Annotated in this window: 218 protein-coding genes and 2 riboswitches (1 of these 220 running past the window's edge); of the genes, 44 read left to right on the forward strand and 174 right to left on the reverse strand. The window is 30.2% G+C overall.

From position 1 onward, the window contains the following. The 5 genes from KDK92_RS17260 to KDK92_RS17280 all read right to left on the reverse strand — a co-directional run. Positions 1-851 carry the 5' portion of an alpha/beta hydrolase gene (locus tag KDK92_RS17260; RefSeq protein WP_250860607.1) on the reverse strand. Its footprint begins 82 nt before the window's first position, so 851 of the gene's 933 nt are visible here — the first part of the coding sequence; it begins with the start codon at positions 849-851; its stop codon lies off the left edge, out of view. 24 nt (positions 852-875) lie between these two features. Further along, positions 876-1538, reverse strand: coding sequence for a cyclase family protein (locus KDK92_RS17265; protein WP_250860608.1), 663 nt, complete (start codon positions 1536-1538; stop codon positions 876-878). A gap of 67 nt (positions 1539-1605) precedes the next feature. Next, positions 1606-2136, reverse strand: coding sequence for a GNAT family N-acetyltransferase (locus KDK92_RS17270; protein ID WP_250860609.1), 531 nt, complete (start codon positions 2134-2136; stop codon positions 1606-1608). Positions 2137-2171: 35 nt separating this feature from the next. Beyond that, positions 2172-3218, reverse strand: coding sequence for an aldo/keto reductase (locus tag KDK92_RS17275; RefSeq protein WP_250860610.1), 1047 nt, complete (start codon positions 3216-3218; stop codon positions 2172-2174). A 196-nt stretch (positions 3219-3414) separates the two neighbouring features. Continuing rightward, the gene (locus tag KDK92_RS17280) at positions 3415-4095 is read right to left on the reverse strand and encodes a class I SAM-dependent methyltransferase (protein ID WP_250860611.1); all 681 of its coding nucleotides are present in this window, start codon (positions 4093-4095) and stop codon (positions 3415-3417) included. A 398-nt stretch (positions 4096-4493) separates the two neighbouring features. On the opposite strand from KDK92_RS17280, the gene KDK92_RS17285 reads away from it, so the two are divergent. After that, the gene (locus KDK92_RS17285) at positions 4494-6182 is read left to right on the forward strand and encodes a DEAD/DEAH box helicase (RefSeq protein ID WP_338115278.1); all 1689 of its coding nucleotides are present in this window, start codon (positions 4494-4496) and stop codon (positions 6180-6182) included. A gap of 213 nt (positions 6183-6395) precedes the next feature. Here KDK92_RS17285 and KDK92_RS17290 read toward each other — a convergent pair whose 3' ends face one another. Further along, positions 6396-6809 carry a hypothetical protein gene (locus KDK92_RS17290; protein ID WP_250860612.1) on the reverse strand — a complete coding sequence of 138 codons (414 nt, stop codon included), beginning with the start codon at positions 6807-6809 and terminating at the stop codon, positions 6396-6398. 421 nt (positions 6810-7230) lie between these two features. Here KDK92_RS17290 and KDK92_RS17295 point away from each other — a divergent pair, with 421 nt between their 5' ends. From KDK92_RS17295 to KDK92_RS17310, 4 genes are all read left to right on the forward strand, one after another. Next, on the forward strand, positions 7231-7677 hold the full coding sequence (locus tag KDK92_RS17295) for a DUF4342 domain-containing protein (RefSeq protein ID WP_250860613.1): 447 nt from the start codon (positions 7231-7233) through the stop codon (positions 7675-7677). A 107-nt stretch (positions 7678-7784) separates the two neighbouring features. Next, a complete protein-coding gene (locus KDK92_RS17300; protein ID WP_250860614.1) occupies positions 7785-8474 on the forward strand; it encodes a response regulator transcription factor in 690 nt (229 codons plus the stop codon). Further along, positions 8461-10071, forward strand: a complete 1611-nt coding sequence (locus tag KDK92_RS17305) for a sensor histidine kinase (protein WP_250860615.1) — start codon at positions 8461-8463, stop codon at positions 10069-10071. The genes KDK92_RS17300 and KDK92_RS17305 overlap by 14 nt, the downstream gene beginning before the upstream one ends. 34 nt (positions 10072-10105) lie before the next feature. Then, a complete protein-coding gene (locus KDK92_RS17310) occupies positions 10106-10261 on the forward strand; it encodes a hypothetical protein (RefSeq protein WP_250860616.1) in 156 nt (51 codons plus the stop codon). A 94-nt stretch (positions 10262-10355) separates the two neighbouring features. Here KDK92_RS17310 and rpiA read toward each other — a convergent pair whose 3' ends face one another. Both rpiA and KDK92_RS17320 read right to left on the reverse strand, forming a co-directional pair. Beyond that, positions 10356-11033: a ribose-5-phosphate isomerase RpiA gene (gene rpiA, locus KDK92_RS17315; RefSeq protein WP_250860617.1), complete on the reverse strand. Its 678-nt coding sequence runs from the start codon at positions 11031-11033 to the stop codon at positions 10356-10358. 35 nt (positions 11034-11068) lie between these two features. Then, positions 11069-11644, reverse strand: coding sequence for a GNAT family N-acetyltransferase (locus KDK92_RS17320; RefSeq protein ID WP_250860618.1), 576 nt, complete (start codon positions 11642-11644; stop codon positions 11069-11071). 184 nt (positions 11645-11828) lie between these two features. Between KDK92_RS17320 and KDK92_RS17325 the strand changes: the two genes are divergently transcribed. From KDK92_RS17325 to KDK92_RS17340, 4 genes are all read left to right on the forward strand, one after another. Continuing rightward, positions 11829-12119, forward strand: coding sequence for a YciI family protein (locus tag KDK92_RS17325; protein ID WP_250860619.1), 291 nt, complete (start codon positions 11829-11831; stop codon positions 12117-12119). A 396-nt stretch (positions 12120-12515) separates the two neighbouring features. Continuing rightward, positions 12516-13901, forward strand: coding sequence for a beta/alpha barrel domain-containing protein (locus tag KDK92_RS17330; RefSeq protein ID WP_250860620.1), 1386 nt, complete (start codon positions 12516-12518; stop codon positions 13899-13901). Between the two features lie 26 nt (positions 13902-13927). Continuing rightward, complete coding sequence (locus tag KDK92_RS17335; protein ID WP_250860621.1) at positions 13928-15850, forward strand: aconitate hydratase; 1923 nt, start codon at positions 13928-13930, stop codon at positions 15848-15850. Between the two features lie 16 nt (positions 15851-15866). Further along, entirely contained in the window at positions 15867-16868 is a 1002-nt protein-coding gene (locus KDK92_RS17340) for an isocitrate/isopropylmalate dehydrogenase family protein (RefSeq protein ID WP_250860622.1), read from the forward strand. Between the two features lie 323 nt (positions 16869-17191). Here the strand turns inward: KDK92_RS17340 and KDK92_RS17345 are convergent, their stop codons facing one another. After that, entirely contained in the window at positions 17192-18130 is a 939-nt protein-coding gene (locus KDK92_RS17345; protein WP_250860624.1) for a hypothetical protein, read from the reverse strand. Between the two features lie 250 nt (positions 18131-18380). On the opposite strand from KDK92_RS17345, the gene KDK92_RS17350 reads away from it, so the two are divergent. Beyond that, positions 18381-18872: a GNAT family N-acetyltransferase gene (locus KDK92_RS17350; RefSeq protein WP_250860625.1), complete on the forward strand. Its 492-nt coding sequence runs from the start codon at positions 18381-18383 to the stop codon at positions 18870-18872. A gap of 73 nt (positions 18873-18945) precedes the next feature. Here KDK92_RS17350 and KDK92_RS17355 read toward each other — a convergent pair whose 3' ends face one another. The 6 genes from KDK92_RS17355 to KDK92_RS17380 all read right to left on the reverse strand — a co-directional run bounded on the left by KDK92_RS17355 (position 18946) and on the right by KDK92_RS17380 (position 23326). Beyond that, the gene (locus tag KDK92_RS17355; protein WP_250860626.1) at positions 18946-19380 is read right to left on the reverse strand and encodes a DUF134 domain-containing protein; all 435 of its coding nucleotides are present in this window, start codon (positions 19378-19380) and stop codon (positions 18946-18948) included. Between the two features lie 126 nt (positions 19381-19506). Beyond that, a complete protein-coding gene (locus tag KDK92_RS17360; RefSeq protein ID WP_250860627.1) occupies positions 19507-19863 on the reverse strand; it encodes a NifB/NifX family molybdenum-iron cluster-binding protein in 357 nt (118 codons plus the stop codon). A 227-nt stretch (positions 19864-20090) separates the two neighbouring features. Beyond that, positions 20091-20456 (reverse strand): NifB/NifX family molybdenum-iron cluster-binding protein, encoded by a 366-nt coding sequence (locus KDK92_RS17365; protein ID WP_250860628.1) that lies wholly within the window; start codon positions 20454-20456, stop codon positions 20091-20093. A gap of 193 nt (positions 20457-20649) precedes the next feature. After that, positions 20650-21555 (reverse strand): hypothetical protein, encoded by a 906-nt coding sequence (locus KDK92_RS17370; RefSeq protein ID WP_250860629.1) that lies wholly within the window; start codon positions 21553-21555, stop codon positions 20650-20652. A 104-nt stretch (positions 21556-21659) separates the two neighbouring features. Next, positions 21660-22568, reverse strand: coding sequence for a hypothetical protein (locus KDK92_RS17375; RefSeq protein WP_250860630.1), 909 nt, complete (start codon positions 22566-22568; stop codon positions 21660-21662). An 80-nt stretch (positions 22569-22648) separates the two neighbouring features. Beyond that, entirely contained in the window at positions 22649-23326 is a 678-nt protein-coding gene (locus tag KDK92_RS17380) for an HAD family hydrolase (RefSeq protein ID WP_250860631.1), read from the reverse strand. A gap of 258 nt (positions 23327-23584) precedes the next feature. On the opposite strand from KDK92_RS17380, the gene KDK92_RS17385 reads away from it, so the two are divergent. After that, positions 23585-25114 carry a M3 family metallopeptidase gene (locus KDK92_RS17385; RefSeq protein ID WP_250860632.1) on the forward strand — a complete coding sequence of 510 codons (1530 nt, stop codon included), beginning with the start codon at positions 23585-23587 and terminating at the stop codon, positions 25112-25114. Positions 25115-25184: 70 nt separating this feature from the next. On the opposite strand, the gene KDK92_RS17390 is transcribed toward KDK92_RS17385, so the two are convergent. The 28 genes from KDK92_RS17390 to KDK92_RS17525 all read right to left on the reverse strand — a co-directional run bounded on the left by KDK92_RS17390 (position 25185) and on the right by KDK92_RS17525 (position 45929). After that, positions 25185-25964, reverse strand: a complete 780-nt coding sequence (locus KDK92_RS17390; protein WP_250860633.1) for an endonuclease/exonuclease/phosphatase family protein — start codon at positions 25962-25964, stop codon at positions 25185-25187. A 197-nt stretch (positions 25965-26161) separates the two neighbouring features. Next, positions 26162-26935 (reverse strand): inorganic diphosphatase, encoded by a 774-nt coding sequence (locus tag KDK92_RS17395; RefSeq protein WP_250860634.1) that lies wholly within the window; start codon positions 26933-26935, stop codon positions 26162-26164. A 168-nt stretch (positions 26936-27103) separates the two neighbouring features. Beyond that, on the reverse strand, positions 27104-27727 hold the full coding sequence (locus tag KDK92_RS17400) for a class I SAM-dependent methyltransferase (RefSeq protein ID WP_250860636.1): 624 nt from the start codon (positions 27725-27727) through the stop codon (positions 27104-27106). A 121-nt stretch (positions 27728-27848) separates the two neighbouring features. Next, positions 27849-28538, reverse strand: a complete 690-nt coding sequence (locus tag KDK92_RS17405; protein ID WP_250860637.1) for an HAD family hydrolase — start codon at positions 28536-28538, stop codon at positions 27849-27851. 163 nt (positions 28539-28701) lie between these two features. Then, the gene (locus KDK92_RS17410) at positions 28702-29307 is read right to left on the reverse strand and encodes a class I SAM-dependent methyltransferase (protein WP_250860638.1); all 606 of its coding nucleotides are present in this window, start codon (positions 29305-29307) and stop codon (positions 28702-28704) included. 103 nt (positions 29308-29410) lie between these two features. Next, positions 29411-30109, reverse strand: coding sequence for a GNAT family N-acetyltransferase (locus KDK92_RS17415; protein WP_250860639.1), 699 nt, complete (start codon positions 30107-30109; stop codon positions 29411-29413). Between the two features lie 85 nt (positions 30110-30194). Next, the gene (locus KDK92_RS17420) at positions 30195-30551 is read right to left on the reverse strand and encodes a GNAT family N-acetyltransferase (protein ID WP_250860640.1); all 357 of its coding nucleotides are present in this window, start codon (positions 30549-30551) and stop codon (positions 30195-30197) included. 269 nt (positions 30552-30820) lie between these two features. Further along, positions 30821-31210, reverse strand: a complete 390-nt coding sequence (locus KDK92_RS17425; RefSeq protein WP_250860641.1) for a cytidine deaminase family protein — start codon at positions 31208-31210, stop codon at positions 30821-30823. A 171-nt stretch (positions 31211-31381) separates the two neighbouring features. Continuing rightward, entirely contained in the window at positions 31382-32530 is a 1149-nt protein-coding gene (locus tag KDK92_RS24840; protein ID WP_338115281.1) for an HD domain-containing protein, read from the reverse strand. Then, positions 32523-33293 carry a DUF1835 domain-containing protein gene (locus KDK92_RS17435; RefSeq protein ID WP_250860643.1) on the reverse strand — a complete coding sequence of 257 codons (771 nt, stop codon included), beginning with the start codon at positions 33291-33293 and terminating at the stop codon, positions 32523-32525. The genes KDK92_RS24840 and KDK92_RS17435 overlap by 8 nt, the downstream gene beginning before the upstream one ends. Positions 33294-33619: 326 nt before the next feature. Continuing rightward, positions 33620-34090, reverse strand: a complete 471-nt coding sequence (locus KDK92_RS17440) for an NUDIX hydrolase (protein ID WP_250860645.1) — start codon at positions 34088-34090, stop codon at positions 33620-33622. A 38-nt stretch (positions 34091-34128) separates the two neighbouring features. Beyond that, positions 34129-34917 carry a PHP domain-containing protein gene (locus KDK92_RS17445; protein WP_250860646.1) on the reverse strand — a complete coding sequence of 263 codons (789 nt, stop codon included), beginning with the start codon at positions 34915-34917 and terminating at the stop codon, positions 34129-34131. Positions 34918-35080: 163 nt separating this feature from the next. After that, a complete protein-coding gene (locus tag KDK92_RS17450) occupies positions 35081-35428 on the reverse strand; it encodes an endo-beta-N-acetylglucosaminidase (RefSeq protein WP_250860648.1) in 348 nt (115 codons plus the stop codon). Positions 35429-35473: 45 nt separating this feature from the next. Next, complete coding sequence (locus KDK92_RS17455; protein ID WP_250860649.1) at positions 35474-35977, reverse strand: hypothetical protein; 504 nt, start codon at positions 35975-35977, stop codon at positions 35474-35476. Between the two features lie 18 nt (positions 35978-35995). Next, positions 35996-36919 (reverse strand): aminoglycoside phosphotransferase family protein, encoded by a 924-nt coding sequence (locus tag KDK92_RS17460; RefSeq protein WP_250860650.1) that lies wholly within the window; start codon positions 36917-36919, stop codon positions 35996-35998. A gap of 31 nt (positions 36920-36950) precedes the next feature. Next, positions 36951-37868: an aminoglycoside phosphotransferase family protein gene (locus KDK92_RS17465; RefSeq protein WP_250860651.1), complete on the reverse strand. Its 918-nt coding sequence runs from the start codon at positions 37866-37868 to the stop codon at positions 36951-36953. A gap of 198 nt (positions 37869-38066) precedes the next feature. Beyond that, positions 38067-38918 (reverse strand): class I SAM-dependent methyltransferase, encoded by an 852-nt coding sequence (locus KDK92_RS17470; RefSeq protein ID WP_250860652.1) that lies wholly within the window; start codon positions 38916-38918, stop codon positions 38067-38069. Positions 38919-38950: 32 nt separating this feature from the next. Continuing rightward, positions 38951-39640, reverse strand: coding sequence for a DinB family protein (locus tag KDK92_RS17475; RefSeq protein ID WP_250860653.1), 690 nt, complete (start codon positions 39638-39640; stop codon positions 38951-38953). 36 nt (positions 39641-39676) lie between these two features. Then, a complete protein-coding gene (locus KDK92_RS17480; RefSeq protein ID WP_250860654.1) occupies positions 39677-39910 on the reverse strand; it encodes a hypothetical protein in 234 nt (77 codons plus the stop codon). Positions 39911-39974: 64 nt separating this feature from the next. After that, positions 39975-40496 (reverse strand): GNAT family N-acetyltransferase, encoded by a 522-nt coding sequence (locus KDK92_RS17485; protein WP_250860656.1) that lies wholly within the window; start codon positions 40494-40496, stop codon positions 39975-39977. Between the two features lie 28 nt (positions 40497-40524). Continuing rightward, positions 40525-40833: a nucleoside triphosphate pyrophosphohydrolase family protein gene (locus KDK92_RS17490; protein ID WP_250860658.1), complete on the reverse strand. Its 309-nt coding sequence runs from the start codon at positions 40831-40833 to the stop codon at positions 40525-40527. Between the two features lie 21 nt (positions 40834-40854). Beyond that, on the reverse strand, positions 40855-41262 hold the full coding sequence (locus KDK92_RS17495; RefSeq protein WP_250860659.1) for a DUF3795 domain-containing protein: 408 nt from the start codon (positions 41260-41262) through the stop codon (positions 40855-40857). Between the two features lie 29 nt (positions 41263-41291). Continuing rightward, positions 41292-41444: a hypothetical protein gene (locus tag KDK92_RS17500; RefSeq protein WP_250860660.1), complete on the reverse strand. Its 153-nt coding sequence runs from the start codon at positions 41442-41444 to the stop codon at positions 41292-41294. Between the two features lie 140 nt (positions 41445-41584). Continuing rightward, positions 41585-42709 carry a hypothetical protein gene (locus tag KDK92_RS17505; RefSeq protein WP_250860661.1) on the reverse strand — a complete coding sequence of 375 codons (1125 nt, stop codon included), beginning with the start codon at positions 42707-42709 and terminating at the stop codon, positions 41585-41587. A 64-nt stretch (positions 42710-42773) separates the two neighbouring features. Continuing rightward, positions 42774-43277 carry an RNA polymerase sigma factor gene (locus KDK92_RS17510; protein WP_250860662.1) on the reverse strand — a complete coding sequence of 168 codons (504 nt, stop codon included), beginning with the start codon at positions 43275-43277 and terminating at the stop codon, positions 42774-42776. 168 nt (positions 43278-43445) lie between these two features. Further along, entirely contained in the window at positions 43446-43895 is a 450-nt protein-coding gene (locus KDK92_RS17515) for a GNAT family N-acetyltransferase (RefSeq protein WP_250860663.1), read from the reverse strand. Between the two features lie 79 nt (positions 43896-43974). Beyond that, positions 43975-45258 (reverse strand): serine--tRNA ligase, encoded by a 1284-nt coding sequence (serS, locus tag KDK92_RS17520; RefSeq protein WP_250860664.1) that lies wholly within the window; start codon positions 45256-45258, stop codon positions 43975-43977. A gap of 194 nt (positions 45259-45452) precedes the next feature. Beyond that, on the reverse strand, positions 45453-45929 hold the full coding sequence (locus KDK92_RS17525) for a GNAT family N-acetyltransferase (protein ID WP_250860665.1): 477 nt from the start codon (positions 45927-45929) through the stop codon (positions 45453-45455). Positions 45930-46391: 462 nt separating this feature from the next. Between KDK92_RS17525 and KDK92_RS17530 the strand changes: the two genes are divergently transcribed. The 7 genes from KDK92_RS17530 to KDK92_RS17560 all read left to right on the forward strand — a co-directional run bounded on the left by KDK92_RS17530 (position 46392) and on the right by KDK92_RS17560 (position 50528). Then, entirely contained in the window at positions 46392-46628 is a 237-nt protein-coding gene (locus tag KDK92_RS17530; protein ID WP_250860666.1) for an alpha/beta-type small acid-soluble spore protein, read from the forward strand. A gap of 25 nt (positions 46629-46653) precedes the next feature. Further along, positions 46654-46845 (forward strand): small, acid-soluble spore protein, H family, encoded by a 192-nt coding sequence (locus KDK92_RS17535; protein ID WP_250860667.1) that lies wholly within the window; start codon positions 46654-46656, stop codon positions 46843-46845. A gap of 141 nt (positions 46846-46986) precedes the next feature. Further along, the gene (locus KDK92_RS17540; protein ID WP_250860668.1) at positions 46987-47163 is read left to right on the forward strand and encodes a small, acid-soluble spore protein, H family; all 177 of its coding nucleotides are present in this window, start codon (positions 46987-46989) and stop codon (positions 47161-47163) included. A gap of 150 nt (positions 47164-47313) precedes the next feature. Further along, positions 47314-48366: a DNA polymerase beta superfamily protein gene (locus tag KDK92_RS17545; protein WP_250860669.1), complete on the forward strand. Its 1053-nt coding sequence runs from the start codon at positions 47314-47316 to the stop codon at positions 48364-48366. 202 nt (positions 48367-48568) lie between these two features. After that, positions 48569-49189: a class I SAM-dependent methyltransferase gene (locus KDK92_RS17550; RefSeq protein ID WP_250860670.1), complete on the forward strand. Its 621-nt coding sequence runs from the start codon at positions 48569-48571 to the stop codon at positions 49187-49189. Between the two features lie 65 nt (positions 49190-49254). Then, positions 49255-49866: a class I SAM-dependent methyltransferase gene (locus KDK92_RS17555; RefSeq protein ID WP_250860671.1), complete on the forward strand. Its 612-nt coding sequence runs from the start codon at positions 49255-49257 to the stop codon at positions 49864-49866. Positions 49867-49919: 53 nt separating this feature from the next. Beyond that, positions 49920-50528: a hypothetical protein gene (locus tag KDK92_RS17560; RefSeq protein WP_250860672.1), complete on the forward strand. Its 609-nt coding sequence runs from the start codon at positions 49920-49922 to the stop codon at positions 50526-50528. Between the two features lie 38 nt (positions 50529-50566). On the opposite strand, the gene KDK92_RS17565 is transcribed toward KDK92_RS17560, so the two are convergent. The 13 genes from KDK92_RS17565 to KDK92_RS17625 all read right to left on the reverse strand — a co-directional run bounded on the left by KDK92_RS17565 (position 50567) and on the right by KDK92_RS17625 (position 67975). After that, positions 50567-50959, reverse strand: coding sequence for a ribosomal maturation YjgA family protein (locus KDK92_RS17565; protein ID WP_276576039.1), 393 nt, complete (start codon positions 50957-50959; stop codon positions 50567-50569). 5 nt (positions 50960-50964) lie between these two features. After that, positions 50965-51795, reverse strand: a complete 831-nt coding sequence (locus KDK92_RS17570) for a GNAT family N-acetyltransferase (RefSeq protein ID WP_250860673.1) — start codon at positions 51793-51795, stop codon at positions 50965-50967. A gap of 316 nt (positions 51796-52111) precedes the next feature. Beyond that, a complete protein-coding gene (locus KDK92_RS17575) occupies positions 52112-52936 on the reverse strand; it encodes a hypothetical protein (RefSeq protein WP_250860674.1) in 825 nt (274 codons plus the stop codon). 124 nt (positions 52937-53060) lie between these two features. Further along, positions 53061-54284, reverse strand: a complete 1224-nt coding sequence (locus KDK92_RS17580) for a hypothetical protein (RefSeq protein ID WP_250860675.1) — start codon at positions 54282-54284, stop codon at positions 53061-53063. A 305-nt stretch (positions 54285-54589) separates the two neighbouring features. Next, positions 54590-55507: a radical SAM protein gene (locus tag KDK92_RS17585; RefSeq protein ID WP_250860676.1), complete on the reverse strand. Its 918-nt coding sequence runs from the start codon at positions 55505-55507 to the stop codon at positions 54590-54592. Between the two features lie 192 nt (positions 55508-55699). Continuing rightward, positions 55700-55966 (reverse strand): hypothetical protein, encoded by a 267-nt coding sequence (locus KDK92_RS17590; protein WP_250860677.1) that lies wholly within the window; start codon positions 55964-55966, stop codon positions 55700-55702. Between the two features lie 65 nt (positions 55967-56031). After that, entirely contained in the window at positions 56032-56301 is a 270-nt protein-coding gene (locus KDK92_RS17595; RefSeq protein WP_250860678.1) for a hypothetical protein, read from the reverse strand. Positions 56302-56379: 78 nt separating this feature from the next. Further along, a complete protein-coding gene (locus KDK92_RS17600) occupies positions 56380-58191 on the reverse strand; it encodes a hypothetical protein (protein WP_250860679.1) in 1812 nt (603 codons plus the stop codon). Beyond that, positions 58167-59270 (reverse strand): VWA domain-containing protein, encoded by a 1104-nt coding sequence (locus tag KDK92_RS17605; RefSeq protein ID WP_250860680.1) that lies wholly within the window; start codon positions 59268-59270, stop codon positions 58167-58169. Before KDK92_RS17605 ends, KDK92_RS17600 begins: the two co-directional genes overlap by 25 nt. Beyond that, the gene (locus KDK92_RS17610; protein ID WP_250860681.1) at positions 59263-61737 is read right to left on the reverse strand and encodes a DUF5682 family protein; all 2475 of its coding nucleotides are present in this window, start codon (positions 61735-61737) and stop codon (positions 59263-59265) included. Before KDK92_RS17610 ends, KDK92_RS17605 begins: the two co-directional genes overlap by 8 nt. After that, positions 61698-62810, reverse strand: a complete 1113-nt coding sequence (locus KDK92_RS17615) for an ATP-binding protein (RefSeq protein WP_250860682.1) — start codon at positions 62808-62810, stop codon at positions 61698-61700. Before KDK92_RS17615 ends, KDK92_RS17610 begins: the two co-directional genes overlap by 40 nt. A gap of 306 nt (positions 62811-63116) precedes the next feature. Then, positions 63117-66722, reverse strand: a complete 3606-nt coding sequence (locus KDK92_RS17620) for a DUF4132 domain-containing protein (protein ID WP_250860683.1) — start codon at positions 66720-66722, stop codon at positions 63117-63119. A gap of 341 nt (positions 66723-67063) precedes the next feature. Further along, positions 67064-67975 carry a hypothetical protein gene (locus tag KDK92_RS17625; protein ID WP_250860685.1) on the reverse strand — a complete coding sequence of 304 codons (912 nt, stop codon included), beginning with the start codon at positions 67973-67975 and terminating at the stop codon, positions 67064-67066. 207 nt (positions 67976-68182) lie between these two features. Here KDK92_RS17625 and KDK92_RS17630 point away from each other — a divergent pair, with 207 nt between their 5' ends. Further along, positions 68183-68884: a hypothetical protein gene (locus KDK92_RS17630; protein ID WP_250860686.1), complete on the forward strand. Its 702-nt coding sequence runs from the start codon at positions 68183-68185 to the stop codon at positions 68882-68884. A gap of 167 nt (positions 68885-69051) precedes the next feature. Then, complete coding sequence (locus tag KDK92_RS17635; RefSeq protein ID WP_250860689.1) at positions 69052-69261, forward strand: hypothetical protein; 210 nt, start codon at positions 69052-69054, stop codon at positions 69259-69261. 87 nt (positions 69262-69348) lie between these two features. Here the strand turns inward: KDK92_RS17635 and KDK92_RS17640 are convergent, their stop codons facing one another. From KDK92_RS17640 to KDK92_RS17720, 17 genes are all read right to left on the reverse strand, one after another. After that, positions 69349-70083, reverse strand: coding sequence for a hypothetical protein (locus KDK92_RS17640; protein WP_250860691.1), 735 nt, complete (start codon positions 70081-70083; stop codon positions 69349-69351). 89 nt (positions 70084-70172) lie between these two features. Next, complete coding sequence (locus KDK92_RS17645; RefSeq protein WP_250860693.1) at positions 70173-71567, reverse strand: HAMP domain-containing sensor histidine kinase; 1395 nt, start codon at positions 71565-71567, stop codon at positions 70173-70175. Next, positions 71564-72262, reverse strand: a complete 699-nt coding sequence (locus tag KDK92_RS17650; protein ID WP_250860695.1) for a response regulator transcription factor — start codon at positions 72260-72262, stop codon at positions 71564-71566. Before KDK92_RS17650 ends, KDK92_RS17645 begins: the two co-directional genes overlap by 4 nt. Then, positions 72252-73754, reverse strand: coding sequence for a hypothetical protein (locus tag KDK92_RS17655; RefSeq protein WP_250860697.1), 1503 nt, complete (start codon positions 73752-73754; stop codon positions 72252-72254). Before KDK92_RS17655 ends, KDK92_RS17650 begins: the two co-directional genes overlap by 11 nt. A gap of 991 nt (positions 73755-74745) precedes the next feature. Further along, on the reverse strand, positions 74746-76521 hold the full coding sequence (locus tag KDK92_RS17660; protein WP_250860699.1) for a glycosyltransferase family 4 protein: 1776 nt from the start codon (positions 76519-76521) through the stop codon (positions 74746-74748). A gap of 32 nt (positions 76522-76553) precedes the next feature. Continuing rightward, entirely contained in the window at positions 76554-77855 is a 1302-nt protein-coding gene (locus KDK92_RS17665) for a nucleotide sugar dehydrogenase (RefSeq protein WP_250860701.1), read from the reverse strand. A gap of 13 nt (positions 77856-77868) precedes the next feature. Then, positions 77869-79182: a glycosyltransferase family 4 protein gene (locus tag KDK92_RS17670; protein ID WP_250860702.1), complete on the reverse strand. Its 1314-nt coding sequence runs from the start codon at positions 79180-79182 to the stop codon at positions 77869-77871. Then, on the reverse strand, positions 79179-79937 hold the full coding sequence (locus tag KDK92_RS17675) for an ABC transporter ATP-binding protein (protein ID WP_250860704.1): 759 nt from the start codon (positions 79935-79937) through the stop codon (positions 79179-79181). Before KDK92_RS17675 ends, KDK92_RS17670 begins: the two co-directional genes overlap by 4 nt. A 2-nt stretch (positions 79938-79939) precedes the next feature. Further along, positions 79940-80836 carry an ABC transporter permease gene (locus KDK92_RS17680; RefSeq protein ID WP_250860706.1) on the reverse strand — a complete coding sequence of 299 codons (897 nt, stop codon included), beginning with the start codon at positions 80834-80836 and terminating at the stop codon, positions 79940-79942. Positions 80837-80949: 113 nt separating this feature from the next. Next, on the reverse strand, positions 80950-81816 hold the full coding sequence (locus KDK92_RS17685; protein ID WP_250860708.1) for a YitT family protein: 867 nt from the start codon (positions 81814-81816) through the stop codon (positions 80950-80952). 166 nt (positions 81817-81982) lie between these two features. After that, positions 81983-82170: riboswitch (cobalamin riboswitch) on the reverse strand. A 222-nt stretch (positions 82171-82392) separates the two neighbouring features. Continuing rightward, on the reverse strand, positions 82393-83340 hold the full coding sequence (locus KDK92_RS17690; RefSeq protein WP_250860710.1) for a protease complex subunit PrcB family protein: 948 nt from the start codon (positions 83338-83340) through the stop codon (positions 82393-82395). Positions 83341-83562: 222 nt separating this feature from the next. Beyond that, entirely contained in the window at positions 83563-84129 is a 567-nt protein-coding gene (locus tag KDK92_RS17695; protein ID WP_250860711.1) for a GNAT family N-acetyltransferase, read from the reverse strand. Positions 84130-84170: 41 nt separating this feature from the next. Beyond that, positions 84171-84650 carry a hypothetical protein gene (locus KDK92_RS17700; protein ID WP_250860713.1) on the reverse strand — a complete coding sequence of 160 codons (480 nt, stop codon included), beginning with the start codon at positions 84648-84650 and terminating at the stop codon, positions 84171-84173. Between the two features lie 353 nt (positions 84651-85003). Beyond that, positions 85004-85909 carry a sugar phosphate isomerase/epimerase gene (locus KDK92_RS17705; RefSeq protein WP_250860715.1) on the reverse strand — a complete coding sequence of 302 codons (906 nt, stop codon included), beginning with the start codon at positions 85907-85909 and terminating at the stop codon, positions 85004-85006. A 96-nt stretch (positions 85910-86005) separates the two neighbouring features. Then, complete coding sequence (locus tag KDK92_RS17710) at positions 86006-86935, reverse strand: transposase (RefSeq protein ID WP_250860717.1); 930 nt, start codon at positions 86933-86935, stop codon at positions 86006-86008. Positions 86936-87119: 184 nt separating this feature from the next. Continuing rightward, positions 87120-87629, reverse strand: a complete 510-nt coding sequence (locus KDK92_RS17715; protein ID WP_250860719.1) for an NUDIX hydrolase — start codon at positions 87627-87629, stop codon at positions 87120-87122. 114 nt (positions 87630-87743) lie between these two features. Further along, positions 87744-88388, reverse strand: a complete 645-nt coding sequence (locus KDK92_RS17720; protein ID WP_250860721.1) for a pentapeptide repeat-containing protein — start codon at positions 88386-88388, stop codon at positions 87744-87746. Positions 88389-88581: 193 nt separating this feature from the next. Between KDK92_RS17720 and KDK92_RS17725 the strand changes: the two genes are divergently transcribed. After that, positions 88582-89490: a ribonuclease Z gene (locus KDK92_RS17725; RefSeq protein WP_250860722.1), complete on the forward strand. Its 909-nt coding sequence runs from the start codon at positions 88582-88584 to the stop codon at positions 89488-89490. Positions 89491-89593: 103 nt separating this feature from the next. Here KDK92_RS17725 and KDK92_RS17730 read toward each other — a convergent pair whose 3' ends face one another. The 4 genes from KDK92_RS17730 to KDK92_RS17745 form a co-directional block, all read right to left on the reverse strand. Then, positions 89594-89938, reverse strand: coding sequence for an arsenate reductase family protein (locus KDK92_RS17730; RefSeq protein ID WP_250860724.1), 345 nt, complete (start codon positions 89936-89938; stop codon positions 89594-89596). A gap of 202 nt (positions 89939-90140) precedes the next feature. Beyond that, positions 90141-91616, reverse strand: a complete 1476-nt coding sequence (locus tag KDK92_RS17735; RefSeq protein WP_250860725.1) for a phytoene desaturase family protein — start codon at positions 91614-91616, stop codon at positions 90141-90143. 50 nt (positions 91617-91666) lie between these two features. Beyond that, entirely contained in the window at positions 91667-92308 is a 642-nt protein-coding gene (uppS, locus tag KDK92_RS17740; protein WP_250860726.1) for a polyprenyl diphosphate synthase, read from the reverse strand. Between the two features lie 59 nt (positions 92309-92367). Beyond that, a complete protein-coding gene (locus tag KDK92_RS17745; protein WP_250860727.1) occupies positions 92368-92751 on the reverse strand; it encodes a DUF1622 domain-containing protein in 384 nt (127 codons plus the stop codon). A gap of 336 nt (positions 92752-93087) precedes the next feature. Here KDK92_RS17745 and KDK92_RS17750 point away from each other — a divergent pair, with 336 nt between their 5' ends. Both KDK92_RS17750 and KDK92_RS17755 read left to right on the forward strand, forming a co-directional pair. Further along, positions 93088-93312, forward strand: a complete 225-nt coding sequence (locus KDK92_RS17750) for a YuzB family protein (protein WP_250860728.1) — start codon at positions 93088-93090, stop codon at positions 93310-93312. 429 nt (positions 93313-93741) lie between these two features. Continuing rightward, positions 93742-93969, forward strand: coding sequence for a DUF1450 domain-containing protein (locus KDK92_RS17755; protein WP_250860729.1), 228 nt, complete (start codon positions 93742-93744; stop codon positions 93967-93969). Positions 93970-94023: 54 nt separating this feature from the next. Here KDK92_RS17755 and KDK92_RS17760 read toward each other — a convergent pair whose 3' ends face one another. The 6 genes from KDK92_RS17760 to KDK92_RS17785 all read right to left on the reverse strand — a co-directional run bounded on the left by KDK92_RS17760 (position 94024) and on the right by KDK92_RS17785 (position 99391). Then, positions 94024-94629 (reverse strand): hypothetical protein, encoded by a 606-nt coding sequence (locus tag KDK92_RS17760; RefSeq protein WP_250860730.1) that lies wholly within the window; start codon positions 94627-94629, stop codon positions 94024-94026. Between the two features lie 194 nt (positions 94630-94823). Beyond that, positions 94824-96323, reverse strand: a complete 1500-nt coding sequence (locus tag KDK92_RS17765; RefSeq protein ID WP_250860731.1) for a sensor histidine kinase — start codon at positions 96321-96323, stop codon at positions 94824-94826. After that, a complete protein-coding gene (locus tag KDK92_RS17770; protein WP_250861166.1) occupies positions 96310-97017 on the reverse strand; it encodes a response regulator transcription factor in 708 nt (235 codons plus the stop codon). Before KDK92_RS17770 ends, KDK92_RS17765 begins: the two co-directional genes overlap by 14 nt. A gap of 17 nt (positions 97018-97034) precedes the next feature. Then, positions 97035-97799, reverse strand: a complete 765-nt coding sequence (locus KDK92_RS17775; RefSeq protein WP_250860732.1) for a hypothetical protein — start codon at positions 97797-97799, stop codon at positions 97035-97037. A gap of 12 nt (positions 97800-97811) precedes the next feature. Next, positions 97812-98636: an ABC transporter permease gene (locus KDK92_RS17780; RefSeq protein ID WP_250860733.1), complete on the reverse strand. Its 825-nt coding sequence runs from the start codon at positions 98634-98636 to the stop codon at positions 97812-97814. Between the two features lie 14 nt (positions 98637-98650). Beyond that, positions 98651-99391 (reverse strand): ABC transporter ATP-binding protein, encoded by a 741-nt coding sequence (locus KDK92_RS17785; RefSeq protein WP_250860734.1) that lies wholly within the window; start codon positions 99389-99391, stop codon positions 98651-98653. A gap of 177 nt (positions 99392-99568) precedes the next feature. Here KDK92_RS17785 and KDK92_RS17790 point away from each other — a divergent pair, with 177 nt between their 5' ends. After that, complete coding sequence (locus KDK92_RS17790; RefSeq protein ID WP_250860735.1) at positions 99569-100417, forward strand: metallophosphoesterase; 849 nt, start codon at positions 99569-99571, stop codon at positions 100415-100417. Positions 100418-100603: 186 nt separating this feature from the next. Next, positions 100604-101266: an HAD family hydrolase gene (locus KDK92_RS17795; RefSeq protein WP_250860736.1), complete on the forward strand. Its 663-nt coding sequence runs from the start codon at positions 100604-100606 to the stop codon at positions 101264-101266. Positions 101267-101319: 53 nt separating this feature from the next. On the opposite strand, the gene KDK92_RS17800 is transcribed toward KDK92_RS17795, so the two are convergent. From KDK92_RS17800 to KDK92_RS17840, 9 genes are all read right to left on the reverse strand, one after another. Next, the gene (locus tag KDK92_RS17800; protein ID WP_250860737.1) at positions 101320-102279 is read right to left on the reverse strand and encodes a D-2-hydroxyacid dehydrogenase; all 960 of its coding nucleotides are present in this window, start codon (positions 102277-102279) and stop codon (positions 101320-101322) included. Between the two features lie 36 nt (positions 102280-102315). Then, positions 102316-103296 (reverse strand): type I phosphomannose isomerase catalytic subunit, encoded by a 981-nt coding sequence (locus tag KDK92_RS17805; RefSeq protein ID WP_250860738.1) that lies wholly within the window; start codon positions 103294-103296, stop codon positions 102316-102318. A 360-nt stretch (positions 103297-103656) separates the two neighbouring features. Further along, on the reverse strand, positions 103657-104109 hold the full coding sequence (locus KDK92_RS17810; protein ID WP_250860739.1) for an NUDIX domain-containing protein: 453 nt from the start codon (positions 104107-104109) through the stop codon (positions 103657-103659). Positions 104110-104284: 175 nt separating this feature from the next. Continuing rightward, positions 104285-104809: a GNAT family N-acetyltransferase gene (locus KDK92_RS17815; RefSeq protein ID WP_250860740.1), complete on the reverse strand. Its 525-nt coding sequence runs from the start codon at positions 104807-104809 to the stop codon at positions 104285-104287. Positions 104810-104891: 82 nt separating this feature from the next. Beyond that, on the reverse strand, positions 104892-106217 hold the full coding sequence (locus KDK92_RS17820) for a CehA/McbA family metallohydrolase (protein WP_250860741.1): 1326 nt from the start codon (positions 106215-106217) through the stop codon (positions 104892-104894). 120 nt (positions 106218-106337) lie between these two features. Beyond that, positions 106338-108296, reverse strand: coding sequence for a GTP-binding protein (locus KDK92_RS17825; RefSeq protein ID WP_250860742.1), 1959 nt, complete (start codon positions 108294-108296; stop codon positions 106338-106340). A 171-nt stretch (positions 108297-108467) separates the two neighbouring features. Next, positions 108468-109520 (reverse strand): endonuclease/exonuclease/phosphatase family protein, encoded by a 1053-nt coding sequence (locus KDK92_RS17830; RefSeq protein WP_250860743.1) that lies wholly within the window; start codon positions 109518-109520, stop codon positions 108468-108470. A 212-nt stretch (positions 109521-109732) separates the two neighbouring features. Then, the gene (locus tag KDK92_RS17835; RefSeq protein ID WP_250860744.1) at positions 109733-111130 is read right to left on the reverse strand and encodes a sensor histidine kinase; all 1398 of its coding nucleotides are present in this window, start codon (positions 111128-111130) and stop codon (positions 109733-109735) included. Positions 111131-111242: 112 nt separating this feature from the next. Further along, positions 111243-112640 (reverse strand): PAS domain-containing sensor histidine kinase, encoded by a 1398-nt coding sequence (locus KDK92_RS17840; protein WP_250860745.1) that lies wholly within the window; start codon positions 112638-112640, stop codon positions 111243-111245. A 379-nt stretch (positions 112641-113019) separates the two neighbouring features. Between KDK92_RS17840 and KDK92_RS17845 the strand changes: the two genes are divergently transcribed. The 4 genes from KDK92_RS17845 to KDK92_RS17860 all read left to right on the forward strand — a co-directional run bounded on the left by KDK92_RS17845 (position 113020) and on the right by KDK92_RS17860 (position 117764). After that, positions 113020-113295, forward strand: coding sequence for a CD3324 family protein (locus KDK92_RS17845; protein ID WP_250860746.1), 276 nt, complete (start codon positions 113020-113022; stop codon positions 113293-113295). A 214-nt stretch (positions 113296-113509) separates the two neighbouring features. Then, positions 113510-114082 carry a GNAT family N-acetyltransferase gene (locus tag KDK92_RS17850; RefSeq protein WP_250860747.1) on the forward strand — a complete coding sequence of 191 codons (573 nt, stop codon included), beginning with the start codon at positions 113510-113512 and terminating at the stop codon, positions 114080-114082. Positions 114083-114192: 110 nt separating this feature from the next. Beyond that, entirely contained in the window at positions 114193-115410 is a 1218-nt protein-coding gene (locus tag KDK92_RS17855; protein ID WP_250860748.1) for an alpha/beta hydrolase-fold protein, read from the forward strand. Positions 115411-115628: 218 nt separating this feature from the next. Next, positions 115629-117764: a methyl-accepting chemotaxis protein gene (locus tag KDK92_RS17860; protein WP_250860749.1), complete on the forward strand. Its 2136-nt coding sequence runs from the start codon at positions 115629-115631 to the stop codon at positions 117762-117764. Between the two features lie 116 nt (positions 117765-117880). Here KDK92_RS17860 and KDK92_RS17865 read toward each other — a convergent pair whose 3' ends face one another. From KDK92_RS17865 to KDK92_RS17910, 10 genes are all read right to left on the reverse strand, one after another. Next, positions 117881-118222: a zinc ribbon domain-containing protein YjdM gene (locus tag KDK92_RS17865; RefSeq protein WP_250860750.1), complete on the reverse strand. Its 342-nt coding sequence runs from the start codon at positions 118220-118222 to the stop codon at positions 117881-117883. 209 nt (positions 118223-118431) lie between these two features. Next, positions 118432-119196, reverse strand: coding sequence for a prolyl oligopeptidase family serine peptidase (locus tag KDK92_RS17870; RefSeq protein ID WP_250860751.1), 765 nt, complete (start codon positions 119194-119196; stop codon positions 118432-118434). Positions 119197-119274: 78 nt separating this feature from the next. Next, positions 119275-120321 carry an ArsR/SmtB family transcription factor gene (locus KDK92_RS17875; protein ID WP_250860752.1) on the reverse strand — a complete coding sequence of 349 codons (1047 nt, stop codon included), beginning with the start codon at positions 120319-120321 and terminating at the stop codon, positions 119275-119277. A 372-nt stretch (positions 120322-120693) separates the two neighbouring features. Beyond that, positions 120694-121410 (reverse strand): DUF294 nucleotidyltransferase-like/CBS domain-containing protein, encoded by a 717-nt coding sequence (locus KDK92_RS17880; RefSeq protein ID WP_250860753.1) that lies wholly within the window; start codon positions 121408-121410, stop codon positions 120694-120696. Next, a complete protein-coding gene (locus KDK92_RS17885; protein WP_250860754.1) occupies positions 121407-122327 on the reverse strand; it encodes an SPL family radical SAM protein in 921 nt (306 codons plus the stop codon). Before KDK92_RS17885 ends, KDK92_RS17880 begins: the two co-directional genes overlap by 4 nt. Before the next feature lie 44 nt (positions 122328-122371). Then, positions 122372-122863: a GNAT family N-acetyltransferase gene (locus KDK92_RS17890; protein ID WP_250860755.1), complete on the reverse strand. Its 492-nt coding sequence runs from the start codon at positions 122861-122863 to the stop codon at positions 122372-122374. Between the two features lie 126 nt (positions 122864-122989). Further along, positions 122990-123382: a phosphotransferase gene (locus tag KDK92_RS17895; protein WP_250860756.1), complete on the reverse strand. Its 393-nt coding sequence runs from the start codon at positions 123380-123382 to the stop codon at positions 122990-122992. Between the two features lie 26 nt (positions 123383-123408). Then, positions 123409-123804 (reverse strand): phosphotransferase, encoded by a 396-nt coding sequence (locus KDK92_RS17900; RefSeq protein ID WP_250860757.1) that lies wholly within the window; start codon positions 123802-123804, stop codon positions 123409-123411. Positions 123805-123887: 83 nt separating this feature from the next. Further along, positions 123888-124418 (reverse strand): GNAT family N-acetyltransferase, encoded by a 531-nt coding sequence (locus KDK92_RS17905; protein ID WP_250860758.1) that lies wholly within the window; start codon positions 124416-124418, stop codon positions 123888-123890. Positions 124419-124466: 48 nt separating this feature from the next. Next, on the reverse strand, positions 124467-125039 hold the full coding sequence (locus KDK92_RS17910) for a cache domain-containing protein (protein ID WP_250860759.1): 573 nt from the start codon (positions 125037-125039) through the stop codon (positions 124467-124469). 311 nt (positions 125040-125350) lie between these two features. Between KDK92_RS17910 and KDK92_RS17915 the strand changes: the two genes are divergently transcribed. Continuing rightward, positions 125351-125917 (forward strand): DUF3267 domain-containing protein, encoded by a 567-nt coding sequence (locus KDK92_RS17915; RefSeq protein ID WP_250860760.1) that lies wholly within the window; start codon positions 125351-125353, stop codon positions 125915-125917. Between the two features lie 85 nt (positions 125918-126002). Here KDK92_RS17915 and KDK92_RS17920 read toward each other — a convergent pair whose 3' ends face one another. The 6 genes from KDK92_RS17920 to abc-f (KDK92_RS17945) all read right to left on the reverse strand — a co-directional run bounded on the left by KDK92_RS17920 (position 126003) and on the right by abc-f (KDK92_RS17945) (position 131869). Beyond that, positions 126003-126215 carry a hypothetical protein gene (locus KDK92_RS17920; protein WP_250860761.1) on the reverse strand — a complete coding sequence of 71 codons (213 nt, stop codon included), beginning with the start codon at positions 126213-126215 and terminating at the stop codon, positions 126003-126005. A 134-nt stretch (positions 126216-126349) separates the two neighbouring features. Continuing rightward, positions 126350-126706, reverse strand: a complete 357-nt coding sequence (locus KDK92_RS17925; protein ID WP_250860762.1) for a GNAT family N-acetyltransferase — start codon at positions 126704-126706, stop codon at positions 126350-126352. A gap of 82 nt (positions 126707-126788) precedes the next feature. Next, positions 126789-127301: a GNAT family N-acetyltransferase gene (locus KDK92_RS17930; RefSeq protein WP_250860763.1), complete on the reverse strand. Its 513-nt coding sequence runs from the start codon at positions 127299-127301 to the stop codon at positions 126789-126791. Between the two features lie 65 nt (positions 127302-127366). Further along, positions 127367-128221, reverse strand: a complete 855-nt coding sequence (locus tag KDK92_RS17935; protein ID WP_250860764.1) for a P-loop NTPase family protein — start codon at positions 128219-128221, stop codon at positions 127367-127369. A 41-nt stretch (positions 128222-128262) separates the two neighbouring features. Then, positions 128263-129975, reverse strand: coding sequence for a ribosomal protection-like ABC-F family protein (abc-f, locus tag KDK92_RS17940; protein WP_250860765.1), 1713 nt, complete (start codon positions 129973-129975; stop codon positions 128263-128265). 157 nt (positions 129976-130132) lie between these two features. Further along, positions 130133-131869: a ribosomal protection-like ABC-F family protein gene (abc-f, locus tag KDK92_RS17945; RefSeq protein ID WP_250860766.1), complete on the reverse strand. Its 1737-nt coding sequence runs from the start codon at positions 131867-131869 to the stop codon at positions 130133-130135. A gap of 916 nt (positions 131870-132785) precedes the next feature. Between abc-f (KDK92_RS17945) and KDK92_RS17950 the strand changes: the two genes are divergently transcribed. Continuing rightward, positions 132786-134012 carry an NADase-type glycan-binding domain-containing protein gene (locus KDK92_RS17950; RefSeq protein WP_250860767.1) on the forward strand — a complete coding sequence of 409 codons (1227 nt, stop codon included), beginning with the start codon at positions 132786-132788 and terminating at the stop codon, positions 134010-134012. A gap of 227 nt (positions 134013-134239) precedes the next feature. Here KDK92_RS17950 and KDK92_RS17955 read toward each other — a convergent pair whose 3' ends face one another. From KDK92_RS17955 to KDK92_RS17975, 5 genes are all read right to left on the reverse strand, one after another. Beyond that, entirely contained in the window at positions 134240-135079 is an 840-nt protein-coding gene (locus tag KDK92_RS17955; protein WP_250860768.1) for a class I SAM-dependent methyltransferase, read from the reverse strand. Positions 135080-135365: 286 nt separating this feature from the next. Beyond that, on the reverse strand, positions 135366-135935 hold the full coding sequence (locus tag KDK92_RS17960) for a GNAT family N-acetyltransferase (protein WP_250860769.1): 570 nt from the start codon (positions 135933-135935) through the stop codon (positions 135366-135368). A 174-nt stretch (positions 135936-136109) separates the two neighbouring features. Continuing rightward, positions 136110-139508, reverse strand: coding sequence for a hypothetical protein (locus KDK92_RS17965; protein WP_250860770.1), 3399 nt, complete (start codon positions 139506-139508; stop codon positions 136110-136112). 202 nt (positions 139509-139710) lie between these two features. Further along, positions 139711-140574 carry an alpha/beta fold hydrolase gene (locus tag KDK92_RS17970; protein ID WP_250860771.1) on the reverse strand — a complete coding sequence of 288 codons (864 nt, stop codon included), beginning with the start codon at positions 140572-140574 and terminating at the stop codon, positions 139711-139713. A 38-nt stretch (positions 140575-140612) separates the two neighbouring features. Next, the gene (locus KDK92_RS17975; protein WP_250860772.1) at positions 140613-141731 is read right to left on the reverse strand and encodes a DUF3810 domain-containing protein; all 1119 of its coding nucleotides are present in this window, start codon (positions 141729-141731) and stop codon (positions 140613-140615) included. Between the two features lie 209 nt (positions 141732-141940). On the opposite strand from KDK92_RS17975, the gene KDK92_RS17980 reads away from it, so the two are divergent. Then, positions 141941-143239: a DEAD/DEAH box helicase gene (locus tag KDK92_RS17980; RefSeq protein WP_250860773.1), complete on the forward strand. Its 1299-nt coding sequence runs from the start codon at positions 141941-141943 to the stop codon at positions 143237-143239. 625 nt (positions 143240-143864) lie between these two features. Here the strand turns inward: KDK92_RS17980 and KDK92_RS17985 are convergent. Then, positions 143865-144638, reverse strand: a complete 774-nt coding sequence (locus KDK92_RS17985) for a hypothetical protein (RefSeq protein ID WP_250860774.1) — start codon at positions 144636-144638, stop codon at positions 143865-143867. Positions 144639-144874: 236 nt separating this feature from the next. On the opposite strand from KDK92_RS17985, the gene KDK92_RS17990 reads away from it, so the two are divergent. Continuing rightward, positions 144875-146131 (forward strand): N-acetylmuramoyl-L-alanine amidase, encoded by a 1257-nt coding sequence (locus KDK92_RS17990; RefSeq protein WP_250860775.1) that lies wholly within the window; start codon positions 144875-144877, stop codon positions 146129-146131. A gap of 158 nt (positions 146132-146289) precedes the next feature. Here KDK92_RS17990 and KDK92_RS17995 read toward each other — a convergent pair whose 3' ends face one another. The 3 genes from KDK92_RS17995 to KDK92_RS18005 form a co-directional block, all read right to left on the reverse strand. Next, positions 146290-147576, reverse strand: a complete 1287-nt coding sequence (locus KDK92_RS17995) for a methyl-accepting chemotaxis protein (RefSeq protein WP_250860776.1) — start codon at positions 147574-147576, stop codon at positions 146290-146292. A 161-nt stretch (positions 147577-147737) separates the two neighbouring features. Next, complete coding sequence (locus tag KDK92_RS18000; protein WP_250860777.1) at positions 147738-147875, reverse strand: hypothetical protein; 138 nt, start codon at positions 147873-147875, stop codon at positions 147738-147740. Positions 147876-147900: 25 nt separating this feature from the next. Continuing rightward, on the reverse strand, positions 147901-148827 hold the full coding sequence (locus KDK92_RS18005) for a permease (protein ID WP_250860778.1): 927 nt from the start codon (positions 148825-148827) through the stop codon (positions 147901-147903). A 147-nt stretch (positions 148828-148974) separates the two neighbouring features. Here KDK92_RS18005 and KDK92_RS18010 point away from each other — a divergent pair, with 147 nt between their 5' ends. Then, on the forward strand, positions 148975-149313 hold the full coding sequence (locus KDK92_RS18010) for a winged helix-turn-helix transcriptional regulator (protein ID WP_250860779.1): 339 nt from the start codon (positions 148975-148977) through the stop codon (positions 149311-149313). Between the two features lie 16 nt (positions 149314-149329). Here KDK92_RS18010 and KDK92_RS18015 read toward each other — a convergent pair whose 3' ends face one another. The 21 genes from KDK92_RS18015 to KDK92_RS18115 form a co-directional block, all read right to left on the reverse strand. Continuing rightward, complete coding sequence (locus tag KDK92_RS18015) at positions 149330-149692, reverse strand: MmcQ/YjbR family DNA-binding protein (RefSeq protein WP_250860780.1); 363 nt, start codon at positions 149690-149692, stop codon at positions 149330-149332. Between the two features lie 140 nt (positions 149693-149832). Continuing rightward, a complete protein-coding gene (locus tag KDK92_RS18020; protein ID WP_250860781.1) occupies positions 149833-150117 on the reverse strand; it encodes a hypothetical protein in 285 nt (94 codons plus the stop codon). A 238-nt stretch (positions 150118-150355) separates the two neighbouring features. Next, positions 150356-151465 carry an Ig-like domain-containing protein gene (locus tag KDK92_RS18025; protein ID WP_250860782.1) on the reverse strand — a complete coding sequence of 370 codons (1110 nt, stop codon included), beginning with the start codon at positions 151463-151465 and terminating at the stop codon, positions 150356-150358. 150 nt (positions 151466-151615) lie between these two features. After that, a complete protein-coding gene (locus KDK92_RS18030; RefSeq protein ID WP_250860783.1) occupies positions 151616-153913 on the reverse strand; it encodes a putative bifunctional diguanylate cyclase/phosphodiesterase in 2298 nt (765 codons plus the stop codon). 220 nt (positions 153914-154133) lie between these two features. Next, complete coding sequence (locus KDK92_RS18035) at positions 154134-156341, reverse strand: sensor domain-containing protein (protein ID WP_250860784.1); 2208 nt, start codon at positions 156339-156341, stop codon at positions 154134-154136. A gap of 131 nt (positions 156342-156472) precedes the next feature. Next, complete coding sequence (locus tag KDK92_RS18040) at positions 156473-158284, reverse strand: sensor histidine kinase (RefSeq protein ID WP_420852346.1); 1812 nt, start codon at positions 158282-158284, stop codon at positions 156473-156475. 170 nt (positions 158285-158454) lie between these two features. Next, a complete protein-coding gene (locus tag KDK92_RS18045; protein WP_250860786.1) occupies positions 158455-160236 on the reverse strand; it encodes a DEAD/DEAH box helicase in 1782 nt (593 codons plus the stop codon). Between the two features lie 73 nt (positions 160237-160309). Then, positions 160310-161065, reverse strand: coding sequence for a hypothetical protein (locus KDK92_RS18050; protein ID WP_250860787.1), 756 nt, complete (start codon positions 161063-161065; stop codon positions 160310-160312). 254 nt (positions 161066-161319) lie between these two features. Further along, entirely contained in the window at positions 161320-162096 is a 777-nt protein-coding gene (locus tag KDK92_RS18055) for a hypothetical protein (protein WP_250860788.1), read from the reverse strand. Between the two features lie 53 nt (positions 162097-162149). Further along, positions 162150-162512 (reverse strand): hypothetical protein, encoded by a 363-nt coding sequence (locus KDK92_RS18060; protein ID WP_250860789.1) that lies wholly within the window; start codon positions 162510-162512, stop codon positions 162150-162152. Between the two features lie 428 nt (positions 162513-162940). Next, complete coding sequence (gdhA, locus tag KDK92_RS18065) at positions 162941-164284, reverse strand: NADP-specific glutamate dehydrogenase (protein ID WP_250860790.1); 1344 nt, start codon at positions 164282-164284, stop codon at positions 162941-162943. A 60-nt stretch (positions 164285-164344) separates the two neighbouring features. Beyond that, complete coding sequence (locus KDK92_RS18070) at positions 164345-165454, reverse strand: sodium ion-translocating decarboxylase subunit beta (protein ID WP_250860791.1); 1110 nt, start codon at positions 165452-165454, stop codon at positions 164345-164347. 167 nt (positions 165455-165621) lie between these two features. Continuing rightward, positions 165622-165996 carry a biotin/lipoyl-containing protein gene (locus tag KDK92_RS18075; protein ID WP_250860792.1) on the reverse strand — a complete coding sequence of 125 codons (375 nt, stop codon included), beginning with the start codon at positions 165994-165996 and terminating at the stop codon, positions 165622-165624. Between the two features lie 103 nt (positions 165997-166099). After that, positions 166100-166435, reverse strand: a complete 336-nt coding sequence (locus KDK92_RS18080; RefSeq protein ID WP_250860793.1) for an OadG family protein — start codon at positions 166433-166435, stop codon at positions 166100-166102. Between the two features lie 144 nt (positions 166436-166579). Then, positions 166580-167947 (reverse strand): oxaloacetate decarboxylase subunit alpha, encoded by a 1368-nt coding sequence (locus KDK92_RS18085; protein ID WP_250860794.1) that lies wholly within the window; start codon positions 167945-167947, stop codon positions 166580-166582. 43 nt (positions 167948-167990) lie between these two features. Continuing rightward, positions 167991-169181 carry a pyridoxal phosphate-dependent aminotransferase gene (locus KDK92_RS18090; protein WP_250860795.1) on the reverse strand — a complete coding sequence of 397 codons (1191 nt, stop codon included), beginning with the start codon at positions 169179-169181 and terminating at the stop codon, positions 167991-167993. Between the two features lie 91 nt (positions 169182-169272). Then, positions 169273-170274, reverse strand: coding sequence for an asparaginase (locus KDK92_RS18095; RefSeq protein ID WP_250860796.1), 1002 nt, complete (start codon positions 170272-170274; stop codon positions 169273-169275). Between the two features lie 40 nt (positions 170275-170314). Beyond that, positions 170315-171736 (reverse strand): Na+/H+ antiporter NhaC, encoded by a 1422-nt coding sequence (gene nhaC / locus KDK92_RS18100; protein WP_250860797.1) that lies wholly within the window; start codon positions 171734-171736, stop codon positions 170315-170317. A 495-nt stretch (positions 171737-172231) separates the two neighbouring features. After that, the gene (locus KDK92_RS18105; protein WP_250860798.1) at positions 172232-173590 is read right to left on the reverse strand and encodes a sigma-54-dependent transcriptional regulator; all 1359 of its coding nucleotides are present in this window, start codon (positions 173588-173590) and stop codon (positions 172232-172234) included. After that, positions 173577-175607: a transporter substrate-binding domain-containing protein gene (locus tag KDK92_RS18110; RefSeq protein ID WP_250860799.1), complete on the reverse strand. Its 2031-nt coding sequence runs from the start codon at positions 175605-175607 to the stop codon at positions 173577-173579. Before KDK92_RS18110 ends, KDK92_RS18105 begins: the two co-directional genes overlap by 14 nt. A 209-nt stretch (positions 175608-175816) precedes the next feature. Continuing rightward, positions 175817-177163, reverse strand: a complete 1347-nt coding sequence (locus tag KDK92_RS18115; RefSeq protein WP_250860800.1) for a hypothetical protein — start codon at positions 177161-177163, stop codon at positions 175817-175819. A gap of 210 nt (positions 177164-177373) precedes the next feature. Between KDK92_RS18115 and KDK92_RS18120 the strand changes: the two genes are divergently transcribed. Next, the gene (locus tag KDK92_RS18120) at positions 177374-177520 is read left to right on the forward strand and encodes a hypothetical protein (protein ID WP_250860801.1); all 147 of its coding nucleotides are present in this window, start codon (positions 177374-177376) and stop codon (positions 177518-177520) included. 30 nt (positions 177521-177550) lie between these two features. Here KDK92_RS18120 and KDK92_RS18125 read toward each other — a convergent pair whose 3' ends face one another. The 11 genes from KDK92_RS18125 to KDK92_RS18175 all read right to left on the reverse strand — a co-directional run bounded on the left by KDK92_RS18125 (position 177551) and on the right by KDK92_RS18175 (position 188827). Then, positions 177551-178498 (reverse strand): 1,4-dihydroxy-2-naphthoate polyprenyltransferase, encoded by a 948-nt coding sequence (locus KDK92_RS18125; protein WP_250860802.1) that lies wholly within the window; start codon positions 178496-178498, stop codon positions 177551-177553. Positions 178499-178521: 23 nt separating this feature from the next. Then, positions 178522-179217 (reverse strand): response regulator, encoded by a 696-nt coding sequence (locus tag KDK92_RS18130; RefSeq protein ID WP_250860803.1) that lies wholly within the window; start codon positions 179215-179217, stop codon positions 178522-178524. A gap of 4 nt (positions 179218-179221) precedes the next feature. Continuing rightward, complete coding sequence (locus KDK92_RS18135; RefSeq protein ID WP_250860804.1) at positions 179222-180793, reverse strand: ATP-binding protein; 1572 nt, start codon at positions 180791-180793, stop codon at positions 179222-179224. Then, complete coding sequence (locus KDK92_RS18140) at positions 180790-181149, reverse strand: FMN-binding protein (protein ID WP_250860805.1); 360 nt, start codon at positions 181147-181149, stop codon at positions 180790-180792. The genes KDK92_RS18135 and KDK92_RS18140 overlap by 4 nt, the downstream gene beginning before the upstream one ends. Positions 181150-181164: 15 nt before the next feature. After that, positions 181165-181908, reverse strand: a complete 744-nt coding sequence (locus KDK92_RS18145) for an ABC transporter permease (protein ID WP_250860806.1) — start codon at positions 181906-181908, stop codon at positions 181165-181167. Further along, entirely contained in the window at positions 181905-182657 is a 753-nt protein-coding gene (locus KDK92_RS18150; RefSeq protein WP_250860807.1) for an ABC transporter ATP-binding protein, read from the reverse strand. The genes KDK92_RS18145 and KDK92_RS18150 overlap by 4 nt, the downstream gene beginning before the upstream one ends. An 18-nt stretch (positions 182658-182675) precedes the next feature. Then, on the reverse strand, positions 182676-183257 hold the full coding sequence (locus KDK92_RS18155) for a UbiX family flavin prenyltransferase (RefSeq protein WP_250860808.1): 582 nt from the start codon (positions 183255-183257) through the stop codon (positions 182676-182678). 121 nt (positions 183258-183378) lie between these two features. Continuing rightward, positions 183379-184233, reverse strand: coding sequence for a UbiA-like polyprenyltransferase (locus tag KDK92_RS18160; RefSeq protein WP_250860809.1), 855 nt, complete (start codon positions 184231-184233; stop codon positions 183379-183381). After that, complete coding sequence (locus tag KDK92_RS18165; protein ID WP_250860810.1) at positions 184214-185659, reverse strand: menaquinone biosynthesis decarboxylase; 1446 nt, start codon at positions 185657-185659, stop codon at positions 184214-184216. The genes KDK92_RS18160 and KDK92_RS18165 overlap by 20 nt, the downstream gene beginning before the upstream one ends. A 22-nt stretch (positions 185660-185681) precedes the next feature. Further along, positions 185682-186653 carry a polyprenyl synthetase family protein gene (locus tag KDK92_RS18170; RefSeq protein WP_250860811.1) on the reverse strand — a complete coding sequence of 324 codons (972 nt, stop codon included), beginning with the start codon at positions 186651-186653 and terminating at the stop codon, positions 185682-185684. 269 nt (positions 186654-186922) lie between these two features. Continuing rightward, complete coding sequence (locus KDK92_RS18175; protein ID WP_250860812.1) at positions 186923-188827, reverse strand: FAD-dependent oxidoreductase; 1905 nt, start codon at positions 188825-188827, stop codon at positions 186923-186925. A 532-nt stretch (positions 188828-189359) separates the two neighbouring features. On the opposite strand from KDK92_RS18175, the gene KDK92_RS18180 reads away from it, so the two are divergent. The 4 genes from KDK92_RS18180 (at position 189360) to KDK92_RS18195 (ending at position 195016) form a co-directional block, all read left to right on the forward strand. Next, positions 189360-190430, forward strand: coding sequence for an FAD:protein FMN transferase (locus KDK92_RS18180; protein WP_250860813.1), 1071 nt, complete (start codon positions 189360-189362; stop codon positions 190428-190430). Positions 190431-190446: 16 nt separating this feature from the next. Further along, positions 190447-191397, forward strand: coding sequence for an ABC transporter substrate-binding protein (locus tag KDK92_RS18185; protein ID WP_250860814.1), 951 nt, complete (start codon positions 190447-190449; stop codon positions 191395-191397). A gap of 324 nt (positions 191398-191721) precedes the next feature. Beyond that, positions 191722-193650 carry a peptidase U32 family protein gene (locus KDK92_RS18190; protein ID WP_250860815.1) on the forward strand — a complete coding sequence of 643 codons (1929 nt, stop codon included), beginning with the start codon at positions 191722-191724 and terminating at the stop codon, positions 193648-193650. 91 nt (positions 193651-193741) lie between these two features. After that, positions 193742-195016 (forward strand): aspartate aminotransferase family protein, encoded by a 1275-nt coding sequence (locus KDK92_RS18195; protein WP_250860816.1) that lies wholly within the window; start codon positions 193742-193744, stop codon positions 195014-195016. Between the two features lie 72 nt (positions 195017-195088). On the opposite strand, the gene KDK92_RS18200 is transcribed toward KDK92_RS18195, so the two are convergent. Together KDK92_RS18200 and KDK92_RS18205 are read right to left on the reverse strand one after the other, a co-directional pair. Continuing rightward, positions 195089-195595 (reverse strand): FMN-binding protein, encoded by a 507-nt coding sequence (locus KDK92_RS18200; RefSeq protein WP_250860817.1) that lies wholly within the window; start codon positions 195593-195595, stop codon positions 195089-195091. Between the two features lie 285 nt (positions 195596-195880). Then, entirely contained in the window at positions 195881-196447 is a 567-nt protein-coding gene (locus KDK92_RS18205; RefSeq protein ID WP_250860818.1) for a GNAT family N-acetyltransferase, read from the reverse strand. Between the two features lie 267 nt (positions 196448-196714). Between KDK92_RS18205 and KDK92_RS18210 the strand changes: the two genes are divergently transcribed. Then, positions 196715-197236, forward strand: coding sequence for an NUDIX domain-containing protein (locus KDK92_RS18210; protein WP_250860819.1), 522 nt, complete (start codon positions 196715-196717; stop codon positions 197234-197236). A 358-nt stretch (positions 197237-197594) separates the two neighbouring features. After that, positions 197595-198860 (forward strand): SPFH domain-containing protein, encoded by a 1266-nt coding sequence (locus KDK92_RS18215; protein ID WP_250860820.1) that lies wholly within the window; start codon positions 197595-197597, stop codon positions 198858-198860. Between the two features lie 98 nt (positions 198861-198958). On the opposite strand, the gene KDK92_RS18220 is transcribed toward KDK92_RS18215, so the two are convergent. The 6 genes from KDK92_RS18220 to rbr all read right to left on the reverse strand — a co-directional run bounded on the left by KDK92_RS18220 (position 198959) and on the right by rbr (position 206138). Further along, the gene (locus KDK92_RS18220) at positions 198959-200386 is read right to left on the reverse strand and encodes a sensor domain-containing diguanylate cyclase (protein WP_250860821.1); all 1428 of its coding nucleotides are present in this window, start codon (positions 200384-200386) and stop codon (positions 198959-198961) included. A 14-nt stretch (positions 200387-200400) separates the two neighbouring features. Then, a complete protein-coding gene (locus KDK92_RS18225; protein ID WP_250860822.1) occupies positions 200401-202317 on the reverse strand; it encodes a putative bifunctional diguanylate cyclase/phosphodiesterase in 1917 nt (638 codons plus the stop codon). Positions 202318-202494: 177 nt separating this feature from the next. After that, on the reverse strand, positions 202495-203826 hold the full coding sequence (locus KDK92_RS18230) for an MATE family efflux transporter (protein ID WP_250860823.1): 1332 nt from the start codon (positions 203824-203826) through the stop codon (positions 202495-202497). A 127-nt stretch (positions 203827-203953) separates the two neighbouring features. Then, positions 203954-204769: a MerR family transcriptional regulator gene (locus KDK92_RS18235; RefSeq protein ID WP_250860824.1), complete on the reverse strand. Its 816-nt coding sequence runs from the start codon at positions 204767-204769 to the stop codon at positions 203954-203956. Between the two features lie 251 nt (positions 204770-205020). Further along, positions 205021-205239 (reverse strand): DUF3892 domain-containing protein, encoded by a 219-nt coding sequence (locus KDK92_RS18240; protein ID WP_250860825.1) that lies wholly within the window; start codon positions 205237-205239, stop codon positions 205021-205023. Between the two features lie 359 nt (positions 205240-205598). Beyond that, positions 205599-206138 carry a rubrerythrin gene (gene rbr, locus KDK92_RS18245; RefSeq protein WP_250860826.1) on the reverse strand — a complete coding sequence of 180 codons (540 nt, stop codon included), beginning with the start codon at positions 206136-206138 and terminating at the stop codon, positions 205599-205601. Between the two features lie 285 nt (positions 206139-206423). Between rbr and KDK92_RS18250 the strand changes: the two genes are divergently transcribed. Further along, entirely contained in the window at positions 206424-207152 is a 729-nt protein-coding gene (locus KDK92_RS18250; protein WP_250860827.1) for a hypothetical protein, read from the forward strand. A 21-nt stretch (positions 207153-207173) separates the two neighbouring features. Here KDK92_RS18250 and KDK92_RS18255 read toward each other — a convergent pair whose 3' ends face one another. Further along, on the reverse strand, positions 207174-207998 hold the full coding sequence (locus KDK92_RS18255) for a GNAT family N-acetyltransferase (protein ID WP_250860828.1): 825 nt from the start codon (positions 207996-207998) through the stop codon (positions 207174-207176). A 144-nt stretch (positions 207999-208142) separates the two neighbouring features. On the opposite strand from KDK92_RS18255, the gene KDK92_RS18260 reads away from it, so the two are divergent. Next, positions 208143-209420: a helix-turn-helix transcriptional regulator gene (locus KDK92_RS18260; protein ID WP_250860829.1), complete on the forward strand. Its 1278-nt coding sequence runs from the start codon at positions 208143-208145 to the stop codon at positions 209418-209420. Positions 209421-209488: 68 nt separating this feature from the next. On the opposite strand, the gene KDK92_RS18265 is transcribed toward KDK92_RS18260, so the two are convergent. The 15 genes from KDK92_RS18265 to KDK92_RS18335 all read right to left on the reverse strand — a co-directional run bounded on the left by KDK92_RS18265 (position 209489) and on the right by KDK92_RS18335 (position 229528). Next, complete coding sequence (locus KDK92_RS18265) at positions 209489-209680, reverse strand: DUF1858 domain-containing protein (RefSeq protein ID WP_250860830.1); 192 nt, start codon at positions 209678-209680, stop codon at positions 209489-209491. Positions 209681-209833: 153 nt separating this feature from the next. Next, positions 209834-211714, reverse strand: coding sequence for a type I pullulanase (gene pulA / locus KDK92_RS18270; protein ID WP_250860831.1), 1881 nt, complete (start codon positions 211712-211714; stop codon positions 209834-209836). 17 nt (positions 211715-211731) lie between these two features. After that, on the reverse strand, positions 211732-214149 hold the full coding sequence (locus KDK92_RS18275) for a glycogen/starch/alpha-glucan phosphorylase (protein WP_250860832.1): 2418 nt from the start codon (positions 214147-214149) through the stop codon (positions 211732-211734). Between the two features lie 125 nt (positions 214150-214274). Continuing rightward, a complete protein-coding gene (glgA, locus tag KDK92_RS18280) occupies positions 214275-215717 on the reverse strand; it encodes a glycogen synthase GlgA (protein WP_250860833.1) in 1443 nt (480 codons plus the stop codon). Between the two features lie 23 nt (positions 215718-215740). Beyond that, on the reverse strand, positions 215741-216859 hold the full coding sequence (glgD, locus tag KDK92_RS18285) for a glucose-1-phosphate adenylyltransferase subunit GlgD (protein WP_250860834.1): 1119 nt from the start codon (positions 216857-216859) through the stop codon (positions 215741-215743). A gap of 22 nt (positions 216860-216881) precedes the next feature. Further along, on the reverse strand, positions 216882-218006 hold the full coding sequence (locus KDK92_RS18290) for a glucose-1-phosphate adenylyltransferase (protein WP_250860835.1): 1125 nt from the start codon (positions 218004-218006) through the stop codon (positions 216882-216884). Between the two features lie 43 nt (positions 218007-218049). Continuing rightward, positions 218050-219954: a 1,4-alpha-glucan branching protein GlgB gene (glgB, locus tag KDK92_RS18295; RefSeq protein WP_250860836.1), complete on the reverse strand. Its 1905-nt coding sequence runs from the start codon at positions 219952-219954 to the stop codon at positions 218050-218052. Between the two features lie 294 nt (positions 219955-220248). After that, a complete protein-coding gene (locus tag KDK92_RS18300) occupies positions 220249-220821 on the reverse strand; it encodes a DUF2238 domain-containing protein (protein WP_476739435.1) in 573 nt (190 codons plus the stop codon). A 133-nt stretch (positions 220822-220954) separates the two neighbouring features. After that, positions 220955-222118 (reverse strand): GGDEF domain-containing protein, encoded by a 1164-nt coding sequence (locus KDK92_RS18305; RefSeq protein ID WP_250860838.1) that lies wholly within the window; start codon positions 222116-222118, stop codon positions 220955-220957. Between the two features lie 191 nt (positions 222119-222309). Then, entirely contained in the window at positions 222310-223068 is a 759-nt protein-coding gene (gene dapB, locus KDK92_RS18310) for a 4-hydroxy-tetrahydrodipicolinate reductase (RefSeq protein ID WP_250861167.1), read from the reverse strand. Between the two features lie 16 nt (positions 223069-223084). Then, positions 223085-224077 carry an aspartate-semialdehyde dehydrogenase gene (locus KDK92_RS18315; protein WP_250860839.1) on the reverse strand — a complete coding sequence of 331 codons (993 nt, stop codon included), beginning with the start codon at positions 224075-224077 and terminating at the stop codon, positions 223085-223087. A 17-nt stretch (positions 224078-224094) separates the two neighbouring features. Further along, positions 224095-224931, reverse strand: coding sequence for a diaminopimelate epimerase (dapF, locus tag KDK92_RS18320; protein ID WP_250860840.1), 837 nt, complete (start codon positions 224929-224931; stop codon positions 224095-224097). A 39-nt stretch (positions 224932-224970) separates the two neighbouring features. Next, positions 224971-226176: an aspartate kinase gene (locus tag KDK92_RS18325; RefSeq protein WP_250860841.1), complete on the reverse strand. Its 1206-nt coding sequence runs from the start codon at positions 226174-226176 to the stop codon at positions 224971-224973. A 32-nt stretch (positions 226177-226208) separates the two neighbouring features. Further along, on the reverse strand, positions 226209-227510 hold the full coding sequence (gene lysA / locus KDK92_RS18330) for a diaminopimelate decarboxylase (RefSeq protein ID WP_250860842.1): 1302 nt from the start codon (positions 227508-227510) through the stop codon (positions 226209-226211). A gap of 378 nt (positions 227511-227888) precedes the next feature. Continuing rightward, a riboswitch (Lysine riboswitch) is annotated at positions 227889-228060 on the reverse strand. A gap of 94 nt (positions 228061-228154) precedes the next feature. Next, on the reverse strand, positions 228155-229528 hold the full coding sequence (locus tag KDK92_RS18335) for an MATE family efflux transporter (RefSeq protein WP_250860843.1): 1374 nt from the start codon (positions 229526-229528) through the stop codon (positions 228155-228157). 185 nt (positions 229529-229713) lie between these two features. Here KDK92_RS18335 and KDK92_RS18340 point away from each other — a divergent pair, with 185 nt between their 5' ends. Then, positions 229714-230187, forward strand: a complete 474-nt coding sequence (locus tag KDK92_RS18340; protein ID WP_250860844.1) for a hypothetical protein — start codon at positions 229714-229716, stop codon at positions 230185-230187. Positions 230188-230235: 48 nt separating this feature from the next. Here KDK92_RS18340 and KDK92_RS18345 read toward each other — a convergent pair whose 3' ends face one another. Continuing rightward, complete coding sequence (locus tag KDK92_RS18345; protein ID WP_250860845.1) at positions 230236-230478, reverse strand: hypothetical protein; 243 nt, start codon at positions 230476-230478, stop codon at positions 230236-230238. Positions 230479-230686 lie beyond the last annotated feature (208 nt).

Genomic DNA, 230686 nt, shown 5'->3' on the forward strand with positions numbered 1-230686 from the left:
ATAATTTCACTTTTAGTGGAAATCTCAGCTATTTCAGTTACAAGCTCATCCCATAAATCTTCAAATACTTGAGCTTCTTCTTGAGGAATACCTGAATCTAGATGTTTCTTAATGGCATCTTCCTTATCTCTAATGAATACCTTAAAAGGAATTTGGAATTGATCCTTCATATCTTCAATTTCAAATAATCTCGTATCCCAAGTATTAATCTCACTTAAAAGCACTTTATAGAGTTTAGGATTAGAGTAAAATCCCTTAATTTCCATCTGTTCCTCTTTAGTTAATTTAATTGCCCATTCTTCTAGTTTATAATTCACTTCTTGTTCTAAGTCATCTGGGCTTAAATCACCATATCTTTCCCATGTTTTTTTAAAATCATCGTCACTATTATCCTCATCAATTGTTGGTATATGAATTTCATTAAACCTAGATCTATTTATAGACGCTGGATCTACTAAAACACAACCTTTTATCTTAAACTCATTACCAAATAATTTTAAGAAATGTTGTATAATTAACCCTCCATATGAATGTCCAACAAGGATAATATTTTCCTTCACTCCAAATTCATTTAAAAGAACTTTAAGATCTTCTGCACTATTCTCAGTAGACACACTCTTATTAATAAGCTCACTATTTCCTAATCCTTCTCTATGAACAATTATTACATCATCATTTCCACTGATTTTCTCCCCAATATAATCCCATTCATAAACTGTATCCATCATACCTGGAAGTATAATTATAGTATTTTCCCCTTCATTTTTTTCTTCTCTAGCATTCCTAATTAAACACTCAATATTCTTTCCATTTACTTTTATAAACTTCACTTGTTTATCCCCTCTACTCATCCTAACCCCTCCTAAAATTTATTATTATATTGTCGCTATTGCTCTAACTGGTGCTCCATCACTATTCTCGAATTTTAGTGGAAGACACATAAAGGTAAATATTTTTTCTTCTATATTATTCAAGTTTGCAATATTTTCGATTATCACAATATCATCCTTAAGTAGTTCATGATGGTTTTCAAATTTATTAGAACCCATAGAATCTACAGAAATGGTATCAACCCCAATTCCTTTAATATTTTTAAATTTATTCTTTATCCACTTCACAGCTTCTAATGATAATGTAGGGAAATCCTCAAAGTATTTTTCACTACCCCAGTGTTTTCCCCATCCTGTGTGTAAAACTACGAATTCAATGCAATCAAATTCTTTACTGAATTTGTTGGTATTGAAATACTCTATAACTTCTTCTTTAGTTATTTTGCCACATTCTTTTTTCATTCTTATCAAAGTTGCTTTTCCAATAAACTTACTGCTATCAAACTCCTCAAGATGTTTTCCTCCCTGTACCATATGCGCTGGAGAATCCATATGAGTTCCTGTATGAGAATACATAGTGATCTTCTTCTCCTCAAATCCATCCTTTTCAATAGTATTTGCCTCATGAATAATAGGTTTCTCTGTTCCTGGATAAACTGCCATTTCCTCATGAATTGTATAAGTTAGGTCGTATACCTTTTTTTTCATTTCTATCCCCACCCTTTGTAAAATAAAAGCACGCTCTGCGTGCACTGTCCACTATGTTTTCTATATATTATATTATCTTCAATCCCATTATAACTGCTTCATAATCTTTTCCTCTTATGTTCCAAACTGTTTCAGCCTCAGCTACAAATCCCACTCTCTTGTATAACTTTATTGCTCTCTCATTAAATTTAACTACACCTAAATGTAACGTTTCATGGTTATAATTATTTTTAGCATATTCTATAATATCTCTAATAACGCTTTCTCCTAAACCTTTGCCTGTTAGTTCAGGTTTTAATTGAACACCAAAAACAAAATCTTCATCAATGATTTCATATTCACAATTACCAATTAATTTACCATCTCTATCGTAAATTGAGAATAAATCTTCCTTATTTACTGATTCAAGATAATATTCTATTTTTTCTTTCTGAATATCATTATCATAGAAAGAATATATCCCGTCAAACTTCCATGTTATAAATTCCTTAACATCTTCTTCTGTTCTTAATCTAAAATCATATTTCATCTTTAATTCCCCCCTTGTTCTGTCATTTACAGTATTCATCCCCATGAATTGTCTATCCATTCTACTCATAGCTGATTCTTTTATATTTTACCATAAAATGCATATTATTTTCTAATCTCTTCTATAATCCCCTTTATATTATCATCCAAATGTTCTTTTCTTTTTGTTCCAATCATAGCTGCATAAATACCTTCAGTATCAATCACATATTTAACTAATTCACTTCCTGTAAATTTTTCTTTCTCAAATTCAAACTGATTTAATGGTGCACTTACTGTAACCTTAACCCCTAGTCTTTGTGCTAATTCTATTGTTGTGATCTTTTCTCCATCAACCTCTTGATTCTTTAAGGTTGTAGCCTCTCTCATAACCTTGTTATATGGTAACTGAATAAATCTGAAGTGGTGATTTTGTCCACCTACTTCTTTTGCTATGTCATACACCTTGTTTAGAGAAATATATCTTGCCCCTTTGGTCCCTTCTCTAAAACACCACCATGTTGCCATGCCATAATTCCGAATATTCCCCTTCTTAACTTGCTCTTCAAGTGCAGCGAATACCTCTTTAATTCCATCATAGAATTTTTCTTCTCCTAACACTTCACGAGAAATTCCTGGTTCGTGAACATATAATATGTCAATTGTCTCTATTCCCATGTTCTTTTTACTCTGTTCAATACAGTATTCATATAAATTTGGATTCAATGAACATCTATAACCATCTATAATATTCACATCTTCCTTCTTTAATAATCCATTTTTTATGAATATCTCATCTAGATAATCTAGTGGCTTTAAGGGTATATCTATATCTCCTGGAAGCATTCCCGCCTTTGTTGATATCACCACTTCTTCTCTTTTTAAAACCTTTTCTTTATTTATTAGCTTGTCTAATACTTTCCCAATATCACGCTCTGATTTCATTCCTCTATAATTTACTGCAGTATCTATAAAGTTCACCTTTTTCCTAAGTGCATGTTCAATACACTCCTGAAACAACATAGAATGCTCCTCTGAAAAATCTCCTAGATGTGTCCCTACAGCTACAGGTAAAGTGTAGAACTCACCACTGTTTCTTAATTTATCTCTCTGTATATTCCTCTTATCAAAATAACCTTTTGTCCCCTTAACAGTTGCACATCCCTTTATCATTTACATCCCCCCCCATATTCAAATTAAATATCTTTCTACTATATTTAATGCATTTAAATACTTATGAATTATTTTACAGTTTTTCCACAACAATTATAAGGCTTATTCTTTTTCCATATATATGCTATAATATAAGTATAGAGAGTATAAAAACTGTGGCTAACTTATTTAGTCACAGTTTTCTTTATTTCTCCCTTTATTTCTTTCTAATATAATACATTCTATTGATCATATCATGTGCTTCATAATAAACTTCTTTTCTTTCTTCAATAATAAATTTTTCATCTAGAATCATGTCTAATTTTTCTTCAGTAATATTCCATAAGTATAACCCAGAGGTTTCCTTATAGAATTCTTCTTCAAGCTCTTCAAATTTCCACTCTTTTATTTTATTATCTTCAATATAAGGATTGATTTTTAATAAAAGTTTTCCACTAGGTTTTAAGATTCTTGCAACTTCATCTAATACCCTCAAAGAGTCTTTTGGAATCATATTATCTATAATATTGGATAGTATCACTCCATTAAATTCACAATCCTGAAATTTTTCTAAAGCTTCTACTCCTCCAATTTCAAAAGAAGCCTTATCCTGCAAATGATATTCTTTAACCACATTAATAGCTTGTTTTATAGCATTTTCACAAATATCTATGCCATGAATTCTATCTACCCCATATGCAAGTGCCCTTTGTATCATTGCTCCATTTCCACATCCATAATCAAGAAGTTTTCCATTTTCAGATGAAATCCATTCTATTCCTTTTTCTAAATCTATTACTCCTGTATCTTTTCTATAATCTCTCCCTTTTGATAATTCATCTTTAGGCTCAAAAGTTTTTTGCCAAAACTCAATGGTATCCTTATATCCTTCTTTCATATAAATCCCCCTGACATTTTTTTATTCATTTACAATTATAAGGGAATATAGGTGTCTATTCAAAAAAAAAATTCATAATATATAAATTAAACCAGTATTAATTAATCACTTTTAGTGTTATAATGAGTTGTTTGCTAAAATAAAATTATTATCTTCTTTAATATAAAGAAGAATAATGTTTGGAAATTGCATAATATAGTGCGCCAATTTGTGAACTATATTTACAATAGTCCCATTGAATTTTATATTTTTTTATAGATACTAATTAATCTATTAAGTATATAGGAATTGAATAACTTCAGTATAACTTGTCTATAATTATATTTATATGATGTATAAATTTCCGTTAACCAGTCAAAATGCAATTTCCATTAGCTTAAAAAATTTAAACTAAAGGAATGATTAAACGTATGAATGAATTATTATTTGAAAATCTTAACTGCTCTGAGGAAATATTAAAGGCGGTTAAAGATTTGGGCTTCGAGAAAGCTACACCGATTCAAAGTCAAACAATCCCTCTAATATTAGAAGGAAAGGATGTAGTAGGTCAGGCTCAAACTGGAACTGGAAAAACTGCTGCATTTGGAATACCAGCTCTTGATCTAGTTTCTGTTGAAAAGAACAAACCACAAGCTTTAATTTTATGTCCTACAAGAGAGCTTGCTCTTCAGGTTTCTGAAGAACTTTATAAAATAGGTAAATATAAGCGTGGTTTAAAAATTCAATCTGTTTTTGGTGGTCAGTCTATTGATAGACAAATCAGTGCTTTAAGAAAAGGTGTTCACATGATAGTTGGAACTCCTGGAAGAGTTATGGACCATATCAGAAGAAGAACTTTAAAACTTGATGATCTTAAAATGTTAATTCTTGATGAAGCTGATGAAATGCTTAACATGGGATTCAGAGAAGATATCGAAGAAATTATGTCTTTTATTGAAACTGAAGAAAGACAGACTTTATTATTCTCTGCTACAATGCCTAGACCTATCTTAAACATCATCAACAAATATCAGAAAAATCCTGAGATTATTAAGATTACTAGAACTAAATTATCTACTCCTAACATATCTCAAAAGTATGTTGAAGTTAGAGAGAGTGAAAAGTTCGAAGCATTATCTAGACTTATAGATATTCGTGTTCCAAAGTTATCAATTGTTTTCTGTAATACAAAGAGAAAAGTTGATGAGGTAACTGCTCAACTTCAGACACGTGGATATAGTGCTGATAAAATACATGGTGATATGAAACAAACACTTAGATTGAGTGTTATTAATAAATTCAAAGAAGGAACTGTTAAGATTCTAGTTGCAACTGATGTTGCTGCAAGAGGACTTGATATTGATGATGTTGATTACGTATTCAACTATGATGTTCCTGAGCATGAGGAATATTATGTTCATAGAATAGGAAGAACTGGAAGAGCAGGTAGAGAGGGTACTGCATACTCATTCGTAACTGCAAGAACTTTCTTCAGACTAAGAGATATTATGAAATACACTAAGAACACTGTAGAAAAAGATTCTGTACCTACAGTAAAAGACATAGAAGAAAAGAAGACTGCTGCTTTCGTTGATGAACTTAAATCAATTATTGACGCAGGTAAGATAGGTAAATATGTGAATATGGTTGAAAAATTCCAAGAAGAAGGTCTTGACCCTGTACAAATAGCTGCAGCTCTTCTAAAAAAAGAACTTCACATGCCTGAGTTAAAAGATATTAAAGGTGTTAAACCTGTTAAATATGGTGATACAGGAGCAAGTTCTGGAATGGTTAGAATGTTCCTTAACATAGGTAAGAAACATAGAGTTCGTCCTGGGGACATCGTTGGTTCTATAACTGACAATAGCTCTATCAGCGGATCTCTTATAGGAGATATTGATATTCTTGAAGCATTCTCATTCGTTGAAATACCAGAGCAACATGCTCACGCTGTTCTTCTTTCAATGAAAAACAACAAAATCAAAGGTATTAACGTAGTGATGGAACCTGCTAAAGGTAAAACTAGCCGTTCAAACCGTTCTAGTCGTCCATCTAATAATAGAGGACCAAGAGGACCAAGAGCTCCAAGAACTGAAAGACTTAACTAAGAATATACTATTTTATATAAAAAGCATGAGAATTTATTCTCATGCTTTTTTATTTAAACTTATGTTTACTTCACTCTTCTATAATCACTTATATGTCCTGTCCAATATTTCCTTATCTCTTTCATAACACTCGTTCTATACCTTTCCAATCTATTAATCTAAATCTTTTCATTTTTACTTCTCCATAAATTGCTTATAATAAACCTTATATAATCACCCTATATATTTGATTTTACATTCTTTAGTGAGATATTCTAACAGTGTTTGTTTTTTATGATTTAAATAATTTGTACTTATTTCTATACTTTTATTATCATCATAAAAAATATAAATACTTCCTTTTCTATAATTTTTAAAAAATATTATTTTTAAATCTATTATTGATTTTTTAACATACTTTATTTTCTTAATACTTATTTCTTTTGTTGAAAACATGTTATTTATATACAGAATTTTATTTTCAATTTTATAACCCCCTCTATCAATTAAAACACTTAGATTGGAAGCAAATAAAAATACTACTATCACTTTAAAATCTAACTTCATGAAATAATTACTCAATATAACCACTGATGAAAATATCAAACATGTTCTTATTCTATATTTTAATTTGTATTCAAATATCATCGTTACATCCCCTTATTTCCCCATATATTTTTTTATTCTGTATATCTATTTAATTTCTTTTATCTACCACATAAAAACTCACCCAATCTTCTTCATCTGATTTTATTAATTTTCTAATGAAATTTTAATCTTTCACTAATTTCCATCTAATACACGTCTCCTATAATATAATTAATCAATCAATTAAATGAAGTTTATTTAATATAAACACGAACGTAGAGTTCATGACTTTATACTCTAAATTCTACGTTCAAACTTCGAACATTATATCTATTAATCATAAATAAAAAATATTGATAAACTACTTCAACTAATAATTTATACATGTCCATAACTCATTAAAACTTTGAGATTTTGGAACAAGTATAAATGAAGTTTCAGTAAAGTTTATCAATTAATTAAAATTTTAGGAGGCTATATTATGAAAATAACATTAGAACAAATCGATTTATTAAGAAAGAGAGCTAACGTAAGTTATTCAGAAGCAAAGGAAGCACTAGAAATAAATGATGGTGATATCGTTAATGCATTAGCTTATTTAGAACAACAAAAGAAAATAAAAGGAAAGCCATTCCAAGACAGTACAACAAATTTAGTTGATACTATTAAAAAGCTTATCCAAAAAGGATTTGAGATCAGATTACTTGTAAGTAAAGAAGATAGAATGAAGTTAGATATTTCACTTAACTTATTAATACTAGCACTTATAGTTGCAACACCAATAACACTGATTGCAACAGCATTATCACTATTAACTAAGCATACTTTAAGATTTTCAAGACGAGGAAATGAAGATTTTACAATAAATAAAACAATAACAAAAATAAGTGATACCATTAACTCTTCATTAGATGGCACGCACCAATAATCATCTCATTAGATACAGAGTAATTAAAGTGTTCTCTTGATAATGATATAAGTATATATTATTATTGGTATATAAAGCCATTTATTACCACAACAAGGAGATCGAATATGAAAAAGAAACACATTCTGATTATTGAAGATGAAGTAAAAATTTCTCGTTTCCTTCAGCTAGAACTGGAATATGAAGGTTATATGATAACTCAAGCTTATGATGGTAGAGACGGTCTAGAAAAAGCCCTGAATACAAATCCCGATATGATAATCTTGGATATAATGCTTCCAGGGCTTAATGGTATAGAAGTATGCCGAAGAATTAGGCGTGAAAGTGATGTGCCAATAATAATGTTAACTGCAAAAGACACCACAATGGATATAGTAATGGGTCTTGATATGGGTGCAAATGATTACGTTACAAAACCATTCGCTATCGAAGTCCTACTGGCAAGAATAAGAGTTATCCTAAAGAACAATCATGACAATGTATTAGACACCAAAGTTCTTACTCTAAAAAAATTGTCTTTAAACAATGAACAACACACAGTGAAATTTAATAATGACGTGATAGATTTAACCAAAACAGAGTTTGATCTTTTAAAATATCTTATGATAAATAAGAATATTGCACTATCTAGAGACCAAATTCTAAACGAAGTTTGGGGATATGATTATACAGGAGATACCAATATTGTTGATGTATATATACGTTATTTAAGAGCTAAAATTGACAGTCATTATAATGTGAAATATATACACACAATCCGCGGAATTGGTTATATGATTAAAGATGAAGAAGAATAAAAATCCTCTTGAGAGAGATAATTTTGATAAAATAATGAGAGCACTTACTAAGCATATACTTTATATCTCTGATAGTATAACTAAATTTATTTCTTCTCCCCCAAAGAAATTCAAAGTTTATATTAAAGAATTTAAAGCTAAGATTACTAGATTATTTAGGTTTTCTATAACATTTAAATTAACAGTCTTCAGCTCATTTAAAATTTTAAGAGAACTTTTAGGAACAATTCTGTTGCTTATCCTATTATTCTTTGGATTTAATATATTCATAATAAGAAATGATTTTATCACAAAGTCAGAGTATATTTCAAATAATTTTAATGCTATAGATAGCATAGAATCTAAAGCTCCCATGTCAACCCATATAAAGAGTTACATGAAAAGTGAAGATATATCTGCTATCATACAAGAAGATACTAATGTTTTATTAAACACTTATGATAATAATAGCAACCTTCATGAAAACACTCCAATTAGTCAAGATACCGTTGAAATAAATCCAGAATTTATTTTAAGTAATGATATGTTTTTTATAGATGAAATTTCACTAGGAATAACTAAATTAGATACCTTTGATTTTTATCTTATATATAAAGATAATTTTAATATTGATGACCGGGTAATAAATTTAACCTTTGTTAGAAGTTTAGAAAATGAGCTATTATATATTCAATATTTTCTACTAGGTATATCAATATTATTTTTATTTTCCTTATTATCATGTTCTAAGTATATATCTAGGCTAACTAAACGTATGATAAAGCCTGTATATACCATGAATGATGCTATCAAAGAGATAAATGTAAGTAATCTTGATACCCGTTTAGATATTAGCGGTTCTCAAGATGAACTTAAAGATCTTGCTCTAACAGTAAATAATATGTTTGATAGAATTCAAGATTCATATGAAAAGCAGAAACAATTTGTATCCGATGCTTCCCATGAACTAAGGACGCCAATTGCAGTAATCCAAGGATATGCCAATCTCCTCTCAAGATGGGGAAAAAATGATAAAGATGTTCTTGAAGAATCCATCCTTGCAATAAAAGATGAATCTGAAAATATGAAGGATTTAGTAGAGAAATTATTATTCCTCGCAAGAGCTGATAAGCATACTCAGAAGATTGATAAGAAAGAATTCGATCTTTCTATTCTTATTGAAAGTATATGTAAAGAAACCAAGCTCATTGATTCGAATCATACTATTTCATCAAATACAGAGGAAAATTTAGTTCTATTCGCCGATCCAAAGCTAATAAAACAAGCACTTCGTATACTTGTAGATAATAGTATAAAATATACTCCAGAAACAGGTTATATAAATATAAGTGCGTTCTCTGAACAAAATGAGATAATTATAAGAGTTTCCGATACAGGTATGGGAATTTCCGCTAAAGATATCCCCCATATATTTGATAGATTCTACAGAGTAGATGAATCTAGAAGTAAGCAGGATGAAAAAGGAGGAACTGGACTCGGACTATCCATTGCCAAATGGATTGTTGATACTCATAAAGGAACTATCTCAGTTGAAAGTTCCCTTGGTGAAGGAAGTACCTTTACTGTTAAACTCCCTTTTACTTCGAGTATGATATAGAAATAAATGTATAATTGATAATGGAGAATGGATAATGATGGATGGTTCTACTTACGCAGAACCTATATTTTATTGGTCTTTAGGACAAGAGGTTTTTACTCATTTTATCCTTGGATATAATTTGTATTTAAGATACAGTGTTTCATTACAAATGAAACGAGTAAATCTATCATTGTCCAACGAACAATAATATTAAAATTTCTCGAAGAGAAATCTCAATCATTCTCCATTCTCCATTTCCTTTAAGCTCTCAATTTGTCTTTAAGTTTTTATATCTTTTATATTTATTCCTTGTTTTTTAATTTTACAATAGCGCCATCTTCATTACCAACAATCAAAACATCAGTCATATCCAAAAACATTCCTATATCCACTACTCCTGGAATATCTTTAAGTTTTAATGAGAATTCGTAAGGATTATCAATCACACCCATATGTAAATCTATAATATAATGTCCCCCATCTGTTTTAAAAATTTCTTCATCAATTTCTCTAAGAACTGGATTAAATCCACTCTCCATGAAAAAATTAAAAAGATGTGTATATGCATATGGTACCACTTCAACTGGCAAAGGAAATTTTCCTAATTTATTAACTTTCTTGCTATTATCAATAACCCAAATAACCTTTTTTGAGGCGAAAGCTACTAATTTTTCGTATAGTAATGCTCCTCCTCCACCTTTTATCCCATTAAAATTTTTATCTACTTCATCAGCCCCATCAATAGTTACATCAATATAGTCTACATCATTTAAAGAAAATATTTCTAACCCCAGCTGCTCCCCTAATTTAGTAGTTTTACTCGAGGTGGAAACACACCTTATTTTTAGTCCGTCTTTCCTAACTCTTTCAGCTAATTTCATAATAGTGTAATATACTGTTGATCCTGTTCCCAATCCCACCGTCATACCATTTTCAATAAACTCCGCAGCCTTTTCTCCTGCAATTTTCTTGGTATTCATTATTTCATCTCACTCTCATAATATTGATAATTTATTTATAGTTCCTTATCATAACAATGGAACGGTTCTTCTCTATGCCTGAAATAAACATCCCCAACATACTTATATCCCAATTTTCTATACATACCATTTGCTTTTGTATTACAACTGTAACAATCTAATCTAATTATCTTAGCTCTTCTTCTTAATGCTTCCATTTCAAGTTTCTCCATAAACTTTCTTGCATATCCTTTACCCTGATTATCAGGATCCATGGCTAACCTATGTATCACTAAGACACCATCAATGGAAAACGATACATCTTCTCTTGTTATGGTTTCAATCTCTTCATCCTCCAAAGTAGATTTTTCATAATTCCAATCAACCTTAGCATATTCTGATTCCTGATTCCCATCAAGTGCTGCTACTCCAATGACACTACCTTCTTCATATTTTCTTAATACATATAAGTTTGAATTCCTAATATCTACTGTAAATCTCTCTTCATTTGGATAATATTCATCCCATTGATAAATCTCCTGTTCGTGCATCTTCTGTACAACCTTTTTGATTACAATCATTATTTCTTTTAAGTCAGACATTTTTGCTTTTGTGATATTAACTTCTTTCATATCTACACCCCCACTTCTTATCTTTGCCCATAGCCCGTACTATTAATTCTAATTTATTGCTTTAATTATACCATTTATATAAAGCCTATGAAAATCCATACTCTTAAATGAACTAAAACATGACACTCAATTGTCTTATTTAAAATGCTAAAATAGTATTATAAATAATTAGGAGGACACAAATATGAAAGTTGGAGATAATTTATTTATCAGAATAGACTATCCAATAAAAGGGGCATCGACAACCTCTAAAGACTACGAAGACCATATGGAATTTATGAAAAATTTAATGAGAGAGAGAAAAGTAATTGGTGGAGGGTTTAAAGATGAGAACGGTGGTATGATTATTTTTGAATGTGAAAACTTAAATGAAGCTAAAAAAATTGCTTCTAGAGATCCTTTAATACTTAGAAATCTCTATTCCTGTACTGTTCATGAATGGGAAGTACTTATTAATAATAATCAATATGAATAAATTGCAACTATTCTTGCTGAGGACATTCCTTATACATAATAGTACAAGTTCAAGATATTTTCTAATATCTTGAACTTGTACTTTTTCAATATTACTTAAAGAAAGAGAGCTACGTTACATATTATATAGTTCAAACCCATTCCTCAATTCTTCCCAATTCCAATTTTATTCTAACTTCCATTTAACCAAAAGTCCATTTATTTAATTTCTATTCTTTGTTTATGAATGTTTATACGCACAAAACATTGTTGTGTAGCCATTTAAAATATTACCCTTGCATATTGTTTTGAATTGATATATAATTAAAAACAATTACAAAAGTCCAATTTCACAAAATATATTCTTGTGAAATTTATATATGTTATTAAATTTACGAAAATAAAACAGGAGGTAACTATGAAAAACACTAACAATTTCTTACGAAAAAACACTCTACACAATTACACTTTGAAAAATGACTCTGAGCCAAATTTACATAAGGATATCTTCCCTTATTCAGAGATTCCAAAGGTGACCTTCAATCAGGTTCAGTATCCAATGTGCCTACCTGATGATATATGGATAACGGATACAACCTTTAGAGATGGTCAACAATCCATGTCCTCTTTTACTGTTGATCAGATAGTTAGATTGTATGACTACCTACATGAACTCGATAATGGATCAGGAGTCATTAAACAGACCGAATTTTTTTTATATTCAGAAAAGGATAAAGAAGCAGTTCGTAAATGTATGTCAAGAGGATATGATTATCCTCAAATAACTTCATGGATTCGAGCTGTTAAGGAAGATCTGAATCTGGTTAAGGAAATGGGAATTAAAGAAACTGGTCTTTTAATGTCCTGCTCAGATTATCATATTTTCAACAAGTTAAAACTCACAAGAGAGAAAGCAATAGACATGTATCTTTCCATCGCAAGAGATGCTATAGAACATGGTATAACTCCTAGATGTCATCTTGAGGATATAACAAGAGCCGATTTCTATGGTTTCGTAATACCTCTAGTTAACAAACTCATGAAACTTTCTAGAGATAGTGGTATTCAGATTAAGATAAGAGCCTGCGATACGCTAGGGTTAGGTGTTTCCTTTAATGGTGCTGAACTTCCAAGGAGCATACCTGCCATAATGCATGGCCTTAGATATCACACTAATGTGCCTTCATCAGCTCTTGAGTGGCATGGCCATAATGACTTTTACGCAGTGGTAAATAACTCCACTTCAGCATGGCTCTACGGATGTTCTTCAGTAAACTGTACACTATTCGGAATCGGTGAGAGAACAGGCAACTGCCCTCTGGAGTCCATGCTCATAAACTATGTACAGCTTACAGGAAAAGGTAAGAATCTTAACCTTGGAATTATCTCAGAGATATCCTCTTATTTTGAAAGAGAAATGAATTATAATATTCACTCTAGAACCCCATTCATCGGAAGTGAATTCAATGTTACTAAGGCTGGAATTCATGCTGATGGCTTGTTAAAAGATGAAGAGATATACAATATTTTTGATACTGAAAAAATACTTAACAGACCAATTGTAGTTGCTATTAACCAGTATTCAGGATTTGCCGGTATAGCCGCTTGGATTAATACCTACTTTAAACTTAAAGGTGACTCTAAAATCTCTAAAAAAGATCCAATAATAGCACCAATAAAAGAATGGATAGATAAGCAGTATTCTAATGGACGAACTTCTGTAATAAGGAATAACGAACTGAGAAACTTCATAAACGTTCATTATCCTAACCTAATTAACAGAGGCTGTACTGAAGCTATTTAAACCAATATTTTTAGGAGGACTAATTTATGAAATTAACAGTTGCAGAGAAGATAATTCGTACGCATTTGGTTCACGGGAACCTTCATCGCGGTGATGCTATCTCTCTTAAAATAGATCAAACCTTAACACAGGATTCTACTGGAACAATGGCATATCTTCAGTTTGAGAGTATGGGTATCCCTAGAGTTCGAACAAAAAAATCGGTGGCATATATAGACCATAATATGCTTCAAGCTGGCCCTGAAAACGCTGATGATCATCTTTATATACAGAATATAGCTAAGAAACATGGAATATATTTCTCAAAACCAGGGAATGGAATCTGTCATCAAGTTCATCTTGAGAGATTCGGTGTTCCTGGGGAAACACTTCTAGGTTCAGATAGCCATACTCCAACAGCTGGCGGAATTGGTATGCTTGCCATGGGAGCTGGTGGACTTGATGTTGCAGTTGCAATGGCTGGTGGAGAATATCACATTACCATGCCTCAGATTGTGAAGGTTGAACTTCGTGGGAAACTCCCTTTAGGCTCATCTTCCAAAGATATAATTTTAGAGGTATTAAGAAGGTGTTCTGTTAAAGGTGGCGTAAACAAAATTTTCGAATATTGTGGTGACGGACTAAAATATCTCAGCGTTCCAGAGCGGGCTACAATAACAAATATGGGCGCAGAACTTGGGGCAACAACCTCAATATTTCCTTCAGATGAGATAACTTTTGAATTTTTAAAGGCACAAGGTAGGGAAACTGACTTCATTGAAATAAAAGGAGATGAAGGGGCACGATATGATGAAGAGCTCATAATATCCCTTGATGAACTTAAACCTCTTGCCGCATGTCCACACAGTCCAGATAACATAGTTCCAGTAAATGAGTTATCAAAGATAAAAGTGAGTCAGGTTGCAATTGGGAGCTGTACTAATTCATCATATATGGATCTTATGAAGGTTGCTGAACTCCTGAAAGGAAAGACCATAAAGGAAGACGTGTCACTTGTCATATCGCCTGGTTCAAGGCAGGTTCTAAACATGCTTTCTGAGAATGGTTCGTTATCCTCATTGATATCAGCTGGAGCAAGAATACTTGAATGTGCCTGTGGACCATGTATTGGTATGGGTCAAGCCCCTAATACAGATGGTGTATCCTTGCGAACCTTTAACAGAAATTTTAAAGGGAGATGTGGAACAACTTCTGCTGATGTTTATCTTGTGAGCCCAGAGGTTGCAGCTGTATCTGCATTAACTGGTTATATAACTTCCCCAGAAAAATTAATGGAAGATGTTCATGTTTCTATGCCTAATAGCTTTACAATAAATGATAATCTTATCATTCCACCTTCAGAAAATGGTGATGATATTCAAGTAGTTAGAGGTCCCAATATAAAGCCTGTACCCAAAACCCATATCCTTGGTAATACCTTAAAAGGGACTTCACTCATAAAGGTTGAAGATAATATCACAACAGATCATATAATGCCATCAAATGCGAAGCTACTCCCTTTTAGATCTAATATACCTTATCTTTCTAATTATTGCTTAACTCCTTGTGATGAGGAATTTCCACAGAGAGTATTAGAAAATGGCGGTGGCTTCATCATAGGAGGATCAAATTACGGACAAGGATCTAGTCGTGAACATGCTGCTCTTGCTCCACTTTATTTAGGAATAAAAGGCGTGATTGCAAAATCCTTCGCAAGAATACATGAACAGAACCTAATAAACAACGGTATTCTCCCGCTGTGCTTTGAGAATGAGGAAGATTATGATCATATAGATATGATGGACGAGATAGTTATTGATAATCTTTTAAATCAGATAGATTGCCCTGTAATTACAGCTAGAAATATTACGAAAAATAGAGATTTTAAACTACTTCTCCATGTGAGTCCAAGACAAAAGAGCATGCTCTTATCCGGTGGTCTATTAAATCTAATCAAGAATTCCAAATAGAATAGGAGGCAAAAATATGAAGATAACACTTATACCTGGAGATGGAATAGGCCCTGAAGTAACAAACTCTGCTAGAAGAATAATTGATGCAAGTGGTGCTGATATTCAATGGGAAATTGTAGAAGCTGGTGCTTCTGTACTTAAAACATATAACACTCCCCTTCCTGATCATGTAATAGCTAGTATAAAGAAGAATAGAATAGCTCTAAAGGGGCCAATAACAACCCCTGTTGGAAAAGGTTTCAGAAGCGTGAATGTACAATTAAGACAGAAATTAAACTTATATGCTAATGTAAGACCAGTAAAATCTTTTGAAGGAATACCATCCCTTCATTCAAATGTAGATTTTATTATCGTGAGAGAAAACACAGAAGGTTTATATGCAGGGATTGAGCATAATATTGGTGACGTAGCTGCTGAGAGCATTAGAATCATAACAAAGGAAGCTTCTGATAGAATCAGTAAATTTGCTTTTGAACTTGCCAAAAATGAGAATAGAAATAAGGTTACTGCAACACATAAAGCTAATATACTTAAACTATCTGACGGACTATTTTTGAAGTGTGCTAAGGAATGTGGCTCTCACTATGAAAATATAGAGTTTGAGGATATCATAGTTGATGCCATGAGCATGAAACTTGTACAATTCCCTCAGAACTATGATGTGATAGTGGCACCTAATCTTTATGGAGATATATTATCGGACATGAGTGCTGGACTTGTTGGAGGACTAGGTCTTATCCCTGGTGCAAATATAGGTGATGAAGCTGCAGTCTTTGAACCTGTTCATGGCTCTGCTCCAGATATTGCAGGTAATAACATATCAAACCCAACAGCTACAATATTATCTGGGATAATGCTTCTAAAATATATTGGTCAGAATAAGGCTGCACAGAAGATAGAAACAACTCTTCATAAAATTTTTAGAGAGGGCAAACACCTAACCCGTGATTTAGGTGGAACTTTATCTACAGAGGAGTTCACCAATGAGGTAATTAGAGAACTTCTCAAGCAATAGCTTTTATCCTATAATAAAAAAACTGGCTCTGCTTACACATAAAAAATTAAAAACCTTTAAAACAAGTGGACAACGTACAGTTGACAGTTGACAACGATGGATATTTCTCACTTAGGTGAGAAGTTACATTTTATTATTCTTTAAATAATATAGAAGTTTACTCATTTTATCCTAGATAAACTATTGTATTTAAAATGCAATATTTCATTATCTATATGAATCAAATATGCCATTGTCCCAAAAACAATATGCTTAAAATTTCACGGAGTGAAATATCATTCGTTGTCCATTGTCAGCTGTCCACTGTCAACTATGTTTTTTATCTAAGCATTAGCTATTAATTCTTTTTTACTATCTTGTAGTTTACTAATATTCTTTTCCTGTGATTCAATATTTTTACTAAGCCTATTAATTATATGCCTTACTCTATATTTAGCATCTTGAATTCCACTTAAAGAATCATTAATTTTTGACTGAACATTCATGTCTGCAAATATCCCATCAAAGAAGTAATCAGCAAACCTAGAGAAAGAATCAATATTAATATCAACATTAAAATTCATATTTACATCTGATAATTCTCTTTTAAATCTATCTAATTTTGCCCTAGCTTCAATCATATAATCCTTAGCTTCATCAATTTTTGAATGTTTTGCCGAGGTAACTAATAGTCCCCCTCCAAGCATATCCCAAGTCCCATAATTCTTTGCACTATTTAGTGCCTCTTCTGCCCTTATAAGTGATGAACATGCTATTTCACCCGCTTGTACTGCTTCATATGATTCATTTATATTCCCTCTTATTTGGATCATTTCATCATTTATTTTCTCCAGTTCAAAAGATATTTCACTTCTTGAAGTTACTAATTTTTTTTCCTTCTCTTTTAATAAATCTTCTAGTTCAGTATTCAACATACCGAACTTCTTAATCTTACCATAATAAATTTCTCTCTCATCCTTAAAATGCTGAACTGTATCCTTAATCTCATCATATTTAATCTTAGCCTTATAATATTCTTCCTTTTCCTTTTTCAACAATTCCTCTTTATTTCCCATAATTGTGTGAAGTATATTAGAAAAAGTAAGCTTCTCAAGTTTATCCACATCACGTTCTTCACTGGTAAGTTCTTTAAAAAGCTTATCTTGAATCTGCTCATGATGATTGATTTCATTATCTACCTTTTCCATCATACGCTGAAGTCTATCTCTCTCTGCCATTTGTTCTCTGATATGCACTATCTTTTCATTAATCTCATTAATCATATCTAAATCCCCCTAATTTATATATAATATTATTTCTTTTCCAAAGATTAATTAAACACTTCAAAGCTAAATATACATAAGTTTACTGTATATTAAAACTAATTATACCATTTGTTTTAAAAACTACAAATTTACACATTTATTTTACTTCATTCAGATTTCTGTACTAGTACAACCTTTAAATACTATCATTGATGCTCAATATGTTTCATCTTATACTTTGAGTATATGATGAAAGGTTGTGATAATTATGTGTACGTGTAACTATATAATCAGAAAAATAAAAGTGGATGATAAACCTGCAATTCTAGACATATTCAATTATTATGTTGAGAATTCAATGGCTGCATATTCTGAAAAACCAGTGAATGAAGAATACTTTTTTCATGGTATTAAAGAATCCTGGTTCTATGTTGTTGAAATAGAACAAAAAATAGCTGGTTTTGCCTTTCTTAGACCATTTAGAGCTACCCCTACCAGTTCTCACGTAGCTCAAATTGGTTATTTTATAGATTCTAAATGCACTCACAAAGGGCTTGGTAAAAAGCTTCTAGATACATTATTTAAAATTGCTGGAGCAGATGGTATTACAGAAATTTTGGCACATGTTTCTTCATTGAATACTCCAAGTCTTAATTTCCATAAGAAACAAGGTTTTAATGAATGTGGTCGTTTTAAAAATGTTATTATAAAGAATGGCATCCCTATTGATATGGTTTGGTTCCAGAAATCAGTTAAATAGCTATAATGAATAAAAACTCTGGAAAAATATGTGATAATATTTCTCAGAGTAATTTTCTTGCTATTATATTCTTTTATTTATTACAATTATTCTTACACATACGTTTACGTTTATTACATCCTACTCTACTTGATTTGCATTTAGGACAATTGTCCTTATCCCCTTCAATGTTCAACTCATATGTGTTACCACATTCCTTGCACATAAATCTACAAGCTTTTCCTGTGTAGTGTCCACCTGAAATATTTATTGCTTTACCTTCTGTTAAAGCTCTAGCCACTTTATTTCTTGCACTATCTATTATATTCTGAAAGGTTTGACGAGAAACTTCCATCTTCTTTGCACATTCCTCTTGATTTAGTTTCTCAATATCTTTCAATCTCATAGCTTCTAGTTCCTCAAGCTTTAATGCTATCTCTTCAACACTATTCGAATTTTCACTTTCAGGTACAAAATACGTTTTTGTAGGAAAAAATTCAACTCTTCTAAATTTAGTTGGTCTTGGCATAAAATAACCTCCTGTACCTATTGTATATAACTTAAAATTAATATCACCTATAATTCACAAATTATAATGAGTTATTATAATTATACTATAGGTTGTTATATTTTATAAGTATAGGAGTAGTTAAACTTATTCTCCGCAATCACCTTCATGTTCATGCTCTCTACACACACTTCCTGATGATACCAAAGTTCCATCAAGAAAACGCTTTATAACTTCTCCACACTCTCCACATGCACCAACAATAACATCAATATTGTTCTTATTAAATAATTGTTGCGCTCTTTCTCCCATTCCACCCGCTATAATAATTTCAACTCCTAAATCATTTAGAAATTGAGGTAGAAATCCTGGTTTATGTCCTGGATTTTCTACTAAAGATTCATTTATTATTTTTTTCCCTTTAATATCGTATACTTTGAATCCCTCACAATGTCCAAAATGTCCACTCACATTATTTCCTTCACTAGCTATTGTTACTCTCATATTACTTAGCCTCCTATAATATTTAATATTTTCCACATCTATTCAATCGCCTTAGGCATATGAAAATAAATAACAAGTCAAAGATGCGACGGATATTTTGCGAAATGCGAAGAGTTGGGTTCCGCTGATAGTAGTTCTATCAGTGGGTTCCGAAGATGAAGCAGTTCGCAAAATAGACTAGCATACTGACTAGTTATTTATTTGAATATGCCTTAAACACACTACTACTAAGCAGTTCCCATGTGAGCCTTACCTGGAGTATTTATTTCATCCAGTTCATTTCTTATATATGCTTTCACTATCTCTTCAATTTTAGAATTCTTGCTTCCCTTAAATACTTTGATACCTGCTGCACTTATAATTTTAAAAGCATTAGGTCCAAGATTTCCTGTTATTATTGTTTCCACATTCTCATTCACAACCTGTTGAGCTGCTGTAATCCCAGCACCTCCTGAAGCATCTAATCCATTGTTGTTAACACTATAACTCTCACCTGTCTCAGTATCATGAATTATAAAATATCCACATCTACCGAATCTCATATCCATAATCTCTTCTCTTGTATTTCCCATAGAAGATATTGCTATTTTCAAATTAATCATCTCCACAACTTTATTGGCATATGCTAATTACATCTTACACCCCATTGCAGTTATTGTCAAATGCCAATAACTTTTTTTCTAAAACAATTATACTATTTCGTAATAATTTATTTAAAAACAATGAACCCCAACAGAAATAAATTTTATATTTCTATTGAGGTTCATTATTTTTATTATAATATTTTTATATTCTTCCAAAATTCTTAAGCTTAATCAACACCTCAAGGGTTTTCACTCCTGTCCAATTCTTCTTTGCTATCTTCCACTCTTCCTCGTATTGTCCCCATACCCAAGTTGGTTCAATAACACCTTTTTCCTCTAACATATCAATAAGATAATCTAAATTTTCATCTATATATCTCTGTTCGATTCCATATATGTTCTCCTCAGGACTATCTATAAAGTCTAGTGGTTGTGGCACATATTCATTCCACTTTTTACTATCAGTACAAATACACTTGCCTACTCCTTCTTTAAGTTTTTCAACCATCTTTTCTTTAAAATTTTCTCCAACTAAATGATATAATGTGATATAACAATAAAGTTCATGAACTTCAAATTCTTCCATACTATTTAAGTGCTCTAATGATAGTTTCATTAAGTAATTCACATTAAGATTATCAACGTATTGTGAATATATATATAAATATCCTATAAGTTCTGCACTTGGATTACCATTGTATTTTTTTTCCTCATTGTCTTTGCTATAAGTCCACCAAGGGGCTCTAGGATAATCATTTACTTCCTTCTTTGTGAATCTCCATCCTTCAATTTTATGATCGAAACTTTCTTCTAGATATGTCATTGCATTTTTTATGATTTCTTTTGAGCTCTCATTTGTATCATAATCTTTAAGTATCCTTAATGCAATCGATGTTGCCATTGGCGTAGATCCAGGATACAAAAAATCTGACTCAAGAGCATTCCCTGCTCCACCATCATGATTTATATACTTTTTTACAGCCTTAATAACTTGAGAACTGTCCCCATTTTCAAATACATTCTCAAATATCACCTTCTCTAACTCTCTTGACTCATTCATTATGAAATTCCTAGCCTTACTAAATGCTTCTTTAGATAATTTTTTCATCAATTTCCCCTCCATTCATACTATAACCCCATTATAATAAAGTGAATATGACATCTGCATGTCATATTGATTTTATTATATAAAAATTATTGATAAATCCCACTCTACTTTACTGATATAACATCTTCTATCCCAACCCTCTTCCAATTACTTAAGTCTTCTCCTTTTAGAAGATCAAATGTGTATATTCCATACTCAACCATCTCTGTTGTCAATATCTTAGTTTTTTCAGATTTGCAATTATACTCCTCTAAAAACCTATTCATATGTTTGATCAATTGACCATATTTTATCATGCTTACTTTTTTATCTTCTCCACCAAACATCTTTTTCCTTGTTTGCACTATCAAAATATAATCACAGTTAGGAATAATTTGTGCTCTACAATCCTTCCAAGTTACTGTTCTATATAATATACCCTTGTCTTTTCTTTTCATTAAGAACAGATTAGGTACAACATAATCATCTCCAAGTGTATCAGCTATAACATTTTTCTCTCTATGATATTTCCATATATCATAGGATACTTCCTGTGATATAGTATTTATCTCCTGCCCATTGTCCTCACTCAATTCCATGAACTTCTTACTGTTCCTTGACCATATTTCATAAAGTTCATCAAATGAATAGTGTCTTGATTCATTATTAAATTTCTCCTTAACTCTATATTCATGTGATAACTCATAATCCATTGATGAGTCTGTTACATCAACTGAAGAATACTCATCAGGCACTATTGTCATTTTTAACTCTCTGCATGCTCTCTCCACATAAGCCACAGCTTCTATTGCATAAAAGTGTGGTTTATCACATCTCACCTCAAATACTAAACCAGTAAATCGCCCAATATTGTTCTGACTTTTCAGCTCATCATAATATTGGAATGAGAATTTAACCTTTGTGTCACTATTATAATAATTGTATATATAGTTACTCTCACCATTTTCTACTGTTCTAAAGTTTGGCAATGCATTAAAATATCTCTTTAATTTTTTCCCATCAATTCTGTCCATATATTCTGTAAAAAAGAATAATCTCATTACCATATTATCACGTCACCAACTTAAGATTTATTTTCTTATTTAAGGCAAATTCAACATATAATTTCCCCTAATTCTTTTAATGATGTAACGGTATAATCAGCCTCACCTTCAAACCTTTTAGTATAGCCATGTCTGTTTATCCAGCAGGTTTTTATTCCGTACTTCTTTGCTCCCATAATATCTGATGTAGAATCTCCAATGTGCAAGATTTCTTCCGGAAGAACATTATAGTGTTCAAGAACATACTTAAATATGTTAGTTCCTTTAGTATTTTTGTATATACCATATTCTTCAGATATGAAAGCTTTATCATAATTTATCTTAGGAAGTATAGGATGAATCATATCCTTATCAGCATCACTCACTATGCACACCTTACTTTTTAATGCTGCCATCTCAATAAATTCTATGCTATCATCATAAAATTCCGCATTACCATGTTCTTCAAGAATTATATTAACTGCAGTTTTTGAAACAATATCACTCTTCAGTTCCTTAAGGGCAATCTCATAATATATCTCAAATATATTTCTGATTGTCATAAACTCCTCATTATTATTACTATGCTTATGAAAATTTTGAAATATATATCCATTTATAGTTCCCCAGTATTCATCTTGAAGTTCTTTTGTATATCTATCTTCAAGTATCTTTCTCCAAATTACATCTCTTCTAGTATTTACATCAACTAAAGTTTGAAACATATCTAAACTAATAACCTTAAACATTCCTCTCCCCCCTAAGTCATATTTAAATAATCAGTCACATTATTTTCAATATTCTTCTATTATTGTTATCGTATAATGTTAGGTGTTACTTTACAATGTACAAACTAGGGACGGTTCATTAATCTTTTTAGAAAATTAATGAACCGTCCCCGACTTGTTCGATTTATATTATATGGCATATAGAAATTTTTGTATATAAATATAAATTATGCTATAATCCCTTATAATGTATAGTTTAAGCTATTGGGAGGAAAATATATGTCTACAATGAAAGATTTAAGAAATCTTGCAGTTCAACTTGAAGCTTTAAGTACTGAATACAGCAGACTTACTTGGGTTCAATATACTGCTGGTTATGATTTTGGGGTTATTGATGCTTATAAGAAAATTACTGACTACCTACAAGACAAGAAAAATTATAAGATTGTATTAGATATGAAAGAAAAAGAAGAAACTTTGAATTTTGAGGATAAGAGAAGAGTTGAACTTATGTTCAACCAGTTTGAACCTTATCATCTGTCGCCAGAGTGTACTGAACTGTCTGAGAAGATTGAAGCAAAAGTAAATGAGCTATCTAAGATATTAAATACATTCCGTTTTAAGCTTGATGGAAAAGAGATAACTTCAGTTGAAATTGCAAATATTCTATCTCAAGAAGAAGATAGAGAAAAGAGAAAGGCAGCATTCTTCTGTAGATCTCAAATTGATAAGCCTTTAATAGACGGAGGTTTTTTAGAACTTCTAAAACTTAGAAAAGAATATGCTAAGCTTAGAGGGGAAAAAGATTTCGTAGAATTAAAACTTAAAGAAGACGGATTAGATTCATCTGTATTCAATGGATGGAAAGAACAGCTTCAAGAAATGCTTCCTAAAATTGAAGAGAAAAGAAAAGAATATGCTGAAAAATATAATGGTGGACACAAGATTATGCCTTGGGATGAGAAATATATCAACTCAAAATTGGCACCACTATTAAACAAAGAAATTGATCTTTCAAATTACTATGATAACTTAAGAGACTTTTTCTTACTGTTCGATATCAACATAGATGAATATAACATAACTTATGATGTTTTCCCAAGAAAGAATAAATCTGAATGGGGGTATAACTTCCCAATCAAGACTGGTAAAGATTCAAGAATACTTGCAAATATCAAGAACAAATATTTTAACTATGGAGTATTATTACATGAAACAGGACACGGAGTTCATTCATTCTTAATGGATTCTGAAATGGTTATCCTTAACGCTGGAGTTAATGGTATTGTTACTGAAGGTATTGCAAACCTCTTTGGCAGTTTTGAAAACCAAGAGATTTTCTTTGAAAAATTCTTTGGAAATGAGATTGAAGAAGCTCGTGAGCAGTTTAAGAATATTAGAGAGTATTCCAAATTAACTTCTTTATTCAGCATAACAAGTATATTATTCGATCAAGAATTATACAGAAATGATGTTGAAAGTCTTGATGATATTTATTCAGTTTACTGGAAAGTTTATAAAGAACTTTATAATGAGGAACCATATGATAAAGTATTCCCATGGGGCTTCAGAATACATCACACAACTCACCCAATATACCTTCATAATTACTTTATGGGAGATGTAACATGTGAGATGTTAGCTAAAGTATTCAACGAGAAAAATGGTACAAAGAGCATCGCTGATAATCCAAAAGAATTCAAGGAATTCTTAATGAAAAAAGTTATTGAGCCATCTGGATTATATAAATACAACGAACTATTCGAAAAAATCAGTGGAGATAAATTCTCACTTAAATATATCTTATAAAAACAAACAAGGGGACGGTTCATTAATTTACTAAATAAATTAATGAACCGTCCCCTTGCTTGTCTTATATTTAATACTGCTCAAACTCCAAATCACATACAACTCCATAATGATCACTAGGGGTTAAATTATTTACCCTATGATTACCAATAACTTCAACCTCCACTAACTTAGGACTTACTTTCGGATACGGATATTCTAACATTACCCAATCAAATCTTCCCGGTACCTCAATAGCATATTCACTATCCCATCTAGGATTATTCTTGAAGTCCAATGTCACCTTTGCTTTCATATTATGTTTTACTGCATAACTTTCAGCTAAATCAATCCACCATGTTGCATGATTGTCTAATGATTGCTCTCCTGTTAGATACCTGTGTACACTTGAATTTTCATAAGAATTAAAATCTCCAATTATAAATTCATAATCTGTGGTTTCATATTTCTTTATTCTCTTAATAGCTTTTACTATCTCAATTTCTCTGTTAAGAGCACTTTTATAATCAAGATGAACATTTGTTACTCCAATATTCATACCTTTATAGTCTATAACAGTTCTTAATACCCCTGAGTTATGTATCTCTTCATTCTCTTCCCAATTAGTCTCACTATGTATAATAGGATATCTACTTAAAATCGCTAGTCCCTCTTCACAATCATGATATTTTTTCCACAAGGAATACTCATATCCACATTTTTCTCTTATGTAATTTACAACCCCTTCATCCCTCACTTCTTGAAGCCCAATAATATCTACATTATTCTGTTTTATAACCTCACATAAAAGTTCTAATCTTATATCAAAATCTTTCTCTGATACCCAAATATTATAGGTTAATATTTTCATTTTCTTATCCCCCTTAATCTGTATCCCCATACATCTTCTTAATATATACTATTTTACTTCATTAAAGTGACCTTGTAAAATTATACACTTAAATGTAATTTTATTGTAACAAGACAAATAGAGTGACAAATACGGTAACAAGCAGGGGGACGGTTCATTAATTTAATAAATAAATTAATGAACCGTCCCCCGCTTGTCTATAAATACTCCACTATCTCAACTGGTAACAAAACCTTGTTACCCTTAATAAACTCACTCTTATTAACCCACATTGCTTCACTTACACCTAAATCACAATTACTAATAAACTTCTCATTTTCATAATAATTTTGGGGAAGTTCCACCTCATATAGCATCATTATTTCATGAGCTTTTACCCCATTGATTTCAAAAGGATTCTCAATAACTCCCAAGAATTTTTCACTTATTAACTCTGCCCCTACTTCTTCCTTGTACTCTCTTCTTAATGCCTCAGTTGCCTTTTCCTGAAATTTCATACCTCCACCAAATAGACGGTAATACACAGAACCTCTTGATGCATCTTTTTCTTCAATCACTAAAATTTCTTCCCCTCTTCTAGCAAATCCCTTAGCAGACACCCTTGTATCTTTCTTTATAAATTCAGAACATAATACCTCAGAATCATAGAATCTTTCTGTAAATTCAGTTAATGCTTCTATTTGATCCTTACTATAACTTATACTATCCCTTGCCACCACAAGTTTATCTTCATCATCATCTTTTCTATGTATTATTGCGATAACTCTACCAGTATATCGCTCTAAAGGTTCAAACTCTCCAAGAACATAAGCATCAATTTCTTCTCCGTCCCCTGCTACAGTATTAGGTATATATCCGTAATTAATTGGATATATGAATCCATGCTCTGGATGCTTACTCCCCATAGGTCTATCCATTATAACTTGGACTTCTTTTCCGAAGTATTCTTTCATCTTATCCAACTCTTTCATATTTACTCTCCCCCTTAATTCATCACTATATTAGTCATATTATAACACTAATCCCTAGATATCTATTATTATTTAATTTAAAAATACCCCCTCTTTTTATAACAATATTAAGTGCATGTTTTTAATAATCTAAGATGAATTTTTTTACTTGTGTAGAGTTTTAAATCTTTATATCTTAACAAAATTTACTATAGTTCCTCTTTCCAAATCCTCAAAATCAACTCCACCTTTTTTAATGTAATGTGGGCTATGATACTTTTCAAAATGTACTCCTCTATCTTCAATCTTGCCTGATAGTTTGAATCCTAAATCGCATATTTCTTGGACAAGTCTCTTAATTGAATACTTTTTCTTATTTCCATTTACATCTCTAAAATTTGATAAATGAAATGGAAGTATAGACAATATTCCATCCTCTCTTAACACTCTATGTACTTCTGTTAAAAACTTTAATCTGTTTATGTTCTCACCATGGAGAATATCATATAGCAATATACAGTCAATTTCATTACTCTGAAAATCAAGAGTATTTCTTTCCTTTGAATGAACTGTATCAATATTTGAAATTCCCCTATCACTTATACCATCTTGAACAAATTTCAATATTCTCTTATCTATATCAACTGCATATACCTTTCCTTTTGATCCAACAGCTTGAGCTGCTGAAAATGAATAATGTCCAAATCCACAACCAAAATCTATAACACTTGTCCCTTCTTTTACACCTATACTCTTTAAAATCTCTACCCCTTCAGTCTCTTCCCAGTGTCTTACTTTCTCGTGGTTATTCATAAATTTCTACTCCCCTATTTCTAAGTTCTTAGTCCAACATGTACTAGCTGGGGACGGTTCATTAATTTTATATATAAATTGATGAACCGTCCCATTGCTTGTACCATTAGATTATAATTCCTCAAAGTTCTAATAACTCGTTTAGCCCATCAATTTTATAGTCAGCATATTTTTCAATTTCACTAATCTTTTCAGGCCATAATGACTTAATATGATTGGTAGTTAATACAGTAGTCATTCCTAACTCTTTTGCAGTTTTTAGTTCACTATTCCCTCCATCACCAACATATAAACAGTCACTAGAATGCTCTTTTATACTATTTAAAGCTACTTCGTAAATTCTTTTATCAGGTTTCATAGCTCCAACATCACAGGAAAATATTGAAGTATCAAAGTAATTTACTAGTGGTGAATCCATCCACCCTAACTTATCAATGCAGTCTGCATTACTAATTAGTCCAATTTTCTTCTGTAACCCTTTAATTTTTGAAATAGTATTGATTGTATCACTATCAATCTCCAATAAACATTTTTTAAATCTATTTATTCTAGCTTTTGTAGCTTGAATCAACTTATCCTTTGAAATTTCTGAATTTATTTCAAAAGCTATATTTTGAACAATTATATATGGATCTTTCAGTTGTCCAATACCTCTTTCATAATATTGTTTTTCAGAAACTTCTTCCCATATTCTTTTTTCAATAGTTAATATATTGTATTCATTTTCTATACTGTCATCACTATACACAGGATTAGCCAATGTAAAAAACAGGTCAAAAAATACTGCCTTATACCCATTTATTAAGTTCATTTTGTACCCCTCCTTTAATCAATATTGTCATCCATACATCCTCGTCCATATTACCTCTAAAAAAGATAATACTATACAAAATTAAAACCATTAACTAGGCTATTACGCAATAACTATTGATCACTAAGGTGTTACCACATAATTAGATTTCCCTTTCACAATTTCATTTTTTTCTCAAAATCATAGATTGAAAATGATATTTTCCACCTGTTTCAATTCTTTCAAAACTGATTACCTCAAAGTAACTTGAAACCACTTTCTTTATATTTTCATCTGTATAAAATGAGAAAAATCGATGTGGATTATATATGTCATCTTCCCATATACCTTCTGAATCCTCACCACCGTATACTCCCATAAAAAATAATCCTAAAGGATTTAGCACGTTTCTAATTTCTTCTAATACTATATTGAGATTTGCCTTCTCAACATGCAATAGGGAATTCATTGACCAAACAGCATCAAATTTTTTGCCAATTTGATAAAGATTATAAAAATCTAACTGATGTGATTGAATACCTTTTTCCTGACATAATCTTATCATTTCATCGGATAAATCAACTGCCATTGCATCTATATTGTTATCCATAAAAAACTTACTGTCTCTTCCATTTCCTGCACCAATATCTAAAAGAGTAGACTTACTTTCATCCATTAAAAATTTCAGAAACGAATCCCTTGGTTTCATCTTCCATTCCTGTAATTTGCTCATTTCTCTTTCATTAGCGAAATTATTATATGACTGCCTTAAAATTTCTTTTATTTCCATAGTTATTTGCTCCCCCTCACAACTTTAGTCAACCTTCAACCTAAGCAGGGGACTGTTCATTAATTTAATTATTAGATTAATGAACCGTCCCTTGCTTGTACCTTTACTTTGAAATAATCCATTCCTTACTCTTTAACTCAAAACCAACACTTTCAGCAAGCTTGATTGAAGCATGATTATCTTCCTCTACCAAATATATAGGCAATAAATTTCTCTCTTTACACCAATTAACGCAGCCCTTTACCACTTCTTTTCCATACCCCATCTTTCTGTAATCTTCATTACTATACACAGCAATATTACATCCATCTTCGTAAATATCAGAAATCAATGCCATTGCTGCCATTTTATTTTGGTTAGTAATTATAAATTGTCTACCTTCTTTTATAACGTCCTTTTTTCGTTCAAGGAACTTCTCTATGTTTATGTCTCCCTTGAAATGTACACTTCTTACCAGTTCTTCACTCATTGTGACTGCCTTTGTGTTAAATATCTTTTCTGTATCGTCTATAGTATACCTTCTCATCTTTCTTAATCTGTAACTAGGCTCTTCTATTCTCATATCATCAAGAATATCCTCTATAGATTCAACACTTCCATCAAATCTACTCTTACAAATATCTATGAATCTACTAGATGTTGAACATATTTTTTTATTATTATATTCCGATACAATAACAGGATAAAAATATTGCTTATTCAGTAGCTTATCCCTGTATATAGATTCAGTAACCATAACTTTATCATTGCCTCTCTCATGCTCAGCACCTAAAAAACCATAATAATATTTATTAAAATCCATTATTCTCACACTCCATAGAATACAAATCAATCCAAGCACTGAAGAATCTTCTTCTTTGTACTATGTTCCTTGCTTCTGTATTTCACTATTTTTCAATTGTATAAATTAATTGAGGAATTTTTCGTTCTTTATTAACAAGTGATTTAATTTCACAAGTTTGTACAGCTCCCATTTTCATATAAAATACTTTTGCTTCAGGACTTGTCACTATTTCAATCTCTTTGATGCCAAGATTTTTACAGTTTTGAACCATATGATTCCATAATATTCTTCCATATCCTTTGCCTATATATTTAGGTTCAATATAGAAATATTCTAAAGAAGCTTCATTCTCATTAATTAAAATACTATAAAATCCAATAATATTCTCATCTTTTTCTATAATAAAAGTTGGGTTATTATTTATAAACTCCTCAGTTACCTTATAAATAGACTTAGGCATATTCAAATAAATAACTAGTCAGTATACTAGTCTATTTTGCGAACTGCTTCATCCTTGGAACCCGCTGATAGAACTACTATCAGCGGGTTCCAACTCTTCGCATTACGCAAAATATCCGTCGCATCTTTGACTTGTTATTTATTTTCATATACCTTAAACTTTTCCATGTAGTCAGAATCATACCCCCAATATGACTCTGATCTTATAGCAATATTGGTTAAGGGTTTAGATTCATGAATTTTAGCCCTTCGTATATTCATCATTAACTTTTAATTTTCCTCCTTTTCCCAACGATATGGTATTAAATCATAAATAGTAACCACAGTATCTTTTTTTACCATTACCTCACATTTATAATTATCATCATGTATTTGAGAAATAAATTCTCTACATCTTCCACATGGTGGAATTATTGTTCCATCTTTATAAACTGAAACCAGTTTAACTATCCTGTTCTCGCCAGCAGTAATCATCGCAGCAATGGCAGCATGCTCTGCACAAAACCCCATAGAAGAAGGAGTATCTATACATACTCCCGTGTAAACTTTACCGTTTTCACTCAAAATTGCTGCTGCAACTGACCCTGCATAAGAGCTTTTTGAAAGCTTTTTAGGATTTAATGTTTTTCTTGCGATATCATATAATTCTTCAAATGTCATATTCATCTTCCTCCCCAATATATATACAATGTAAATAATAATCATCATAATACACATTTTTTATTTAGTTATATTTTACCATACTATAAACAAACAGGGGACGATTCATGAATTTATTAAAGAAATTCATGAACCGTCCCTAGCTTGTACGTCTTTCTTACTTTACAAAGACTATTCTTTGTATACGCCTGTTTTATAATCATATTTCCATCCCATATATTCATAATCATTACATATCCTTATGAATCCATCAACATTCTCATGAAGCTTACGGGTTACAACCCCAGCTTTATTCTGATTATCCACGTTTCCTTCTGCTACTGTATATGTGCCCTTATCTGAGGATAATACAATTCCAATGTGATCTCTAGGTAAAATATCATTTGCTTGCTTATACTCTTTTGGTATTATATTATTATACACAATAATATCTCCTCTTTCAGGAACAAAATCTTCACTATCTTCTATATAAAAACCTACTTCAGGTAATGAAGCCCACTGGAACCATCCTAGTACCCCTACATATCTATCACTGTTTGGATGTCTTATTGGTAGTTTAAATCCAGCTTCAAAACAACAATGATAAATAAATGCAGCACACCAAGAATACTTAAGTTCCTCATGGCAATTTACTTCTGGCCAATACTTAACTATCTTATTATAATCCTCATCATATTCCTCTCCTACTATTTCTCTTTTAGCCAATGTTTCTGCTATCTTTGCTAAGGCTTGTCTTTTATTGATTCCCTTTGCTGTAAATCCATTTTTCTTCTCAAAATTAAAATCATAAACACTAAGATTATTCAGGTTAAACTCATGAAAGAGATTTTTCAGTCGTTTAGCATCATTTTCATATATATCAAATTTCGTATTATATAAGAAATGTTGCATTACATCTGCATCCTTTAATAGTTCATCATATTCTCCATGAATATTTTTTTTATCGCTATGGTGGAATATTGCTGAAAGGATTAATTTCTGTTCTTGTTCAGTGAATATTTCAAGATCCCTTAACATTGGTCGTGCATATTCTGCGCCATTATGCGCATGGTTATCACCTATCCCTGTACGATAATAATAAAGATCATGTAGCATTCCTGTTACTGCAGCTATCTCAGGATTCAAGTTTCTCTTCAATGCAAACTGCGCACAAAATTGAGATACTCCATAAAGGTGTACATATCCAACCCTTCTTATTGCTTTATCCTTAACATTTAAAAATACCTCATTTACAATTTCCCTTATTTTCTCTAATCTATTGATAGTTTTCCCCTCCTCTTCATCTAATTCTGAAATCTCAATCTTATATAACCTACTTATAAACTTCCATTCTTCTCATGTTACCAAATTCACCTGTGAACTGTACCAGCCCTCTTTGTATCAAAGTTTTTATTCTCCAAAATATACATACATCTCCTACTATATCTTCAGATATACTAATGCATTCTCCAACAATTCTAGTACATCTTAAGGGGCTGTTAGTAATATTATTTAAGATAAATTCATCAAAATATGCTATATCCTTATTTACTAATCGTCCATTATAAAATATCCTTAAATATCCACTATCCAATTTTTGATTGTTCCATTCCTTTAATAACTCTGCTCTTCTCTCATCAGTTAGTTTCTCTCCTGCTGCCATAATTTCCTGGTATTCTTCTGGTTCTACTTCCATACTACATTTAAATTTTTCCTGTGAATTTCCCGGTTTATAATCTCCTGAAAAATTCACAATAGTAATTTTATTATTTATATGATTCAATAAAGAAATAGTATATAATAGCCCGGCATACTCCATAGCATTTTCTCCAAATAATATATATACCTGTTCTCCCTTTATATGTTTACACTTTTTTTCAAATACTTTATATTCATCATATATACCATCAATATTAAAATTCATTTCCTCATAATAAACCTTTTCAAGCCATTTTTTTCTTTCACTAATATCTCCATTAACAACTAGAGGACCTATACTAAAATCATCACAGAATGTGACAACTTCCCCTCTTAATATAAACCCTTTAGATATAGCAAACTTTGCTACCTCCTCTGTACTTGGCGAAAAACATATATATTTCATATTTAATTACTCCCCCTGTCAGCTATCCAATCAACAATTCACCTACTTGTTAAGTAGTCATCCATTTAACCTTAATCATATTCTCATAGTAAATTTAATTTAATTTTATTTATATAGATCTTATAATTTAACTACAGCCCCTAATTTACCTTTTCAATCTGCTACTCCTTTTTTTACTATATACCCGTTTATTCTTCTTATTTTTTGTATGTTATCTATATTTTACCATAACTTCATGATTTTTATGATGTTTTTTTCCAAAAAAATAGCAATATATTCACAATGAACGTATTGCTGAAAGTTAACTCTTAATTATTAAATATACCTTATTCTTGCCTATCAAGTATTCTCTCAATAGTACTAGGTAAATCATTAATTCGATTCTTGATAAACACTGGATAAAACTCTTCATCTTTGAATCGTTCAATTGAAACCCATTTGAACTCATATTCATGATTTCCTTCAATAGTATGGAATACCTCATTATCATATATAGTACTATCCCCTTCATGCTCCATTAAATAATAAAAACATATTTCATGATACCTATGCCCGTAGTTATCAAAAAAGCTTTCACATACCCACAGCAATCTATTGATAGTCACTTCTATATCTAACTCTTCTTTCATTTCCCTGATTAGTGTAGTTTCTGTATCCTCTGTCATTTCTACTCTTCCACCAGGCAAAGCATAAAAATCATCTTTAATCCCTCTATGGATAAGAACCTTTCCATCATTAATTAATATACCTGCCGTTCTGAAATTGAATATCCCTTCTTGAGTTTTAAAATTAATCATAGCTTATCCCTCTTCCCTTCATTAGTTTTTTTAATCTATTACAAATTACAAACTTCATAAGATTTTCTTATATTTCTTCCAACATCCTCTGGTTTATGTGCATCTGATGCTGTTATGAGTTTAACTCCATTTGATATCAAAGATGATAAAAGTTGAGCATTCAACCCTAATTCTTCATGATTGTAATTATTATATAACCCACAACTAAACTCTGCCAACATATTATTGTCTTTTAATGCTAATGCCAATTTTTTATAAAGATTAGATAAATCAATCTTAGGATAGAAATCAAAACACTTAATGGAATCTGGATGTGCTAAAATATTAAATAATTTTGATTCTACAAGTTTTATCATCAACTCATAATATCTTAAATATACTTCATCAACTTTTTTTCTTTCCCAAGTATCTATAGTAGCTGGATGATCGAAACCCCATCCATCAATCCAGTGAATTGAACCAGTTAAGAAATCCCAATCAAAGTCTGATACTAGCTCTCTTATTTCGTCTTCTTTATCTATGAAATAACATACCTCTAAACCAAACTTCAACTTAATAGGGAACTCTTTTTTTCTCATTTCCAATATAAATTTCTTATACTCTTCAATATCAATTTTACATTTTCTTTCTATCCATTGAGTTTGATATACCCCACAGTTTTGATCTAATTTAATACTTTGATATATCTCCTTAAATTGAATAAACCTATGAGAATGCTCAAGTAGGTACAGTTCTTTTATTCCCATATTCACAGCACTTTTAATGAATTCACTTATCCACTCTTCAGTATATGAACCACGTTCTATGTGTACATGTGCATCAAGCATTTTGTCCCCCTTCAATAATAATAATAATAATAGTACCACCTAAATAAGCTTCTTTGAGTTATCTTCACTTTCTATATTTTACCACAAATTAGCACAGCAATACATTCTCAAAGTAATGTATTGCTGCGAAATAATTTTTTATTATATACCTGCTCTTAAATATTTATATCTTTAAATCTTCTCTTCCCACTTTCTCCAAGGCACTATTAAACACAGTTGGGAACTGTTTAAGATCCCCAAGCAACTCAAATACCTTTTCTCTTCCATAAACATCATGTATTAATCCCCATACATCACATCCAAAAAAATAATTCCTTGAGTTCTGCAATTTAGGAGCCTCATCCTTGCTCTGTTCTGGTGTATGTAATCCCCACCAATATTCCACAAAATATTTGTTTAACTCATTTATATCTTTAATCTCATTATTTCTAATCTTGGTTATCTGTGATTTAAACTCTTTAAATGTATTATCAAAATCATCTTTTAAAAATCTCCATGATTCCTCATCCATACCAAAATCTTTTTTATGATTAATGAACCGTCCCCTATTTATCTATTATTGATTGTACTCTCTAGCAGAACTTCTTATACCATTAACATCAATGAAACTCCACATGATATACCCAAAGAATGCACCACCAGCAATCCAGAGTACTATACCTACAGGAATCATAATTAAAGTAAAAGTTAAATCACCTATATAATTTTCTATTTGCACTAAAAAACACAATAATCCCCAACCTACTATACCATTTAAAATAGCCATCTTCTTATATACTTTCTTATCATAATCTTCATTAATTATTGAGTAATAAAACTTCCACTCATTTACTCCAATAAAATATCCAATAATAACTCCTAGTATCACCTTAACCCCTAAGTAAATCAAAAACCTACTAAAATCCTCATTTATTTCTCCTAATACATATCCTAAGACAATACTTAGAAGAGTAACTAAGACAACTCCCCTACCTAATACTCCATTCTTTAGAATGAATTTTTCTTTTTCACCTCTCACCACATATCCTATAATCTTCAACATTTGCTTATTCTGTTTCAACTTTATCTCCCTTTCCTGTTAAATCATTAACTCTTCTAATAGTTTTATACAATCCTCTTTAAATTCCTTCAATTGCCTATCCTCTGGCTGGTTAAGCTGACAAGCTAACATTGTTATCACCCTATATAATTTGTATATATGAATATTATCAAAATACTTCTCAGGAATACTCTTAACTGACTTATATCCACTGTAGAAATACTCTATAAACTGTTCCATATCATACATCTTCATAAATACCTGAAATGCAGCTATATCATCATAACAAGGTGCTGCGGATGCCCATTCATAATCGATTATTCCTGATAGATGTCCGTTGCATACAAGCATATTATTGGGAGCATAATCACAGTGACACAATACAAATTCTCCACTATAAATATCATCAATATCAATGTTATTAAGATATGTATATTGCTCCTCTGTAACGCACTTAAATTCATATACCGTATTCAAAAATGACATGAACTCTTCTTTAGAAAATATATTATACTCAACCACATTGAGGTCTTTATGTATTAATCCTTTCTTATTGAAGCTAACCTTATGCAATTTAGCTAGTGCTTGTCCAGCTTCAAATATCATTGTTCCAATACCATCTTCACCAAGCACCTTAATCATTCCTTGATTTAAAACTTCTCCTAATGATTCTCCCTTCAACAGGGTCCTAATCATATAGTATTCACCATCATATTCACCAATATGAATTATCTTAGGGACTGGCACACCAGCACTATCCCCCATTAATTTTGTTAGTGCTGCTTCTGTCTCTAACCTCTTGAATTCTTCTTTTGTTGTGAATTTAACTAAATATTCATCCCCTTCTGTTATAAAAACCCAGTTATTATTCTGTTCTCCCCTAACCTGGAATGCTCTATTTAAGTTCTTTTGAAGAACTATCTTTGCAATCCTCTCTAAATCATTATATCTATCAATGTTCATAATTATTTTGTCCCCTAACATGTTAGATTTTTCATTTTTTGTACCACTCTGGCTCCCCATGGGTAACAAAATCATGTGTATCAAAAATATTCTTTTGTCTCTGTATAACCATTTCTAGATTATTAAGTTCATGTCCTCCAATTATACTAGCATGAAAGTTAAGTGCAACAAACAAATTGTATTTTCTCCAGAAATAATCTGGAACGAATCCAGCAAAATACCCATCTACTTGACCTTTTGAGAATTCAACACTAATCCTATTTGTATATTTAGGAAGCTTAAAAAATTCTTCTAATGGATCTCCCCAATCAAATCTATTAAAATCTATTATTCCACTTAGTTCATTTCCATTAAATATCATATTCAATGGCTGAAAATCATCATGTTGAAATCTTGTAGGACTATCTTTCAATATCTCATAATTTTTTTCAATATATTCTTCAATTACATCTTGCTTATAAAATGTATATCCTAACTCTTTAACTGTCTTCTTCTTTCTCAAACACTTGTCCCATCTTTTCTTATACCAATCAAAGGTTTGTAGTGGTTCTACCTTGTGGATCTTTCTCAACTCTTCAGAAGCTTTCCATCCTAAAGAATACTGATCTTCCTTTGAAAGCAATGGCAATACGTCTTCTCCGCTCTTACCCTCTATAAATGATAACAAACTTATGCACACATTATATTCTTCAAGTATAAAGAACTCCAATGGTTCTGAACATTTAACCCCGTTGTCATAATGTACTCTTAAATAATTAAATTCCTCCTTCTTCCGCTGAACATCTTTAAGCTGTGAAACCTTTAATAACAATGATGTACCATCAACCAATCCCAATAAATACTTAGCATCATCTGAATACCCCTTTAATATTGGCTTTATATCCTCCACTTTATACTTATTAAGATATGCTAAAGCTTGTTCAAGAATCATTCTTTGTATCTCCATCATACAAACCCTCCCCACATGTTTTTTCTTTCAAAATAATAATGCCCATATTTAGGCATTATTATCTTGTCTAATATTTACTTTTAGTTTGGTTTTTCATTGTACCATATTATTGGATTACTTTCCTTAATCTTTTTAAGTAATTAAAAATATAATTTCTTCATTCAAAAACATTTAGAAGTCATATATGATATTTCCTCTTTAGTTAGTGCTTATAGCATAAATCACCGATCTCTTAAATGTTATACCGTCTTCAGTCCTAAATTGCTCGAGCCCTTCAAATGCATCTTTTTTGAATTTTACAAGATACTCTTCTCCTCTATCTTGTATCTTTTCAAGTATTCCTCTAATTGCATTTGCCCAAGTCTCTTCCCACCATTCTTCTTTATCCTTATATGTAAACAGCTTATCCTCAATAGATACCTTTATTTCTTTAAACCCAGCCTCTTCTAAAGCCGACCTTACTCCTTCTTTAGAACATATATCTATTCTTTTCTCATCATTTTTCTTCTTATGATCTTTATTACTCTCTTTTTTCCCATGATTAAGATGCCTTTCAACCACCTCAGTAATCCACTTAGTATCCTCCTGCATTCCCCATGTTACAAAAGAAAATTTTCCATTAGATTTAAGGACTCTTCTTACTTCAGCAAGATTCTTATCTCCATAATATAAGTAAGGAAAACCAAATCCATTTAGAATATAGTCAAACTTATTATCTTCAAACTCTAATTTATTAGCATCCATTACTCTAACTTCTACATTTGATAGATTTTCTTCTTGTCCATTCTTAATACATTCTTCAACCATTCCACTTGAAATATCAATACCTGTAGCGTATCCTGCCTTTCCTATCTTCTTAGCTGTTGGTATTAATGAAGCTCCAGCCCCGCATCCAATATCTAATACAACTTGTCCAATCTCAATTCCACATTCTTCAACTAATCTCGCTCCAAAATAGTTCCAATATTTTGGTCCTACCTTTCCAAAGTTCTTTGATGCTCTATCCCATATTCCTATTAAAGGATTTTCTTTTCTTTTTTGTTCATTCATTGTTTTATTCCCCTTTACATTTGTTCTTAATACTATTTTTTCTTCTTTAGAGATTTCTTTTTTGCCTCCAAGGATTCATTAATATGTACAATATGATGACGAGTGCCAGGCATCAGTATAAGACCAGCTACATTCTTTTTACCCCAGAAATCTATCAACCAATTTGCCCCTTCAACATCTAATACAGCTCCTTCTTGTAGTACTCGTTTCAATCCCTCTTTTGATGTTTTCCTCTTCATATCTTCTGATTTGAGATTCTTAATTATCTCTTGAGTCCTTCTTCCTACTGCAATTTTATATTCTCTAAGAGCTTTCATATTAATTTCTTTGCTAAAATCTAGAATTTCTTCTGATGTCATAGCATTACCCGTATCACATATTTTTGAATTAATTCTCTCCAGCCAATTATCTGAATTAATCACCTGCTGACTATCAGCAACCAATATGCTCATAGTTATATCTTCAATTCTCGCAGAATGCCACATTCCATATGCTATGGTTCTCCCCTTCTTGTTTGTTATTGTTCTGAATATCTCCTCATCTAAATCTTCCCAAAGTAAATCATCAAAAGTTTTATCTTTACTCTGCGACATCTTATAAGCATGTACCATTCTATGTTGCTCTAAACATAGTTTAATTGCTTCATTAAATCTACCTTTTTTTAGTATTATTTCTCTTAATTTCTTTTGATTTAAATTCCATAGTTCTCTTTTATTCTCCACTCTTATCCACCCTTTATTTTATTAGAATACTATAAATTATTCTTCGATATCCTTTATATTTTTTTCAGTAGATTTGATTTTGTTCAACCCATTAATGGCATTAACAATACTATAAGTACAACACACTATAACCCCACACAAAAAAATTATTCCCATAAAGACAAGCATATTATTTAGTTGTTCATATGCAGCACCAGTAATAAACATACATAACAAAAATCCTCCCACACATGTTACTATAGCCTCTTGAATTCCTGATTTTTTTTTCATATTCCCCTTTCCCCCTTACCTCAATACCTTACTTCAAACCCAAAACTTTTTTATTGATATTTTCCTACTTATTCAATGTATTAATCATTTCCCAATATATCATCTTATCATCTCTATTAACTTCACTCATACCTACCTTATGCAAAATTCTTTTAGAACCTATATTATCAATTAAGCAATCAGCTGTTATTTTCTTTACCTTATCCTGCTCTAATCCCCATTGAATAAGTGCTTTAACTGCTTCATATCCATATCCTTTTCTTCGTTCACTTTTCATCAATCCGTAACCAATATCAATTTTTCCTTTTTCATCTGGTTCTCCTTTAAATCCCCCATCACCGATTATTAGCATGTCTTCTTTTCTTACAATAATCCATCCATCAAAACCATTTGGCTCACCTAATTCTTTTAGCTGCTCTTTTAATTTAGGGAAAAAGTCAAAGAAAGCAGGATGTGGCCAATCATCACTCCTTCTGTATCCTAGTTTTCTAAGTGATTCATTATCTTTATTTAAGGTGGAACATACAATTTCGTATGATATTGGTGTCAGAATTAATCTTTCCGTTATAATTTTTTTCTCACTCACTTTTTATTCCTCCAATTCTGTAAGTAGTTTAATCAATAAGATTTTCATCTTTCATTCTCTTTAAAGAATCATCTATTGATTTCTCAAGTTCTTCTTCAACTGAATAATATACAGCTATTTGCATCAATGCCACCATTGCTTGTTTCAACTCTCCAGCTAAAGCGTCTTTACTTGGTTCTCCATGTTTCTGCATTTTTATCCCACTATTTTCAAAGTGATTAACTTCACTTGCCACTTCCCCACATTCTTCAAGAAGCCTAGTAACCATTTGAAAGGGTTCAACCCCCTCAGGAAAACGCTTATAGTATCCCTGAACCATTTTATATAATTTGTCCATTATTATCCCCTCCATTTAATATCATCTTCTTGTTATTCTTTTTCTGATTTCTTCAAGTCGTTTTTTAGATTCATACGGCTTTACAATATTCTCATAATCTTCACCCGGGATATTACTATGATCAAAATTTATCTTTTCATCATAATCAACAATCCGCTGTAACAATTTTTCACATACATATTCCCCACAATAAGCACAGTTTTTTATATCTTTTGATATAACACAAGGTCTCACAGGACAGTTATCATCAATCAATTTAGGATTATCACATGATACACATCCCTCACACATTATATCTTTTGGTTCAATCCTAAAACCAAAATACTTGTACCACCCGTCACTCAAAATCTGCCTCTTATCTTCCTTCTCGATATTCCCCTTATAAGCCAAACATAGATCACATCTATAACCGCATTTTGTTAGTATCATTTTCTTATCCCCCATTTTCTATCATATTTCTACCTATTCTTATCAATGTATATATCCAATGCAATTATACTTCTCTTCATAAGCTGTATTAATAATATCAATGCATATATACTTACCCCAAATAAGAATATTCCCCCTAATATTATCGGTAACATAACTAACAATGACATCATTATATTCATCCCCAAATCCCCTTTCTAACTTTTTCACTTAGTTATATTTTACCATAAATTTCAATGTGATAAGTATAAATCAACTACAAGCAGGGGACGGTTCATGAATTCTTTTAATAAATTCATGAACCGTCCCCTGCTTGTGTTTTCTAATCTAACTCTAGTTCAATATGTTCTGTTTTTATCTTTGACCCATCAAGAATTCCAAATTCCCAATCTTTCTTTGTACTTACAGTTTCTTTTCTAAAAGTTAATAGATCTTTCATGCTAACAGATTTTCCTAAAAATAATTGTCCACAATCAATATACCTTTCCATAGTTTTTCTTGTTTCATCAATGTTAGTTTCACTATCGTTTCTTTCAAGTCTATAGTTTATATATTTATTAAATTTTATACCATAGTCATTAAACTCCTCATCATTTAATTTTAATATATCTTCTAGCTCCATTCCTAGTTGTCTATCAATTTCATTCTTTGTAATTCTTACTGTTTTAACTTCTTCGTCAATATTGTTATACATTGGCTCCCAAATACCTGTCCATTTTTTAATATAATATTTCGAAGGTTTTTGATTTGCATCATCATCATTTAGTTTTAAATAAGTATACTCCACATCTTTCTCATAAAACCCTTTTTTAATAAACCCACTTTGGTTGGAACTCCAACACTCAGATAATTCTTTATCTTTCTCTCTATATGTCATAAAAGATTTATCATTATATTTAAATTCTCCTACTTGCCCATAATCCAATTTTTCTCTTGAAACGATCTTCATGCTTTCGACTTCCCCATGACCTAAATCCATCTCTATTTTTTCAATTTTGGTATCCTTATCAAAATAGATTGAATCATTGAAGTAAAATTCTCTAGAATTTTCTCCCCAAAATACTTCACTATCACTTTCAAAAGCATTTCCATTTTCATCTTCCACAGCAATTTTCATACTAAATGTTTCCTCATCAAAGTACATATCTTTCATATAGACCTTATATCCATCTTTTTCGGTTACTAAATCATATATCTTAAACTTATTTTCTTTAAGCTCCATTATACTTTTGTCTGATTTGAACCATTCCATAACATTCTTTGTATATGCTCTTACATCTGGATTCATTCCTAAAAATAATACAAAAGCTAACACTAACGATGTGCCAATCTTACTCTTATTCCTGTAATAATAACTTCCTCTTTTTGCTTTCTTTAAACTCATATCTATCCTACTATCAAATTCATCTGGTATTATTATTTCATCATCACGCTCAAACTTCTCCATTTATAAACCTCCTTATTTTTTCTATTATGAATAGTATGAAAAGAACCTTCTGCATCCCCTTGCTTTATATCTCCTTCTGAAGTTCTTTTATACCCTTATAGGCTTTTGTTTTTACTGTACTCTCTGGTATTTTAAGTCGTTCTGCAATATCTTTGAACTTGTAACCAAGAAGAAATTTCATGTGAATTATATTTCTATCTAGTGGTTTCATTTTTTTGAGCTTATCTTTAATTATAATCAATTCTTCCCTATGAATATCCTCTTTAAATGTTGGCATCCTTTCTTGAAGCATTTCAGTAATCTTTTCAGCCTTTTTTCTATTTTTAAGCTGTAAATTACATTGATTAATCACAATTTTAGTGAACCAAGTCTCAAAATACTCTGGTGTCTTTAATGTATGAATATTCTTAAATGCTATAACTACCCCTTCACACACAGCATCCATTGAATCCTCTTCATTTTTCAAATATTTATATGCCACTCTATAAGCCTTATTTTTAACATTATTTATTATTATGGAGAAACTTTCTTCATCTCCCTTTTTAGCTTTCTTTACTAATTCAACCATGGTCTTTTCTTCCTCCTTTCACTACTTAGAGAAAAGTTTTAATGAAAAAGTTTTAAAATTTTATAATTTTTTCTATATTTATTATAACAAAAGGACAAACAGGGACAAGCAAGGGGACGGTTCATTAATTTATTTAATAAATTAATGAACCGTCCCCTGTTTGTCTTATTATATTGTCCAAATATACCTACACGCTTGTCTTTTCCCCTCTTTATACATATCATTGTATTCTGGGAGATCCACTATCTCTATTAGCTCAGCACCTAGCTTTTCACAAGTCCTTCTTGATGGATAATTATCTGGGTTACATGTTATTGTAACTTTGTCCATTCCATGAACCTTAGAAACCTTTCCTATCAATCTACAAGCCTTAGATGCATATGCATTCCCTCTGTAAGCCTCTTCAATTATATATCCTATATGCCCTCCATAATATAATTTTTCATTCTCACCTATTCTTACATCAATAATCCCAATAGGCTCTTCACTATCATGTAAAGTTATATTATATTTATAAGCTGGTACAAATTCCTTCTCTGGATTTCCAGGTACCTTCTCATGAATCCTTAAGGCAATCTCTCCATCTGTAATAAAATCCATATCTTTAAATTCAAACATATTTGTACCCCCTGTAACTAGTCATATTCTTCTTACTATATTAATTTTAATGAACCGTCCCCAGATTGTCCTGTTTGCCTTATGGTCTTAAGTATTCCTTATTGATCCATTTTCTTAGAACATCAGGAACCTTTACACTTCCATCTTCTTGTTGGAACTGTTCAACTATTGCTGGTATCAATCTACTTGTTGCAAGTCCAGATGCATTTAGTGTGTGTACAAAATCTTTCTGTTTTCCATCTTTTCTCTTGAATCTTATGTTACCTCTTCTTGCCTGATAATCCTTAGAGTTAGATGCAGAACTAACTTCTTTATATATATTCATACTTGGTATCCAAACCTCAATATCATATGTTATTGCCATAGTTGAACTTGCATCCTTTGCAGCAAGTTTCACAACTCTGTGATGTAATCCTAATTTTTGAACAAGTCTCTCAGCTTTACCAATCAATTCTTCAATTGCTTCTCCTGATTGTTCTGGAGTAGTAAACTGGAACATCTCAACTTTATTGAACTGGTGTCCTCTGATCATTCCTCTTTCTTCTGCTCTGTGACTTCCTGCTTCCAGTCTATAGCATGGAGAATATGCAAAATACTTCTTCGGTAATTCCTCTTCATTCAACATCTCATCTCTATGGATGTTAACAAGAGCTGTCTCAGATGTTGGAAGTATAAACTGCTTGTTCTTGTTATCCTTTTCTTCATCTTCAACATAATATACATCCTCATCAAATTTAGGGAACTGTCCCGCAGTGAACCCACATTGATAATTTAAAATATGAGGTGGTAATATAAATTCATATCCATCTCTAGTGTGCTCCTCTACAAAGAAGTTAAGCAATGCCCATTCAAGTAAAGCTCCATCTCCTTTGTATAACCAGAAGCCATTTCCTCCAAGCTTAACCCCTCTCTCATAATCGATAAGCTTAAGGTCTGTTGCAAGGTCAACATGGTTTTTATGCTCATAATTAAACTTCGGCATTTCTCCCCAAACTCTTAAAACCTCATTGTTCTCTTTTCCACCTGGAAGAACATCATCATCTGGGATATTTGGCAGTGTTGCAAGGAAATAATTAATTTTATCCTGGAGTTGTTTAAGTTCTCCATCCATCTCTTTTATATCCTCACCAATCTTCTTCATCTCTTCTTTAAGAGGGGTAACATCCTCTCCATTTCTAGCCAAAGTTGGTATTTCCTTTGATACCTTATTTCTCTTAGCTTTTAACTGTTCAACTTCCAAGATTATCTCTTTTCTTCTATCATCCCACTGAAAAAGTTCTGTGAAATCAACTTCATCCATTCTCTTTAATAGAGCTGCAGTTACAGCTTCTGTTTCTTTTCTAATTCTTTTGATATCTAACATCTTATTACCTCCCAAATATCTGGCACAGTACAACCTACACCGACTGATTTTAATATTTTTATTTTTAGACTACATATAATCACTGTAATATGTAATTTAATTATTATGAATTAGTACATATCTTAATAGTATTTGGCTATAAAAATCTGCACTATATACCTTGAAAATCTTAAATAATATACATTTTTTCTAATTTATATTAGTTTTCTCATAAAAACACTTGTTTCTTGACCGTATTCATCAGTTGTGTCTTCAACAAAGGTCCAACCATGTTTTTTATAATAATTTGCTGTATGTTCTGTTCTTAAGAAAACTGTATCATAATTCATGTTTTTGCAAATTTTTAGAACTGCATTTATTAGTTTATCAGCAACGCCCTTACATCTATAATTAGGATCAACATATAATCCTGCAAGCCAAGGAGTCAATTCAGGTCTTGTTTCTAAATCATTATCAAAAATTGATACAACGCCTACACATTTATTATCAATTAAAGCAATTAGGGAAATAGGAGTTTTATTTAAATTCCTATTTTTAAAACAATTGATTACAAAATCTACAGTTCTGTCTGGTTTGCCTTCACAAAATTCTTGATAAACCCAATTTGCAACTAGTTCAATATGTTCAAGATTTAACAATAAATTTTCGATTTTAATATCTTCTTGTAACATGTCTAATCACTCCTCTCAAAATTTCAAAAAAGTAAAGACCTGTCAGTTTTTCACCGACAGGTCTTTTATAATCACCCATCGATGCAGCACAAACTGCACTGCATCGATGACAAAATTCAATTGTCATAACACAGTGCTCATCATGATGAGGATGATAAATTTTTATTTAAATTTTTATTTTTCTTGAACATATTAATCACCAACACTTTGTTATTTGTTTAAAAAATATAATATTATAAATATTTACTATATTGTATATTAAATCTCTTAAGGTTTCAAGCAATTTTTTCTAATTGTGTATTAAACACATGTATTTATACCATTTCACTACATATTGAAATACAGTTTTTTCATACTTTATGAATAACTTTATATGCAATCATTTATTGTTTGTATTTAATTTTCATATAAACACAAACTATAAAAGAACAAGCTTTTACTTCTTGAAAGGAGAGATTGCAAGTGACAAATAGACCAGTTGTACCAAGTAAAAAAGGTGAATTAGAAAAATTCAAAATGGAAGTTGCGAAAGAACTTCATTTAGAAAATCAAGTTACTAATAACGTAAACAATCACCCGTACATGGGAAACATGACTTCTCAAACAGCAGGTAAAATGGCTCGTGCCGGAAATGTTGGTGGCGAAATGACAAGAAGAATGATTAAAGCACAAGAAGAAAAAATGATAAATAAACGTTAATAAACTAATAACAGGAGGTATCGTTATGAAAGTAGGAGAAGTACAACAAATACTAAGTGAAAAACCTCATGCTCAGATTTATTATAAAAATACTCCAGTTTTAATAAAAAGTCTAGATAAAGATACTGGTAAAGCAGTAGTTGAAAATCTTCAAACAAAAAATGATGCTGTCGTACACGTGAAAACACTTAATGAAAAATGGGGTCATAAACACTAAGATTTAAAATGAATTTAATAAGTCCAAATTCAAAAACTGGTAGAATGAGCAACAGAACATATTTATGTTCTTTAGCAATTCAAAAGCTTAGTTAAAATGAATTGGGCTTTTCAACATCTATTAAAAATGGGAGGTATATATATGCAACCTACAGAGGTGCAACAAATACTAAATGAGAGACCTAATGCACAAGTATTTTATAAAAACACTCCAGTTTTAATTACGAATCTAGATATGGAAAGTGGTTCCGTAGTAGTTGAAAATATAAATTCAAAGAAAAATATTATTGTACACTCAAATACATTAAGTGAAATATAAGGGCATAAACACTAAAAAACAAAATTTATTTATGCTTAAAGAGATTCCCCTTTATGGAATCTCTTTAATTGTTGACAAAATTTATTTTTTTCATATAACATTATACTTAAATATTCAAAATCTACATTGAATTAAATTTGGAGGAATATTATGATCTTTTCACAAAATGCAGAAGGTAAATTTATAGATATTTTACATACCACAGACTATGATTTTTTGAAAACAAATCCCGTACTCAACGCTAACATAATATATTTGACACTATCAGGCAGTCATGCTTATGGAACCAATAATGAATATAGTGATATTGATATTAGAGGAATATTTCTGAATACTAAGAAAGAACTACTTACCATGGAATGCTCGGATAAACCATTTGAGCATAGAGAATCAGATACTGTTATATATCCTTTAAAGCAAATTATAAAACTTCTATCTAATTGTAATCCGAATTGTATTGAACTTTTAGGTACAAAGGATCAGCATGTTCTCTTGTGCTCTCCTGAGGGAAAACTCATAAGAGATAATGCTCACATTTTCCTTTCTAAATATGCAATTAATACATTTGGTGGATATGCTACTGCTCAACTTAGAAGACTCCAGAATGCTCTAGCACGAGATAACTATCCAAAATCTGAAAAAGAACGTCATATTCTTGGCAGTATTCAGAATCAGATGGTAACATTCAAAGATAGATATAAAGAAATTGATAATAACATCAACTTATATATCCCGCATGTTAATGATGGAGATTTAAATAAAAAAGACAAAGAAATTCTGATTGATATAAATGTGAAAGGTTATCCTCTACGTGATTTAAAAGGAATGTATTCTGAGATGAATAATGTTATAAGAGATTATGATAAATTAAATCATAGAAATAGTAAAAAGGATGATCTTCATCTTAACAAACATGCTCTGCACTTGGTTCGCCTACTAATAATGGGTACTGAAATATTACAAGGTAAAGGTATTCATACTCACCGTGAACAAGATCATTCTCTTCTAATGGATCTTAGAAATGGTACCTATGTGTTAGAGAGGAATGGAGTTAAAGATTACAGTGAAGTATTTAATATAGTTGATAAATACGAGAAAGAATTTAACTATGCAAAGAAGGAATGTGCTCTTCCTGATAAACCTGATTATGATGCAATAAATGATCTTGTTATGGAAATTACTAGACATATTCTTATGAAATAATTATTATTAAATTATGAGTAGCTTGTCAGACTACTCTTTATATTATAATCATACAATATAAACAGAGAGAGGAAGAATAAAATTTATTCTTCCTCTCTCTGTAAGCTTATTATACCATAAAAATAGTGTTTTTTCAATTCTTGTTATTAACTGGAAATCATGCTACCATTTAAGAACACTATTTAATCTAGGGGGTATGTAAATGAATCAAATCTACTGGCAAAACCAATTATTCACGTTTCTACTATACACTGAGGGAAAAGGGTTAAAGAAAAAAATTCTAGATTGTGGCGCAGGCGGTAAAACTCCACCACTTGGTATATTCAAGAATTACGGATATGAGACTCATGGTGTAGATTGTAGTGAGAATGCACTAGAAAAAGCAGCAGAATTTGAAAAGAAACATAACCTTAATCTGAACATTCTAAAAGGTGATATGCGTAATCTACCTTTCAAAGACAGAGAATTCAGTTATGCATATTCTTACAATTCAATTTTCCATATGAGCAAAGAAGATATTAAAACCTCCATAAAAGAAATACATCGTGTGTTAACAAAAGGAGGATATGCTTTTATAAACTTTCCTTCATGTAACGACGAAAGAGCAACTGTTGGGAAAAAAGTTGGAAAAGGAGAATACCTTCAATTTGAGTTTGGAGAAGATGTTTTGCATAGCTACTTTGATATTAATGAAGCTGAAGATAATGGATTTTTCGAAGGATTCAATATTATCATGAAAGAGAATAGTATTAGAAATGGCTTTAGGCAAAATGGTGATAAGGTTACAAAAGGGTATATAGATTATATACTTGAAAAAAAATAGACTATTCCCAATTGCCTAATAATCAAAACTTCTATCAATATTGAATATAAGGAGTGATTATAAAAATGCATAATCTTATAAATGCTTTTCCCTTATATAATTTTTTAGAATATTGTAATTCAAATTCCTCTGAAAAAGTTATTCTTGATTGTGGTGCTGGTGGTTCTAATCCACCCCTTTCTTTATTTTATGAGTTTGGATATAAAACTTATGGAATTGAAATATCTCAAGAGCAATTAGATCTGTCAAATGTATTTTGTACTGAGCACAACTCAGATTTAAATATAATATATGGTGATATGAAAGAGATTCCGTTTAGTAACGAGTTTTTTGGTTTTCTGTATTCTTATAATACATCTGTTCATATGCGAAAGGATGACTTTTCACTTGCTCTATCAGAGTTTTACCGAGTGTTAAAATCTGGAGGGTTATGTTATGTGAATTTCTTAAGCGAAGAATGCGATTCATATGGGAAAGGTATTCAAGTCGGTGATGGAGAGTTCCTACAAGTTGAAGATAATGAAGAAGTTTTTTATTGCCATTATAAAGATAGCCAAATCGAAAAATTCCTTGGAAAATTTGAAATTATATACAAAGAAAAGCGAATCATTACGAGAAAAATAGATGATAAAAACTATACCTCTGCATATTTTGATTATATTTTAATGAAAAAGTAATGTCTTATGAACATCTGGAATATTCTTATTTCGTGTAATAAAGGAGGGTATGAGTGAAAAAAAAGTTTAAAATAACCATAACGTGTATAATCATAGTTTTAATACTTTCAAATATATATTTTATTCATAAATTTAATAAACAATATAAAGCAACGCATGACTACTATACACAATCAATTCAATATATAAGGTCTCATTTAAAAATAACAAACGCTTTACTAAAGGAGATTATAGAGTCTGATGCTAAAAGTAACAATGACTCTGATTATTTTCATCAAGCCTCTGAGGAAATGTATACAGTAGCAGAATATACGACTCTCTTAAATATTTATTTTAATTCTTCAGGTAATAATAGAAAAGATGATTTATCTGGTTGTGGTTGGACAGAATCAGCTCACTTTTTCCGTAACTATTCAACTACACTTAGTTTATGGGCCAATAGTATTGAACAAAATAGAAAAACATCGGTTCCTACTGATGAAGATATTGTAAATTTTAGTAAAGATATAGAAGCATTAAATAGGCTATTTAACGTAGGAGGGCATCCTAATAGTCGTGAGTATATTGGTGATACCCACATAAATGACATGTCTTATTCCAAATTTAAAAAAATTTTAGAAGAGTTCTATAAAAGTGCCTACTTGAAAAAACTGAATGGATAATATTAAATCTTATGCATAAGAACAACAGGCTTGTATATCTACCTGTTGTTCTTAGTCTTATAAATAAGGTATTCAAAACATGCTCCAATCATTATCCCTATAATATAACAAACTATATCACTCCATAAAAATCCATATCCTAGTACTAGCCCACCTAATCTTGTTCCTCGTATGGAATCTATAAATTCACCATGATAAAGCTGTGATATCTCTATTGAACCTGAAAAAGCAATAGCAAAAGCTGCAGTCATCCATATAGGTTTGTCCTTGAATATAAATCCCATTATTAAAAATACCATAATAGCCCAAAGAGTATCTCCTGAATACTTACTTATAACTTCTGGTAGCATATATCCCCATTTCCTAGAGGCTAGTCCTAACCCCATAACTATAATTATAAAAAATACATACACTAATCTATTTCTTTTCATAAATATTACCTCTTACTCTCCTTCTTATTTCCTATAAACCTACCAATTCCCCACTTTCCAATCTCTTTAAATCCTATTTTTCTATAAATCTTACCTGCGTTAATATTTACATAATAAAGACATAAACCTCTTCCTTCTTGAAGCAATTCATTACATAACCTTTCTACACATAATGATGCATATCCTTTTTTACGGTAATCTAAATGGGTCATTACGCTAGTTATCATAGCAGATTGTGAATTTTCAGCAGATGTTTGAGCAAATGCAACCATCTTTCCACTCTCTCTTATACAGTAGCCTCTTGCTGTTCCATTTAAAATACCTTCTCCTAAGATTTTGCAGAATTTGCCACTACCTTGCATAAACTCAGGAATAGATTCTCTTAGTTGAACTACCTCTTCAACCATATCAACTGTGATCTTTTCTAGCTTGTCTCCCCTACTATTTGCTTGTTCATTTAATTCCTTATTTTTCGTTTCTCTCATGGTAGCATAATAATGTCCCTCATATTCCTCCACATTAAGTCCTGATCCTATGAGTTCTTGAACAGAACTTTCTTTTCCAGTTATCATACCTAATTCAACCTCATTAAGTACACTCATAAAGCCCTCTTTATCCCAACACTCACTCTTAGTATAGATAGTATAAATATTAAAAAACTTAACCATTATTCCTTTTAGTTTTCCATTATTATCAACATCACCGTAATATGTTATATAGTCCTCTTCAAAACCTTGATTTTCAATGTTACTTATTATATACAAGTTGTATTCCTTCTCATCAATCACATAATCCAGTATCTTTTTTGCAAATTCTGCACCAAGTTGTTTAATCATATTTACCCTCCAATTAATATATAATTACTTTTTTCTTTTAACTTTTCACCTTTAATAACAAGAGTAATATTTTTATGTTTAACTGATTTTACCATCTCTTTACTTATAATATCCATTCTAAAAATAAAAATTAGATGTCCCTTGACAAATTATAACATATTTTACCCCTTATATAGAATCTACCACACTCTATTCGCATTTTATTATGCCATTTATCACTAATTATTTATTTGATTGTGCCTATTATCTACATATGAAAACAAGGAGAGTTCAAGCTTGCACTATCAACTCTCCTTGTTTTCATATGTTAATATATCTATCTATTTAATTCAAAAAAATCAGCTGAAGTAACCATATCATATACCGTCTGCAGCGGCTTTCCTTTAATATTGTAATCAACTAAGAAATTTCCACATTGAATTGTAAAACGCATAGTTTCAGACATTTTACCATCTTCCCCATGATCCATGTATGAGACTTTTCTAAGTTGTAATACTTCTTCTGTTGTCTCTTCCCACTGAAAAATTGGATAATTCATAGTATAATATAACTCTTCAGGAATTGAAGACGCATGAGGAATTGGATATTTTGTTATATCATACTTTTCTCTCTCACTTACTTTCACCATTCGATTTTCATCATCAGGACTGATAACTCTTACATGGATATCAACATAGGAATATCCAGATTCATATCCAACACTTAGCACCTCACTTGGACTATTCATGTTGTATATGTTTGCGGATCTAAATTTGTATCCCTTAAGTATTGTCTTTGGCAAAAACATTTCGTAGCCTTCCAATGAGTATGCTTCTTCCTTAGATAACTCCTTAACACTATTTTCATCTATGACCTTTCCACTACATTCTTCTAATTCTGCATCCTCACTATATAATTCTTCATTAGATATTAAGTTATTTTCTAACATTTGTTCATTATTAAAATTGTTTTTCCTGTCTTCGGAATGCTTAGTGTTATCAATAGCTTCATTTGTATTATTATTCAAGCCTCTCTCCAGATTCTCGTTTCTGGTAACATTATTCTTTAGTAGTAATATAAATATGACTGCTACAATAAGTACAAAACAAAAGGCAATCACTCCATTTCTATAACTGTGCAAATTAATGTTTTTGGGCTTCATCTAACTCCTCCTTTCATCCTCAATTTTTAAGAGTTAGTCAACTTCAAAAAAGAGAGAGTTGATATCTCTTACTATCAACTCTCCTTGCTTAGATATCATTAATTTAATTTTTAATAACTATTTTCTATCTAAATAATCCATTCAATATTTGAATTACTGCTTTAATAACTCTTAATTTTTCATCTGATGATTTAGCTGATTTTATCATTTCTTCAATTTCACCAAGTGTAGTTGATTTATCAATCTTATCAGTCTTATCAGATTCTTGAGCTTTTTTTACAGTCCCTTCAACAACCACATAGTAATCACCATATTCTGACTTTTCACCTTTGAAATCTATGATATTACCTACCTTAATATTCTCATATCCTTTTATCTTAGCATCTAATATGCTGCAGAATACATCTATAGATTTTCCTTCTTTAGTCTCAATAGTAAAGAATCTACTCTCTCCTGCAAGTTCTGGATTTTTCTCGCTATTATCTATTTTCTTTATTGTCCCAGCAATATGCACTAATTCTTTTTTCTCTTCTTTTTGATCAACTTTAACCTCTTTAATTTTTACATCTTTACTAATTCTAGCGATAGCACTAGGATATTCAAGATTTCTAAATCTTTTACCATTCTCAGTTTGGAAATGATCATAATTTACATAAAGAGTATCCCCATCAACATACATTCCATTAATAATCATGCTATGTTGACTACCACCTGACATTCCATTTGCTACCATAACATAGTTGTAATCTTTGTCTTTAGTATATAAAGATACACCTTTTTCGTTTATGTTCTCACCTATCCAATTTTTGATTCCTTCATCTTTAATATCTTCATTCTTTATAATAGTCAATTCCACAGATTGATTTTCACCTTTAACTTGTTTTACTTTCACATCTTTTTTTATTTTAACAATAGTAAATGGGTAAGCAATATTCATTGTCATTACGTCAGCATGTGGTTGATTATGGTGATATTCCACATAAAGAGTATTCCCTTTACTGTACATATCTGTTACCACCATCTCATGACCACTTCCACCTGCCATTCCATTTGCAACCATAATATAGTTATAATCTTTATCTTCAGTATATAAAGATACACCAGGTTTCTCTATGTTACTTGATATCCATTTCTTCATTCCTTCATCTTTAATTTCATTTTCATCTACAACTTTGTATTCAACATGCTTTTCACTATTCTCTTTACCATATAATTCAATTTTAACATTTTGTGTATTCATTTTTTTAACATCATCTTTCTTTCCATTCTCTTGTGCAAATGCAGTACTTGCTCCACTTACTAATAATGTTGCAGCCATCATTAATGATAAAATTCTTTTTCTATTCATTATTTTCACCTCGTATTATTTTTCTATTGTTTTTATTCATTTTTCTTTATCCCAGGATTAAACTAATATACTCTCAGCGCTTAATTATTTTCTTTTTCACTATTTAATACGATAGTATTTTGGAAAAGTTATCATCAATTAGATTTTTTTTAGTTTTTTTCAGACGAACTAAGGACAAGTAGCAAAATGGGGGACGGTTCATGAATTCTTTTAATAAATTCATGAACCGCCCCCCGGGCTATCTTGTTGTAGGTTTAACAAAAAACTTAGCATCTATTTTTGCTTATAAAATAGATGCTAAGTTTCTATTCTGAAATTATTAATCTTTTTAATCCTAACTGCTTAGCATATTCTACTACTTCCTTAAACTCCTCTACTTCTACTTTTCTTGAAATCTCAGGAAAGTCACACGCTTTGTGCATCGGTGTATATTGTCTCATAATATTGACTACAGTATTCTTAGATAATTCATTCTTTATAAATCCAATTATATTCTTTGAATCTTCCACATTATTTGGCATAACAAGATGCCTCAAAAGTAGGCCTTTCGTTGCAATACCTTCCCCATCAACCTTCAAATCACCAACTTGCCTATACATTTCTTTTGTAGTGATCTTTGCTGCATCAAAATAATTTTTACACTTAGTATATTTAAAACCCTTATGGTTATCTGCAAACTTAATATCAGGCATATACATGTCTATAACTCCATCTAAAAGTTTGATTGTATCGTAATCCTCATACCCTCCTGTATTATATACAATAGGTATGTCAAGCCCCTTTTGAGCTGCTATATATATACCCTCAACAATTTGAGGAATAAAATGAGTTGGCGATACAAGGTTAATATTGTGACAACCTTTTTCCTGTAACTCCATCATTATATCTGAAAGTCTTTCTGGACTTTCTTCATTCCCTTGAGGGTAATGGCTTAAATCATAATTTTGACAGAATACACATCTCATTGTACAATAACTAAAAAATATAGTACCAGAGCCTTCTGTCCCCACTAGTTCTTTTTCCTCGCCAAAATGAGCCCCATAACATGTAATCACCATATTTTCCCCTGCTCCACAAAATCCTGCTTCTCCATTTACTCTATTAACCTTACACTTATGATTACACAATGTACAACTCTCTAACTTTTGTCTAAGTAACTCAACTCTGTTTTTCAATTCATCACTATTATATAAATTCACATATCCCGGTATATATTTGTTCATTTTTATCATTCCTTTTTGTTTTTCTCCTTAAATTTCTTTGGACTTTTATAACTTTTATTATAAACTTTTACTTTTTAAGTATGCGTCTTTTTAACTTTTTATCAAACAATATAATTAGGGACGGTTCATGAATTCTTTTAATAAATTCATGAACCGTCCCAGATTTGTCCTTACCCGCCCTTAATCCTCTAATCAAACTAAAAAATACAATACTGCAAATAATATCACAATTGCCCCCATAAATATTAAAGTTATTCCTATCAACCTAAAAATGAATTTGTTCCATTTAACAGAAGTAGGTTTAACATAAAAAAATAGACTAGGATATTTTTCTTGGTGTTTCAATGATTTTTTATACCAATATTCAGCTATAAATTCTAAATTACACAATATATATATCCCTAAAGGCACAAATAAAGCAAAAACTACGCTCATTATTCCTGGTGCCATTATTTCCATTTCCTATACACCTCTCATATCCCCTAATAAATTAATGAACCGTCCCCAGATTGAGTCTATTTGTCCTAAACCAATTCCCCTATAAATCCATACCCACATATAATATAATACTTCTCCACTAGCTGTTCAGTAACATCCTCTGTAGAATGTATACTTTTATTCATAAGCTCTTTAAATTGTTCAAGTTCACTCTTAAGATTGTCCATTCCAATCCTATCAACTTTTTCAATTAACTTTTCAAGCTCTTTCTTATCGGATTCCCTCACTGTATTAAGCCCGTAAATTGCAAGTCCAAGAAGGAAACTATTTAATTCACTTAATATCTCCTGCACCATATTATCACTCCCTTAGACGTACTTAAAATAAATTATTTGCATTAATTGTTATTGCATAATAAGAAACAAATCCGCCCTCTAGTCTATGTGAATATTCTCAATTTCTCCGTTCTTATAATGAAAACTTATTGGGTGTATAAAATACTCTCCATCTAATTTATACACTCTTCCTAATACTCTATACCCTAACTTATTTTTCTTTACTGCTCGTTCAAGAGCTCTTATTAAAACTTCATTCTCTTTGTTAAACGGCACTAGTATACTCATTATATCTCCGAATTGATCGTACATCTCGATGGTTAATCTCTGGTTAACCTGATCAAAATCAGCTTCTCCATATTCATTAGGTTCTATCAATAGTATATTCTCAAGTTCTTCTCTCTCAATTATTGAGAACATAAAATTCTTCTCCTTGTCCTCTCTAATCTTTCTCCATTCTTTATATAGTATTCCCTTGAAATCCAAAGTAGAAATTGAACTCTTTCTGATAATATCACCATTGATTTCCTTTGAAGATGATATCCTGTTATTTCTGTTCACCCTACAATTACTAAGAATAAGCTCTCCCCTACATATATCCTTCATGGATGCTTGTATATTCCATTTACCTTGAGAAATATAAAGTGATGATAACTTTCTCTGTCTCTGATTATCATAGTATGTAGGCATAATATCATTAAATGAAAAAAGCTTGTTTTTTTCTTCATTATAGAAATAGTATGTTAACCCTTCATATCCTGAAGAAGCATGCCATGCTGAAGCTCCAATTCCATTGAGATGGAGATCACCAATAGGAATATATTTTGTCTTTTTCTCTCCTATAATATTAGTAAGTATATTATAATCTTTGCATTTCTCTATTGAAGATATAATTAAAAATATACGAGTAAGATGTTTAAGATACCCCTTTGTAGAGAAAGATGAGTGTTTTTTAAAATACCCCTCAAGCATTGATTTCAATCCTCTCAACATCTTTTCTAATCTAGGAAGCTCCACATTTCCACAATGAATTGCTTCCAGTTCTATATCTTCCAATATACTTACTGGCATTCTAGATAGTCCCGATTTACTTATTCTATTTATCAATTTCTTTGTACTTGCAAGTTTATCCTCTGAGATACACCTTTCCCCATTCTTGCCCATGTATTCTATTAAAATTTCCTTTATCTTAGAAAACTCTATAAATTCATTATCAATAAGGTATGCTATTATTCCCTCAACTTTGTGAGAACATATTTCTCTATCTTTACATGAACATAACATATTCTTAACAGTTCCCTTACTAGGTAAGATTACTTCTATCCCATCATAGAGCTTTACCTTTATAGAGCTATTCTTACTGACACTATATTCTATTCCAAAATTCATACGGAAGAAAATCTCTTCCAATTCAGACACTTTAATATCATTCAATAACTGAAGAAGATTAATTTTCTCTATCCACTTAAACTTCTCCTGCCTTGCTACTTCTCCGCTTTTGAAAGCTTGTCTACCTTCACATGCTTCCCCACTTTTAGCAACATGTCCATCTTTGCCTACTTCTTTCTCTTCACCCTTTTCTAATAACTCCTCACCTACGTCATCCCCCTCTTCACTTAAAAATTCCTTCTTAAGAAGAAGAATGGCAATTATCCTGTGCTTACAGATTGCTTTAGATGGACAATTACATCTCATTTCCTCATAAGACTCTCCAATGTCACATTCACTACCATCACTTAATATACAATGAACATAATTATCAATAAGATTATATTCCATTGTTATTCCTTTATCTATCTCCTTGTTTGCTCTCTTGTATAATCCCTTATTTGCAAAGTTTATTATGTACTCTTCACTACACAGTTCTAGAAATTGTTTTATCCCATCTAACTTATTATTTCTGCTATCCATTTAGATAATCCCTCCGGAGTTAACGCTGCCACATCAGCTCCCATATTTCTGAGATTCTGTGCAGCCTGTTTGTCATAAATTCCTGTACAAGTATCATCAAGTGAAGTTAATACCATCAACCTAGCCCCTGAATCTATTATCTTTTGAGCTTCCCTATACATAGCTGTAACAGAGCCATTTTCATACAAATCACTTATTAGAACTACTATTGTTTTCTGTGGTTCCGTTATAAGCTCATTACAATATCCCAATGCTTTGAAAATATGAGTTCCTCCACCAAGCTGTACACTCATCATAGTTCTAACTGGGTCATCAATATATTCACTTAAATCAACAACCTCTGTATCAAATATAATTAGCTTGGTCTTAAGCATTGGAAGACTCGCGAATATCCCAGCCATAACAGCACTGTGTATTACAGAATTTATCATACTTCCACTCTCGTCAACTGCAATCACAATATTCCACTTGTTATTACTCTTGATTCTGCTATTGTATATAACCTTCTCAACTATTATCTTCCCAAGATCATTATTATAATTTTTGAGATTCTTCATAATAGTTCTCTTTATATCAATATTATTTTTATTTTTTAGGTATCCCTGATTACTTTTATCTAATTTACCAACAATACTTTCTTTTATCTCATTCTCTAATTCCTTTTGTATCTCCATTGCAACCTTTTTTACTATTCTCTTTGCTGCATCAAGAACATCACTGTTCATTAAATCCTTCATCTGTAGAATAGATTTAAGTAGGTCCTTATTAGGTTCAAGCTTTTCCAGTACTTCCTTATCTGTGAGCAGCTCTTTCATATTATATTTTTCAAGAGCATGATTTTCAAGTATCTCCACAACTTCCACTGGAAACAATTCTCTTACCTTTGTTATCCATTTAGGGACATTTAGCATCCTGCTGTCGCCCCCTCTTACTCCCATCTCTTCGTTATATTCTCTTCCATATAAGAATTCCATGGTTTCATCAATCTCAATAACTCCTCTATCGTCACCTATTGGAAGTTGATTTTCAGAGAACCGTCCCAATATTAACCTCCATCTATTCAAAGCATCTCTATCCATCTAAAATACTCCATTCCCTTAACAATTCTTTAGCCTTATTATCAATTTCCTTTGCTATGATCATCTGATCTTCACCTACTGCTTTATTGAATAATATATCAACAGAACTTTTGTTATATATGTTTCCTATCATTTGTCCAATAGAATTTATTTCCCTTGGCATAAATGAACTGAATGCATATCTGAGTTCTGGCAATATTTCCATAAACTCATGGCTTTCTAGCCCTACCACATAATCATTAAGCATATCTATCATATATCTATCCATGAGAACTATATCTCTTCCTGTTGAAAAAAGGCCCTTTAAGAAAGAAGCACACTTTCTTCGCTCTTCTCCTGATCCTTTTATATAAGAATTAATCTTCTCCATAATTTCACTCTGATCTATACGATTCCAACCATATAGCACACCAATTATTGCACCTTCTATAGTAGGTTGAACATCATTCCTTTGGGCTATATCTATTAACTTGTCTATAAAAAGTTCCTCATCACATATACTCTCACTACAAATAAAGTTTAATTTCTTGATACCTTCTATATATATCATCTCATCAAATTTCGATACATCCTTTATCCCATCTATCATCAATATAGCTTTCTCATATGCCCTTTTTTGTAGTTTCTTAAATGCCTCTTCTATTTCTTTGTCCACTTCATCTTTCAATAAGAAACACATATAATTGGCACAGTCAACCAGTGATAAAAATGAGCCATCATCTTCTATACTTTTAAATATTTTCTCTACTATATCATAGACATTTGAATTAAGCCCCATTATCATGCTTCTCACAAGTGATAATGCTGCTAGTCCACTATGTCCTTTTGCATTCTCTACCTCTAATCTAAGCATCTCTTTTGCAGCTTCTTTTATGCTTCCACCATATAATGATAGCTCAATCAAACTTCTTTCCACTTCTGGAGTCCACATATATGTCCATGTTTCCCTCTTAAGGTTTATATCTTTACCACTTATCCTGTCAGCCCCTTTTGTCATTATGCAAAATCCACAGTCAAGATATTTCATCATATGAAAAAACACACTTATACTTTTATGAAGTTTCTTCTTATAAATCTCTAAGATTTTTTCACCCTTTTCCATTGTGTTGATTTTCAATTTATACTTCTTGCACATATCCTTGAAATCTTTCACAATAGGAGGGATATCTATATTAGAAGTGACTACACCTACCTTATTACCAACCATACATTTTCTTAGTATCTCTAATGGTTTATTGTTTAGCTCACTATATTCTCCTTTTATAAAAGAACTTCTTACACCTTCACATATCTCATTAACTCCACAGCTTTTCTTATCTCTTAAAGATGCTAGTCCATTTGCCATAACAAAAGCCTGTATCCCATCATCAGTTGAAGTTGCTTCTCCCTCTTTTCTCAATGTTCTACTACACTTTGCAATGAAATACTTCACAGAATTCTGGTATACTAACTTTGATTTTTCTATAGGTATATCATAATCTTCATTCACATTATTAATCTTTCTATCATGTTTCTGGATTTCATCCCATACTTTGCTATAGAAAGCTGTGTAGGGCATTCCACTTGCATATCCACTTAAGGCATCGCTGTGTTCATAAGAATATGGAATTATATACGCATTACTATCATCCGCTTTCACCTTGGCAGATTTTTTGAGATTAAAGTTCTCATCACTCTTGAGCATTTTTATAATTCCATATGTATGGAATCCACCTGTAACAACAAGAATTCTCTTGTATTTCTTTCTTGTCTCTTGAATTTTCCCAGCCATATACCGTTCTCTCGATATACACCCTTCCTCCTCAAGTATCGCCTCATCATCTCCAACTCTTATCATATAACAATAGGCTAACATATCTTCTATAAATTCTTCACTTGGTACATCTAAGCCCTTTATTTCAAAATACTTCTCCCAGAACTCATGAAAATCTTTTGTATTCCCCTGTTTACACACTTTTTTTAAGAACTCACCTCTTTGAAGATATTTATCATCAGTGTATTCCTGTTTCTTCATTTTCTCCCTTATGCCCTTACCTTCCTTTGAAGCCAAAAGAATATCTTCATAAGGAAGATCTATAAACTCAACATGGATTCCTTTTTCTTGTCCATGTTTAAGAGAAAAATATTCTGGTGAATGTTTCAGCATTGGATAGTAACACATATACTTTCCCTTTTCCTCATCCAGTAGTTTCTTAGAATCAGTATAGGTATAATATATACTCAAGGGTGGTTTACTCTCATCATGAGTTATTCCCTCAATAAGATTATTAGCATTGCTTGGACCTTCAATTAATATGGCATCTGGTTTGTACTTCTCGATAGTTTTCTTCAGATGGTATGTACAAATAGGACTATGATGCCTAACAGGGAAAAATACTATTTCCCTATTCAAGTCATATGCATCCTTTATAAGTTCCTTTAATTCATCTATTTTATCCAGCTCTTCGCATTGTAATACTCTTTCCATGCTTCGCCCTCTTTCTTGCTTCTATCCTTAATAACTGATGAGAAGTAATTCTTTAACTTTCCAACATCTTCTCTATTCTCTTTTACCACTGCACCCATAACATTCTGAACAACCCTATCCATTGTTATCTTTCCATCACCATAGTAATATGCTCCAAGAGCTGTCTGTATATATACAGATACAGCCTCTGCAGTACTCATTACCGCATCCATCTTTTCAATTCTTGCTCCATCACTTGATATTCCCTCTCTCAGTTCATGGAATGTAACTGCTAATATCTCAGCAGCACTCTTGTCCACAGTCATATCAATATTATTATCCTTAAGATATTTTTCAGATTCCTTTTCTATTATTTCCATCTCAAGAGATATATTACTTACTGGGAAAACAGTTTCGAAGTTGAATCTTCTCTTTAGGGCACTACTCATATCATTTACCCCTTTATCTCTTATGTTTGCAGTTGCAATAACATTAAATCCTGGCTTTGCATACACAACTCCCTCATTTCCAAGTTCGGGAATATTAAGTACCTTATCACTCATTATACTTATCAAACTATCCTGTATCTCAGAAGGACATCTAGTTATCTCCTCAACCCTTGCAAGGGATCCAACTTCCATACCCTTCATCAAGGGTGATGCTATTAATGATTTTCTACTTGGTCCATTAGATAATAACATGGCATAGTTCCATGAATATTTAACCATATCTTCTGTAGTACCTGCTGTTCCTTGAATAGTATTACTACTATCTCCTGATATAGCTGCACTTAAAAGTTCACTGAGCATACTCTTAGCAGTACCAGGCTCACCAACTAACATCAGTCCCCTGTTACCAGCTAAAGTAACAATACACCTTTCGATAAGTGCATCATCCCCATAGAACTTTTTCTTTATCTCTATCTTTTCACCATTAAACTCTATAGGTTCATTCCTACCAATTATGAAATCCCTAACTGCTCTTGGGGATAACCTCCAATTGGCCGGTTTTGACTCAGTATAAAAATTTTCCAACGCATCTAATTCCTTTTTATATAACTCCTCTGCAGCAGGTCTTAATATTCTATTATTCATCTTTTCACCTCAAATTTTTTTCTTTTTGTTAATTAATAGTTAACTAGTAAGTATGGTAGTTTATTTTATAAAATACCCGACCCACCGTCCACTTGTTATTTATTCTCTTACGCCTAACTTAAATATAGAGATTCCAAGTTAAAACTAAACTTATACACACTCAAAACTCATTGAAGCGCTGCGATTTTGAGATATGTATAAATAAAGTTTAACTATGGATTCTATATATATATCAAAACAAAGGGAATGAAACTTTGAAAGAATCGCTTCTTTTCTTCATCCCCCCAATAAATTTTTGTTTTTATTTTAAGATAGTTTTACTGCATTATATTGACCATGTTTCTTCCAATTAGTATCTCTATCGACGCATTTCTCAGTTACCTTGCTTAGATCATAAGCTATCTCACTAAAAATTCTTGCTGGAACATCTTTTGGGTTTATAACAGTATTTTTACTTACATTGTCATACACATAGCTTCCTCTTTTAACTTTTCCAGCCTTATAGAATACATAATCAAAGACCATAGCCTCTTCTCCATCATATGCAGTCATTCCAACCCATAGTCCACTCATACTAAGCTCTACTCCGATATCTCCAATCTCTTTACAGAACTCCTCATATCCACCACCATCTCGAATGCTTCCTTTTTCCCACTGGAATTTCGATAATTTTCCAAGAAGTGATATTCCATTCATATTGAATCCTGCAAATCTTTCTATTGTCAGTCTCTCAATTTCGTCTTCTGTTACTTTAAATATTTCTCTATCAATTTGCAGTAACGGTTGTTCAACTTCATAATCTTCAAGTTGTTCTTTCCACTGTTCAAGTACATCTTCTTCCAATTCTATAGGATGTACCAAACCTATGAATGCCTTATCACCGTACTTGTCCTTTTGTTCATCCATAAGGAATTCTTCCTCATCATATGTATTGAAAGTTCCATCTTCCATATATCTAAAGCTATCTTTAAGCTCTTCGCCATCATATGCTCCCCAGATAAGTCCTGTGGCAAACTTATGCATTATATTATTATCAACAAAAAGCTTCTTCCATTTCTCAGCTGTCCACTTTCTATTCACAGACAATGCAAGTTCTAATCTATCTCTTTGAATTTCTACAACATTCTTAAGCTGTTTTTTCAATACCTTAAACTCATCTCTTGCCTTAGTTGCCATTTCCGGATCATCTTTTTTACCTACAGCTGGTAGATTCTTAAGCTTCTTTCCATCCTCATTATAAACCTCAAGTGTAAGTTCATTTGATAAACTCACCTTAAACTTTCTAGGTCCATAATCAAATACTTGCTCCCCACTCTCATCAAATCCTAATGTTGGTATCAATCTATCTGAAAGTTCTTCTGGATGAATGTTTAGCTCTTTTGCTGCAATCTCTAAAGCCTCCACAGCAGCCTTTTTAACCTGTTTAAACTTGAATTTTCTGCTCAATCCATCAATGAATAGTAAAGCTTCATCACTTCCATTTAGTCCAAGTGCCTTTACAGCATATGTTGCCATAGTTCCTCTTGAAGCATTAGGCCACTCTTTAATATTTTTCTGAAGAAGATTAATCGTTCTTCTATCTCCATATATAGCAGAGAATATTAATACCCACTTTCTTTTTGCCTCAGCTCTATTGTTCAGCCAAAGATTAAGAAGTGCGAAGGCAGCATTTTCAAGATCTTCTCTATTTATGTATGAGGCAATCTTTTCTCCTTCTGGGTTTAATGTTATTCCATCTGTATCGCTATATGTTATAAAAAGATGTTTAAACACTAATTCACTTATCTCTTCTTCACTATTAACATATCTCATCTTAGGCATGTCCGCTCTATCAATCCACTTTATCTTTGTTGTCTTATTTTTATTTATATGCTTTTCACAATATTTATCTATAGATAACTCTCCATCATTAGAGTTTTCTCCTTGTCCACCATCTTCTGTTCCACCTATGGCTTCATATATCTTATTCTTTACTTTTGAACTCTTCTCCCCTTCTACCATTGAAGCGAATTTTTCTTTAATCTCATTATCAAGCATAGATGAAAGCACATCAACTGCCACTTCTCTTGATGATGCTTTTTTACTTTCCAGCATATCCATAGCAATTTGCTTTCCTTCACCATATTTCTTTAAAGATAATATAACCTGCTCCTTTACCCCTTTTGCACTCTCTTCCATAGCAGATTTCAGCATCTTTTCATAAACAGCCTTGATAGTTTCATCACTTTTCTCATTTATTATTTTTCCTGTAAACTCTAGTAAAGCCTCTTTTCCTAAAACTTGACAATATTTAAATGACTCACATAAAACTCTAATTTTCTCTTTAGTTGTAGAATTTATTTCACGATTTACTTTCTTACATATAACCGCTCTACTATCCTGATCACCTAAGATAGTCATAAGTAATGCATTTATATACATTTCATCAACATCACTATCCCTACATATATTAATAAATTTATTTATGTATGTTCCATGATCCTGTTGTGCAAGACCTTCAACAAAAGCATATATAAGATGATTATTATTAATTGCTAAGAAAGTCAAGTATTTTATAATTCTGTTTAATCTATCTTCTGATACAATTGTTCTCAATATACCAACTGAATAACATAAATTTCTCTTATTAGAATATAAATATCTGTTTCTGAAACCCTTTGGAAGTTTAATCTTTTCTAACTCTATCTTTCCTTCCATATAATCCTTGAAAGCATCAATATCCTTCTGTTCAAAGCTCTCCTGACTCATAAATTCATTTAATTGATTTGCAAGATAGTGTTCAATATAATCTTTATATTCTGCTCCTTTTCCATCTTTTATTAACTCATTTACCATAATTATTTTATATGAATAATTTGCTTCTGCTGCAGCTTCTTCAAATATAACCTTATCAAGCTTATAATATTTCTCTAACTCTTCACTATCCAAAGATCTGTAACTTACCATAGACATATGAGCTATCCATTTCATAAATTCTTTCTTTCTCAAATTACTACTCTTACAAACTTCATATATTTTATCATGACTGTTTTCATCATATCTATCTGCATAATTTAATTCATCATCTATATAATCATCTAGCTTTGCTAAAACAGCCATACCATCACAACTAAACAACAGCTCTAAGGTTCTATCACATATTTCTAAATCTTTTAAAAGATAACATAAAGAAATTAACCTTTTATGCTTCTTTCTTGAATATTTAAACTCTAAATTTTCAGGAATAATATCTGTTTTTCCTTGAATATAATCCATTGCATTCTCTATATCCTGCTCTGTGCCCTTGGGAGAAATACCTTCTCTTACTGATGCGAATAAATAATCTAGAATATTTTTATTATACATTCCATCTAACATATTGCCTGAGATTCCATTTTTATCTTCTATAAGCATAATCATAGTCAACATAGCTTTAACATTAATATCTTGAGATTCCAACAAGGCTTTCATAAATTCTTCATAATGATTCTTATATATATATCCAAATTCCTCATCTTCAACTTTATGGTAGTCATTATAACCATCAGCAAAGCTCTTTGCTTTATTTATAATGTATTCTTCAAAAGGCACTCCACTTCCAGAATATACTTTAAAAGCATCGTGGCAATCTCTGCATAAACGAACTACATACCATAACAGATGAAACTTCTCTTTTAATACACAATAAGCAATGAAGATATGCTTATACGCTTGTTGCTCATTCTCTTTATACATTTCAATAATTGAATCACTACTATTATAAAAAAGTGATATCTGTTCATCAGTAAGATCTATATTTATCTCTATCTTTAATATTTCTCTATCTACTTTTCCTTCAAGAAAGCCTTCAATCATCTCCATTTGTTTCTCATCAAAACCTACTTCTTCATACACACTCAATAACTTCTCAGAACCCTTTTCTTCTAATATCATTTCCGTATTCTCCTCTCTTTCTTTAACCTATGTAAATAATCACTTAAGATTTCATCCCTTATCCATATCTATAATTCCATGTAAAATATTCTATATAAAATACTCCAAAAATAACCAAAGTTAATATACAAGTAAAATTTGCTTGTTATATTATTTCATAAACCTAAAAATTATTCAATAAATACAATATATACCTTCGTAATATTTTACCATGAAAGAAACTTTTTTAAAATACTTTTAGGGAACTTATTTTCGTATTTTAAAAATATAAGAGGGGACGGTTCATGAATTTTTCTAATAAATTCATGAACCGTCCCCCTGCTTGTACTACTTATCTAAGTTTATATCATAAAGAGAAGGGTCTCTATTCTATTTCTCACTAATAAATAATCATTTGGTACTATATATTCATCTTTTTCACTTAATAACTTCCATTTTGATGTATCAATTTTCCTATTATTGATTTCTTTCATTTCATCTTCATTTATACACATAATAAATCTATGCTTAAGATCTGTAAAAAAGATTTTACGTTCTCCTGTATACGCCTTTATTCCCATAAGATTGGCTACCTCACCATTATTTATGTTGTCAGCCTCTTCTTCTATCATCTTTATATGTTCTTCATCTAATTTTCCATTTACAGTAAGCCTATGTTTATATTCAACAATCTCATTAATTACATATCCCTGTTTGTTAAATTCGTCTATCTCTTCTTCTGTTAATTCAGTCGCTACATATCCTTTACCCTTGCATATGCTTCTAATATTAGCTTCTTTGAAGAGCCTTCTATCTAACTTACTATCTATCAGTTCTAAATCCCAATCATATTCATCAAAAGATATGAAACCTTCTTGAACTATTTTTTTTGATAACTTCCTAGTTTGTTCATTCATCTTACCAGAACACATTATAATCTGATGTGTGTCTACATCTATCGGATCACTAATACTCAATCCATCAATTTTCTTCAACTCACTTTTTATCCATTCAGATTTTTCATTCAATTGATATTGAAAAATAAATTCAATCGAATTCTGTAAAGAATATTCAAATATGTAGTTCCATACAGTTTCCTTATCCTTAGGCGTATTTGATGAATCAATAAAATATAATTTCATTCCTTGAAATCCTTTTTTTTGTTTCATAACATGTTCTATCTTGAACATGTTACTCTTTCTCAAACAAAAACTCAATACCTCTTTCCACCCTTTGTATTCAACTTCACTCAAGTCCCAAAATAAATAATTCATATCTCTCCTCCAGTAAATTTATTCACTATATTATATTCTATTTTATGGTATAACGTCTAATTTTTAATCTTTATTTACATGAATAGTATAACAAGTTTATAATTGTATATAAACATATATTACATAAAATTTACTAATTAATTTTCATTATTTTTCACTATTGGTGAAACATCGTACATTTTTACATTAATTTAGGAGGGATTCTATATGTCTAAGAAAAACATTGTAATTATTATACTAGTTCTTTGTTTAATATTTTTTTCCATTCTATTAATTATAAGATACTCAAAAGATAATTCTCATGAAGTTAAAGAAGTTAAAAATTCTAATTATCTTGATGAAAAAACCAAAGCTGAAATAGCGAAAAAATATGGTTTAAATGCTCCTACAAGTGATAAATCATCAAAAACCACATATAGTATTGGCTTTTCTTTCGATAATTCTTCAAAAAAAACTGACCAAACTAAGGATGTTACTTCCCCTAAGAAAATAGAACTACTATCATACAAAGGAATTCTTGTAGATGATAATGAAGTATTTCTTGATGAGACAAACAGTACTATTAAAAACAGTCTTGAAGAAACTCCTAATGTAATAGAACATTCATATTCTACATCAATTCAGTATTCTTATAAGTACTTTGATGTTTTCTTTGATGAAGATGATAAATGTATGGAAATCCAGATTATTAACTATCCTGAAATTGGAATATATTATGATGGCCACAACCTAATGGATTTTGAATCCTATCAGGCTATAGAAACATTTTTCAAAGAATATGATGATAACTTAACTTATGATTCTACTGGATTTACTTCTGAGAAGCTGGGAATCAATGTGTATTGTGAACACTTAAATGAATCACCCCTTAATCCAGTGGATGCTTTTTTGATATTTAACAAGAAATGATTTAAAGAAGTGAGCTTTTCCAGTGGCTTTCTCCACCCACTTCATTACTTTTATTTACATTATTTGAATATTGTTTTATAATTGTATTAATATACATAATGAGGTTTACTGACTAATTCAAATTACATTTATTTAAGTATATGAATATTAAGGAGGTTGTCTTTGTTATGAATTTAGATATGCTTTTTGGTTGTACATTCTTTTTAATTTTAGGATTAATTGGCTTCAAAAAACCTAAAAATAAATTTGATATGATCTTTGGTTGGATATTCGAAAAAATCGAACTAAGTGATTCCTTAATTAAAACCATGAAATATATTGGTGGATTTGAATTAGTATTAAGCTTTCTTTTCTTTGTTGGTAGTTTTAATTTATAAATAAACAAGCTCTCCATCTTTCATAAAAAATAAAAGGCCACTGATCAACCCTAAATAGGGTCACTAAGTGGCTACTCATCTCATATTTTATCTATTCGCTTTTTCAAAAATTCTATATCCAAATTCCATTGTTGATCCTTCTGAAATCAGATAGTTACATGAGAATTCTGTTAATCCTATTCCTTCTTTATATACTCTTTGTTCTACATATTTCTCACTTCCATATCCTTCTACACCTTCAATAGAAGTCTCAGTGATAACAATAGTTTTTCCATTCTCATCAGTATTTACATCCTTAATAGTTGTTACTGCTTGATATTTCTTTGCATTTATAACAACCTCTTGCTCCCAGCTAGAATCCTTTTTAAGTTCCCCTTTAAGGATAATAGATTCTGTTATAATTGATGGACTCTTTGTATCATCAAAAACCTGCTCAATTATTGAATCTTCTTTGATTGTGTATTTTGTTTCTGATAGAAGATCTTCTTTTGATTTTCCTGATTCGCCCTCGCTCATGTCCATATATTCATTCTTAAATATAATTGTCTTCTCATCTGAAGATTTATTTACTTCGCTAACAGTTGTAGTTTTTCCAAACTCTGCAAATCCTGAATAGTTAAATACAGTTCCCTCAATATCATTAATGAATTTTCCTAACTCTTTGCTCCAAGTATCGACCTTTTCTTCTTTCTGTTCCTGATTTGTTTTATTATTTATTGCTTCTTTATTTTCATTATTTGAATTATTTCCGCATGATGCAAAAGTGAATAAAGTAATTGAAACTAACGATGCTAGTGCAACTTTCTTTAATACTGATTTCATATAAATACCTCCTACAAGTTGAATTATGTGTATATTATATATCGAATCTTTACAGTTTACATTACAGTTAGGTTACGAATAAATAAATTTTATAATCCAATAGGGAATTTCAACATTACCTCCGTTCCAATTCCAAGTGTACTATCTATAAGAAATTCACCTTTATGCAACTCCATAATTTCTTTACATAAAGCTAATCCTATTCCAGTACCACTTTTTGAAGAACTTCCCTTGAAAAATTTTTCTGTTACCTTTTTCAAATCTTCCTCTGATATGCCAACACCATTATCTGTAATTTTTATAATTGCATACCCCTCTTCAACTCCTGTTGATACAGATATTTTCCCTTCAGGCGAAGTAAATTTCATTGCATTATCTATAACATTTATAAGTACCTGTTTTATTCTATTTTCATCACCTTTTATATCAATATGATGCTCACTCAATGTAAGGTAAAGTGATATATTCTCTTCTTCAAATCGCCTTTTAAAGTAACTAGTAACATTTGCGGTTAACCCATTTAAATCTATTATATCCTTGTTCAACACTACCCGTTTTGATTGTAATTTCGAAAAATCTAGCAATTGCTCAACTAGTGTATTTAGACGAATACTCTCATTTGTAATTATATCTAATCCCATAGCTTTATCACTCTCATCGAGATCTTCCTTCAATAATTCACTCCACCCTCTTATAGCTGCTAATGGAGTTCTAAGTTCATGAGATATGGATGAAATGAAATCATTCTTTGCTCTATTACTCTTTGCAATTTCCTCTGTCATCATATTGATTGTATCACATAGAATCCCCATCTCATCTTGCGATTTCTTATTAACCTTTACAGTGAAATCCCCTTTTGATATAGTCTCAGCTGCTATTGTCAAATCACGTATTGGAGTTAATATGTCTCTTGATAAAATAGAACTAAATATAAATGCTATTATTATAACTGCCAACCCAGCTAGTATTAGTATTATAGAAATATTTAATATTGTTGATATTATTTCATCTATATTAGTCCTATATCTCATAACACCTTCAATATTCCCAAGTGTTTTTAAAGGAAATGTAATAGAAATCTCTCTATGATTCCCACTATTTCTTTCATTGATTGAATACTCACCTTTTCCGCTGATAACTTCCCATATATCTTTATCTTTTGATATTTCTAATTCATTCTCTCCATTAGAATTTGTAATCATTCTTCCATCCTTATCAAATACCTCAAGGAAGAAATCTGCATCTGGAGATTCCGTCTCCAGTATTATCTTACTTTTAAGCTTTATATCTGCTGATGAATATTTAACATTATAGAACTCAATTGCTGCGTATGATCTACTCTTCATTAAACTTCTCACACTTTGAATATAATATTGCCTAACTGCTAAAATGAATATACACTCTAAAATAAGAACTATTACAAGTATCAATACTGCATTATTGAAATATATTTTACCTCTAATACTATCCTTCTTACTAATCATGATTCATGGCTCCACATATATCCGTATCCTCTAATAGTTTTTATATACTCAGGTTTAGATGGATTCTCTTCAATCTTTTGACGTATTCTTCTTATATTAACCTCTACAACTTTTGAATCACCTACATAATCTTCTCCCCATACTATATCCAATAGTTCATTTCTGTCAAGAGTTGAGTTCTTATTCTCTATTAATGCCTTTAACATAAGGAACTCTGTAGGGGTTAAACCTATAACTTCATCATTCTTCGTCACAATCTTTTTCAAATTATCAACAGTGAATATTCCTACTTTCTCTATGCTTTTTTCCTTCTTTTCAGGATGTTTTATTCGCTCGACTCTTCTAAGTACAGACGCAATTCTCGCTTCTAACTCCATAGCCCCAAACGGTTTTACAATGTAATCGTCAGCCCCACTGTTCAGCCCTGTGACTATATCCTCCTGACTCCCTTTAGCAGTGATCATTATAATTCCCATATCGGGGAATGATACTTTCATTCTACGACAAACTTCAAATCCATCTATATCAGGCAACATAACATCCAATAGAGCCACATCAACCCCTTCATCACAAAAAGACAATGCATCTCTTGAATTATCAAAATCTATAACATCATACCCCAAGGATTTTAATTTAAGTTTCATAAAGCTTCTGATAGAAAATTCATCCTCTAGTATTAGTATTTTATTCTTCATCTAATTCTGCTCCTTTCCTGTCTATAATCCTAAAGATATCTTTAATATATTCCACTGAAACGTCTCCCTTATCATATACTGATTTAGGAATTGAAGCGCTATAATGATATAGCTGATTCTTTCCAAGCTTAATAATCTTTGAATCTTTTTGAATATACTCTTCATTCTTATGTATTATAATAGATAAGATTATTTGTGGTGTTTCATTTCCTATATCATAAAATGATATCTTATTTTCCCCTTTAAAAGATTCCTGATTCTCCTCATGCTGGTTTTCTTTATTCAGCTCTTTCTCTTCCACAATTGCAATATTGCTTCTCATCTTATTAGGTAATATAATCTTAAAATTAAATTCTTTGTTTACATATTCTCTCCTCACAATAGAATAATTCCCTTCCAAGTTATATGAGAACCAAATTCTTACGGATTTTGGTACATATTGATGGAGTCCTTCTATTTTATTTTCATAATCATACAATTCTGCCGATTGCCTCAAACATCCTATATCCAAAATATCATCTTCATTAATATCCTCAACAGATATTATATTCACTAACTCTTCACTTTCCCAAATAGGCATTTTATTGAATGTCATAACATTTTCATTGTTCTTTCCATTCTGATTTACCTTTCCATCATAGATAAGAAGCATCAAATCTTCACTGAAATATCTATTTTCGCCATAAATGTATATTCCATTTCTCTTACTATCAACTCTTCCAGCTTTAACACGAAGTGAATTAGCATACATATCAATATCTTCTCTATATGTTTCTGTTAATTTCAATCCATCAAAAGATAACACATTTAAATAGTTATAATCTTCCTCATTCTTTATAAGTATTATTTCCTTTTGCTCATCAGAGTTTATATCAAATATTTCATAATCGCCTATGATATCAGAATATAAATTTTGAAAATACCCTCCATGATATGAATACACTTTTAAAAGCTTCGCTCCAGTTTCCTCATAAGCTGATGTTACAAATATCTCAGGATATCCATCTGCTGTAATATCCATAAATTCCACTGATGATATTGATGTATTTTCCCCTTCTTGCCCAGTACCCACTGAGGCCGTAGTAAGTTTATTCCATCTATCATTCTTGTACTTGTATATCTGTAGTTCATAATATGTCTCAGATTCATCTAAACTATTTTTATATTTAGCTAGAACTACCACCTCTTTATCATCATCTCCTAATAAATTTATCTCTCTAAATGATGATTCTTCTTGATCAACAGCAAGGGTAATTATCTTTTCCTCTTCTGCTAGGAGTTCTATAATCTCTGAATAATTTGACCTTTCCTCTACCCCTGAAATCAATTCCTCTGGCATGGCAACCTTAGCACATGATGATGCCATAATCATCATGGTGAATATAATACCTATCATTACTATATTTCTTATACTCACATTTTTCTTGTGTATATTTGGCTTATTTACATTTAGCTTATCTATATTTGCCTTATTTGTATAATATTCATTCATAATACTCATCCTCACAATAGTTATTGATTAATATTATACTACAATATCGCAAATAACAACTAGGGGACGGTTCATTAATTTTCTAAATAAATTAATGAACCGTCCCTTGGTTGCCACCATTATTTTTTTACTTATCAACTTCCTATTATTACATAATAATTCATTTAAAATCACACAATAATCAAAATCCTCCCTAATCTGCAATCTACTATTTTACAATAAATTTGTATATCTCTTTTAATTCTACAAATATATGTTAAAATAAAAGTATATACCTATATTGGAGGTGCTTAATTTGAGAATTAATAAATATATATTTTTTTCCATAAGCTTGATTTCAACGTTTTTATCTTGTATTTTTTTTAAAAACCTTTATTTTCACAGGTTTGTAGATAACTATCCCCCTTCTCCTGTACATGATGGTAGCTTAGCAGTCATTGGATTGACTCCTTTATTAATCGTACTACTCCTAATGATTTTTCACTTTTCTTTACATATAGCAATATTAAAAAAAATAAAACTATTAAGATACTTCCAAGTATCATTTTCTCCACAGTCCCCATTAAATAAATCTTTTAAACACTATGTATTAGACTTAATACTTATACTTTTTTTGATTCTTTTTATAATAGGTATCATTTCAGAAGCTCTCTTATCCAATACTATAGGCGTACTATTCCACATATTTTCAATATTTTGCTTATACCTTTACTGGCTTTGGGTACGAAATCTTGTGTACATAAAACATCTTAGGAAATGAAGACAGACAGGGGACGATTCATGAATTCTCTTAATAAATTCATGAACCGTCCCCTGTTTGTCCTTTATTTCATCCAAAAAACAAAATAAATAATAAGTTACTACACATTACCTGAATTCCTGTAAACCTGTAGTAACCCCTATCACACTATACTATACAAGTATTAGTTATGTTTTAAAAATTAGTCTTATCTATGTCCTCTATTTATCATATTTCTTGATTAGAATTTCCCTATTCATTACACAACAATTCATCATATATTTTCTTAATATTATTAATAAGCATATTCCAATCTCTATTTTCCTTTATCCACATTCTAGCTTTTTGCCCTATATCCTCTCTCAATTCTTCATTAGAATACAATCTCATTATTTTCTTGTATAAATCTTCAATAGAATTATCAAATATTAATCCATTTAATCCATGAACCACTGTTTCTTTTAAAGCCTCAAGATTAGAAACTATTATAGGTTTACCACATGCCATTGCCTCTTGTATCTTTAATGGTGGGACTATTCTACAAACCTCTTTATCTTCTCTGGCAAAAACACATATATCAAATATTGAGTAATAATCATTTATTTTATGGTGTGGAATCTTTCCAGCAAAAATCACCTGATTATGGATTCCTAATTCTTGTGTAAGTTTCCTAAGATTATCACAATAATTGCCTTCTCCTACAATCATAAGTTTAATGTCTTCATACCCCTCACGTTGTAATATGTTTAATGTCCTAAGAATATTTTGTAACCCTTCTAATTTTGTTACACTACCAATATATCCAATTATGAAGTCTTCTTCTTTTACGTACTTACCCTTTAATATATGATTTTTCTTCAGTGGAACTATCTTTTCTGAATCTACCCCATTAGGTATAACAACAATTTTCCCTTCATCCACCCCCCTTTTTACTAGCCATTTTTTCAAGGCTTCGCTAATTGTAATAACTTTATTCGCCTTCTTAGCTACAAATATCTCCATTCTCTCCGATAGCATATAATCTTCTGAATTCTTATACTCAGGCATAATAACTAATCTTGTTATATGCCATAATCCTCTAATTTCGTACACAAAAGGTCTTCTCATCTTCTCTGCACACCTTAACCCAGCTAATCCAATAACGTAATTAGAGGCCGCATGAATTATATTCACGTTTTCCTCTTTAGCTATTGAAACTAACCTTCTTGCATATGTATTTGTATATTCTTTTAAAGGTGTATAGCGTTGAAATACATTTGTATTACTTCTATAATAAGTTATTCGATTTATCCTCTCTTTTTTTAGAACACAGTCTTCTAAAGTATCCTTCTTATAATCATTTGGGAACCCAGGTCTAGTACAAATGATAGGTTCTATTCCCCCATTTCTGAGACCTTCAAATATATATTTTCCTCTAATACCATATCCATTTATTAAATATGGTTCACTTGTATTAACTACATTCAAACTTTTTATTTGAGATTTGACTTTAATATTGTCATAATCAACATAAGCAATATTTGTATTTCCCGCATGATATCTTTCATCATTTAACATATCTAATTTATCTAGAATTAGATTTATCTCTCTCTTAATAAATTTAACCTTAGGCTTAAATTTATTAATCTCTACTAATATTTCAAGGTTCTGCGATAATTCTCCACTGCCCTTCAGTTTAGCACTTAACCTTTTACCAACTAAAAATTTTTTGTATCCTTTCGAAGCATTATAAAGAGCATATAATTCTTCTGTAGAACTTGTATTGTTAATTTTACTCTCAATTTTCTTATTTATCTTTCTTTTTATTACATTAAATATTTTAGTTTTATATTTTTTACTCTTCTTTAATACACATCCTCTTAATAACCTGTATACTTTATATGGAAGAAATATTATATTTTTAATTGTTCTTTTATATGATCCCAATCTAAGTCTTTTACTATTTTTTATGGAAGTTATCCTCTTAGAAAGTCTCCTATTATCCATAATAATTTCATTTGTATTTTTTTCACTTTTTAAGTTCTTCATATCCAAACTCCTCGTAAGCCTTAGAATTGAAATCAGTATATATTTCCCATATGTTTTATTATTACTCTTTTATTATTACAACTACTTCCTTTTGATTTAACTTCATTATATCCTTGCCACAACTTAATAGTGTTCTTTGTATCGAATACAATAGGTGTCCTCATTTTATTTATAATATTAATTAAATTTCCTTTTTTGAACTCATCATGATCAGCAAGAATAAGCAATAAATCTGCCCCCTCAACAGCTCTCTCTCCACTTGTTAAAGGAATATTTCTAAGCTTAACATGAGGATCATGTATCGATATTCTATAGCCCCTTTTTTTGAACATATCAATTACTTTCAATGCTGGACTCTCCCTTATATCATCTATGTTTCCTTTATAAGTAATCCCAAAAACAGCTACTTTGGGATTTTGAATACCATCAATTAATCTTCCAACCTTCTGTACAATATAATCTGGCATACTACAGTTTATTTCTCTGCTTAAAGATATTATTCTTGATAATTCAGGAGCCTTTTCAACAATAAAGTAGGGATCAACTGCGAGACAATGGCCACCCACACCTGGTCCAGGCTGATGAATGTTTACCCTTGGATGTTTATTAGCCATCTTTATTACATCTAACACATCAATTTCTAGAGCATTACAAACCTTTGTAAGCTCATTTGCTAATGCAATATTCACATCCCTGAATGTGTTCTCCATAAGTTTTGACATTTCTGCAGTCTTAGAATTTGTAAGAATTATTTCCCCCTTTACAAATGTTCTATACAATTCTGCTGCTTTTCTGGCGCATTCGTCAGTATATCCTCCAATAATTCTATCGTTATCTATCATCTCTTTAATAATTTGACCTGGCAATACTCTCTCTGGACAATGAGCAAGAAATATATCTTCCCCTATTTTAAAACCACAATCTTCAATAAAAGGAGCTATAATATCATCAATAGTTCTAGGTCCTATAGTGGATTCTACTATCACTATATTCCCTTTTCTAAGATATGGTTTTATACTTTTTAAAGCACTTATAATATAGCTCAAATCACAAGATTTGTATTTGTCATTTCTATTTGGTGTTGGGACAGCTATTATAAAAGCCTCTGCTTCTTCTGGTTTGCTTTGAGCTCTAAAATATCCTTTATTAACAACCCTTTTATACAATGTTTCTAGGTTTGGTTCCTCAATATGTATGTTTCCTTCATTTAAAATTTCTATTGCTCTCTTGTTTATATCCACACCTATAACATAATTCTTTGATGATGCAAACATAACAGAAGTCGGTAATCCTATATATCCTAGTCCGATTACACATATTTTTGTTTTCCTCATTTTCATTCACTCCTTATGCTCGTCTTAATTCATTTCCTTTATTTTCAAGTTCTCTCATCAGATTATCATATATTGAAATGAATTTATGTTTTTCACAGTTCCAGTTATATTTCAATTTAGCACTCTTACAATTACCCTTCAGCTCCTCATATAATCTTCTATTTTCTAGAAGAAGATTTACTGCATCAGCAATATTATTAGAGTCATGAGGATTTATGCATACTCCTGTTTTTTCCCCTCTAACAACTTTACTAATCTCTGGAAAATCAGAGGCCACAACTGGGACTTCCATCATCATATATTCAAATAGTTTATTAGATAATGTTGAATAGTGATTAAAACAAATATTTTGCAGTACCTGAAATCCTAAATATGCATGCTGTGTATAAAACATAAGTTCCTCAACATCTACTTTTGGAATAAATCTAACTCTATCACACACACCATAATCTAAAACCATTTCTTTTAGTTTTTCCTTAATAGCTCCATCCCCAATAAAAACAATTATTCCTTTATTAAATTTCGGAATAGCTTCTATAATTTTTTCTAGTCCTCTGCCAATCTGTATTCCTCCTTGATAAAGCAATATAGGTTCATCTTTATCTATATTTGCTATTTCCCTTAAATTATTTTTTTCTTTCTGTTTCTCCATATATAATGGATAATTATGTATTACTTCTGGCCGTATTCCATATATTTTTTCTGTGAATTCCGCTCTAGTTTCTGTAGTCATCATCATTTTATCAACTTTGTTTATTATCAATTTCTCAAGTATTGCATATTTTTTTTCCCCTTTATAGCCAGTTCTTCTAGTCTGAACTTCATGAGAATCATATACCAATACCTTATTTCTTAAAACTTTACTACAAATAAATCCCTGTAAAAGAGTATCTAAATCATTACAATGATATATGTCATAATCTTCCTTCATTCCTTCTATTATCATTCTGAAAACTATACTACATTTTTTTAAAAATCTAAAAAACCTTCTTATATTCAGTATTTTAACTACTATATACACTGGTAAAACTATTATAGAAATGGGGGCTAAAATAATTAACACCATCCTATTACTCTTAATATTTAACGCAATACCCCTTATCCATCTCCATAGCTTATAAATGAGTTCAAGAGTTTTTGAAAACTGATCAATTCTAACTACTTCAATTCCATCTATAATTTCATGCTCTTTCAACCTATTATTATAATTTTGAACATAAATCAACTTAACTTTATACCCTGCTTCTTTTAAAGCTGAACATTCACGTTTAACCCTAGCATCATTCTCATAGCAGTTTGTAAGAAATACACATACCTTTCCCATCATGCCATGTTCTCCTTATTCTTATTAACAAACGCCTTATACTCACTTATTACATTACTACTTTCTCCAATACTCATAACTTCCCCATTTTGCAACCATAAAACTTTATGGCATAGTTCATTAATTGTATTTAAGTTATGTGATACCAATACTACGGTTCTATCTTCCAGAATTAGTTCTCTAATTTTCTCTCTACTTTTTACTTTAAATTCCTCATCCCCAACCCCTAAAATCTCGTCAATTAATAAAATGTTAGGTTTTATATTGCAAGCTATAGAAAAGGCCAATCTAGATTTCATTCCTGTTGAAAAACTTTTTAGTGGATTATTTATACACTCTCCTATTCCTGAAAACTCCACTATTTCATTAATCTTATCCTCAACTTCTTTTCTTGTTAATCCTAATAATAATCCGTTCAAATATATATTATCCAATGCTGGTAGTTCATGTTGAAATCCAGCACCTAAAGACATAAGGAAAACTGAATTATCATTAACTTTCACAGTTCCAGAGTCTGGATCATAAATATTAGCCAACACTTTTAGTAGTGTGGATTTTCCAGCTCCATTTCCCCCAATAACACCTATAACCTCTCCTCGTTCTATTTTAAATGATACATCCCTAAGTGCATGAACTTCCTTCTTTCTATGCTCTCTCCTTCCTTGAACCATCTTCAATATCTCACTTTTAATATTCATGCTATTCATAAAAGAATAAGTTAAATTAAGATTTTGCACTTCAATAGCATATTTATTCATATCTAAACCACCTTAATATACTTCTTATCATATTTACTTAAACAACCTGCCCCTAAAAAAGTAATACTCAGTGAAATCATTAACCATATAAATAAAACTGAATAAGTCGGTGATCTCCCGTACAAAAACACATCTCTATATCCTGCATATATTGCACTCATAGGATTAAGTTGCCAAATCCATCTGATATTCTTCGGAACATCTGACACACTGTAAATGGCTGGTGATACATAAAACCATAATCTCAGTGAAAAAGCCATTACATTACTTATATCCTTAAAATAAACCCCTAAATGAGCAAGAAAACAACTTAGTCCTAACACAAGAGTAAAATTAACTGAGAATACAAAAAAGAACTCAATTATATGAGGTGTTAGTTGAATTCCAAACAGCACTATCAATACTAACAACACACATATACCCACTAAAAACTTTATAGTATTTGTTAAAACCTTTATAAAAACAAGGATAAATTTGGGCAAATATATCTGTTGTAACAACCTAGCTCTTGATTTAATTACCTTGGTTGAATCCAACAATGAACTCGAAGTCCATTTCCAAGATAATACTGCACAGAATACAAATATCGGAAAATTTTCTTTTCCCTTGTTGAGAATTACTGATACTACCAATATGTATACAAGCATATACATCAGCGGATCAAGTAACCACCATAAATATCCTAAATGAGTACTAGATAATTGTGCCTTCAATTCAGACTTTACCGCATATTTTATATACTCCCTATATTTTTTCATATCCTCTAAAATCTTTGTTATTATAAAACTTATTTTATAGAAATTTGACTTCTTACTCTGCGCTATCATAACCCATCCACTTTCCTTCTTATTACTGATAAAATCATTAGTAGTATATACCAATACAGATTTATTATTCATATTTAGGATTTTATTAAAAACTTCTTTAAGGACAAACAAAACAAACAAGGGACGGTTCATTAATTTATTAAAAAAATTAATGAACCGTCCCTTGTTTGTCTCTCTTTTTTCTATTATGCTACTATATTCTTGAATCCTTCTCCAAAAGTTTCATAAACATCGTATACTTTTATAAATGCATCCTTATCTATCGTCTTTATATAATTCTTTAATACTAAAAATTCTCTTTTACTCACAACTGTGCTCAATATTTGCATAGGCTTATGTGTGAATCCACCTTCCCCATGATACAATGTTGTGCCTCTCTCTAGTTCATTCATTATGAATTCTTTTATCTTATCGTTCTCATAACTTATGATTTTCACCTCTTTGAGTGCATTGAAACTCTCAATAGCCTTATCTATAAGCAATCCGTTCATAGTTACTGAAACAAGAGCATATAATCCCTTTGCTATACCAAAAGTTATACCCGCAAATAATGTTACTACCACATCTGTAATCAAAAGTGACTTTCCAATATCGAAACTAAAAAACTTATTCAATATTTTTGCTATTATATCCGTTCCACCAGTTGAAGCATTTGCATTAAATATTATTGCCATACCTATTCCCTGAATAATAATTCCTATTATCATCTCTAACATGACATCCCCAGTCATTGGTTTAAAAACAGGATATATCTTCTCTAGTACAACAATATATCCTGACAATAGAAAACTAGCATAGATAGTCTTTGCTCCAAAGCTTGGTCCTATTATTAAAAATGCTACTATAAACAAAATTATATTCATAATCCACATCAAAATACCAATAGATAGAAATGGCAAGTAATTATTTATCACCATTGCTAGTCCATTTACTCCTCCTGCTGCAATACTATTAGGCATTAAGAAAAAAAACACCCCCATTGCAACAAGCAAATCACCAATAGAAATAACGAAAAAATCCTTAATTGAAAACCCCTTTAATAAATTTTTCATACCCATACCTCCTCTTAAAAAATAAAAAAACCTTCATACTTTAAATAGTACGAGGGTTAAGTTCATGATTAATAAACCAAGACAAATTATTGACTTGATTAAATTTCATCATAAATACACTCTATCCCTCGTAGAGTTTCTAGAAAGTACTAAAAAGCACTATCTATATGTATCTTCCCAATAGGCAGTTATCCTGACTCAAGCATTTACACTAATCACCTTCCCGACATCTATCAGTGGTATTAGATTAGCTAAGCTCATACAGTGGCGTGACCGTGTGGGCATCTCACCCAACTTCCCTTTTAATAGAAGAGTATTTTATTTACTCTTCCAACCTATGAGTTATATTTTATTTTCATCTTTGATTATACATTGTTAAAATTTAAAGTCAATTGTTATTTATTACTTTATTTACTTAATTTAGATTTTATATTCTAATAACCAATATTCTTGAAACACATACTACTAGTTCATAAAAATTTTCTTTCAAAAATAAATTCTAAAACAAAATAATAAAAGACTAGAGTTACTAAAATATCTAGTCTTTTAATGAATTATAAATTTCATATTCTTTTCCTAAAACAACTCAGTAACCCACTTAATAAGTTTTTCAATCAAATTAAGTTTTTCTTGAGGGTTCTTCATATTCTTAACAGCATCTTCAATTTCTCCAAGAGTTGTTTTCTTATTTATTCTTACTTCTGGCCTCTTTGGTATTACGCCTATTTTACTTTTTACTGCATTAACCTCTTCAATCTTTTTATCTTTCGATATTTTTAATATTTGTGAAGGATAAGTTAGTGCTGAAGTAACACACATATCTGGTGCTGGTGGTACTACATTATATGTTATATCTAAATTTTCTTCTGATAAGTTCACATTCATAATATCTAAAGAATATCCTCCAGTTGAACATTCTCCTCCTGAAACCAATATAAAATATGCATCATCTTTTTCTAACAAATGTGCTCCTGATTTTTTCTTGTTATTTGAAACCCACTTTTGAATTTGCTCATCTTTTATATCATAAACATTTAAGGAAACATAATCAATATTATCTACCTCTCTAAAAGCAATCTTTTCTGCGCTTAGCGCTTTAATACCTATTGGCTTCTCACTAACTATGCACTCCTCCCCTTCTATAAAATGTCCTTTTTCAGATTCTTTTCCCCTGATATCTATGAAATTTCCTACTTTAATATTTTCAAATCCACCATGAATGTCTAAGTCTTCACTTATTAATACTTCCATTGGTGCACCATTTCTCTCAACCAAGATATACTTACCATTATCTTTATCTTCTACCTTGGTAATCTTACCTACAATATGATACTCACTTGTCATCTCATTAAAGAAATCATTATTTATCGATATTGAGTTAATGGAATCTTCCTTTTTTATCTCTTTTAACTTAATAATATTTCTATTGCTTAATTCTTTACTATTCTCTGCAAAAACTACACTTGATCCACTAAATAAAATCATGTTACACATTAATAATGATAAGATTCTATTTCTATTCATAAAAATCACCTCTCTCTTTAAATTATTTCTTTATTTTCACCACTGTGATATAGCCAGTGAACTCGCCTATATTTTACTATTTTGATATTTCACTATTATATACGCCAATAAATAAAGAAAGTTATCATTAAAGTAAGATAAACTGGGGACGGTTCATTAATTCTCTCAGAAAATTAATGAACCGTCCCCAGTTTATAATCTCACTAAAACACGCTCTTACTCTTATCCATTATTATATTCTGTTTCCGACTTTAATAATGAATACATATATAAATCTTGAAACTTGTCTCTAAAATAAGCGAACTCTCTCAAAAGTCCTTCTCTCTTAAATCCAAGTTTCTCAAGAACTGAATAAGATGCAATGTTTTTAGGATATGTCTGTGCTTCAATTCTATTAATATCCATACCACAGAACGCATATTCAATTATTCCAGCCAATGCTTCACTCATATATCCACTGTTCCAATACTTTTTATTCATCTCATATCCCATCTCGCAACGAGAGAATTTTTTTATCCAATTATGAAACCCACAGGTACCAATAATCTTTCCTTCATCCTTTAATTCTATTCCCCATCTTATAAAACTATTAGTTCTGAAACCATCTTCATAGTCCAATATCATGTTCTCAATAATCTCTAAATCATCAACAATATATATTCCATAATATTTCATAACTTCTTCATCCGAGTAGAATTCCTTAATATCAAATCTATCCTTAAGTGTTATTCTTCTTAATATCAATCTCTCTGTTTCGATTCTTGGGAATCTCATAGTAAAATCAAACATATCTATGACATATCACTTCTTTCCTTTAAATTAATTTCATCTTACTTGACCAATTCCTTGGCTTTATAAAATGTTACACACACTAGAATGGCTACTATATTTATGCCAAGCTCCGCCATTACTAGTATAACTCCACTCCTAAATAATCTCAATGTAAGCATACAAATTATTAAGACCACGTATATTCTAAAATAGTTCAACAGTTTTTCTGATATATTGTCATATCCAACTCTTAAAACTAGATTTGAAACTCCATTAAAAATGAAATATATCATTGGTATAGTTACAATTACTTCAATAGTTAAGAATAATAAACTACTTCTAAATATAAACCTTAAAAGTATAAGTATCCCTACAATCACACTTAAACTTTTAGCATTTTTAAAATCTTCATTATACCCTTCTAATTCTGTCACAGCTATATAGATAAGTATAATCCCTACGATATCTGGTAGTATATCAAATCTAAATATCCTTACATCAAATAACATCATCATAACTCCCCACCAAAGTTTATCCATCCTTATAACTCCCCCCTCTCAAATATCTAGTATAATATGATCTACACCAACTTAGTCTATTATATTAATAAATTATAACCTAATAGCAAAATCCCTTAAATATCATATGCTTTATTTATGATATATTCAATTTTATTCATTCTCTTATCCAAGCATTCATTAAATTTTTATTGTAATCTTCCATTTCTAATTTTAACCTTATTTTAAATCATCTTTGTAACATATAGTCCATCTTTTATACATCTTTTATAAGCTAATTAGGGACGGTTCATTAATTTTCTTGAGAAATTAATGAACCGTCCCTTTAACTTCTCCAATCAATAAATATAACAATTAAAATAGCTTGTCTAAATTTATTCCACACCTTGTAACTTTTCCCGAACATAATTGTAACATGCTAATAATTCATTATCATTTATCAAACTAGAATCATGTTCAAATAAAACCTTTATGTTATTTTTTGAAGAAGATATGGATTCCAGTATCCCTTTAACATCACCCCAACCCTCTTCCATTTTTTGATTTTGTAATACGGGATAATGGTACTCCTGTATCCCATTATCCACCCGTAAATTCCACACATGAACTACTTCAGTATAATCAATAAATTTTTCTACAACCCTTTTAGCGTCAAACTTAGTATCAATAATTTCTTGTAAAGCCAATCTTCCTGTATCCAAACACAATTTCACATTTGAATATTTTTTTAATATGATCTCTAAAAATTCTTCTTCATATATATATTTATTTATTGCATCCAATTCCAATACAGGTATAAATCCATATTTCTCTCCTAGCATTGAGAACATATGTATAAACTTCTCACTAAATTCTTTGAAAACCTCGAAGTTTATTTCAGATTCATAATAATATTCTTTTCTACTAGCAAATTTCCAAAGATTCAAATTAAAATCTTCTTCGATAATAACCGGTTTAGGAAAATGAATTAATATATATTTAGGATTTATTTTATTATCAATTATTAATTGAATTTCCTCTTCAATCCTGTTGTATTCTTCATCTCTAACCTTTCTATCTAATGATAAAACTAGAGGATCTCTTCCTTTATTTTTATTCTTTTTTAAAGGGAAGTGCACTGATATTTCAAAATCTTTAGTCTTTTTAAGTTGAAGTAATTTATTAATATCATTAAAATCTTCAAATGAACATACCTCAATTCCCCTAAATCCTGAAACATAATCCCCTTTAAACTTTTTTTCATCTACTTTTCCATACATTCCAATCATAAAATATTCCATTAATACCTCCAAAAACTTAAACTCATCAAAATCTATATTATGTTATCTTTTGAATTTAGATTTTTTACAATTTATGTTTATTGTTTTACAAAAAAATTATATCATACATTTTTTAGTTGAACAATTTTTAGCAAAGATCTCAAATATACTGTCAAAATTATATTCCGAAATCATATCATATGCTTTGCTACATAATACTGATACAGTTGATTGAGTTATATTACCAATAAAATCACATATCTCTCTTTGAGTAGCTCCACAATATTTTCTCATGAAAAATGCAACCATAGCTCTGATTTTCTTTCCATATGGATTATTTTTAATATATAAATATTTTTTCTCTATATTTAGAAGTTTACTAACTTGCTCAACTATTACCTCAGCCTCTAACTCTTTATACAGTATCTTTCTTTCACTTCTATATTCACATTTATCATTTTCATTGATATTATATTTAATTTCATAATTTATCCTATCATCTAATTCTAATCTTGCAGCATAAACTTTCCTAGCTTGATTGATGTTATTATTGAAAAATCTCATAACATACCCTGAATCGATTAAATCGTGTGGATCTTCTCGCACTCCTAAATAGATTCCTAAACTTGAATGTGGATATTCTTCGATTTTATTTCTCCATTTAGGCAAGTCTTTTGCATTCTTATGAACATATAGTGATGCATTAGCTAAATTCTTTTCGTCTTTTATAAGATGGCTCTTGTACCGCTCCCCCATCAATGTACCAGTTCTATCATATTTTCTATTATAATATTGAACATAACTAACATTAATACTCTTCATTATAGAAGATAAATCAGTTCCACAAGTTTCAATCATAAAATGTACATGATTATCCATAAAGCAAATTGCATATATCTTAACCCCATATTGTTTTTTATATTTCTTAAGAATTACCGTATACCTTTCTTTGTCACTTTCTTCTCTAAAAAGTAAAGAATCAGAGTTGGATTTACATATAATATGATAGATTCCATTCTCAATTTTCTTTCTAGCTGTTCTTGGCATAACATTCATTCCTTTCTATTCCATTTGAATTTTATTTAACTAATTATAATTATACCAACATTAGTTCGTTTTATTCATTATTCAATATTTTTATAACATCTTTTAAATAATTTAAGATTAAGACAAAGGAGGGACGGTTCATTAAAATCCTTAGACCTTTTAATGAACCGTCCCTTCTTTGTACTTATTCACTATACAAAAGCTTAGTCACTTTGATTAGATCACTCTTTGCACTATCGCCCTCTGTTATTCTTTCTATTACTTCCTCAGGCGTAAGCCAATAGCTCTCAATAAAATCTGATTTATTATAATCTGGAGTATTCTCAAAATAGATTTCATATACTTTCATAAATGAGGATATGTCATCTTTATATGGATTCAAATATAGTACTTCTCTATATTCAACATCTTCAAGTCTTATATTCAATTCTTCTAAAAGCTCTCTTTTAAATCCCTGAAGATAAGATTCACCACGTTCAACATGCCCTCCCACGCTCATATCCAAGGCTAATGGAAAGATTCTCTTATTATCAGTTCTTCTTGGTATCCATAATTGACCTTCTTTATTTCTTATGAATGCATTTATAACTCTATAATTCTTTATTCCTTCTTTGCTTACTTCACTTCTTGATGCTTGACCTATAATTTTATCATTCTCATCTATTAAATCTAGTATTTCTTCCTTCAAACACATAATGTCCATCCCCTTTATAATAATTGTCGTTTTTTAATAAACAACCATGGGACGGTTCATTAATTTCATAAGAAAATTAATGAACCGTCCCTCCCTTTTTCTTAACTTTACAATTTACCTAACAACCTTAAGTCCCATTAATTTAGATAACTCCACCGCTTGCTCTGCTGTCACAATTGAGTTTTTTAAGTCTTCTATCCTTACACCAATTCCCTCAATACTACAAGTAGTAAAATCCACACCTGAAAGAGCAGTTCCTGAAAATTCTACTTCTTTAAGATTTGATTTGTTAAGTATAATCTGTCCCAATTCAGAACTACCTATATCAGTATTAACCAAACTACAATCATTAAATTCAACTTTTTTAATTCTTGAAAACTTGAAGGATGAATAGTTTAAATTACATCCTATTAATTCAACATGTTGCAACGATGCTCCCGCTAAGATTGACCCAATCAATTTACATTCTATAAATTTTGCTCTATGAAATATACCATCACTAAAATCTACATTTGAAAAATCACATTTATGGAATATACAATCCCCAACGTCTATGTTTCTTAATTCACTTCCATTAAATCTTACGCCTTCAATATACGAATTTTTAATAGTTATATACTCTGCACAATTACTAATTAACATAGAATTTCTTAGAGTACAATTTTCAATAATATAATCATCTGTCACAACTTCAATATCTTTAATTAACTCCTTAGCATAATTTGATATTCTAGGTTCTAATATTTTAATCTCATTCATGATAATAAACACACTTCTTTCTTTGGTAATATTTAAAATCCTATTTTATAAAACTTACGATAATATTATTTATTAGGTATTCAACTTATTTTTCTTACACAAATTCATATACTTTTTTATATTATACCATTTTTTAGTATAATATAGATATATAGCAATGTACTCAATAAAAACATGGAAGGATGAAAATTCAATGATAGATATCACATTATTAGGTTGTGGTGGCAGTCTTCCTACGCCTAACCGTTCATTAACCTCATTATTACTAAGTCATAATGGGAAAAACATTCTCATTGATTGCGGTGAAGGGACTCAAGTATCAATGAAAATAGCTCATACAGGCTTTAAGAATATAGATATAATTTGTTTAACTCACGTTCACGCTGATCATGTAGCAGGTTTACCTGGACTTCTACTCACTATTGGTAATTCAGGCCGTGTAGATCCCTTACTCCTAGTTGCCCCTACGAAATCAAAAGATATACTAAGTGGTCTATTGAAATTGTGTATGGCTCTACCTTTTGAAGTGAGATTTTTAGAGTGTAACGAAGATAGAGTAACTCGATTTCATCATAATGGGATAGATATACAAGCATTACCTGTAGAACACTCAATCCCCACAGTTTGTTATTCTTTAAATATTAGTAGAAAGAAAAAATTCAATGTTGATAAGGCTCTAGAAAATAATATTCCTAAAATTTATTGGTCAGTTCTTCAATCTGGTAAAAAAGTTGAACATGAAGATACCACGTATACTCCAGATATGGTTTTAGGGAATGATAGAAAAGGTTTAAAAATATGTTACTGTACTGATACTAGGCCAATACCAGAATTAAATAATTTCATATTTGATTCTGATTTATTTATTTGTGAAGGTATGTATGGCGATGACTCAGAAGTATCGAAAGCAATTCAAAATAAACATATGCTATTCAGTGAAGCCGCTTATCTAGCTAAAAATAGTAATGTAAAAGAACTTTGGTTAACCCATTTTAGTCCTAGTCTATCTGAACCAATTATTTATCTAGATAAAACTCAAGAAATTTTTAAAAACACGATAATTGGGGAAGATAGACTTAGTACTTCCTTGAAATTTGAGTAAAGTCATTTAACTACAAATTTCTAATAGGGGACGGTTCATTAATTTATTTAATAAATTAATGAACCGTCCCCTATTAACCTACTTTTCCTACTCTATCTAGTAATTACTCCTCCCAAGTCTTCCAAATCTCAGGCTCATAACCAACTGTAGCTTTTTTCCCATTTCTAACAATAGGAGTTTTACATAACTTTTGATTATTGAACAATATTTCTTCTCTAGCACTATCACTTCTTACGTTGGCTAAATCTGATTTAGAATATGCTTTAGAGTTCATGTCAATAAGGTTCTTCACACCCTTAACACCAGCTAGTACACTCTTAAATTCACCTTTACTCAACTCTTTACTATTAATATCAATTAATTGATATTTTACTCTTCGCTCTTTAAAGTATCTTTCTGCCTTCTTTGTTTCAAAACATTTTTTAGTACCGAAAATTTGAATATTCATTCTCCAACTTACTCCTCTACTAGTATCTATAATTTTATATTAATATTTAATTAAATAATCTTATGCCTTAACTACTTATACAATATAATTTATATTCAATATTATACACTAAAAATAAATCTAGTGGAAACATAGCAGGACAAACAAAGGGACGGTTCATTAAAACATTAAAAGTTTTAATGAACCGTCCCCTAATTATATATTATTCCATGTCTCTTAATACACATTCTTCAACAAGTTTACTATTTAAGAGTACCAACGACACTCCAGTTCCGGGATGAGTTGATCCCCCTGTGAAATATAGATTTCTTATTTTATTATGTTTTATATGTGGCCTAAAATAATTTGTCTGAAAAAGATTATGACTTAATGAAAACGCAGACCCACCATATGCATTGAATCTTTCTCTTAAATCATTAGGGGTTAAATATTCCTCAAGAATAATATGTTCCTCTATATCATCCAACCCCTCTATCATCTTAATCTTATCAATAAGAATATTCCTTATACTTTGAATATAATCTTCATCCCACTTCTCTCTAGATTGTATTAAATTAGGTACTCTTATCATCACATTAATTGATTCACACCCTTGTGGTGCCATATTTGAATCAATTCTACTTGGTGAATATATATATATCGATGGATTTGAACATATTTCTCCATGGAAAAAGCTTTCAATACTATTTCTGAAGTTTTTTGATAAGAATTGATTATGCACCATTAACTTTTCATATTTCTTATCTACTCCTAAATATATCATAAAAACTGAGGGTGAGTGCTTTAAAGTCCTATCTTTTGATGTATTAAATTCTTCATCTATTAAATTTTCCACGGCATATGAGTATTCAGCATTACACACAACTATATCACTTTTGTAAATATTATTATTAGAAACTATCCCCTCTGCTACTCCTTCATTAATCAGAATTTTTTCAACTTTAGCTTCTGTATATATTTCTCCACCAAGTTCATTTATTACTTTTTCAAGAGCATTAATATAAGAATACATGCCTCCATGTAAAAAACTCAATCCATATAATTGAGATACTAAAGGAATCAATGTATAAACATTTGAACCTTTAAATGGCGATACACCAATATACATTGCCTGAAAACATAAGAAATTTACTATTCTTTCATCTTTAATGTACTTCCTTAAGTAATTATACGTGGATTTGAAAGGTTTTAGTTTAAATACTTTTTTAAATGTATTTATATTAAAGAAACTATTGAATTCATCAAAATTACATCTCAAAAAATCTTCATCAGAAATCTTATATTTTTCATAAGTACTATCAATAAATTTCATATACCCTATGCTATCATGTGTTGATATAGCTTCTATGGATTCAATCGTTTCATTTATATTTCCATAAAAATCCATATGATTTCCCATTTCAAAAAAAACTCTATAAAAGGGATCGATTTTATTAAAATTTATATATTCATCTGGATTTTTCCCAATATCAAAAAATATTTCTTTATATATATGCGGTGTCATCAAAATAGATGCTGTTAAATCAAATTTAAAACCATCTTTTTCAAGAATATTTACCTTTCCACCTATAGATTTTTCTTTTTCATATATTTGAACTTGAAAACCTCTATTTAACAATCTAATTGCTGTAGCCATTCCTCCTATTCCTGCACCTATTATTATTGCTTTTCTTTTCAAAACAATCTATCCCTTCATATGATTCCTCATAAAGCATCTGTACTAAAAAATTATCCACCTAAAGTAATATCCTGCTCATCGTACCATTTTAAAGCATCATAAAATTGCTGGTCCTTGAACTCCGGCCAGAAATTATCTATAACATAAAAATCTGCATAAATTGATTGAACAGGTAAAAATCCACTTAATCTTCTTCTCCCTCCCCATCTTATAATTAAATCTACTCTTGAAATGTCATTTGATTTAATATAATTTATTATATTTTTATTATTTCCTGTTGCTTCCTTAAGACTATTCAAATCCCACTTCCATCCATAGTTCACTAAGAAATTCACCTTAATCTTTCCCTCTCCAAATTCAGTTCTTTTTGTATACTTGAGAAGTTCTTTAGGAAACATAGGTGATTCTGTATTTCCCACTACAAGTAACGATGCATTCTCTTTTGAAAGTATCTCTACGGCATCTATGCACGCCTTTGTAAATGCTAATCGCTGTTCTTTTGGTCGTTTTGTATTATCCGTAGTGAAACCGTAATAAGTAATTTCCTCTATTCCTTCTTTCTCACATAGTTTGAATAACTCCAACCCTGGATCTATTCCCCCATCATATCCTCTATCTTTTGTCATACCTTGTGCAACAGCCCATCTTCTATTGCCATCTGGGATAACCCCTATATGTTTAGGCATTCTCATAAGTATCTCCTCCTCATTTTTTTTAACTATAACCGTTATTGATACATATTAAATTAGGATTATCCATTATCTTCTTTTTTTATATTTTTACAGTCATTCGTATCATCATCATTTTTCTTCTGTTCCATATCAGTTTTTATTTCCCAATGAATTACAAATGTAAGGATTACTCTTATAGCTATTACAGCACCTAATACATATAGGTCTTCAACTTTTTCAATAACTACACTTCTTATAATTTCACTAGCAAGCTTAAACTCCAGAGCAAGAACCATGTTCTTTGCAAATTGAATTTTAATCATCCTCTTATTGGGATTAAACATACTTTTGATATAACAATAGAACGTCTGTCCAGCAGCTACAATTATTACGAAAATCCCCATCCCCTCGAGTACACGTACAATATAAGTTACTACTATACGAAAAATCTCTTCTAAATTCATGAGCTCACTCCTATTATGTTTTCTAAATATTAGTATTTCTTATACATTCAAAATAAATTCATATACACACTTATAAGGACAACTAAAATAAAATAGAGGAAATAGGGGACGGTTCATTAAAATTCTAAGAATTTTAATGAACCGTCCCCTATTTTATTAATTACTTTCTCTATCATTTATATACTTTATATTTTATTCAATAAAACATCAAAATCACCAAAATTCAATCTAGTCAAATATCACTCAGCAATTATTTCCATAAATGAAAGAGAATAAAAAAATTTTTTTTAAAAAATAATAATAGAAGAAAAATTAAATAATTGGAGGTAGTGTTAAATGAAAGAAATTAAATTTTGCGAAAATAATTTTGGTTATGAAACAGAAAATGTAGTTAATAAACTTAAAGAAACATTACAAAACACAAAAGTGGAAGTATCACCTTGTCTTGGTCATTGCGGTGAATGCGCTGAAGGACCTTTTGCATTAGTTGATGATGAATTTATTTCCGCAGATACAGCAGAAACACTATATAATAAAATTATTAATCACTTAACAAGTTAAACTCTGTACTATTTATCTTTTTTAATATAAGTCTTTACGTTAATAAAACTCCGTCAATGATTTAATTGATGGAGTTTTATTCTATCTTCAAGCACACTCAAAAATAGACTAGTTATTTTACTCATCTTTGTCGATTCTTTTGTTGAATTTATTTCATAATATTTATACAATAAATTTCAATGTGTATATATTAAATATACTATGTATATCATTAACAGGATAAAATTCTGATTAAAATTAATAATAATATTATAGATTTGTACAAACTTAATTTTTTTATTTAATAAATTTTTCTATCAAAACTTTTAAAATTATTAATTGAATTTTATAAAAAACATTCTTCCACCGTCTAGATTTAGTAAGACTTGTTTGATTCTTTATTAAAGATAAAAATGATTTTTGAAAATTGAAAACTAAGGAGGATTTACCGTGATTGATATAAAATTTTGTGAACATAATTATAACAATGGAACTGAAAATGTAGTTAATAGACTTAAGAATGATATTACAGATGGAGAAATTGAGATTGTTCATTGTCTTGGTTTATGCGGCGAATGTTCAACAACACCATGTGCTCTAGTAAATGATAAATTAATTAAAGCTAGTACACCTGAAAAACTTTATGATAAAATTCTTAAAAAATCAAATGAAGTTTAGAACGGTTGATAACTTTCCTAAACTTCATATTTTAAAATGGATTATTATAAGATATTAATTAAAATATTCAAATTCAGTTTTTTCTCTACTTAAAATATTCAAGTTACTGAATTCGTTTAACATTTCACAGAATAGTCCGTTAATTTCTTTTAAAGTTTTTTTATCTTTTATTACGCCATATACCTTAAGTTGGAGTTCATTGGTATCTTTTGGAATCTTTCCACCAAAAACTCCTTGGTTTCTTTTAATGAACATTTCAAACTTTTTTTGAGCTATCATTAATTCTAATATTTTCTCATTTTTAAACATTGAACGTATCATCTTTTCATTATTACTTTTTATAAAAAATTGTTCATCGACCCTATCAATACCAGTTGTCATATTATCTTTAGTTAACATTTTTTCAACAAATTTAAATATCCCTTTTTCATGAATATCCATGTAAAAATCCATTTTCTTAACAAATGGAACTCTTACTCGAGTATATGTTGTATTTGCTCTTCCATCGCTTACAGTATATGTATCAAAGACAATATTCCAGTTTTCATTCTTAATAATTACTTTAGATGGCCTAAATCCATCTTTTTCAATAAATTGCCCTTCTACGTCTTCTGCAAACTCTTTCCAAACTATATCTTTATTATTTTTAAATATCCCCATGTTTGCCCCCCGAGTTTTCATATTCTTATTATGCAATTTTATAAATGTTATATAATTTTGAAATATAACATAATTATACCACCTAAGGTATGCAAATAAAATACACTGAAAGCTACTAGATATATTTTGTATCATAAGTCTTAAATTATTTAATCATATTTATTGTATAATTCATCATAAATTATCACTTTACTCTATAGAGTAAACGCCACTACTGCTCCACTATTTTCATTGTTGTATATTCTCAGTTCTCCGCCATGTAAATTAATAAGTTTTCTTGATATATATAATCCAAGACCTGAATGTCCCGCCCCACTTCCTCTTGACTTATCACCTCTATAGAATTTTCCAGTGGCCATCTTTAAATCTTCATTAGTAAATCCGTTCCCATTATCCTTAATAACTATTTTTAGTCTATTATGATACATATTTATACTAACGATTATTCTCCCCCCATCTGGTGTATATCTTATACTATTGGTTATAATATTATCAATCACCTGTGAAACTCTGAGTTTGTCCATACTAACTTCTTTCTTCACCTTAGGCTTGTCCACCCCAGCATCTCTTTGACTTTTAGCATCTGTTTCGCTCTGGACTTTTTTCTCTATATCCCCCTCTACCCTATATTCAACTTTAATCTCAATATTTTTCTCCTGAATTAAAGGCTCATATTCTTTAACTTTCTCTTCAATGAATCTATAGATATCCACTTTTTCTTTTTTCAGTTTAAAATCAACATTCTCTATTTTTATAAGAGTATTCATATCATTTAAAAGACCAACAGCCCAATCTGATGAGTTCTCAATACTTCTCAAATATTTTAATAATCTATCTTCATTTTTATATGCTCCATCATTCAACATCTCGGAATGTCCTTTTATTATCGTTAAAGGAGTTCTAAGATCATGTGATATTGCTGATATCATTAAGTTCTTTTCATCTTCTAGTTTCCACTGCTTATTCAATGTTTTATGTAGTTCTACCCTCATCCCCTCAAAAGAAGCTACAGCATCTCCTAGTTCATTTTTATAAGGATAATTTATATGGAAATCCAAATTATTATTTTTGATTTTCTCTGTAGCTTCAGTTAAAATTCCTAATGGTTCCTTTATATTCTTACTCAACCGCCTACCGAAGATAATTGTGAATACCACAACTATAATGAATGGAGACAATAAAATTCCCCATAGTATATCTTTAATTCCCTTATCTTTATAAGTAACCTTTAATTTATATTGCAATACAAATTCACCTATAAGATTATTATTATCATCAATAATAGGTATATATTTTGTTACCACATTACTAATAACATCTTTAGTATTTAATCTCTTTATCCATTCTTTTTCTAAAACCTCACCATTAGGAAAAATATCAATTCCTGTATTGCCATATAAATATTTCCCCTTATTATTTAAAACTATATATTTTATACCTTCTCTAGGTGCAATGTTATTCATCACTTCCTCAAATGATACATCTACAACTTTTTCTTTATTCTCACTAACAGTATTCTCAATTTTGGGTACTATTTTCTCAAAATGATTTGCTGGCAATATTTTTGTATCCTGTATTACATATGCTGAGAATACAATAATCTCTATAACAAGTGTTAATAAACTGCATAAAATTATTAAAAAGAAAGTGTATGAAAACTGCTTATTCAGAGAATGTCTTTTAAGCAATCTCACCACTTCCTTTCTTTTGAGTATTCCATCTATATCCTACTCCCCATACTGTATCAACATATTTCACATCTGGATCAACCTTAGCTAATTTAGTTCTGACTTTCTTTATATGCTCTGATACCGTTGAAGAATCACCCTCAGCATCATATCCCCATATACTCTCGTAGATTCTCTCTTTTGAAAAAACTTGTCCACAATTCATTGCAAGAAGTTCAATAATATCAAATTCTCTTTTTGTCATTTGTATATTTACTCCATGAAAGAGAACCTCTCTACTTTTAATATCTATATTCAAATTGTCAAATGATATAAATTTCCTCTCTCTATTTATATTTCGCTTATCTCTTCTGAGATGTGCTGCAACCCTGGCTTTCAATACTTTTATACTGAATGGCTTTGTAATATAGTCATCGCCTCCAATAGCTAACCCTTCCATCATATCCCTTTCCTCAGTCTTAGCCGTTATGAATATTATTGGGCAATCAATCATATCCCTTATCTCTCTACATAATTCAAACCCGCTCTTACCAGGCATCATTACATCCATTAAAATAAGATCAATATGTTCATTTAAATATCTTAATGCCTCCTTGCTATTTTCAGCATTGTATACAATATACCCCTCATCACTTAAAGCATCATATATTAGACTAAGTATCTCTATGTCATCATCAATAATCAATATCTTCTCCACTATTTGAACTCCTTTATCATTTAATATAAATAATCCCTTTTATTAAATAATATCACAGTTATTACCATACCCACAATTACCACTAATCCATTATAAATAATAAAACTTCCGTCCCCAGCTAATGTATCAAATATTGCCTTATTACTCTCAAGAAAATACAAAAACTTTTCGGATATATATAGTGTAAAAACTATGCTTGCTATTGTCCCCAAAAATACCACCACTGAATTTCTTATTAAAACACTAAGTGTGGCAACTATACTCATTAATCCCATAAGTATGAACCATTCCAAAGCGTAAAACTTTAAACTATATATAAATGAACCAATTGCAGTAAACTCTTTATCAATATTAAAAAATCTAGTTGTCTCAACATATGGTAATTTAATATATCCTAAAGCAGTAAATATAATCAATGATCCTAATAAAATAATTCCACTTACTATTGCTCCTACTATGACTTTTGATAAGATAATCTTGGTTTTGCTGTATGGTCTTGTTATAAACATTCTAAACTTCCCTGAAGCTATTTCTCCACAAAAACATTCAACAAATATTATTGGAAACAACACTATTAAAAAATAAAAATGAAAATCTCTTAATAGATGAACTGAAAAGTTTAATCGATTAACCTCCATTGTTATATTAGGATCATAAAATCCTACTCTACACACTAACATTAATCCTGCTGAAAGCACCAAATACATAATAGAAACAAAAATCAAAGCCAAAAACTTCTTTCTAAAAAATACTCTTTTCAATTCACTTAATACTAAATTTTTCATAACTCATTCCTCCTATATTAGCTGATCCTTTCTTTTATATATTAAGTAACTTAATACAATCCCTAACACTCCATACACACCTAGTACTAACAACATAAAACTATTAAGATATGAATGCATGCCTAACCCTGCAGCTAAGCCCTTATGCTGAATCTCTGTTATTGAAAGTAACCTTAATTTATTTATATTAAAATTACCACTTCTTAAAAAAACACTTATTACTGTTGGATATACCAGAGAAGTTAGTACAAACCCTAAATTTACTCCAGTTGAAATTACCATATTACTACCGATTGTAGAAATCAGAAATATTACTCCTGTGATTATGCTCAAAGTTAAAAATGAATATAGATAATACTTAATACTGTATATAAACATCTGTGGATTATCTAATAGCTTATCCATATAAAAAACAGCTACATTGTCTACTCTTTGAAATACTATCCTACCTATTATTGAACTAAAAACATAATACTCAACTAAAAGCATAAAAATACTGCTTAATACAACTAAGTATTTTGCCCAGAATACATGACTTCTTTTAATTGGTCTTACTAAAACCATCCTCATATATCCACCTTTAAATTCTTGGGTAACACAAAGCACTGTAAGAAAAATAGCTATCAAATTAAAAGAAAATATTAACTGTTCCTGTATTGCTGCCACTGGGAAGTTACTTATCGAAGTATATTGTGGACTGGTAACATCAAAGGCCAAATTATTTTCTAAATAATACTTTGAACTTAATGCTACTATGAAAGGAATTGCAACAGCACATAGAAGTGTGAGTTTTCTTCCCCATAATCGTTTAAATTCACTGCAATATAATCTCCACATATAAATCCCTCCTATTAAGCCTTCATCATTAATTTCACAAATGCATCTTCTAAACTTTCAGTATATCCTTCTTCTCTTAAAAGCTCTTCTTTATTTCCGCTCCATATAATCTTTCCTTCTTTAATTATCAATAGATTATTACACATCTTCTGCAACTCATCTAATAAATGACTTGATATAAAGAATGTAATTCCCTCCTCTTCATTTAACTTTGTAATTAAATTCCTTAGCTCAATCATCCCCATAGGATCTAATCCATTTGCTGGCTCATCTAGTAACACAACCTCAGGCTTATTCAACAATGCTTGAGCTATTCCAAGTCTCTGCTTCATTCCTAGGGAGTATTTTGAAACCTTGTCTTTTCTTCTATCATATAATCCTACCTTATTAAGAACCTCTTCAACCTTTTCAATTCTCTCACTCTTGTTCATGTTCTTATTTAAAATGGCTAAGTTAAGAAGTAATTTCTCTGCTGTCATGTATGGGAAAAACAATGGTGCTTCCACCAGAGCTCCTACTTTTTCTAAAGCCTCTTCTCTATTCTTGTTAACATCTACTCCATTAAGATAAACCTTTCCACCTGTTGGTGTAATCAACCCTGTTAAAAGTCTCATAATTGTGGTCTTTCCAGCTCCATTTGGTCCAATAAATCCACATATCTCGCCTTTCTTCACTTGAAAGGTAATATCTTTAATGATTTCAGTTCTTCCTATTTTCTTTTTTAAATTTTGAACCTTTATAATATTTGTGTTCATAATAAACCCTCCAATTTATAAATTAAAATTCTTATTTTTTATGTTCTTCCTTGTTTACAACTAGAGTATATAATGTAAATTTAAAGAAAGTTTAAAGATTTATATACGCCGCACCTTTGACTTCCTATTTATTTTCATAGGGCTGAAAGTTATAATATAATCAAGGAGTGATTGCTTTTGAAAAAACAGGTTAAATATTTAAAGAGAATTAGTATTACTTTATTCTTGATACTAGCTACATTGATATATTGTTATGCTCAAAATAATTGGATTAAAGTTGAAAATATAAAAGTTGAAATTAATGAATTACCCAAAGAATTAATTGGTTTAAAAATCGCTCATATTTCTGACGTGCATCTACCTAAAAACGCTGCCAATATAGATGCTATAGTAGCTAAAGTAAAAAAACAAAAACCTGATTTAATAGTAATGACAGGTGATATTATTGATGAAAGTGCAGATATAACAACTTGTGGTTTAGATAGATTATGTAAAGGATTATCAGAAATTACTCAAACTTATGCAGTTACAGGTAATCACGAATTTTGGAATGGTAATGTTGATAAATGGACAAACATTTTGACTGAAAATAACATAAATGTTATTGATAATGAAATACAAATATACACTAAAGATGGTGAAAGGCTGATTCTTATGGGATTACGTGATGGTGTATCATATGATCCTGGCTTATTTAAAAGTCTTGAAACACTTAATAATTCGCCAATAATCCTATTAGCACACAGACCTGAACTTTTTTCTTCTTATTACTCAGAAACAAATTATAATAATCCAGACTTAATTTTTAGTGGTCATGCTCATGGTGGACAATTCAGAATACCTCTCCTTAATAAAGGCATAGTATCTCCAAATCAAGGATTCTTTCCTGAGTACACTTCAGGATTATATATCTCTGATAGCAACGTAAAAATGATAGTAAGTAGAGGATTAGGAAACAGTATTATTCCTATAAGATTTAACAATAGACCTCATTTACCAATTATTGAATTAGTAGAAGCAAAATAAGTACAACCTGTAAATACAACAGATCCATATTTTTAAAAATATAGATATCTCAGCTTAGTTGATTCTTTAAAACAATTAATTTTCTAAGGTGTATAATTAATTTCATAGGTCTAAGGTATATGTATAAATTTGATTTAGTAGTAGCATATCTATAAGTTAATAATTATTTAAAGTAGGAGTGATAACATGGGAAAGTTAATTTTTTTTGATATAAATGGTACTATTGTAAAAAGAGATAGTCGAACTGATTTGCCTTATTACAAAGCTATTGATATATTATTACAAACTGAAAATGCTATGGATGGTGTCAACAACTCTGCTCGTTCAGATAAAGATGTATTCATAGAAGTGCTTGGAAAATATAATCAAGAGTTCTCTGAAGATAAATGGACATCATTTTTAAAAATATATGAGGGACAACTTAAGAAATTTAAAACAACAGATGTATGGCGAAAAAATGTTGATGCAGTGAGTTTTATAGAAAAGTTATCTAAAACTGAGCATAAAATCGCTCTTATAACAGGAGAATTAAGCATAGGCGCTCAATATAAATTAGAAAAGCTAGGTGTTTGGAAATATTTCAACATAGGTGGATTCGGAGAAGATGGTCTTACACGATTTGATATAGCAGATGCTGCACTTGAGAAGGCAAAAGAATTACATGGTTATGATTATGATGAAATTATAGTTATAGGAGACACTATTTTAGATATAAAAACAGCTAGACATATAGGCGCTAAAATAATTTCCATAACTACTGGTTCAAATTCTCGCGAAGAGTTAGAAAAAGAAAATCCTGATCATATGATAGATACCTTTAAAGATATTGAAGAATACTTCTTTACTTAATAATAGGGGACGGTTCATTAATCTTCAAAGAAGATTAATGAACCGTCCCCCCATTAATTCACAACATTCTTATCCTCACCATTAATAAATGCTCTAACATTTTCAATAGCAATATTCATAAGTCTCTCTCTGGTTTCTTTTGGTGCCCAAGCTATATGAGGAGTTATGATGCAATTTTTTGCACTAAAAAGTGGATTATCATTTCTTGGTGGTTCCTCAATCATAACATCAAGTCCTGCTGCCATGATTTTTCCACAATCAAGAGCTTCTCTTAGGTCATTTTCCACAATAAGTGCTCCCCTTGATGTATTAATAAGGATAACACCATCTTTCATCTTCTGGATACTTCTCTTATTTATCATTCCCTTAGTATTCTCAAAGAGAGGACAATGTAAGCTGATTATATCAGCCTGTTCATATAACTCATCCAGTTCAACAAATCTTAAATTATCTTCCTCAAGGTCTTTATTTGGAGTTTTTGTATGAGCAATTACTTTTATGCCAAAAGCTCTTGCTATCTTTGAAGTTGCCTCTCCAATTTTACCGAATCCAATAATCCCCATGGTCTTACCATGTAGTTCAATAAGTGGTCTCTCCCAGAAACAAAACTCTCCACTATCAGCCCATGCTCCTTCCTTAACCCTCTTATCATGATGCGTAACATGATTACAGACTTCTAAAAGAAGAGAAAAAACAAATTGTGCTACAGCATTTGTTCCATAGGCTGGAATATTAGTAATCTTCATTCCGAACTCTCTAGCTGCCTCTATATCAACAACATTATACCCAGTCGCCAACACTCCAATATATTTAACATGCTTAACCTTCTCAAGGACATCTCTAGTGAGTTCAGTCTTGTTAGTTATAACAATCTCTGACTCACCAATATTCTCAACTATCTTATCATCAGGAGTACTCTCGTAAATTATCACTTCTTCCCCTAACTCTCTAAACCCTTCCCAACTCAAGTCACCAGGATTCAATCCATATCCGTCTAAAATCACTATGCTCATATTTTTCCCTCCCTGTACACTCTCAACTATGCTTTTCTATTTAACAACTTGCATTAATATTTCTTTCTCAACCTTACTCACATCAGGTACATAGCTCTTTAAAAGCTTCATCGCGCCTAATAACTCATATTCTCCAAGAGTTGCTGGGATCATAACACTGTCTCCCTTATTAATATCTTCTTCTCCACCTTCAAATTTTATCTTTCCATTTCCTTCAACACAAGTAAAGGCATAGAATCTCTCATGATCACTTTCTTCCTTAACGCTAGTGCACACATCATACAGTTCCAATGAAAAATCCTTACATAAGCATAAATAACTTTTACTAAACCCTTCACACTCTAGCTTTAAACCTGTACTCTTCTTGCCAACCAAACTTAAATCAACAACATCTAAAGCTTTATCTACATGCAGTTCTCTTCCTCTATCATAATCATAAACTCTATATGTTGTATCACTATTTTGTTGAATCTCAGCGATTATTACTCCCTCTCCAATAGCATGCATTAATCCGCTTTTAACGAAGTAAACATCACCCTTTTCAACGAATATCTTATTCATATGTGGCTCAAGATTTCCAGTTTGGATTGACTCTTTGAACTGTTCTTTAGTGCATCCCTCTTTTGTTCCTAATACTAGGTTTGCCCCTTCAAATGCCTCAACCACATACCATACTTCAGTCTTACCCATCTCTCCTTCAACACTCATACCATACTCATCATCAGGATGAACTTGTACAGATAAACTTGCCTTAGCATTTATTAATTTTATCAGTAAAGGGAACCAATCAGAAGATATTTTACTTCCTATGAGTTCATCTCCCTTTTCCTTTATAATTTCATCCAATCTCATTCCTTGAAATTCACCATTTGATACCACACTTGTTCCATTCTTATGACAAGCGATATCCCAACTCTCTCCTATATTTCCTTCAGGCATATTATTTCTGAATAATTCAAAATCTCTTCCACCCCAAATTTTATCAAAATATATATTCTTAAATTTTAATGGATACATTAAATAACTCCTCCCTGAAATCTACTATATATAATCTCTTCTTCTTTCTCATTTCATTATACTATATGAACCATGTCCATTGTTCTAAAAATTCTCAAAATAAAAAACGCGCGTTGCACGCGCTTCGTTAGGGAAACCTACGTTTCCCTTCGACGCAACTATTGTTGCTGAGCACCCTTCTTAAACCGGCAGGGGAAATACTTCCCCTACAACCCCTTCATTTTTTTATTCTTTAGAAATTGAACTGGTACAATTTTACACAAACATGCACCCTGTTGATATAAGCAACATTACATGTGATAAATTCTTTAGGAAATTTTTCAATTTCCTAAAGAATAAAAAACACCAACCTTTAAAAAGTTAGTGCCTTGTATCTTTAAAAAAATCATATGCTTTTCTAACCATATTAAGATGGTCTTTATGCCAATCTGGAATCTTATTATACTCATAAAATCCCACTTCTATACTTTCAAAAGATGATTTTAAATCACCATCTATAACTTCACAATTAAATAAAATATGATATGTAGTATGGGGTTGTCCATATTCTCCAGGTAATCTTGTAAATATATCAATAATCCCTTTTACCTCCACATTAAGTCCTGTCTCTTCATAAATTTCCCTTCGTACTGAATCTTGTGGACTTTCACCTATTTCTGCCCAACCCCCAGGTATAGCCCATGTTTTATCATCTACTCGTCTTTCTAATAGAATCTTGCCATCTTCTGTTAAAACCACTCCATTAACTCCAACTTTTGGAGTGATATAACCTAATTCATTTCTGAAACGCTCTATAATTATTTTTTCATCCAAACCACTAATGTTACTATACTCACAACTTGATAATTCAAGTAACTTTTCATATCTTAAACGGTCATAGTCATTATCTACATAAACATAAACCCAGTTGTGCTATTGATCGGATTTCATCTAAAAGCTCCAAAATATTCTTCATACCTTCATTCCTCTCAATTACAAATTTAATATCTTATATCTCATCCTCAAGAATAGAGTAAATAGTACTATCACACCATTCTCCTCTTAGAATTCTTGTATCCCTTAAAGTACCTTCTTTCTTCATGCCTATTCTCTCCATGATTTTTTCTGAAGCAATATTATTAGCATTACAATTTGCTTGTATTCTGTGTACATTCAATTCCTTGAACCCAAATTCTAGTAATGCTCTTGCTGCTTCTGAAGCAATACCTTTTCCAGTATGTTCTTTATATAATCCCCATCCAATTTCCCATTCTCTTATTGGTTTATCTATACACCATATAAGCACTGTACCTAGAGGTTGACCATCTTGTGCTCTTGTTATTAAAAACCTATACTTATCTTCACTTTTATTATTTCTTAGAATTGAGTCAAATTTCCCCTTAGTCTGTTCATCTGTTGGTATACTATCTTCCTCGTATTTTATATAAAATTCATTCTGTTCAAGCCTCAAGAAAAACTCATAATCCATTTCATTAAATTCTCTCAATATTAATCTCTCTGTCCTTATATCCATGTTTATCCCCTTCCCCTTATTTAATATAAATAATATAAACACCCTTATATTTTACCATAATATAGGGGTGTTACAAAATTTTCTATATACCATTGTATTTTAAAAACACTGGTGAAGATATACCAACCTTATCATCCTTCATAAACACTTTCACCAAATACCATGTATTCTCTTCAGCTGTAGTAATATCTACAATACATTTAAATATCCCTGATTCCCCAAAGTTATGTTCATGGACCACAACTCCACCATTTGAGATTAGTTGAACTTTTTCAATATCAACCACCTTATCCTCAGTGTCAATTTCTGCTCTCAATCTTTCTCCAACTTTTACATTTATAATGCTCCCCATCCAGTATCCATCTATTTTGAATGATAATCTGAGAGTTTTTGATTCAGTTGAAAATACCCGTCTCATCTTCATGGCTGCTATTAATTCTTCCTTTGTAAGATTCTCCAAAAGAACTCCTGTGAGATTTTCTGCATCTCCCCAATTGCTATCGTGATTATCCTGACCATTTATTGGTCCAAATATCCAACCATCATCCAATGCCTTATAATAACGTTCTTCACATCTCTTATATATTCGTGGTGGACATCCATTTCCATATTCGTATAATAATATTGATTTATTAAAAGGACTATCGCATTTAAGTGTACCTGCCCTTTTATATGGATGATTTACTGCAAGTAAAATATCTTCGTGCGAATGTATCCACTGGATCATATCTTTGATCATGAATTTTTTCTTATTAACTAGATCATCACAATTCATAATGTTAATGTGCCCCCAGAATACTGTACTCAGTTCATATCCTGCTATTGCAACAAAATCATCATACTTTAAATTAATATGCTCCGCCTCAAGCTTGGTCATCTCCCATTTTGGGTACTTGCATCCATGAAATGATATTGAGTTATCATAGCTGAAGTTGTTCTTTAAAAGTCTTCCAACATGATCACTTATCATCATAAAATCTAATCCATTGCCTCTTGCATACTCAAACGCATCTGTTGGGGTTTCCTTTCCATCAGAATATGAGGTGTGTGAATGAGGATTACCATAGTATATATTGTACTTTTTATTTTTATCAGTAACATAGAACATCCATTTAATATGAAATTCACCATTTTTCCTATCTGGAATAACTAATTTCACTTTATGCTCCCCATATTCCAAATCCTTTTCAGGCAAGTAATTTATCTGTAGATTATCACTGGATTGAAACTCCACGATTTCATCATCTAAATATAAACGAAGTTCAGCTCTATAGAACTCTTCATATATATTCTCAAAACCCACAGTAATTCGTGGTCTTCTATCATGAGTACATGATAGGTCATGAGGCTGTGTTTTATATTCACATTTAATTATTTTTTTTGAATCTACTGAACGTAATATACTCATAATTTAACCTCTTATAGTACTTATTATTTCTTGTTTTATTTATTAAGGCATATTCAAATACCTAAAACACCTATAATCTATAATATTAAACTAATAAGGTTATTGATTATGATTATTAACTTATTTTTTCAAACAATGCATTTCCTCTTCTGCTCTATCCCAAGTTACAAGATAGCTCTGTCCCTTAGAACAAAAAATTGAAGTGGATGAATATATCTGATCTGCATTTTTATTATATCCAATTCTCTCTATTACTTCCTTCTCATTATGACAAGGATAGTATCCTGCAAAAACGAGACTTATAGTTCCTCTTCCCCCTGTAAAGGATACAAGTTCTGTACTATAATTCATAAATGTTGATACTGGTGCTTTCCCAGTTATTACTGTTTTATTCCCTATTGTCTTTGGTGGGATAAAATCACCATGCGCTCTCTGAATATCTGATAACACTTTTCCCATATGATCAATATCAACTTTTATCTTGAATTCATAATATGGTTCCAATAATATATTTTCTGCTCTTTCAAGTCCTTGTCTTAATGCTCTGTAGGTAGCTTCTCTAAAATCTCCTCCACTGGTATGTTTATTATGTGCTCTACCAGTCATTAAGGTTATCTTCAAATCTGTCACTGCTGATCCTGTCAATAATCCATGATGTTCTCTCTCAAAAATATGATGACGTATTAAGTTCATATGCCCTGTTGAGAGATAATCTGAATGACATCTATTTTCAAAGATAATTCCTGAATTTCTCTCTCCTGGCTCAATGTTTAGGTGGACCTCTGCATAATGTCCTAGTGGTTCAAAGTGTCCATAACCATCAACTCTTGAAGCAATACTTTCCTTATATACTATCTCAGGTGGACCGAACTCCACCTTAAAACCAAACCTTTCTTTCACCAGTTGTTCCAATACTTCAAGCTGGATTGTACCCATCACATGAATATGTATCTCATGTACACTCTCTTCCCACTTCACATTTAATGCAGGGTCCTCTGCATCCAATATTTTAAAGGATCTAAATACCTCTTTTATATTCAGTGAATCATCAAATATAACTTTTGATTTCAATGTAGGAACCATATCATAGACAGCCTTTTCTTCTAGTGTTCCAACTCCATCTCCAGTTTCCACTTCTGATATTCCCATAACTCCAAATATCTCACCAGCTTTAACTTCTTCAACAGTTCTACTCTTAGTTCCATTGTATACCCTAATCTGGGTAACCTTTTCACTTATTCTATTCTCATTATCCCCATAGCATATCTCATCTCTTACCTTGAGTTTACCACCCATTGCTTTTAAGTAAGTTATCCTTACTCCATTTTCATCATGACGAATCTTATAAACTCTTCCTGAGAATTCTCCCTCTTCCTTATAATCCGTATATGTAAGAACATCTATCTTTTCAAAAAAACTCATAACACCTTCATCCTGAAGTGCAGAACCACAAGCGCATGGATATATTTCATTGTTCTTTATAAGTTTTCTAAATGCATCAAGCCATATTTTTTTATCATAATTTCCTTCCAAATAACTCTCTAGAAGTTCCTCATCTCTCTCTGCAATAAACTCTATAAGCTCCTCTTCAAACTCTTCCCCAGTAAAATTATCAGTTATATCACATACATCATCTGTTAGGTTTTCCCTTATATCCTTCAATACTCCTTCAACATCTGCCCCAACTCTATCAATCTTATTTATAAAGAAAAAGGTTGGTACCTTATGCTTTTTAAGAAGCTGCCAAACAGTCTCAGTATGTCCTTCCACCCCTTCAACAGCACTGATGATAATTATTGCGTAATCCATAATCTGAATAGCTCTCTCCATCTCAGCTGAAAAATCCACATGTCCAGGGGTATCTAATAAATAGTAAGTTGAATCATTATATTCTATTGTTGCCTGACCCGAGAATATGGTAATTCCTCTTTCCTTCTCCATATCATGACTGTCAAGAAAGGCATTCTTATGATCAACTCTGCCTCTTTCTCTTATTGTTTTTGTATGATAAAGTAGCTGCTCAGAAAAAGTTGTCTTCCCAGCATCTACATGTGCTAATATTCCTATTGTTTTTTTCATAAAATCATTCCTCAATTTATTTGATATTTATATTATATCAAATTATCTAAATTGACAATGTAATATAATTACAGACTCAAGTCACCCTTTAGGATAACTTGAGTCTGTTCACAAAGTCACAAAATATTGTTTTTACTCTATTTTATGTCGTTCACACATTCAAAAAATAAATTAGTCTTTTTTCAATGAGAATCTAAGTGTCACAGGATTATGGTCTGAATTATCAAATCCAAGGTCACTAGTTTTAACTTCTATAACTTCAATATTATCTGATACCAAAAATCCATCTATGATAGCAATATAATTCTCACCCTTAACATAAGGTTTATCATCATCACGTGTAGTTGGAGTTTTTACATCTACAGCCCATACGTAGTTTTGGAATTCCACATCAATTTTCTTAACCCAACCTGGACGTTCTTCACCTGGGTTCATCTTATCTGCATCTGTTCCTGGAAGTTCCTGATTCCAATCCCCACCTACTACAACATAATTTCCTTTTTCATATTCATTCTTAAGATAATCCACTAAAAAATTCATCTGTTGCTCACGTATAAATCCACCTTTATCATAAGCAGACATATGAGTATTAATAATTACTAACTCCTTATTATCACTTACTTTATGACGCGTCTCAATAAAGCAACGATCTAAAAGAGCAAGCTGCCTCGGCCACTTCTCCTCACCAGGAAATTGGTACCGTATAGAAGAATCAATCTTATATTTAGACAAGGTAACTAGTCCACTATTCACGTTCCCCATTGGTTTAGTTATAGGTACTGGAACCCATGGTACATCATAATTAACTGCATATGTATCACTATAATCAGAAAAACTCTCACTGAACTTTTCCTGTTCATTTATATGATACGTTCTGGTAGAATCTAAATCCACCTCTTGTAGTAAAATAAAATCATTTTCAGTCTCTTGTAAAAGTGAAGTTATTGATGCAATATTGGAAAGAACCTTTTCCTTACTACTTGCCCTTGAACCGGTTCCTCCATCCATAAAAAAATCTACTTCTTTATCAAGACCGCAATAACCAATATTGAATATTGTAGCTTTAAATTCATTTGAGTCTATATCCTGATTAGATTTCTGATTAACTTCTAAAGTAATCTTTGAGTCTGGCTTATAATCAGTCACTGTCATGAATAGAAAATATCCCGCCACTAAAATGGCAATTGCTAATACTACTATTAACAAGTATTTAATTTTCTTCACTATACCACCCCTAAAAATAAAATTTTAAAAATAAAGTATTATTCCATGAACCACATCTTTATATCACTTTACATCATTTGTTTGGTTGTTATCATTATCCATTTGTTTTATTATATCAATATTTTAACAAAAATGTAATTAATTAAAATTTTAACAAACAAAAGCCACCTACTGGTGACTTTAATATATTATATTTTGATTTTATCAATTCTCTATATATCCGAAAACTCAATGTTAATTTTTTCTTTTATATAATCCTCTTTTTCCATTATTGTATTTAAACTTTCACTTGTAGATATATTCGCAACAGGAAACCTTATGATAAATTCACTTCCCTTTCCGTATTCACTACTTAGAGATATTGTTGCCCCTTGCATCTCTACTAAAGATTTAACTATAGATAACCCTATCCCACTGCCCTCATGAGTTCTTGTAAATGATTTATCTACCTGTCTAAATCTATCAAAAATCAAGTCAATATTCTCTTCTTTTATACCTATCCCTGTATCCTTTATTACAATCTTCACATTATCAACTTCATCAAAAATATGAACAAATATACCTCCACCTTTAGGTGTGAATTTTACAGCATTTGATAACAAATTAAGTATAATTCTATCCATACTATCTAAATTGCAACTTACTATTTTTTCCTCAACCTCAGTGTCAAATTCTATGTTTAATCCCTTATTCTCCACATAATCTACAACTGATGATGTAATATCTTCAACTACAGATACAATATTATGTTTTTCCATGTGTATATCAAAATATCCTGCATCTATTTTAGTAATATCTAATAAATTATTTACTAATCTCAATAATCTATAACCATTTTGTTTTAATGTTTTGTATCTATTAGCTTGATTCTGCACATGTGATTCAGATGAGTTTTCAAGAAGCTGTATTGTACCTAAAATTATTGTTAATGGAGTTCTTAATTCATGAGATAAATTAGAAAAAAATTCATCTTTAAGCTTATCATGTTCAATTTTTTCTATTAATTTTTTTTCTTCTTCATCAATTTTTTTCTCCAACTCCAATATACGCTTTTTCTCAGTAATATTTTTACATAAAACTAGCACTGATACACTATCTTTTATTTTTATTGGTGTACAGAACAGCTCTAGTCTAACCTCTTCCCCGTTTTCCTTGAAAAACATTTCTTCTACTAAAGGTTCAAATTCTCTTTGTTCTCTTGCTGCTTCCATTCTCTCTTTACCTATAACTTCTGTATTTAATTTCACAAAATCATCTACAGGTTTTCCAACTATCTCAGATGGATTTTTAAAACCAAAAAGTTCTACTGCTTTGCTATCTGCATATATAAAATTAAGTTTCTTATGTACGAAAACTGCATTAGGCGCAGCCTCAATAATTGCTTCGAGCATCTCAAGCTTGTCCTCTATTTCCTTAATATAACTTCTTTCTTTTACAATTGTTAATAGCGATAATATATTTGAAACTAATAATAAAATAACTATCCCTATAACAACAGTATCATTTAGATTAATTCTACATAGGTATAAAATCAATCCTACTAATATAGCCAAACAATTAATTATGTTAAATACAATAAGCTGCCTTTGGCCTATCTTATGTAATTTCATTAAAAAAAGCCCTCCTAAAGAGTTTAAATATGGTGAAACCCATATACAGTTTACCACATTTCAGACTCTTTAGTACTTATAAGTGAATTTTCTTTTACTAACTCATGAAATGCTATATATCCGAAAATTCGATATTAATTTTTTCTTTTATATAATCCTCTTTTTCCATTATTGTATTTAAACTTCCACCGGTAGATACATCTTCCACAGGAAGCTCTATGATAAATTCACTTCCCTTACCGTATTCACTACTTAAAGATATTGTTCCTCCTTGCATCTCTACTAAAGATTTAACTATAGATAACCCAATCCCACTGCCCTCATGAGTTCTTGAAAATGATTTATCTACCTGTCTAAATCTATCAAAAATCAAGTCAATATTTTCTTCTTTTATACCTATCCCAGTATCCTTTATTACAATTTTCACATTATCAACTTCATCAAAGATATAAACAAATATACTTCCACCTTTAGGTGTAAATTTCACAGCATTTGATAATAAATTAAGTATAATTCTGTCTATACTGTCTAAATGGCAACTAACTATTTTCTCCTCAACCTCAGTATCAAATTCTATGTATAAACCCTTATTTTCTATATACTCTACCACTGATGATGTGATATCTTCAACTACAGATACTATATTATATTCATCCATATTCAAATCAAAATATCCTGCATCTATTTTAGTAATATCTAATAAATTATTTACTAATCTCAATAATCTATAACCATTTTGTTTTAATATTTTGTACCTGTTAGCTTGTCTATGTACTTGTGATTCAGATGAGTTTTCTAGAAGCTGTATTGTTCCCAAAATTATTGTTAAAGGGGTTCTTAACTCATGAGATAAATTAGAAAAGAATTCATCTTTAAGCTTATCATATTCAATTTTTTCTCTTAATTTTTTTTCTTCTTCATCAATTTTTTTCTCCAACTCCAATATACGCTTTTTCTCGGTAATGTTTTTACATATAACTAGAACCATTACACTATCTTTTATTTTTATTGGTGTTGAAAACATCTCTAATTGGACTACTTCCCCATTTTTCATAATAATCATTTCTTCTACTAAAGGCTCAAACTCTCTTTGTTCTCTTGCTGCTTCCATTCTGTCTTCACCTATAATTTCTGTATTTAATTTCACAAAATCATCTACAGGTTTTCCAACTATTTCAGATGGATTTTTTAAACCCAAAAGTTCTGCGGCTTTACTATCTGAATATATATAATTAAGTTTCTTATGTACAAAAACTGCATTAGGCGCTGCCTCGATAATTGCTTCAAGCATTTCAAGCCTGTCCATTGTTTTATTAATCTTACTTTTTGATTTTACAATTGTTAATAGTGCTAATATATTTGAAAATAATAATGAGATAACTATAACAATAACAATAGTATTATTTAGATTAATCTTATAAAGGTAAAATATTAACCCTACTAATATAACCAAACAATTAATCAAGCTAGATACAATAAACTGTATTTGGCCTATCTTATGTAATTTCATTAAAAAGCCCTCCTGAAGAGTTTAGAATATGGTGGAATATATCCATTTTACCATATTAAATACTATTTAGTAATTACAAGTAAATATATATATAAATGATGTATTTGCAGTGTAATGATGGATAATATATAATTAATATTATATAGATAAAAAGTTATATTTTAAGATAACTTTTCTCAAATAGTTAATATCAATTCAATGGGGGGTGGTTAGACTTGATACAGTCAGCTACTGAACAAGGCTCTGAGCAAAGACTGCATTAGACAGATATAACTGGTTTTGTCCAGGGCCGAATTTATTAGATTAATTTAATATAAAATGTTTTATGTAGTCTTTGCTTCATTATTTACAGATTATAAAGTAGATAGGAGCAATGATTATGAAATATGAAAAAGCACAAAATATATTACCACAAGATGTGATTGAATTAATTCAACAATACACTGATGGTGGTTACTTATATATACCTACAAAAGGTGAAAATAAGAAAGCTTGGGGAGAAAATAGTGGTGCCAAAGATAGTTTAAAGGCAAGAAATAGAGAGATTTTTAATAGATACAATGAAGGAATATCTATTAAAGAACTTAACAAGCAGTACTATCTTACTGAGCATAGTATTAGAAGAATAATTAGACAAGAAAAAGCAATTGCATAAATATAAATCGGTATTTGATATTCTAAATCTAGAAGATCAAATACCGATTTTTTCTTATCTATAAGCGTAGGCAACTTTATTACAGAACCATCTATGTCCTTGAGATGTTAACAACATCAATGTTATCATTTTTTTAAATAGTATAGATATGCAAACTCGAATTTAAAATAAGATTACATATCTATATAAATCAATAATTTATAGGGAGAGTTTTATGGAAAAACATAAAAGTATAAAAATTGAAAAGTTCTTAGATGGGGATAAAATATATTTAAGACGATTAGATATAAGTGATATTGAAATTTATGCTGACTCAGGAGTAAATATGGATTTAGAATCTAGAATATTTACAGGTACTGTAGGCGTATTCACAAAATCACAATCTGAAAAGTATATTAATTCAATAATGTCAGACAGCAGTAGAATTGACTTTCTAATAATTTCAAAAGAAGACAATAGTATAGTTGGTGAAGTTGTTTTAAATGATATTAATAGAAATTCAAGAAATTCAAATATAAGGATAGCTATATTTGAAGGTGAAAATTTTGGGAAAGGTTATGGAACTGAGGCAATGATTTTAGCTTTAGATTATGGATTTGGAATGTTCAATTTACACAGAATAGATCTTACAGTTTATGATTTCAATGAAAGAGGAATTCACGTTTATGAGAAGATAGGATTTAAAAGAGAAGGTGTGTTAAGAGATTACCTTTATTTTAACCATAATTATTACGATGCTATAGTAATGAGTATTTTAGAAGATGAGTTTAGAGAATCACACTTATAATTTAAGTATTTACCTTTTATAAGATGAATTTTTAAAGAAATCCTTGCAAAAAAAATTGGTGTTGTAAAGAAACTATTGAAGAAAATATTAAATTATTGAGGAGGATTTTTATGGAAAAGTCACTAATAAAAAGTTTAAAAATTATAGAATTAGAGGATAAATTAAAATTAGGAAATACAGATGCTTTAGAGAATTTTTGGACAAATATCCAAGAGAAAGGATCTCCAATAATAGAAGACATACCTAAAGATTCAGAACACAATCTAGTAACCTTTATTTACAAAGAGGATGAAAAAGTAGAAAATGTTTTATTAATACCTGAAATGGAAGATTGCAAATTCTTAAATTATAGAATGGAAAGATTGTTAGATACAAATTTATGGTATATAAGCTGCAAGATTAGAAATGATATACGTTTACAATACAGTTTTTCCATAAATGATCCACTTGATGATAATTGGGATAAAAGATTTGAGCAAATAATACATGATAAGCTTAATAAGACCTTTTTATTAATTGAAGATGATGAGGAAGATGAAAACGAGATATTATCATATGTTGTAATGCCAAATGCAGAAGAACACGTTTGGGTGAAGGAAATTGCTAATATTCCTAAAGGTGATATAAATAAATACAATTATAAAAGTGAAAAATTAGAGGAAGAACTGGAGTTAAGTATTTACACTCCACATGGTTATGCTGAATCAAACAAACCATATAAGTTTTTAGTTTTAACAGATGGTTGGGTATATATTAATGTTCTTTCTGCAAAATCAGTGTTAGATAACTTAATAGCAGATAAAAAAATCCCACCTATTGTTGTGCTATTTGTTGATTGCACTGATTCAAGAGATGAAGACTTAAGCTGTAATGACGCTTTTACAGATATTATTGTTGGTGGACTTTTGCCTTGGTTTAGAGGAAATTATAATATATCATCTGAAGCTAAAGATGGAGTAATTGGTGGACTTAGTTTAGGTGGCCTTACCGCTTCGTATGTAGGATTAAAACATTCAGAAACTTTCGGTAATGTACTTTCTCAATCAGGATCGTATTGGTATAAACCCCATGAATGCGAAGAACCTAAAAGTGCTTGTTGGATTAGTGGTGAATTTAAAAAGACAGAAAAGTTACCACTTAAATTTTACTTAAGCGTAGGGGTACTTGAAGAAAAAGAGGATATGATCGGTGTGAATAAAATATTAAGAGATGTGTTGCGATTAAAGGGGTATGAAGTTGAATATGAAGAATTTAAAGGTGGACATGATTACTTATGCTGGGGAGAAAATTTAGCTAATGGTTTAATTTCATTGATTGGAATTAAATAGCGCCTTAATTGCATAAATACAAATCGGTATTTGATATTCTAAATCTAGAAGATCAAATACCGATTTTTTCTTATCTATTGTATTGTAATTAGATAATCTAGATTATTATCCCTTTACAAAAAAAAATGACTAAAAAGAAGGTAAATTACATAAATTTGTAGAAATAATTATATTGGTAAATTAAACCTATGATAAAGTACTGGAAGGAAGATTCTATTATGAAAAAAACTATGTTTAGCCAGAAAAATATTGGTGTGAAAATTGCCATATCAATATTATTACCTACATTAATATTGTCATTAATAATTGTAGGTTTTAGTTTGAAAATTACTTATGATTCCTCAGAAAACCGCACATCACTTACATTGAATGGATTGATTAATTCATTATCAAGTGAATATAACAGACAATTTAGTAATGCAGAAACAACAGTAACAAATCTTGAATCTATAGTAGAATCAACGATAGATTCTACTAAATTACAAACTGATCCATACTATTTCAACAAGTATAAAGATGATTTATCCAAATCTTTTAAAACCATATTAGCAAAATCACCACAGAACATAACAGAAGTTTTTATATTCTTTAATCCAGATATGATGGATACTGCTAATAGTTCCGGTTTATTAGAAACACCTGCAACCAATGAAGTATGGTATATAAAAAACAAAGACAATGAAATTTATACCATACCACCCATAGAATTAGCCAATTTCAAAGACAAAAGTCGCCCAGATATGACTTGGTATTTTAAGGCAATAGATGAAAAACGAATAGTCTGGGGAGATCCATTTTATTTTGAAGAATCTGCTAATACTTTAATCACAGTAACAAAACCTGTATTTAAGAATGGTGTATTAATTGGTGTCGTAGGCATAGATTTTGAATTTGATCAGATTGAGAAAGAGTTATTGGATACAAAAATCTTTGAAACAGGTTATCCATTTTTATTAAATAGTAATTTAGATTATCTAGTACATCCAACTTTTGAAAATAAAGAAAATCTAGAAGAAGTACAAGATGGAACTTTTAAACCTTTAGCAGATAGCATAAAATCACAAAACTTAGATATAGTAAAAATTACAGATAAAAACTCTGTTAAACAAGATTTAAACTACATGCACTTAGTAAATGGATGGATATTAGCTGAAAGTGTACCTAATAATGAAGTAATAGGTGATGTATGGTCACTCAGTAGATTTTTAATTATTTTAACAACAATAGGTATAATTATAATTTGTATTTTAGCATATCTGTTATCAAAATCAATATCCAATCCTATTCGCGAAGTAACTGATATACTAAACAAAACTGCTGAGCTCGATATCACATATAATAAAAACTATAACAAACTTTTAGAATATAAAGATGAGACTGGAATCATGGGAAGAGCTGTTCTTAATTTAAGAAAAACATTAAGAACGGTAGTAGAAGCTGCAAGAGAAAATTCACAAGAGATCTCTACATATTCAGAAGAGTTTTCTATAACAACCAAAGAAATGGCAGAATCTATAAATACAATATCAGAAACAATAGACGAACTCTCTATAGGCGCTCAAGAACAGGCAAACGGTTCTCAAAATAGTACAGAAAAGTTAATTGCACTTGCAAATAATATAAATGAAGCCAAAAGTGTCTCAGATTTGGTAAAAGATTATTCTAATAAAACTGATGAAATAAATCAAGAAGTCATCAAATCTATGGATAAGTTAATTACTAAATTTAATATAACAAATGCATTGGGAGATAAATTATTAACTAATGTAAATATATTAACAGAAAGATCTAATTCCATAGGAGAAATAACAAATACTATAAATGATATTGCAAATTCCACTAATATGCTTGCTTTAAATGCATCTATAGAAGCAGCAAGAGCAGGTGAATCTGGGAAAGGCTTCGCAGTAGTAGCAAATGAAATAAAAAATCTCTCTGAGCAAACAACTAATTCCACGAAAGAAATAGAAATGATCATAAGTGAAATGCAAAATGAGATAGAAAATACTAAAGCAAATACATATGATTCAGGTAAAGCATTAAAAGAATCTACTGAAGCTATGAATGACTCTCAGAAAGCTTTTGAATTTATTGAAAAAGCAGTTAAAGACATACTACTTGAGATTGATAATCTTACTGTTAATATTAAAAATATAGATGAAAATAAAAATGTTGTATTAAACTCAATGGAAGAAATATCTGCTATATCACAAGAGTCAGCTTCTTCATCAATAGAAATTGCTTCATCTATAGAAGAAGAATTAGCTTCCACAGAAATAGTATATAAAAAATCTCAAGAACTTAAAACTATTGCAAATAAACTTGGAGAAATAGTTGAGAAATTTAAAATCTAATTTTATTTTTTAATAGTTAAAAACTCCTAAGAATTAAAATTCTTAGGAGTTTTTATCATTTCATGAATTTCTTTTGTTGATAATAGAAACTGTTTCGGTTGCATTAAAACCTACATTTATAACTTTTTAACAAATTCAGTTTTTAATTTCATAGCTCCAAAACCATCAATTTTACAATCTATATCGTGATCACCATCAACTAAACGTATATTTTTCACTTTTGTACCTTTTTTTAAGGCTGATGAACATCCTTTTACTTTAAGGTCTTTGATTACTGTTACAGAATCACCATCGTTTAAAACATTTCCATTTGCATCTTTAAAAATCTTTTTATCTTCACTATTTTCGTTTTCTGATCCTAAAGTCCACTCATGAGCACATTCTGGGCAAACCAAAAGACTTCCATCTTCGTAAGTATATTCTGAATTACATTTTGGGCAATTTGGTAAATCAACCATAATTTCATTTCCTCCATTCGTTATTGTTAATTCTAATATATGAAAATATTTTTCAATTTCCTAAATAACAAAAAAAATGTGTAAGGAGTTCCTTACAGGCTTATATACTATCATAGTCTTGTTATATTGACAACCCTTCCGCCGAGCTTTCATTGTGGTTCCTGTTCCAAGTATATGTTCCATATTTTTTTAATATTTAGCAATGAATATTATAGTTGTTCTTTAAACCATGTTATTGCACTTTCCAGCATTCCAGTAGTTACTTTGTGATTCACCTTAAAATACTCTAAAAATTTTAATTTCTCTGGATATTTATTATATAGTTGCTTCATTTTATTAAAAAATAACATTTGAGTTTCAATAGGTACTGAAGTATCCTCGGTACCATGTAATATTAAAATAGCTCTCTCCTTTATTTTATCTGCGTTAGTCATAGGATCGTAGTATTCTATGAATTCTTTATTATTTAGGCTAGTTGGTAAATGATTTCTTTTAATGGCTTCTTGCCATGCAAAAGTTCCATTAATTCCAACAAGACATTTCACATGAGGATTTTCAACAAAAACTCCTCCAGCAGTATTAGCTCCCATTGAACTACCCATAACTCCAATCCTTGCGGGATCAGCTTCATGCTCCTTAACAATCTCCTCTATAAATTTTTGAGATTCCTTAACACTTTGAAGTATTATTTCCCATGAATATTTTTGTAAACTTTGTGGTTCGTCATGCTCTATAGCATTTCTTTCTCCGTGATATAACGCATCAGGTACAATTACTTGATATCCAAAACTAGCAATTACCATCGCCTGAAACCTTTTAAACTCTTTGCTGGAATGCCATCCATGATAATAGATTACTGTTGGTAATAAACCTTTATGATTCTTAGGTTTAAACTTTAAACTTGGGACTCCATTAATTTCTTCTCTTGTAGTTGTAATAAAACTATTTTCATACTGAAAAATTGACCATACCATAAATATTCCCCCTAAAAAATTTAATTTATATTTATTTAATTCAAATTTTTTAAACATAGTACTACATATGTTTAAGTATTATAAACATAATTCATCCCCTAAAAACTTAATAGTTTCTAATATTTTTCCCTTGTTTAGCTTATAGAAAACTTTATTATCTTGTTTAGTTATTTCAACCAAATTTAAAGAAAGCAGATTGTTCATGTGATACGAAACACTAGCATTTGAAATATTAAATTTGTTAGCTATCTCTTGTCCATATCTCTTATTGTCTAATATATATTTCATAATACCAAACCTCGTTTTATCAGAGAGGTTTTTAAAAACTTTTAGATGTTTTTCTGTGTAATCATTTTGATTAATTATTTCTTGTTGATAAAGTCCTACTACTAGGTAGCAATGTTCCATCTTGTTAGTCAATGTAAAGTAAATTGAATAACTATCGAAGTAAGAGTTAGTTATATATATTTTTTTATAGTCATTTAAACTAATAAAATTATTTGTATACGCTTTAATAAACTCAATCCCATTAGAATTAATATTTTTCATTATATTATTATTAACTTCATTAATTATCTTACTTTTCTTATGAAATATCTTGTTAAATATAGATATATAATCTTTAATTAAACTTATAAATTCATATTTATATTTTTCAATATTATCTATAAAGCAGTATAAATCCCATTTTAAATCCTTACTAATATCAAGTCCTTTGGTAAAGTCTAAAACCCCTTCTTTATTCTTTGCAATCTTTTCTATATGCTCATTATCATTTTTCAATTTATTATCTATTAATGTTTTTACTAACATTAATCTTAATGAATAATCACTCATATTTTCAATATAACTAACATATTCATCAACTGATTTGCTTTCCCATATTTTCTCAATATCAATAAAAGACTTGAAAATCTTTGATTCATTATTAAAAAAGAAATCCATTTGTTCTTTTTTTGTACTGTGTATTTCTTTTATATAGCAATATTCTTCTTTAAGCTCTTGTTTTAGGGTTATACCCAACTTTTCTAATTCACTCTCATGTATGTTTACGTTCCAACTATAGTAAAGACTTGTAAATAAACTATAAATTTCCCCTGCTCTTGGGTTAAAAATTATTTCCATCTTTTTCACCCTCCATATGGTAATCAAAAATCCACCAAACTATTTTTTATATCCTCATATTATTTAGCAAATCTTCTTTAAATATTTTATCATTTTTATTTAGATGAACTTTAAATATCATTTCAAAATTTCATCTAACACTATTGTAGCTTCCTTATATCTAATTGTCAAATACTAGATTAAATTCTAAAATTGCTATATTTTCAATTGATATAAACAAAATTATTTGTGATAATTTCTTTGGAAAACTCTAAAAATTTTATAAAGAAAAAAACAGGATTTTTAAAATCCTGTTTAGAAAGCAATTGTTTGATATGAAGTAGGTTTGACCTTTTATTTATTTTCATATACCTAAGGTTTCAGTTTATATAATCAATCTATTTTATTAAACACATCCCATTCTGTTAATACTCCCAGAAGTTTACCTTTTCTAGTCCCATCTGAAGTTATGAATAATGCTACTAGCTTATGATTATTTTTATTTGTTTTTTTAAAATATTTTTCTGCATCATATACATTCAACGTTTTATCTACAAAATCGAATTGTTCTTTTCTATGGCAATCTAAGTTCGTAAATTCTTTTAACTCATTCATAACAGTATTATTTGATATTAAACATTTTTTTGTGCTGGCTAAATAATAAATCAGTACATTTCCATTGAATAATCCAACAACATTTTCCTTTTCTATAATAGGAACTCTAGATATAAGTAAGCTTTCCATAGCTTGCATAACATCTATTACTAGACTATTCTGGGATGCTACTAACACTTTTGATCTATGAGTGCATATATCATATACAGTTAAAGGATTTTTAAACCTTTTTAGAATACTTTTATATCTCTCAACAACCTCCTGTAATGGAATTGCTATTGGTTCTTCTATTCCAGAAACAGTATCATGTACTATACAATTTCTTAATCTAGCATATTGTTTTAAAACATCTAAATTCCTAGCTATTATATCACTTTTCTTAGCAACTATATCTAAAGCTTTCATATGAGATATATACTTATCTAATTTTAGTACCTTTTTTATTTCTTTATCTAAATCATTATATATTTGAACGAACTCATCTACTCTGTTCATTTAAACCTCTCCTCATCTTTATCAAAGAATGATAACTGAACATTTTCTGATTGATTTAGTTTCTCTTTTATTGGTTTTGTATAACTACTTGAAAGATTATATTTATCTCTTAATTCATTTACCATTAAATATAATTTATCTTTATACGCCTTACCTGCTCCACCTGTTTTATATAAAACTTTCAATGGCTCATATAAATGTAGAAATTCCTTTTCAATAAAATTTAAGAATGCTATTTTAGTATGTCCTCTTAAATATAGTGTTCCTGGCAATACATAATCCACATCACTTTCACTTGCAAACTTAAAGAGCTTATCAAAGTTCTCATAATTATCTGTAATATATGGAATTATCGGCATCACATGTAGCCCTGTACTGGCATTAGTATTTCTAAATTCATTTAATACTTGGAATCTCTCTAAGCTTGTTGCACCAAATGGTTCTATTCTTTTCCTAATATTTTCATCCATAGTAATTATTGTTTCTGCAACATTAACATAAGTGATTCTTGACAACTCATCTATCAAATCATAGTCCCTCAATATAAGCTTGGATTTAGTAGAAATAATAGCAGGTGTTTTATACTTAATAAGAAGCTTTAGTACTTCCGGCATAATCTTATATTTAGCCTCTGCTGGTTGATAACTATCTGTTACTCCACCAATATTTATAATTTCTTTTTTCCAAGTATTCTTCCTAAGTTCCTTTTCAAGCTCATCTACTATATTAGTTTTTATATGAATATCTCTAAAAAAATCTATTGAACCTAAGTACTTATGAGAATATATAGCATAACAGTACTTACATCCATGCTGACATCCTCTATAAATATTCAAATCCCACCCATAAGGTATCTTTCTTTTTAATTTAGTTAAGGCCCCTTTGCACATTTCCTCTTTATATGTTATCTTATCCATTTCAATATTCCTCTCATCAAACTAATATCAAAGTTAACTTATAATTATAGTTTAAGTTCATAGTATAATGAGGTTATATCATTTTCCTCAAATTCTTCCATGCACTTAAATCCTACTTTTTCTAAAGTCCTTCTAGAAGCTATATTGAACTTATACGTAAATGCACAGATTTTATTAATTGAATATTTATGAGCAATTATTTGATTGAATTCATTTAATATTTTCGCACCTATTCCTTTATTCCAATAATCCTTATCAAAAATCACTATACTTAGAAAGCAACTTTTTTCAACCCTTTCATCCATACAATAACACCATACATCCCCTATATAACAATCGTTAACATATATTGTTTTTCCGTAACTCGTAGCATCAGGTAGTAAGGATTTTTCATACATTTCTATAGCTTCCTCTAAAGTATTATCTTGAAAAGGAAATAACTTTTGTAACTCAGGATCTTTTGACACCTCCCAAAATCTTTTGATATGTTCCAATTTTCTATTTCTTAAATTTATATTAAGTGAATTTTCAGTCATTTAATCTTCTCCTTTTTTCCCTAGAATAAATTTAGCGATACATTAGTCCACAGCGCCTAATTAAATTGCGTTTTTTTAAATGTTATGATTTCAAATAACAATCACTAATATTTCGTTAGTACTTTTCTATTTTTTAAAGTACGTAAATTGATCAATCAAATCATAATAAACTATTTTTTCAATGTTAACTTCATCTTTATCTATTCCATAATGTTTTAAAAAAATAGTTGAGTACATTTCACCAAAATTCCTAGTAATGCTTTTCACAAAAGGAGACAGATCTCTATAGATATCTCCAATACCGCCCTGTGACCAGTCAACAAAACCATAGTTATTCTGATCTACTATTAAGATATTAGGTAGACAGTAATCACCGTGTGTAAAAACATCCGCATTAAATATACTTCTTTTATCTAAAAGATACTTTAGAACAACCTCAGGTGTTTTATCATCGTTTGCTTTTTTAAAGGCTTCAACATCTATCATATTATTCTTTACATCTTCACAAATTCTTTTCAATTCATTATCTAAGCAATTCCTATAACCTAATGGATAGAGCAAACATCTATTTTATGTATTTTCCGAAGAGCCTCAGCACTTACTTTTATGATTTCTTCTTTACTTAATTGATCAGTAATTTGATGAGCACTAATACCTTGGACATTGGAAAGAAGCATATAGGATTTATCCATTTCTTTTTTAAAGAATATTACCTTTGGTACATTCAATTTATGGGAAGACAACCAGTTGAGCACTTCAAATTCATTGAACATTTCGTTTTGCGTAATTTTTGTATCACTTATTTTTAAGTAAAAAAATTCATTTTTAGGGTTTGATAATTTGATAATCTTATCTCCGATTCTTCCTTCTATGACTTCTACTATTTTAAAGTGATAAATAATTTCTTGTAATTCTAACGGAATACTATCAAAATCATTCATTATAAACATTCTCCCCTCTATAGACAAATACCAAGATTTATCTAAAATAAATTTTAATTATATATAGTACGATTCACAGCACTTTATCCTAAATACTCTCTCTGCAACATCCCCATATTAACAATATCATGCCATTTCCCATCTCTAAATATTGCTTCTCTTAATCTTCCTTCATATAAAAATCCAATTTTCTCGTATAACTTTATCGCTCTCTCATTGAATGAAAATACTCTTAAATATACTCTGTTAAGGTTAAGTTCCAAGAATGCTAGTTGAAGCATTAATACCATTGCCTCCTTACCATACCCTTTTCCCCAGTATTCCTTCTCCCCAATATCGATTATGAATTCAGCATTTCTATTATAAAAATCAATATTAAGTAGTGTTGTAATGCCTATGGACTTCTGTTTCTTCACATCTTCAATAATATAAGTTTTTGAGCTACTAGAATTATTTACTTTATTATAGAATTTCTCAGTATCCTCCATAGAATATCTATCTAAATTAGGATATGTATTTCTTACAACCCCTTCGTCATTGCTCCATCTATTGTAAACTTCAATATCTTCTCTCTTCATCTTTCTTAATTTAATTCTATCTGTTTCAAATAACATGCTTGTCCACTCCTCATTTTCTCCACCCTAAGTATTTTATTAATAAGACTATTGAACATTATTTTCTAGATTAATATCAACGCCTAGTACCCCAATAAAATTCTCTTCGCTCTTAACACTCAATGACAGTGTCAATACTTCCCCTCCTGTTGCTGAATTTGTAAATGAACTAGTAAATTCACTTTTTTCTTTTGCTTGTGTGTACCATGATCTATTTGTAGGATTAAATCCTTCTGGTAATTTCTGTTCTGGATAAAGATAGAACATCCCTTTTTCAGTAGCAAAATAAATATTTTCAATATCCTCATTACTATTATCAAATTCTTGTTTAAGTAACTCTTTAATCTCTATTTCATCCGTAGTTTCTGAAAGTAAAGCTACTAGATCTTCAACTTCATTTTTAACCTTAACTGCTAATTCATTTTTCTCTTCTTCTGAAAGCTTTTCTTGCTCAATAATCTCATCAGCTTTTTTAATGTTCTCATCTACTTTCTTAATAACTTCTTCTACACTTTCATTTTTACTTTCGTCCTTTATAATTCCAGCTTTAAGTTTAAAGTTACAGCTCGTTAGTACTAAACTGATAAATATAGCTACAACTATTTGTTTCTTAAATTTCATCCACATTCCTCCATCTTATCTGTTCTCTTCATAAATATATAGTACTTTTAATTATACCAATTATATACATTTTACTACAATAAAATCATATCACCTACTGTATTTATTTACAATAATTCCATATAAGTAACAACACTTTCTATATAAAGTAACCTTTTTTAATTGATGCTATATTAAATGAAAAGAACCTAAACTTGCCCAAATATACACACATCGTTCAAAGTTATGTTATAATTTAGTAAATAAGTTATACTCTGGGCATGTCAAGCTATAATTATAAATTAAAAGTATTTTAGAAAGTGTGGGATTCTATGAAAAAGAAGGAATTAGATAATAGTTTTAAAGTAGTTGATAAAACTTTTTCAATGGCTAAAGCAAATGTTATCAGTATTTTTATTATACTACCAATTTATATAACTTTATCCATAGTTTACAATGAAGTATGCGGATATGAGAAAACATCACCTTTCAATTTCATTATGATTGGAATACTAGTGGTGGCTGGATTAGTCCTTCATGAATTTTTACATGGATTTGTATGGCAATTATTTTGTGAGCGTAAATGGAAAAGTATTAATTTTGGTTTTAATATTAAAACTTTTTCTCCTTATGCACATTGTAAAGAGGTACTTCCTATTAATCAATATCGTCTAGGAACAATTGCTCCAGCAATTTTTACAGGAGTTATTCCTTTTATTTTTGCTTTAATTTTTAAAAATAATGTTTTAGCAACTGCTTCTATACTGCTTATTTGTGTTGCTTGTGGTGATTTTATGATTTTATATACTATCGCTAAAGAAAAATCTACATCTTTAGTAATAGATCATCCTACTATGTGTGGGTGTCAAGTTTATAGAAAAAAAATTAAAATTTCTTAATTTGCTGACTCTTAAAATTCAATTGAATCACCGAAAAATAATTCCAGAATAAAGAATATTTTTTCCTTATTCTGGATTGTTAATTTTATAATTTTTTATAAACTATATGACTATCTTTATCTTTATAAACAACTACATTCTCATACACACCATTATCAACTTCTTCTCTAAATGCTCTTCCACCAACTGAATGTTCACTAACAGGAAAATCTTCACTAACAACTGAATTATATTCAAATGGATGTCCTGAAGGAACTTTATCTAATTTAGACATATCTATATGACTATTTCTTAACATAATTACGCCTCCTTAAGTGTTTAATAAATTACAATATTATTATAAACACATTGAAAAGTAATTATTTATCTCTCTATAATTTTATATTCCATGTTCCTAATCAGTCATACATATTATGAAATTTGTCTTTATTTTTATCTATATAAATCTAATAAATATTCATCTATGTGTTCTTTATAATCACCAAAACTATTAATTGAACCATTACTTATTTTTTTGAACCCTATACTTTCATGAAGATTTATTGATGGTACATTTCTACTTGAAATATGAACAAATATATTTTCATCAGTTGCATCATGCAGCAGCGAAATCCCATGTTCAACAATGGATTTTCCCACGCCACTTCTTCTTTTAGATGGAATTACTTCGAGTCCTTCTATTAACCATTTATTATTACAAAAAGGTGTTTTCCAAAACCTTGTAACCCCTATAATTTCATTTTTTTCTTTAGCAATTATTGTGATTTTTTCTCCAGGAATTTTATCCAAAAACCATTCATTTCACCTCAAAAATAAAAGTTTACTATTTGGCTGTATTATTCTATTTCATTTACCACGCACTATACTAATTTTATGAGTAGTATCTGTAATACTTGAATACGTACTTTTTATCTGTAATGTGTACCAATAAAGTTTTCTCACTGACAAATTCGTAACCACAGTTTTCTAATACTTTTTGTGAAGGAATATTGTCAACACTAGCTGTCCCAATGATATAGGGGATTTTATAATTTGCTAAAGCCCATTCCGTAACAGCCTTGGCTGCTTCTGTTGCATACCCGTTTCCTCTTGCTTCAGGAATCAAATTGTAAAATATCTCAGGCTCATTCAAATCATCATGTTCCCCTGCTCCTACAACTCCAAGGATATTCCCAGTTACTTTATCAAAGCATCCAAAGCATATAACTCCGTTTAATATATCCATAGCTTTGTAATTTGAAATTTGCCATCTAAGAAAACCAGCTGAATTATCTTTTTGCATTTGCCATCCTGGAACCTCTGGGATATTGAGTAATTTTTCAAACTCAATTAAATCAGACTCCTCAAAAGTTCTGATGATTAATCTATCTGTTATTATTTGCATATCTATTCCTCCTATTATACCAATGACTTGTACATCAAATATCTTCACATAAATGTAGGCTAAAATTATAGAATATTTAATACAGCTACTACTTCCTCAAATACCTTATCCCAGTCATATTCAGTATTGTTTATTACAGCTTTATCTATAGGCAAGTTCTCTATGATAACCTCTTCAATTTTTTTTCTATCCTTAAAAAATTGAATTACTCCTTCATAACCTTTTAAACCTTCAGATTGTCCATATTCAGAACCTTCAACATATCTTATAACTAAATCTATCCAATCATCCCATTTGCTTTTATCTGTAGATACCCTCTCAGCAGCCACTCTCTTAATGGTTTCTTCTGTATTTGGTTGAGTCAAATATATAAGTTTAGGATTTAAAACTTTTACAGTGTCAATTAGTTCTAACATATATTCTTCAATATACTTACTATCCTTGCCATGCCATCCCATCAATTCATTTACATGGTTCTGTAAATATGCACATTCGAATATAGCTACAGAATCATTATTACTCATGCTCTCTGCAAACTGTTTCCATCTTTGAAAATGAAGTTCTTTGAAGATTTCCAATGTAGCTTTCCCATCATATACTTCCTTTGTTTCAAGGTATTTAATCAGTTCGCTCCCTTTCATAGGTAACCCTAACTTAGTGTATGCAATTACTACATAATCCCCTTCAAACTTAGTATTTTCCTTTAACTTATCCTCTATTTCTGGATTATCTTTAACCACCTCTTTATATTCATCAATAGTTAAGCATGCATTCCACCCCAAATCTGCTGGATGTGCATCTCCTTCACTGTATAACTTAACCTTTATCCCTTTACTCTCAAGATATTCTTTAATTTTATTTGATATTGTAGATTTTCCCGATCCTGGAATCCCCTCAACTAAAATTAGTCTATTTTTCATAAAAACTACTCACCTCATGTTTTTTATTTTAAGCAATATTATCATTTACTATTAATCTCTTTCTTCGCCTTAATCAATGCCTTAAACTCCTCATCTAATTTCATATACTTTTCATCCCCAGGACTCCAAAGATTAAATTCTCCAAGGATTGAAGCTATTCTATTTTCAATTATCATAAGTTGTTCTTCCATTGATTTATCTTCTTTCTTTTCCCCATTTTGTTTAATATTCATATATTCTTTAAATGAATACTCTATTCTTTTAATTTTATTTTCCTGGAAAATCAGAACCTTATCACATAATCTCTCAAGAAGATATCTGTCGTGGGATACTAAAATTATGGTTCCTTCATATTCTTCTAGTGTTCTCTCCAACATCTCTCTACTGTGAAGATCAAGGTGATTAGTAGGCTCATCTAGTATTAAAAGGTTATTCTCCATCATAATCATATGCGCAATCTTAAGTCTTGTTCTCTCCCCTAAACTCAGAGTCCCAATCTTCTTATAAATCATACTTTTTGAGAATCCCATGTTAATTAATAAAGTCTGTAACATTCCTCTTTTTTTATTATTTTCAAAGTGAAAAACCTCCAACACAGTCTTCTCCCCATCCAAACCCAGTACATCCTGACTTAGATAGGCAACTTTAGTAGCTGGGCTCAAATATATATCCCCCTCATCCATGGTACATTCCTTTAGTATGGCTTTGATTAGAGTAGTTTTACCACATCCATTCCTACCAAGCAACCCTATTTTCTCACCTTTTTTAACATAGAATGAACTATCCTCAAATAACTTTTTATCCCCAAAATTCTTTGATATCCCTTTTCCTTCAAGTATCCTATTACCACTCTTATCATTACTGACAAAATTGAATTGAATATTTTGTTCTTCCTTAGGCTTTTCAACCCCATCAACTTCAATTTTTTCAAGTCTTTTGATCCTTGACTTCACTTGCTTATCCTTCTTCTTCACTCTAACTCTGTAGCCTTCCTTGAGCCCTTCTTTCTCTGTTGATTCCCTATGCCCCTTTTCAGACCATGTTTTCAATTGTTTTATATCACTTTCTATCTTAGCCTTATATTTTTCTTGTGTTTCATACTGATGTAATTGACTCTCATATCTTCTTCTCTTCTCATCACGATAAAAAGTGTAGTTTCCCCTATAGCACTGAGCTTCCCCATCCTCAATCTCAATAATTCTATTAACAGCCTTATCCATGAAATACCGATCATGAGATATCACTATTATTGTTCCTCTATATTTCTCAACCTCGCTAATAAGCCACTGGATTCCTTCATAATCCATATGATTTGTTGGTTCATCCAAAATGAGGAGTGATGGTTTCTCAGCCCAAATTTTTGCAATAGCAAGCTTAGTCTTTTCCCCTCCACTAAGGTTACTAAGTCTTGAATGATCCCAATCATCTATCTTATCAATCCCCAATTCCTTTGATGTCTGAAAGAACTCCCTTATCTCTTCCTTATCACCCTGAATCATATCTTGAAATTCCCCTTGTGAGTAGTAGGTAGATTGATGTAGATACCCAATTTTTATATTCTTATGATGCCATAGTATAGTTCCTCCATCAGCCTCTAATGCACCAGTGATAATATTTGCTAGAGTTGTCTTACCTGCTCCATTATTACCAACAATCCCTATTCTATCGCCTCTTTCAACATGGAAGCTTACGTCTTTTAAAATAATTCTTTCCCCAAATTCTTTCTTGATGTTTGTACATTTAAATACTGTCATACTATCCCCTCCTACCTACTTAGGGTCGGCTTAAAAATTATTTCCACTTTTGTTTCAAAAATGTGAATGGTTCTTGCACTTTTTGAAACAACTTTAGTGGAATTTATTTTTTAACGATCCCTTAATTAAATATTAACTCCTTTTTACTCACTATGGTTTAACCACAAAATTCTCTCTTTCTTTTTATGAGAGTTTTAAATTCCTCATCCAATTTTTCATACTCCTCAACCCCTGGACTTAAGAGACTTAGCTCCCCAAGAACAGCTGCAATTCTATTCTCTAATATCATAAGTTGTTCCTCTTTTGATTTCTCCTTACTCTTTTTCACATTTCCTTCTTTCATATCCATATATTCCTTGAAAGAATATTCACATCTCTTAATACGACTCTCCTCAAAAATCAAAATCTTGTCACACAATCTATCTAGAAGATACCTATCATGAGATACTAGAAGTATAGTTCCCTCATATTCCTCTAAGGTTTTCTCAAGCATCTCCCTACTGTGAAGATCAAGATGATTTGTCGGTTCATCAAGTATAAGAACATTATTCTCCATCATAATCATATAGGCTACTTTTACCCTTGTTCTCTCTCCAAGACTAAGAGTACTTACCTTCTTATGAATCATACACTTTGAAAATCCCATATTTGTTAATAATGTCTGAAGCATCCCTCTTCTCTCATAATTCTCTATTCCAAAGGTTTCAAGAACAGTTTTATCCCCATCTAAATTCATAACATCCTGACTTAGATAAGCTACTTTTGTTGAAGGACTAAGGTATAAATCTCCCTCATCAACATACAACTCCTTCAGTATTGCCTTTATTAAGGTGGTCTTACCACATCCATTTTTCCCAAACAGTCCAATCTTTTCTCCTTTTCTAATATAGAAAGAACTTTTTTCAAATAAGACCTTATCTCCAAATCCTTTACTTATCTCCTTAGCCTCAAATATCCTGTTGCTACTTTTCGCCTCACTTACGAAGTTAAATGTTATCTTCTGTTCCTCTTTAGGTTTCTTAATCCCTTCTAAGTCTATCTTTTCAAGCCTTTTAAGTTTAGATTTAACCTGATTATCTTTCTTTTTGGCTTTAGCTCTGAAGTACTCTTTTCCCCCCAGCTTATTCTCTGAAACTATCCTCTTCTTTGTGGATTCCCTATGCCCCTTATCTGACCATTGCTTTAATTGCTTTATATCGCTTTGAATCTTCTCTTTATATTTCTCCTGTGTTTCATACTGGTGTAATTGACTCTCATATCTTTTTCTTTTCTCATCACGATAAAAACTATAATTACCCTTATATGAATAAGCTATCCCATCTTCAATTTCAATAATCCTCTGAGCTGTCTTATCCATAAAATAACGGTCATGTGATATTAAAATTATTGTTCCATTGTATTTCTCAAGTTCCCCAATAATCCACTGTATACCCTCATAATCCATATGATTTGTGGGTTCATCCAAAATAAGTAGCCCTGGTTTTTCTGCCCATATCCTTGCAATTGCAAGCTTTGTCTTCTCCCCCCCACTAAGGTTTTTAAGCCTTGATTCATTCCACTGCTCTATCTTCTCAATTCCTAATTCCTTTGAAGTATGGAAGAATTCCTGTATTTCCCCCTTCTCCCCTTGAATCATATCCTCAAATTCATCTTGAGAGTAATATGATGATTGATGTAGGTATCCTATCTTAACATTATCTTCATGCCATAATAATGCTCCCCCATCATGCTCCAATGCTCCGGTGATTATATTTGCCATGGTTGTTTTACCTGCTCCATTGTTCCCAACTATAGCAACTCTCTCACCTTTTTCAATGTGAAAACTCATATCCTTTAAAATAACTCTATCTCCAAACTCTTTCTTTATATTCAAACATCTTAATAATAATCCCATAGTATCTCCTCCTGTCATGTTTAAACTTCTATAGATACTTCAGTTCAGTAATTAATTTATACTTGCACAAAACACGTTGAACATTCGTGATTTTGATACAAGTATAAATCAAACTTCACGGTGGTATCTATATAGGCGGCACACTATTATAGCTAAAATATTTTTTACGAGGAGAAATTCTCTAGTTCAAGGAATGTGAAATTCTAGGAGCGGAGTGTACGCATTATGTACTCAAGCACCGCAGAATTTTACACTGACGCCGAAATAGAGGATTTTTAACGTAAAAAAGGCTGTAAGTTGAACTAGCTCAACTTACAGCCTACGATATTCTTACACAGGAAAAACTATATATTCCCCTTAATAAAATGACAAACTCTTGATGAGTCTCATTCTATCACATATGAAATATAAATAATCCTTCAGAACTTTAATGTAGTCTATATATTTAAACGATGAGTATTTATTAAACACTCTCAGAATAAGTTAAACAATGTTCTTAGCTATAATGTGTACTAACATATGCGTACTCAATTAGACATAACCATAGTTATTCCAGTTATCCCTCTTGGCAATACATATCTCTTACACAATATTCAATTAGAATCTTATCTAGCTAAAAACGTAATAATCATCTTATTCTCCTTTTCGTCTCTTTTATTATTATAGTAAACATATTAGCAACTTATCTAAAATATGTCAACTGTTATATTTTAAAAATATAACTTGTATTTGCAATTTACTACTGGATATTACAGTCTATTCTAAATTTTATTTCACATTTTGTATTTTACTGTAATTCATTATTATTATATAATATACTCTAATAATATGTTCATATAATCAATTATTTATTATTGAAATTTTTTTCAATTTACATAGTGTACTTTTACAACTTTAATGAAAGGATGTGATTTTTTTGTCATCACCACAATCTAATAAAAAACCAATAAAAATATTATTAATATGTTTTATTCTTTTATTTATTTTTGGTCTTGGTTACTATATATCTATGAAAATATACTCAACACCTGAAAAAGAACCTAAACATAATAATATTTCATATGATAAATCATCCACTAAATCTTTAAAAGATGAATATTCAAAAGTTACATCAAACACTGATAATTCTAATATTGAAAAATCTGAATTAATATCTTGGGATTTTACTTCCGTTTCATCCTCCCTAGACAGCTTGACCACTCGTAATTATGGCTCAGATAACTTATCGGATGGTGATATCACCACAACTTGGAGTGAAGGTGAAAGCGGCGATGGTATCGGTTCTTGGATTCAATTGTTCAGTAATACTGAATTCATTATTTCAAAGCTCCAATTAAAAAACGGTTATAAAAAATCCAAAGAGCTCTTCTTTAAAAATAATAGAGCAAAGAAAATTAAGGTTGAATTTTCAGAAGGTGAGAGCAGCATATGGGAATTAAGTGATGGATTTTCTTTTGATAACACCCTTACATTAGATAGTCCTATAACAACTACTTCTTTAAAGCTAACTATTCTTGAAGTTTATGAAGGATCTACATACAAGGATACTTGTATAAGTGAACTACTTGTATATGGTTTCCCTGCGGAAATTCCAACTATGAACAACTCTACTACAAATACTGACATAGTAAATATAAAAGATATTGATAATACGATTATAGTTGACCTTAAATACGCTACAGAAGATAACTTTACAAAACAAAAGGTATATACTTCTGATGAATGTTTTCTTAGAAGAAAAACGGCAGAAAAACTTTCATCTGCTAATAGAGAATTAAGAACCCTTGGGTACACAATAAAAATATGGGATGGATACCGACCACTTGAGGTTCAAAAATTATTCTGGAAACTCGTTCCTGATAGTAGATATGTTGCACACCCTGATAAGGGTAGCCGCCACAATAGAGGAGCCTCGGTGGATATTACACTTGTTAACAATTCTACTGATGAAGAATTGAAAATGCCCTCCTCCTTTGATGAATTTTCAGAAAAAGCTTGGCGTAATAGCTCTTCTATGAGTAAAAAAGAAAAATTAAATCTAGAACTACTCACAGATGTAATGATTAAACATGGTTTTTCAACAATTAATACAGAATGGTGGCATTTTGATGATATTGATTGGAGAGATTATAAATTAAAATAGCATTGATTAAATTCATAAACTCCATAATTTGATTTTCAATAACATGATAAAAATCATAAATATGAGTTAAAAATAATAAATTAACAGTAATGCTATTATTACCGCGAATTAGATTTAAGCAATTAAATTATTTTTTAAACTCTGTTTAAGAATACTGTTGATTTAAAATCATAATAGTGCATGATTAAGGCACTATTATGATTTTTTTATTGTTATAATTTAATGCTTTATTTATGTCCAAAACTAAATAAAACCTTTACATCAAGTCGTATACCATGCTCATCCTTATATTCCATAATGGCATTAAAGGCTTCGTCTTTAAATTTGTTAAGAGCATCTGGGCCCTTTCTTTCTACATGTTCAAATAGCCCACGAGCAGCATTTGTCCATTGCTCCTGCCACCACTCTTCTTCATCCTTATAATAAAAAGTTTTCTCTTCAACAAATATCTCAATATTTTTAAATCCTGCATTCTTTAAAATTTTTTCAATTCCATCAACTGATCCAAAATCAGGTCTACCATGAATATTGCTTAAGTTTTTGTGATTTCCTTGTGGAAAACATTTGGCATAAACTTTATCTAACACGCCTTTCTTCTCCCTCTTTTTCCATGTACTTAATCCAATCTTACCTCCATCTTTTAATACTCTATACATCTCATCCACAGCACCTAAAGAATTGGAGAAAAAAGCTGTTGATAATCCACATAAGACATTATCAAAACTATTGTCAAGAAAATCTAACTTTTCAGCATCCATTTGTATAAGATTAGCATTACACAAATCCTGTTCACAAATAAGTGACTGTGTTTCTTTCACCATTTCTTGTGAAAAGTCAATTCCTATCACTTGCCCCTTTTCTCCAACACTATGAATAGCTGGGAATAATGAAGCTCCTTTACCACATGCTACATCCAGTAAAGTTGCTCCTTCATTGACTTTTGCGTACTCAACCAATTTTTCCCCAAAATAAGAAAAGTACTTTGGTCCGATGGTACCATAAGTCGCTGCCATTCTGTTGCAGACACCTTCTAACCTCTTATTCCTATTAACCGTTTCTAAACTCATAAAAACACTCCCCTCAAAATAAAAAAGCATACCATTTTAATATGCTAAAATGGTACGCTTTTTCTTTATAAACAAAACAAAGATATACCACGTAGGTATATCTTTTGTAGACATTTAATGTCTATATATATATTATATCATATTTTCCCATAATTTTCAATAATATTATTTAAATGTAAATTAGATAAATCTTATTATTGTATAATAAATATATATGTTTCATTAACAGAGCCATTTTTATAACGAGCAACCTAAACGGCTACTCTTTAATTATTTAACTATAATTTTATCCCCTTTTGGATTTTAAGAAATAACAATCAAATGGAACAATAGTATTAGTTTCTAATTCTCTAAACCCTCTATTCTTTAGAGCAGATACTCTTTGTATTGCTTCCGGAATGGCCTTTGTTATGATATTTTCAACTTCAAAATCACAATAAAAATTAGCTTCTATAGTATCTAATAATTCTGTAATTACTTCAACTTTTTCATATTTTGAAGCAAGGTCAAGTCTTAAAACACCTACCTCGCCAAACTCCCCAATATAATCCTGTTTAGCAAACATTTCAATCGTCCCAATTGCTTTATTTCTTATTTTATCTACTATACTAAAACGAACATAACCATTATTTTTATATTCGCAAATCCAAAATTTAATACATTCTTTCATTTCATCTAAAGTTTCATAAATAAAATCACTTGTACAATTATCACTGTTAAAAAATTTAGCAGCAATTGGATTTGAATAACATTCTAATAAATCTTCTGAATCCTTCTCCTCAACCAGTCTTAAAATAAATCCCTTGGATTCATAAATTGGACATCTTTCATATGGATTTTCTTTTTTTCTTAGCATTTTTTCTCCCCCTCTATAATTAAACTATATCCTTATTATAAAAGGTCATACCCGACATCTATATGTCGGGATTAAAAATAAACCTATCTATCTTCATTTTTATAACCAAATAAAAGTTGAATTGCTTCATACTTATCCCTCATCATATCTTTTGCTGAATCTGTATAATTATCGTTATTCAGCAGAAATATATCGCTCCACCATATCTCTAACTTTTCTCGATTTGTCCTTAACAAAAGCTTCTACAAGATGCTTTAACTCTTCACTATCACCAAAATACCTAACAGCATTTGCTCTATCTTCAGCACTCTGTTTCTTTATTATTGGTACAATATCCTTTTCTTTTTGAAGCTCAACTAATATCTCCCCACACTCACATTGGAGAATGTATTCAACATAATACTCTATTGGAGGATTATATTTCTTCATAAATTTGAAAAAATCCTCCTGTTCTCCATCATACTCGTAAATAACAACTTCAAAACCATTAACACTTGCCTCCACAAGCATATTTATAGTTCTATCTCGAATATCCTTATCTATCATCCATATTGCATCTGTGATTCCACAATCATAATAGTTCTTTCCTGTGATTTCGTTCCAGTTTGTTATCTCTTCTATTATATTATCTTTAATATCCTCAAAAGGTACTTCCCCTTTTACATATGATATAGCCTTCTCAACAATATTATTTTTTCTCTCCTCATCATGGTACTCAAGAATATACTTATTTATTTTCTCATCATTAACACTCTCTTTTAATATGACTATTTCTATAATATTTGTGTAATAACTATAATACTCTGTATTCAGTTCTTCTATCATCTTAACTACATAATGAGCACCCTTTAATACTTTATACTTGTCCCCTTGTTTCTGCAGATATAGATAGTGTTCAATTTCATCATATTCTTCTTGCTCTACTCCATCCTTCATTATTATATTATTCAAGAAATCTTCAAAGTCTTTAACCGTTGTTGCAACTCCTTTGAACTCTATTTCCTTCTTTGAGAACTTGTTAAGTATACTATCATTAATTGAAATCACACTACCTTTGATCATATCACCAAGAATCTCATAATACTCCTCATATCCTTTCTCAAATCCGTAATCTGGATATCTTTTATACACATCAGAATAGAATTTCATTCTTTTTCTCTGTGGGAGATACTTCATTGCCCCTTTTATACCACTTCTAATCTTTTTATTCATACCAGCTCTGAAGACTCCCTCTTCTTTATCATCTTCATCTTTTGATATAAACATCTCAAGTTGATACTCATAGTCCTCTTCTAAATCTGAATCATCTTGTGCTCTTTCAATTCTCCATCCCCATATTCCTTCATTACTTATCTTACACTTTTTAAGATTCTCATAAAAATCTACATCTCCCATAATCTCATCTCTGAAATTTCTTCCAAACATGTCACTGTGATAATAAAAAAGTTGGTTTATAACCTTTATTGGCGCAAGTTCTCCGAATACTTCCAACATCCTAGATAGCCCTTTTGATATCTTTACTGGAACTTGATTTCCTAACATATATGCTGTCACCAATAAATTCTGAAGCCCATCTTTTCTGGATAATATAATATACTTCGGCTGTTCTTTAGTCACCATCTCTTCTTTATACAACATAAGCTTATTCTTTAATATCTCTATAGCTCTCTCTTTTTTAACTGCTTTTCCAGTAGGCTTCAAGACTTCTAATTCCTCTGGAGTAAGACCCTTTGGACCTTCTTTCATCAGTTTCATCATTATCTCTTTAGACGGTTTTAGTGGTTCGACCCCTTTGAAATAAGTCATTACCTCTTCCAATTCTTCTTCTGATAACTCTCCATATTTCTGTATACTTTTACTTAACATATTAAAATAGTTATCATCAATAAAATTAAATAGTGTTTCAGTGAGTTCATCAGAATAGTTTTTATTGAAATCCTGTTTTAGTATATACGCTGATATAGCAAACATATTCTTTTTCTTGTCTGGCAGTCCAAGTTCTTTAAATAATTCTCTATCCTTCTGTATAACACCATATATCTTATCTAGTTGTAGACCAGATGTCTTATCGTGCCAAATTAAAGTATTTAATGTTGTCTTAAGGGATTGTCTTATATCTCCCCCATATCTTTGAGTGAATTCTTCCAAAGAAATTAACTTCCATCCATCTACAACTGTGTTAATAAAATAATCCTCAAATGGTTTCTTCCCAAACAATCTGTGGAAAACATCAAAAGTTCTAAGTATAACTCCTTTTCCACTTATATCTTTACCATTGACCTTAACTGTCAACTTCAACCCATTCAACTCTTCTTCATCATCTAAATAATCATATACGAATGTTTGAATAATACTCTCAAATTCACTATGAGGTGTATCCATTGCTCCAATGTTATATTCTAATCTCCTAGAATATCTTAGTTCCTTTTCCTTACATAGCTCTATAATATCAACAGGAGTAATATCCTCTAATACACTATGACATTCATCTTCCATTATATATTTCCAGATTTCATCACCATTCTCGAATCCATCCTTGAAAAACTCCTCAAGCTCCTCTGTTGGGTCTGAATCATCTAAATCATCATATTCATCTTCCTCTTTTACCTCTGGGACAATACTAAATCCAAGCTCTTCTTCAATCTTGATTTTCAAATCACCAGCTTCATTCTCCAAAGTATCATTTATAAAGAATTGTTCAAGTGCCTCGTCATCCTCTTCTTCAAATCCTACATTCACCATAGACTTATAGAATTCTAAAACTGGATTTTCCACAACATAGTCACTATCATTGGTATATAATAAAAATGGCTGATCCTCAAATCTCTTCTTAAGAGCTTCCTTAAAGAACTCATACTCTTCTGGATTCTCCTTAAAATAAACTTCTAAGAATCTTGGTTTTTCCTCATCATCCCAATAATCTTCTTCATTATCAAAAAACTCACTTCTCATCTCAAAGTTATCACAATATACATAGGCTTTAATAAGAGCTCTTGTGATACCATATTTGCTATATAACGCTGGTAGATAGTCTAATACATATCTGGCATGTTCAGTATCCCAATAAGGAATTATGTATGACCCAATCAGATATGTATATTCTGGATACTTTCTAGCCACTGTATACAGTACATCTATCCCAAAAACAGTACAATCATCAACCCACATATCACTTGAATCATTATGTTTTCTTGAATAATCAACTATAGCCTTAGCCGCTTCTATTACATCTTCCTTAAGATCCTCATACTCACAAGCATAGTTAAAAAGTATAGCTTCTGAAATATAATGCTCATCCCCAAACTCTATAATATTTTCAAAGGGATAACTTCCCCCTTCTGTTAAACTCTTAAGTTCATTTATTACCTCTTTGTTAGGTGCTTCAATTGCTTGTAATCTTCTCTGTTGTCCACTGCTTATATCAATAAATTCTACATTATTATATGTGAACATATCCTCTCTGAAAGCTTCTTCTGAACTGATTATATCTTTAAATTTATGAAGTGCAGTTCTTATTGACTCCAAATCATAAATATTCACTTCAATCTTAATCTCTTTTCCAAACTGTTCCATGATTATGTCTCCTTCTAAAATTGATTAAGGGTCGGCTTAAAAACTACTTCCCCTTTGCTTCAAGAACGTAAACGATTCCTAAGGCGTATAAAAAGAAAACCCCAAGTGAGGTTTTCCACTCCTTTAATAATATATTATCGTAGGATGATTAAACCAAGTCAGGGTTTTAATTGATAGTTAACCAAATATTAAAATTATGTTCTTATAACAATTCTTCGATAGCCTCAGTAACATACTTAGGTTTCTCTAATTGAATCATATGATCACTGCCTTCAGCAACTATAAACTTAGAATCCTTTGATAGCAAAGTATACTGTTCCTGTAGTCCTCTCCATATGCTCTCATAAGCAACTGCTTCCTCTTCTGCCATACCTAGATTTACATAGAATTGAATACTTATTTTCATATCCCTAGCTATAACTCTCAAAGGAACATTAGGAAATTCTCCACATGATTTTATGTCTTTGCCATCCTCATACCACTTCTCCATCTCCATAGCTGTCACATTATAGAATTCTGGCTTAATATAAAACTCCTCAAGCATACTCTTTACATCATCAGGTAATCCTTTTTGTTCTTCTTCAATTTGGAATCTTTCTCTTAATTCCTCAATACTTTTCTTCGAAGATTCCCTCATCCCCTTAGTAGTTGCTTCAATAGATCCTTTCTCACACATCATTGGAGTTTTATCACAATAAAGCTTCTCAAAATCTGGTGATGTAGAGTCAAGTAATAATACACCTCTTATCTTATGAGGATACATCTTAACATACTGTTGAACACATAGTCCACCAAAAGAATGTCCAACAATAATGAACTTCTCATCTATCCTAATATCCTCTAGCATATTATCTAATTCAATTGCTATATTTCTAGTTGTCCTCTCCACATTTGAATGCTCACTATTACCATATCCTGCTCTATGATAAAGTAATATTCTAGCTCTATCTTTCAAAGCTTCCACCACAAAATGCCAATCATACATAGAGCAACAAAGTCCATTCTCTATGACAATTAACGGACCTTTATCTCCTATGATTTTATATTCTAATTTTGAACTTTTCACGCTTATCCTCCACCTTAATAAATTTGTTCTCTTTATTTTTAATAATTATTATAAGAAATAATCCAATCAAGAACTCTACTATAACTCTTTGTTCCATCTTTAACTCCATTTGACTTCAAATGTAAATCATTCACCCAATCATTTATCTTCTCTAATCCCACATCATACTTATTCCAATAATCTGTATAATTTTTCAAATCCCTCTTCACATCATCTGAAAGTTTCTCATTAAGCTTTTTTAAAAGCTCGGGATTTTCCTTTCGTAAAGCAGATGTTGTAAATCTTATAGCAAATATATTACTTGAGTATTGGAAATCTAGATCTGGATGTTTTGTACATAATACATATGCTATGAAATTCGCCTCATCCTCCTGAGCATATCCCCTTTGGTGTGCCATTTCATGTATAGTTACAAAAGGCATTACTGTGTAGGGCATCTTGGTATCCACAGCTGGTTGTCCAGTATAAGGCCAATAAATACCTCCTAATTGAATGTACCTAACAAAATCTGATATGAAATATTTAGGTGATCCATAATCACCATCTAATGTAGGATAGTTTTGAGATGCTAACTTATACCCTAGCTCTGCTCTCTTAAAAATGTCTTTATATCCACCTGATACTGTCATTACATTTTTCTCGTCTACCTCAACTTCTTTTCTCAGCCTATTAAGCTCATATACTGTATGTTCATGCAACTTTACTAATTCACTTTGAGTGTATTCTCTTTTTTCAATTCCAATAGCTTCTCCAAATGATATTCTATTATAATTCAGTCCCCACAAAACTATGAATAAAAAATAAAGTACAGAAAAAACAGCACCTGCATTTAATATAAATCTTAATAGCAACTTAAACCTATACTTGCGTTTTTTCATCATATTTATTACAGTATAAACAATATATCCTGTTGCTCCTAACACAATAACCAATATAAATACTTCATATAATGAAAAAGGAATTATATTTGTTATTTTGCTTAATATTTCTATGGTAGCTTTATTAATTTTTATTGAGTATATTTCTTCTGTTAATTGTGGATCTAATGCCGATATATATTTTAATATCAATGCAATTGGAAATAATCCTATTAAAAAAAATCTAAAATCTACTTTCTTCACGCCTATAGTTTTGTTTTCTAACTTTAAATTTTTCATGCTTCTCCCCCCATTCTGTCACAACTTATTCCTCCTGATAATTTTACCATTATTAATAATATTAAACAATATATGGAGTGGGGTCATACCCCCACCCAAAAACTGTATGGGGGTCTGACCCCACTCCGTACTTGACAAACACATTCTATGAGTATAAAATTACTTGATGCAAATAATACATATATAATAATGAAGTTAAGGAGATTTATATGACAAATACTTTTGAAACTCTAGGATTAAGTCCTAAATTAATAGACGGTTTAAAAAAATCATCAATCACAACTCCAACAGAAATCCAAAGCAAAGTTATCTCATTAGCTATTGAAAACAATGATATTATTGGAGAATCAATGACTGGAAGTGGTAAAACATTAGCTTATTTACTTCCAATATTCCAAAGAATAGATCCAACAAAAAAAGACTTACAATCAATCATCTTAGCTCCAACACATGAATTAGTTCAACAAATTAAAAATGAAATTGAACTACTTGCTAAGAATTCTGATATACCAGTAAAATCTGCTGCCATAATCGGTGAAGTAAATATTAAAAGACAAGTTGAAGCTTTGAAGAACAAACCTCATATTGTTGTTGGCTCAACTGGTAGAATCCTTGAATTGATTGGAATGAAGAAATTAAAACCTCATAATGTTAAAACTATCGTAATTGATGAGTGTGACAGAATGCTTGATGAAAATAATATTAATAATGTTAAAGCAGTGATAAAAACAACACTTAGAGATCGTCAACTTATGGCTTTCTCAGCATCTATAAATGAGGCAAGTGTTAAAGAAGCTAGAGAACTGATGAAATCTCCAAAAGAGATATTTGTTAAATCTTCACTAGAAGCTACTACAATAGAACATACATATATTCCTACTGAACACAGAAAGAAATTTATAACACTTAGAAAAGCAATATATGCTTCAAAGATGAAAAAATCAATAGTGTTCATTAATAAAAATGAACTAATTCAGGATATTACAACTCAATTGAAACACCATAACTTTAAAGTTGTTTCCCTATTTGGAAATGCATCAAAAGAAGATAGAAAAACAGCATTAAATAGTCTTAGAACTGGGAAAGCCAATATTCTTGTATCATCAGATTTAGCAGCTAGGGGACTTGATGTAAAGGGACTAACTCATGTTTTCAATCTTGATATTCCTGAAGATATCAAAGAGTATGTTCATAGAGCTGGAAGAACAGGTCGTGCAGGAAAATCTGGTATGGTTATTTCAATCTCAACAGAAGGAGAAATAGCTCGATTAAACAAAATCTCTAAAAAATTCAATATTAAGATAGATAAAAAATCACTTTCTGAAGGAAAAATTGTTGATAAAACACCTAAAAAGACTTCTGGTAGTTTCAAAAAAGGTGCTGATTCCAAGAAACCTAATCATGTTAAGAAAACGTCTGGTTCTGAAAAGACAGGGAAAAACAAAAATACTTCTAATTCTAAAAGACCACATAACTTTAAGAAAACAAAAGATCTTAATAATAAATAATTAACATATCTCTATAATTATATAATTCTTTAGTATCTTAATATATATGTGTAGAACATATACTCATTTTATGCTATAATAAAAAAGCTTTTCCAAAAATAAAATCCTTGGTATTTGCCAAGGATTTTATTTTTTTACTCATAGAAAATTATAAATTTAAAAGCTTTAGATAGTTTTTTGCTTAAATAAATTTTCTAGTGTAGGTGACTTCTATAGAGTAAAAAATGAAGGGGTTGTAGGGGAAGTATTCCCCTGTCGGTTTAAGGAGGGGGCTCAGCAACGTTAGTTGCGTCGAGGGGAACCACAGGGTTCCATAGCGAAGCACGTGAAACGTGCCTTCTTTAGTTATCTGTATATAATATTTATTATTTATAAACACGCCTTTAAAACTTATCCACATTTTTAAAGTTCGCATACTCTTAATTGTGCATAACTTATGCTTTTATTAGAGTAATTGTGGATATTTTCAGAATTTTTTTTTAATTTAGTTGATTATACAAAATTTTAGATAGTTTTTAACTCAATTCTCTTTTAATTTGTATTACTTTTAACATTATATTTCTCCAAATTTTTAACATCCTTTTTACGGCCAACTAAATAAATTCCTTCATGTCTTTGTCCTTATTTATTCAAATAATAGCTTAATAAAATCTTTTTGTTCCGCATCAATATTCTTTCCATCTAGTGCCATATGGAATAAAACCTCATCACTTGCCCATAATCCTCCAATATCCAATAACATATGATTGGCACATTTTTTTAGCATCTCAAATTGTATATCTAAATCATTTGTGCTATACAACTGATTTATTATATTAAATAGTTCAGGATCATTATCTTTAATATAGTTAAGATGGACTTTGGGCTTTCCTATTTCTAAATTTTTTATTCTTGCATAACATTCTAAATACCAATTAAAAGAAGAGAATATAAAATACTTAGAATATAATTCGTTTTCATGTAATCTGTATTGTAATTTATCTATGATATGTTTAGAAATAAATCTAAACATATTGTTTTCAAAATCAGATAAATCTTCTGGTACTTTCCAAGTTGTTTTTATACTCTCTAAAATATTTTTAGTTATACCATCTCTATCAAAGATTATTGTACAATTTAGATGTACTAATAGAAATGGATTAGATGGAGCCTCTGATGAAAAATCATCAACGGATAAAATCATACAATCTACTGGTATTCCTGCAATATGAAAATGTAGCCCCGTAAAGTTATTCGAAATTGGCTTATTAAAGATAACAGTTAAATCGTAATCTCCCCCAATACTCATGTCCTTATATGTTCTACCACCGTATTCCACAATTCCAACAATATCTTTTTTCTTCTTTAAGTGTTCGATAAAACTTTCAATGTCATCAAATGAGTTTGTATCCTTTAACATGTGCTTACCCCCTAACAAATTAAAAAATCGTTACTTTGTAAAGTAATTGCCAATCGATTATTAAATTTGAATATTATTCCATTATATAGTAATTATATTTATTTGCCAATAAACAAACTTGTACACTTTCTTAATTTCTGCATATTTATATACTAAGCACTTATTTAAATTTTTATTGAAGTAGGAATCTATAATCATCTTAATATTAAATAACTTTAAGATAAGGAGTTGTATTTATGAAAATTGCAATTTTTAGAGGTCATAATACAATATACAATACTGGTGCTGTAGGCATAAGAAAAGAGGATGACTTAATAAATGAAGTAGCTTTTAAAGTAATCGATAAACTTAAAAATTTTGGACAAGATGTCATCGACTGTACTCCTACTGAAGCTGAATTTAAATATATTAAATCTACTACTGATAGTTTAAGTTTAAGATGTAAAAAAGCTAATACTGCTAATGTTGATATGGTAGTATCAATTCATTTTAATGCTTATAATGGCCAAGCACATGGAACAGAAGTACTTTATGTAAGTGAAAAAGGTAAAGATTTAGCACAGCCTATTCAGAATGAAATAGTTAAATTAGGTTACACAAATAGAGGGGTTAAGAAAAGAACTAATCTTTATGTATTGAATTATACTATAGCACCTGCTATTTTAATTGAATGCTGCTTTTGTGATTCAAATATAGATATGAATCTATATGATTCTGATAAAATTGCCACTGCAATAGTACAAGGATTACTTCATGTAGAAGGAAAATTCATATTAACAGAACCAACAGCTACTAAATCACAAATTGATGAATGGGCTGATGAAAGGTTTTTAGATGGTTCTTATAAAGAATTGCTAGATATTTATTGGACAGAATGTACAGCAAAAGAAATCAATCCTGTTATCCCATTTGCTCAAATGTGTTATGAAACAGGTTTTCTTTATAAAATTTCTAGTACAGCTGGAATAGACGCTTCATATCACAACCCTTGTGGTTTAAAAACATCCCAAGGTGGAAGTGATACTTCATCATCAGCTCATAAAAAATTTAAGAATTGGTCAGAAGGTATAACTGCTCACTTAGATCATTTATCACTATATTTAGGATTAGAAGGATACCCTAAAGCTTATTCCCCTGATCCTAGACATTTCAGTTGGTTGAAGGGGAAAGTCAAAGTTGTGGAGGACTTAGGAAGCACATGGACTAATTCCTCAACCTATTCTGATACGCTTTTAAAGTTCATAAAAGAAATTGAGGACACAATCGTTGAAGAAAATAATTGCTCCGAAGAATTAAAAGAATTAAAAGTTAAATATTCTAAACTAGAAAATCAAATTAAAACATTACTAGAAGAACAGGATAATCTAAAAAAACAAAATCAAACCTTAAAAGATGAAAAAGAAAATTTAATTACTTTAGGAAACAAATATAAAGCACTTTTAATAGAAATAGCTCGTTATGTCAAAGAAAAAACAGATGTTCTTAATAAATAATAAATCTAAAAACTATCCACGCCTAGGCTCAAATCGAAATTATTTTTATAATAAAAAGACTCAATTCATATCAATCTCTTGAATTGGGCCTTTTTTATATAATTATATGTTATTAATTAAAATTTTCTTCAGACATGAATAATTTATCCTAATATTTTCTAAGATTCTGTAGTACAATTACACTTCCATTTATCTGAGCTATCTTTTAAAACAGATATCAATTCTGCTAAATCCTGAATACTTAATCCAACTTCATTATAAAAACTTAATTGTTCATTTAGCACTTTATTTATGGAATGTATTGTGCTATCATTCTTTTGAGTAGTTACCAAAATATCACTCATTATATTAGCAATAGTCTCTGAAATTCTAGATTGATCGCTTGATGAACTAGATATCCTTCTAATTTCATCTGTTATTATCTCTGTTCGTTCTAATATTGTTTTAAATTCTTCGGCTATATCCTTGGATTTCTTAACACTTATATCCATAATATGTTGATCTTTTCTAATTATTCTATCTGCGTAATTTGCCTTGTCTTGAATTTCATTAATTAATAAACTTATTTTAGATATAGATTCATTACTTTTTACTGCTAATTTCTTAATTTCCTCTGTAACTACAGTAAAACCTTTCCCACGTTCTCCTGCTCTTGCTGCTTCAATTGCAGCATTTAATGAAAGTAAATTTGTCTGTTCGGAAATACCTTTTATAATGGAACCTATTTCTCCAATATGTTCTGATGAAACTTTTAGTGCTATTATAGCTTCAAAGACTTCGTCCATAGATTCTTTTGATTTATTATTTGCTTCTAAAACATCGCTTATTTCTCTTTTTCCAATACTTACTGAATTCAAAATTTCCTTACTACTTTCAAAAGCATTTTGTGATTTTTGCGAAATCACTTGTGTATTACTAGCCATTTCTTGAATACTTGCTGTGACTTCTTCTATATTTCCAGCATTAGCACTCGAAAAATGTGTTAACTCATTTAAATCATTAGTAATTTCATGTATTCCATCAAAAGCCCGTGTTCCAGATATTGCTAGTTCATCTACTGCTACTGATAAATTCGAAAAATAATCCTTGTTTTTTAATATTAAATTATTCATTTTATCTAGGAATACGTTTATTAAAATTGCTATTTCCCCTATTTCATCCTTATTATCTATATTAATTTTTCCCGTTAGCTTTCCTTTAAGAGTGTCTTTTAACACATTATTAATTTCATTTATTGAATTAACTATACATTTTACTAAATCTACTAATATAATTATATTAATCAAAGTTGATAATATCATGAATACTCCTATGATATTATTAAACCTTACTCTCTCTATTATTTGTGTTGCAATAAAAAAAACTTGTGAAACCAATAATAAAACAGTCATTGTTAATACTATTAGAATCTTATTTTTAATTTTTATTTTCTTTAAATAACTCATTACCATATCACCACTATATCTTTAGTATTTAGTTCATTATACCTACTGACTTTTCATTATTAAATATCTAATAAAACAAATTGGATATACAATATTTATTCGGCACTTTCTATAAATATACCAAGATAGAAAGTGCCGAATAATTCATTTAGTTAATAAATCTACTTCTCTGCCTTTTTTGATTTACTAGTATCCTCATTTTTCACTTCTTCTTGCTCTACTATTTCTACTCCACAACTACACCCTCCTGAGTTTCCAAATAGTTTTCTTAAAATTGACTTTTTCTCTTCTTTTGCCATTTATATTTCCTCCTTTAATTCATATTTATATAACAAATAGATTAAACATATATCCTGAAATTGTAGCTACTAGGAAAACTGATACCACAAAAGCAACAACCATTTTTTTCTTAAATATTGTGTTTAGTAATGTTACTTCTGGTATACTTGCTCCTGCACCTCCAATAATTAGAGCCATTATTGCACCAATACTCATACCTGATGCATTAAGCGCTTTTGCTATTGGAATCATAGTTTCAGTCCTAACATACATAGGAACACCAATTACTGCTGAAACAGGTACTGCAAATAAATTTTCTGGTCCTGCAACCTTTGAAATAAAGCTCTCAGGTACAAACCCATAAATGAATGCTCCAATTCCTGCTCCCACAAATAAGAATGGTAACACTTTTAAAAATAATGAAAATGTATCTTTTAATGCTAATTTAAACACCTTAGCATGCCTTTCTCCCTTTGTTCCAGAAATAACATCATATGTTATTTCTTCATCTGATGCTCCTTTAATAGCAACATTTTTTATCTGATCTTCCATACCCATTTTTTCTAGTATTATTCCAGCTAATACTGCAAATATGAAAGTAAAAATTGCATAAATTACTGTAGTTTTAACTCCAAAGAACTTTATAAAAAGTATAATAATCATTGGATTTAATATTGGTGATGATATTAAAAATGAGATTGTCCCGCCAAAAGGTGCTCCACTTTTAAATAGTCCAACTAAAATTGGTATTGTTGAACATGAACAAAATGGTGTTATTGCTCCTAATGCTGCTCCAAAAATATTTTGAAACCCTTTTTTAGGCTTTGTTAAAACCTTCTTTATTGTTTCTTTTGAAATATATCTCTGAAGCAGTGCTACCAGAAAACTAATTCCAATAAATAATGCAATAAGCTCTCCCATAATAAGCTTAAAGAAATCTAAAGCAACTGTTAAATTATTTACTTCAAACATAATCATATCCCTCTCTTTTCATTTGATTTATTGTGACTATAGGTTTATTATAATTTATATACAAAAAAAGAAAAGTACGCACTTTTAAGTTACTAGTTACTTTTTAGATACTATAAATCAAAAAAACAGTGAAAAGGAGTTCATATTATGGATATTAACAAAGGTTTAATTGAGACTTTGACTAGCTCAGAATGTGGAATAGAATTTACTTTATCCCAAATGGGTGGAAAGTGGAAACCCCTTATATTATGGTTTTTAGCAAAGAAAGGAACAAAAAGATATGGTGAAATCAAACGTTTCATACCGACTGTCACGAATAAGATGTTAAGTCAACAATTGAAAGAGTTAGCATGTGATGAACTTATCCACCGTAAAGATTATCAAGTAATCCCTCCCAAAGTAGAATATAGTATTACAGAAAAAGGCGAAACCTTAGTTCCAATGTTAGATTTTATGTGTTCCTGGGGATATGAAAATAATAAATAACAAATAAAGGATGTGCTTACACACATCCTTTTACTTCTTTCTGCTTCTTCTTAGTCAATGAATTAAAAACTAAATCATAAGAAATATCAATTAATTTTTTTATAAAGCCTTCATCTAATTGTCCATCTAAATATACCGTATTCCAATTATCTTTATTCATGTGATAACCAGGTTTGATTTCTTCGAACATTGAACGAAATTCATGTATTTCTTCCTTTGAATATTTCAAATTAATACTTGACCTTTCTGGCTCATGTATATTTATAAGTCCAAACATTTTATCTCCAACCTTAAAAACTGGAACCGCAATCTTAAAGGGAGTATCCTCACTAGCTCCTGGTTTACTTAAAAAATATTCTCTAACCTTTTCTATGTCCATATGTATCACTCCTTGGCTCTATATAATTTCTGAATTTACAAATCTTTAATAATAATTATAGCATACTCCTAAATTAATACACTTATTTTAAAAAAATGAGTCATATCCACTAAGTGGATATGACCTTTATATTCTTTGCTTTAACAGTAATCCCTATAATCACATTTTGTCCAATATGCAACTTTATCATAGTTAACAAAAATCTTTTTACCTTTTTTACTTTTAAGAATTATAGTTTTCCTATTGCATTTGCATACTATTCCAACAAGATATCCACATAAGCACATGCAATCTTTTCCACATTCAACACAAAGCTTTACGAATGGCTTTCTACAACATTTGTCATCTCTTTTGCAGCAATCTTTTTCATCATAATCATAATCATCGTAACAATTTTTGCCCATTAAATCTTTATCTTCAAACATTTAGTTATCCTCCCTAAATTAGGTTTATCTTTTGAATAATTTTTTTATCTTTCTCTTTATATTATGATATTTACCTTTGATTTGTTACATTAAATGACATAAAAAATACTGTCACTTATCTAAGCGACAGTACTACATTATCTTTACTGTTTATTTTTCTCTATAAATCTTAGTACAGTATCATACATTTCAACTGTGTATAGATTCCTTTGAAAAAAAATTTCTTGGTTATATTTTATTATTTAGTTTTGAAATTTATTTCTATATCCTTCTGGTACACATCTCCATCAGCTGCTTTTATTAATCCTTTTGGTACAAATAATGTATACTTAGTATTTGAATCTAAAGGTCTGCTTGGTATAATTAAGAAATTATCTTTAGCAGTTATTCCAGGTTGAGTTTTTTTTATTTTAATTCTAACACCATTTTCATCTTTTAAAATAATTTTACCTACCTCATAACATCTAACAGTATCTTTTGCAAACACTAAGTCCATATAATTATACTTCATTTTATAATCTTGTTGATTTTGGTTTGGAACTGTTTGGCTTAACAAAAAGTTTGATTTTACTGTGATATTTGCCTTTATCACATTATCACATCCGTCTATTTCTCCTTCACAAACATACTCGCCAACTTTCTTAATATCTAATTGATTAGTCGTCCAATTTATTTTTTCCATACCTGTAGTTCCATCACTATATTTAACCTTAAGCTTTTTAGGCAGACTATACTCATCTCCAACATATAAACTTACGTTTATATCTTTAACTGAAACTACTTTAGGAAACACTATTAATTTTAAGGTAACTTTTTCATTATATCCCCTAACATTACCCACATAAGTAAAAGTTCCCATCTCATTTGTAAGGATTTCTTCATCCCATCGAACTGGAACATTTACTTTTTCTCCATTTTCTAATATTGCTTCAACCACTCTAGGAGCTTCATACTCATTATTATAATAAGTGAAATCCCATAATTGAATTACATTTTTTATCCTATAAGAAATTTTAAATTTAAATTCATAATCTTCTTTCAAGCCATTTTCAGTTCTCTTTACAACTAATGTATACTCCTCTAAAGGTGAATATCCTCCTTCTGGTGGATATATTAAGATTTTCTTTTCTTCTTTAATCTCTAAGGAAACATTTATTATTTTATCTTTAGAATCTTTTACAATAATATTTTCTAGTACACCCTCTGGAACAGCTTTATTAAAAACTATTGTCCATATTTTATCACTTTTAACTACAGCTTTTTCATGATTTTCTTCTGCTAGTGTATTAACAATCATAATGTTCATAATAAACATTGTCAGTAATAAAATCCTTATAATCTTCTTCATCTTATCCCCTTCATCTAAATTATTTTATTACATTTTTACCATAATACTCCTAATAAAATTATACTCTTAATATGTATATTAATTCAATGATTTATAAAAAAAACTGTAGTAAATTTGTTTTCACAAAATATACTACAGTCTTCTTCTTTATTATTTCAATAATAACTTATCAAGTTCATTTTCAAATACAGGTTTAGAAAAAATATAACCCTGAATTTTATCACAATTTTGTTCCTTTAAAATCTCTAATTGTTCTATATTTTCCACGCCCTCAGCAACTACATTAAAATTTAACTTTTTTGCAACTGAAATTATCCCTCCAACTATTAACTTTTCTTTTTGATTTGTATGTATTTCATCTATAAAAGATTTATCAATTTTGAGAATATCAATAGGTAGCTTAATAATATAGTTAAAAGATGAATATCCTGTTCCAAAATCATCTAAAGCAATTTTAATACCAAGCGCTCTTAATTCTTCAATTTTCTTTATATTTGGAGCTAATGATTCCATTAGAATACTTTCTGTAATTTCCAAGGTTAGAAGCTTTGGATCTAAATCAATTTCATTTAAGATATTCTTTACTGAACCTATAAAATTAGGAGATTTTAACTGAACACTAGAAACATTAACTGATATTGAAAAATCCTTAATTCCTTTAACCTGAATATTCTTTATTTTTTTACATGCTTCCCTTAAAATTAGTTCCCCTATAGGTATAATAAGTCCCGTTTCCTCAGCTAAAGGTATAAATTCATTTGGTGGAATTAACCCCTTTTCAGGATGCCTCCACCTTACTAGTGCCTCTGCTCCTGTAAAACTATCACTTTTTAAATCCTTCTGTAACTGATAGGCAATAATAAATTCTTTATTTTTAATAGCTTCATACATGCTCTTTTCTAGTAATACTCTCTGAATAATTTCCTCATTCATACTTTTATTAAAAACTATACATCTATTCTTACCTAGTTCTTTTGCTTTGTTCATAGCTATTTCTGCGAACATAAAAATTTCTTCAAAACTCTTACCATGGTCTGGAAATACTGTTATTCCACTGCTTGCACTAATAAAAAACTCATGATTCATAACTTTAATTTTCTTACTAAGAACTTGTAAAATTTTATTAGCTAAGCTTTTAACATCATTAATATTTTCAATATCGTATAGTAAAACTATAAATTCATCACCACTGTATCTACTAAAAATACTATTAGTTGGGAGACAAGATTTAATTCTTTCACTAATAACCTTTAGAAAAAAGTCGCCTTGAACATGCCCTATCAAATCATTAACATATTTGAAATCATCTATGTCTATAACTAGTACTGCATGTTTTTCACCCTTTTCAAACCCTTCATTTTCAAGCTCATCTACTTTTTTAGAAATATATGCTTTATTATGTACCCCCGTTACCTCATCATAATATGCTACATAATTAATTCTTTCCTCATTCTTTTTTCTCTCTGTAATATTTGTATGAAATCCCGTAATTTTATAGGGTACTCCCTTTTCATCAAATAATGCCTTCCCTCTATCATATATCCATACATATTCACCAGAATTATTTTTAATCCTATATTCACATATATATTGCTCTGTTTCCCCTGTTAGATGTTCACTCATTTTATTCTTCAAATTCTTAAAATCTTCAACATGAATATGTGAAGTCCACACTTCAGATTGTTTATATTCATCCACATTATAAATTCCAAGAAAGCTCATTGATCTCGCCGAAATAAATATTCTATCTTTTTTTAAGTCATATTCCCATAATCCATCGTTTGCTCCATCAATAGCTAGTCTGTACCTTTCATCTGCCTCTGCTAGTTCAATCTGTGTTGTTTCATAATAACATATAACCATGCCTATCCCTATCAATAAAAACAATATACAATGAATCAAATACCATATTAACACAGAATTCAAAAACATATTTGTAAATAAATCAATAATATATATTGCTCCAAGAAAAAAACTACTCACTCCAGATATATACTTTCCAATTTGTGCATTCTTAAAAAAAATAAAAACTATAAAGCTTATAGCTATCATAAAAAATGCAAATACAATGGATGAAAAACCTCCATCTGAGTCTAAAAGAAAAATGTCAAAACTTAATATGCATATAAAAGGAATTGTAATACCTATTATATATTTTGAATACTTTAAAATTTTATTTTTCAAAAAAACATAAAGTCCATAAACTAATAATAACTTACCTAGCAATAATAATATATTACCTATTATATTTCCACCTGTAAATTCATCTTGCATTTCTAATAAAAAATCTAATGTGTATACAAAACATGCCATTGAAAAATAAAAAAAACTTTTCATTTTATTTTTTTTATAAAGATAGAAAAAGAGAACTGCTAATAAAAGACTGCTTATTTCTAAAAAAATTAATCCTATCATTTGTTCATTCATATAATACTCCTTAATATTCATATAATACTCCTTAATATTAATAAAGTATTCTTAGAATACTAGTTTATTTTCTAAATATCATATATTATTCATTCTACATAATATGATATATTCCTCTATTTATTTCCATTTAATAAGGAATAAGAACCCTTTTCACATCACGTGAAAAGAGTCCTTTACTCTCTTTCGAGTTAAATCCTCACAATTTTTAAAAATGTTCTATTATTCTAAATATCAATTTTTATACATTATTATCTAAGAGCATTTTATCAAATTCATTTTCAAATAAAGGTTTAGAAAAAATATATCCTTGTATTTTATCACAATCTTGTTCCTTTAAAATCTCCAATTGTTCTATTTTTTCTACACCCTCAGCAACCACCTTAAAATCAAGTTCTTTTGCAACAGAAATTATACCTCCAACTATTGCCTTCTGCTTTAGGTTAGTTTCTATTTCATCTACAAAAGATTTATCAATTTTAAGTATATCAATAGGTAGCTTTCTAAGATAATTAAAAGATGAATATCCCGTTCCAAAATCATCCAGTGCGATTTTTATGCCTAGCTCTCTTAATTGTTCAATTTTTTCTATACTCGATGTAAAGGATTCCATTAAAATACTTTCAGTTATTTCCAATGTAAGAAGTTTGGGCTCAAACTCTATTTCCTTAATAATATTCTCTATTAAATCAACAAAATTAGGGGCTTTTAGCTGACCAATAGAAATATTAACCGATACTGATAAATCCTTATATCCTTTGTCCTGAAGTTCCTTAATTTTTTGACATGCCTCCTTTAAAATAATTTTCCCTATTGGTACTATTAATCCAGTCTCTTCAGCTAGAGGTATGAATTTATTAGGGGGAATTAATCCCTTTTCAGGATGCATCCACCTCACTAGTGCTTCTGCCCCAGTATAACTATCACTTTTCAAATCCTTTTGCAACTGATAAGCTACAATAAATTCCTTATTTTCAATGGCTTCATATAAGTTTTTTTCCAATAGAACTCTCTCTCCAATTTCCTCCTTCATACTTTTATCAAAAAATACACACTTGTTCTTCCCCAATCTTTTTGCCTTGTTCATAGCTATTTCAGCAAATGTAAAGATATCTCGAAAACTTTCACCATGTTCTGGAAATATAGTTATACCAACACTTTCACTAATAAAAAATTGATGATTGATAATATCAAATTTTGTTCCTAGAGCTTTTAAAACCTTATCTACTATTTTTCTTACGTCCTCAATACTTTCAATATCATATAATAAAATAATAAATTCATCACCACTATATCTACTTAAAATACTATTAGGAGGAATACAAGATTTTATTCTTTTGGCAACCTCCTTTAAAAAACAATCTCCTAGCACATGACCTATCAACTCATTAACATATTTAAAATCATCTATATCCATAACTAATAGAGCATGTTTTCTTCCTTTTTCAAATCCTTCACTTTGAAGTTCCTCCACTTTATTTGAAATAAATGCTTTATTGTGTACTCCTGTTACCTCATCATAATATGCTAAATAGTTAATCCTTTCCTCATTCTTTTTTATATCTGTTATATCAGTATGAAACCCGGTAACCCTATATGGTACTCCCTTTTCATTCAATAATGCCTTACCTCTTGAATATATCCATACATATTCGCCATCTTTGTTCTTAATTCTATATTCACATATATATTGTTCTGTTTCACCTTTTAAATGGCGATTCATTTTTTGCTTCACATTCCAAAAATCTTCAGGGTGAATATATGAGTTCCATACTTCACGTCGCTTATGTTTATCCATATTAAGAACTCCAATAAAGCTCATAGACTTTGATGAAATATAAGTTATATCTTTTTTAAGGTTATATTCCCATATGCCATCATTAGCCCCCTCTACAGCTAGTCTATACCATTCCTCACTTTCTCTTAATTTCTCATTGACTTTTTTCAATTCTGTCACGTCATGCCCTAAAATCGTTAATGCTTTTCTCTCTCCATTATCAGAAAAAATTGGTACTTTGATAACATCATAAATCTTATAACTTCCATCCTCTTGAAGAACTCTTTCTTCTGTACATATTGGTTCTCTTAACTCCCATGCACGATCATCTGATTCTTTGCATTTTAATAAACACTCTTTATACATAGGATTCATTTCAACTATTTCTATATCTGTTTTTCCTTTATAATCTACTTTATCAAAGTTAAAAACCTTAATAGAAACTTTATTAACATCAACATATCTTCCAAATCCATCTTTGAATCCTATAAGATTAGGACTTGAATTTATCAGAATACGAAATCTCTCTTCAATCTCTCTTAAAGAACGTACTTCCTTATTTTCCTTCAAAAATTTTGTATGAAAAATTATAGTACTAGATAAAGAAATTACAATAATCACTACTCCTACTATTAAGTATGCTATAGGTACATTCATTAAAATGTTTTTCACTCTGCTGCCTCCTATTAACGTCAAGCTCTATCTATATTTTTCGACATATTTTTGCCAAATTCCTCCTTATATTTGCACCTTACATTATTTAAAAGAAAAAAACCTTTTCATAAATTTATGAAAAAGTTTTTTTACTCATATATATCAGAAAATTCAATATTAATTCTTTCTACCTTATCTTGATTAATATTATTATTTTTTTCTACTTTAGTTTCTTCATTTAAAAGCTTAACTGGAAGTTCAATTATAAATTCGGTTCCTTTTCCATATTCACTTTTAACTTCAATAGTACCTTCATGCATTTCTACCAGGGATTTTACTAGCGATAAACCTATACCACTTCCTTCATGATTCCTTGTGGTAGACTTATCTACTTGTGCAAATCTATTAAATATTACATTTAATTTCTCCTTTGGAATACCTATCCCAGTATCCTTCATAGAAATAATAATACTCTCTCCTTTATCATATGTATTTACAGTTATACTACCACCTGACTTTGTGAATTTTATTGAATTTGATAATAGATTCAAAATAATTCTCTCAATTTTATCTGGGTCGCAAGCCATGACTTTTTCTTCAATATCAGTATCAAATATAATTTCAATGTTTTTATTTTCTATGTATTGTGCTACTGATAATGTTATTTCTTCAACGATACTTACAATATTACAATTTTGCAAATCTATATCGAAATAGTTTGCATCAATTTTAGTAATATCAATTAAGTTATTTATTAATCTTAGCAATCTATATCCATTTTGATTTAAGATTTTAATATACTGATTTATCTTTTCTTCATCATTTGCTAATTTAACCTTTAATAATTGAACAGTACAAAAAATTAAATTTAAGGGTGTTTTGAATTCATGGGATAAGTTAGCGAAGAATTCATTTCTTAATCTTTCATATTCCTTTGCTTCTTTTAAATTTCTTTCTTCTTCCTCCACTCTCCGTTGCAATTCTTCGGCTCTTTTACGCTCTGATATATCTCGAATAATTGAAAGTATCCCCAATTTTCCATCATATTCATAAAATGTATCACAAACTTCAATATTTATAACTTGGCCATCATTCCTGATTATTTTTTCCTCAATAATTCTTGGTTGTTGTCCTTTTTTCATAGAAACTAAATGCTTTTTAATTCTTTTATTATACTCTTCATGAATAATATCCAATACTTTTTCACCAATAAATTCTTCTGGATTGTCAATTCCAATTAACTCTCCTAATGCAGAATTCATATAAAGTATTTCTCCATTTACATGAATACAAATCCCATCAGGCAAGGCTTCAACAAGCTGTCTATTTCTTTCCTCAACTTTGGCCAGTCGTATCTGACTTATTTCATAATAACATATTACCATTCCAATACCTATTAACAAAAATACTATAGAATGAATTAAATACCATATTAAATTATCACACCAAAATAGATCTGCAAAAAAATCTATAATGTATATTCCTCCTAGAAAAAAACCACTTAAACCTGTAATATATTTTCCTATTATGCAATTCTTGAAATAACAAAAAACTCCACAGCTTATAATTACCATGAGAAATCCAAAGACAAGATATAAAAATCTATCATATAAATTCAAACATGAAATCATATATCCAATTATTAAAATAATACTAATTAATATCCCTGATATATATTTTTGGGATTTAGTAATTTTATTTTTAATAAAATTGTAAGCTCCAGTAAATAACAATATTATTGCAAACAATGTTAATATATAATTCATTACCTCGCCAAAGATATAATTTAAAATTCCCTCTATAACTACTATAGATAGAAATTTTAATGTGAAAACAAAACTTGACATAGAAAAATAAAAAAAACACTTAATTTTACTATTTTTGTAAAGATAAAAGAAAACCACAGCTAATAAACAACTGCTGAATGTTTGAAAAGCTAGTCCTACCATTTCTTGATACATTTGTAATACCTCTCAACATGAAATAAATATTCTTTAAATATTTTATTTTTCTTTTAAATGATATAATACTTTTTTCTGCATAATATACTAAAATCCTCTATTTTTTTTGAAAATAATAGGACTTTTGCTCTTTTTTGAGCTAAAGTCCTAATGATTTCACTAATACAGATTTACAATTTTAATAAAAACTTATTTATTTCTTCACTAACTTTTCTTCTTTCACTATAAACCCACGCCTCATCAAAAGTAACTTCAAATCTTTTTCCAAATGAATAATATATATTAATCTTTTGATAATAAAGCTCAAACTCCTCTAATGATTCATATTTATATGTAGGTTTCGATATTTCATCTCTTTTTCCAATAAACAATTCATCTACATAATACAAAAAAGCATTCATAAGTTCTTCTACTTTTACATCAAAAGGAATCATAATAAGTTTCCACTGTACAATCTCAGGTAGTCTATATTTTCTTATATTATGAAGAATGATTAAGTACTCTCCTATATCCATTTTTTCATATAATATTGATTGTGGTACCTTTTCACTCCAAACAGCTAACTTCTCGCTTAAAGATGCAGTTTTTATATTCAATATATCTTCGCTTGGCCCTAAAACAGCATATTCTATCTCTTTATCTTCTTTATTAATACAATCACTTATAAAATCTATGTTATCACCAGAGACTCCTACAAATCCAGTATCATATATTCCCTTTCTTCCTGCTCTACCAGCTATTTGCTTAACTTCTTGAGAAGTTAAAAGTCTAAATTCCTTACCATCAAACTTCTTAATATCCATAAAAACAATTCTTTTAATTGGGAGATTAACACCCATACCAATTGCATCAGTTGTGATAAGTATTCTAGACTCTTGATTTAAAAATTGTGCATATTGCTTTTTTCTAACCTCTGGAGGCAAATCACCATAAATTATACTGGACTTGATTCCTGAGTTAGAGTAATAAGCCCCCAGCTCAAGTACTCTTCTCTTTGAAAATACAACAAGCGCATCTCCTTCTTTAACCTCTTTATACCTAAATGCTTTCTCATCAATCTCAAGAGGAATATCCCTCTTATATTCCTTAGGAATATATTCATCTCCTATACTCTTAATAATATCTATCAATAAGGTCTTTGTATTTAATGCTCCACAAATATGAATTTCTTTGCACTTTAGCCCTAATAATGCTCTAGTCCACGCAGCCCCTCTTCTATCATTATTTATCATTTGAATTTCATCTATAACAGCTACATCATATTCTTCATTTACATCTAACTTTTCTATAGTGCATGAAATATGCTTTGCGTCTTGCTGAATTATCTCTTCCTCACCAGTTAGTAAATTACACGGTACCCCTTCATTATTTAATCTTTCATAATTCTCTAATGCAAGTATTCTAAGAGGAGCAAGATATACCCCTTTATTAGACTGTTTTAATTTCTGAATAGCATTATAGGTTTTACCAGTGTTGGTCTCTCCTAAATGAAGATAAATAGTTCTTTTTATTTTTCTTGCATCTTTATATTCATCCTTTGGGCTCTTTGGAAAGATCACATCTAACTTTTCATTTATAATCTTTGGAATAAATTTTGTTATAAGAACATTCATTACTCCTGAACTTATATAGTTTTCATAATAGTCCTCTATTATTTCATGTAATTTGAAGTTTGTTTCATTGTCTTCATTATAATCATCAAGTAATCTCTTTGAAACATAATTTAATAAATCCTCATATTCTTTATATATTTCCTCTATTTCTCTTACCCTTTTAGCATATCTCTTTTTAAGAAATCCTTTTTTCATTTCTTCTAAGCTTTTAAGCTTTTTACGTAAAGATGCTTCATGTGTCCACAGTGAATGAGTTTTAGTATGCGTAATAATTTGCTCTACTTGATTTAATTGACCTTTTATTTTATTAAGTTCTCTTACTGCTGCTGATAATTTCATGTCTATCCTCCTAAAATTCACTCTTCATGAGTAATTAGTTTAAAAATCTTATTCTTGTTTTCAATCATTTTATTTATTTTGAACTAACTTTCTTCAAAGGTTTAAATACTTCATTACACAGCTGTACTTGAACCTGATCTCCATTAAAAACCTCAATGGATAGATAAACACCTAAATCTTTAGCAACTTGTAGTAACTCTTCATCATATAAATATTCTTCTTCTATAATAAAGGAGAAAATATATCCTTCTGTACTTCTATCAATTTTTACATCTACGGGAATATCATCATCTAATAAAAATTCTATTTCTGAAAGATATTTTGCTAACTTTTCTGCTTCTTCTTTTTCTACTCTTTCAGTATAATAGACTCTATCTCCATGAATGATAACACTGTTATCTGGTATTAATGCAACATATATACTGAAAAATATCAATACTCCTGTAACAATGATACTTATCAATACAGGTACTAAATATGAAGCTTTCTTTCCACCACTTTCTATGTGTTCTTTGAATAATTTTTCTTGATCATTTTTCAAATAAGCACCTATACCTAGGTTAATACCAAAAATAATACTTTTACCCATAGTACTTGGTATATATATCAAAGCTACACTAATCAGAATAAATCCCAGCAATGAAACCGCCAAAGAAATATTTCTATTTCTCTTATATCCAACTCTTCCATAGTTTAAAGAATATAAAATTGCAGCTGGTAAAAAAGAAAAAAATACACTTATTACTAAAAATATTTTTGGATTCCATAGCTTTTTATTATTCGATATAGTTTGATGTAAATTTACTTCATTTAAGTTTTTTTCATCCATTAACTCCCCTCCTCTGTTACTCATTTAAAATTAATTTCAATCATTTCTTTAAGGTATGTCTATTATTATCATTTCCTGCTATTTATATTTTATTTACTAACAATAGCAAATGACAATAAATACAAAAACATCAGCTACCTGTTTAATGCAGATCTCTGATGTTTTATCAAGAAAAATAAAATACCTTAGTGAATCTTTATATAAAGATTCACTAAGGTATTTCATGAATAATTTAAGTTTTATATTACATTTTTTTATTCTAAATTTATTTTCTTCAAAGGCTTAAAATTCTCATCACACAAATGCACCTCAACCTCTTCTCCATTAAATACTTCATTAGGTAAATATTCGCATAACACACTAGCAATGTTTAATATATCTGCATCATCTATATATTCTTTAAGTATACCAAAAGAAAAAATATATATACCTTCATTTTTGTCTATCTTAACACATCTATCATCCTCATCTCTAAAAAACTCAACTTCTCTAAGGAATTCCCCTAACTTTTCTGCTTCTTCTACTGCTACACTTTCAGTATAATAAACCTCATCACCATCAAAAACAACTTTATTGTCTTGTATTGAATCATAAGGTGTAGGTAATAAAAAAATAATTACCCATACAATAATACTTAAAAGTATAGGCACAACAAAAGATGCTTTGTTTCCACCATTCTTTATATGTTCTTTAAATATTTTTTCTTGATTATTTTTTAAATATATCCCAACTACTATATTAATACCTGTACCAAGCAATTTTGCTATTAAGTTTATCATTGTAATTGGTATAATAATAGGTATGAATATTAACGCCACAATGAATAGAATAAATCCAAGTAATGACAATACCAAAGATATATTTTTCTTTTTTCTATTTCCTACTCTTCCATAGTTTAAAGAATATAAAATCCCGGCTGGTAAAAATGATAAGAATACGCTCATTACTAAAAAATTTTTAGGATCCCATAATGCTTTTTTATTTGGGATAGTTTCATTTAAAATTACTTCATTTAAGTTTGTTTCTTCCATTATATTTTCTCCTCAGTTAATTTATTCAAACTTTTTTGAGCTCAAGTTCAAGATTACTCACCCTTATTCTTATCTACATACACCTCAAAACATCTAAATATCTTAAGTATAAGCTCACATGCTATTTTCCATATAATTGCGGCAATTAAGAAATATAATATTCCTCTTATAATTCCTTCCACCATATAAGTTTCCTTTTGAACAACTGTTCCAGTTTTGACCATCTGAGTACTTGATTTATCCCATACTTTTTTAACTATGTTATTAGTAAAGCAAAACATTTGCCCATAAAGTATTGCTTGTCTTAGAATTGGAAATAATCCTATATAGAATAATATAGAAATTGCATTTTTAGCAGACATCTTACCTAACTTCATATATTTATCAACAAATTTTTTAACATGTTCTTTTTTCAAAACCAATGCCCCTTTCGCTTTATCAATATATTTTAATAATTTCCAATATATATTTTAACATTAATCCCATAATTATTCATCATGTATTTTATTCTTCTCCTTCCTCCCATTATTTTTTCATTTTTTTTAAATAAAAAAGGCGCTTCGCGCTTCGCTAGGGAACCCTATGGTTCCCCTCGACGCAACTATCGTTGCTGAGCCCCCTCCTTAAACCGGCAGGGGAAATACTTCCCCTACAACCCCTTCATTTTTTTACTCTATAAAAAATCACTTTCATTGAAATAGTTGTTAAAATCAATAACTTATCCGCAGATTCATGAATTTATAATTTCCTATAGAGTAAAAAAATAGCTCAGTCTTTTTAACTGGGCTATTTTAAACTTTTGAAGAATTATTATTTTGTTTGGGCTTTGTCCTTTGTTTTATAATTAATAGTCCCCTTGTGCCTGCATTGCTTCAGCTACTTTTAAGAAACCAGCTATGTTAGCACCAGCAACTAAGTTGTAGCCAAAACCGTAGTTTTCAGCTGCGTTCATTGCATTGTTATGAATATTAGTCATTATTTCTTTAAGTTTTGCATCAACCTCCTCTCTTGTCCATAAAAGTCTCATGCTATTTTGTGACATTTCTAGAGCTGAAACAGCAACCCCACCAGCATTTGCAGCTTTAGCAGGACCAACTAATACTCCTTTTTCAACTAAATATTCTAAAGCTTCATTAGTTGTAGGCATGTTAGCACCCTCAACAATGAACTTAATTCTATTTTCAACGATTGCTTTAGCGTGATCTAGGTGAATATCATTTTGAGTTGCACATGGCATAATGATATCAACTTTTCTTCCCCATGGCTTTTCACCTTGAAAAAACTCGCAACCAAATTTATCAGCATAATCTTGTACCTTATCTCTACCAGATGCTCTCATTTCTAATAAGAAGTTAATCTTCTCTTCAGTAACAACTCCATCCTCATCGTAGATATATCCATCTGGACCTGATAAAGTAACAACCTTACCACCTAAATCAGCAACCTTAATACATGCTCCCCACGCAACATTACCGAATCCTGAAACTGCAACTGTTTTACCGTTAAAGTCCATTCCTTCGTGCTTTAACATTTCATTTGCGAAGTAAGTTACACCGAAGCCAGTAGCTTCTGGTCTAATTAAGCTTCCACCGTAAGGAAGTCCTTTACCAGTTAGTACTCCATTTTCGAATGCTCCTCTGATTCTTCTGTATTGTCCATATAAGTATCCGATTTCTCTTCCACCAACTCCAATATCACCAGCAGGTACGTCCACATTTGGTCCGATGTGTCTGTATAGCTCAGTCATGAAGCTTTGACAGAATCTCATGATTTCAGCATCAGATTTTCCTCTTGGATCGAAATCTGATCCCCCTTTTCCTCCCCCAATTGGAAGTCCAGTTAATGAATTTTTGAAAATTTGCTCGAACCCTAAAAATTTAATTATTCCTAGATAAACTGATGGATGGAATCTAAGTCCTCCTTTATAAGGGCCTATAGCTCCGTTAAATTGAACTCTGAATCCACGGTTAACATGAAGTTTACCATTATCATCTGTCCAAGGCACCTTGAACATGATTTGTCTTTCAGGCTCTGTTAATCTTCCTAAGATATTTGCATCAACATACTCTGGATGCTTTACTAATACCGGCTCTAAAGAGTTTAAAACCTCCTCAACAGCTTGTAAAAACTCAGGCTCGCTAGCATTTCTTGCTTTAACATTTTCAAATACATTATTGATATAATTCATAACCATATCTCCCTTTTATTCATTATTTAAAAATATTTTATTATTTAAAGCATATTTAATTTAAAACATATTTAATAATATCCCTGCAGCTACAGCAGATCCTATTACTCCAGCCACATTTGGTCCCATAGCATGCATCAATAAAAAGTTAGTTGGATTTTCTTCTCGTCCAACTTTTTGAACAACTCTAGCAGCCATTGGTACCGCAGATACTCCTGCTGCTCCAATCATTGGATTGATCTTACCTTTACTTAACTTATACATAACCTTTCCAAATAGAACTCCTGATGCTGTTCCTATTGAAAATGCTGCTAAACCTAATACTACAATTTTTAGTGTCTGTGGATTCAGCAACGTTGCAGCATCTGCTTTCGCTCCTACTGTTATACCTAAAATAATAGTTATAATATACATAAATGAATTCTGTGCTGTTTCTACAAGCTTTGGAACAACTCCAGATTCTTTTATTAAGTTACCAAACATCAACATTCCTATTAATGGTGCTGCAGATGGTAATAATTTAATAGTAAATATTGTTACAACAATTGGGAAAATTACCTTTTCCTTTTTAGATACAGGTCTTAATTGTTCCATTTTTACCTGTCTTTCTTCTTTAGTAGTTAATAAACGTATTATTGGCGGTTGTATTATTGGTACTAATGCCATATACGAATATGCAGCTAGTGCAATAGGTCCTAATAAATGGTCTGCTAATTGCCCTGTAAGATAAATAGCTGTAGGTCCATCAGCACCTCCAATAATTCCTATGGAAGCAGCTTCTTTAATATCAAACCCTAGTAAAATAGCTCCTATAAGTGCAAAGAAAATTCCAAATTGTGCAGCTGCCCCTAAAAGAATACTCTTAGGATTTGCAATAAGTGGACCGAAATCAGTACTTGCACCAACGCATAAGAATATTAGCGGAGGATATATTCCTAATTTAGTTCCCATATATAAATAATGTATTAATCCTTTATCACCCATTAAATCAGTTCCAGGTAGATTTACTAATAACATACCAAAGGCTATTGGTATTAAAAGATACGGCTCGTACCCTTTTTTAATTCCCAAATAAAGAAATGTACATGCGATAGCAATCATAAGCAGTTCTTGCCAAGTAGTCATTGTGAATCCTGTACTGTTCCAGAAATTATATAACATTTCTTGCATCAGGTCTCATTCCTTTCTTTTGTAATGATTAAACTATATAGAATGACTTAATTTTGTTATCATATTCATTTCTAACAGCCAATGTTTCAAGGATGTTTGAGATGTAATATGGTTACAAAATTTCATTCTATTTATACAACAATTATTGTGTTTTTAATTTATATTGCTTACCCTATTGTTACTAATGAATCTCCTAATGCTACTGTAGCACCTTTTGAAGTGTTTATAGCTGTAACCTCACCATCTACTGGAGCAACTATTTCATTCTCCATCTTCATGGCTTCTAAAACTACTACCACTTGTCCAGCTTTTACACTTTGTCCTTCACTAACTTTAACATCAACTATTGTCCCTGGCATTGGTGCAGTAACAGCTTCTCCTCCAGTAGGAGCACTCTTTTTAGGTGTTTCTTTTTTTTCAACTACCTTAGGTGCTGCTACCTTCTTTGGTTCTGTCTTTGTAACAGCAACTTCTGATCCTTCCATTTCTTCTACTTCTAGCTCATAAACTTCTCCATTAAAACTAATTCTATATTTTTTCATTTGTTTTCCTCCTTATATACAAAATGAAGTTTTGTAACTCTCTCTAATATCAAACATCATTAAATCACAGCTGTTTCATATTATATAGCTAACAAAATCTAGTTCATTCTGTATTGCTAACTTTTTTAATGCTCTTTATTCTTAAATTAGAAGCATGCTTTCCATTACTAGCTGCTATAGCTGCTGTAAATAATATAGCTAAAACATTTTTGTCTTCTAAATCAACAACAGTTTCAGTAACTCTTTCAGTTGTTTGATTTACACTTTCATCCTTCTTATTTTCATTCTGCTTTTCTTTCTTTTTAATATCTCTATCATAAAAGACTATTTTAAATAACTCTAATATAAGCGAAATGGCAAATAGACTAGCAAATACCACACTCATACTAAGTACTGTAAGTTGTAATACGTCACTAATTTGTACAGTTCCTTCAAACATTCTTCCACCACCTTCCAAGGTTAAACTTCTTATTTTATTCTGCTTTAGAGCTTCAAGTTAAACTATTCCTTTATACATGTCCAAAAATCCTTAAACCATGGATATTTTGAGACAATTATTAAAGTAAGTTTAACTATATGAATCCTAAATAGATAATTCAATATGATATATTTCTGGTTCTTTATCTTCTAAGAATTTTTTAGCTATTTGTGGGAATAATGCATATGATAATATATCTTCTTCGGATTCATATAATCCTTCGATTTCTTTCTTGTAACTATCAAATCCATCTTCTATCAAATCTGCTGGTCTAACAGTAATAACTTCTTCATTACCTATAATTTTCTTCTTGATATCTTCATTTATAGGAGCAGGAGATTTTCCGTACAATCCTTTTACATAATCCTTTATTTCTTTAGGTACTATCCTATATCTTTCTCCAGTTAAAACATTAAACACAGATTGTGTTCCAACCATTTGGCTTAAAGGTGTTACTAGTGGTGGGAATCCTAAATCCTCTCTTACTTTTGGTACTTCTGCTAAAACTTCCTCATATTTATCACCAGCATTTTGAGCTGTTAATTGAGATAATAAGTTTGAAAGCATTCCCCCTGGAACCTGATAACTCAATGTTTTAGGTTCAGTATTCATAACCTTTGGATTTAAAGTACCATCTAAAGTATATTTTTCTTTTATAGGTTTAAAATATGAAGCTACTTCATTTAGTAAATCTAAATTTAATTTTGGATCTCTATCTGTATTTTGATAAGTAATCGCTAGAGATTCAGTAGGTGGTTGTGATGTTCCTGTTGCAAAAGGAGATATTGCTGTATCAATAATATCTACTCCAGCTTCAATTGCTTTCATATAAGTCATTGATGCTATTCCACTAGTACAATGATTGTGTAATTCTATAGGTAAAGCTGTTATCTTTTTGATTTTCTTTATTAACTCATATGCACGGTATGGTGTTAGAATCCCTGCCATATCCTTAATACAAATAGAATCTGCACCTAAATTCTCCATTTCCGTTATCTTATCTAAATAATAAGATGTAGTATGAATCTTACTTGTTGTATAAGAAATTGCACACTGACAATGAGCTCCTGCTTTTTTAATAGTTTTTATTGAAGTTTCTAGATTTCTAGTATCATTTAATGCATCGAAAACACGGATAATATCTATTCCGTTTTCTACTGCCTTTTGAATAAACTTCTCAACAACATCATCTGGATAATGTTTATATCCTAATAAATTTTGTCCTCTTAGAAGCATCTGAAGCTTAGTATTTTTCGCTTTAGCTCTGATCTTTCTTAATCTTTCCCATGGATCTTCATTTAAGTATCGAAGACAAGCATCAAATGTAGCTCCTCCCCATACTTCCATAGCATAATATCCGACTTGATCCATCGTCTCAATGATAGGTAATATTTCATCAGTTGTTAATCTAGTTGCGATTAAAGATTGATGTCCATCTCTTAATGCAGTCTCAGTTATTTTTAATCTCTCCATTTAGTTCACCTCTTTTGTTAATTTCAAGATCTATATCAATATTCTATAATTGAACAGCTTTTTCGATTCTATTTAATCCTTCTTTAATATTTTCAAGTGAAGTAGCATAAGAGAGTCTTATATAGTTATCGCTTCCAAATGCAGCTCCAGGGATAGCAGCTACTTTTACAGTATTTAACAAATATTCAGCAAGCTCCATGGAATTTAAAATTTTAACTCCGTTAAATTCTTTACCAAATAGTTCTGAAATATTTATCATTACATAAAATGCCCCCTTCGGCTTTCTACAAGATAGATTATTGATTGAATTTATCTTCTCAACCATATAATTTCTTCTTTCAGCAAAAGCTTTAACCATCTCATTTATTGACTCTTGACTTCCTGTTAATCCCTCAATACTTGCGTATTGTGCAATAGTATTAGGATTTGATGTAGCATGACTTTGGATATTTGTCATTATCTTAGCAATTTTCTTGTGAGCTGCTACATAACCTATTCTCCATCCAGTCATAGCATAGCCTTTAGACATACCATTTATAACTATTGTTAAATCCTTTATTTTTTCTCCGAAAGAGGCAATACTAACATGCTTTCCATCATAAATTAATTTTTCATATATCTCATCTGCTATGATATAAATATTATTTTCCACTGCAATTTCAGCGATTTCTCTTAATTCTTCTTCAGTGTAAACCGTTCCCGTTGGGTTGTTTGGACTATTTAATAATATTGCTTTTGTTTTATCATTTATTGCTTCAAGTAAACTTTCTTTAGTATATTTGAAATCATTTTCTTCTAAAGTTTCAACAAATACTGGATTAGCATCAGCTAATTTCACTAGTTCTGGATAACTTACCCAATATGGTACAGCTACGATAACTTCATCTCCTGGGTTGCATATTGCTTGGAAAGTATTACATAAGGAGTGTTTTGCTCCATTTGATACTACAATATTTTCTGGAGTATAGTCTAAATCATTATCTTTTTTTAACTTCTCGCAAATTGCTTCTTTTAATTTTGGTAATCCTGCAGCCGCTGTATATCCAGTACGTCCACTTTCAATTGCCTCTATCGCTGCTTTTCTAATATTTTCCGGTGTCTTAAAATCTGGTTCTCCTACTCCAAAACTAATTACATTTTCTCCATCTGCTATCATTTTTTTTGCTTTAGCTGTAATAGCTAATGTCATTGATGGTGCAATTCCTTCGTTTTTAACAGACAAATTCTTATTCATACTTTTCTCTTCTCCTTATAAAATCAATAGTTAGATATAGACAAGACTATGAGATGTTGTTTTTCTCACAGTCTTATTTATTTTCATACGACTAATAACAACAGTCTCCCATTACTGGTGTTTCAATAAGCTTTTTAACCTCATCAATATTTTCTGATTTTCCTAAAGTCCACATCAATTTAGCAACAATTGCTTCTGTGTTCATGTCATTAGCATAAATTATTTTGTTTCTAGCAAGCTCTTTTCCCACTTCATATATTTCTAAATCCACACCTTCTTCCAAACATTGTGTTGTCACCACTACTGCAACACCTGAATCAATCAGCTCTTTTACTTTTGAAGTAATATCAAAATTCTCAAATGGTATCCCACCAATACCAAAACTTTCAATAATTACCCCTTTGTATTCTTTTTTTATAAAATCAAATATTTTAGGATCTATACCTGGAAATAACTTTAATACTAATACATTTGTACATAAAGAACTTTCAAATATTAATTCAGCGTCTGACTTTAACTGGTGATTTTTATGAATATCATTATCATAATAAATCTTTCCATATTTAATACGTGAAATATATGGATAATTTACACTTTTAAAAGCATCTAAGCTTTTAGTTTTTACTTTCATTGCACGAGTTCCATTAATTATCATTCCGTCAAATGCTATAAATACTCCAGCTATATCTTCAAGTGCAAATCTTATAGCATCACTTAAGTTTTGCCTTGCATCCGTACCAAATTCTTCTATAGAATATTGCGCTCCAGTTATAACTACAGGTTTATTAATATTTTTAAGCATATAAGTTAACGCTGACGAAGTATATGCCATCGTATCAGTTCCATGGGTAATTACAAATCCATCATAGTCATTATAATTGTCATATACAGTTTGAGCCATATCGACCCAAAACTTTGGATTCATATTGGTACTATCAATATTTAAAATATGTTTACCTGTTATATGACACAAATCTTTTACTCCAGGAACACGCTCTAATAAATCATCAATATTGTAATGTGGAGTTAAGCCTTTTCCTTCATCTGAACAAGCAATGGTTCCTCCAGTAGCTATTAAAAGTATTTTTTTCATTTACAAACCCCTCTAAAATCTATTGTATTTTACTGACTTCCTAAGATGCGTTTTCTATTTCATCATAGTTAGTAAATTCAACTTTTTCACCAATCCATTGAAACTTTCCTAAATACCCATAAAGAATTGTGATTCCAATACAAACAAATGCTAACCACATGTATGGTATATATTCTAAACAAGATACACCTAGGATACCCGCCATAAAGATTCCATTATCACTCCAAGGAACCATTGCAGCAGTTAATGTACCTCCAAATTCTGTATTTCTTGAAAGAACTCTTCTATGAACTTTTAATTTGTCATAGTTTTTAGACATGATTTTTGGTGTTAAAATCAATGGTACATACATTGCGCTTCCAAATACGTTACCTAAAATTGAAGTTCCTACAGTTGCTACTGCAAGTCTACCAGTATTTTTAATCCAATTTTCGAATTTCGCTGCAATTACCTCTATCATACCAATTTTATCCAATAATCCTCCGACACCAAGACCAAATATTATAATTGCTACTGATCCTAACATGGAATTAATACCACCACGACTTAAAATATTATCTACAAACGCTACTCCTGTGTCCATACCAGCAGGTTGATAAGCAGTATTTATAGCAGCTATTGGATCCATACCTTGGAATACAATTGCCCAAACAATACCTAAAAGGGCACCAAAAGTTATTACTGGCAATGAAGGTTTTCTCTTCATTAGTAATAAGATAATAATAAGCATTGGAACAAAATTCAATAAAGATGTATTAAAGTTATCACTAATTGCATTCATAAATAATTCTATTCTTCCAAGATCTACATTTTGTCCACCATATTTGAATCCTGTAATTGTGAAAAGAATTGCTGTAATTATAAATCCAGGTATACTGGCAGGAGACATTCCTTTAATATGATCCATAACATCGATTCCAGACATAGATGCTGTTAAAACTGTACTATCTGATAAAGGAGATAACTTATCACCAAAGTATGCACCAGATAAAACTGCACCTGCAACAAGTGGTAATGGAATACCAAGACCTTGTCCAATACCCATCATAGCTATACCAGCTGTTCCAGCTGTTCCCCATGATGTTCCTGTAGCTATTGAAGTCAAGGCACATATTATTAAAGTTGCTAATAAGAAAATATTAGGATTTATTATCTTTAATCCATGGTATATAAGACTAGGTACTATCCCCCCGGCAATCCATGTACCTACCAAAGCTCCAACTGCTATAAGTATAAGAATAGCGTCCATACCATTATAAATACCTTTAGCAATAGAAGCTTCTAGTTCTTTATAACTATGACCTAATTTAACCCCAAGTGCTATAATAACAAACCACGAAGTGAATAGTGCTAATTGTATTGGTAATTCAAACACTGTAGTGAATGAAAAAGCTAATGCAAGAAAAATAGATAAAACCACTATTACTTGAACCATTGATGGTAACTTAACACTTTTTGACATAAAATGAATCCCCCTTTATTTTTTTAATACTTCCTTTTTATATTTTGTAGTTATGTAATTCATATATAGTTTAAACAAAAATTAAATTTATATAAGAGGTACTGTTTCTTAAAGGGTTAAAGAGTTTAAGTATTTTAGAACTTCTATGATTGCATTTAAACCATATGAATACCCTTTACCTTATACAAAAAGGAAGTGTTATTTATTCATTAATATACTTAAGCAAATTGCATGCCATTTTTACAAATTGCATTAACTTTCGACATTTTTTTATTATTCTAATATCTTTTTAAAAAAATAAAAAAGCCTAAAGCCTCTTTATTACTAGCTTTAAGCATATTTAGATAGTGCAAGAAAATTAAAAAGTTTCTTATAATAAAAAAATCAAACAAAAAAAATGAACATATTAATATGTTCATCCTTAATAAATGTGGAAATAAATTTCCACGTTACTGTGAAATTTATTTCCACATTACATATGAAATAAATTTCATATTATTTTAGTCCGTATTCAGTAATCTTATTGAATAGTTGTCTTCTGCTTATATCTAATTTTCTTGCTGCTTCAGTTATATTATAGTTACATTGTTCAAGTACTCTTTCAATATATTTCGCTTCAGTTTCCTTTCTTATAACTTTAAGTGGTTTTATATCTTCTATTTCTTTATCATAAGTTTTTTTATCCCCATGTTCAGGCAAATCACTTTCTTGTATAATACCTTTCTCAGATAGAACTAATAATCTCTCAACAATATTTTTTAACTCCCTTACATTACCTGGATACTCATAAGAAAGAAGAAAATCCATAACTTCTTTCTCTATTTCACATACATCCTTTTTAAGCTTAATTTTAAATTTTTCAAAGAAAAAATTTATCAAATCTGGGATATCTTCTTTTCTATCCCTTAAGGGAGGTATTTCTATTGTTATAGTACTTATTCTATAAAATAAATCTTCTCTAAATTCTCCATTAATTATTGACTTATGCAACTCCTTATTAGTAGCACAAATAAGTCTAAAGTCAACATCTATAGATTTATTACTTCCTATTCTTTCGATCTTTTTTTCTTCAATTGTTCTTAGTAGTTTAACCTGAGTACTTAAAGGTATATCTCCAGTTTCATCTAAAAACAAGGTACCTCCATGTGCTGCTTCAAATCTTCCTATTCTTTTATCAATGGCACCAGTAAATGCACCTTTTTCATGACCAAATAATTCCGATTCAAGTAAACTTTCTGAAAAAGCATGACAATTAACAGCTATAAAATGTTCATCCTTTCTGTCGCTACATTCATGTATATATTTTGCAAACACTTCTTTACCAACACCTGATTCTCCCAATATTAATATATTCACATTACTTTTTGCTGCTTTTTCAGCAATATTTATAATCTTCTTAAATTCCTTATTTTTAGTATTTAACATGAATTTTGAATGACCTTGTTTACTTCTCAATATTTGATTATCCTTTTCTATAAATACCAATCTCTTAAGCTTTTCTATCTCAATTAAGAGTTCTTCAGGATCATGACCTTTAATAAAATAAGTATAAGCTCCTTTTTTCATAGCTTCTACTGCATTTTTAATAGTTCCATAGCCCGTTACTATTATTACTTCTGTATCAGTATATTCTTTTTTAACATTTTTTAATAATTCAATTCCATCCATACCTTTCATAATTAAATCCGTTAAAACCAAATCATAACTTTTATTCTTCAGTTTTTCTAAAGCCTCTTCCCCACCACAAGTAACTTCGGTAATATAACCATTTTCCTCAAGTATCATCTGAAAAACTTCTCTATACTCTTTTTCATCATCTACAACAAGTATTTTAAAGATATTATTTTTTTTCATTAATATCATCTCCATCTAAAGGTAATGTGATATAAAATGTTGTACCTTCCTCTAGTTCACTTGAAACCCTTATTTCTCCTCCAAGCTTTTTAACTTCATTATATGTTACATATAACCCTAATCCAGTTCCTTTTCCTGGTACTTTTGTAGTAAAAAAAGGATTAAATATGTTTTCTAAATCTTCTTGTCTTATTCCACTTCCTGTATCAGAACATATAAATATCAATACATTATCTTTTTTATTGCATGCAACCTTAAACACCCCACCATTAGTCATAGCATCTATGGAATTAGATATTAAATTAATAAAAATATGTTTAAGTGATTCTTGATTAATATTGCATATAATTTTATCATCGCATTCAACTTCAACTCTAATATTCTGTTTTTCCATCACTTTATATTCTAATTTTATAATATTTACAATGAAATTTCGGATATTGACTTCTTCACGTTTATTACTAGATATCCTAGAAAAATTGAGTAAATTATCAATTATATCACTCGCCTTATTAACAGAAGATTCAATAACACTTATAGCTTTTTCAGTCTTTTCCTCATCTTTATTTTTATTCATTTTTAATATATAACTATAATTTCTAATAAGCCCAAGTGGATTTCTTATCTCATGTGCTACACCTGAGGCTAGTTGCCCTATGGCAGCCATTTTATTTGACTGTAAAAGTTGTCGCTCGCTAATTTTAACTTTAGTAATGTCTTTAATCATAACTAAAACTCTATCTATTGTCTTAATTTTATCCTCTAAAGGAAATGTACTCATTTCAAATATTCTATCCTTGTACTCAAACTCATTTTGCAAGCTTTTTCCTTCAATAAAAGTCTTATTAATAATAACTAAATTAATATCCATATATATATTCTGTGAAATATCTCTACAATTTTTACCTATAACTTCTTTTTTATTTTTCTTAATTAATTTACAAAAGGATTTATTAACATTAATAATATTATACTCTTTATTTAAAACTATCATTAGATGAGTCAACCCGTCAAAGGTAGTTTGAAGATCAGCTCTGCTAATATTAAGTTCTTCAGTCCTCTTTTCAACTTCTTCTTTTAAACGTTTGTTCCATGAATAAAATAGATAAGAAGCTAATAATATTATAGTTATGAATATTGAAATAATTAAAGTGATTTTTTCTGAAATGTTTTCTTTAATGAAGGGAGCAGATACACCAAACCATTTTTGATATATTTTAACCATTGTATTCTTTCTATTAAGATTATAAATTCCTTTATTTAATATTTCAAGAAGCATCTCCTCAGATTTAGGAACCGCAAGTATGCTCTCCTTCTCATAAATTGGCTTATCTAATATTTTAAAATGCTCTTTTAATCCAAGCTTTTCAACAAAATAGCTTATTACTGGTTCATCTCCTACAACTGCATCGACTTTTCCTTCTCTCAAGTGCAAAATCGCATTTTCATAATCAACTGTCAATTTATAATTAATATCACTTACCTTAGAGCTTAAAAACTCAACAACATAATCCCCACTTTGAGCTGCAATAGTTTTATCTTTTAAGTGTGTATAATTGACAATATCCTGTTCATCTTTTGATACTAATATAACTGCCTTTTGATTGTATATAGGATCAGAAAATAAATAATACTTTCCTCTATTTTCTGAAGGATACATATCACATATGTCCGTTTCACCTTTTTTTAAACTTTCCAAAGCTTGATCCCAAACTAAAGGTTTAAACTCTATTTCTGTACCCAATTCAATAGACAAGGCCCTTAAATAATCTACTACAATCCCTTTATACTGCTTACTTTCTTCATCTACATATCTAAGGGGCGGAGCATTTTGATCGGCTCCATAAATAATACTCCCATGTTTCTCTAGCCATTTTCTTTCTTCATTAGTTAATTTATGTGACTTTTGTAAATATTCAAATATACTTGCATCATATTCAATTTTTAGATAAACATCAAGAAATATGGTTGTAAATAATATTAATATTATTGTTACAAATATTGATTTTCTCTTCATATATCCCTCCTGTTATTTAGCACATATTTTAAATTTTCAGCTTACAGGATATATTATTCCTTCACTTTTATAAAATTAAATATTATTCTAAAATTTAATTATCGTTATTATACCACTTTATTAGATAGCTGCCTATTTCATATTTTGGCAATTAACAGTTTTAGTCGTTAAAAACCCTTGGTTAATTATTAACCAAGGGTTTTGCGGGATTATTTTAAAGCTGATATCTTTTTAAGATTTCCTCTTATTTCATTTCTCAATTTTGTCATCTCTTTAAATTTATAGAAGAATAACATCTTCTGCTCTTTAACAGAATTACCTTTCGGCTTGTCCTGTATAACGAATTCAGTAAAGCTTTCAGCAATATCTTCTACGGGATTAGTTATTGCATAGTCTGAAACAAAATCATTTTTATATTTATCATAGAAATTCATCATTGCATCTTCTGATTCTTGTGCTTTTTCCCATTCACTATTTATATTTTTCCAAAACTTATTATAATATCTATTTAAATAGGATTTCTCCTTTGTTGTCCCCTCATATATCGTAAATGTCTTACTTTTCTCATCTCTTTCTTTTTTCATTTGAGAATTATTTAAAGTTAATATATGAGCAAACTCATGAATAATAGAATGATTTAAGTCAACATTATCTAGTTTGCCATCTTCTTTAAATGCATCTTTTTTATCTATAGCCATAGCCCATTTTTCACCTTTTTCATCTACTCCATAAACATAAGCTAATGTTCCATCTTTACCATCCGAGTTTATATTAAAGTTTGCAATTCTATTTATATAAGATTTAGGCACAAGTCTCTTTACTCTTTGCCAAATTAATTGATATTTTTCCATATCTTCTTGTGAAAGCTTTTCAGTTTTTTCTTCTTTATTAATTTCAATCTTACCATTTACAACATTAAATGCTGCAAATAACTCTTCATTTTCACCTTCAGGAGACATTGTTTCAGTATCATAACCTTTTTCACTTAGAATTTGTTCAATTTCATTCCAAAGCTTATCTGCCTCTTCATAGTTTTCTTCATTTTCAGCGTTAGTCCCTTGCTCATAAAGCTTTAATAATTCTTCATATAAATCCGAACCTATTTCATCCTTAATCCCTTGTAAAAATTCACCGAAATAGTCTTGTCCATCTTCTTCTCCATTTTGTAGTTGATCATTATCTGTTAATTGGATGCCTTTGCTTTCTGCAATATTCTCTAATATACTTTCAAATTCACTCCATGCTTTTACAGATTTAAGTTCATATTCTGCAGCAGTCTCATAAAGTTTTTTAAGTTTTTCTATTTCCTCACTATCAAAATATTTAATATCCTCCCCTATAAACTCATCAAATGATATACTTTCATAGTTCTCTTCAAAATTTGCTTCAGTATCACAATCTTGTTCAAGCTTATTATTTTTCTCTTTAGCTATATTATATACATTATTAATATATTGTTTATCACTTGTAATTTCTTTTGACTGTGTGGATATTCCTAATGTTCCCAAACCAATTCCTAATGTTAAAATTGCTGCTATAAATGCTTTATTTCTCATATAATCACCTCGTATTAGTTTATGATTATATAATAAGACAAGCTTGTGTACTTTTTGTGTTCTTTTTATGTATTAAATGAATATATTTCAATAAAAAAATTGTAGCTTTATTCCTTAGAGTTTATTTGTAATATAACACCATGAATAAAACCTCCCTAAATATTAATACTATGTACATACTCAATATTAATCAAGAGAGGAGAATTTTTTATGGATAAGATTCAAATGAGTAAAGATCAAGTAAGTAGATTACAAAGTAAAGTAGATACAAACCCTAACGCTTCAGAAAGTGAAAAAGAAAATCTAAAGAAAGTACAAAGTAAAGCAGACAAAAGTTATTGGAAAAATATAAAATAGTATAAAAAAAAGGCACTAGAGTGCCTTTTTTCATTTAACTATCAGGTTTCCAACAACCATAGCAACTATCTGTACAACATTTATTATCATCAAATTCTTAACAGCTAAAGCGAATGTATCTTTTTTTGTTTGCTTTTCATAAAATAATTTAATATTCTTATTTACTAAAATAAATGTCAGTAGTGTTATTACACAGACAATAGGTACTATCTTCAAAACAATCATAATAATTATATCAATATATACAATATAGTATAATACCTTATATAAGTTAAGAGCTTTATCTTTACCTATATATATAGGTAATGTATAACGCTCATTTTCTTTATCATCCTCAATATCACAAATATTATTTGCAAGCATAATATTTGCAATACAATTCACTGTAGGTATAGCGAACATAAATATATAAATTAATTCTATAAGATTTATATTGATGCTTAACATACTATTACTATAGGAAAAAAGAACTAAACTATTCCCAACATGTATATATATTGATAAGAATACAATTATAAATCCCATTAATAGACCTGAGATAATCTCACCTAAAGGAGTTCTTGATATCGGTATAGGTCCAAAGGAATAACAAATGCCTCCTAGAAATGATACCATTCCTAAAAGTAAAACTACAATATTTGTGTTTAAAAACAATAATGTTCCAAATATAGTTGCCGCTATCAAAAGGGACAGTATAACTCCAATAACAGTTCCTTCTTTTAAATTATCTTTAACAATGGCATTATGTGTTTCATAATTATATCCATGAGTTTTTTTAGCTCTCTTATAATCATAGTAATTATTGATAGCTGTTGTAGCCATATCAAATGTTATTAGTGACATAAACATAAGTATAAAATTCTTAAAATTAAATTGATTATAGTGATATAGCGCATAAATATTTCCTAGTAAAAATGGAATGCAACTTGCCAGCTTCGTCTGAATTTCTACTAATTTTAAAAAACTACTCAATGACATTCCTTTTTTCCTCCATCTTTATATTAATCTTCTGTTTTAAGTTTGTATTTGTTTTTAGGTCTACCAACTTTGCCATACTCCATCTCAACCTCAAGCTTTTTTTCTTTTTCTAAATAATCTAAATACCTTCTTGCAGTAATTCTAGAAACTCCAATATTCTCAGCGATTTGCTGGGCTGTAAAATTTTCATCACCCATATCATATATACCTTCTAATACCTTCTCATAAGTACGCTGGTTAAATCCTTTCATATCACTAATATCATCTATCTGTTCTGACTCAAAATTCTTCTCTTTAAATATATATCTATCAATAGTCTCTTGCTCAATATTCTCATTATCTTCAAAGCTGCACTTTCTATTTTTAAATTGAATAAGCGATTCCTTGAATCTTTTGAAAACAAAAGGCTTCACAAGATAGTCAACAACTCCATATCTAAATGCTTCCTCAACAGTTTCGGTATTACGATCAGCTGTAATCAAAATAGCATCACATTTAATATTCTCTGAACGTACCCATCTTAATAAATCTGTTCCTTTCCCTTGTGGAAAGAAAATATCTAATAGTAATAAATCAGGTTTATATATTAATATTGCATCTTTTGCCTTCTCTATGGAATTTACAATCCCGCTTAATTCAAAGCCTTCTACTTTTTTCAAAAACCTCTCATTGATCATACTTACCATTGGGTCATCTTCAACTATAAGCACCTTAATCATTAAATTAACTCCTTTCCATAGGTATAAATATATCCCATACAGTTCCATTATCTTGGGAAATATCTATACTCCCTTCAGCATAATCTACTATCTGTTTTATAATATTTAGACCAAACCCCCTGCTTCCTGATTTAGTAGTAAACCCTCTTTCGAATATTTTATCTCTTATACCTTTAGAAATACCAGGACCATTATCCTTGACTCTTATGTGCAATCCCTCTTCATCAGAATTTAATTTCACAAATATTTTGCCATTCTCATACTTTACTAATTCATCTATTGAATTCTCAATTAAATTACCAATTATTGAACAAATCTCATCTGCTGTTACACTATCTGGAATCTTTTCCATGTTAGAATTTGGATCAATCGCCATAGATATCTTAGCTTCTGTTGCCTTATTATATTTAGCAAGCAACAATCCCGCTATATGAACATTACTTATTTTCTTATTTAATATATTAGAAACATCTTGTCTTTCATGAGATATATCAGAGATATATTCAATAGCCTCATCGTATTCCTCAAGTTGAATAAGTCCTGAAATAGTGTGCAACTTATTCATAAACTCATGGTTTTGAGCTCTTAGAGCACAGGTCATTTTTCTTGCTCCAGTTAGTTCCTCTGCCATATGTTTAACTTCTGTTAAATCATTAAAACTTGAAACTACGCCTATTATCTCATCCTTATGGTTTGTGAGAATAGTATGACTAGACACAAGGGTTTTGTTATGTCCAACTTTTATTTCCTGATTATATATTGGAATCCTTTTTCTTAAAACCTCCACCATACTATCAGTATAATTTTTACTTAGTATGGAAATATCTTTCCCTAAATCATCATCATTAAGTGCTAGAATTTTCTTTGCAGCTTTGTTGATAAATATTATCTTTCCATCATTATCTATAGCTAAAATTCCATCTTTTAAACTCTGTAATACCAAGTTTCTTTGTCCAAGTAAAAGTGCGATTTCCTTTGGTTCTAATCCAAATATGGTCTTCTTTATTGAATTTGATAGTATTGCTGCACTTATTATTCCAATTATGATACCAACCACTATGGTTATCTTGAAAAAGAACATCTGAGTTCTCAGTTCCTGGTATACAGTATCTGTTAAAAGTCCTACAACAACAGCACCTACCTGCTCTCCCTCATAATTTATTGGTACATAAGCCCTTATTGCTGTAATCAATTTATTCCTATCTTTAGAAACATAGGATTCGCCCTCTTTTAATACCCTTTCTTCTCCACCATCATTATATTTTTTACCAAGGGTATTCCCATATGGATATGAATACTTAATACCTTCCATATCCATGACTATGATATATTGAAATCTTGTTTTGTCACTAAAGTCATCTATTGTATTCTGAACAACCTCATAGTCATTAGTGGTGGCTAGAGTTTTTTCAATTATATCCATTGAGGAAATGGTCACTGCTAAATCCATTGCATTATTCCCCATCTGCTCTTCCAAAGACACTTGCATATGATGATAAGTAACACATCCAATGGTTCCAATCACCAAAATCATTATAGCGCTAAAAAATATCATCAATCTATTTTGTAATTTCAATAATCATCCCCCTCAATCATAGCATTACTAAGTGCATCTTCTATAGCCTGAATAAGTCCCTTACTGGTATATGTTGCTCCAGTTACCACATCAACCTTGGTGCTATTAGCTTTTATTACTTCTTTAGGAATCTCTTCATACACAATTTTACTTAACAAAGGAATCTCTTGATCTTCTATAATCTCAATAGCTTTGATTTCGTATTCATCTGTTGTAATTTCCACCCTAATTTCATCAATATGTCCTTGCCCAGTCCCCTCATATTTACCTTCTTTATAAATTATCTTTTTATCCCCACAAGAAGTCAATTGAATGGCTATTCCCATAGTCAAACATAACGTTAAAAGTTTTTTCACCTAACTCCCCCTCCTCTATCTCCAAGGAAAACAAATATTTTCAATCACATCAATAGTTATGAATATTACTAATCCTATAAAACTTAAAATCAAGATACCAGAATACATCTGAATATAATTAACCCTCATCCATGAGTCCATAATAAAATATCCCATACCATATTCCGTTCCAAAGTTTTCAGTAAAGAATAAAACTGATATTGAAGTTCCTATTCCAATCCTTAATGAAGTTAAAATCCCTGGAACTATTCCTGGAAGAATGATTTCTCTTATTATTTCAACATTATTAGCTCCCACAGAATACATGGGATAAAAAACTTCTTCAGGAATATTCTTAACCTCATCTCTTATACTCACTACAATCTGAAAAAAAGTAATTAAGAAAATCATAAATATCTTAGTTAAATCCCCTAATCCAAACATAAGCATAACTATTGGAAGTAAAGCTATTTTTGGAATTGGATAATTAAAATATATAATAGGTGAAAGAATTGAATCAATATTTTTGAAATACCCCATTAATACTCCAATTAACGTTCCTAGTGTTACTGATAAACTCAATCCTATTATAATTCTTCTCAAACTATGTAAAGCATGAATTGCTATATGGCTCCGAAAAGTTGTGAAAATATTTATCATTATCTTTGTTGGTGGTGGGAGTATAGGACTTTTCATAATCATTCCAACTATTTGCCATATAGCAAAAATCAAAAGAAGTGCTAAAATAAAATTAGTTATTTTATTTTCTCTAATTCTCATCCTATTCTCTCTCCTTTGAGAGTATTTTTTAGTCTAATATTCATATCAATAAATTCCTTATTAAATTCAACATTACTTTTCCCAAATAGAGGATTATCTATAACCTCAACAACCTTTCCAGGGGTTGATGAAAGCACCACTATTTTCTGCCCTAGATAAATGGCTTCTCTTATATCATGAGTTACTAATAAGGTTGTAACCTTGTATTCCTTCCACACCTGTAAAAATAGTTCTTGTACTTCTTCCCTAATCATAGCATCTAACGAGGAAAACGGCTCATCCATTAAGAGCAAGTTAGGTTTCAACAATAAAGCCCTTGCAATTGAAACTCTCTGCATCTGTCCCCCACTCAGTTGAGTAGGATACCTTTTCACTAACTTATCAATATCTAATTCCTTTAATATTCTCCTATAGAAATCTTTATCGATACTTTTTTTACCATCTTTAATCTTAGCCGATAAAAATACATTTTCTTCTACACTCTTCCATTTAACCAATCCGTAATTCTGAGGTATGAAGCCAATTCTATGACTCTTAGGATTTACTTCATTTCCATCTATTAGAACCTGTCCTTCATCCCCTTTAAGAATTCCTGCTAATACCTTTAACAAAGTGGATTTACCACATCCTGATGCTCCAATAACAACACATATTTCGCCTTCTTCCACTGACAAATCCACAGTTTCTATAGCCTTAATATGTTTGTCCTTGTTTTTATAAGAAACACTTAAATTATTAACTTCGATCATTAGCTTATCACCTATTTTTTATTTATTTCCGCCCCATTCATCATATAAATCACTCTCAATATTTAAACTTGAAAGAATTCTTCCAACTGTTATGTTAACAAGCTCCTCAATAGTTTTAGGTTTCTGATAAAAAGCAGGCATAGGAGGTAACATAGTAACATTCATATCACTCAAGAAAAGCATATTCTTAAGGTGAATTGAATTAAATGGTGTTTCCCTAGGAACAAGAATTAAATTTCTCTTCTCCTTTATCATAACATCAGCAGCCCTTATCAATAAGTTATCCGTAACTCCACAACTGATTTTTGAAAGAGTTCCCATAGAGCATGGAACAATTACCATTCCATCAGTTCTAAATGATCCACTAGCTATTGAGGAGAACATATCATCAATATCACATACTATTAAATTGCCTTTATACTCTTTTACATTATATATCCACTCTTCAAAATTAACTTCAATTTCATATTCTAAAACTTTTCTTCCGTTATCTGTAATAACCAAGTGAACTTCATTTCCTTGCTTTAACAATTCTTCTACAAGTCTAACTCCGTAAATGCTCCCACTTGCTCCTGTAATTCCTATAATATATTTTTTCAAAAATTTCACCTCATAATTATGTCAAAATAAATAGAATGTAATTTTGTAACCATCTTACATATCAAACAGCCTTGAACCATTGGCTGTTTGATATGAATATGATAACAAAATTTAATTCATTCTATATAAAAACATCTATCATTGTAAAAATAAATATCAAAACACTCACAACCTGATTGATATTGTAAGATGCAATCTTCATCTTCTTTTCATTTGATGGAGAAACCATATAATGCTCCAATACTAATAACCCTGCACTGATTATAATTCCTACTAGATATATCCACCCTAAACCCATGATAAAATACAAACTAATCAGTAATAAAATCATGATAAAATGAAACCCTCTAGATATGTACAAAGCTCCTTTTAATCCAAATCTTGCTGGTATTGAGAATAATCCTGACTCTCTATCAAACTGAATATCTTGAGTTCCATAGATTATATCAAACCCAGCAACCCATAACATCACAACTGCACCTAAAATAAGTGGTGCTAATGCAAACTTTCCTGTTACTGCAAGCCAAGCACCAACAGGTGCTCCCCCACAGGCAATTCCAAGCACAACATGACATGCCCAAGTAAACCTTTTAGTGTAGGAGTAAATTATAAATAGAAAAAGCGCTACTGGTGATAATAAAAAACATAGAGTATTTAACTTGTATGCTGCTAAAATAAAAATTGAAAAACACAATACTACTATTCCCCATACTTCGTATTCCTTTACAATACCCTTTGGCAGATGCCTATTAGCTGTCCTTGGGTTTTTCTTATCAATATCTTTATCCACTATTCTATTTAGAGCATTAGCTCCATTTCTTGCTCCAACTAAAGCAATTAATATCCAAAATACAGTATGAAATGACGGTAATCCTCCTGCTGCCCATATCATTCCAATTAATGCGAAAGGCAGTGAAAATAAAGTATGGGAGAACATAACTACTTCTCCGTATTTTTTAATCTTCTCTAATACCATATTCTTTCCACCTCTTATCAACTAAATCTTTAATCTCTTCACTCATTTCTATATCATCTGGCCACTCTCTTGTATGTCCTTCTGACGGCCATTTTTTTGTAGCATCAATTCCTAGTCTATGTCCATAATATGCTGTGTTTGATGCATGATCTAACGCATCCAAAGGACCTTCAGAGATTACTAAATCTCTTTTTGCATCTATATTATTAAATATCTTCCATGCTACAGTTGATAAATCCTGTGGTTTTATATTCTCGTCCACAACTATTATCATCTTAGTGTACATCATTTGTCCCATACCCCAAAGTGCGTTCATGATCTTTTGAGCATGCTTTGGATAAGCTTTTTTTATAGAAACAATTACACAATTATGAAATACCCCTTCTAGTGGGAAATTCATATCCACTATTTCAGGACATTGAACCTTAATCAATGGTAGGAATACTCTTTCAGTTACTTTTCCTAAATAGCAATCCTCCATTGGTGGTTTTCCTACAATCGTTGTTGGATATATTGGATTCTTCTTTCTAGTGATTTTTTCTATATGAAAAACTGGATACATATCAGCAAGGGAATAATAACCAGTATGATCACCAAAAGGACCTTCTAATCTCATTTCATCAAGATCAACATATCCTTCAAGTATGAATTCTGAATTGGCAGGAACATAAATATCATTTGTAACACACTTAACCATATCCACAGGTGACTTTCTTAGAAAACCAGCAAAGATCATCTCATCTATCATCTTTGGAAGTGGCGCTGTGGCAGAATAAATAGTAGCAGGATCACATCCTAATGCTACTGAAACAGGCATTCTCTTTCCTGATTTTCTATACTTTTCATAGATTTCTCTACCATCTTTATGTAAATGCCAATGCATCCCTGTTGTTTTCTCATCGTATACCTGAAGTCTATACATTCCAACATTTTGCTGCCCTGTTTCTGGATCCTTTGTTATCACAAGTGGAAGAGTAATATATTTTCCACCATCCTCTGGCCAGCATTGCAAAATTGGAAGTTTAGTTAAATCCGGTTCCTCTATTACTTCTTGACAAGCTCCCTTCTTCACCTTTTTAGGGAAAACCCTTGCCAACCAAGCCAATTTAGGAATAGATTTAACCTTATTTATCAACGTAGCATAATTACTAATATCCATGAAATCTAATATAGTATCAGCAATCTCATCAAGTTCTTCTACCTCAAGTCCAAGATTCATTCTCTCATATGTTCCTAATGAATTAATTAATACTGGATAATCAGAACCTTTTACATTCTTAAACAACAATGCCTTACCATACTTCTTAGATACCCTATCAGTTATTTCCGTAATCTCAAGATTGCTATCCACTTCTACTTCAATCTCATGTAGTAGATTTTTTTTTCTTAAAACCTCTATGAAGTCATGCATATCTTTATACGCCATTATTCAATCCCTCTCTCTCAGTCTAAAAGTTTCTATTCAATAATTTATCTGTTATATCTCTAATTATTTTTTTGCTCTCACACTCTGGTAATTTATCTATACTATCAAATGCTTTTTTTGTATATTTATCTGCTAATTCTCTAGCTCTCTCCATACCTTTATATTCATCAACCAACAAAACTAGTTCTTTAACATCCGCTTCACTTAATGAAGAGTTATCCAAAATATCCCCAATTTTATTTTCCTTATCCTCACCTATTGCGTATAAAAGAGGTAATGTATAGTATCCACTTATCAAATCTCGCTGTGCGCTCTTACCCAATTTACTGGCATTACCACTATAATCAAGTATGTCATCCATTATCTGAAATGCCATACCAATATGATATCCAATTTTGCCAAGTAATTTTGATATTTTTTCATCACATCCAGCTTCATTTGCTCCAGTATAAAGACTGATAGCAAACAATGCAGCAGTCTTTCCTGATATTATTTTTAAATATTTCCTTACGCTTGTATTCTTTGAATACCTAAGATTATATTGCACTATCTCACCCATACAGATCTTAGATATTGCCTTTGATATATTTTTCAAATTTTCTGGAGAATAATTGTATTCGGAAAGCATTATAAAACACTGGCAGAACAAAAAGTCCCCAATATAAACTGCATATTCTTTTCCATATTTAGATTGTATTGTTTCTACCCCTCTTCTAAGTTTAGATTCATCTACAATATCATCATGAACCAAGGTTGCTGTGTGCATCATCTCAATCGTAGCTGCTAGATTCTGCATCTTTTCAGGGTCATACTCTCCAAATTTTCCTGCTAATAATAAAAATGCCGGTCTCAACATTTTTCCACCTGCATCAACTAAAGGAGATATTGCTTTAGTAAATTCGCTCTCCCTAGATTTTATATTTACTTTCATAATATTAGTTACATTTTCTAATTCTCGTTCTATATGAGGGTATTCACTCCAAAACCTATTCATTTCATCACCTTGTTAAATTATTTTATATTGCATATCTTCTAATAATCGATAACAACTCTCAATATAATTCTAATAAATATCTATTCAAAAGAAAAGAGGTATTTAGAAGGTACAACAACATAATTTGCCATACTTATATTAAATCATATTCTAAAAACTAATCAACCAAATAATTCAAATTATTACAAATTAACTATTGAAACGCATCAAATGTCCTTTTAATTTTTTAAAAGGACATTTGGGAAATTTTCTATTCTACTTTATTCAGGTTAATCTACATATAAATATGATTTTCTAACGAACCCAATGTTCTTCCACCATTTTTTCAGAACAGGCAATACATAATAATCTAGTCCAAATGTACTTCCTGAACCACCTATAAGTGCGATTGCAGCACCCATATACCATAACATCTCAGTTGGTGCCATTCCAGATGACCATATCATCATACCCATTGCCAATGAAATTATTGAAGCAAGTGCAGTAAATAATCCTGCAATCAATAGTAATCCTACTACGATTTCACCAATTACCATCCCAGTTTGGAATAGTTTTGCCATGAAAGTATACCCACCTTCTCCATTATAGAAGAATGCATCCATAGACCATTTAACTATATTTTCAATAAATCCAGGTACTGGTAACGCTGCGCCATACTGAGAAACAGCTTCCGTTGCTCCTCCTGCTACTGCAGTAGATGCTGAAGTTGTTGCCTCCACTACTTTTTCTGTTACTTTTGCTGCCGCTGTTGCAGCTGTTGTTCCATCAACCGCTGGTGGTGCAGGTATTAAGAATATCTTTGAAGGATCATGAATTATTTTTTCTAATTTTTCAATTCCCTCAGCTAACCATTTGTATCCAACAAAAATTCTCAATGGTACTAACCAGAAGTTTGGAGATGCCTTTGAAAAATGTCCTCCAACAAAACTTCTTTTATCTTTAATATGGAAGAATTCATGCATAATATATGACCAACACTTATTAAATCCAGCAACTTGAACGAAGTACACTAAATTAATAAAATGCTTAACAAATGCTGCGAAGAAACTAGGTAGTCCAAAGAATTTCCCTGGTTTACCTAAATGAGCTACTGCATACCTTCCCCCTACACATACCATTGCCCCATGGAACTCTGGCTTGTAAGATTTCTTTTCTCCACCTTTTATATCACTGCAAATATTATGCGCAATTATTGGTGCAGAACTCTCAGCATTCTCAACCATTTGTGGTACCGGTCTTTCTTCTCCTTCTGGAATATAGAAAATATTATCTCCAACAACATAAACATTTTCATATTCTAAAGCCTGCAGCTTATCATTTGTAACTATTCTCTTTCTACCCTTTTGTTCTATATCCATCTTACCAACAATATCCGAACCCTCAATACCAGCTGCCCATATAACGGTATTAGTTTTTATTGTACCCTTGTCTCCTAATGTAACAGAATTCTTAGAAACTTCTGTGATTCCTGCATTGGTAACTACTTGTACATCTAGCTTTTTAAGTCTTTTCTCAACTTTATTAATTATCTTATCCGGGAAAATCGGTAATATTTTCGGCATTGCATCTACTACGTATAACTTGACCTCTTCTCTATCTACAGCGAAATCTTTACATAGTCTATCCTTCCACTCACCTAATTCACCAATCATCTCGATTCCAGTGAACCCACCACCTACTACAACGAAAGTCAACATTTTCTGTCTCTTCTCTTTATTAGGCTCTTTCACAGCTTCTCTAAACATGTGAAGAATGTGTTCTTTTAACTGAACTGCGTCCTCATATGACCATAGCTTACGAGTGTATTCCTTTGCTCCAGGTATACCAAAGTAAGTTGGTTGGCACCCTGTACCGATTACTAAATAATCATACTTATATGAATTCCCCTCAGATTTCAACACCTTGTTATCAAAATCTAAGTCAGTAATCTCATCCAGAACAACGTCCACATTTCTCTTTGCAAATATTTTTTTTAAATCAATTTTAATAGAGTCTTCTGATACTCTATTTGCCGCAACCTCGTGAAGCTCAGTAAGCAATGTGTGATATGGTTTCTTGTCTATAAGCGTGATTTCAACATCTTTTTCTTTCTTAAGCTTTTTGGCAAGTTTTTTAGCAGTTAATACACCACCATATCCACCGCCTAACACTACTATTTTCTTCTTCTGATTCATATTTGTCCCCCCATCTGGTAACAATTGTTTCTCTAATTTTTACATATCATCATTTCCATTACAATTACTATTAATTTCATCCACTCTTATTCAATTTTCACATTTCTTTACCTTAGTTAAAAGTTTATCATACCCTACTCATATGTCCATATAAGCCACTCTTTTGGTCATTATTAATATATTTTGTTAATTTAGTTCACAGAAAAACTGCACTTCGTCCATGGATTTCCTAAGAATTAAAAAACTCATTTACTTTAAAAGTAATCAGTGTTATAATCACTTCATTATTACATTTCATTTTTTACCTCAAGGGAATTTCTTTTTTTTGCAATTTTGTCCAATTCTATGATTCATTATAATTTTCTATCTAAAAATTTATCCTATAAATATCGCAGCTCAATAATTTATTTATACAAGTCCATAACTCATTGAATCTTTGAGATTTTGGAACATGTACAAATAAAATTTCGCGGTAAGATATCTATATATAAAAAATATATTTCTGTTTATCAGATTTGAAAGGAGAGTCCCTATGTTAAAGCACTCTAAAAAAATTATTTTTCTATTATTTATAATATTTTTTGTTGTGATTTTTAAGTTTAGTGTGTTAGATTCTTCACAAGAAGAAGCCAAAGAATCATTAAATTTACCAATATCAAAAACAGATTTTTTTATGGGAACTGTAATCGATATCAACATATATGAACAGGTATCTGATGATGTGTTCGAAGATGTTTTTGACATACTTAATTCCATTGAAAGTAACATGAGTTTAAATCTCGATGATAGTGAGATTTCTAAAATCAATGCTAATTCAGGTAGTGCCGAAGTAAAAGTTTCTCCTGAAACATTTTACGTAATAAATAGGGGTAAGTACTACTCTTCTTTATCTCAAGGTTTATTTGATATCAGTATTGGTCCTTTAGTTAAATTGTGGAGCATAGGTTCTGAAAATGCTCGTGTTCCAACTCAAGATGAAATAGATGCCACTATAAAAAAAATTAATTATAAAAATGTATTATTAGATGAGTCAACTTTCAGCGTAGAACTTAATGATTATAATATGATGCTTGATTTAGGAGCCATTGCTAAGGGTTATGCAGCAGATGAAATTGTAAAATATCTAAAATCTAAAAATATTAATAGCGCTATCATCAGTCTTGGTGGAAATATTTGTGCCATGGGTGTAAAACCTGACTCTACTCCTTGGAGAATAGGAATACAAAATCCATTTTCTGACCGTGGAGCGCATCTAGGGGTAATTAAGGTGGAAAACAAATCAGTAGTAACTTCAGGAATATATGAAAGATACATAGAACAAGATGGAGTTAGATATCATCATATATTGAATCCTTTCACAGGGTATCCTATGGAAAACTCATTAGCAAGTGTATCAATTATCGCGGATAACTCCATTGATGCAGATGGCCTTTCAACTTCAGTATTCTCTATGGATGTGGAGGAAGGAAGTAAATTAATTGAAACCTTAGAAGGTGTTGATGCAATATTTGTAACTAGGAACAATGAGATTTATATAACATCTGGTCTTGAAGGAAATTTCAAGATTACTGATGAGAACTTCGAATTAAAACATAAAAACTAGCGGGAGCGTGTACACAATGAAAAAAAAGAGTTTATTAATAGCTTTAATATTAATCATAAGTATTAGTCTTTTAGGCTGCACAAGCCAAACTAATAAGGAGGATTCTTCAGCCCCTCTTCAGCCATTAACTATTGGTGTAATGCCAGATTTAGATTCTATTCCATTCATTATTGCAGAACATAATGGATACTTTAAAGAAGAAGGTATTGATGTTACAATAGAACATTTTAAAAGTGCAATGGACAGAGATACTGCACTGCAAACAAAAAAGCTTGATGGTGCAATATCAGATATGCTTGCTGTAGTTTTCTTCAATGATAATGATTTTGACGTGAAAATCACATCTAAAACAGATGGTAGCTTTAAATTAATCGCAGGAAAAGATTCAGGAATATCTAGCATCGATCAAGTTGATGGAAAATCTATAGGAATATCAAAAAATACTATTATCGAATACTTAACTGATAGAATCATGGAAATTTCAAACATTGATGTTAATTCACCAGAAAAAGTTGCAATTCCTAAGATTCCAACTAGATTAGAGATGCTTAACAATGGGAAATTAGACATGGCTACATTACCAGAACCTCTTGCTAGTCTTGCAGTAACAGCAGGCGGATCTATTTTAAACAGTTCTGATAAGTTAGGTGTGAATCCTGGAATAATGTTATTCACTAGTGATGCAATAGATTCAAAACCTAAAGAAATTCAAGCACTTTATAGAGCTTATAACAAAGCAGTTACCTTTTTAAAAGAAGAGAAGATGGAGAGCTATATTGATTTCGTTATTGAAGAAGCTGGTTTTCCTAAAAACATAAAGGATACATTAACTCTTCCAGATTACACTAAAGCTTCTATGCCTTCAGAAAAAGAATTAGAAGAAGTGTTAACTTGGCTTAAATCAAAAGATTTAACTAGCAATGATTATACTTTAAAAGAATTATCAACTGATGAGTTTGTAAAATAAAGGCACGCGCTACGTGCACAATAAAAGCTAAAAATCTTTAAAACAAGTTGAGAGTGGACAGTGGACAATGGACAACGATGGATGGTTCTGACTCGGAAGTCAGAACCTACATTTTATTGTTCTTTAGACAAGATATTTTTACTCGTTTTATCTTTAGATAAAATATTGTATTTAAAATACAATGTTTCATTTCAAATGAAACGAGTAAAATATTATTGTCCAAGGAACAACAATATTAAAATTTCTCGGAGAGAAATATCCTTCGTTGTCAACTGTCCACTGTCAACTCTCAACTATTCTTTTTATAAGGAGGGGGGTTTTCCCATGAGTAGATTTTTTAATGGTAATGAAGTAGAATTATTAGCCCCTGCGGGGACCTTTGAAATTTTCGAAAAGATAATCCATAGTGGAGCTGACGCTGTATACTTTGGTGGAAAGATATTAAATATGCGTATGCATAGAAAAGATTATAATTTTTCAAATGATGAGATAAAAGAAGCTATAAAAATTGCACATTCCTTGAATAAAAAAGTTTACATAACAGTAAATAATCTATTAAGTCAACAGGATTTAAATGTTGCTGAGGAATATTTAAGATTCTTAGAAGAGGTTCAGCCTGATGCCTTAATTGTGCAAGATATGGGTATATTAGAATTGGTGAACCGTTTTAATTTAAATCTTCAGTTACATTCTTCCGTAATGATGAATGTGCACAACCTAGAAACTATAAATACATTAAATAAATTAGGTGTCTCTAGAGTTGTTCTTACTAGAGATATGGATTTAAATACAATAAAAGCATTACATAATCAGACTAATATGGAATTCGAATATTTCGCACATGGAGATATGTGTGTAGCACATGGTTCTCAGTGTTTATATAGTGGTATGCTCTTTGGAAAAAGCAGTAACCGTGGACTCTGTATGAAACCCTGTCGATGGAATTTCACAATAAAGAAAGATGGGCATGTTTACCCAACAGAATATCCAATGGCAGTTAAGGATATGTATATGTATGAACATTTACCTGAAATGATTCACGCTGGTATACTTTCTTTTAAGATTGAAGGACGAATGAGAGATTCAGATTATCTAGTACAATTAATCAACTATTATAGCGATGCAATAGACAGATATATAGAAGATCCCATCTCCTATGATAGAAAAAAAGATGCGCAAGCTATTTATGAAAACCGTAAAAGAGATTTATCTACCTGCAGTGCCTTTGGAACTCCTGGACTCTCTAATATAAATAGACGTTACGAAGGTACAGGGAAATTCTATAGTCATGGAAGAGTTTTCAGTAATCCAGTTGAAGAGATAGCACTCAGTGAAGAAAGAATTCAAGAAATAAAAGAACTCCTAACAGATGGAAATAAATTATCCCCACATAAAGCTAAATTAAGCGTTAAGGTAAACTCATATTCCCAAGCCAAAGTTGCTTTAGAAGAAGGAGCTGACATCATATATCTATCTGGTGATGTCTTTGAACCAAATCATCCTTTCAATAAAAGCGAGATAGTTCAGCTAACTAAGAATAAAAAAGAAGCAAAGATATATCTTGGATTACCTAGGATGATGTCTGCAGATGACTTCTCCAGATACTCTCAGTTGTTAAATGAAAATGATTTAGGAATAGATGGATTACTTGTTACTAATCTAGGTGCTATAGAAAAATTTAAACACTTGGGACTTGATCTTATTGGAGATTATTCATTGAATATCTATAATCATACAGCTGCTTCATTTTATAAAAACCATGGATTATCTTCTGCCACTCTGTCGGTAGAAACTCCTATAATAGATGCAAAAGAAACTCTAGCTATGTCCCAACTACCTATTGAAGTTATAGTACATGGCTCCCCAGTTGTTATGTATATGGATCATGATCTATATGAAAATACAAAAGTGCTTGAACCTATAAGAAATGAAGATAACAAACATTTTGATAACAATGTGCTAGTTCTAGTAGATGATAAAGGATATGAACACCCAGTATACCGTGATAGCTTAACCAGAAATCATATGTTACTATACAAGGAACTTTGCTATCTACCTTTCTTAAAGGAACTTAACCATATAGGTGTTAATAATTTCAGAATTGAAGGATGCCATTATTCTATAGATGATTTGAGACGTGTTTTAAATATATACAGACAGTCCATTAATAATTTAGATAAGTGTGATACTCTATTTAATTCACTCTCCCCTAATCATGGTGGATTCACTTTAGGCGCTTTTCAGTTTAATTAAAAGCATATAAGAATAAATAACAAGTCAAAGATACACACCATAAACCTATGACTAGTTATTTATTTGAATGTGCCAAAAGGAGAAAATGTACATGAATAATTATATAGGATCAGCAAAAATAATTGAGAAGAAAAGGGAATTTCTTTTTCCATGTTCTCACCATTTTTACAAGAACCCTCCTCAGATAGTAAGGGGGGAGATGCAGTACTTATTTGATTCACAAGGAAAGCAATATCTGGATTTCTTTGCAGGTGTTTCTGTTATGAACTGTGGACACTGCAACCCTGAAATTTTAGAGGCATCAATAGCACAAATGAAGACACTTCAACATACAACTACAATTTATCTAAACCAACCAATAGTTGACCTTGCTGAAAAGCTCTCTCATGTGTTACCTGGTGATATCAAGCATTCATTCTTCTGTTGTACAGGTTCTGAAGCCAATGAAGGTGCTATTTTACTTGCAAGGCTATACACTGGAAAGAACGGAATCATCTCTTTGAGCAATAGTCTACATGGTAGAACTTATTTAACAATGAGTGCTACTGCAATTCCTATGTGGAGAGTTGATCCAGCACTTGATACTTCCGTTACAATTGTCCCTAATGTCTATAGTAAGGATAAACCACTTGATGAAGCTGCTAGAGATTCTCTAAAGGAGATTGAAAAAGTAATCCAGAGCAAAGGGGCTGATAACTTTGCAGCTTTAATAATAGAACCTATTCAAGGTAATGGTGGGATAATAACTCCTCCTAAATGGTATTTCAAAGAGTTAAAAACATTACTTGAGAAAAATAAAATTTTAATGATAGTGGATGAGGTACAAACAGGTTTTGCAAGAACAGGTAAGATGTTTGCCATAGAGAATTATGATGTTGTCCCTGATATAATCACTATAGCAAAAGCTCTTGGAAATGGAATGCCAATCTCAGCATTCTGCGCTAATGATGAGATTGCTTCAGCCTTTACTAAACCTTCCGCTTCTACCTTAGGTGGTAATCCGGTAGCATCAAGTACATCTATTGCTGTACTTGACTATATAGAGAAAAACAACCTTTGTGAAGTTGCTGAGAAATTAGGTGCAAAACTTAAAACTGGACTTCTCAATCTAAAAGAAAAACATCCTCTAATATCGGATATTAGAGGACTTGGCTTAATGTTAGGTGCTGAGTTATTAAAAGAAAATGGTGAACCAGCATCAGAAGAAACTGATTTAATATTAGAAGGGTTAAAGGATGAAGGAATTCTTCTTGGTAAAAATGGACTAGGTCGAAATGTTCTTGCCTTTCAACCACCTTTAGTTATAACAGAAGATGATGTAGAGCTTGTTTTAAGCAAGTTAGATAAAATTCTTTGTAATCTATAATCTTAACAAACTAAAAAACAGCCTAAAATTATAGGCTGTTTTTTATATATACTTTATTAATTTTTACTTTTATTATTTTGCATCAGCTAATGCTTCTTCTGCTAATTGGAATAAACTATTTACATGAATAGATACTCCTGTGATTGCATCAGTATGTCCTTCATCATCAGTGTACTTGATAGCTGTTGGATCTTGTTTTTCAATTAAGAAAGCTTCAGCTTTTTCAGCTTGTTCATGCCACTCTGCTTGAGCGTTAGCTTTTTCTACCATTCCATAAGCACCACTTGCTGATTGTGCTTTCTTGTCATCTCCGCCATCTTTATGAACAGCATTCCAGTTAGCTGAAACGATTTTTCCATCCTCAACAGTTATATCAACTGTCTCTTTCCATCCATTATCAGCAAAGTCTGCTTGTTCAGCATGATATGTTCCATCTTTATACTTAGCTTCCTTAGTTGATGCTTCAGTTGTTGCTTTATTATTCTTAGCTGAGTTATTTTCATTAGAACCACATCCAACAAATAATCCAGCAACTAGAAATACTGATATACCTACTGCTAAAATTTTATTTCTAATCATTTTTATTCCTCCTAATTGATTAATTTCGATAGCTATGTTCTAATTGTATTTTGTTGTTATTTTATTGTCAATAAATTGCCGTTTTTTGGTCATTTAGTTCTTTTTATTCATTTTATCATTAATCTGTTTTAAACAAAATGACCAAAACCTTCGAGTGTGCTAGCTTCTTATTAACTTTCTTTAAGGATACAAATTATTATATGTTAATTATTCTGTTTAATATTTATCAGATATCTCGTAAGCAAGCTCATGTTAATTTTCTTAGCATAATGGTATAACATTCTTTTACTCACATACAGAAAAATACTCATCTTTTAATATAGAAAAAAATATCATATCATGCAAACTTCCACCTAAGAAGCTGCGCTTTCTTAAAATTCCCTCTTTTATAAAACCTGACTTTTCTAAAACTCTAGCTGAACCGTAATTTTGTGTTGATACTGCTGACTCTATTCTATATACATCAATCTTATTAAATGTAAAATCAAGTAATGCCTTTACTGTTTCAGTCATAATTCCCTTATTCCAATATTCAGGTCTTAAATCATAACCAAAATCAGCTCTTACTTTAGGGATTTCAATTTCGCAATGTAAAATTCCAATAATTTCATGACTCTCTTTTAAAGAAATACCCCAAGTTATAGCTTTTTTATTCTTGTAATCATCACTAAACCATTTAATTGTATCTTCTGCCTGCTTTATATTTGTATATGGTTTAAATGTTTCATACCTTGCAACTTCAGGATTACTACGTAATTTATATATACTCTCTGCATCTTCTTGCTTTATTTCCCTCAACACTAATCTTTCAGTGAAAATTTCTGGAAACACACTAAATATTTCGTCCGCCATAGTTATCTCCCCCTATTTAATTAAAAATATAAACCTTCCTAAAAGTGAAAGCTTTATAAAATTATAAATTCTTTCAACTATATTATTTCATAGTTTAATTAATTATTGTATGCATAGAATGATTATAATTAATTTATACATATAATCCTCTTATTGATGAAATATACCTTTGTGTCACTTATAAGCATATGATAAAATAGCTAATGGCTGTATAAATTCAATGATTAGCCAAACTACTAATAAAACGCTTAAAGAGAGGTACCAAATTTGAGATTGCTAAAGAAGACGATTCATAAAGACATTGAAAATATTGAGGGTAGAATATATGAAAGAATAGCTGCGAGGGGGATTGTCCTTAAGGGTTCAAAAATCTTACTACTCTATACTAAACGATATAACGATTATAGCTTCCCAGGTGGTGGAGTTGATCCACATGAGGACTTAATCACAGGTCTTAAAAGAGAACTATCCGAAGAAACTGGTGCAACAAACGTAGAGGTCATCCAAGAATATGGTATATTTGATGAATATAGACCATCATACTATGATGATTCAGACTTAATCCATATGACTTCATACTTTTATGTATGCAAAATCGACGAAAAACTTGGCAATTCAAATCTTGAAGATTATGAAATCGCTAATGGTATGAGCACTATTTGGATTGATATTCATGAAGCTATTCGACACAATAAAGAAGTTATTGCAAATAAAGAAGACTCCATGGGTCTTTCAATTGAAAGAGAGACTTTTGTATTAGAACTGGTTGCTAAAGAATTGGTTAAATAAATATATTTCAATATATTTATTTAACCAATTTTTTTAATACTCTCATTATATTAAGCATAAAATTACTTTAGATGAATCATTGTAATAAATACAAATTAACAATATATATTTATGCCATTAATCTATTCCTTATCCAATATGTAGTAATTTTGAGCATTATTCAGAAACTCCAAGCTAATTCACTTATTTGAACTTTTTTGCCACAAGTTTACCTTTATCCTCTATTGAGTTATTTAATACTATATTATATAATAAATACATACAGTAATTGAGTTTTAAAAAACTTCTTAATTCAATGAAAACCTTTTCCAAAGGTTTAAATAAATTTTATTAATATAAAACAGGGGGAAATTTAATTATGGAAAGCGGAATCATGCCAAACAAACCACAACGTCCAAAGAGAAATATATCAAAGAAACTTACAAGGGGTTTAATAGGGTTAGGACTTATAGCGGTACTATCATTAGCTTTATTAAATGGGGTAGTAGGACATAATAATGCCGGGTATTACAAGATAAAACAGGGAAGATTTAGCGGCGATCTAAGTGTAATTGATAAGGCCGGTATGCACATGCAAAACTTTGGTATTGAAACAGAATATACAGTGTCAGACACTTATTACTTTTCTAAATCTGATTTAGATGGTGGGGCCGGAAAAGACGCTCAAGCAATTCAAGTTAGATTTGTGGGTGGAGGAACTGGTGAAATTTCTGGTTCAGTAAAGTACAAATTACCTACAGCAGCTGAAAAGAGAATACAAATTCATAAGGATTATAGAAGTTATAAAGCAATTCAAAATGATTTGGTAAGACAGTATACAGCACAAGTTCTTCAAAACACTTCAACAATCTTTACAGCAGAGCAGACTTACAGCGGTAGTAAAGGTGAGTTTAATATGATCTTTGAAAAACAATTAAGAGAAGGTATTTATAAAACAAAATCTCGACAAGTAAAGACCAAAGACGCTGATGGAAATGATTTAGTAACTACTATCGTTGAAATTCAAAGAGATTCTGATGGTAAACCTATAATCGCAGTTGAATCAGTATTTAAAAAATATGGAATTGAATTAATGCAAGTTTCCGTTAAGGATATTGATTATGATGAAAAAATTGATACTTTAATTATTCAAAAACAAGAAGCTGAACAGCAAAGAATATTAGCAAGAGCAAACGCTGAAAAGGCTAAACAAGATGCAATTACAGCAATAGAACAAGGTAAAGCTAAAATTGCACAAGCTAAAGCTGAAGAAGATGTAAAGAAACAAAGAGCAATTACTCAAGCAGAGCAACAAAAAGATGTTGCTATCCTTAAAGCAGAAGAACAGAAAAGAGTTGCTGAATTGAATAAAGAGAAGGCTGAATTAGAAGCTAGTGCCTTATTAACAAAGAAAGAAGCAGAGGCACAAGCAAATAAACTATTAGTTCAAGCAGGTCTTACTCCAAAAGAAAAAGCAGAAATAGAAATGAAAACCAAAATTGGAGTAGCTGAACAATTATCTAAAGTTGCAGTTCCTAAAATAATTATGGGTAACGGTCAAAACGGAACTAGCCCTATGGATGCAATTAGCGTGAATATGCTTTTAGACATAATAGATAAAATGGATACCCAAACTGAGCAATAATATAAGGAGTAAATGTTTAATTATAAACATTTACTCCTTATTACTGTTTAAAAGTCCTAATTTCGCCGTCACTACGGCTCTCTATGATGCTCACTCTCCTAGTAACTACTTACACAGCACCTTACTCTATTACGCCCCTCAGTTTTAGCTTTGTATAGAGCCTTATCAGCCTTTCCAATTACCTGTTCTATAGTAACTCCATTTGAAAATTCACTTACACCAAAACTAGCTGTTAATTTATTCACTCCAGTAAATGAATAACATTGAATTTCTTTACGGAGAGATTCTGATAAAATCATTCCATTACTCAAATCAGTATCTTCACAGATAATTAAAAACTCTTCCCCACCCCATCTACCAACAACATCAGTATTTCGGATATTACTTTTTAATAGATTAGCTATTTCACAAAGCACTTTATCACCAACGTTATGTCCATAAGTGTCATTTACTTTTTTAAAATGATCAATATCTACAATTATTATAGAACAATTTTTATTATGCCCCTCGTAATTGTTTTTCTGATTTATTAGTATTTTATCAAGCATCATCCTATTATAAATATTAGTAAGCCTATCTGTTTCACATAATCTTTTTAATTCTGTAATAAGAGCTTTATTTTTCAAATTAATTTCCAGTGATTGAATTACAGATTCAATAATTTCAGATATGTTCATAAAAGCTTCTATCCATTCTTGTAACAATTCTTCTGAACTGTTAAAATCAATTATCAAAAGTCTTTCTTTATTAGGCATAGAGTTATCATTTATTTTAGTGATCATAGAGTAATCTTCATATTCACTTGAAATTGGAAATTCAAGTGAAGATTTTTTTTCAATTATAAATACTTTTTTTTCTTCTGTAATAGTATTCTTAGAAAAAGTTTCTTTAGCATATTTAATAATAGATTTTTTATTTTCATCAAGAAATTCAAATTTTTCCGGAATAGGTTCAATAACAGCTTGTATTATTTCAGGAGGTTCATTTAATATTTCACTTAAAGCGTTATAATAATCATAATCTACCTTATTAAGAAGAATAGATGAGATATTTGCTTTAATATACATAATCGTTTTTAAAAATTTTTCATACACTAAAAGCTGATTTATTGCATGAACTGAACGCATATAATAATCTAAAGTCCTCAATTCACAAAATGTTCGTTCAAACTCACCCTCATCACTATATTGTGATGTACCATTTAAAGCTACTTCCATTACTACCCCATCTTTACGTCTTACCTTTAAACTCACATTATCTACAAAACCATAGTCTTTCAGGTGTGGAAATTCTCTTTTGGTTTTTAAAAGACTTTCATCTACTAGAAATTCTCCAAAAAAATGTCCTATTGCTTCTTCTCTAACATAACCAGTCATTGAAAGCCATCCTGGACTCACATCTATTATAATGCCATCCTTGTTCAAAGATTGTACCATTTCTTTAGTACTCTTCAAATCCATTGAATGATTCCGTTTTTTAATCATATTAATAGTTTTTTCTGTTAACACTGATTTTCTTTTTTCCATCGTTTCTCCCCATTTTAATTGTTTTTCTCATCTATCTTTCCACAACAAATCATATTCTTAATATTTTCTTCAGATATAGGTTTTGAATAATAATACCCTTGTACTTTTTTAACCCCTAAATCTTTTAACAATTGAACTTGTTCCTCTGTTTCAACACCTTCTGATATAATAGATATTTCTAAATCACGAGCTAAATTAACAACTGTTTTATAAATAATAATTTCTTTATCATGATTTCGGGATTCTGGTAATAACCCTCGATCTAATTTAACAACACTAAAATCAATTCCATTCAAATATTTTAATGATGAATGGCCAGCACTAAAATCATCAATAGCAATTTTAAAACCTAACTTACATAACTTAGACACTTTATTATATTGAACTGATTCCACTATCATTTCCTCAGTTATCTCAATTTCTACATTATGAGGCTTAACCCCCAAATTATTTATGTACTCTACTAATTCATTTATTTTTACTTTTGAAAGTGTATATGGTGAAAAGTTTGAAGAAATAACAAAATCATCACTCACACTGTTACTTAACTTTAATTCTTTATATAATTCAATACCTTTTCTTAACATAAGTAAATCAATATTATAAATATCTCCTGAAGTTTCAGCTAATTTAATAAATTTATCAGGAGTAATAATTTCATCATCTTTCTTCCATCTAACTAATGTCTCGAAGCCTTTAATTTCTTTTGTATGTATATCAACAATTGGTTGGTAATATGGAATAAATTCATTATATTCTATTGCATTATTAAGACGAACTTTCATTCTAATACTTTCTTTATATTTGTCTAAAAATTCTTCATTTGCAATATAGTATTGATTCTTCCCTGATTCCTTTGCTTTTATCATAGCTACATCTGATAATTCTATTAATCGATCAATAGAAATTTCTTTATCAATATCAGGTTTTGCAAATCCAATTGAGCAACCCACTACATACTCTTCTTTTCTACCATAATTAATAATAGGTTCTAAAATTTCTTTAAGAATTATCTCACATTTATTTTTAGGACTTGTACATACCGAACAATTCTTTGTATCTTTACAACAATTATTAATAATAAGAAATTCATCTCCACCTAATCTATATACCGATTCCTCAGCAAACATATTTTTCAATCTTCTGGCAACTTCAGCTAAAACAAAGTCACCTGCAATATGACCATATAAATCATTTACATCTTTAAAGTTATCCAAATCAATATATATGCAATATATTCTTCCATCGACTATATTGAGAATATTATCATATAAATAAGTTCGATTTTTTAAGCCTGTTAACTCATCAACATAAGCCTTTTCCAAAGTCTTTAAAGTACTTTTCTTTATAAAATGCAAACTAACTGCCGTTAAAGATATACCTACTATAATCAATGACATAATTAATATTTTAAAAAGATAAATATTCCTATCATATTTAATTTGGTATAACTCAACAATTTGATGAATCTCATTTTTTAATCCCATTGCATTTGTAATAATGAATAATAGACTTTCATCATCACTAGGATTTTCTAATAATTTTTCAGCATTAGAAATGTATAAATTTAGCATCGGTAGTATTCTATCAAAATATGCAACAATTTCTTGATTCCTATTTGAACTAATATTTAAATCTTCATCACCATATATTAATGCATTTGTAAATCTTTCATAGACTTCTATTTCTCTAATCAATAATTCCTTTAGTTCCTTTGTTTTTTCAAAATCATCTATATTAGATGCACTTACATATTGTTGAGAATAATTACTAATCAACATAGTTCTCATACGTTGTGAACCTGATAGATTTATAGCAACCCCATCATCCTTAATTTTGATATAAGTGTAACTAGTAACCATCATGGTAACAATGAATGGTATGATTAATACTAGAAATGATAAATACATATTCTTTTTTATATGCTTCATGGGTTAATCACTCCTCATACAGAAACCTTCTTATTTAATTATACAATACATTATTTTACTTGTCGATTAATACACTTTTTTGTAGAAAGCACTACTTAGATTAAATAATTCAAATAAAATAAAACCACCTACTTACATTCCCATGTAAGTAGGTGGCTTGTCTAATAACAATATTTCTTATTTGCTTTCAACTGCCTTATATTCTTTAATATTCCCCTTTACTTTCTTTGAATATGTTAAATATATTATTAATAACAAAGTACAAAGCTCTCCTAGAATAATAGAACCCCAAATCCCTATATCTCCTATTATTAGAGGAAGTACTACTAATGCACCTATTGTAAACACCATTCCTCTACTTGTAGATATAAGATTTGCTATCTTCGAATTTTCTGTAGCTTGATAATAAGTTACATTAACTATATTTATTGATGCAATGACAAAGGAAAACCCATAAATTATAATTGCATCATAAGTGAGTTTTATAAGCGCCTCATCACCATTAAATATACTGATTATTTTTTCTCCGAATACGAGTATTATTACATAAATAACCACTGAAGCAATAAAATTCGTTTTTAATCCCATTTTAAACACTTTATCTACCTTTTCATAGTCTCCTTTTCCACTATTATAACTTAACAGTGGCTGTATTCCTTGCGAAACACCTATAAATAACGCTAAAAGCACAGTAGTTATATAACTTATAATACTAAAACCAGCTACTCCAACCTCGCCAATTCTATTTATTATAACTAAATTAAATGCGAATATACTAACAGCAGGTGATACCTGAACTATAAACTCTGGTGTTCCAGTTCTGATAATTCTTTTTAATTCATGTATTTTAATCTTAGGTACATATAACTTAAGTTGTCCTTTTTTCTTAAGAAAATGAGTTAAAAGAAGGACTACACTAGATAATTGTCCTAGTCCTGATGCTACTGCTGCACCAGCTATTCCAAACTTAAGGATAAATATAAATGTGTAATCTAAGGCTATATTGGTTACAGCTCCTACAATCAACGAAATCATAGCTAGATTAGGATTACCATCATTTCTAACAAAAGCACTTAATGCTAAACTTCCTGAAAATCCAAGACCAAAAATTAAGTAATAACGAAGATACTCTGCTGTCCCTTTTACTAATTCATCACTAGCCCCTAACATTCTAGCTAGTTGTACTGGGAAAAGCACCCCAATTAACGATACAACACCAGTTATACTTACTATTAAGACTAAGCTTTGTAAAAATATATTGTTTCCTTCCTCATACTTATTCTCTCCAAACTTTATGGACATTACTGCTGCCCCGCCCATGGTCATCATCATGGTTATGGCCATCATCAATGTTGTAACTGGCACAGCTACATTTACTGATGCTAAAGCTCCTGCCCCAACTCCTCTACCAACAAAAATTCCATCAACAACTATATAAAGTGCTGAAACCATCATTCCAATTACTGATGGAACAGCATATCTCATAAACTCTTTCCATAGTGACTTCATATTCCATACCTCCTAAGTCATGTTCAAATAAATAACTAGTCAGTATGCTAGTCTATTTTGACTTGTTATTTATTTTATTACGCCTAAAGAGATTATAAAGTCTATACCTTGTATAGAGTCAATAGAGTTAAATTAGAATTTGTAATTCATATAATAAATCATTATTTTCCCATTGATTAATTGTATTAAACAATTGACTTTCCACTGCAATACCTAAAGGTTCAATATTATTTTCTTTAATAAATTTTCTTATTTTATTTACCGCTTCTTCACTTTCATCATTTAAATACGTTATACATATAAATTTACCTCCAGGTATTTCTTTAATATCTATACTCTTATCTTCAATACCTTCACCACAAAGCGTTGAGTAAACACTGCTATAATAAATCTTACCTTCCTTTAAAAATAACCCCAAATTAATAAAACAACCCGCTTCCCCTTCAAACATAAGTTCATTCTCTTTAACGATTTTATCTTTTTTTCTTAATTTTATTTCAATTTCCCTTTCTTTATCTTTTTTATCCAATTCAACATCTATAACAAATCTCTTTTCAATTTCTCTAAAAAATATTTCATTAGTTTTCCTTGGTTCTATACCATATTCTATTTTCTCCTCTAAGTACCCTATAGCTTTACTTACATTATTTAATCTAATTATCTCTTTTTCCACTTTACTCTGTTGCTCCTTTATAAAAGATAGCAACTTTGTGATATCTCTACTATTCAACACCTCACTAAGCTCCTTAAGAGGAGCCCCTATTTCTTTTGAATACCTTATTAAGTCTAAATACATAAATTGATCTATTGAGTAATATCTATATTTGCTCTCTATATCTACATGAGCTGGTTTTAAAAGTCCCATCTTATCGTAAAGTCTTAAGGCTTGAATAGATACATTATTAATCTTTGCCGTTTCTCCTATAGAAAAATATTTTTTCATAAATTCCTCCAAAATATAACTATACTATCTATACATTAACTAATATAATTATATCGTGAAATAGCTATCCACGAAATAACACCTTAAATAAATTCAAATACAACTCAAAAACTATTAGTAGCTTCTGAGTTGTATTCTTATAATAACTGTTCTAAAATTTTTACCTGCTCTTGTTTTAATACGTGAATCTAATATTTTATCATCTAATTGAGAAAGTTCTTTACCTAACTTTGTCAATTCTCTTCCTATTCTTAAAAAGTAGGCATCTGATCTAAATTATCTTGTTGAACACCATTAGGATTACTTCTCAAATATGATCTTCCATTCTTTGCGTAAGAAACATTAACTCCTTCAATTTTTCCTTCTTCTGTCATTGATATTGCTTCTTGAATATTTACTTCTTGATTATTATCTAATTTAACTGCTGTTATATCTCCGTCAGTGTTCTTTCTTACATTAGTTATTTTCATTTATTACACTACCTTTCTTATAAGTATAGTTTATTCTTCCTTAGTTTTTATCAATACACCTATAATTATGCATAAAAAAAGCACGCTTCTGCGTGCGCTAAAAACAAATGTATAATTGATAATGGATAATGTATAATGATGGACGTTTCTGCATACGCAGAAACTACATTTTATTCTTCTTTAGGACAAAAGGTTTTTTACTCATTTTATCCAGGAATAAAATATTGTAGTTAACATACAATGTTTCATCATTGATGAAACGAGTAAACCCCTATTGTCTAAGGAAAAATAATATTAAAATTTCTCGGAGAGAAATGTCAATCATTGTCCATTATACATTATCCATTCTCCATTTTCTTCTAATAGTCTTTGCATGAAATTTTGAAATATGCTTTTGGATGAGCACATACTGGACAAACATCAGGAGCTTCATTACCTGTATGTATATGACCACAATTTTCACAAATCCATGTTTTGCTTTCTTCACGTTCAAATACTTTCTTTTCTTGTACGTTTTTAAGTAGATCTTGATATCTTTCTTCATGGTGCTTTTCAATTGCCCCTACTCCCTCGAATAGTTTGGCTATATCCTCAAATCCTTCTTTTTTTGCAATCTCAGCAAATTGTTTATACATATCCGTCCATTCAGCATGTTCTCCTGAAGCTGCCGCCTTAAGATTATCTTCAGTAGTACCAATACCATCTAATAACTTAAACCAAATTTTTGCGTGCTCTTTTTCATTCATAGCAGTTTCTTCAAATATTTTTGCGATTTGAACATATCCTTCTTTTTTAGCTTTACTTGCATAATAAGTATACTTATTTCTAGCTTGAGACTCTCCTGCAAAAGCTTCCATAAGATTCTTTTCTGTTTGACTTCCTTTTAAATTCTTTTTCATTATTAATCCACTCCTATGTAATATTTCGAAATGAAATATTTATTAATATAATATTCTTCAAGCTTTTAACTATTTAGTATTATACCACAAAATCCTTTTTTTAATCCAATTATTGGATTAAAAACTCTCTAAAGATACTCAATTTAATATTCCTCATCTAATAACCTATTTCATGAAAATGTATATAACTCTAACTAAAACCTAATAATATAATATTTAATATTATTAAATCGAGTATTCTGAAATAAAATATTATACAAAATATACTAACTAGGAGATAATAGTATGGAAGTAAAAAAAGCAAATATGTTTCTTATTAAGTTTATTTCCACAATGATAATGTTCATATATATATTATTTTTATTCATAGATATCTCAAATGACCATATAGGTAATAAATACTCTACCTATCTTAAATTTTCAAGTATATTACTATGCTTAATTATTTCATTATTAATTGGCTCCAATGGATTTAATCCCAAAGATGTTTTTTTACTTCAATTAGCTAGATTCTTCACCTTAGTCGCTGATTATTTTCTTTTATTAAGTAATAATTATATATTAGGAGTGTTGTTTTTCTGTGTGGTTCAATTAATTTATATTGAAAGACATTCATTAATGAGAGAAGATAAGCTTGATATAAAAATAAATGGTTTCTTATTTTTACCCATATTTATCTTGCTTTTAATATTTGCCTCACTAATATTCCATATTATAGCTTCTAAATTTCTACTAATAAGTAGTTCCATTCTTTATGCATTGTTATTATCTTTTAGTGTTTATTGTGGTATTAGAACCTTGAAGTCTAGTAATTATAATAAGAAAAGCGCTCTTTTCATTTCATGGGGAATGATATTATTCCTATTATGCGATATAAATGTAGCCCTTTATCAAATAATAAATGCTGGATTTTTAAAAAGTTTATGGAGTGATTTTTCCTTCATAGTTGGAATATTAATATGGATTTTTTATTTGCCCTCTCAGTTATTACTAACTTTAAGTGGAATAGAATAAATACTACTTTATTGTTATAACTTAGATAATATAATTAAGAATCATTTCTTGATCTCCATACGATTTATACCCAAATTTCTCATAAAGCCCTATTGCAACTTTATTATATTTTTCTACCCAAAGCATAGAATTTATCGCACCATTTTCTTTCCCCCAATTAAATGCTTTTTGCATGAGTTTTTTAGAATATTCCTTACCTCTATATTTTTCGTCAACAGCAAGACCTCTTATAAACAAACTCTTTGTATTATTACTCTTAATTTCATAAACATTTGTAAATACCACTCCTGCAATATCCTTATTTTTTCTTATTAAAAATATATTATTTTCATTATTGTTCATATACTCATTCATTTCATCTTCATTCATTTTAAATTTTTCTCCCCCAAGAGAGCTATCTATAATACCATAAAGCTGATTACACTCTTCAACTTTTGCTTTTACTACCTCACTGCAGTCTGCTTCTATCCCATCTAAATTACTTGATTTAAATCCAACATAATGAAATTCAACCTTGCATCCTATTTTTATGAACTCTTTTGATACTTTATCAAGTAATCCCTTTGAGTTTTTATCTTCACCACAGCTTATCTTTAGAGTTGTTCCATTAGGAAATTTCTCTTTTAATCTTCCTAAGCTCTCAGCAACCTCTTTTAATGATTCACCAGCCCAAAATATGTTATTTACTCCTCCATCCCTTTCCACAAATAATATTACCTTATGATTATCCGATTCAATAATCATTGAATCAGGATTCTTAAAAAACTCTTCTTCATGCTCCTTTGAGTGAAATAAGAATTTATATTCCATCTCTACTGCACTTTTTAACACCTTTTTGTAATCCATCCCCTATACCCCCTATTAATATCATTTTTTCTATTTATATCCACATTGTATTATAACAAGAAACTTTTGTCAATATAAAGTTTACTATAATTAAACTTTATCTTTTGTAAATATCTGTTATAATATACTCAGGAGTTGATAATTATGAATATTGGAGAAAAAATAAAAGCTGCTCGTAAATCACTAGGATTATCTCAGCAGCAATTAGGTGGTACACACTTTACAAAAGGATATATCAGCCGAATTGAAAAGGGACATGTTAATCCTTCCATGAAGGTTCTTTCAGTAATATCAGATAGGTTAAAAAAGCCTATTTCATATTTTCTAGAAGAGGAGAATCTGGGTTCAAAAGAACTTCAGAAAAAGTTTATCACTGGCGAAAACTTCTATCTTCAAAAGGAATACAATGAGGCAATAAAAATATTTTATGATCTTATAAACTTAAATGATGATACAAAAAATTCTATCTATTGTACTTCACTATTGTATATAGGTAAATGTTTATTCTATTTGAATAGCTACCTTGAGAGCATCGATATACTAAAAAAAGCCTTAAAACATATTAAAGAAATCTCATTATATGAGGATCTTATTTATTGTTATTGCTACATAGGACATTGTTATTTCAACTTAACTGATTATAAAGAAGCAATTCATGTTTATACTAGTGCTCTTAATTCAATAGACTCTAAAAAACTGAACATGCCATCAACTAAAGCAAAACTACTTCTTAATATAGGTACTGCTAATTCAAATATCGGACGAGTCAAAATCGCCATGGAGTATTTCACTAAAAATATCTGTTACTGTCAAAAGAATTATCTTGCTGATACACTTTTAGATTGCTATATTAGAGTAGGATATTGTGCTTATAAATTAGGAATGTATAACACTTCTAAAGAGTTTGTCTCTAAGGGAATTTCTATGAACAAATCACTAAATTCCAGCGTTGCTAATGTTGAACTGTTTAGCCTTTTAGGTATTGTAGTTGCCAAAGAAGGTAAGATGGATTCCGGACTTGATTTATTATCAAAAAGCATGAATATAGCCAAAAACATAAATTATGAATTAGGATATAACATAAGTATTACTTATAAAGCATCAATTTTACTTACTGCAGGTGAACTTAATGAATGTGAATCCTTTGCCCTTAAACACCTTCCAATACTTGAAAACGCGAAAAACAAACTTCCTCTTTATTTACTTCAGGGGCATATAGGCAACTTATATATTCAAAAGGGAATCATTGAGGAAGGGAAAAAATATCTCGAGACAGCAATTAAAAATTATATAGCTATCAGTTTAAATTGGGAAGTATCATATTATTCAAAACTATTAGCTGATATACTTATAGAACTAAACCCCAAAGAAGCAAGAGATTATTATAATCTTTCTATAGAATATACTTCAAAAATGATTTAAGGGGTTACCATACTGGTAGCCCCAAGTTTGTTTACAAAGTTACAATATAGTGTTTTCACTTTGTTTTATTATATGCCTTTATTTAATGCTTCAAGTAATTCATCAATATTTAAACCATGTACTTGTGCAGCTTCCCCAATAGTTTCAGCTTGTGCTGATGGACAACCTACGCATCCCATACCAAATCCCATAAGAACCTCTACTGATTTAGGGAACTGTCTAATTACTTCTCCTATAGTCATATCCTTAGTAATTTTCATATCACAACATCTCCTTACATCTATATTAATTATTTTTTTTCTTTGATTTATCTATATTATAAAACTAATATCCAAAAGATGATGTAACGTTGGTTACTTTTTTAAATTTTTTATACCTAGTACACTTCTAGTTAGATACTCATATTATATTCCTTAATAATCTCTAATCACGATATAAGTGCTCAAAGAACTTACCTTTACTTCTTTCGATATATACACACATCCATTTTCAACACCATATCTATTCACTTCAAATTCATTTGCAATAACTTTCCACTGACCTTCTAATGGAAGCTTAATTGTTACTTCTTCTCTATTTCCATTGTGAATAATAAGTATATGGTTATAGTCCTCTTTATAAGGAGAATTTAATATATAAGCCACTATATTTTGAGAAGAATCAATAAATCTCAAGTATTTTCTTATATCTTGTGATTTATCCATAGTCATAACATGCTGACTCTTCCTAAATGCAATTAAATCCTTAATATAATTAAATGTTCCTATATATTGATTTTTCCTATTCCAATCTATCTTGTTTATATGATTTCCTGCATTATAGCTATTATCAATTCCTTCTTTACTTCTTAAAAATTCTGAACCACCGTGTAAGAAGGGAATCCCTTGCGCTGTTAGTATAATAGATAATGCTAGCCTATTCATCTTTTCCCTTTCTTCAAATGATACCTCACTATTACTTTTTTCAAATTTATCAAATAAAGTTAAATTATCATGACAGCTCACATAGTTTATACATTCTATAGGTTCTTTTGCAAAACCACATAAATTCTCATTGTAATTTATACTTCCCACTATTCCCTTTTTAATATCATTCTCAACCCCTGATGCCCCATTCACAAATCCTAATGAAAAGCCACTATTATCTCCTTTTATGGCATTTCGCATTTCATCATTAAATAAAGCAATATTCGTTCCCTTTTGTTTTCCTTTAGTAAACTGAAGATTATAATCTAAAGCTGAACATCCCCCAGTCCAAGGTTCTCCATAAATCAAGATGTTAGGATTTATTTTTCTAAGTTCTTTTTCAACTTCCTTCATTGTTTCTATATCGTGAAGTGCCATAAGATCAAACCTAAATCCATCTATTTTATATTCACTTGCCCAAAACTTTACGCAGTCTACTATAAATTTTCTTACCATAGGCTTTTCTGATGCAATTTCATTTCCACATCCAGATCCATTAGAATAACTACCATCATCATAAGTACGATAATAATATTTTGGTGCAAGACTATCAAATGGAGTATTTCCTGTTTTATAGGTGTGATTAAATACTACATCCATTACAACTCTAATATTGTTTTCATGTAAAGTTTTTACCATCTTTTTAAATTCTGTAATCCTAACTTCTCCCTTATACGGATTTGTGGAATAAGATCCCTCTGGGACAAAATATAAACTTGGATCATATCCCCAATTGTACTGCCCTTCTTTACTCTCATCTACACTTTGGAAATCAAAAACTGGCATCAAATGAATATGTGTTATACCAAGCTCTTTAAGATGATTAATTCCTGTTGATACCCCATTTATTCCTTTAATATTCTTTTCAGTAAAAGCTAAGTACTTTCCCTTATTTTTTATCCCTGAATTTATATCTACTGAAAAATCCCTTACATGCATTTCATATATAATCATCTCAGAAAATCTTAAAGGGGTAGGTATTTGATGTTCATGCCATCCTTCAGGATTTAAAGAATCAAAATCCACTATCATTCCTTTTTCGCCATTTACTGTAGCTCCCTTTGTATATATATCTTGTGTTTCCTTTTCTATCCCACCTAGCGTTATTCTATAATTATAGTATTTGTTTTTATAATCTCCTTTAAGCTTTAGCTCCCAAATTCCTTTTTCACCTTTGCTCATATCATATACATTGTCATTACGCTCAAAATCCTGGTCATAAATAACTACTTTCATTTTTTCTGCATTAGGGGACCATACCTTAAATAATGTATCGCCTTTATTGTAATTAGCACCTAAATCCTTTCCAGCATAAATGTTGGATTCCATAAAACTCCTCCATAAACCTATAATGCCCCCCATATTTCTTTAGCATATTCCTCTATTGTTTTGTCGCTAGAGAACTTTCCAGAGTAAGCTATATTAGTAACACTCATCTCTAACCATTTTGACTTATTTCTATATAATTTATCTATTTTTTCTTGAGCCCTTACATAATCACAGAAATCTTTTAATACTAAATATTTATCATTATCTTTAAGTAAAGAATCATATATTCCTTTAAACTCATCCATACTTACAGGTAAAAATCCATTTATTAACTCATCCATCACTGTTTTTAATCTTATATCTTCATTATATATATCTATAGAATTATGTGTATTATTCTTATATATTTCAAGAACTTCCTTAGCCTTTAATCCAAATATTATTATATTATCCTCTCCTACTTCATTAGCAATTTCAATGTTTGCTCCATCAAGTGTTGCTATGGTAATTGCACCATTCATCATAAACTTCATATTCCCAGTTCCTGAGGCTTCTTTTGTTGTTGTTGATATCTGCTCACTTACATCTGCTGCTGGCATCAAAAGTTCAGCAAGTGTTATATTGTAATCTTCAATAAATAAAACCTTCAACTTGTCTTTTATTCTATAATCATTATTTATCTTTTTCCCTAGTGAATTAATTAACTTTATAGTTTCTTTTGCAATATAATATCCCGGTGCTGCCTTTCCAGCAAATATAAAAGTTCTTGGATAAATATCTAGATTGGGATTTTCAAGTAGCTTATTGTACAGATGCATTATATGGAATACATTAAGCACTTGTCTTTTATATTCGTGAATTCTTTTTGCCTGTATATCAAATATTGAATTAGGATTAATTTCTATAGAATATTTTTCCTTAACCATATTAGCAAATTTATTTTTATTATATTGCTTTATTTTATATATTTTTTCTTTAAAGCAAGGATCCTTTTTAAATTCTAACAAATTCATCAGTGATTCTGGGGAGTCTATCCAGCTCGGTCCAATGTATTCACTTATTACGCTAGCAAGCTTTGGATTGCATTTTAAAAGCCATCTTCTATGACTAATTCCATTTGTTTTATTATTAAATTTCTCTGGGTATATGTTATAAAATTCTTTTAGTTCTTTTCTTTTCAATATTTCTGTATGAAGTTTAGCTACTCCATTTATACTATGACTTCCTACTATAGCTAAATGAGCCATCTTTATTTGATTATCAGCTATTATTGCCATTTCACTTATTTTATCAAAATCTCCATTATATTTAGTGTTCCATAATTCTTTACAAAATCTTTCATTTATCTCTTCTATAATCATAAAGATTCTTGGCAGAAATTTTTTTATCATATCTACATTCCATTTTTCTAAAGCTTCTGCCATAATAGTATGATTTGTATATGATATTGTGTGTTTTGTTATTTTCCATGCTTCATCCCATCCAAATCCTTCTTCATCTATTAATATTCTAATAAGCTCTGGTATAGCTAACGCTGGATGGGTATCATTTATATGAATTGAAACATATTTATAAAATTCTTTTAGATGTTTTCCAGATTTTTTAAATGATTCGACAATACTTTGTACCCCAGAAGAAACTAAAAAATATTCCTGTTTAAGTCTTAAAATTTTTCCCTTTTCATAAGAATCATCTGGATATAAAACATAGGAAATGGCTTCAGTGTTATATTTATCTTCAAAAGCTTTTGTATACTCCCCTTTATTAAAATGATAATAGTCGAATTCTTTATCCATTACCTCTGCACTCAAAAGCCTTAAAGTATTAACAATATTATTTTTATATCCTACAATAGGTATATCATAAGGAACTGCCAATATTGATTCATAATTTTCATGAACAAATTTTAATCTATTATCTTTTTGCGTTATTATTACATTTCCTCCAAACTTAACTTCTACTGATTCACTTGGTCTTTTAATTTCCCATGCATTTTCATATTTAAGCCACTGATCTGGAAATTCTTCTTGATATCCCTCCATTATCTTTTGCTGGAAAAGACCATATTTATATCTTATTCCAACACCATATCCCGGTATACCAAGCGTAGCCATTGAATCCGAAAAACACGCTGCCAGTCTTCCCAATCCTCCATTTCCAAGACCTGGTTCTTTCTCGATCTCTGCAATTTCATTTAAATCTAATCCAAGGTCTTTCAACCCATCTTCACAAACTTCTTTAATACCCAAACTCATAAGATTACTTATTAATAATTTTCCTATTAAAAATTCCATTGAAAAATAATAAATTTGTTTTTTATTATCCTTTAGATATCGTTCATTAGTATTTACCCAATATTCAGCTATATAATCTCTTGTTAAACTAGCTAAAGCATAGTATTTATCTAAAAGGTTTGCCTCTTTAATTTTTTTCCCTCGCTTTGATACTAACTTATTAACGAAATCTTCAATAAATTGATCTTTGTTAACTCTCATAATTCCCCCCTCCCCCAACTATAGATTTTCCAGTTTGAAAATTTACTTGTTTAAAAAATTCGAAAGTAAAATTTCATTTTCTATTCCTTTTTATAGCTAAATCTTTTGAATAGTTTTCTATATATTTATGAAATTAAATTCATATATAATTCTTCATATGTTTGAGCTGAACCTTTCCAGCTATAATCACCATTCATTGCATTTTGAACTATTTCATACCAACCGGTTCTATCTTTATAATATTCTAGTGCTCTATTAATTGTGAAAAGCATATCGTGAGCATTATAATTTTTAAAACTAAATCCATTTCCTTCTTTAGTGAACCCATTGTATGACCTAACTGTATCATTTAATCCACCAGTCTCTCTTACAATAGGAAGCGTACCATATCTAAGTGCAATTAATTGTGATAATCCACAAGGTTCAAATCGTGAAGGCATTAAAAACATGTCACAACCAGCATAAATTTTATGGGCAAGAGAATTATCGAATAATATATTTGCTGATAGCTTCTCTGGATATCTATTTGCATAATTTCTAAATATTGATTCAAAGTATGAATCTCCTGTTCCTAAAACCACCATCTGTACATCCCTATCAAGTAGCTCATCTAAGATATGAACCACCAAATCTAGTCCTTTCATACTATCTAGCCTTGAAACAATTCCAATTAAAGGAACATCCTCTCTTTGAGGAAGGTTTAATAATTCCTGTAGTCTCAATTTATTCTCTGTTTTATCCTCAAGAGAATCAATACTGTAATTTTTATAAACATAATTATCTTTTTCAGGATTATAAATATCATAATCAATCCCATTTACAATTCCATATAATTCTTCACTTCTTTTTCTTAAAAGCCCATCTAATTTTTCTCCATAATATTCGCATTGTATTTCTTGAGCATAACTTTCACTTACAGTTGTAATTATGTCTGAATAGTTTATTCCACCCTTCATAAAACTTACTCCATCATTAAATTCCAACTTTTCAATATGATTATATTCACTTCCTAAATTTAATAATTCCCCTAATATTTCTGGTGAAAATATTCCTTGGTATTTTAAATTATGGATAGTAAAAATTGTTTTAATATTCTTGTACTCCAAATTTTCATTATAATGTGCTTTTAGTAATGGACTAATCATCCCTGTCTGCCAGTCATTGCAATGAATAATATCTGGTTTAAAATCTATGTGTCTAATCATCTCTAAAACAGACCTATTAAAGAATGCAAATCTTTCAGCTTCATCATAATATCCATATACTCCATACCCTGATTCTCTATTAAAATAGTATTCATTATCTATAAAATAATATGGAACCCCTTCATATTCCATATATTGAATTCCACAATACTTCTCTCTCCATCCTACAGGTACTTCTACACTTTTTATAAAAGACATTTCTTTTTTAAACTCATCAGGTATAGCTCTATACTTTGGAATTACTACCCTTATATCTATTCCTATTTTCCTAAGTTCTTTAGGCAAAGAAAATGCCACATCGGCAAGTCCCCCTGTTTTAATAAAGGGTACTGCTTCTGAAGCAACATATAATACTTTAGTCAATTCTACTCCCCCTAACCTCAAATTTATAATTTAAAATTTTTTCCTAATATTATTGGCCTTTTAGAATCTCCACATAATACCTTATTTTTGCTTATATGAACATATTTATCTAATATGGCATGCTTTAAAGTTGTATCTTCTTCAATTGTTCCTTTTGTCATAATTACACTGTCCTTTACAACTGCCCCTTTTTTAATCCTGACTCCCCTTGAAATAATACTATTTTCAACAGTTCCTTCAATAATACAGCCATCTGCAATAACAGAATTTTTAACTTGAGAATTTTCAGCATATTTTGTTGGTGCTTCATCCTTAATTTTTGTATAAATCCCTCCATTTTTATTGAATATCTCTTGAGCTACATTATTATCCAACAGCTCCATATTAGTTCTATAGTAGTTATCAGTGGAGTTTATACATGATAAATACCCCTCAAAAGGATATGCATTTACATTTAAACGATTTATTTTATCAAACACAGCATCTTTTAAATTCAGATTTTCCCCAATTGTTATGCTACTTTGAATTATTTCAAGTAGTAAACTTTTCTTCATAATATACATTTCCATTGAAATATTTTTACTTTCTTTATTTCCTACATTTCTACCTATACTAATAATATTCATATTTTCATCTAAGTTTAAAGTATCACAATTCAAGAAATCACTGTTGCTATCGTCTATTTTTTTATAAAGAACTGTTATATCTGCTTCGCTTTTTTTATGATAATTAAAGGCTTCTTCATAATTAACATTACAAACCATATAACTTTTTGATAATAAAACATAGTTCTGTCTGCTACGTTCTATATATTCAATATGATCTTTGAAATTTTTAATATCTCCTTTACTAATCAAAGTATCTGATTGATTTATTACTGGGTTTAGTATGAATAATCCGTCTTTTTTTCTATCTAAATCCCACTCTTTTCCTACTCTTAAATGTTCCATTAATGAACGACATTTTCCTTGAGTAAATACTGCCACATTTATCATTCCTGAATTAACCATATTTGAAAGAGTAAAATCAATAATTCTATACTTACCACCAATTGGTATTGTTGCAATTGGCCTATTATATGTAAGCTCTCTTATTTGATCTTCTTTTTCACTTAAATTAATAATCCCCATTATATCTTGCATCATATTCCCCCAATTTAAAGTATTATTCATTTACAACAACTATCTCATCTGAATTTTTGTCTTCTATTATATTTCCGGATTTCACAATTACATTTTTCATAACTATAGCTTTGTTAATGGTTACATTATCTTCAATCTTTGCTCCAGGCATAATAACAGAATCAGTAATTTTAGAATTTTTTCCAACATAAACACCAGGGAATAATACACTGTTATTTATTTCTCCATTAATAATACATCCATCGTTTAGTATGGCTGATTTTACTTTTCCACTTTCACTAATATAGTGTGGTGGTCCAATCGGATTATTTGAGTATATATTCCAGTTTGGGTCATGTATATTTAACTTATTATTTTCTTTTAATAAATCCATATTAGCTTCCCATAAGCTTTTAACATTCCCTACATCTTTCCAATACCCCTCAAATTTATAAGCGTATAGATCCACTCCATTGTGTAACATCTTAGGTATTATATTTTTCCCAAAATCATTAGCTGAATTTTCATCCTGTTCATCTTCGATTAAATATCTTTTTAATAATTTCCAATCAAATATATAAACACCCATAGAAGCTAAATTACTTTTAGGATTTCCAGGTTTCTCTTCAAACTCATATATCTTATTCTCATTATCCACATTCATTATTCCAAATCTATTTGCATCTTCCCATGGTACTGTAATTACTGCAATAGTCGCTCCAGCTCCTTTTTCCTTATGATATTTGAGAAGTAGAGAATAATCCATTTTATAAACATGATCTCCAGATAATATAAGTACATATTCTGGATCATACTTATCTATAAAATTTTTATTTTCATAAACTGCATTTGCAGTACCTTTATACCATCTTCCCCCATTTTGACCCATATATGGAGCTAAAATTGTAACGCCTCCATTGTTTCTATCAAACCCCCATGGTCTTCCAATTCCTATATGTGAATTTAACTCCAAAGGCTTATATTGTGTAAGTACTCCCACTGTATCAATTCCTGAGTTTGCACAATTACTCAACGTAAAATCTATAATTCTATATTTACCTCCAAATGGAACTGCAGGCTTTGCTATTTTTTTAGTTAACATATTAAGTCTGGAACCTTGTCCTCCAGCTAATAACATAGATATAATTTCTTTTTTTCTTCTATTCATAAAATCCCCCTTATTACAGACTAAGTAAGTGATAAATTATAACTTACTTCTTTATTTTGATAAACAATCCCCCTAAAGGTGGAATTTCCAGAGTTAAGGAGTATGGTTGATTATGCCATTTTGAATTACTTGCTATAAGTCTATTTTCATTTTTTACTCCTGAACCACCATATTGTTCCATATCACTATTAAATACTTCTTCATATTCTCCTAAAAAAGGAACCCCAATCTTATATTTTTCACGTAATACAGGTGTAAAGTTACACACAATAATAATGAAGTCATCTTCCTTTTTACCTTTTCGCATAAATGTTATTACACTCTGCTCATAGTTTTGATGATCAATCCAAGAAAACCCTCTTGAATCACCATCCAATTCATATAATGATTTTTCATTTATATAAAGTTTATTAAGTTCTTCTGTAAAATATTTCATTTTTTTATGACTTTCGTATTTGATTAACATCCAATCTAATTCCTTCTTATAATTCCATTCAATAAACTGAGCAAATTCATTTCCCATAAATGAAAGTTTTTTTCCTGGATGAGCTATCATATAAGCAAAAAACACTCTCAAATTAGCAAATTTCCGCCAATAATCTCCTGGCATTTTTTCAATTAAAGATTTTTTTCCATGAACTACTTCATCATGAGATAGAGGCAGTATGAATTTTTCAGAAAATGCATACATAAAGGAAAAGGTAATTAAATCATGATGCCATTTTCTGAAAATAGGGTCCATTTCCATGTATTTCAACATATCATTCATCCATCCCATATTCCACTTATAATCAAAGCCTAGTCCACCTTTTTCTGTTGCTCCTGTAACATATGGCCACGCTGTGGATTCTTCAGCAATCATTAAACTTTCTGGAAAATGTTTAGATATGCTTTGATTTAATTCTCTTAAAAATTCTATTGCACTTAAATTTTCTACCCCTCCATACTTGTTTGGTATATACAACCCATCTCTTTTACCACTATTTAAATAAAGCATATAAGAAACTGCATCAACTCTTAAGCCATCAATATGATACACATCAAACCAAAACATAGCGTTAGATATTAAAAAATTTTTAGTATGTTTTTTACCATAATCAAAGGCAGCAGTTCCCCACTCTGAATTCTCAGCCATTATTGGGTTGTCATATTCATAAAGAGCTGTTCCATCAAATTTTAATAATCCATGTTCATCCTTACAAAAATGACAAGGTACCCAGTCTAAAATAACTCCAATTCCTTCTTGGTGACATATATCTATAAAGTTCATAAAATCTTCAGGTTTACCATACCTACTTGTCACAGAATAATAGCCAGTTACTTGATACCCCCATGAACCATCAAAGGGATACTCTGTAATTGGCAGCAATTCAATATGTGTATATCCCATTTGTTTAACATACTCTATGATTTCATTAGCCATTTCTCTATAATCATAAAACTCATCACTACCTTTTCTTCTCCATGAACCTAGGTGTAATTCATAAATATTTATTGGTTTTTCATACTTAGAAATCTTCTTCTTCTTTTCTACCCATTCCCCATCATTCCATTGATAATTATCCAGTGAAGCGATTACCGATGCAGTATTTGGTGGTAATTCTGAAAAGAATGCATATGGGTCCGCCTTTAACCTAACTTCCTTATCTCTAGTAAAAATTTCGTATTTATAAATATCTCCTTCTTTTAATCCTTGAATAAAAATATTCCATATACCTAAGCTTTCATGCTTTTTCATAGGATGATTACTTCCATTCCAATTGTTAAAATCACCAACAACATTAACCTTTTCTGCATTAGGCGCATACACCGTAAACCTTACTCCTTGTATTCCTTTATATGATTTCAAATGTGCACCTAAGAATTTATAATTATTAAAACTCTTATCTCTATCAAACTCATAGGATTCAAAATGACTTTTAGGCAAATAGTAAACTTTTTGACACATAATACTCCTCCGACTTGTTTAAAATCTATTTTCATATTGGTAAAAAAACAACATAAATTTTACTACTTAATTTTTTATCTACAAAAGCATACTTAGTAATTGTATTTACACACTTGTTAAAATATGACTAAAATAACATAGAATTTACCTAATATTTATCTAATGATTAATTATACAGGTAATATAAACAGGCCCTAATCTATCAGATTAGAGCCTGTTTTCTTTCAGAGGAACAACTAATTTTTATTGAAATTATGTTGGTGATAATTCCATAAATAATTTATTTGAATATGCCTAAGTCTTATTTTCAGGTTGTTTCCCTATAGTTCTAAATGTACCCAAAATACCTGCTAAAGTTGCGCCAAATAAATTGAATATTAAATCTAAGTTATTATCTACTAGTCCATGTTGATTTTTAGTTTTAAATATAACATCTAAAATAAATTCTATATTTTCAAGAAAAACTCCAATTGTAATCCCTATAGATGTTATAAAAATAAAATTAAATATTTTAGATTCAGAAAAAATCTCAACACTTGAATCAATTATTGAGTAAAAAAAAAGTGAACAAGAAAAAGTACCAAATAAATGTAAAACTTTATCAAACCAGTTTGTAGTCTTGTAAAGGTTAAAGTATTGCCCAAATAAGTTATGTAATATTATTGTAATAATAACCAATACCTTTATATAGTTTCCCACCTCAAATCTCTTTTTATTTTCAAAATAAATAAAAATTAGGTAACCACTATATAAGACTATTAAATTATAAATATAATTATATTCCTTCTTTATTATAAAACCAATTATAGTTAAAAGTATAAATATTGAAAAGACAATAGTTAAAAATTTTGAAGCATTATTTTTCATTATAATAAATACCTTTCTTTTTTATAATGTATTGTTTATAGCTTTATTATTTACTTATTCTAATTTTTTTTATTTACTAGAATAACTTAAAAGAGCATCTAAACCATTCATTTAGATACTCTTTATATTTAAATTACCCTATACTTACTACATTATTACGTTTTTTCCCTTTTGCTTGATACAAAGCTTTATCTGCTGCATATATAAAATTCTTAATAGATAATTTACCACATGGAATAACTGTATTTGTTCCTAAACTTACAGTTATGTATTTTGATACAGTTGAATATTCATGAGAAATAGCCAACGCTTCAATCTTCTTTCTTATTTCTTCCGCAAATAAATAAACCTCTTCTCTATTTGTATTAGGTAATATTATAGCAAATTCTTCTCCTCCATATCGTGAAGCAATTGCTTCTATTTTTTTAGAATACTGTGATATGACCTTTGCAACTTCTTTAAGACTCTCATCTCCAGCTTGATGTCCATAGTTATCATTATACTGTTTAAAACTATCTATATCTAATAGAATCATTGATACAGGTTTTTTTTGTACTAAAGACTCCTCCCATGCATTCTCTAATACTTCATCAAACTTGTAACGATTATAAATTCCCGTTAAGGCATCAGTATAAGAAAGGCGTTCCAATTCTTTATTTTGTTGTTCTATTATTTTTCTATTACTAAATTCCTTCACTCTATTTTTAAATAACATTCTAGATATATACCATGATATAACTAGAACTGAACTGGAATTAATAATGTTCCCAAATAATATATTATTACACTTTTGAACATAGAATAAACCTACAATAAATACTGTATGTACAAATATATATATTATAAGTACAAAAATAGGCTCTAAATACACTGCTACTGCAATAAATATAATACCTGCTATATATACAATAACTTGTCCATAATGTAATTGATCTATTATGGATATTCCAGCTCCCCATAAAACTAAGAAAACTAAAAAAGTAATTTCAAGAGTTCGCATCATCTTGGTGCTCTTAATCTTATTATTCTCTACTTTTTGAAAAACATTTAAGAACACTATCATTGATATTATCATCAAACCATACATAACAGTGTAAGACATGTTATGTACTTTAAACACTTGATTCCCCATGTCAATAATCGACATTAAAAGCATTATAATTTCCATTATAATATATACTTTTGAAATGGTTTTTCCTCTAGCCAGATTAATTTCAAAATTTTCTCTTCTAAATTCTTCTTTATATTTATCTGGTGCTGAAATCAATATAAATTTCTTCAGTTTTTGTAAAATCATTTTATTCACCTACATTTTATAGTATTTAAGCCTTATATTTAAAATATATTATTTATATACCAAATACTTAATGCTATTATTATATCATCAAAAAAAATGCGCAACAATTGTTGCACATTTTCTTTTCAAAAATTTAATTTTCTGGGACATTCTCTGTTACTATAGAACTCGTCGCTACAACTGCCTCTTAATTATAAATTAATTAAATCTTCCATGGTATACAGTCCATTATCTTTATCTACAATATATTTAGCTGCCTTTACAGCCCCTAACGCAAAAATCTTTTTTGATAATGCTGTATGCTTAATCTCAATTATTTCATCTAGTCCTGCAAATATTACATTATGCTCTCCGCATATAGTACCACCTCGAATAGCGTGTATACCAATTTCATTTTTTATTCTTTTTTCCTCATTTCCACTTCTTCCAAATACATATTTTTTCGAACTATCTAATTCTTGATTTATTGCATCTGCTATCATATACGCACTTCCACTAGGTGCATCCATTTTTTTATTATGATGTTTTTCAATAATTTCTATATCAAAATTTTCTTCTAAAACTAATGCTGCTTTTTTAACTAAATTGATTAGCAGATTTAATCCTAAAGATGTGTTTGCTGTATACAACACTGGAATTTTCTTAGAAGCAATTTTAATATCTTCTATATCTTCTCTAGATAAACCTGTTGTAGCTATTAAAAGAGGAGTATTTCTTTCAACTGCATACTTTAACAAATCAGGTAAACATTTAGGATTAGAACAATCAATAATAACATCCCCCGCATCTTTACATTCAAATATACTAGTGTATACTGAATAAGAATTATTAATTTTTTTAGGGTTTCTGGATAAACCCGCAATTATTTCTATATCACGTTTCTCTTCTATGAGCTTGGAGATAGTTTGTCCCAGCATTCCATTACATCCACTAATTATTATTTTCACTATTAGACCTCCTAAAAACTTATATCTTATTTATAAGCAACTCTGCAATCTGAACTGTATTTGTAGCAGCACCCTTTCTAATATTATCAGCTACTACCCATATGTTAATTCCATTATCTACACTAAAATCCCTTCTAATTCTTCCAACATAAACTTCATTAGTTCCTTCTATATTTATAGGCATAGGATAAACATTGTTTTCAACATCGTCTTGTACAATTATTCCATCAGTATTTTCTAAAACACTATAAACTTCAGTTAAATCAAAATCTTTCTCAAACTCTAAATTTATTGAAATACTATGTCCATGTCTTACAGGAACCCTAACTGTGGTAGCGGTAATTCTTAATTTACTGTCATTTAATATCTTTTTAGTTTCTTCAATCATTTTCATTTCTTCCTTTGTATATCCATTATCCATAAATACATCAATATGAGGAATACAGTTATATGCTATTTGATGAGGATATTTTTTATTAGAAATACCTTCTATTCCATTTTCTAAATCCATTATTCCTCCAACCCCTGACCCAGAAACAGCTTGATAAGTTGAATAAACTATCCTTTTAATTTTAAAAACATCATTTAATACTTTTAGTGGTAAAACAGCTTGAATTGTAGAACAATTTGGATTTGAAATAATTCCGTTATTCCATTGAACATCTTCAGGGTTTACCTCTGGAACAATTAAAGGGACTGCCTTATCCATTCTCCATGCACTGCTGTTATCAACTACTATAACACCATTTTCTTTCGCTATAGGTGCAAATTTTTTACTTATATCACCCCCAGCTGAAAATAGTGCAATATCAATTTCGCTTTTAAAGGAGTCTTCATTTAATTCTTCTATTATATATTCACTACCATTAAACTCTAATTTACTTCCAGCTGACCTTTTCGAAGCAAAAAGATATAAATTATTAATAGGGAAATTTCTTTCTTCTAAGACTTTTAAAAATGTCCTTCCAACCATTCCAGTTGCTCCAACAATTGCTATATTAACTTTTTTCATTATAATCACCTCATAATCTAATTTTGTAAATAATAAGCCCCTTCACATATTTTCTCAGCAGGCCCTGTCATATATATGGTTCCATCAATTTGTTCTATTATTAATTTTCCACCTTCAACATGTACATTTAGTGTTTCTTCTGTATCATGAAGTATGGAACTTACCACAGCACTTGCAGCTGCTCCAGTTCCACAAGCTAAAGTGATACCTACCCCTCTTTCCCAAGTAGTAACCTCAATATTCTTTTTATCAACTATTTTTACAAAATTAACATTGGTTTTTAGAGGAAATAATTTATTGTTTTCTACAGCTCGTCCTAGTTGTTCTATCTTGATATCGTCAAAATCATCAACAAAAATCACAGTATGGATTGTTCCTATTACTAACCCACTAATATTTAACGTTTTTTCTCCTACTTTAATCTTTTTATCAATAAAGATTTCATCACTCGTATCTATAGGAATATCCTTTGATGAAAATACCGGATTACCTAAGTTAACCTTTACACTTTTTATTTTATTATCTTCAATTACTACCTGTGGTTTCATAATTCCACCTAGGGTTTCAACTGTAAAGCTTTGATCTTTAACTATCTCATTTTCGTAAATGTATTTTGAAAAACATCTTATTCCATTACCACACATAGGAGCTTGCGTTCCATCAGCATTATAAAATAACATCTTTATATCAGCTATTTTTGATTTCTCTACAACCATCATACCATCAGCACCAATTCCAAAATTTCTGCTACATACTTTTTTAGCTAGCTCATTATAATTTGGCAGTTTATTTTCTATTCCATTTAAAATTATAAAATCATTTCCTGTACCTTGTAATTTCTCAAATTTCAACATATCATCATTCTCCTAAATGGCTTTCTTTTAGATGATTTACTATAAGTCTAATTCCTTTGCCAATACAGTTATAGCTTTTATTTTATCCTCTGCATCAATAGTGTAAGATATACTTATCTCTGAAGTAGTTACCTGCTTAAATTCAATATTGTTATCTGAAAATATTTTAAATACCTTACCAGCTACCCCTGATTGATTCATCATTCCTATTCCCACTACAGATATTTTTGATATATTTGAATCCTTAGATACTTCTATATTCTTTAATTCATTCTTTAACTTTTTTACTACTTTATCAATTGCAAAAATATCATTCTTTGATGCTGTAAACGATACATTAACGACACCATTAAAAGGTGCTGTTTGACTTATCATATCTATGTTAACGTTATATTTCGCCAATTTTTTAAATATTAACGCGATATTTTTTGAATTATATTCTACATTATTAATGGTAATCATTAAAACATCTTCCGTTGCTGCTAAACCTGTTATTACTTTTTCTTCCATAACTTTTTCATGCTCCTTTATATAAGTTCCTATAACTTCACCTGTATTTAATGCTACATAAATAGGTACTTTATATTTAAATCCTATTTCCACTGCTCTAGTTTCCATAACGCCAGCCCCTAAACTAGCCATTTCCATCATCTCTTCATAGCTTACAACTTCTAATTTTTTAGCTTCAGGAAAAACTCTAGGATCTACAGAATAAATTCCATCTACATCAGTATAAATTTCACATTGACATTTCAACCTTGCAGCTAATGCAACAGCAGTAGTATCTGATCCGCCTCTTCCTAATGTTGTAATATCGCCATTTTCATTTATCCCTTGAAATCCTGCTACAACAACAATTTTCCCATTCTTTAAATGATTTTTAATATTTTCGATTTCAATTTCTGCAATACGGTTCTTAGTATGATCACCCTCTGTGATAATACCTGCTTGAAATCCAGTTAATGATATTGAATCATACCCGTACTCCTTTAATGCCATTGATAATAATGAAATTGTTATCTGTTCACCTGTAGATAACAGCATGTCCATTTCTCTATTACATGGATTTTCTGAAATAGCTTTGGCCATTTCAACAAGCTTATCAGTAGATTTACCCATTGCTGAAACTACAATTACCATATCATTACCTTTTTCCTTATCTGCTATTACCCTTCTAGCTATATTCTTAATTTTATCTATGCTTCCTACTGAAGTCCCTCCATATTTCTGTACTAACACTGCCAACTTTATTTCCTCCTTTATCGTAACTAACTATCTTAGATCAATAAATCATTTCTAAGAATATCTTCATATGTTTCTCTTTTTACTGTTAATCTCGCTTGTCCATCTTTAACAAATACTACTGCCGGTCTTGGAATTCTATTGTAATTACTAGCCATGCTGTAATTGTATGCCCCTGTGCTAAGTACAGCTAAAACATCGTTCCTTTCAACTTCAGGTAATACAATATCTTTTACCAATATATCTCCTGATTCACAACACTTTCCTGCAATTGTGTACATCGCTTTATTTTCTAGTTTCATTTTATTTGCCACTATAGCTTCATACTTTGCACCATATAAAGCTGTTCTAGGATTATCCGTCATTCCGCCATCAACAAATATATAATTCTTACCTCCGTACGTATTTTTAGTCCCTCCAACTTCATAAAGAGTAGTACCTGCATTAGCAGTTATTGATCTACCTGGTTCAATCATAACCTTAGGTATAGTTAACCTCATCTCCATAGTCTTCTCTTTTACTAGTAACAACATGTTCTTTAAACACTTCTTTAAATCAATTGGTGTATCGACCTTAGAGTAATATACCCCAAACCCTCCACCTAAATTCAGTTCTTCAGTAATAAAATCACACTCTTTTTTTACTCTATCTAAAAATTCAAGCATTACAGAAATACCTTGATAAAATGATTTTTCCTCAAAAATTTGTGACCCAATATGACAGTGGAATCCTTTTAAATTAATTCTTCTACTGATTTGAAATTTTTCTAATAAGCAACATATATCATCACTAAATATGGATACTCCAAATTTAGAATCATTCTTTGAAGTTTGAATATATTCATGAGTATGAGCATCTATACCTGGGTTTACCCTTAATAAAACATCTATTTCTTTATCTAATTCTTCACATAAATACTCTAACAACTCTAGTTCCTGTTTGTTATCAACAACTATTCTTCCTATCCCAGCTTGAATCGCCATAATCAATTCATTTGCTGTTTTATTATTTCCATGCATATAAATTTTATTTACAGGAAACTCTGCTTTTAGCGCTGTATACAGTTCCCCTCCTGAAACAACATCTAGTGAAAGTCCTTCTTCTGATATAAGCTTACAAACAGCTAAATTTAAAAATGCTTTAGATGCATAGATTACTTCTGTTTCAATACCCTCCAATGAAAAGTTATTTTTAAAAGTTCTACAATTTCCTCTAACTAACTCTTCATCAACAACATATAAAGGAGTTCCAAACTCTTTTGTTAAATTAATAGAATCACATCCACCAATTTGTAGATTACCTTTGTTATTTATCTCCATTGTTCCAAAAAACCTCATATATTCTCACCTCTCTAATTATCATTAGTTCACTAATTTATATTTATTATTTTTCTTAGGCACATTCAAATAAATAACTAGTCATAGGTCTAAGGTGTACCTACTTCATCCTGGAACCCACTGATAGCGCAACTATCCTAGGAACCCAACTCTTCGCATATCACAAAATATCCGTCGCATCTTTAACTTGTTATTTATTTTCATATACCCTATTATCTACACTTAATGTTTTTTTGCACAAAAAAACAGTCATGAGCAAAAGGCACTCATGACTGTTTCTATATGCAAAAAATAAAATACATAGTTTCAATGCATACTTCTATTAAAAGAAGGTACGCGAATGTATTAGAATACACAAAAACAGAACCTCTTGCCCCAACATGAAACAGCGCTCCCTTAGATAACTGGGCTATTAACTAAAGACAGTACTATGCTTGTTCAGCATAGTCCCAATACATTGACGGTAAATCTCTGTACTTCGGCAGTTGTCCCTTTCCTATATAATCATATCTATACAGTACTAATAACAACCGCGGCCTCTGTAACATGTTGTTTACGTATATTTAATTTTATAATTATTAGTAGTTTAACAAATAAACAATTGATTATCAAGTACTAATTTATACCACGGTGACAGTCATCTTTTATACTCTTCTTCTTTCCCACTTACCAATATTATATGCTGTAAGTATTACCATCATTTCCGCAAAGTCTGCTGCCACAAAGGTCGTCCATACCCATATAATAGGAAGATTGAACACATTAACAAACAAAAACATGAGTGGTATTTGTACTATCCATCTTCCAGTGATACTTGAAATAAGGTATGGCGTATTGTATCCTGAGCCTGAAAAAACACTTCCATACCCCATAACGACACCTGCCATAATAAGTCCTGGAATAATTATTCTCATCATTGGAATACCAATTTCAATAACTGATGGTTCACTTATAAATATCCCCATTATTCTCTCTGGAAATATAAAAGCAAAGACAGATACAACTACCATTAATAAAGCCCCGTAAATAGAAGCATATCGCGCTGTAGCTTTTGCCCTTTTTATATTTTCAGCACCAAGACACTGTCCAACTATTGTACTGCTCCCCATGGTTAATCCTAGTAGTGGCATAAATGCAAAACTAAATAATCTATTCCCTATACCCATTGCTGCTACAGCATCCGTTCCATAGGATGTAATAAATTTTAAGGTAACAATTCCCACAAGATTTCTTAATAACACTTCAAATCCATTTGGAAGCCCTATAGTTATAAGTTTTTTATCAATTTGAAAGTTTAGCTTTAAAAGTCTTTTAACCTTAATTTTCACCTTAGTTTTATTTGATAAAACAAATGCAAATGCTATAAGGAATGAAACAGTAATAGAAATAACTGTTGCTAATGCAGCCCCAAAAACTCCTAAACCAAAACCTTGAATAGATGTTCCTGGTATCACATCAAACATAAAAATAGGATCTAATATTATATTTAAAATTGCTGATATAATCATAATTATCATAGGTTTTCTAGCATCACCAACACATCTAAAAGCTGTATTCACAGTGTAAGAGGAAAACATTATTGGTAAAAAGAAAATACGTATATATCCATAACTAAGAGCAGCTTGTGATACTACTGTATCATGTGTAAAAAATCCGAGTAGTGGTCTTAGTATAAAAGAAAAAATTATTCCCGCTATTACAGCAACAAGAGCCTTAAAAGTTAGAGTTTGTTCTATACATAGACTTGTTCTATCTTGATCTCCCTTTCCATAGCTTTGTGAAATTAAAGATATTGAACTTGTACCTATTATTTCATTAAGAACATTAACCATCCAAAACATTGTTGAAAAAATAGTAACTCCTGCTACAGCCTTCGCTGATATTTTACCAATCCACATCATATCAACTAAATCGTAAAACATCTGAAACATAAAACCAAGCATTGTTGGTCCAGCCATTAAAAAAAGATTTTTGCTAATACTCCCCTTTAAAAGATTTCTCGATTCCTTCCCCTTCATAAATCTCCTCCCAATTATTATCTTTCGAGATAATAGCCAATATAGAATATTATACCTTTTGTGTTAATAACTTTAAAGTCAAAATGAATATCCAACAAGTTACTAGGCTAAAATAATCATTATTATGATATATTATAAAGGATTCAAAAAAATTCTATTTTATAAAGCTTTGATGGAGGAAAACTATGGCATATAACATAATAGACATATTAGATAAGACAATAAATATAGCCGAAAAGAGAAAAAATGTATATTTGAATATAGATTATAAAGGGCAAAATAAAGCGAATTTTCAACTAGTAACATCTGTTTTAATCAAAAGTGTAGAGAAAGAAATTAAATATTACGAAGATATAAAGTTGGATTTAAAGGATAAATGTTTAGAAGATATCGATTTTAGCGTATATGATAAGATATCTTTTTTAATGAATGAATTTTATAATAAGGCTTACTGTGAAGACATTGATAATATCCCTAAACTAATTAAATGCACAGCATCTTTACATAAAGATATCTATGCATTATATATGAGTATTCAAGGCAAATTAGTTACAACAAAGAATGCTACTGAAACTTTTGCTTATAAAATATTATCTAGCGTTTTAGATAGAAAAGAAAAAACAATAGAAGAACTTGAAAGATTATTAATTAAACGTTAAATATTTAAAGGTAGTATCAATTTGATACTACCTAAAAAAAACAGTTAATTATTTAATTCCAATCCTAACTCTATACCCAAAAGTGGTGTCTAAAATTTTCTCTCCTAATCTTTCTCTAACAATTTCTTTAAATGCCTTTATCTTTTCATTAATTTCCGGAACATTCTCTTTTATTATCTTCTGAAATGCCCCTTGGCTCTCAGCAAATCCAATGAACTCGTTTGCTCCCATTTTAAATTTGCTATGAACTACAAATTCTCTTATGAACCTGAAGTTATTACTTTTTTTCATACTGTCTAGATATTCTTCTATAGTCCAGAGCTTACACTTATTCTCAGAGCTACTGTCCAATATAATTGATTATATTTTCAATTATTATCTTAGGTGGCACAGGTCTAAATTTGTCATAACACTCCACAAATCCTGAAAATCTATCTACATTACTCTTATTATTCACTATATATCACTCCCCATATTAAATTTGCTCCCCAAGCATACT

The organism is Oceanirhabdus seepicola (assembly GCF_023684385.1).
GTDB lineage: Bacteria > Bacillota > Clostridia > Clostridiales > Clostridiaceae > Oceanirhabdus > Oceanirhabdus seepicola.

What these genes read in the sequence shown, in the direction of transcription:
- KDK92_RS17265 (WP_250860608.1), bottom strand. Translation starts at nt 1,538, where the DNA reads ATGAAAAAAAAGGTATACGACCTAACTTATACAATTCATGAGGAAATG.
- KDK92_RS17270 (WP_250860609.1), bottom strand. Translation starts at nt 2,136, where the DNA reads ATGAGTAGAATGGATAGACAATTCATGGGGATGAATACTGTAAATGAC.
- KDK92_RS17275 (WP_250860610.1), bottom strand. Translation starts at nt 3,218, where the DNA reads ATGATAAAGGGATGTGCAACTGTTAAGGGGACAAAAGGTTATTTTGAT.
- KDK92_RS17280 (WP_250860611.1), bottom strand. Translation starts at nt 4,095, where the DNA reads ATGAAAGAAGGATATAAGGATACCATTGAGTTTTGGCAAAAAACTTTT.
- KDK92_RS17285 (WP_338115278.1), top strand. Translation starts at nt 4,494, where the DNA reads ATGATTAAACGTATGAATGAATTATTATTTGAAAATCTTAACTGCTCT.
- KDK92_RS17290 (WP_250860612.1), bottom strand. Translation starts at nt 6,809, where the DNA reads ATGATATTTGAATACAAATTAAAATATAGAATAAGAACATGTTTGATA.
- KDK92_RS17295 (WP_250860613.1), top strand. Translation starts at nt 7,231, where the DNA reads ATGAAAATAACATTAGAACAAATCGATTTATTAAGAAAGAGAGCTAAC.
- KDK92_RS17300 (WP_250860614.1), top strand. Translation starts at nt 7,785, where the DNA reads ATGAAAAAGAAACACATTCTGATTATTGAAGATGAAGTAAAAATTTCT.
- KDK92_RS17305 (WP_250860615.1), top strand. Translation starts at nt 8,461, where the DNA reads ATGAAGAAGAATAAAAATCCTCTTGAGAGAGATAATTTTGATAAAATA.
- KDK92_RS17310 (WP_250860616.1), top strand. Translation starts at nt 10,106, where the DNA reads ATGATGGATGGTTCTACTTACGCAGAACCTATATTTTATTGGTCTTTA.
- rpiA (WP_250860617.1), bottom strand. Translation starts at nt 11,033, where the DNA reads ATGAATACCAAGAAAATTGCAGGAGAAAAGGCTGCGGAGTTTATTGAA.
- KDK92_RS17320 (WP_250860618.1), bottom strand. Translation starts at nt 11,644, where the DNA reads ATGAAAGAAGTTAATATCACAAAAGCAAAAATGTCTGACTTAAAAGAA.
- KDK92_RS17325 (WP_250860619.1), top strand. Translation starts at nt 11,829, where the DNA reads ATGAAAGTTGGAGATAATTTATTTATCAGAATAGACTATCCAATAAAA.
- KDK92_RS17330 (WP_250860620.1), top strand. Translation starts at nt 12,516, where the DNA reads ATGAAAAACACTAACAATTTCTTACGAAAAAACACTCTACACAATTAC.
- KDK92_RS17335 (WP_250860621.1), top strand. Translation starts at nt 13,928, where the DNA reads ATGAAATTAACAGTTGCAGAGAAGATAATTCGTACGCATTTGGTTCAC.
- KDK92_RS17340 (WP_250860622.1), top strand. Translation starts at nt 15,867, where the DNA reads ATGAAGATAACACTTATACCTGGAGATGGAATAGGCCCTGAAGTAACA.
- KDK92_RS17345 (WP_250860624.1), bottom strand. Translation starts at nt 18,130, where the DNA reads ATGATTAATGAGATTAATGAAAAGATAGTGCATATCAGAGAACAAATG.
- KDK92_RS17350 (WP_250860625.1), top strand. Translation starts at nt 18,381, where the DNA reads ATGTGTACGTGTAACTATATAATCAGAAAAATAAAAGTGGATGATAAA.
- KDK92_RS17355 (WP_250860626.1), bottom strand. Translation starts at nt 19,380, where the DNA reads ATGCCAAGACCAACTAAATTTAGAAGAGTTGAATTTTTTCCTACAAAA.
- KDK92_RS17360 (WP_250860627.1), bottom strand. Translation starts at nt 19,863, where the DNA reads ATGAGAGTAACAATAGCTAGTGAAGGAAATAATGTGAGTGGACATTTT.
- KDK92_RS17370 (WP_250860629.1), bottom strand. Translation starts at nt 21,555, where the DNA reads ATGAAAAAATTATCTAAAGAAGCATTTAGTAAGGCTAGGAATTTCATA.
- KDK92_RS17375 (WP_250860630.1), bottom strand. Translation starts at nt 22,568, where the DNA reads ATGGACAGAATTGATGGGAAAAAATTAAAGAGATATTTTAATGCATTG.
- KDK92_RS17380 (WP_250860631.1), bottom strand. Translation starts at nt 23,326, where the DNA reads ATGTTTAAGGTTATTAGTTTAGATATGTTTCAAACTTTAGTTGATGTA.
- KDK92_RS17385 (WP_250860632.1), top strand. Translation starts at nt 23,585, where the DNA reads ATGTCTACAATGAAAGATTTAAGAAATCTTGCAGTTCAACTTGAAGCT.
- KDK92_RS17390 (WP_250860633.1), bottom strand. Translation starts at nt 25,964, where the DNA reads ATGAAAATATTAACCTATAATATTTGGGTATCAGAGAAAGATTTTGAT.
- KDK92_RS17395 (WP_250860634.1), bottom strand. Translation starts at nt 26,935, where the DNA reads ATGAAAGAGTTGGATAAGATGAAAGAATACTTCGGAAAAGAAGTCCAA.
- KDK92_RS17400 (WP_250860636.1), bottom strand. Translation starts at nt 27,727, where the DNA reads ATGAATAACCACGAGAAAGTAAGACACTGGGAAGAGACTGAAGGGGTA.
- KDK92_RS17405 (WP_250860637.1), bottom strand. Translation starts at nt 28,538, where the DNA reads ATGAACTTAATAAATGGGTATAAGGCAGTATTTTTTGACCTGTTTTTT.
- KDK92_RS17410 (WP_250860638.1), bottom strand. Translation starts at nt 29,307, where the DNA reads ATGGAAATAAAAGAAATTTTAAGGCAGTCATATAATAATTTCGCTAAT.
- KDK92_RS17415 (WP_250860639.1), bottom strand. Translation starts at nt 30,109, where the DNA reads ATGGATTTTAATAAATATTATTATGGTTTTTTAGGTGCTGAGCATGAG.
- KDK92_RS17420 (WP_250860640.1), bottom strand. Translation starts at nt 30,551, where the DNA reads ATGCCTAAGTCTATTTATAAGGTAACTGAGGAGTTTATAAATAATAAC.
- KDK92_RS17425 (WP_250860641.1), bottom strand. Translation starts at nt 31,210, where the DNA reads ATGACATTTGAAGAATTATATGATATCGCAAGAAAAACATTAAATCCT.
- KDK92_RS17435 (WP_250860643.1), bottom strand. Translation starts at nt 33,293, where the DNA reads ATGAAATATATATGTTTTTCGCCAAGTACAGAGGAGGTAGCAAAGTTT.
- KDK92_RS17440 (WP_250860645.1), bottom strand. Translation starts at nt 34,090, where the DNA reads ATGATTAATTTTAAAACTCAAGAAGGGATATTCAATTTCAGAACGGCA.
- KDK92_RS17445 (WP_250860646.1), bottom strand. Translation starts at nt 34,917, where the DNA reads ATGCTTGATGCACATGTACACATAGAACGTGGTTCATATACTGAAGAG.
- KDK92_RS17450 (WP_250860648.1), bottom strand. Translation starts at nt 35,428, where the DNA reads ATGGATGAGGAATCATGGAGATTTTTAAAAGATGATTTTGATAATACA.
- KDK92_RS17460 (WP_250860650.1), bottom strand. Translation starts at nt 36,919, where the DNA reads ATGAACATTGATAGATATAATGATTTAGAGAGGATTGCAAAGATAGTT.
- KDK92_RS17465 (WP_250860651.1), bottom strand. Translation starts at nt 37,868, where the DNA reads ATGATGGAGATACAAAGAATGATTCTTGAACAAGCTTTAGCATATCTT.
- KDK92_RS17470 (WP_250860652.1), bottom strand. Translation starts at nt 38,918, where the DNA reads ATGAATGAACAAAAAAGAAAAGAAAATCCTTTAATAGGAATATGGGAT.
- KDK92_RS17480 (WP_250860654.1), bottom strand. Translation starts at nt 39,910, where the DNA reads ATGAAAAAAAAATCAGGAATTCAAGAGGCTATAGTAACATGTGTGGGA.
- KDK92_RS17490 (WP_250860658.1), bottom strand. Translation starts at nt 40,833, where the DNA reads ATGGACAAATTATATAAAATGGTTCAGGGATACTATAAGCGTTTTCCT.
- KDK92_RS17495 (WP_250860659.1), bottom strand. Translation starts at nt 41,262, where the DNA reads ATGATACTAACAAAATGCGGTTATAGATGTGATCTATGTTTGGCTTAT.
- KDK92_RS17500 (WP_250860660.1), bottom strand. Translation starts at nt 41,444, where the DNA reads ATGAATATAATGATGTCATTGTTAGTTATGTTACCGATAATATTAGGG.
- KDK92_RS17505 (WP_250860661.1), bottom strand. Translation starts at nt 42,709, where the DNA reads ATGGAGAAGTTTGAGCGTGATGATGAAATAATAATACCAGATGAATTT.
- KDK92_RS17510 (WP_250860662.1), bottom strand. Translation starts at nt 43,277, where the DNA reads ATGGTTGAATTAGTAAAGAAAGCTAAAAAGGGAGATGAAGAAAGTTTC.
- KDK92_RS17515 (WP_250860663.1), bottom strand. Translation starts at nt 43,895, where the DNA reads ATGTTTGAATTTAAAGATATGGATTTTATTACAGATGGAGAGATTGCC.
- serS (WP_250860664.1), bottom strand. Translation starts at nt 45,258, where the DNA reads ATGTTAGATATCAAAAGAATTAGAAAAGAAACAGAAGCTGTAACTGCA.
- KDK92_RS17525 (WP_250860665.1), bottom strand. Translation starts at nt 45,929, where the DNA reads ATGTTACAAGAAGATATTAAAATCGAAAATTTATTGTTAAATCTTGAA.
- KDK92_RS17535 (WP_250860667.1), top strand. Translation starts at nt 46,654, where the DNA reads ATGAAAGTAGGAGAAGTACAACAAATACTAAGTGAAAAACCTCATGCT.
- KDK92_RS17540 (WP_250860668.1), top strand. Translation starts at nt 46,987, where the DNA reads ATGCAACCTACAGAGGTGCAACAAATACTAAATGAGAGACCTAATGCA.
- KDK92_RS17545 (WP_250860669.1), top strand. Translation starts at nt 47,314, where the DNA reads ATGATCTTTTCACAAAATGCAGAAGGTAAATTTATAGATATTTTACAT.
- KDK92_RS17550 (WP_250860670.1), top strand. Translation starts at nt 48,569, where the DNA reads ATGAATCAAATCTACTGGCAAAACCAATTATTCACGTTTCTACTATAC.
- KDK92_RS17555 (WP_250860671.1), top strand. Translation starts at nt 49,255, where the DNA reads ATGCATAATCTTATAAATGCTTTTCCCTTATATAATTTTTTAGAATAT.
- KDK92_RS17565 (WP_276576039.1), bottom strand. Translation starts at nt 50,959, where the DNA reads ATGAAAAGAAATAGATTAGTGTATGTATTTTTTATAATTATAGTTATG.
- KDK92_RS17570 (WP_250860673.1), bottom strand. Translation starts at nt 51,795, where the DNA reads ATGATTAAACAACTTGGTGCAGAATTTGCAAAAAAGATACTGGATTAT.
- KDK92_RS17575 (WP_250860674.1), bottom strand. Translation starts at nt 52,936, where the DNA reads ATGAAGCCCAAAAACATTAATTTGCACAGTTATAGAAATGGAGTGATT.
- KDK92_RS17580 (WP_250860675.1), bottom strand. Translation starts at nt 54,284, where the DNA reads ATGAATAGAAAAAGAATTTTATCATTAATGATGGCTGCAACATTATTA.
- KDK92_RS17585 (WP_250860676.1), bottom strand. Translation starts at nt 55,507, where the DNA reads ATGAACAAATATATACCGGGATATGTGAATTTATATAATAGTGATGAA.
- KDK92_RS17590 (WP_250860677.1), bottom strand. Translation starts at nt 55,966, where the DNA reads ATGGAAATAATGGCACCAGGAATAATGAGCGTAGTTTTTGCTTTATTT.
- KDK92_RS17595 (WP_250860678.1), bottom strand. Translation starts at nt 56,301, where the DNA reads ATGGTGCAGGAGATATTAAGTGAATTAAATAGTTTCCTTCTTGGACTT.
- KDK92_RS17600 (WP_250860679.1), bottom strand. Translation starts at nt 58,191, where the DNA reads ATGGATAGCAGAAATAATAAGTTAGATGGGATAAAACAATTTCTAGAA.
- KDK92_RS17605 (WP_250860680.1), bottom strand. Translation starts at nt 59,270, where the DNA reads ATGGATAGAGATGCTTTGAATAGATGGAGGTTAATATTGGGACGGTTC.
- KDK92_RS17610 (WP_250860681.1), bottom strand. Translation starts at nt 61,737, where the DNA reads ATGGAAAGAGTATTACAATGCGAAGAGCTGGATAAAATAGATGAATTA.
- KDK92_RS17615 (WP_250860682.1), bottom strand. Translation starts at nt 62,810, where the DNA reads ATGAATAATAGAATATTAAGACCTGCTGCAGAGGAGTTATATAAAAAG.
- KDK92_RS17620 (WP_250860683.1), bottom strand. Translation starts at nt 66,722, where the DNA reads ATGATATTAGAAGAAAAGGGTTCTGAGAAGTTATTGAGTGTGTATGAA.
- KDK92_RS17625 (WP_250860685.1), bottom strand. Translation starts at nt 67,975, where the DNA reads ATGAATTATTTATTTTGGGACTTGAGTGAAGTTGAATACAAAGGGTGG.
- KDK92_RS17630 (WP_250860686.1), top strand. Translation starts at nt 68,183, where the DNA reads ATGTCTAAGAAAAACATTGTAATTATTATACTAGTTCTTTGTTTAATA.
- KDK92_RS17635 (WP_250860689.1), top strand. Translation starts at nt 69,052, where the DNA reads ATGAATTTAGATATGCTTTTTGGTTGTACATTCTTTTTAATTTTAGGA.
- KDK92_RS17640 (WP_250860691.1), bottom strand. Translation starts at nt 70,083, where the DNA reads ATGAAATCAGTATTAAAGAAAGTTGCACTAGCATCGTTAGTTTCAATT.
- KDK92_RS17645 (WP_250860693.1), bottom strand. Translation starts at nt 71,567, where the DNA reads ATGATTAGTAAGAAGGATAGTATTAGAGGTAAAATATATTTCAATAAT.
- KDK92_RS17650 (WP_250860695.1), bottom strand. Translation starts at nt 72,262, where the DNA reads ATGAAGAATAAAATACTAATACTAGAGGATGAATTTTCTATCAGAAGC.
- KDK92_RS17655 (WP_250860697.1), bottom strand. Translation starts at nt 73,754, where the DNA reads ATGAATGAATATTATACAAATAAGGCAAATATAGATAAGCTAAATGTA.
- KDK92_RS17660 (WP_250860699.1), bottom strand. Translation starts at nt 76,521, where the DNA reads ATGAAGAACTTAAAAAGTGAAAAAAATACAAATGAAATTATTATGGAT.
- KDK92_RS17665 (WP_250860701.1), bottom strand. Translation starts at nt 77,855, where the DNA reads ATGAGGAAAACAAAAATATGTGTAATCGGACTAGGATATATAGGATTA.
- KDK92_RS17670 (WP_250860702.1), bottom strand. Translation starts at nt 79,182, where the DNA reads ATGATGGGAAAGGTATGTGTATTTCTTACAAACTGCTATGAGAATGAT.
- KDK92_RS17675 (WP_250860704.1), bottom strand. Translation starts at nt 79,937, where the DNA reads ATGAATAAATATGCTATTGAAGTGCAAAATCTTAATTTAACTTATTCT.
- KDK92_RS17680 (WP_250860706.1), bottom strand. Translation starts at nt 80,836, where the DNA reads ATGAATAATAAATCTGTATTGGTATATACTACTAATGATTTTATCAGT.
- KDK92_RS17685 (WP_250860708.1), bottom strand. Translation starts at nt 81,816, where the DNA reads ATGAAAAATTTATTAAAGGGGTTTTCAATTAAGGATTTTTTCGTTATT.
- KDK92_RS17690 (WP_250860710.1), bottom strand. Translation starts at nt 83,340, where the DNA reads ATGAATAGAAATAGAATCTTATCATTATTAATGTGTAACATGATTTTA.
- KDK92_RS17695 (WP_250860711.1), bottom strand. Translation starts at nt 84,129, where the DNA reads ATGTTTGATTTTACTATGAGATTCCCAAGAATCGAAACAGAGAGATTG.
- KDK92_RS17700 (WP_250860713.1), bottom strand. Translation starts at nt 84,650, where the DNA reads ATGGATAAACTTTGGTGGGGAGTTATGATGATGTTATTTGATGTAAGG.
- KDK92_RS17705 (WP_250860715.1), bottom strand. Translation starts at nt 85,909, where the DNA reads ATGGAATATTTTATGATTGGAATGTATGGAAAAGTAGATGAAAAAAAG.
- KDK92_RS17710 (WP_250860717.1), bottom strand. Translation starts at nt 86,935, where the DNA reads ATGCCAAGAACAGCTAGAAAGAAAATTGAGAATGGAATCTATCATATT.
- KDK92_RS17715 (WP_250860719.1), bottom strand. Translation starts at nt 87,629, where the DNA reads ATGTGTTTGAAGGAAGAAATACTAGATTTAATAGATGAGAATGATAAA.
- KDK92_RS17720 (WP_250860721.1), bottom strand. Translation starts at nt 88,388, where the DNA reads ATGAATGAGATTAAAATATTAGAACCTAGAATATCAAATTATGCTAAG.
- KDK92_RS17725 (WP_250860722.1), top strand. Translation starts at nt 88,582, where the DNA reads ATGATAGATATCACATTATTAGGTTGTGGTGGCAGTCTTCCTACGCCT.
- KDK92_RS17730 (WP_250860724.1), bottom strand. Translation starts at nt 89,938, where the DNA reads ATGAATATTCAAATTTTCGGTACTAAAAAATGTTTTGAAACAAAGAAG.
- uppS (WP_250860726.1), bottom strand. Translation starts at nt 92,308, where the DNA reads ATGAGAATGCCTAAACATATAGGGGTTATCCCAGATGGCAATAGAAGA.
- KDK92_RS17745 (WP_250860727.1), bottom strand. Translation starts at nt 92,751, where the DNA reads ATGAATTTAGAAGAGATTTTTCGTATAGTAGTAACTTATATTGTACGT.
- KDK92_RS17750 (WP_250860728.1), top strand. Translation starts at nt 93,088, where the DNA reads ATGAAAGAAATTAAATTTTGCGAAAATAATTTTGGTTATGAAACAGAA.
- KDK92_RS17760 (WP_250860730.1), bottom strand. Translation starts at nt 94,629, where the DNA reads ATGGGGATATTTAAAAATAATAAAGATATAGTTTGGAAAGAGTTTGCA.
- KDK92_RS17775 (WP_250860732.1), bottom strand. Translation starts at nt 97,799, where the DNA reads ATGAAAAATTTAGTATTAAGTGAATTGAAAAGAGTATTTTTTAGAAAG.
- KDK92_RS17780 (WP_250860733.1), bottom strand. Translation starts at nt 98,636, where the DNA reads ATGTGGAGATTATATTGCAGTGAATTTAAACGATTATGGGGAAGAAAA.
- KDK92_RS17785 (WP_250860734.1), bottom strand. Translation starts at nt 99,391, where the DNA reads ATGAACACAAATATTATAAAGGTTCAAAATTTAAAAAAGAAAATAGGA.
- KDK92_RS17795 (WP_250860736.1), top strand. Translation starts at nt 100,604, where the DNA reads ATGGGAAAGTTAATTTTTTTTGATATAAATGGTACTATTGTAAAAAGA.
- KDK92_RS17800 (WP_250860737.1), bottom strand. Translation starts at nt 102,279, where the DNA reads ATGAGCATAGTGATTTTAGACGGATATGGATTGAATCCTGGTGACTTG.
- KDK92_RS17805 (WP_250860738.1), bottom strand. Translation starts at nt 103,296, where the DNA reads ATGTATCCATTAAAATTTAAGAATATATATTTTGATAAAATTTGGGGT.
- KDK92_RS17815 (WP_250860740.1), bottom strand. Translation starts at nt 104,809, where the DNA reads ATGGATATAAGGACAGAGAGATTAATATTGAGAGAATTTAATGAAATG.
- KDK92_RS17820 (WP_250860741.1), bottom strand. Translation starts at nt 106,217, where the DNA reads ATGAGTATATTACGTTCAGTAGATTCAAAAAAAATAATTAAATGTGAA.
- KDK92_RS17825 (WP_250860742.1), bottom strand. Translation starts at nt 108,296, where the DNA reads ATGAAAAAAACAATAGGAATATTAGCACATGTAGATGCTGGGAAGACA.
- KDK92_RS17835 (WP_250860744.1), bottom strand. Translation starts at nt 111,130, where the DNA reads ATGAAATTACATAAGATAGGCCAAAGGCAGCTTATTGTATTTAACATA.
- KDK92_RS17840 (WP_250860745.1), bottom strand. Translation starts at nt 112,640, where the DNA reads ATGAAATTACATAAGATAGGCCAAATACAGTTTATTGTATCTAGCTTG.
- KDK92_RS17845 (WP_250860746.1), top strand. Translation starts at nt 113,020, where the DNA reads ATGAAATATGAAAAAGCACAAAATATATTACCACAAGATGTGATTGAA.
- KDK92_RS17850 (WP_250860747.1), top strand. Translation starts at nt 113,510, where the DNA reads ATGGAAAAACATAAAAGTATAAAAATTGAAAAGTTCTTAGATGGGGAT.
- KDK92_RS17855 (WP_250860748.1), top strand. Translation starts at nt 114,193, where the DNA reads ATGGAAAAGTCACTAATAAAAAGTTTAAAAATTATAGAATTAGAGGAT.
- KDK92_RS17860 (WP_250860749.1), top strand. Translation starts at nt 115,629, where the DNA reads ATGAAAAAAACTATGTTTAGCCAGAAAAATATTGGTGTGAAAATTGCC.
- KDK92_RS17865 (WP_250860750.1), bottom strand. Translation starts at nt 118,222, where the DNA reads ATGGTTGATTTACCAAATTGCCCAAAATGTAATTCAGAATATACTTAC.
- KDK92_RS17870 (WP_250860751.1), bottom strand. Translation starts at nt 119,196, where the DNA reads ATGGTATGGTCAATTTTTCAGTATGAAAATAGTTTTATTACAACTACA.
- KDK92_RS17875 (WP_250860752.1), bottom strand. Translation starts at nt 120,321, where the DNA reads ATGGAAATAATTTTTAACCCAAGAGCAGGGGAAATTTATAGTTTATTT.
- KDK92_RS17880 (WP_250860753.1), bottom strand. Translation starts at nt 121,410, where the DNA reads ATGAACAGAGTAGATGAGTTCGTTCAAATATATAATGATTTAGATAAA.
- KDK92_RS17885 (WP_250860754.1), bottom strand. Translation starts at nt 122,327, where the DNA reads ATGGATAAGATAACATATAAAGAGGAAATGTGCAAAGGGGCCTTAACT.
- KDK92_RS17890 (WP_250860755.1), bottom strand. Translation starts at nt 122,863, where the DNA reads ATGACTGAAAATTCACTTAATATAAATTTAAGAAATAGAAAATTGGAA.
- KDK92_RS17900 (WP_250860757.1), bottom strand. Translation starts at nt 123,804, where the DNA reads ATGAATGATTTTGATAGTATTCCGTTAGAATTACAAGAAATTATTTAT.
- KDK92_RS17905 (WP_250860758.1), bottom strand. Translation starts at nt 124,418, where the DNA reads ATGTTATTTGAAACAGATAGAATTAAATTAAGAAAGATGAAGAGAGAA.
- KDK92_RS17910 (WP_250860759.1), bottom strand. Translation starts at nt 125,039, where the DNA reads ATGAAATTTAAGAAACAAATAGTTGTAGCTATATTTATCAGTTTAGTA.
- KDK92_RS17915 (WP_250860760.1), top strand. Translation starts at nt 125,351, where the DNA reads ATGAAAAAGAAGGAATTAGATAATAGTTTTAAAGTAGTTGATAAAACT.
- KDK92_RS17920 (WP_250860761.1), bottom strand. Translation starts at nt 126,215, where the DNA reads ATGTTAAGAAATAGTCATATAGATATGTCTAAATTAGATAAAGTTCCT.
- KDK92_RS17930 (WP_250860763.1), bottom strand. Translation starts at nt 127,301, where the DNA reads ATGCAAATAATAACAGATAGATTAATCATCAGAACTTTTGAGGAGTCT.
- KDK92_RS17935 (WP_250860764.1), bottom strand. Translation starts at nt 128,221, where the DNA reads ATGAAAAATAGACTAATTTTAGTTGAGGGGATTCCAGGATCGGGAAAA.
- abc-f (WP_250860765.1), bottom strand. Translation starts at nt 129,975, where the DNA reads ATGACAGTATTTAAATGTACAAACATCAAGAAAGAATTTGGGGAAAGA.
- abc-f (WP_250860766.1), bottom strand. Translation starts at nt 131,869, where the DNA reads ATGGGATTATTATTAAGATGTTTGAATATAAAGAAAGAGTTTGGAGAT.
- KDK92_RS17955 (WP_250860768.1), bottom strand. Translation starts at nt 135,079, where the DNA reads ATGAGTTTAGAAACGGTTAATAGGAATAAGAGGTTAGAAGGTGTCTGC.
- KDK92_RS17960 (WP_250860769.1), bottom strand. Translation starts at nt 135,935, where the DNA reads ATGCTAAGAAAAAAAGAAAATCCATATGAAAGATGTCCAATTTATGAA.
- KDK92_RS17965 (WP_250860770.1), bottom strand. Translation starts at nt 139,508, where the DNA reads ATGGAACAGTTTGGAAAAGAGATTAAGATTGAAGTGAATATTTATGAT.
- KDK92_RS17975 (WP_250860772.1), bottom strand. Translation starts at nt 141,731, where the DNA reads ATGAAAAATTTAAAGTTAGAAAACAAAACTATAGGCGTGAAGAAAGTA.
- KDK92_RS17980 (WP_250860773.1), top strand. Translation starts at nt 141,941, where the DNA reads ATGACAAATACTTTTGAAACTCTAGGATTAAGTCCTAAATTAATAGAC.
- KDK92_RS17985 (WP_250860774.1), bottom strand. Translation starts at nt 144,638, where the DNA reads ATGTTAAAGGATACAAACTCATTTGATGACATTGAAAGTTTTATCGAA.
- KDK92_RS17990 (WP_250860775.1), top strand. Translation starts at nt 144,875, where the DNA reads ATGAAAATTGCAATTTTTAGAGGTCATAATACAATATACAATACTGGT.
- KDK92_RS17995 (WP_250860776.1), bottom strand. Translation starts at nt 147,576, where the DNA reads ATGAGTTATTTAAAGAAAATAAAAATTAAAAATAAGATTCTAATAGTA.
- KDK92_RS18000 (WP_250860777.1), bottom strand. Translation starts at nt 147,875, where the DNA reads ATGGCAAAAGAAGAGAAAAAGTCAATTTTAAGAAAACTATTTGGAAAC.
- KDK92_RS18005 (WP_250860778.1), bottom strand. Translation starts at nt 148,827, where the DNA reads ATGTTTGAAGTAAATAATTTAACAGTTGCTTTAGATTTCTTTAAGCTT.
- KDK92_RS18010 (WP_250860779.1), top strand. Translation starts at nt 148,975, where the DNA reads ATGGATATTAACAAAGGTTTAATTGAGACTTTGACTAGCTCAGAATGT.
- KDK92_RS18015 (WP_250860780.1), bottom strand. Translation starts at nt 149,692, where the DNA reads ATGGACATAGAAAAGGTTAGAGAATATTTTTTAAGTAAACCAGGAGCT.
- KDK92_RS18020 (WP_250860781.1), bottom strand. Translation starts at nt 150,117, where the DNA reads ATGTTTGAAGATAAAGATTTAATGGGCAAAAATTGTTACGATGATTAT.
- KDK92_RS18025 (WP_250860782.1), bottom strand. Translation starts at nt 151,465, where the DNA reads ATGAAGAAGATTATAAGGATTTTATTACTGACAATGTTTATTATGAAC.
- KDK92_RS18030 (WP_250860783.1), bottom strand. Translation starts at nt 153,913, where the DNA reads ATGAATATTAAGGAGTATTATATGAATGAACAAATGATAGGATTAATT.
- KDK92_RS18040 (WP_420852346.1), bottom strand. Translation starts at nt 158,284, where the DNA reads ATGTATCAAGAAATGGTAGGACTAGCTTTTCAAACATTCAGCAGTTGT.
- KDK92_RS18045 (WP_250860786.1), bottom strand. Translation starts at nt 160,236, where the DNA reads ATGAAATTATCAGCAGCAGTAAGAGAACTTAATAAAATAAAAGGTCAA.
- KDK92_RS18050 (WP_250860787.1), bottom strand. Translation starts at nt 161,065, where the DNA reads ATGGATGAAAAAAACTTAAATGAAGTAAATTTACATCAAACTATATCG.
- KDK92_RS18055 (WP_250860788.1), bottom strand. Translation starts at nt 162,096, where the DNA reads ATGGAAGAAACAAACTTAAATGAAGTAATTTTAAATGAAACTATCCCA.
- gdhA (WP_250860790.1), bottom strand. Translation starts at nt 164,284, where the DNA reads ATGAATTATATCAATAATGTATTTGAAAATGTTAAAGCAAGAAATGCT.
- KDK92_RS18070 (WP_250860791.1), bottom strand. Translation starts at nt 165,454, where the DNA reads ATGCAAGAAATGTTATATAATTTCTGGAACAGTACAGGATTCACAATG.
- KDK92_RS18075 (WP_250860792.1), bottom strand. Translation starts at nt 165,996, where the DNA reads ATGAAAAAATATAGAATTAGTTTTAATGGAGAAGTTTATGAGCTAGAA.
- KDK92_RS18080 (WP_250860793.1), bottom strand. Translation starts at nt 166,435, where the DNA reads ATGTTTGAAGGAACTGTACAAATTAGTGACGTATTACAACTTACAGTA.
- KDK92_RS18085 (WP_250860794.1), bottom strand. Translation starts at nt 167,947, where the DNA reads ATGGAGAGATTAAAAATAACTGAGACTGCATTAAGAGATGGACATCAA.
- KDK92_RS18090 (WP_250860795.1), bottom strand. Translation starts at nt 169,181, where the DNA reads ATGAATAAGAATTTGTCTGTTAAAAACGAAGGAATTGCACCATCAATG.
- KDK92_RS18095 (WP_250860796.1), bottom strand. Translation starts at nt 170,274, where the DNA reads ATGAAAAAAATACTTTTAATAGCTACTGGAGGAACCATTGCTTGTTCA.
- nhaC (WP_250860797.1), bottom strand. Translation starts at nt 171,736, where the DNA reads ATGTCAAAAAGTGTTAAGTTACCATCAATGGTTCAAGTAATAGTGGTT.
- KDK92_RS18105 (WP_250860798.1), bottom strand. Translation starts at nt 173,590, where the DNA reads ATGAAAAAAAATAATATCTTTAAAATACTTGTTGTAGATGATGAAAAA.
- KDK92_RS18110 (WP_250860799.1), bottom strand. Translation starts at nt 175,607, where the DNA reads ATGAAGAGAAAATCAATATTTGTAACAATAATATTAATATTATTTACA.
- KDK92_RS18115 (WP_250860800.1), bottom strand. Translation starts at nt 177,163, where the DNA reads ATGAGAAATAAAGCATTTATAGCAGCAATTTTAACATTAGGAATTGGT.
- KDK92_RS18120 (WP_250860801.1), top strand. Translation starts at nt 177,374, where the DNA reads ATGGATAAGATTCAAATGAGTAAAGATCAAGTAAGTAGATTACAAAGT.
- KDK92_RS18125 (WP_250860802.1), bottom strand. Translation starts at nt 178,498, where the DNA reads ATGTCATTGAGTAGTTTTTTAAAATTAGTAGAAATTCAGACGAAGCTG.
- KDK92_RS18130 (WP_250860803.1), bottom strand. Translation starts at nt 179,217, where the DNA reads ATGATTAAGGTGCTTATAGTTGAAGATGACCCAATGGTAAGTATGATC.
- KDK92_RS18145 (WP_250860806.1), bottom strand. Translation starts at nt 181,908, where the DNA reads ATGAGAATTAGAGAAAATAAAATAACTAATTTTATTTTAGCACTTCTT.
- KDK92_RS18150 (WP_250860807.1), bottom strand. Translation starts at nt 182,657, where the DNA reads ATGATCGAAGTTAATAATTTAAGTGTTTCTTATAAAAACAAGGACAAA.
- KDK92_RS18160 (WP_250860809.1), bottom strand. Translation starts at nt 184,233, where the DNA reads ATGGTATTAGAGAAGATTAAAAAATACGGAGAAGTAGTTATGTTCTCC.
- KDK92_RS18165 (WP_250860810.1), bottom strand. Translation starts at nt 185,659, where the DNA reads ATGGCGTATAAAGATATGCATGACTTCATAGAGGTTTTAAGAAAAAAA.
- KDK92_RS18170 (WP_250860811.1), bottom strand. Translation starts at nt 186,653, where the DNA reads ATGAATAGGTTTTGGAGTGAATACCCTCATATAGAACGAGAATTAGAA.
- KDK92_RS18175 (WP_250860812.1), bottom strand. Translation starts at nt 188,827, where the DNA reads ATGAATCAGAAGAAGAAAATAGTAGTGTTAGGCGGTGGATATGGTGGT.
- KDK92_RS18180 (WP_250860813.1), top strand. Translation starts at nt 189,360, where the DNA reads ATGTTAAAGCACTCTAAAAAAATTATTTTTCTATTATTTATAATATTT.
- KDK92_RS18185 (WP_250860814.1), top strand. Translation starts at nt 190,447, where the DNA reads ATGAAAAAAAAGAGTTTATTAATAGCTTTAATATTAATCATAAGTATT.
- KDK92_RS18190 (WP_250860815.1), top strand. Translation starts at nt 191,722, where the DNA reads ATGAGTAGATTTTTTAATGGTAATGAAGTAGAATTATTAGCCCCTGCG.
- KDK92_RS18195 (WP_250860816.1), top strand. Translation starts at nt 193,742, where the DNA reads ATGAATAATTATATAGGATCAGCAAAAATAATTGAGAAGAAAAGGGAA.
- KDK92_RS18200 (WP_250860817.1), bottom strand. Translation starts at nt 195,595, where the DNA reads ATGATTAGAAATAAAATTTTAGCAGTAGGTATATCAGTATTTCTAGTT.
- KDK92_RS18205 (WP_250860818.1), bottom strand. Translation starts at nt 196,447, where the DNA reads ATGGCGGACGAAATATTTAGTGTGTTTCCAGAAATTTTCACTGAAAGA.
- KDK92_RS18215 (WP_250860820.1), top strand. Translation starts at nt 197,595, where the DNA reads ATGGAAAGCGGAATCATGCCAAACAAACCACAACGTCCAAAGAGAAAT.
- KDK92_RS18220 (WP_250860821.1), bottom strand. Translation starts at nt 200,386, where the DNA reads ATGGAAAAAAGAAAATCAGTGTTAACAGAAAAAACTATTAATATGATT.
- KDK92_RS18225 (WP_250860822.1), bottom strand. Translation starts at nt 202,317, where the DNA reads ATGAAGCATATAAAAAAGAATATGTATTTATCATTTCTAGTATTAATC.
- KDK92_RS18230 (WP_250860823.1), bottom strand. Translation starts at nt 203,826, where the DNA reads ATGAAGTCACTATGGAAAGAGTTTATGAGATATGCTGTTCCATCAGTA.
- KDK92_RS18235 (WP_250860824.1), bottom strand. Translation starts at nt 204,769, where the DNA reads ATGAAAAAATATTTTTCTATAGGAGAAACGGCAAAGATTAATAATGTA.
- KDK92_RS18240 (WP_250860825.1), bottom strand. Translation starts at nt 205,239, where the DNA reads ATGAAAATAACTAATGTAAGAAAGAACACTGACGGAGATATAACAGCA.
- rbr (WP_250860826.1), bottom strand. Translation starts at nt 206,138, where the DNA reads ATGAAAAAGAATTTAAAAGGAAGTCAAACAGAAAAGAATCTTATGGAA.
- KDK92_RS18250 (WP_250860827.1), top strand. Translation starts at nt 206,424, where the DNA reads ATGGAAGTAAAAAAAGCAAATATGTTTCTTATTAAGTTTATTTCCACA.
- KDK92_RS18255 (WP_250860828.1), bottom strand. Translation starts at nt 207,998, where the DNA reads ATGGATTACAAAAAGGTGTTAAAAAGTGCAGTAGAGATGGAATATAAA.
- KDK92_RS18260 (WP_250860829.1), top strand. Translation starts at nt 208,143, where the DNA reads ATGAATATTGGAGAAAAAATAAAAGCTGCTCGTAAATCACTAGGATTA.
- KDK92_RS18265 (WP_250860830.1), bottom strand. Translation starts at nt 209,680, where the DNA reads ATGAAAATTACTAAGGATATGACTATAGGAGAAGTAATTAGACAGTTC.
- pulA (WP_250860831.1), bottom strand. Translation starts at nt 211,714, where the DNA reads ATGGAATCCAACATTTATGCTGGAAAGGATTTAGGTGCTAATTACAAT.
- KDK92_RS18275 (WP_250860832.1), bottom strand. Translation starts at nt 214,149, where the DNA reads ATGAGAGTTAACAAAGATCAATTTATTGAAGATTTCGTTAATAAGTTA.
- glgD (WP_250860834.1), bottom strand. Translation starts at nt 216,859, where the DNA reads ATGCAAGATATAATGGGGATTATTAATTTAAGTGAAAAAGAAGATCAA.
- KDK92_RS18290 (WP_250860835.1), bottom strand. Translation starts at nt 218,006, where the DNA reads ATGAATAGAAGAAAAAAAGAAATTATATCTATGTTATTAGCTGGAGGA.
- glgB (WP_250860836.1), bottom strand. Translation starts at nt 219,954, where the DNA reads ATGTGTCAAAAAGTTTACTATTTGCCTAAAAGTCATTTTGAATCCTAT.
- KDK92_RS18300 (WP_476739435.1), bottom strand. Translation starts at nt 220,821, where the DNA reads ATGAAAAATAATGCTTCAAAATTTTTAACTATTGTCTTTTCAATATTT.
- KDK92_RS18305 (WP_250860838.1), bottom strand. Translation starts at nt 222,118, where the DNA reads ATGATTTTACAAAAACTGAAGAAATTTATATTGATTTCAGCACCAGAT.
- KDK92_RS18315 (WP_250860839.1), bottom strand. Translation starts at nt 224,077, where the DNA reads ATGAAAAAAGTTAATATAGCAATTGTTGGAGCAACTGGAATGGTTGGA.
- dapF (WP_250860840.1), bottom strand. Translation starts at nt 224,931, where the DNA reads ATGTTGAAATTTGAGAAATTACAAGGTACAGGAAATGATTTTATAATT.
- lysA (WP_250860842.1), bottom strand. Translation starts at nt 227,510, where the DNA reads ATGAGGTTTTTTGGAACAATGGAGATAAATAACAAAGGTAATCTACAA.
- KDK92_RS18335 (WP_250860843.1), bottom strand. Translation starts at nt 229,528, where the DNA reads ATGAAGGGGAAGGAATCGAGAAATCTTTTAAAGGGGAGTATTAGCAAA.
- KDK92_RS18340 (WP_250860844.1), top strand. Translation starts at nt 229,714, where the DNA reads ATGGCATATAACATAATAGACATATTAGATAAGACAATAAATATAGCC.
- KDK92_RS18345 (WP_250860845.1), bottom strand. Translation starts at nt 230,478, where the DNA reads ATGAAAAAAAGTAATAACTTCAGGTTCATAAGAGAATTTGTAGTTCAT.